Annotated in this window: 148 protein-coding genes and 1 tRNA gene (1 of these 149 running past the window's edge); 84 read left to right on the top strand and 65 right to left on the bottom strand. The window is 32.6% G+C overall.

Going from position 1 to position 186,470, the window contains the following annotated elements:
- The first annotated feature begins 253 nt into the window (after positions 1 to 253).
- The 7 genes from ACJ6WR_RS23490 to ACJ6WR_RS23460 all read left to right on the top strand — a co-directional run bounded on the left by ACJ6WR_RS23490 (position 254) and on the right by ACJ6WR_RS23460 (position 6,455).
- A complete protein-coding gene (locus ACJ6WR_RS23490; RefSeq protein WP_409416682.1) occupies positions 254 to 811 on the top strand; it encodes a TetR/AcrR family transcriptional regulator in 558 nt (185 codons plus the stop codon).
- 25 nt (positions 812 to 836) lie between these two features.
- On the top strand, positions 837 to 2,018 hold the full coding sequence (locus tag ACJ6WR_RS23485) for an MFS transporter (RefSeq protein WP_409416681.1): 1,182 nt from the start codon (positions 837 to 839) through the stop codon (positions 2,016 to 2,018).
- 543 nt (positions 2,019 to 2,561) lie between these two features.
- Positions 2,562 to 3,350 carry an SDR family NAD(P)-dependent oxidoreductase gene (locus ACJ6WR_RS23480; RefSeq protein ID WP_409416680.1) on the top strand — a complete coding sequence of 263 codons (789 nt, stop codon included), beginning with the start codon at positions 2,562 to 2,564 and terminating at the stop codon, positions 3,348 to 3,350.
- A 229-nt stretch (positions 3,351 to 3,579) separates the two neighbouring features.
- Positions 3,580 to 4,386, top strand: coding sequence for a phytanoyl-CoA dioxygenase family protein (locus ACJ6WR_RS23475; RefSeq protein WP_409416679.1), 807 nt, complete (start codon positions 3,580 to 3,582; stop codon positions 4,384 to 4,386).
- Positions 4,387 to 4,540: 154 nt separating this feature from the next.
- Positions 4,541 to 5,227 (top strand): CDP-alcohol phosphatidyltransferase family protein, encoded by a 687-nt coding sequence (locus ACJ6WR_RS23470; protein ID WP_409416678.1) that lies wholly within the window; start codon positions 4,541 to 4,543, stop codon positions 5,225 to 5,227.
- 1 nt (position 5,228) lies between these two features.
- Positions 5,229 to 5,660 (top strand): GtrA family protein, encoded by a 432-nt coding sequence (locus ACJ6WR_RS23465; protein ID WP_409416677.1) that lies wholly within the window; start codon positions 5,229 to 5,231, stop codon positions 5,658 to 5,660.
- Between the two features lie 219 nt (positions 5,661 to 5,879).
- On the top strand, positions 5,880 to 6,455 hold the full coding sequence (locus ACJ6WR_RS23460) for a DUF4833 domain-containing protein (RefSeq protein ID WP_409416676.1): 576 nt from the start codon (positions 5,880 to 5,882) through the stop codon (positions 6,453 to 6,455).
- A 46-nt stretch (positions 6,456 to 6,501) separates the two neighbouring features.
- On the opposite strand, the gene ACJ6WR_RS23455 is transcribed toward ACJ6WR_RS23460, so the two are convergent.
- The gene (locus ACJ6WR_RS23455) at positions 6,502 to 10,680 is read right to left on the bottom strand and encodes an NACHT domain-containing protein (protein WP_409416675.1); all 4,179 of its coding nucleotides are present in this window, start codon (positions 10,678 to 10,680) and stop codon (positions 6,502 to 6,504) included.
- A gap of 208 nt (positions 10,681 to 10,888) precedes the next feature.
- Positions 10,889 to 11,293: a helix-turn-helix transcriptional regulator gene (locus ACJ6WR_RS23450; protein WP_086896000.1), complete on the bottom strand. Its 405-nt coding sequence runs from the start codon at positions 11,291 to 11,293 to the stop codon at positions 10,889 to 10,891.
- A gap of 287 nt (positions 11,294 to 11,580) precedes the next feature.
- Here ACJ6WR_RS23450 and ACJ6WR_RS23445 point away from each other — a divergent pair, with 287 nt between their 5' ends.
- Positions 11,581 to 12,132, top strand: coding sequence for a hypothetical protein (locus tag ACJ6WR_RS23445; RefSeq protein WP_086896003.1), 552 nt, complete (start codon positions 11,581 to 11,583; stop codon positions 12,130 to 12,132).
- A 326-nt stretch (positions 12,133 to 12,458) separates the two neighbouring features.
- On the opposite strand, the gene ACJ6WR_RS23440 is transcribed toward ACJ6WR_RS23445, so the two are convergent.
- The 3 genes from ACJ6WR_RS23440 to ACJ6WR_RS23430 all read right to left on the bottom strand — a co-directional run bounded on the left by ACJ6WR_RS23440 (position 12,459) and on the right by ACJ6WR_RS23430 (position 13,163).
- Positions 12,459 to 12,737 carry a type II toxin-antitoxin system RelE/ParE family toxin gene (locus ACJ6WR_RS23440; protein ID WP_039118580.1) on the bottom strand — a complete coding sequence of 93 codons (279 nt, stop codon included), beginning with the start codon at positions 12,735 to 12,737 and terminating at the stop codon, positions 12,459 to 12,461.
- Entirely contained in the window at positions 12,730 to 12,975 is a 246-nt protein-coding gene (locus ACJ6WR_RS23435) for a CopG family transcriptional regulator (RefSeq protein WP_039118581.1), read from the bottom strand. Before ACJ6WR_RS23435 ends, ACJ6WR_RS23440 begins: the two co-directional genes overlap by 8 nt.
- A gap of 114 nt (positions 12,976 to 13,089) precedes the next feature.
- Positions 13,090 to 13,163, bottom strand: a tRNA-Arg gene (locus tag ACJ6WR_RS23430).
- Between the two features lie 116 nt (positions 13,164 to 13,279).
- Between ACJ6WR_RS23430 and ACJ6WR_RS23425 the strand changes: the two genes are divergently transcribed.
- A complete protein-coding gene (locus tag ACJ6WR_RS23425; RefSeq protein ID WP_086895999.1) occupies positions 13,280 to 13,792 on the top strand; it encodes an adenine phosphoribosyltransferase in 513 nt (170 codons plus the stop codon).
- A 39-nt stretch (positions 13,793 to 13,831) separates the two neighbouring features.
- Entirely contained in the window at positions 13,832 to 14,611 is a 780-nt protein-coding gene (locus ACJ6WR_RS23420; protein WP_086895998.1) for a hypothetical protein, read from the top strand.
- 64 nt (positions 14,612 to 14,675) lie between these two features.
- Here the strand turns inward: ACJ6WR_RS23420 and pheT are convergent, their stop codons facing one another.
- Positions 14,676 to 17,096, bottom strand: a complete 2,421-nt coding sequence (gene pheT, locus ACJ6WR_RS23415; protein ID WP_086895997.1) for a phenylalanine--tRNA ligase subunit beta — start codon at positions 17,094 to 17,096, stop codon at positions 14,676 to 14,678.
- A 276-nt stretch (positions 17,097 to 17,372) separates the two neighbouring features.
- Here pheT and ACJ6WR_RS23410 point away from each other — a divergent pair, with 276 nt between their 5' ends.
- The 3 genes from ACJ6WR_RS23410 (at position 17,373) to ACJ6WR_RS23400 (ending at position 20,414) form a co-directional block, all read left to right on the top strand.
- Positions 17,373 to 18,878 (top strand): aldehyde dehydrogenase family protein, encoded by a 1,506-nt coding sequence (locus tag ACJ6WR_RS23410; RefSeq protein WP_409416674.1) that lies wholly within the window; start codon positions 17,373 to 17,375, stop codon positions 18,876 to 18,878.
- A 77-nt stretch (positions 18,879 to 18,955) separates the two neighbouring features.
- Positions 18,956 to 19,975 carry an alcohol dehydrogenase AdhP gene (gene adhP / locus ACJ6WR_RS23405; RefSeq protein WP_409416673.1) on the top strand — a complete coding sequence of 340 codons (1,020 nt, stop codon included), beginning with the start codon at positions 18,956 to 18,958 and terminating at the stop codon, positions 19,973 to 19,975.
- 64 nt (positions 19,976 to 20,039) lie between these two features.
- Positions 20,040 to 20,414 carry a DUF779 domain-containing protein gene (locus tag ACJ6WR_RS23400; RefSeq protein WP_039112151.1) on the top strand — a complete coding sequence of 125 codons (375 nt, stop codon included), beginning with the start codon at positions 20,040 to 20,042 and terminating at the stop codon, positions 20,412 to 20,414.
- Between the two features lie 460 nt (positions 20,415 to 20,874).
- On the opposite strand, the gene ACJ6WR_RS23395 is transcribed toward ACJ6WR_RS23400, so the two are convergent.
- The 6 genes from ACJ6WR_RS23395 to recG form a co-directional block, all read right to left on the bottom strand.
- The gene (locus ACJ6WR_RS23395) at positions 20,875 to 21,798 is read right to left on the bottom strand and encodes an AraC family transcriptional regulator N-terminal domain-containing protein (protein WP_409416672.1); all 924 of its coding nucleotides are present in this window, start codon (positions 21,796 to 21,798) and stop codon (positions 20,875 to 20,877) included.
- A 73-nt stretch (positions 21,799 to 21,871) separates the two neighbouring features.
- Complete coding sequence (locus ACJ6WR_RS23390) at positions 21,872 to 22,735, bottom strand: bestrophin family ion channel (protein ID WP_323491416.1); 864 nt, start codon at positions 22,733 to 22,735, stop codon at positions 21,872 to 21,874.
- A 27-nt stretch (positions 22,736 to 22,762) separates the two neighbouring features.
- Complete coding sequence (locus ACJ6WR_RS23385) at positions 22,763 to 24,073, bottom strand: TolC family protein (protein WP_039111940.1); 1,311 nt, start codon at positions 24,071 to 24,073, stop codon at positions 22,763 to 22,765.
- Between the two features lie 92 nt (positions 24,074 to 24,165).
- Positions 24,166 to 27,264: an efflux RND transporter permease subunit gene (locus ACJ6WR_RS23380; RefSeq protein ID WP_039111941.1), complete on the bottom strand. Its 3,099-nt coding sequence runs from the start codon at positions 27,262 to 27,264 to the stop codon at positions 24,166 to 24,168.
- 90 nt (positions 27,265 to 27,354) lie between these two features.
- A complete protein-coding gene (locus tag ACJ6WR_RS23375; RefSeq protein WP_409416671.1) occupies positions 27,355 to 28,416 on the bottom strand; it encodes an efflux RND transporter periplasmic adaptor subunit in 1,062 nt (353 codons plus the stop codon).
- Positions 28,417 to 29,366: 950 nt separating this feature from the next.
- Positions 29,367 to 31,475, bottom strand: coding sequence for an ATP-dependent DNA helicase RecG (recG, locus tag ACJ6WR_RS23370; protein ID WP_039111943.1), 2,109 nt, complete (start codon positions 31,473 to 31,475; stop codon positions 29,367 to 29,369).
- 419 nt (positions 31,476 to 31,894) lie between these two features.
- Here recG and ACJ6WR_RS23365 point away from each other — a divergent pair, with 419 nt between their 5' ends.
- From ACJ6WR_RS23365 to ACJ6WR_RS23355, 3 genes are all read left to right on the top strand, one after another.
- Complete coding sequence (locus tag ACJ6WR_RS23365) at positions 31,895 to 32,446, top strand: STM3941 family protein (RefSeq protein ID WP_131474452.1); 552 nt, start codon at positions 31,895 to 31,897, stop codon at positions 32,444 to 32,446.
- Positions 32,447 to 32,494: 48 nt separating this feature from the next.
- A complete protein-coding gene (locus ACJ6WR_RS23360) occupies positions 32,495 to 33,274 on the top strand; it encodes a hypothetical protein (RefSeq protein WP_039111945.1) in 780 nt (259 codons plus the stop codon).
- 130 nt (positions 33,275 to 33,404) lie between these two features.
- Positions 33,405 to 33,956, top strand: coding sequence for a DUF1697 domain-containing protein (locus ACJ6WR_RS23355; RefSeq protein ID WP_039111946.1), 552 nt, complete (start codon positions 33,405 to 33,407; stop codon positions 33,954 to 33,956).
- Between the two features lie 13 nt (positions 33,957 to 33,969).
- Here the strand turns inward: ACJ6WR_RS23355 and ACJ6WR_RS23350 are convergent, their stop codons facing one another.
- The 4 genes from ACJ6WR_RS23350 to ACJ6WR_RS23335 form a co-directional block, all read right to left on the bottom strand.
- Positions 33,970 to 34,263 (bottom strand): hypothetical protein, encoded by a 294-nt coding sequence (locus ACJ6WR_RS23350; protein WP_240474667.1) that lies wholly within the window; start codon positions 34,261 to 34,263, stop codon positions 33,970 to 33,972.
- A 134-nt stretch (positions 34,264 to 34,397) separates the two neighbouring features.
- On the bottom strand, positions 34,398 to 35,087 hold the full coding sequence (locus tag ACJ6WR_RS23345) for an aspartyl/asparaginyl beta-hydroxylase domain-containing protein (RefSeq protein ID WP_039111948.1): 690 nt from the start codon (positions 35,085 to 35,087) through the stop codon (positions 34,398 to 34,400).
- Positions 35,088 to 35,090: 3 nt separating this feature from the next.
- A complete protein-coding gene (locus ACJ6WR_RS23340; protein ID WP_039111949.1) occupies positions 35,091 to 35,597 on the bottom strand; it encodes a hypothetical protein in 507 nt (168 codons plus the stop codon).
- Between the two features lie 180 nt (positions 35,598 to 35,777).
- Complete coding sequence (locus ACJ6WR_RS23335) at positions 35,778 to 36,506, bottom strand: diphthine--ammonia ligase (RefSeq protein WP_039111950.1); 729 nt, start codon at positions 36,504 to 36,506, stop codon at positions 35,778 to 35,780.
- A gap of 104 nt (positions 36,507 to 36,610) precedes the next feature.
- On the opposite strand from ACJ6WR_RS23335, the gene ACJ6WR_RS23330 reads away from it, so the two are divergent.
- On the top strand, positions 36,611 to 38,698 hold the full coding sequence (locus ACJ6WR_RS23330; RefSeq protein ID WP_039111951.1) for a M1 family metallopeptidase: 2,088 nt from the start codon (positions 36,611 to 36,613) through the stop codon (positions 38,696 to 38,698).
- A 131-nt stretch (positions 38,699 to 38,829) separates the two neighbouring features.
- Positions 38,830 to 39,729 carry a patatin family protein gene (locus tag ACJ6WR_RS23325; protein WP_039111952.1) on the top strand — a complete coding sequence of 300 codons (900 nt, stop codon included), beginning with the start codon at positions 38,830 to 38,832 and terminating at the stop codon, positions 39,727 to 39,729.
- A 235-nt stretch (positions 39,730 to 39,964) separates the two neighbouring features.
- Here ACJ6WR_RS23325 and ACJ6WR_RS23320 read toward each other — a convergent pair whose 3' ends face one another.
- Positions 39,965 to 40,486 (bottom strand): hypothetical protein, encoded by a 522-nt coding sequence (locus ACJ6WR_RS23320; RefSeq protein ID WP_039111953.1) that lies wholly within the window; start codon positions 40,484 to 40,486, stop codon positions 39,965 to 39,967.
- 124 nt (positions 40,487 to 40,610) lie between these two features.
- Here ACJ6WR_RS23320 and ACJ6WR_RS23315 point away from each other — a divergent pair, with 124 nt between their 5' ends.
- From ACJ6WR_RS23315 to ACJ6WR_RS23305, 3 genes are all read left to right on the top strand, one after another.
- Positions 40,611 to 41,378: a sulfite exporter TauE/SafE family protein gene (locus ACJ6WR_RS23315; RefSeq protein ID WP_409416670.1), complete on the top strand. Its 768-nt coding sequence runs from the start codon at positions 40,611 to 40,613 to the stop codon at positions 41,376 to 41,378.
- Between the two features lie 301 nt (positions 41,379 to 41,679).
- Entirely contained in the window at positions 41,680 to 44,016 is a 2,337-nt protein-coding gene (locus ACJ6WR_RS23310; protein ID WP_039111955.1) for an ATP-dependent helicase, read from the top strand.
- 121 nt (positions 44,017 to 44,137) lie between these two features.
- On the top strand, positions 44,138 to 44,758 hold the full coding sequence (locus tag ACJ6WR_RS23305) for an L-threonylcarbamoyladenylate synthase (RefSeq protein ID WP_039111956.1): 621 nt from the start codon (positions 44,138 to 44,140) through the stop codon (positions 44,756 to 44,758).
- Between the two features lie 437 nt (positions 44,759 to 45,195).
- On the opposite strand, the gene ACJ6WR_RS23300 is transcribed toward ACJ6WR_RS23305, so the two are convergent.
- Genes ACJ6WR_RS23300 through ACJ6WR_RS23290 form a run of 3 tightly spaced genes read right to left on the bottom strand, consistent with a single transcriptional unit; the run spans position 45,196 to position 47,557 of the window.
- Positions 45,196 to 46,032: an OmpA family protein gene (locus tag ACJ6WR_RS23300; RefSeq protein ID WP_039111957.1), complete on the bottom strand. Its 837-nt coding sequence runs from the start codon at positions 46,030 to 46,032 to the stop codon at positions 45,196 to 45,198.
- Between the two features lie 36 nt (positions 46,033 to 46,068).
- Positions 46,069 to 47,088, bottom strand: a complete 1,020-nt coding sequence (locus ACJ6WR_RS23295) for a glycosyltransferase family 2 protein (protein WP_409416669.1) — start codon at positions 47,086 to 47,088, stop codon at positions 46,069 to 46,071.
- A 16-nt stretch (positions 47,089 to 47,104) separates the two neighbouring features.
- Positions 47,105 to 47,557, bottom strand: coding sequence for a type I restriction enzyme HsdR N-terminal domain-containing protein (locus tag ACJ6WR_RS23290; protein ID WP_039111959.1), 453 nt, complete (start codon positions 47,555 to 47,557; stop codon positions 47,105 to 47,107).
- Between the two features lie 105 nt (positions 47,558 to 47,662).
- Here ACJ6WR_RS23290 and holA point away from each other — a divergent pair, with 105 nt between their 5' ends.
- Genes holA through ettA form a run of 3 tightly spaced genes read left to right on the top strand, consistent with a single transcriptional unit; the run spans position 47,663 to position 50,635 of the window.
- A complete protein-coding gene (gene holA, locus ACJ6WR_RS23285; RefSeq protein WP_039111960.1) occupies positions 47,663 to 48,667 on the top strand; it encodes a DNA polymerase III subunit delta in 1,005 nt (334 codons plus the stop codon).
- 55 nt (positions 48,668 to 48,722) lie between these two features.
- Positions 48,723 to 48,905: a CAL67264 family membrane protein gene (locus ACJ6WR_RS23280; RefSeq protein WP_035624132.1), complete on the top strand. Its 183-nt coding sequence runs from the start codon at positions 48,723 to 48,725 to the stop codon at positions 48,903 to 48,905.
- A 35-nt stretch (positions 48,906 to 48,940) separates the two neighbouring features.
- The gene (gene ettA / locus ACJ6WR_RS23275) at positions 48,941 to 50,635 is read left to right on the top strand and encodes an energy-dependent translational throttle protein EttA (protein ID WP_039111986.1); all 1,695 of its coding nucleotides are present in this window, start codon (positions 48,941 to 48,943) and stop codon (positions 50,633 to 50,635) included.
- A 435-nt stretch (positions 50,636 to 51,070) separates the two neighbouring features.
- On the opposite strand, the gene ACJ6WR_RS23270 is transcribed toward ettA, so the two are convergent.
- The 3 genes from ACJ6WR_RS23270 to ACJ6WR_RS23260 form a co-directional block, all read right to left on the bottom strand.
- Positions 51,071 to 51,514 (bottom strand): thiol-disulfide oxidoreductase DCC family protein, encoded by a 444-nt coding sequence (locus tag ACJ6WR_RS23270; protein ID WP_409416668.1) that lies wholly within the window; start codon positions 51,512 to 51,514, stop codon positions 51,071 to 51,073.
- Between the two features lie 113 nt (positions 51,515 to 51,627).
- Positions 51,628 to 52,602, bottom strand: a complete 975-nt coding sequence (locus ACJ6WR_RS23265; RefSeq protein ID WP_409416667.1) for an integrase core domain-containing protein — start codon at positions 52,600 to 52,602, stop codon at positions 51,628 to 51,630.
- A 469-nt stretch (positions 52,603 to 53,071) separates the two neighbouring features.
- Positions 53,072 to 55,237, bottom strand: coding sequence for an endonuclease MutS2 (locus ACJ6WR_RS23260; RefSeq protein WP_039111988.1), 2,166 nt, complete (start codon positions 55,235 to 55,237; stop codon positions 53,072 to 53,074).
- A 111-nt stretch (positions 55,238 to 55,348) separates the two neighbouring features.
- Between ACJ6WR_RS23260 and ACJ6WR_RS23255 the strand changes: the two genes are divergently transcribed.
- Entirely contained in the window at positions 55,349 to 56,020 is a 672-nt protein-coding gene (locus ACJ6WR_RS23255) for a uracil-DNA glycosylase (protein WP_409416666.1), read from the top strand.
- Between the two features lie 155 nt (positions 56,021 to 56,175).
- Here the strand turns inward: ACJ6WR_RS23255 and ACJ6WR_RS23250 are convergent, their stop codons facing one another.
- The 8 genes from ACJ6WR_RS23250 to ACJ6WR_RS23215 all read right to left on the bottom strand — a co-directional run bounded on the left by ACJ6WR_RS23250 (position 56,176) and on the right by ACJ6WR_RS23215 (position 66,322).
- Positions 56,176 to 56,559 (bottom strand): DUF4258 domain-containing protein, encoded by a 384-nt coding sequence (locus tag ACJ6WR_RS23250; protein ID WP_039119188.1) that lies wholly within the window; start codon positions 56,557 to 56,559, stop codon positions 56,176 to 56,178.
- 36 nt (positions 56,560 to 56,595) lie between these two features.
- Positions 56,596 to 57,795 (bottom strand): alanine dehydrogenase, encoded by a 1,200-nt coding sequence (locus tag ACJ6WR_RS23245; RefSeq protein WP_039111991.1) that lies wholly within the window; start codon positions 57,793 to 57,795, stop codon positions 56,596 to 56,598.
- 113 nt (positions 57,796 to 57,908) lie between these two features.
- Entirely contained in the window at positions 57,909 to 58,316 is a 408-nt protein-coding gene (gene tsaE / locus ACJ6WR_RS23240; RefSeq protein ID WP_323491428.1) for a tRNA (adenosine(37)-N6)-threonylcarbamoyltransferase complex ATPase subunit type 1 TsaE, read from the bottom strand.
- 71 nt (positions 58,317 to 58,387) lie between these two features.
- Positions 58,388 to 59,941 (bottom strand): bifunctional response regulator/alkaline phosphatase family protein, encoded by a 1,554-nt coding sequence (locus tag ACJ6WR_RS23235; RefSeq protein ID WP_039111993.1) that lies wholly within the window; start codon positions 59,939 to 59,941, stop codon positions 58,388 to 58,390.
- Between the two features lie 173 nt (positions 59,942 to 60,114).
- Entirely contained in the window at positions 60,115 to 61,518 is a 1,404-nt protein-coding gene (locus ACJ6WR_RS23230; protein ID WP_039111994.1) for an efflux transporter outer membrane subunit, read from the bottom strand.
- Positions 61,508 to 64,678 (bottom strand): efflux RND transporter permease subunit, encoded by a 3,171-nt coding sequence (locus tag ACJ6WR_RS23225; RefSeq protein ID WP_039111995.1) that lies wholly within the window; start codon positions 64,676 to 64,678, stop codon positions 61,508 to 61,510. Before ACJ6WR_RS23225 ends, ACJ6WR_RS23230 begins: the two co-directional genes overlap by 11 nt.
- An 8-nt stretch (positions 64,679 to 64,686) precedes the next feature.
- The gene (locus ACJ6WR_RS23220; RefSeq protein WP_409416665.1) at positions 64,687 to 65,808 is read right to left on the bottom strand and encodes an efflux RND transporter periplasmic adaptor subunit; all 1,122 of its coding nucleotides are present in this window, start codon (positions 65,806 to 65,808) and stop codon (positions 64,687 to 64,689) included.
- A 16-nt stretch (positions 65,809 to 65,824) separates the two neighbouring features.
- On the bottom strand, positions 65,825 to 66,322 hold the full coding sequence (locus ACJ6WR_RS23215; RefSeq protein WP_039111997.1) for a GbsR/MarR family transcriptional regulator: 498 nt from the start codon (positions 66,320 to 66,322) through the stop codon (positions 65,825 to 65,827).
- Positions 66,323 to 66,559: 237 nt separating this feature from the next.
- On the opposite strand from ACJ6WR_RS23215, the gene ACJ6WR_RS23210 reads away from it, so the two are divergent.
- From ACJ6WR_RS23210 to ACJ6WR_RS23130, 17 genes are all read left to right on the top strand, one after another.
- A complete protein-coding gene (locus tag ACJ6WR_RS23210) occupies positions 66,560 to 67,789 on the top strand; it encodes an HD domain-containing protein (RefSeq protein ID WP_039111998.1) in 1,230 nt (409 codons plus the stop codon).
- Positions 67,790 to 67,829: 40 nt separating this feature from the next.
- Positions 67,830 to 68,873 (top strand): UDP-3-O-(3-hydroxymyristoyl)glucosamine N-acyltransferase, encoded by a 1,044-nt coding sequence (gene lpxD, locus ACJ6WR_RS23205; RefSeq protein WP_039111999.1) that lies wholly within the window; start codon positions 67,830 to 67,832, stop codon positions 68,871 to 68,873.
- Complete coding sequence (locus ACJ6WR_RS23200; protein ID WP_039112154.1) at positions 68,866 to 70,254, top strand: bifunctional UDP-3-O-[3-hydroxymyristoyl] N-acetylglucosamine deacetylase/3-hydroxyacyl-ACP dehydratase; 1,389 nt, start codon at positions 68,866 to 68,868, stop codon at positions 70,252 to 70,254. Before lpxD ends, ACJ6WR_RS23200 begins: the two co-directional genes overlap by 8 nt.
- Positions 70,255 to 70,326: 72 nt before the next feature.
- A complete protein-coding gene (gene lpxA, locus ACJ6WR_RS23195; protein ID WP_035624097.1) occupies positions 70,327 to 71,112 on the top strand; it encodes an acyl-ACP--UDP-N-acetylglucosamine O-acyltransferase in 786 nt (261 codons plus the stop codon).
- Between the two features lie 94 nt (positions 71,113 to 71,206).
- Complete coding sequence (gene efp / locus ACJ6WR_RS23190) at positions 71,207 to 71,773, top strand: elongation factor P (protein WP_039112000.1); 567 nt, start codon at positions 71,207 to 71,209, stop codon at positions 71,771 to 71,773.
- Positions 71,774 to 71,915: 142 nt separating this feature from the next.
- On the top strand, positions 71,916 to 72,845 hold the full coding sequence (locus tag ACJ6WR_RS23185) for a UDP-3-O-(3-hydroxymyristoyl)glucosamine N-acyltransferase (RefSeq protein ID WP_039119187.1): 930 nt from the start codon (positions 71,916 to 71,918) through the stop codon (positions 72,843 to 72,845).
- Positions 72,846 to 72,847: 2 nt separating this feature from the next.
- Positions 72,848 to 73,210, top strand: a complete 363-nt coding sequence (locus tag ACJ6WR_RS23180) for a nuclear transport factor 2 family protein (protein WP_039112002.1) — start codon at positions 72,848 to 72,850, stop codon at positions 73,208 to 73,210.
- An 86-nt stretch (positions 73,211 to 73,296) separates the two neighbouring features.
- Entirely contained in the window at positions 73,297 to 74,169 is an 873-nt protein-coding gene (gene sucD / locus ACJ6WR_RS23175) for a succinate--CoA ligase subunit alpha (RefSeq protein WP_035624087.1), read from the top strand.
- A 142-nt stretch (positions 74,170 to 74,311) separates the two neighbouring features.
- Entirely contained in the window at positions 74,312 to 74,740 is a 429-nt protein-coding gene (locus tag ACJ6WR_RS23170) for a hypothetical protein (RefSeq protein ID WP_039112003.1), read from the top strand.
- A 123-nt stretch (positions 74,741 to 74,863) separates the two neighbouring features.
- A complete protein-coding gene (gene fabG, locus ACJ6WR_RS23165) occupies positions 74,864 to 75,610 on the top strand; it encodes a 3-oxoacyl-[acyl-carrier-protein] reductase (RefSeq protein ID WP_039119185.1) in 747 nt (248 codons plus the stop codon).
- Positions 75,611 to 75,676: 66 nt separating this feature from the next.
- The gene (locus ACJ6WR_RS23160; RefSeq protein WP_409416664.1) at positions 75,677 to 77,704 is read left to right on the top strand and encodes a hypothetical protein; all 2,028 of its coding nucleotides are present in this window, start codon (positions 75,677 to 75,679) and stop codon (positions 77,702 to 77,704) included.
- A gap of 65 nt (positions 77,705 to 77,769) precedes the next feature.
- Entirely contained in the window at positions 77,770 to 78,603 is an 834-nt protein-coding gene (locus ACJ6WR_RS23155) for a DUF4846 domain-containing protein (RefSeq protein WP_409416663.1), read from the top strand.
- The gene (locus ACJ6WR_RS23150) at positions 78,604 to 79,350 is read left to right on the top strand and encodes a M15 family metallopeptidase (RefSeq protein ID WP_409416662.1); all 747 of its coding nucleotides are present in this window, start codon (positions 78,604 to 78,606) and stop codon (positions 79,348 to 79,350) included.
- A gap of 71 nt (positions 79,351 to 79,421) precedes the next feature.
- A complete protein-coding gene (locus tag ACJ6WR_RS23145) occupies positions 79,422 to 80,162 on the top strand; it encodes an SH3 domain-containing protein (protein WP_323491433.1) in 741 nt (246 codons plus the stop codon).
- Positions 80,163 to 80,170: 8 nt separating this feature from the next.
- Positions 80,171 to 81,067: a LysR family transcriptional regulator gene (locus tag ACJ6WR_RS23140; protein ID WP_409416661.1), complete on the top strand. Its 897-nt coding sequence runs from the start codon at positions 80,171 to 80,173 to the stop codon at positions 81,065 to 81,067.
- A gap of 75 nt (positions 81,068 to 81,142) precedes the next feature.
- Positions 81,143 to 82,108, top strand: a complete 966-nt coding sequence (locus tag ACJ6WR_RS23135) for a YeiH family protein (RefSeq protein ID WP_409416660.1) — start codon at positions 81,143 to 81,145, stop codon at positions 82,106 to 82,108.
- Between the two features lie 202 nt (positions 82,109 to 82,310).
- A complete protein-coding gene (locus ACJ6WR_RS23130) occupies positions 82,311 to 83,309 on the top strand; it encodes a zinc dependent phospholipase C family protein (RefSeq protein ID WP_323491436.1) in 999 nt (332 codons plus the stop codon).
- 242 nt (positions 83,310 to 83,551) lie between these two features.
- Here the strand turns inward: ACJ6WR_RS23130 and ACJ6WR_RS23125 are convergent, their stop codons facing one another.
- Complete coding sequence (locus ACJ6WR_RS23125) at positions 83,552 to 85,645, bottom strand: LTA synthase family protein (protein WP_409416659.1); 2,094 nt, start codon at positions 85,643 to 85,645, stop codon at positions 83,552 to 83,554.
- 303 nt (positions 85,646 to 85,948) lie between these two features.
- On the opposite strand from ACJ6WR_RS23125, the gene ACJ6WR_RS23120 reads away from it, so the two are divergent.
- The 11 genes from ACJ6WR_RS23120 to hisIE all read left to right on the top strand — a co-directional run bounded on the left by ACJ6WR_RS23120 (position 85,949) and on the right by hisIE (position 96,812).
- Entirely contained in the window at positions 85,949 to 86,611 is a 663-nt protein-coding gene (locus tag ACJ6WR_RS23120) for a response regulator transcription factor (RefSeq protein ID WP_039112013.1), read from the top strand.
- A gap of 3 nt (positions 86,612 to 86,614) precedes the next feature.
- On the top strand, positions 86,615 to 88,009 hold the full coding sequence (locus ACJ6WR_RS23115; protein ID WP_409416658.1) for a sensor histidine kinase: 1,395 nt from the start codon (positions 86,615 to 86,617) through the stop codon (positions 88,007 to 88,009).
- A gap of 337 nt (positions 88,010 to 88,346) precedes the next feature.
- A complete protein-coding gene (hisG, locus tag ACJ6WR_RS23110) occupies positions 88,347 to 89,204 on the top strand; it encodes an ATP phosphoribosyltransferase (protein WP_409416657.1) in 858 nt (285 codons plus the stop codon).
- A gap of 109 nt (positions 89,205 to 89,313) precedes the next feature.
- Positions 89,314 to 90,606, top strand: a complete 1,293-nt coding sequence (gene hisD, locus ACJ6WR_RS23105) for a histidinol dehydrogenase (protein WP_409416656.1) — start codon at positions 89,314 to 89,316, stop codon at positions 90,604 to 90,606.
- A 216-nt stretch (positions 90,607 to 90,822) separates the two neighbouring features.
- On the top strand, positions 90,823 to 91,872 hold the full coding sequence (hisC, locus tag ACJ6WR_RS23100) for a histidinol-phosphate transaminase (protein ID WP_409416655.1): 1,050 nt from the start codon (positions 90,823 to 90,825) through the stop codon (positions 91,870 to 91,872).
- Positions 91,873 to 92,180: 308 nt separating this feature from the next.
- Positions 92,181 to 93,317, top strand: coding sequence for a bifunctional histidinol-phosphatase/imidazoleglycerol-phosphate dehydratase HisB (gene hisB / locus ACJ6WR_RS23095; protein WP_409416654.1), 1,137 nt, complete (start codon positions 92,181 to 92,183; stop codon positions 93,315 to 93,317).
- A gap of 55 nt (positions 93,318 to 93,372) precedes the next feature.
- Positions 93,373 to 93,969: an imidazole glycerol phosphate synthase subunit HisH gene (gene hisH / locus ACJ6WR_RS23090; RefSeq protein ID WP_409416653.1), complete on the top strand. Its 597-nt coding sequence runs from the start codon at positions 93,373 to 93,375 to the stop codon at positions 93,967 to 93,969.
- Between the two features lie 61 nt (positions 93,970 to 94,030).
- Positions 94,031 to 94,756, top strand: coding sequence for a 1-(5-phosphoribosyl)-5-[(5-phosphoribosylamino)methylideneamino]imidazole-4-carboxamide isomerase (hisA, locus tag ACJ6WR_RS23085; protein ID WP_409416652.1), 726 nt, complete (start codon positions 94,031 to 94,033; stop codon positions 94,754 to 94,756).
- Positions 94,757 to 94,837: 81 nt separating this feature from the next.
- Entirely contained in the window at positions 94,838 to 95,593 is a 756-nt protein-coding gene (gene hisF / locus ACJ6WR_RS23080; RefSeq protein WP_039112021.1) for an imidazole glycerol phosphate synthase subunit HisF, read from the top strand.
- Between the two features lie 28 nt (positions 95,594 to 95,621).
- Positions 95,622 to 96,188: an STM3941 family protein gene (locus tag ACJ6WR_RS23075; RefSeq protein ID WP_039112022.1), complete on the top strand. Its 567-nt coding sequence runs from the start codon at positions 95,622 to 95,624 to the stop codon at positions 96,186 to 96,188.
- Between the two features lie 24 nt (positions 96,189 to 96,212).
- A complete protein-coding gene (hisIE, locus tag ACJ6WR_RS23070) occupies positions 96,213 to 96,812 on the top strand; it encodes a bifunctional phosphoribosyl-AMP cyclohydrolase/phosphoribosyl-ATP diphosphatase HisIE (protein ID WP_409416651.1) in 600 nt (199 codons plus the stop codon).
- 125 nt (positions 96,813 to 96,937) lie between these two features.
- Here hisIE and ACJ6WR_RS23065 read toward each other — a convergent pair whose 3' ends face one another.
- Entirely contained in the window at positions 96,938 to 97,636 is a 699-nt protein-coding gene (locus ACJ6WR_RS23065; protein WP_409416650.1) for a carbohydrate-binding family 9-like protein, read from the bottom strand.
- Positions 97,637 to 97,813: 177 nt separating this feature from the next.
- Between ACJ6WR_RS23065 and ACJ6WR_RS23060 the strand changes: the two genes are divergently transcribed.
- Positions 97,814 to 99,469, top strand: a complete 1,656-nt coding sequence (locus tag ACJ6WR_RS23060; protein WP_409416649.1) for a M1 family metallopeptidase — start codon at positions 97,814 to 97,816, stop codon at positions 99,467 to 99,469.
- Positions 99,470 to 99,697: 228 nt separating this feature from the next.
- Positions 99,698 to 99,907, top strand: coding sequence for a hypothetical protein (locus tag ACJ6WR_RS23055; RefSeq protein WP_035624024.1), 210 nt, complete (start codon positions 99,698 to 99,700; stop codon positions 99,905 to 99,907).
- Positions 99,908 to 99,990: 83 nt separating this feature from the next.
- Here ACJ6WR_RS23055 and ACJ6WR_RS23050 read toward each other — a convergent pair whose 3' ends face one another.
- Positions 99,991 to 101,535: a hypothetical protein gene (locus tag ACJ6WR_RS23050; RefSeq protein ID WP_039119161.1), complete on the bottom strand. Its 1,545-nt coding sequence runs from the start codon at positions 101,533 to 101,535 to the stop codon at positions 99,991 to 99,993.
- Positions 101,536 to 101,690: 155 nt separating this feature from the next.
- Here ACJ6WR_RS23050 and ACJ6WR_RS23045 point away from each other — a divergent pair, with 155 nt between their 5' ends.
- The 14 genes from ACJ6WR_RS23045 (at position 101,691) to ACJ6WR_RS22980 (ending at position 118,331) form a co-directional block, all read left to right on the top strand.
- The gene (locus tag ACJ6WR_RS23045) at positions 101,691 to 102,866 is read left to right on the top strand and encodes a 2-isopropylmalate synthase (RefSeq protein ID WP_039119225.1); all 1,176 of its coding nucleotides are present in this window, start codon (positions 101,691 to 101,693) and stop codon (positions 102,864 to 102,866) included.
- A 45-nt stretch (positions 102,867 to 102,911) separates the two neighbouring features.
- Entirely contained in the window at positions 102,912 to 104,030 is a 1,119-nt protein-coding gene (gene leuB, locus ACJ6WR_RS23040; protein WP_409416648.1) for a 3-isopropylmalate dehydrogenase, read from the top strand.
- 270 nt (positions 104,031 to 104,300) lie between these two features.
- Positions 104,301 to 105,974 carry a dihydroxy-acid dehydratase gene (ilvD, locus tag ACJ6WR_RS23035; protein ID WP_039119159.1) on the top strand — a complete coding sequence of 558 codons (1,674 nt, stop codon included), beginning with the start codon at positions 104,301 to 104,303 and terminating at the stop codon, positions 105,972 to 105,974.
- 124 nt (positions 105,975 to 106,098) lie between these two features.
- On the top strand, positions 106,099 to 107,796 hold the full coding sequence (ilvB, locus tag ACJ6WR_RS23030; RefSeq protein ID WP_409417945.1) for a biosynthetic-type acetolactate synthase large subunit: 1,698 nt from the start codon (positions 106,099 to 106,101) through the stop codon (positions 107,794 to 107,796).
- A 76-nt stretch (positions 107,797 to 107,872) separates the two neighbouring features.
- Complete coding sequence (gene ilvN, locus ACJ6WR_RS23025; protein WP_039112029.1) at positions 107,873 to 108,397, top strand: acetolactate synthase small subunit; 525 nt, start codon at positions 107,873 to 107,875, stop codon at positions 108,395 to 108,397.
- 75 nt (positions 108,398 to 108,472) lie between these two features.
- Entirely contained in the window at positions 108,473 to 109,942 is a 1,470-nt protein-coding gene (gene ilvC / locus ACJ6WR_RS23020; RefSeq protein WP_409416647.1) for a ketol-acid reductoisomerase, read from the top strand.
- Between the two features lie 558 nt (positions 109,943 to 110,500).
- Positions 110,501 to 112,408 (top strand): acetate--CoA ligase, encoded by a 1,908-nt coding sequence (gene acs, locus ACJ6WR_RS23015; RefSeq protein ID WP_039112031.1) that lies wholly within the window; start codon positions 110,501 to 110,503, stop codon positions 112,406 to 112,408.
- Between the two features lie 183 nt (positions 112,409 to 112,591).
- A complete protein-coding gene (locus ACJ6WR_RS23010; RefSeq protein ID WP_409416646.1) occupies positions 112,592 to 113,725 on the top strand; it encodes an NAD(P)/FAD-dependent oxidoreductase in 1,134 nt (377 codons plus the stop codon).
- Positions 113,725 to 114,438 carry a methyltransferase domain-containing protein gene (locus ACJ6WR_RS23005; protein WP_409416645.1) on the top strand — a complete coding sequence of 238 codons (714 nt, stop codon included), beginning with the start codon at positions 113,725 to 113,727 and terminating at the stop codon, positions 114,436 to 114,438. Before ACJ6WR_RS23010 ends, ACJ6WR_RS23005 begins: the two co-directional genes overlap by 1 nt.
- Complete coding sequence (locus ACJ6WR_RS23000; protein WP_039119223.1) at positions 114,435 to 115,487, top strand: type III polyketide synthase; 1,053 nt, start codon at positions 114,435 to 114,437, stop codon at positions 115,485 to 115,487. Before ACJ6WR_RS23005 ends, ACJ6WR_RS23000 begins: the two co-directional genes overlap by 4 nt.
- 12 nt (positions 115,488 to 115,499) lie before the next feature.
- Positions 115,500 to 115,928, top strand: a complete 429-nt coding sequence (locus tag ACJ6WR_RS22995; protein ID WP_409416644.1) for a 3-hydroxyacyl-ACP dehydratase FabZ family protein — start codon at positions 115,500 to 115,502, stop codon at positions 115,926 to 115,928.
- Between the two features lie 364 nt (positions 115,929 to 116,292).
- Positions 116,293 to 117,576: a beta-ketoacyl-[acyl-carrier-protein] synthase family protein gene (locus ACJ6WR_RS22990; protein ID WP_409416643.1), complete on the top strand. Its 1,284-nt coding sequence runs from the start codon at positions 116,293 to 116,295 to the stop codon at positions 117,574 to 117,576.
- A gap of 15 nt (positions 117,577 to 117,591) precedes the next feature.
- Positions 117,592 to 117,846: an acyl carrier protein gene (locus ACJ6WR_RS22985; RefSeq protein WP_409416642.1), complete on the top strand. Its 255-nt coding sequence runs from the start codon at positions 117,592 to 117,594 to the stop codon at positions 117,844 to 117,846.
- Positions 117,843 to 118,331 carry a 4'-phosphopantetheinyl transferase superfamily protein gene (locus ACJ6WR_RS22980; protein WP_409416641.1) on the top strand — a complete coding sequence of 163 codons (489 nt, stop codon included), beginning with the start codon at positions 117,843 to 117,845 and terminating at the stop codon, positions 118,329 to 118,331. The genes ACJ6WR_RS22985 and ACJ6WR_RS22980 overlap by 4 nt, the downstream gene beginning before the upstream one ends.
- A 180-nt stretch (positions 118,332 to 118,511) precedes the next feature.
- Here the strand turns inward: ACJ6WR_RS22980 and ACJ6WR_RS22975 are convergent, their stop codons facing one another.
- The 3 genes from ACJ6WR_RS22975 to ACJ6WR_RS22965 form a co-directional block, all read right to left on the bottom strand.
- Entirely contained in the window at positions 118,512 to 119,108 is a 597-nt protein-coding gene (locus tag ACJ6WR_RS22975; protein ID WP_039112037.1) for a PolC-type DNA polymerase III, read from the bottom strand.
- Between the two features lies 1 nt (position 119,109).
- The gene (locus ACJ6WR_RS22970; protein ID WP_039112038.1) at positions 119,110 to 121,026 is read right to left on the bottom strand and encodes a DUF294 nucleotidyltransferase-like domain-containing protein; all 1,917 of its coding nucleotides are present in this window, start codon (positions 121,024 to 121,026) and stop codon (positions 119,110 to 119,112) included.
- 291 nt (positions 121,027 to 121,317) lie between these two features.
- Positions 121,318 to 121,731 carry a hypothetical protein gene (locus tag ACJ6WR_RS22965; protein ID WP_409416640.1) on the bottom strand — a complete coding sequence of 138 codons (414 nt, stop codon included), beginning with the start codon at positions 121,729 to 121,731 and terminating at the stop codon, positions 121,318 to 121,320.
- A gap of 150 nt (positions 121,732 to 121,881) precedes the next feature.
- Here ACJ6WR_RS22965 and ACJ6WR_RS22960 point away from each other — a divergent pair, with 150 nt between their 5' ends.
- Positions 121,882 to 123,111, top strand: coding sequence for a multidrug effflux MFS transporter (locus tag ACJ6WR_RS22960; RefSeq protein WP_409416639.1), 1,230 nt, complete (start codon positions 121,882 to 121,884; stop codon positions 123,109 to 123,111).
- A gap of 344 nt (positions 123,112 to 123,455) precedes the next feature.
- Here the strand turns inward: ACJ6WR_RS22960 and ACJ6WR_RS22955 are convergent, their stop codons facing one another.
- The 4 genes from ACJ6WR_RS22955 to ACJ6WR_RS22940 form a co-directional block, all read right to left on the bottom strand.
- The gene (locus ACJ6WR_RS22955; RefSeq protein WP_039112041.1) at positions 123,456 to 124,721 is read right to left on the bottom strand and encodes an NAD(P)/FAD-dependent oxidoreductase; all 1,266 of its coding nucleotides are present in this window, start codon (positions 124,719 to 124,721) and stop codon (positions 123,456 to 123,458) included.
- Positions 124,722 to 124,809: 88 nt separating this feature from the next.
- Positions 124,810 to 126,144 carry a DEAD/DEAH box helicase gene (locus tag ACJ6WR_RS22950; protein ID WP_409416638.1) on the bottom strand — a complete coding sequence of 445 codons (1,335 nt, stop codon included), beginning with the start codon at positions 126,142 to 126,144 and terminating at the stop codon, positions 124,810 to 124,812.
- A 381-nt stretch (positions 126,145 to 126,525) separates the two neighbouring features.
- Positions 126,526 to 128,064, bottom strand: coding sequence for a DEAD/DEAH box helicase (locus ACJ6WR_RS22945; RefSeq protein WP_039112043.1), 1,539 nt, complete (start codon positions 128,062 to 128,064; stop codon positions 126,526 to 126,528).
- Positions 128,065 to 128,172: 108 nt separating this feature from the next.
- The gene (locus tag ACJ6WR_RS22940; protein ID WP_409416637.1) at positions 128,173 to 128,706 is read right to left on the bottom strand and encodes a DUF6155 family protein; all 534 of its coding nucleotides are present in this window, start codon (positions 128,704 to 128,706) and stop codon (positions 128,173 to 128,175) included.
- Positions 128,707 to 128,810: 104 nt separating this feature from the next.
- On the opposite strand from ACJ6WR_RS22940, the gene ACJ6WR_RS22935 reads away from it, so the two are divergent.
- Together ACJ6WR_RS22935 and ACJ6WR_RS22930 are read left to right on the top strand one after the other, a co-directional pair.
- Complete coding sequence (locus ACJ6WR_RS22935) at positions 128,811 to 129,095, top strand: DUF3817 domain-containing protein (protein WP_409416636.1); 285 nt, start codon at positions 128,811 to 128,813, stop codon at positions 129,093 to 129,095.
- A complete protein-coding gene (locus tag ACJ6WR_RS22930; RefSeq protein WP_409416635.1) occupies positions 129,088 to 130,344 on the top strand; it encodes a mechanosensitive ion channel family protein in 1,257 nt (418 codons plus the stop codon). The genes ACJ6WR_RS22935 and ACJ6WR_RS22930 overlap by 8 nt, the downstream gene beginning before the upstream one ends.
- Before the next feature lie 97 nt (positions 130,345 to 130,441).
- Here ACJ6WR_RS22930 and ACJ6WR_RS22925 read toward each other — a convergent pair whose 3' ends face one another.
- Positions 130,442 to 130,825, bottom strand: a complete 384-nt coding sequence (locus ACJ6WR_RS22925; RefSeq protein ID WP_039112047.1) for an acyl-CoA thioesterase — start codon at positions 130,823 to 130,825, stop codon at positions 130,442 to 130,444.
- A 70-nt stretch (positions 130,826 to 130,895) separates the two neighbouring features.
- On the opposite strand from ACJ6WR_RS22925, the gene ACJ6WR_RS22920 reads away from it, so the two are divergent.
- On the top strand, positions 130,896 to 131,297 hold the full coding sequence (locus ACJ6WR_RS22920; RefSeq protein ID WP_323490496.1) for a glyoxalase: 402 nt from the start codon (positions 130,896 to 130,898) through the stop codon (positions 131,295 to 131,297).
- A gap of 341 nt (positions 131,298 to 131,638) precedes the next feature.
- Here the strand turns inward: ACJ6WR_RS22920 and ACJ6WR_RS22915 are convergent, their stop codons facing one another.
- From ACJ6WR_RS22915 to ACJ6WR_RS22905, 3 genes are all read right to left on the bottom strand, one after another.
- Entirely contained in the window at positions 131,639 to 132,235 is a 597-nt protein-coding gene (locus ACJ6WR_RS22915; protein ID WP_323489596.1) for a murein L,D-transpeptidase catalytic domain-containing protein, read from the bottom strand.
- Between the two features lie 291 nt (positions 132,236 to 132,526).
- Complete coding sequence (locus ACJ6WR_RS22910; protein WP_039112049.1) at positions 132,527 to 133,951, bottom strand: SusD/RagB family nutrient-binding outer membrane lipoprotein; 1,425 nt, start codon at positions 133,949 to 133,951, stop codon at positions 132,527 to 132,529.
- Positions 133,952 to 133,963: 12 nt separating this feature from the next.
- A complete protein-coding gene (locus ACJ6WR_RS22905; protein WP_039112050.1) occupies positions 133,964 to 137,137 on the bottom strand; it encodes a SusC/RagA family TonB-linked outer membrane protein in 3,174 nt (1,057 codons plus the stop codon).
- A gap of 686 nt (positions 137,138 to 137,823) precedes the next feature.
- Here ACJ6WR_RS22905 and ACJ6WR_RS22900 point away from each other — a divergent pair.
- From ACJ6WR_RS22900 to pgl, 4 genes are all read left to right on the top strand, one after another.
- The gene (locus tag ACJ6WR_RS22900; RefSeq protein ID WP_409416634.1) at positions 137,824 to 139,431 is read left to right on the top strand and encodes a class I SAM-dependent methyltransferase; all 1,608 of its coding nucleotides are present in this window, start codon (positions 137,824 to 137,826) and stop codon (positions 139,429 to 139,431) included.
- A gap of 356 nt (positions 139,432 to 139,787) precedes the next feature.
- On the top strand, positions 139,788 to 141,197 hold the full coding sequence (gene gndA, locus ACJ6WR_RS22895) for an NADP-dependent phosphogluconate dehydrogenase (protein WP_039112052.1): 1,410 nt from the start codon (positions 139,788 to 139,790) through the stop codon (positions 141,195 to 141,197).
- A 28-nt stretch (positions 141,198 to 141,225) separates the two neighbouring features.
- Positions 141,226 to 142,761: a glucose-6-phosphate dehydrogenase gene (gene zwf, locus ACJ6WR_RS22890; RefSeq protein WP_409416633.1), complete on the top strand. Its 1,536-nt coding sequence runs from the start codon at positions 141,226 to 141,228 to the stop codon at positions 142,759 to 142,761.
- Positions 142,745 to 143,461, top strand: coding sequence for a 6-phosphogluconolactonase (pgl, locus tag ACJ6WR_RS22885; protein ID WP_409416632.1), 717 nt, complete (start codon positions 142,745 to 142,747; stop codon positions 143,459 to 143,461). The genes zwf and pgl overlap by 17 nt, the downstream gene beginning before the upstream one ends.
- Positions 143,462 to 143,588: 127 nt before the next feature.
- Here pgl and ACJ6WR_RS22880 read toward each other — a convergent pair whose 3' ends face one another.
- The 8 genes from ACJ6WR_RS22880 to ACJ6WR_RS22845 all read right to left on the bottom strand — a co-directional run bounded on the left by ACJ6WR_RS22880 (position 143,589) and on the right by ACJ6WR_RS22845 (position 151,910).
- A complete protein-coding gene (locus ACJ6WR_RS22880) occupies positions 143,589 to 144,389 on the bottom strand; it encodes a siderophore-interacting protein (RefSeq protein WP_409416631.1) in 801 nt (266 codons plus the stop codon).
- Positions 144,390 to 144,397: 8 nt separating this feature from the next.
- Positions 144,398 to 145,576, bottom strand: coding sequence for an MFS transporter (locus ACJ6WR_RS22875; protein ID WP_086895849.1), 1,179 nt, complete (start codon positions 145,574 to 145,576; stop codon positions 144,398 to 144,400).
- A gap of 94 nt (positions 145,577 to 145,670) precedes the next feature.
- Positions 145,671 to 146,504: a helix-turn-helix domain-containing protein gene (locus ACJ6WR_RS22870; RefSeq protein WP_409416630.1), complete on the bottom strand. Its 834-nt coding sequence runs from the start codon at positions 146,502 to 146,504 to the stop codon at positions 145,671 to 145,673.
- 221 nt (positions 146,505 to 146,725) lie between these two features.
- A complete protein-coding gene (locus ACJ6WR_RS22865; RefSeq protein ID WP_409416629.1) occupies positions 146,726 to 147,565 on the bottom strand; it encodes a DUF4249 domain-containing protein in 840 nt (279 codons plus the stop codon).
- Between the two features lie 4 nt (positions 147,566 to 147,569).
- Positions 147,570 to 150,179, bottom strand: coding sequence for a TonB-dependent receptor (locus ACJ6WR_RS22860; RefSeq protein ID WP_409416628.1), 2,610 nt, complete (start codon positions 150,177 to 150,179; stop codon positions 147,570 to 147,572).
- Between the two features lie 98 nt (positions 150,180 to 150,277).
- Positions 150,278 to 151,120 (bottom strand): FecR family protein, encoded by an 843-nt coding sequence (locus ACJ6WR_RS22855; protein ID WP_409416627.1) that lies wholly within the window; start codon positions 151,118 to 151,120, stop codon positions 150,278 to 150,280.
- Positions 151,121 to 151,132: 12 nt separating this feature from the next.
- The gene (locus ACJ6WR_RS22850) at positions 151,133 to 151,342 is read right to left on the bottom strand and encodes a hypothetical protein (RefSeq protein WP_039117365.1); all 210 of its coding nucleotides are present in this window, start codon (positions 151,340 to 151,342) and stop codon (positions 151,133 to 151,135) included.
- A gap of 46 nt (positions 151,343 to 151,388) precedes the next feature.
- Complete coding sequence (locus ACJ6WR_RS22845) at positions 151,389 to 151,910, bottom strand: RNA polymerase sigma factor (RefSeq protein WP_039112058.1); 522 nt, start codon at positions 151,908 to 151,910, stop codon at positions 151,389 to 151,391.
- Between the two features lie 512 nt (positions 151,911 to 152,422).
- Here ACJ6WR_RS22845 and ACJ6WR_RS22840 point away from each other — a divergent pair.
- The 4 genes from ACJ6WR_RS22840 to ACJ6WR_RS22825 all read left to right on the top strand — a co-directional run bounded on the left by ACJ6WR_RS22840 (position 152,423) and on the right by ACJ6WR_RS22825 (position 167,716).
- Positions 152,423 to 153,958 carry a peroxidase, FMP-type gene (locus ACJ6WR_RS22840; RefSeq protein ID WP_409416626.1) on the top strand — a complete coding sequence of 512 codons (1,536 nt, stop codon included), beginning with the start codon at positions 152,423 to 152,425 and terminating at the stop codon, positions 153,956 to 153,958.
- Positions 153,959 to 154,379: 421 nt separating this feature from the next.
- Positions 154,380 to 164,831, top strand: a complete 10,452-nt coding sequence (locus tag ACJ6WR_RS22835) for a PKD domain-containing protein (protein WP_409416625.1) — start codon at positions 154,380 to 154,382, stop codon at positions 164,829 to 164,831.
- A 21-nt stretch (positions 164,832 to 164,852) separates the two neighbouring features.
- Positions 164,853 to 165,776: a type IX secretion system membrane protein PorP/SprF gene (locus ACJ6WR_RS22830; RefSeq protein ID WP_409416624.1), complete on the top strand. Its 924-nt coding sequence runs from the start codon at positions 164,853 to 164,855 to the stop codon at positions 165,774 to 165,776.
- Between the two features lie 11 nt (positions 165,777 to 165,787).
- Positions 165,788 to 167,716 carry an OmpA family protein gene (locus tag ACJ6WR_RS22825; RefSeq protein WP_409416623.1) on the top strand — a complete coding sequence of 643 codons (1,929 nt, stop codon included), beginning with the start codon at positions 165,788 to 165,790 and terminating at the stop codon, positions 167,714 to 167,716.
- Between the two features lie 90 nt (positions 167,717 to 167,806).
- Here the strand turns inward: ACJ6WR_RS22825 and ACJ6WR_RS22820 are convergent, their stop codons facing one another.
- Genes ACJ6WR_RS22820 through ACJ6WR_RS22810 form a run of 3 tightly spaced genes read right to left on the bottom strand, consistent with a single transcriptional unit; the run spans position 167,807 to position 168,898 of the window.
- On the bottom strand, positions 167,807 to 168,025 hold the full coding sequence (locus ACJ6WR_RS22820; RefSeq protein WP_039112061.1) for a DUF4287 domain-containing protein: 219 nt from the start codon (positions 168,023 to 168,025) through the stop codon (positions 167,807 to 167,809).
- Positions 168,026 to 168,066: 41 nt separating this feature from the next.
- Positions 168,067 to 168,480 carry a VOC family protein gene (locus tag ACJ6WR_RS22815; RefSeq protein ID WP_409416622.1) on the bottom strand — a complete coding sequence of 138 codons (414 nt, stop codon included), beginning with the start codon at positions 168,478 to 168,480 and terminating at the stop codon, positions 168,067 to 168,069.
- Positions 168,481 to 168,490: 10 nt separating this feature from the next.
- Positions 168,491 to 168,898 carry a VOC family protein gene (locus ACJ6WR_RS22810; RefSeq protein WP_039112063.1) on the bottom strand — a complete coding sequence of 136 codons (408 nt, stop codon included), beginning with the start codon at positions 168,896 to 168,898 and terminating at the stop codon, positions 168,491 to 168,493.
- Between the two features lie 138 nt (positions 168,899 to 169,036).
- On the opposite strand from ACJ6WR_RS22810, the gene ACJ6WR_RS22805 reads away from it, so the two are divergent.
- The gene (locus tag ACJ6WR_RS22805; protein WP_082001769.1) at positions 169,037 to 170,017 is read left to right on the top strand and encodes a GlxA family transcriptional regulator; all 981 of its coding nucleotides are present in this window, start codon (positions 169,037 to 169,039) and stop codon (positions 170,015 to 170,017) included.
- A 410-nt stretch (positions 170,018 to 170,427) separates the two neighbouring features.
- On the top strand, positions 170,428 to 171,465 hold the full coding sequence (locus ACJ6WR_RS22800) for a serine hydrolase domain-containing protein (protein ID WP_409416621.1): 1,038 nt from the start codon (positions 170,428 to 170,430) through the stop codon (positions 171,463 to 171,465).
- 206 nt (positions 171,466 to 171,671) lie between these two features.
- Here the strand turns inward: ACJ6WR_RS22800 and ACJ6WR_RS22795 are convergent, their stop codons facing one another.
- The 3 genes from ACJ6WR_RS22795 to ACJ6WR_RS22785 all read right to left on the bottom strand — a co-directional run bounded on the left by ACJ6WR_RS22795 (position 171,672) and on the right by ACJ6WR_RS22785 (position 175,271).
- A complete protein-coding gene (locus ACJ6WR_RS22795; RefSeq protein WP_409416620.1) occupies positions 171,672 to 173,693 on the bottom strand; it encodes a site-specific recombinase in 2,022 nt (673 codons plus the stop codon).
- Positions 173,694 to 173,907: 214 nt separating this feature from the next.
- Positions 173,908 to 174,783: an EamA family transporter gene (locus ACJ6WR_RS22790; RefSeq protein WP_409416619.1), complete on the bottom strand. Its 876-nt coding sequence runs from the start codon at positions 174,781 to 174,783 to the stop codon at positions 173,908 to 173,910.
- Positions 174,783 to 175,271, bottom strand: coding sequence for a MarR family winged helix-turn-helix transcriptional regulator (locus tag ACJ6WR_RS22785; protein ID WP_052259378.1), 489 nt, complete (start codon positions 175,269 to 175,271; stop codon positions 174,783 to 174,785). The genes ACJ6WR_RS22790 and ACJ6WR_RS22785 overlap by 1 nt, the downstream gene beginning before the upstream one ends.
- Before the next feature lie 478 nt (positions 175,272 to 175,749).
- Between ACJ6WR_RS22785 and ACJ6WR_RS22780 the strand changes: the two genes are divergently transcribed.
- The gene (locus ACJ6WR_RS22780) at positions 175,750 to 176,820 is read left to right on the top strand and encodes a hypothetical protein (RefSeq protein WP_409416618.1); all 1,071 of its coding nucleotides are present in this window, start codon (positions 175,750 to 175,752) and stop codon (positions 176,818 to 176,820) included.
- Positions 176,821 to 176,928: 108 nt separating this feature from the next.
- Here the strand turns inward: ACJ6WR_RS22780 and ACJ6WR_RS22775 are convergent, their stop codons facing one another.
- The 6 genes from ACJ6WR_RS22775 to ACJ6WR_RS22750 all read right to left on the bottom strand — a co-directional run.
- A complete protein-coding gene (locus ACJ6WR_RS22775) occupies positions 176,929 to 178,422 on the bottom strand; it encodes an NAD(P)/FAD-dependent oxidoreductase (RefSeq protein ID WP_409416617.1) in 1,494 nt (497 codons plus the stop codon).
- 6 nt (positions 178,423 to 178,428) lie between these two features.
- Positions 178,429 to 179,814, bottom strand: coding sequence for a radical SAM protein (locus ACJ6WR_RS22770; protein WP_409416616.1), 1,386 nt, complete (start codon positions 179,812 to 179,814; stop codon positions 178,429 to 178,431).
- The gene (locus tag ACJ6WR_RS22765; protein WP_409416615.1) at positions 179,811 to 182,117 is read right to left on the bottom strand and encodes a hypothetical protein; all 2,307 of its coding nucleotides are present in this window, start codon (positions 182,115 to 182,117) and stop codon (positions 179,811 to 179,813) included. The genes ACJ6WR_RS22770 and ACJ6WR_RS22765 overlap by 4 nt, the downstream gene beginning before the upstream one ends.
- Before the next feature lie 45 nt (positions 182,118 to 182,162).
- Complete coding sequence (locus ACJ6WR_RS22760; RefSeq protein ID WP_409416614.1) at positions 182,163 to 183,659, bottom strand: ferritin-like domain-containing protein; 1,497 nt, start codon at positions 183,657 to 183,659, stop codon at positions 182,163 to 182,165.
- Between the two features lie 360 nt (positions 183,660 to 184,019).
- Entirely contained in the window at positions 184,020 to 185,678 is a 1,659-nt protein-coding gene (locus ACJ6WR_RS22755; protein ID WP_409416613.1) for a hypothetical protein, read from the bottom strand.
- Between the two features lie 75 nt (positions 185,679 to 185,753).
- Positions 185,754 to 186,470, bottom strand: partial view of a hypothetical protein gene (locus tag ACJ6WR_RS22750; protein WP_409416612.1) — the 3' portion only. The gene runs 279 nt beyond the window's last position; only the last 717 of its 996 coding nucleotides appear in the window; its start codon lies off the right edge, out of view; it ends in the stop codon at positions 185,754 to 185,756.

The following is a 186,470-nucleotide window of genomic DNA, read 5'->3' as shown; positions in this document are numbered from 1 at the left end:
ATTTCCTTCCTTTGCGGTTAAAACCGGAAGTATTATTTATGCTAAAAAGAGCTTTACGAGATAATGTAATCTAAATTGATTTATATGCTAAGTTTTCTTTTGAACTCTCCGGTTTTATAATCTTACTATTAGCAACAATATTATTCTCCATGAGTAAAACGACAAATCGTAGACTCAACAGCATATACATGTAAAGATATATAATTGGAATATTCATTCCAATTATATATCTTTGTCACATTATTATATTGTTATGACAAAAAAAGAAAAAATACTAGCTGCCACTTTAAAACTCATCGTATCGAAAGGAATAGACAATACCCCAATGTCTGAAATTGCTAAAGAAGCAGATACAGGAATGGGAACGATTTATAATTATTTTTCTACTAAAGAGGTATTGATAAACGAACTTTACTTCCATCTTAAAGTAAAAGAATCTGAGATCATCATTGATGGTTACGATATCACACTTTCTGTTAAACAACGTTTTATCCATCTATGGAGGAAAATGGTTGATTATTTTATTCAGGAACCCATGGATTTTTTGTTTTTAGAGCAATTTTATTATTCGCCAACTATAGATCCAGCTGCAAAACATAAAGGTGGACTATATGTGAGAGAATTAGATCAAGTCTATCTGGATGGGCAAAAACAGCAATTAATAAAGGAAGGAGATATCAAAGAATGGATTGGGTTTACGAGTGGATCTTTGGTGTCACTTGTCAAATTACACCATAGTAAATACATATATCTACAGGAAACAACCATAGACAATTATATTCAGGCAGCATGGGATGCCGTAAAATCGTGATTTATAAAAATGGAATAACCATTCCATGAAATACTACAACTTTATGTTTAAGAAAAAAATAGCTTACATAGGTTCCTTGAGCCTTATTGGGATGATTACGACTGAATTTGGAGTAATTGGCATTCTACCCCAAATAGCCTCATACTATCATATTAATATTAGTACAGCCGGCTTGTTACTAAGTGCTTATGCCATAACAGTGGCTATTGCAGGTCCATTTATGACGATGTTCACGTCTGGAATTAATCGGAAAACATTAATGGCTGTGACAATGCTGATCTTTTTACTTACCGGTATTGTATCTTCCTTTGCTCCACCTTTTTGGTTATTATTGGTTGTGAGGATCTTACCAGCCTTTTTGCATCCAGTGTTAGTATCAAATGCTGTTGCGGCAGCCACTAGTTCTGCAGACAAAAAAGTGGCGCACCAAATGATGGCCATTGTTATGGCAGGTATAGGTATCGCAACAATTACAACGGTTCCCTTTGCAACCTATATTGCAGGGCTATTTGACAATTGGCAATTATCATTTATGGTTCAGGCATCCATTAGTTTAGTTGTGCTCGTAGCGATTATTATACTTTTGCCTTCGATGCCCATAAAAGAGAAAAAATCCTATGGGAGCCAGTTAAAAATATTGACAAAACCCACATTTTTGGTCAGCGCTTTCTTTTCATTTCTTATGATTGGGGGACTCTTTTCAAGCTATAGTTATTTTGCAGATTACCTTAGCAAGGTTAATCATATGAATCCCAAGACAATTGGTTTAATGTTGTTGCTTTTCGGATCTACTGGTGTTCTTGGAAACTTTCTTGCAGGAAAACTATTAACCAAAGATATTACAAAAACTACAGCGGCTTTTCTAATCGGATTGTTGATGATCTGCATTCCGATTTATTACTCCGGAACAATGTCTTTTTCTACAGTGCTTCTAATTGCAGTATGGGGATTCTTGCAAACTCCCTGCTTTCTGACTGCACAGGCTTATATGATAGAGACTGCACCAGAAGCACCTGAATTTGCTAATAGTCTTGCCATCTCTTTTGGGAATCTGGGTATTTCTTTTGGTACGGCAATTGGCGGACTTTTTATTAATAACTATGGTGTTCAGAGCACGCCATGGGTGATGTTTGCATTCTGTACTCTAGCTTTAGTGATGATGTTGTTAAAAAAATTAATTGAAAAACACGTCTGCAGAAAAAGTTAATAGTTTTCTACCACTAACTTTTTTTAATTTATAATTACGCCACTTCTTTTAAAACTTTTTCTGCAAGCATCAATAATTGATTTTTATTTGTAGATACTTTAAAGATTTGTCAATTGAATACAAGTTTGTTTACAATGATAATTATTCGCATGATCCAAGTGGCATTCTGTAAATACTAAATAATTTTCTCCTTCTACTTCAAATCCGTGATCAATAAAATAAAAAAAGGCTTGCATTGTAGTTTTTTTATCTGCTTTCAAATTCAGAAAGTAAATCCATAATATTCTGTGAATTTCTATTTATGTTGAAAATTACATGATAGCCTAAAATTCATTTTACACCCTCCTTTAAAAAGACAAAAGAGGGTAGTATAAAATAAGTAATTAGTATTGGATAATTAGTTTAGGGGTACAACTTGCCTGCTTAAAGCATTCGGAGTGCAATAAGTCAGTACCAGAAGATAGGGCAGAGGATAACCATTATGCACGTTGCAAGCCCAACGGTTTACAATTAATCTTTATATTTGATCATTAAATTAATAAAATGAGCGAAAAAACTAAACCGTATGCCTTAATAACTGGTGCCAGCAAAGGAATTGGAAAATCTATTGCTTATGAATTAGCGAAACAGGGTTATCCACTATTGCTTGTTGCAAGAAGTGACGAGGAATTAAAAGCACTATCTGATGATCTTCAAATTAAATACGGTATTGATGCTCCTGTTTTATCTATTGATCTTTCAACAAATGGTGCATCGCTAAAAGTAACTGATTGGATTAAAATGAATAACTATCCAGTAGGCTTTTTAGTTAATAATGCTGGTTATGGTGTGTGGGGCGATTTTAGTCAGTCTTCTTTAATCGATCAGCTTGGCATGATGCAACTTAACATGAATGTAGTTGTAGAACTTTCACATTTATTAGTCCCAATACTTTCACAAGAAAAACAAGCCTACATTTTAAATATATCCAGTACTGCTGCATACCAAGCTGTACCTACGTTAGCTGTTTATTCGGCTACAAAGGCTTTTATTTTATCGTTTACGCGTGCCTTGCGTTTCGAACTAGCCCAAACTTCAATTTCAGTAACTTGTTTTAGTCCAGGTCCAGTTGATACTGGTTTTGCTGCAAGAGCTGGTTTAGACGCTTTTAGCAAAATGGCCGAAAAGTTTAATATGCAGGCAGATGAAGTGGCAAAAATTGCAGTAAAAGCCATGTTCAACAAAAAATCAGAAGTTATTCCAGGTTTTACAAATATCATTTCGGTTTATGCCAACCGTATATTACCGAAGGGATTTATCGAAAAAATGGCTGCTGGAATTTATAAAATTTAATTTTACAAAAAATAAATAAAAAAATATTCTTTGAAAAAAGAAAAATTATATTAAGTTTGTATTAAATTCTACTAATTCTATAGAGTATGTCAAATAAAAGAAAAAATATGTTTAATTTATCTGAAAACCGAATGCACGTAAACATGCTAATGTTTTGTTGCTGTTGTTGTTATTCTGTTTTAGATAAAATTACAAACTATATTATTTCATTTATTAAATCTATATTATCATGGTATCTTCTTATAAAACCTTTACCCTTACTGAGCAATTAACTAATGAGCAAATTGCGGTTTTTAATGAATATGGCTTCATCCATTTCAAAAAATTTATAAATCCGGAAACTGTTTCATCGATCATTGATGCCTCGAAACAAGTAGAGCAAAATTGGATTGAAAACGATCTTCAAAAAGTAAACGGTGTTCCTATTAAATACGGAAAAGATTTAGATGGTTCCCCTATTGTACAACGTTTTGCTTTTATCAATCAACATCATCAAACCTTAAGCGGTCTTTTACTTGATCCAAGATTTAATGGTTTATTACCATTGGCAGGCGATGGCGCAAGATTAGGAACTGAAGAAAAAGACGGAATGGTTTTCAATCATTATATCAACGGGCCAGAAAGTAAGTTTACTAAAATGGGCTGGCATACAGATGGATTGAGAGATATTTTTTATGGTGCAAAATTAAATCCGATGTTAAATGTGGGTATTCACTTAAGCACTTTAAAACCTGAAAATGGCGGTCTTAAAATCATTCCGGGTACTCATAAGCAAAGTATTTATCAAATGCTTTTTCGTAAAAAATACTTTTTAGATAATAAACCTGATCCTCAGGAAGTTTCTATCAATCCCGAAGCTGGAGATTTAACCATTCACGATGGCCGTTTGTGGCACAGAGTGGCAGAATCATCTATTCGTGGCGAAGAGAGTAGAAGAAGGGTTATCTATATTCCGATTATTGCCGGAAAATACGCTCCTAAAAATGAGAATAGCCCAACGGTTTTTTATCAACGTTTTGCTGGTATTGTTAAATAATTATGCTGATCATTGTCGCATTTAGTTATCTGGTTAGATCAGGTAAGCTAAAGAGTACCACAAATTTTTTTAAAAATAGTCAAAGAAAAGTAAAGCTAAAAATTGTAAAACTAGAATTGGCTATACTATCTGGCTTACAAATATTACGCTATTAATGGGAAAAGAAATACAGATTGAAGATTATAGTGCAATCGCACAAAGAACATTTTCAGACCGTAAGCGAACTAATATTTTAAAAAGAGTAGAACAGTCAACGATTATATTTTTGCTTCCAAAGGTGCCTAAATTCATTTCGCCAAACGTACTCACTTTAATGGGTACACTTGGTTCAGGATTAGTTTTCTTGGCTTTTGTTTTAGGAGCTTATTTAACAAAATGGTATTTGCTTTTCGGTATTATTGGTTTGGTTATAAATTGGTTAGGCGATTCATTAGACGGAAGATTGGCTTATTATAGAAATATTCCCCGACGCTGGTATGGTTTTGCACTCGATATTATTGCCGATTGGATTGGTATTGTACTTATAGGCTTTGGCTACTATATTTATGCTAAAAATGGCACACAAATAGTAGCCTTTGCTTTTGTTGCATTGTATGGCTGGTCTATCATCATCAGCCAGTTGCGCTACAAAATCACAAATGAATACAGTATAGATTCTGGCTTTGTTGGCCCAACAGAACTTAGATTTATTATTGCTTTAATTTTAATTATAGAAGTTTTATTTCAGGGATCAATTACGTATTTGGCTGGCTTAATCAGTATTGTGTTGTTTGTAATCAATACTATTGATAGCTTAAAACTTTTAAAGTTAGGCGATTTAAGAGATAAAAATCAAGACTGATATGTTCAGTAAAAAATCCATTTTTACTTTTCTACGAGCACAAGTTGCGGCATTTTTAGGAGGCATTACCGATTATGGTTTAATGATTTTACTAACAGAAGTATTTAAATTGCATTTTACTTTTTCAATTCTAATCTCCGGAACCATTGGTGCCATTATCAATTTCAGCATCAATAGATTTTGGGTATTTAAAAATCAATCTGGTTATAGTAGCCGCATCAATAGTCAGCTTTTTAAATTTGCGTTAGTTGTATTGGGAAGCATTTCCTTAAAATCATTTGGTACGCTTATTTTGCAGAGAGTATTTCAAATCGATTATAGAATCGGAAGATTAATTACGGACAGCTTTGTTTCTTATGGATTTAATTATCCACTGATTAAATATTGGGTTTTTAAAATAAACAAAAATCAAAATGTAATTAAATCAGATTAGCGTATAAATAACCAATTAAGTGTTTTCTATTCAACACATAGTCCCGAAGCTTAGGGATAGATTTTAGATACCTAAAAAAGAATAGAAAAAGAAACTAGTTTCTCACACATAGTCAACCATGATTGTTTAAACAAGTGTAACGCCTTTTTTAAGCGTTGTGAATCTATGTTTCTATGTGTTAAAATAATTGCAACCAGAAGGTTGTATAAAAACTTCGTTATGAACAAATTATCATTTATATATTTCACAAAATCACTAATCGTTATAACGATCTTAGTAATTATAATTTCCGAAAATGTATTGGCACAATCCAAAAATCCATCGCCACTAAATTTTCCAACACCCAAGAATATAGATAATATGCTATTTTATATTCAGCGAGACCCAAATGTAAACACTGCAATTTATACAATAAACTATGACGAAAATGGAAAAATAAACAAAAGCAATCCTATAAAAGCCTATTGGATTCGATATGCTGAGAAAGGGGAGAAGAAAGACTTTAATTATATGCAACGAAAATATGCATACGGAATAGAAAGCAAAACTGTAAATAATGAGGAGTTTGAGCTTCAATTTGTATCGTATAAAAAGTTACCCTTAACCTTAAAAAAGATAGATTCAGATCAAAAATATCATGTTTTTGTAAATGTAAATCAGAAAAGAATACAGGTAGAAAAAATATTTGTACGCATTGAGGGAGGTTCTTTTTGGTTACCAAATGTAAAGTATGCTGAAGTTACCGGAATTGAGACTTCCTCAAATAAAATAATTACTGAGAGGATGTTGTTATAATAAGATTTCGATATAATCTTTAACGCATATAAATTTTAAAAAAAAATTAATTTATAATTCCCTCTACTTTTGATAATGCTTCCTTAAAGTTAAAAGTTTTTGATTGTGAATTTAAGTAACCTTTTCGTGAATCATCTATTAAACGATTAATATAAAATAGCTCGCTATCAATTGACAAATTCTTAAGATTAGATTTTATCAATGATAATTCTTCTTGAATTAAAAAAAAATTGACTTTGTTCGCTGACAAATTTGAAATATAAGTAGACATAAAATTCTTCATATTAGAAAGTCCAAATTTATCTTCATTTTTCATATAGATTTTTTCGTATAATTTATGTAAGGATTTATAATTATCTATTGCACTATAACTTGTATATGAGTTCTCTCTTAGTGACGGGACATTTTCTAAATCAAGAAACAAAAAAAGATAATTTATGGCATTTATTGAATTTAACTCAAAGAGAATCGATAAAGCAGATGAAAAATAATAATTTTTATCATCTTTTGCATTACTTAGATATTGAAGTGCTTTTTGAAGACAAAAATCGGACTCAACTTTTAAATCCATCATCAGCTTTAATGATGTCCAGCACTTGTGTGAATTAAAATCATCGCAAAGATTTTTGAGTAGAGGTAAATCATTTGTTAATTGTATGTATTGTATAAGAACTTTTTCAATATTATAATTGTAGTTTTTGTTCACTAGATATTCTCCAATCTTTATGTAAGATTCTGTAAGATTATTATTTAATGCATACTGAATGTGAGAGTTTAACGATAAGGAGTAGAGATCTCCATTGTGAAGATTTTCAATAATTCTTTTATTAATTGCTTCTTCACTTTTGATCCTACTGAGAAGCTGATTTAGGTCACCATCTTGTGCAACAGTTTTATTTATATCAATAAATTCGATGCTGTTTAAAAGAAACTGTTCTGAAAAATTAAAATTAAATTTAATTACAAAATACAATATTGCCTTGAGTTTGTAATAATCATCAAGCAAATTTAAAGAGTTGAAATTTACTATTCTAATAATATTTGTAAAATCGATTTCATCTTTTGCCTTGAGGCACCATTGGTAGATAAAACGTTTATGACTTATGTTAATTTCAAAAAAAGTATTGGAATTATTTAACTGTTGGATTTGGGCTTTGATTTCTTTTATTATGAATATGTCTTCCTCAATAAAAATTCGTTCAATATCAGTATATTTCAAATTCATTTGCATATTGTGGACAATTCTACTCAGTAAAGAATAGGAAATTTCAATTCTGCTAGCATGACCATTTTCTTTATACCAATCAGTGGTAATCTGACGAATAATTGTAGGACTAATACTACCACTATATCGATTGAATATGAATTGAATTTTGGAAAGCAATAATTCTTTATCGAATAGTACGTCGAAATCTTCTTGAGGTCTCTTTCTAAACTTCTCTTTTAAATTGTCAAATTCATTTTGACTTAAATAGACTTCTACAAATTCAAAACCTCTTTCAATCATTTCATTATTAAAATATTCAGCTAGATTACGGTCTTTAGTATTACCAAGAACATTTCGATAAAAATCGAGGTTGCTACTTTCTATAATGCCATTCGCAAATTTATTTATTACTATCTCAATGGTTTCTTCATCTGTAACGGAAGCCATAAAATATCCAAAAATTTTAAAGTCCACATTTTCTGTCAGATATTCAAATAGGTTTTGTTTACTATTTCGGTTGCTTTTTAAAATTAGATCTTTAATAGTTGTTTCCCTGAAGTAGTAATTTTCTATTTCTTGAAATGACACAAATAAATTTACCAAATAATTGGAATCTAAATTTTCAAAATAACAGCATCTCTCAATAATTTCCTCAATATATTTACTGTCAATATAATTTTCTCTTGATTCATCAAAGTAATACTTCGCCAGATCAATAAAATGTGCAGATACTGTGAACCTCAATATAATTCGTTCAAGAACCCAACTTGTTCCTCTGATTACTTCATCTTTTATTTCTCTTTCTGTAATTCCTTGATCTCGCAAAAATTCCGATTTTATATACCAAAAAAAACGATCAATATTTTGATATTCCTCAATTAATGACAAAAGTGCCCTATTAATTTGCTTGCTGGTTTCGTTTTTAAATAAATAAAATATGTCATCTAAAAGATTTTCGTCATTCATGCATAGCTTTAGATCATGGATACAGTCTAAAATATGAGATTTTATCATTTCGCTATTTTCAGAATTTTGCAGTAAGTTATAAAGTGTCTTTTTTAGATCTTCTTTTCTATCTGGCGAAACAGAAAAATGGCTTAATAATTCTAATGCTGAAACTTTAACTCGAAAATGAGCATCTACACTATTAATAAATGTTAGGAGGTAATCAAAATTAATTTCACAGTTCCCAAATTCTGCAATTTCTTTTGTGTTAAAAGTTTTGCTGCTATTTATCCAATAGGTCTTATCTACGCATTCCGATTGAAAGTAATGCTGAAAAACTTTTACTTTATAGCGATCAGTTCTATTTGAGTCTGCTTTAAAAAGCAATTCTGGTTCATGTTCAATTAACCAGCTTACGAGTTCAGTGTATTTGTCATTATCGACAATATTAATTAAAAACGTTATGGTATTAAATAATGAAGGATGTGTTTTGTTTATACCATTTTCGATAAGTAAAAAACCTTTTATTTTTTCGGATGATAATTTGCTTAATGCTGTAGCGGCAAAATACTCTTGAATGTTTCTGTGTTCAAAAAAATACTTCTCTTGATTAATAAGTTTATTTAATAACGGATTTTTCTTAAAATCCTCATATTCTGTAGTGTTTTCGCCTAGAGCTATGTACAAATCTTCTTCTTCAATGATGTTGTTTTTCATTAACTCGCTTATTAATGAAATTTTCATTGACCATTTTTTGAGCCCAGGTATGTTTAAAGTAATCTTTTTTAGTTTCTCATTTTTATCGTGAGTAAATCTGTTTTGAATATATTGTTCCCAAAGAACTGTTGTGTTCTGAGGAATATGTCCTTTACTTGTTATATAATTTGCTAATATCTCTACTTGGAAAGGAGTTTTTAGAAAATTTGTAAATGAATTATGAAAATATAAAGTATCAACAATATTCCCGCATTTTTTTCTTAAGAGTTCAGTACTTTCATGAAAGTATAAATCCCGCAAATAATAGACATTAAAATTTGGTATGCCTTTTACAATACTTTCATAAACGTTCGACCTACAGCTGATTATATATTTGAATTTTTTGGAACCATTTTCATTTTGAGTAATAAAGTTTTCTAATTTGGATTTAAAATACTCTATATCAGAAATTTCGTCAATACCATCTAATATAAAAATAACTTTATTTAAATTTTCCCATCCAATTGGAAAATAGTCGGCAATCAAATCAGTTGTTGTAAAGTTTTTTAAACTTTTAAATATTGGAATAAATTTTTCATTATCTCCAGTTTTCCAATTTTGTAATGCAAATTTTTTGAGTTCCGTAGATTTGCCTATTCCAGGATTGCCAATGATAAAAATTTTGTCTTCCTTATCTAGAATTGTTGAAAGGGTTAAATTCTCTTTTTTATCTCTTTTAAAGAGAATGTTATTGTTCTGAGCATCTTCTGTAAAATATCTTTCAATATTATTTTTATCCACATTTATATAGCCAATGAATCTGTCTTTATCGGCATCTTTTATTATTATTTTCTGAAAAGGCTTTCTTGAAAAAATAATTGTCTTAAACCTTTCTATTTCTTTTTCTTCATTCACAATAAAATTAACGTCTTCTCCATATACAGATCGATAAAAATTATTGTTTAATGCAAACAATTCTTTGATGCCATTTGAAATATCAAGGGCATAGTAAGTGAATTTAAACTTTTGACTGAGAACTGGTGATAATTTTTCAGAATTATCTTCATTGCTAAAATTAGATCTTGGATTTATTGCAATGAAAAGATCATTTTCATCAAGTTCATAATTTGATTCTAAATTTAAGCCTTTCTTAATGATATTCCCAATTGATAAATCTGTCTCGTAATTTTTACATTCTATAAATATTTTTTTTTCAGAGAAATCTTTAGAGACTATAATTAAAATATCAAAACCATTTTGATTTCCAGATTTTTGAGGTCTTGCTTTAGTTACAGTAAATCCAATTTTCTCAAATAGCCATACGAAAAAATCTTTCGTTATAATTTCAAAACTGCTTCCTAATTCTTGGCTTGTCATAATAGTAGTACTTTCTTCAAATATAAATTATTTTTTTGATGGAACTACATTTCAATTCTGGTAATATTACTTCTAAAATGCCCCCGCTCTCCAAAGAATTCTTATCAAAAGCTGTACGAATATCTCCTTACTTCGCACCCATAAATAATGTTCCAAAATAAAAAAGAGACTTCAAAAGTCTCTTTTTAGAATTAATATATCTTTATAATTATTTATTAATCAATTTTTCAAGCCTCACCATCATTTCATCTTTCTCTTTCAACATACGTTCGTACAATGCAATTTTTTCTTCGTGAAGTTTTTTTAACTCTTCGATAGGATTAAAGTTGAATGTAGAGTTGGGATTTCCAACACAAGCATTATCTCCAAAAGTATTAGAAATAATATTTATTGCCTGTTCCTCATCAAAATTCTGAAAAGCTTCAACAGGAATTTTTAATGCATGTGAGATTTGATTAAGTATATCATCTTCAATTATGTCTTTTTGCTCCAGTATAGAAATTTTCTTCTGATTCCAGTCATTTCCCAGATTATAAGCCAATGCTTCTTGTTTGATGCCAAGCATTTCTCTGAAGCGTTTTACGTTTCTTCCCTGATGTATTTTCTGTTCCATAATGAATGTCAATTTTTCTGAAGGCTCAAAGATAAAGCCATTTGGATAAAAATCCTGAATTTCAAAGATAAAAAAATATCTCGTAAAACATCTCTTTTGTCAGATATTATACCAATTTCATTTATGTTTTACTCCAATGTTTTCTGATATAATACCGATGTAATAGGAAAATAGTTACCATGCAATGGGACTATATTGAGTATACAATCGGTATTATATCCGTATTAGGAATAGATTATCCTTTGGGAAGAATAGAGCTTTGCCGGAGAATTTTTAATCTCCTTAGTATGAAAAAAAATAAAAGATTCTTCGAAACTAGATTTTGGGCAGGGGTTGAGGCGGGAAATCCATTTAAGGCTATTGATGCCTTTTTTGACTTTGAAGATCTTGATTATTATAAACAGACTTTAACCGAAGCGGTAATTTATAGCTATAAAAGAAAAGTCTACAAACAGGACAATCCATCCGATGTTTTTGTCTTTTATACTATTATTAATTCTTTTCTCAAAATCTGTTACTGCCTAAAACAGAAAAGTAAAAAATGGAAAGTTACAGCGTCTTTGCACTCTGAAACTGTATTTCATCTTACTTCCCTAACGAAGGAAGAATACGATAATCCTTTTATTGTATTTCAAAATGCATTTGATGAAAAAAGGCTGGAAGAATTTGAATTGTTTTTATGTCTAATCCTGGAACTCTCCTTGTCTCCCAATGCCGGAGATGCTGAATCTGACCTAACGACGCCCTATATTCATTTAATCAAAATGCTGGATGCGGTGGAATTAATAAGAGAAAGGGGTGTTGAGAAAATCAAAAAAAGAATCAGATTGATGTTGTAACGGAATAAAATATTCCTTATTCAAGCTTTAGAATACTAATCTGTTTAACCGCAAAGGTTTATCATTATGCATCTTATTTTTTAACGCAGAGAACGCAAAGATTTTCACAGAGTTCACTAAGATTTAAGTTGTGTTTAGACAATTTAAGTACGCAAAGCTTTGTGTTTGGAGGTTTGGGGTAATGTCATTAAGTTATGAAAAATGGTTTTTAATACTGTATCGGATAAATCTCTCGCAAAGCCGCGAAGTGGCAAAGAAAGCATGTGTAAATAGCTTTTTAAACCATTTTCTCCAGGATTTGAAGAAAATTGTTGGCTTTAAAAGATCTAAAAGTCTTGCCTTCCAATAATGGTAATAATCTCTACCCGTTTATTTCCATTGATTTGGTAGTAAATAGTATCAACACCACAAACACAATAACGATATCCTTTTTTAATATGGTCGGCAGATGGAAATAAAAAAGGATTTCCCTCTATTTTATCAAAACAATCGTAAAACATATTAAAATAGTTATCAGCTAGATCAATGCCAAACTTACTAACACCGTAATAATAAATTCTTTTTAAATCTTCTTTGGCTTCGCTACTCAAATAATAGCTATACATTAGGCAAATCTTTTTTAAATTCGGCTAACATTTCTTCTCTAGTTTGTTTTTTTGCAAAACCACTTTTTTCTCCCTTATCTATTTTAGATCTCACAAACTCATAGTATTCTTCTTGTGAACGAGCTTGTTTAATCAAATAGTTAATAGCTTCACTTTTACTACTAAACTCTTCTGTGTTAACCTGATTTTTCAACCATTCTTCATTAGGAGCAGTTAATGTTATACTTTGTCGTGTCATAATAATAAAAAGCTTTAGTTTGGTGTAAATTTACACCAAAACTTTGAAATGGAAATTATTAAATAATAAAAAGGCATAAAAAAAATCCCATTTCGTAAGAAATGGGATTTTTTGTGACCTCGACTGGATTCAAACCAGTAACCTCTTGAGCCGTAATCAAGTGCGCTATTCAGTTGCGCCACGAGGCCTTTTTTAGTTTTCAATTGGCTAATTTTTCGTAGCTTTGTTGAGCACTTATTGCGGGTGCAAAGATAGAAACAAATGTGAGATATACAAGCAATAAACAATAGAAAATTAAAAAAAAATGCAGATAAAAAATTACATCCGTGATATTCAAGACTTTCCAAAAGAGGGGATTTTATTTAAAGATATCACTCCGCTCTTAAATGATCCAATTGCCAGAGAAGAATGTCTTCAGATTTTATTAGATTCTTTAAAAGGACAAAAAATCGACAAGGTAATAGGAGCAGAAAGTCGTGGTTTTTTCTTCGGAATGCTATTGGCGCAAAAATTAAATGCAGGTTTTGTACCTGTAAGGAAACCCAAAAAGCTACCTTATAAAGTAATTTCGGCAGAATACGATTTAGAATACGGTACAGATTCGTTAGAAATGCATATTGATGCAATAAAAAAAGGAGACAAAGTATTAATTCACGACGATGTGTTGGCTACAGGAGGAACTGCTAAGGCACTTTGTGATTTAGTTATTGAACTAGGTGGAGAAATTGTACAATGTAATTTTTTAATGGAGCTATCTTTTTTAAACGGAAGAGAAAAGATAAAGGAAAATCCTATTTTTGCTGCTATAACATATTAGAGTAATTCTACACAAGCATTAAAAACATAAATTAACCAAATGAAAGTATTTTATTCGTTAGCCTTATTTACATTATTAATTTCTTGCAAAGATAATAACGACGTAGCCACCAAAGCAGATTCGATTTCTCAAAAGGAAGTTCCAAACACAAAGGATACTATTAATAAAATACCCAGCGAGTTTAAAAGTGAAATACGTCCAAGCGAAAAATTAAAACTACAACAAGTATATACTGATGTAGCCGAATATGCAGGGTTTAATGAAGGTGGAGATTATTCATATGTTAAAATTAAAAAGAATAACAAGATAACATTTTTAACGTCTAACTTAACTTCTGAGGAAGAACTTAAATATACTCTGGGTGATATTTATGAATTTAAATGGAAGATTGATAGTGTCTTTATTTCAGGAGATGGAGAAACACGAGATTTTACAGAATGGTTCGTAAGCGCTAAAAAAGTTAAAGACGGAAGTGTAACTCTATTCAGAAAAAAATATCCTAAACCAATAAAATATTATTGGGCAGAGGAGGAGGATAAGTACTCAACCGAGTTTAAAGATTACTTATACACTTTAGTCGAATACTATTTAGCAAATTCTAAAAGTGAGCTCGTAAAAGCAAATTTAAAAGATCCTAATTTAAATCTGACTTACTCAATAGAAGATAGAGAAGAGGAGGGGCATTCTTATACGGTTTTAGGCATCGCTAATGAATTTGAAAATCGTACGAGTATAATGCAATGGTTATATGTAGATAATGCAACCAGAGTCTTATATGAATATGATCTACCAAATGAAAAATTAATAGAGTTTAAGTAATAAAAAATCCGCTAGAGAATTAAATATTCTTTCTAGCGGATTTCTTTTATAATTCAACTTTTAACTATCGTAAGGTTGCCCCAAGTTCAGTTTCAAAGTTTTGTTGCAATTTACTCATGATTTTATCAATTTGAGCATCTGTAAGCGTTTTTGTGTTATCCTGAATGGTAAAGCTTAACGCGTATGATTTCTTGCCTTCAGGAAGGTTTTTACCTTCGTACACATCAAATAGATTTACATCTTTTAATAAAGATTTTTCTGTTTGCTTAGCAAGATTGTAAATACTATCGTAAGTAACATTTTTATCAATTAATAAAGCTAAATCTCTGCGTACTTCTGGATATTTCGGAATTTCGGTATATTTTATTTTACCTGTAATTATTTTCAAAATTAAATCCCAGTTAAAATCAGCATAAAAAACTTCTTGTTTTATTCCGAAGTGCTTTAAGATTGATTTTTTTACCACTCCCATTTCAACCAAAGTATCATGACCATATCCAATGGCAGCACCTTCAGAAAACACATCTGATTGTGTTGGAATATTAAGGATTTTATCAATTCCTAATCTAGAGATTACACCTTTTACATATCCTTTTAATAAAAAGAAATCTGTAGATTGTAATCCATTAGTCCAAGTCTCTTTATTTCTGTTTCCAGTAATAAACAAAGTAAGGTGTTTATGTTCTTCATAACCATTAAGAAATTTATGGTATGATTTTCCAAATTCAAATAATTTTAAATCTGAGTTTTTTCTGTTGACATTATATGAGATTGCTTCTAATCCTGAAAACAATAATGATTGACGCATTACTGATAAATCATTACTTAATGGATTCAATATAGTCACATTATGCTCTTCTTTTAATAGTGTCGAAAGATTAGCATAAGCAGCTGTTGTTAATGAATTGGCCATCATTTCATGAAAACCTTGTGAATTCAGTTGAGCTGCAATACTATTTTGTACTTTATAATCTTCTGTTCTTGGCGAATTTGCAACAGTCGCATTGAATTTTTTAGAGAAATTAATATTGTTATATCCGTAAACTCTTAAGATTTCTTCGATAACATCAATTTCGCGTTGCACATCTACACGGTAAGCAGGAATTGTTAATCCTAAACCAGCTTCAGAAACACTATTAACTTTAATATCCAGAGATACTAATATCTTTTTAATGGTATCTTTTGGAATTTCTTGTCCAATAATTTTTGAAACATGGCTGAAATTTAAAAACACAGAGAAATCTTCAATCTTCTTTTGGTAAATCTCAACAATATCAGAAGTTATTTCTCCTCCAGCAATTTCTTTTATCAATAAAGCAGCACGTTTTAATGCATACGCAGTAATAGATGGATCAATACCTCTTTCAAATCTAAAAGACGCATCTGTATTTAATTGATGTCTTTTAGCCGATTTACGAACGCTTACAGGATTAAAGTAAGCACTTTCTAAAAATATAGAAGTCGTTGTATCTGTTACACCAGATTTTTTCCCTCCAAAAACCCCTGCAATACACAACGGACCTTTTTCGTCACAAATCATTAAATCTTCCTGGTGCAAAGTTCTTTCAACATCATCTAGTGTTACAAATTTAGTACCTGCTGGAAGCGTTTTTACAATTATTTTTCCGTTGATTTTACTAGCATCAAATGCATGCAAAGGTTGCCCTAATTCATGTAGCACATAGTTTGTAACATCAACAATATTATTTTTTGGAGTAATCCCAATAGCTTTTAATCTGTTTTGCAACCAGCTCGGAGATTCATTTATTGTAATTCCAGAAATAGTAACACCACAATATCTAGGTGCCAAAGATGGTTCTTCGACATTAACATCAATTTTTAAAGTTCGCATGTCAACTCTAAAATTACTAACCGATGGAGTAATTAATTCTACGTTTACACCACTTTGTAATAATCCCGCACGTAAATCACGTGCAGTACCAAGATGGCTCATTGCATCGGCACGGTTAGGAGTTAATCCTATTTCGAAAACTTCGTCATTTTCTATATTAAAAACTTCTGCTGCAGGAGTTCCTGGTTTCAAAGCTTCGTCTAAGACCATAATTCCATCATGACCAGTTCCTAAACCTAATTCGTCTTCGGCGCAAATCATACCGTGGCTTTCCTGTCCGCGTATTTTTCCTTTTTTGATAGTAAAAGATTCTCCGTTTTTATCGTATAAAACAGTACCAATAGTAGCAACTGGCACTTTCTGTCCAGCAGCAACATTAGCTGCCCCACATACAATTTGTACAGGATGTTCTAAACCTAAATCTACAGTTGTAACTTTTAATCGGTCAGCATCAGGGTGCTGTACACAGGTTAATACATGTCCAACAACAATACCTTCTAATCCTCCTTTTATCGATTGGTATTTTTCAACCACTTCTACTTCAAGACCAAGGTCAGTAAGCAAAGCAGATGTTTCTTCGGATTTCCAATCTATTTTAATGAATTGTTTTAACCAGTTGTAAGATATTTTCATTTGAGTAATATTATTCTTGAATAAGTTTACAAATATAAGGATTGCACATTGTAGTAGGAAACAATTTATTTGGTTTTTTACAGCTGTTTTTACTTTATTATAAATCAATATTTTTTGAATATACTTTATTTTTTATGGTAATATTTTACTAATAGAGTATTAAATTTTAGTTATAAAAGAGAATCTGCATTTTTTGTGCTATCAGATGAATGAATTGTGCTATTCTTTACAAGAGAATGAAAGTAAATTTGAAATGAATCCAAAAAAAATATTTTTATGAGTACTCTAGCAAAAAGACCTGACTTTAAGGCAAAATACGATAATTACATTGGTGGAAAATTTGTAGCACCTATAAAAGGAGAATATTTTGATGTGCTTTCTCCAATAGATGGTAAAGTCTTTACAAAAGCAGCCCATTCTGGCAAAGAAGATATTGATCTGGCTGTAGATACAGCGTATGAAGCATTTAAAACCTGGGGGAAAACCTCAGTAACAGAGCGTAGTATTTTACTAAATAAGATTGCTCAAAAAATAGAAGACAATCTAGAATATATTGCAACTGTAGAAACAATTGATAACGGAAAACCAATCCGTGAAACCTTAGCAGCCGATATTCCATTGGCAATAGATCATTTCAGATATTTTGCAGGAGTAATCCGTGCCGAAGAAAGTTCGATTGCCGAACTAGATTCACAAACAGTTTCTATCGCATTAAGCGAACCATTAGGGGTAGTTGCTCAAATTATTCCTTGGAATTTCCCGATATTAATGGCAATTTGGAAAATAGCTCCGGCACTTGCAGCGGGAAATACAATTGTTTTAAAACCTGCCGAGAGCACACCGATTTCTATATTAGTATTAATGGAACTTATAGGAGACATTCTTCCTCCAGGAGTTTTAAATATTGTAAATGGTTTTGGTGCCGAACTAGGGCGTCCGTTAGTTACCAATAAAAAAGTTTCTAAAGCAGCGTTTACAGGTTCTACAACAACAGGACGATTAGTAATGCAATATGCTACCGAAAATATTATTCCGGTTACATTAGAATTAGGCGGAAAATCACCAAATATTTTCTTCCCATCTATTGCCGATCATGACGATGATTTCTTTGATAAAGCCATAGAAGGAGCTGTTTTATTTGCATTGAACCAAGGAGAAATCTGTACATGCCCTTCACGATTATTAGTTCATGAAGATATCTATGATAAATTTATTAAAAGAGTAATCGAAAGAACTGAGGCGATTATTGCTGGAAATCCACTGGATAAAACAACCATGATTGGTGCACAGACTTCGATAGTGCAAAAAGAAAAAATCCTTTCTTATATAAAATTAGGAAAAGAAGAAGGCGCAGAATTACTTACTGGTGGTGTAGAAAATAACCTGGGAGGAGACTTAGAAGGTGGTTATTACATTAAGCCAACTTTGTTTAAAGGAAATAATAAAATGAGAATTTTTCAGGAAGAAATTTTCGGACCAGTTCTAGCTGTTACTACTTTTAAAACTACCGAAGAAGCTATTGCTATTGCAAATGATACAATGTACGGTTTAGGCGCGGGAGTCTGGACACGTGATGCACACGAAATTTATCAGGTTCCGAGAGCAATTCAAGCCGGTCGTGTTTGGATAAATCAGTACCATTCTTATCCTGCAGGCGCACCATTTGGAGGTTACAAACAATCCGGAATAGGTCGCGAAAATCACAAAATGATGTTGGGGCAATACCGCCAAACCAAAAACATGTTGATTTCTTATGATAAAAAGAAATTAGGTTTCTTTTAAAGAATTGTATAAACCAAAGAGCAATAAACTATTAATTATTGCTCTTGCAAATAAATAAAATTATGTTGCCAAAAACAATGAAAGCCGCAGTTGTAAGAGAATTTGGTTCTCTTTTGAAGATTGAAGAAGTCGAAGTTAAGCGACCAGGTAAAAACGAAATCCTTGTAAAAGTCATTGCAAGCGGAGTTTGTCATACCGATTTACACGCCATAGAAGGGGATTGGCCCGTAAAACCCAAAATGCCATTAATTCCAGGACATGAAGCCGTGGGCTATGTTGTTGCGCTAGGTCAGGATGTAAAAAATGTAAAAGAAGGCGATGCTGTTGGCGTACCATGGCTTTATAGTGCCTGTGGAGGATGTGATCAATGTATTACAGGTTGGGAAACCTTATGCGATACGCAACAAAATGGTGGTTATAGTGTAGATGGTGGGTTTGCCGAATATGTAATTGCCGATGCAAGATATGTTGGACTTTTACCATCAAATGTCAATTTTATGGAAATGGCTCCCATACTTTGTGCTGGAGTAACGGTGTACAAAGGACTTAAAGAAACTGAGGTTAAACCAGGAGAATGGGTAGCAATTTCAGGAATTGGAGGATTAGGTCACGTTGCTGTACAATACGCCAAAGCAATGGGAATGCATGTTGCAGCAATAGATGTTGCTGATGATAAACTTGATTTGGCTAAAAGACTTGGAGCCGATTTAGTAGTAAACGCAAAAAATCAAAATCCTGGAGAATTCTTAAAAAAGGAAGTTGGTGGAATGCATGGGGCATTAATAACCGCCGTTTCTCCAATAGCATTCAAGCAAGGACTTGAAACTTTAAGACGAAAAGGTACAATGGCTCTTAACGGTCTTCCTCCAGGAAACTTTGATTTATCAATCTTTGATACTGTTTTAAACAGAATTACAATTCGCGGTTCGATTGTAGGTACACGTAAAGACATGAAAGAAGCAATAGAATTTGCTGTAGAAGGAAAAGTAAAAGCAACAATTACTCCCGCAAGATTAGAAGATGTCAATGATGTTTTTGACAAAATGAAAAAAGGACAAATTGAGGGTAGGGTAGTACTTGAGATTGCAAAACCATAATTAAATCATGAAAGCAACAAACTTTATAATTATAAAGTTTGTTGCTTTTTTTAAATACAAAATCATGATAAAAAGAATCGATGCCACAGATAAAGCCATAGAATTGATAAATATATTAAAAGAAAAACACGGTGATTTAATGTTTTATCAAGCCGGAGGATGTTGTGAAGGTACACAACCGCAATGCTTTGAAAAAGGAGGTTTTTACCAACGAATGGGAGATGTATGTATTGGTACAATCGAAGATACAGAATTTTGGGTAGACAAAGATTTATTCGAATATTGGAAACATGCCCATTTTACTCTCAATGTAATTGATGCTTTTGGCGTGGGCGGATTTTCATTGGAAACACCATTAAAGAAAACATTCCAGATAGAATACCGAATTTTCACTGAAGATGAGGAGAAAGATTTGGAACCGATTAGAATTATTTCATGAGGTACTAAGGTTCTGAGGGACAAAGGTTCAAAGGTTTTCCGTAGGAGGCGCACAGCAGTGCGTCTTTTTTTTGCATAACAATTGTCGAGCTACTTGCGGAGACCCTTCCTAGGTCAGGGTGACAAGATTGTGGTTGTATTGTGGGAAAGTTTTTCTATAACAAGATAGATGGTTCACGTTTCGATAAGAAACCTTAGCGCCTCAGAACCTTTGTCTCTTAGCACCTTTTTTTTAACCTTAGAACCTTTGTAACTTTGTACCTTCCTTAAATTCTCGAGCTACTTGTGGAGACCCTTCCTACGTCAGGGTGACAAGTTTGTGGTTATGTATCACTAAAATTTCTTTATAACAAGATAGATTGGTTCCCGTTTCTATAAGAAACCTTAGCGCCTCAGAACCTTTGCCTCTTTGCACCTTTTCTCAGAACCTTAGTACCTCAGAGCCTTTGTACCTTAAAAGACTAATTAATAAACAACAACTGATATTGCTTTGGTGTAATACCTTCATATTTTTTAAATAATCGGATGAAATAATTAGCGTCTCCAAATCCTGATAAATAGCAAACTTCATTAATTTGTATGGAAGGATTCTTCAATAAATTTTTGGCACATTTTATTTTCTCATTCAATATATATTCTATCGGACTCATTCCTAGTTCTCTCTTAAAAAAACGATAGAACGAAGCTGTACTCATACACGCTTTATCACTCAGGCTTTTTAAATTCATGTTTTCCTTTAAATTCTGCTTGATGAATTCTGTAACCTCTTTTATTGGATTATTTGCTTGAATTACAGTTCCTTCATCAATAGATTTTACCGTTTGAGTTTGTATTATTCGAATCAATAATTCTTTCAAGGTCAAATCTGCCAAAACATCTTTGGTTATCGAGGTGCTCATACATTCTTTTATAAGCTTATTGATTGTAGTAGCCATATCGACATTATTATAAAAGAAATAATTCTGATAATTTAATTGCCAATACATATCCTTTCCTTCTTTTGGATATCGCTCGTTTAAGAAATTTAAAGTGTCTATAATTTTAGATTGCTCAATTGCCAGAGCCAAACATTGTGTAGGGTTGTTTCTTGTAGCATCTGGAAAATCGATTTTCATTTCTACATTTGCAGGAACTACAACAGTTTCTCCTGGTAAATAATCAAATTCGGGATCATCAAAGAGATGCATTATTTTTTTTCCTCTCAACATACTTGTAACAACCAAATCATCAAACTTTAAAGGAACTAAAGTAGATGATTCGTATGTTTCGAAAATATTTAACTCACAATGATTCAAGTTATAAATTGTCCTGTTTTCTACAAGAGTTTTTAACGATTTCTCTTTTGATAGTTGAAGTGGATTGATTAAATAACGTTGATTATTCATTGCTTTTTAAATTTTAAGACGGAACTTTAAATTTAAGCAAAATAATTATAAGAAGAGTAGATTTAACGTTTAATTAAATCAACTCTTCGACATGTTTCTTAATGTTTTCGGCTATTTTTTTGGTCGGTAAATCATTTTCATCATCACCAAACGGATCTTCAATTTCCTCTGCAATAAGCTCCAAACTTGCCAATACATAAAAAACAAAAACAACTACAGGAGCAACATAATACCCTAAGCTAATAGAATAACCAAAAGGCAAAGTCATAATGTAAAAGAAAATGAATTTTTTGATAAACGCACTGTAAGAGTAGGGAATAGGCGTGTTTTTAATTCTTTCGCAAGCTCCACAAACATCTGTAAACGCTTGCAATTCATCATTTAAAATAATGAGTTGTTCACCAGATATTTTTTTAGCATCGTATAAATCATTTATTTTATGAAATATGATTCTCTTTACCTGATTTGGCTTGTGTTTGTGGTGATCTATTTCTAAATCTACGTCTTCAAAAAGTTGTTTACTTGTTTCTGAATCATGCAAATGCTTATGCAAAATATCAGCATATAGCGGAATGAATTTTCTGAAAAATTTTCTATCATTTTCATCTTTTAGCATAGCCGAAAGTTTAATAGCAAGATTTCGGCTATTATTTACAAGACTTCCCCATAACTTTCTTCCTTCCCACCAGCGATCATATGCCGTATTTGTCCTAAAAACTAATAGTAACGAAATTACAAAACCTAACATTCCGTGCATAATTGGAATATTCTGAACATAATCGTTTTTAGTTATTTTAAAATAATAAATTTCAAGATAACCAACAGTTGACGCGTATATTGCAATAGCAATCATGATAGGAAACAACTTCCTAACAGTATCTGATTTATGAAAATGAAAAATAAAAGTAAACCAGTCTTTCGTATTGTATGATATCATTTGCTATATGTTTGAAACAAATTTAGTTTAAAAACTAATATTTCCGGCTAATTCTTTTAATGCAATTTCAGATAATTTTGCTTCAAATTGTGCATTGCTGTAGCGCACTTTTGCATTTACATAATTAAGCTGAGCTGTTCTAAACTCAAGTGTTGTAATAGTTCCTATACGGAATTTATCTAGTGTAATATCTAAGTTTTGTTTAGCTATTACTTCGTTATTTTCTTCAAGATTTATCAACTCCAAATTTGTTAAATATGTTTGATAAGCCGTTGCTAATTGCGTACTCAATACTTGATTTTGTTGTTCTAAAGCAAATTTAGTATTCTCAATTTCAAGCTTAGACGTTTTTTCATTTCTATGTTGATTAAAACCATCAAATACGTTTAAAGATGCGCTAAAACCATAATTTAATCCTCGGGAAGTTGATTCACTTGTAAATCCTAAACTAGAATGACTTTCAGAAAAATTATATCCTGTATTTAATTTTACAGTAGGATAGCGATTTGCTTTTACTTGCTTTAATTGTAATTCGGCAATTCTTAAATTAATAATTTGCGATTCTAATTGTGGATTTTGTTTCTTGGCTAATTCTAATAAATTATCCAAAATCAATGTATTATCTACCGTAACATCATCCATAACCCTGAAATCAATTTTAGAATCTCGAGCTAAAATTTGATTTAATAATATCTTGGCATTTGCATATGATTCTTTCTGTCTCAATAATGTAACCTGATCTGTGTTTAAATCTACCTGAGCATTTAATACCTCTAATTTTGAAGCTTTTCCAATAGTAAATCGGTTTTGTGCCAAAGTCAACCTTTGCTTAGAAATTACAATCGTAGTATCTAATGCTGCTAATTGTTGTTGTTGCTGAACCAAATCGTAGTAAGTAGAATTAACCTGTCCTACTTTTACTAAAATGGTACGTCGCAATTCGGCATCACCTAATTTCTGAAGTTCTTTAAGTTGATCTAATTGAGCAAACATTCTCATACCATCAAATATCGTCCAGTCTAATCCCACACCGTAATTTAAACTGTTGTTTTTTGCGTTGTTCAATGAAGTTGATGTTCCGTCCTGGCGTGTTTGCGAGCTATTTTGTATGCTGTTATTATCTACAACAGTAGCTGTTACTGTTGGTAACATCCCTGCATTTCCTATTGTAGCATTGGTCTCGCTAATTTTTAAATTATTTGACGCAATTTTTATTTCAAAATTATTGTCTAATGCTATTTTTACTGCGTTTTCTATGGTAAGAACTTCTTGTGCATTGCTTTTTGCAATACAAAAAAGAAACAAAACCAAGCATTTAAATAGAGTTTTAGTGTACATCATTTTTTATTTTTATTACCACAAATCAGCCATTAAATTTTTGTTTAAAAGCGATTTGTGGTTCCTATTTTTATTTAAAGTGAGTTTTGAGATTATTTATTACTATCTCTTTCATATTCTTCGATATGATCAAACTCAGGGTAATGTTTACGTGCTTTAGACCACATTAAATACATGGCAGGAATTACAAATAAAGTAAGTACTAAGGAGAAAATTGTTCCTCCCACAATTACAACTCCCATACCTATACGGCTTGTAGAAGCTGCTCCAAGAGACATTGCAATTGGTAATGCTCCTAATGCAATAGCCAAACTCGTCATTAAGATTGGTCTAAGTCGCGCTTCTGAAGCTTCTAGTATTGCTTCTAATTTTGGCTTGCCTTGTTCTCGTAATTGGTTGGCAAACTCCACAATTAAGATACCATTCTTGGTAACAAGACCAATAAGCATTACGGTACCAATCTGGCTAAAGATATTCCAAGTTTGGTTAAATAACCATAAAGAGAATAATGCTCCAGCAACTGCCATTGGCACAGTTAATATGATAATAAACGGATCTATAAAACTTTCAAATTGAGCCGATAATATCAAGAAGATTAATAATAAAGCCAATCCAAATGCAAATGAAGTATTCGAACTACTCTCCACAAAATCTCGCGATTCTCCACCTAAATCAGTTGTAAAAGTATCATCCAGAACTTTAGCTTTTATCTCGTTCATAGCATCGATACCGTCGCTAATACTTTTGCCTGGAGCTAAACCAGCCGAAACTGTAGCCGACATATATCTGTTATTATGATACAATTGTGGCGGATTGCTTTGTTCTTCAATCGTAACTACGTTATCCATTTGGATTAATTGCCCCTTTTTGTTTTTTACAAACATCGAAGTTAAATCCAATGGTTTCGAACGGTCTTTTTGGTCAAATTGTCCAATTACCTGATATTGTTTTCCGTTTTTAATAAAATATCCAAAACGTTGTCCACTTAAAGAAAGCTGTAATGTTTGTGCAATATCGATAATAGAAATACCTAAACTTTCGGCTTTTTCACGATCGATACTTACATTAATTTCGGGTTTATTAAATTTTAAGTTCACATCTGTAACCGAAAAAGTATCATTTTTATTGGCTTCGTCCATAAACAACGGAATTTTTTCTCGTAGTTTTTCGAAGGTTGGTGCCTGAATAATATACTGTATTGGCAATCCTCCACGTCTATTTACAGCAATTGTAGGCTGCTCTGTTACCGAGGTTTTTGCTTCAGAATATTTTTTTGTCCATTTTGTTAATTTCTCTGCAATTTCTTTTTGAGAACGGGTTCTTTCGTTTGGTTCTTTAAGTGCAATCCTAACTCTACCGCTGTTTACAGATGATGATCCAAAACCTGGTGAAGTGATTACCAAACTTACTTTTTTCTCCGGAATGGAGTCATCAATAAGTTGTCCTAACTCTTGCATAAAACGATCTGTATATTCGTATGAAGAGCCTTCGGGAGTTGTTACACTTAAAACTAATGCGCTTCTATCATCATAAGGAGCAGTTTCTTTTGGTAAAATACTGAAGAACAGATAAATTAATCCAAAACAAATGGCAATAATAGGAAAGCTCAACCATTTTCTTTTCATAAAACGGGTTAAAGCATCAGCATATCCTTTATTTAAACTTTCGAAATAAGGTTCTGTTTTAAGATAAAAATTCGATTTCTTTTGTTCGCCACCCTTCATTAAATAAGCATTTAACATAGGTGTTAAAGTCAAGGACACAAAAGCCGAAATTAATACTGCCGCTCCAATGACGACACCAAACTCTCGAAACAATCGACCAACGAATCCCTCTAAAAAGATTACTGGTAAGAATACTGCAGCAAGCGTTATCGAAATAGAAATTACAGCAAAGAAAATCTCATTAGATCCTTTAATTGCTGCTTCAATAGGCGACATTCCTTCTTCGACTTTCTTAAAGATATTCTCTGTTACCACAATTCCGTCATCGACCACAAGTCCCGTTGCCAAAACAATTGCAAGTAATGTTAATACGTTTATTGAGAATCCAAAAAGCCACATGATAAAAAATGTTGCTATCAAGGAAACTGGAATATCTATTAAAGGTCTAAATGCGATTGCCCAATCTCTAAAAAACAAAAAGATAATCAAGATAACTAGAACAATCGATATCAATAATGTTTCGGCAACTTCCAAGACAGATTTTTTTACAAAAAGTGTACTGTCTATCGCAATATCAAGCTTAATATCTTTAGGTAAATCTTTCTTTAAGGCATCGTATTTTTTATAAAATTCTTTGGAGATATCAAGGTAATTAGCTCCTGGCATAGGCACAATCGCAAGACCAATCATAGGAAGTCCCGATTGGCTCAATTTTGTTTCGGTATTTTCAGGACCCAATTCGGCATTACCAACATCGCTAAAGCGAACTATTTTTTCGCCTTCTGAACGAATAATAATATTATTAAACTCTTCAGGTTTAGATAAATTTCCAACCGTTTTTACTGTAAGTTCTGTATTGTTTCCTGTTAGTTTTCCAGAAGGTAACTCAACATTTTGTGCATTTAAGGCATTACGAACTTCTGATACTGTACAACCATACGCAGCTAGTTTTATAGGATCAATCCATAAACGCATGGCGTAACGTTTTTGTCCCCAAATTTGAACTGCACTTACTCCTGGAATTGTTTCTAATCGCTGCGAAATAACATTCTCTGCATAATCACTCAGTTCAAGCGCACTTCGTGTATCACTTTGAACTGTCATCGAAATTATAGATTCTCCATTGGCATCAGCCTTAGAAACAACAGGCGGAGCATCTATATCCTGAGGTAAACTTCTAACGGCTTGTGATACTTTATCACGAACATCGTTTGCCGCTTCTTCTAGATTTTTATCTAGATTAAACTCGATTGTAATATTACTACTTCCTTGTACACTCGACGAAGTAATGTTTCTAATTCCGTCAATCGCATTAATTGCTTTTTCAAGAGGTTCAGTAATTTGAGATTCTATAATGTCTGAATTTGCTCCTGTATAATTAGTACGTACAGAAACTTGTGCCGGATCAATAGACGGAAACTCTCTTACGCCTAAAAAGCTATATCCAATAAGACCAAACAATACAATTGCAAGATTTAATACAATTGTTAATACTGGTCTTCTTATACTTGTGGTTGATAAACTCATATGAGATTTATGATTTTAGTCCCGATAACTATCAGGATTAGATTTTAAAATAATGAAAATTGATTAAGATTATTAAATAATTCAAAATCTCTATTTTTTCACTTTTACTTTAATGAGATCGTCATTTTTTAATGCCATTACACCGCTAGTTATAACAGTATCTCCCTTTTTTAAACCTGATAAAATCAAGATAGACGCATCTGTTCTTGTAGCCGTTTCTACCATTACTTCTTTGGCTTTGCCAAAATTAGAAATAAAGACTTTTTTTCCGTTTTGTACAGGTACAATAGCTTCCGTAGGAACCACAATTGCATCTTTTATAATATCTAATGGTAATTTTACATCAGCAAATGTTCCAGGGAATAATTTGCCATCTTTATTTTCGGCGATAGCTCTAATCTGAAGCGTTCTTGTTTCTACAGCAACTTCAGGCTCTATTGCGTAAACTTTAGCCGTATATTGAGTCTCAGACCCAGAAACCGTAAAAGTAATAATAGAATTGTTTCTTACCTGACTTGCGTATTTCTCTGGAATCGAGAATGTAATTTTTAATTTGCTTGTATTAACCAGTTTAGCAACCAAAATTGTTGGTGTAATATAAGTTCCCGGAGAAATTGATCGTAATCCTATCTTTCCAGAAAATGGTGCTTTTACAGATGTTTTTGCAATTTGAGCACGTATTAATTGGGTTTGTGCTTGCGCAGAAGCGTGGTCGGCTCTTGCAACTTCATATTCTTCTTGGCTAATAGCTTCTTTTTGAAGTAATAACTTTGCTCTTCTTTCGTTTTCGGCAGCCAAACCTTCCTTAGTAGTCGCTTGTCTTAATTGCGCTCTTAATTCTATATCATTTACCTTAAAAAGAACTTGACCTTTGGTTACGTTGCTTCCTTCACTAAAATAAATTCCTTCGACAATACCCGAAACTTCACTACGAATTTCTACTTGCTCATTGGCTTCAATAGATCCGGATAAAGATAAATTATTATCAAAAGTTTGAGTGTCTACAACAACTCCCGAAACTGTTGTGGTTTTGTTTTTACCGTTCTGACCTTTAGATTCGTCGTTTTTATTTTTATTAGAAACAATTCGATAAGCGATAAATCCGCCAATTCCGATTATTAGCAAGGCATATACAAGGTTTTTTACTTTCATGAGATTTAGGTAAAGCTAGAATTAATAGATTATGGTTTTAAGTGAATTCACAAATTTAGTTTTTTGTATTGAAAACCTATGACCTTATTTTTTATTTAACAATTGTATGTACAAATATTAATATTTTCGTTAAAATAAGATGCAAAAGGGCAATGCTAGAAACAGAGGTTCTGAGTTACAAAGCCTCTAATTTTCTAAGATTTACAATAAACATAAGTTCAAAAATTTGTATTAAGACTCCATTCCTGAAGAAAGGTTTAAAGGGATAATAAAAAAAGGTTTTTTTTAAGGTTTAAAAAAGGTACAAAGGTTTAAGAAAGGTGCAAAGTTGTAAAGGTTCTGAGGTACTAAGATTAGAAAAACGAGAAGAACTAGGTTAATCAAAAAGTAGCCGCAATATAACCCCAATCTTGTCTCCCTGACGAAGGAAGGGTCTCCGCAAGTAACTCGAGAATTTTAAGGAAGGTACAAAGGTTTTGAGAAAGGTACAAAGTTGCAAAGGTTCTGAGGTTCTAAGAAGGTTCATAAGAATAAAATTTAACAAGCTTTGCGAACATTGCATATCCCGATGCTTCGGGATTGCGTCCCTTGCGGTTAATTTTACCAAATACATCCACAAACTTGTCTCCCTGACGCAGGAAGGGTCTCCGCAAGTAGCTCGGCAATCTAAGAAAGAAGCTAAGAAAAAAAGTGAGCATTTACTCTATTTTATATGTAGCGTATTTACTATGTGTTACATACATACTTAATATTGTGGTTCTGTTGTAGTTACGTTGCAGTAAAATTTACCGCAAAGAACGCAAGGTTTTACGCAAAGTTCGCAAAGCTTTATCCTGATGAATCTTCTTCAAATCTTAGTATCTCAGAACCTCAGAGCCTTTGTTCCTTTGCAACTCTGAACCTTTGAACTTTTCTCAGAACCTTAGTATCTTAGCGTCTCAGCAACTTAATCAACTAATATAATTCCAGATATTCTTTTTCTTTGTTAATTCGATGAAAATGGCTTTAAGGATTGCATTTTCAGGTTTTTGCAATGGAGCGTCTTCTTTTAGGACTTTTAAAGCATAATTTCTGGCTAGAGCCAAAATATCACGATCACGAACAATATCGGCGATTTGAAGATTAAGTACACCGCTTTGTTGCGTTCCCATTAAATCACCAGGACCACGAAGTTTTAAGTCAACTTCGGCGATTTCGAAACCGTCATTGGTTTGAACCATAGTTTCCATTCGGGTTTTACTATCCGAACTTAGTTTATGCGAAGTCATTAAGATACAATAACTCTGCTCGGCACCACGACCTACACGACCACGTAATTGATGTAATTGTGAAAGTCCGAAACGTTCGGCACTTTCTATAATCATCACACTGGCATTCGGTACGTTTACACCAACCTCAATAACGGTTGTAGCAACCATTATATTCGTTTTTCCTTCCGAGAAACGTTTCATTTCCGAATCTTTATCAGCTGGTTTCATTTTTCCGTGAAGGATAGAAATCGAATAATTAGGTAGGGGAAAATCACGAGAAATACTCTCATAACCATCCATCAAGTCCTTGAAATCCATTTTTTCTGATTCTTGAATCAATGGATATACAATATAAATTTGTCTTCCTAGAGCAATTTCATCACGCAAAAATTTCCAGACTTTCAGTCGGTTACTGTCATAACGATGAACCGTTTGGATTGGTTTTCGTCCTGGAGGTAATTCGTCGATTACCGAAATATCTAAATCACCGTATAAACTCATAGCCAGTGTACGCGGAATAGGCGTAGCAGTCATAACTAATACGTGTGGCGGAATTTCGTTCTTTTTCCATAATTTAGAACGTTGCTCTACACCAAAACGGTGTTGCTCATCGATAACAGCTAAACCTAAGTTTTTAAATTTTACTTTGTCTTCTAGCAAAGCGTGTGTTCCGATTAAAATATGTAAACTACCGTTTTCTAATTCTTCATGAATTATTCTTCTGGCAGCAATTTTGGTTGAACCTGTTAGTATTTTTACATTGATGTCTAATGTCGCTGCTAATTCTGACAATCCCACAAAATGCTGATTTGCTAAGATTTCTGTAGGTGCCATCAAGCAAGCCTGAAAACCATTATCGAGCGCCAATAACATACTCATAAACGCAACGATAGTTTTCCCTGAACCTACATCTCCTTGTAACAATCGATTCATTTGGGCATTACTACCCATATCGGTACGTATTTCTTTGATTACTCTTTTTTGTGCATTTGTAAGTGCAAAAGGCAAGTGATTTTGATAAAATACATTAAAATATTCGCCTACTTTTACAAATGGATGTCCTTTTATTTTATGCTTTCTAATTAGGTTTTTAGTTATCAGTTGCAACTGAATAAAAAACAATTCTTCAAATTTTAATCGGTATTGGGCTTTCGCCAAAGCATCGGCACTTTTAGGAAAATGTATATTGAATAAAGCTGCTTTTTTAGGAATCAGTTTTAACTCATTTACCAAATAATCGGGAAGTGTTTCAGTAAATAAAGTCTGTGTTTCCAGAAATAATTGCTGCATGAGTTTGTTAATCACACGATTTGAAATCCCTCTATTAGCCAAGGTTTCTGTCGATGGATAAACAGGTTGCATTGCAGAGCGAAGGCTTTGTTCGTGTTCGCTCATGAGTTCAATTTCGGGATGCGACATACTAAACTGACTTCCGTATAAACTACATTTCCCAAAAATCACACAAACTTCGTTGAGTTTTAAACTCTCACGAATCCATTTATGTCCCTGAAACCAGTTTAAGTCTATTTGTCCCGTATCATCTACAAAAGTAGCAACCAACCGCTTCTTGTTTTTGGCAAATTCAACAGTCTTTATATTGATGATTTTACCAACAATCTGAACTTCGGCAGCAGTATTCTGTAATTCGTTAATCTTATAATATCGCGTTCTGTCTATATATCTATTCGGAAAAAAATTAACCAAATCAATATATTTATGAATCCCCAATTCCTTACGCAGCAATTCGCCACGATTAGGGCCAACACCTTTTAAGTATTCGATAGGAGTTTGAAGAAGATAATTAGACATTCTTTATTTAGACGATTAGATTTTTAGACTTCTTAGATTTACGAACTTTTTTATCTTTAAATATTTCAATAATTAAATCTTTTAATTTCTATTTTATCTTTAAATATTTATAAAAAGCGAAGATAGATTTTAATTAGGAAAATAGAAAATACAATTGTTTTGAAAAAGTTAAATGCTTTTATTTATAGTAAGAAAGAATCATTTATCTATCTCATAAAATAAATAGTCAACTCTATAAAACAAATATTTTAAGAATATATTTCTTAAAAAAGTTTCTTTTAGTAAGTTTTTTATACAAAATAAAATACTTATTTTTGAAAAACTCTAGAGGAAGAGCTAATTAATTCTATAATAAATTCTTTTCTCAACACTTTTGAGATGAAGAATTATAATATAAAATTACTGCTGAAATAAAAATTATGCAAAGACTTCCTTACCACATTTACCTAAATAAAAAAACAATTATAATCCGTTTTGCTTTATGTCTATCTCTCTTCTTAATTGCAGTTTGGATGTTATGGCATAATACAAAACAGTTTTATGATGGTCAAAATTTTCATCCAGAGATACTGTTTTTATCTCCTTTTGTGATTATTGGAATGCTCTTTTATACAATAAAAGAAGGGCGTTTATTTGATAATAATGAAATACAAATAACACTTAATCATAAAGGAATTATTTTTTACGGAAAATATTTCATTGAAATTGGAGTAGTAAATTGGGAAGATATAACAAGATGTGTTGAAACAAAGGAACAATACGAAACTGTATTAAATATAATTGTTCATCAACCAGATACTTATATAAATAAAATTAAAAATGAAAAGTACCGTAAAAAAGTAGAAACTTACTGCAATGAAAATGGTAATGTCTTATTATGGATAAATGTAAGGCTTTTAAATTGTGATCTTACGGAATTAAAAAGAAACATTTTTCAAATGATAGATAAAACAAAGAATACAAATAACTAAGATTAAGCAATTATTTGCTATTTAATAACCCCCAAACTAATTAACAAAATGATTTACGTTTACGAAATTGTAACAAAGCCTTTAACTTCAAAAATTATTTCAGATGAAATCTGTCCCGTATGTAATAAAAATGGATGTATTGAATTAACATTGTATGTGCGTTATATCTCTATGGTTATCCCTTTCTTTGGAATGGGACGAAAAACAGGAGTAGTTTGTACCAATTGCGGTGAAGTTTTAAAAAACCCTGATGCATCTGTATTTGCAAAGAAAAAATACTCAGCCAATATAGAAGCTGAGATTAATCAGATTAGAAATAATCACAAAAGAACTTTATGGCAGTTATTATACCCGTGGTCATTTTGTATTGTATTGCCATTAATCGTTTTAATTGCATTAGGTTATAGTAAGATTAATAACAAATCAATTGAGAAAAAGTCTGAGGAGTATGCTGCATTAATTACTAATCCGCAATCTGGAGATATTTACAAATCAACATGGTCTCAAGAAAATAGCCAGTTACAAGGTGCATTAGTGAAACTGATACGAATTGATGCTGATACGATGTATGTTATTCGTAGTAAAGAAATGATTCCTATGAGTTTTTCTAAAGCAGAATGGGATAAGCTTTCTTCTAATGCCGATGCATTCGATTCTAAAGAGTATAAAGTAAAGAAATTTACAGATTTAAAAGGAGGCAATTTTGGGCAGTTTTTCATGTACAATAAAGATCATAATGGTAAAATGACTCCAAAATATTTGGGAGCAATACTTGATAATACTGCTGCAATGGATTTAAATTTTGAAACGATAGTACGAGCAAAATAAAAAAGATAATATCAGTAGTTTTTATGATTCTAAATAGATTTATAAAAACTACTGATATCTTGATAATTTAAATCACTCTAGGTTTTTATTATAATTGAATCTTTATCTTTGAAAAAATAAAATCAATACAATGACAACTCATCTCGCATTACTTCGTGGAATCAATGTTTCTGGACACAACATGATAAAAATGGAAGCTCTAAAAACAACACTTGAAGCTATTGGTTTTAAGAACGTACAAACATATATTCAGTCGGGAAATGTATTTGTAGATACCGATGAAGACAATGCATCCAAAGTTGGCTTTGTAATCAAACAAGAAATTTTTAAAGTCTTTGGACACGAAGTACCTATTGTTGTTATTAATAAACAAGATTTAGAAGCTTGTTTTAAGAACAATCCTTTCTTAAAAGAAAAAGACGCTGATATTAAAAAATTGTACGTAGCTTTTATTTCGATAGCATTGAAAAGTGATAGTATAAATGATTTAAAAATAAGTCAGTTTAAGCCAGACGAAGCTAGTATTGATGGCAACAGAATATTTATTAAATACGCTGTTGGAGCAGGAAAAACCAGATTTGACCAGAAATATATTGAGAAAAAACTAAACGTAACTGCAACGATTAGAAACTGGAATACAGTAACTCAATTATTAAAAATTTACGAAGAAAGAGAAGTTTAAAAACTAAACGTATTTACTTAGAAATTTGAATCGATACTTTTTTTAGATAAATAGTATCAGTATTATGTACGGCACCTTTTCTCATTCCGCCACCAAAAGGATTGTGCAGATCTATAGATTTCTTTTCGTAACCCTCTTTGTAAATAGCTTCATTAACATGTAATGGTGGTGCTTCATAACCAACAAAAGTAAATTGAGAATATCTTATTTCTTTTAAATTAAAATAGCCCATTGCATTGGTTAAGCTTTCTCCTACGTTACAATTTTCGATAGGAGTATGGGTTGTTTCGTCATAGATATAGCCCATAATTTGTGGTCTTTGGCATCTACTTACTAAACAACTCTGGAATGAAAATGCGACAATAATTAAGGTAATTATTATTCCGAATTTTCTAAAATTTGACTTATTCACTTGTGTTTATTCTTTTAATTAAATTAGGCTTACTCTAAATTTTTAATAAGCTCATCTGCCATTGGCGTATTCATTCGTTTTAACTCGGCAATCATGAGTTGTTTTTGCTCTTCGCTCATTACTGGTGCAGCTTTTACAAATTGGTCTTTGTCTGCCTCTTTATAAAACATCGCATCAGTCCATTCATTTCTTATCCCATCGATTACAAGATGAATGCGGTTTTCTGTGCCACGATTGGCAACCGAATGAATAAAATTAGCATCTATATACCAACATTCTCCTTCATTCATAATTAAGCGAGTACCATCTAAGATAAACTCGACTTGGCTATTTGTAATTATCGGAATATGTAATCGAAAAGAATCATCTTCATATCCTAAACAATTATCACTATGCGGTTTAATTTCAGCTCCAGCAGCTAATTGCAATAATCGAACAGCTGTTTTTTCGAATAAAAAACCATCTAATATTTCTTTAAAATAGGTGCAAGAATCTAATATTTCGGTAGCAACTAGTTTTTCATCATTGTTTGAAAAAGCATAGATAGCGTCCGATTTTCCGCTTTGTGACATTAAAGCAATCGAAGTCCATTTTCCTGAATAATCATTCGTATTATAATGATCAATCCAGTTTTTATCGATGATTTTCTGGAAATCATTTTTTAGTTTTTCCTTATCAAACAAAAGAGGAAACTTTATAGAGCGTACTAATTTATCCATGATTTATTCTCTTAGCCATTTTATCATTGTAGGAAATGCCTTTTTTCCTTCATTTGTTGCTCGTTCTTTTCCTAATGTAAGTCCTGCCCATTCAAGAAAAGGCAAACCTATATAGTTTTCATCGTTAAAATTTGAAATTAACCATTCTGAATCGTTCTTGTATCCATTAGGATGAAACACAAATTCTATTGGTAATTTTAAATATTTTGCTGCGGCAAAAGACCATAGGATTGTTGCAATTTCTTCTCCTTCAGTTGGCCAATTAGCGGCCATTTTATCTGTGCCAACTAATTCTCTTTCAGCTGTGGTAGTTACAGCCAGATGTCCTGCTTCATGTAGAATGTCTCCTGGATATAATAATTTTTCAAAATCAATATAAATACAATTTGAGCCTAAAGATAATCCTGGTAAAAAAGTGTTATTTAATTCCTTTTCGACAACTTTAATTCCGATTTGGTCCAAGAAAAATAAAATCTTCTCTATTTCTAAGCTCTTTTCTTTTACAGGCATTTGTATGACTTTTAAAATAATATTATTGAGTTATATAGTTAGAATACATAAAACCAAGACTGTAACAAAAAAAAAGCTAACCATATAAGTAATATAAGTTCATTTAAGTTTGCACAGATTCGATTATACTTACATTTACTTACGTTGCTTATATGGTTAAAATAATTAATGTCTTACTGTTTATATCAAATCGCAATACCAAAATCCATAATCAAAAGCATCGCTTGCATTTGTATCACAAGCTGTATCGCTAGATTCTGTTTTAGGTTTTTCATATTTTCGATGTACAATTTCTCCAATTTCAAATTGTATTGGTTCAGAAAAAATAGGTCCATCGAAAGTAAAGGTATGAAATTCGCCATTTTCTCCACATACATCTACATTATCTGGCAAATCATTTATAAAATTCTGATCGATTACACGACCTACAAAACTTTTATCCAGAAAGCGTTCGTTTACACAAACCACTATTGTTTTAAAACCTAAAGATATAAATTCCTGAATTAAATCTTTTGTTGGTATTTTCCATAACGGGAATACGGCTTCAAAGCCAATATCTACCAATTTATCTTCACGGTACTTTCGTAAATCTTCCAGAAATATATCTCCAAAAATAGAATATTTAACACCTTGATCTTTAAGTTTAGCCAATGTTTTAGTCATTACTTCTTCGTACACTTCCATAGTTGGCATTTCTGGAATTTGCATAATTTCTAGCGGTAATCCAATACTTTTTGCTTGTTGTTCTAATAACTCTACACGAACTCCATGCATCGAAATACGCTGAAACTGCTGGTTGACGCTTGTAAGTAAACAATTTATTTCGAATTCTTTTTCTTGTTGTATTTTGTATAATGCTAAAGCTGAGTCTTTGCCGCTGCTCCAATTAAATAAGGCGATTTTTTTCAAAGGAATTGTTTAAATATTTTCTGAAAGTAAACATACAAATTTCCTTCGATTTGTTCATCAATCCTTTGTAACTTTGGAGACCTTTGCATCAAATAAAACAAATAATGAAATACCTCTTTTTTTTCTTTTCCCTTTTCAGTTTTGCTCAACAAACCCAATATGTCGATTTTAAATCAGTTTTAGGGGAAATCACTATCAATACAGCAGACAGATCACTATCAGGAAATGTGATATATGATTTTGATGTTCTAAAACCTATCGATACTATAAAAATTGATGCTCAAAACATGTCGTTTTCGAATTTAAAAATTAACGGAAATGAAATTATATTTATTAATACAAACAAGCAATTACAATTGATTTTTCCGTTCCAAAAAGGAAAACACACACTTACATTTAATTATTCAGCCAAGCCAAAACAGGCATTATATTTTGTCGGTAACTTCGACTCCACTCAAGGTGATAAATCAGATGATGTAAATGGACAAGTATGGACACAAGGACAGGGAAGATATACCAGTAATTGGTTCCCAAGTTTTGATGATGTAAATGAAAAAGTAGTTTTTAACCTAAATATTACTTTTGATAAAAACTATAAAGTTATCTCAAACGGATTATTAAAAAACAAACTCGAAAATGGGAATTCTATTGTTTGGCAATATCGAATGCAAAATCCTATGAGCTCTTATTTACTAATGCTTGCCATTGGGAAATATGAAGAAAAAGAGCTCAAATCTAAATCTAGAATTCCTTTAGAATACTACATCGAAAATAATGATATCTCTCGTTTTGAGCCAACTTATCGCTATTCTAAACAAATTTTTGACTTTCTGGAGAAAGAAATAGGAGTGAAGTACCCTTGGGAAATATACAAGCAAGCTCCTGTTCGTGACTTTATATATGCGGGTATGGAGAACACGACTGCTACTTTGCTTTCTACCAGATATGTTGTTGATTCTATAGGTTTTGAAGATAGAAAATACACCAATGTTAACGCACACGAATTGGCGCACCATTGGTTTGGGAATTTAATTACTGCCGAAAGTAGTACGCATCATTGGCTGCAAGAAGGTTTTGCAACCTATTATGCTTTGCTTGCTGAGAAAGAAATTTATGGTGAGGATTATTTTTATTCTAAATTATACGATACTGCACAACAATTAAAATATGCATCAAGAACCGATACAATTCCGGTCTTGAATGCCAAAGCTAGTTCGCTTACTTTTTACGAAAAAGGAGCTTGGGCATTATTTGTTTTACATGATGCTTTGGGCGATAAAACATTCAAAAAAGTGATCAAAAATTATTTGAAAAAATATGCATTTCAAACTGTAAATACAAATGATTTTTTTGAAGAAATAAAAAAACTATCCAATTATGATTTAAAAGAATTCTCTAAAATATGGCTAGAAACAACTGCTTTTAATAACCAACAAGCAAATGAATTGTTGAGCAAAAATAAAGCAATTCAAATACGCTTAGAAGTTGATAAAGCTAGTAAAAAACCTTTAGCCGAAAAAGAAGCTTTTCTTATCAAAACATTACAATCCGATGTTTATTTTACAGTTAAAAAAGCAATTGTAAGCCAGCTCAAGAATGAAAAATACGAAGCTAAAAAACAATTACTCATTCTGGCTTTAAACACAAACAACCTGCAAGTTCGACAAGAAGTAGCTGTTTCTTTGCCAAAAATCCCTGAAGATTTCAGACCACTATATGAGACTTTACTCGACGATAGATCATACCAAACGCAGGAAATAGCATTGTTTTATTTATGGAATAATTTTCCTTCTCGTCGCAGCGAATATTTAAATAAATCGAAAAACTGGATAGGATTTAACGACTATAATTTAAGAACATTATGGTTGTCATTAGCTTTATCAACACCTAATTACGCAACAGAACCAGAGGTTTTAATTAATGAATTAATAGCATATTCTTCGCCTAAATATGAAGCAACAACGCGCCAAAATGCTTTAGAGAAATTAATAGATTTTCGATTAACAAATGATATTGTATTGACAAACTTAGTAAATGCGACAACGCATCATATGTGGCAATTTTCTAAATTTGGTAGAGATACCATTCGATTATTATTAAAAAATAGTGAAATGCGTACTTCATTTGAAAGAATTTTGCCTAATTTGTCCTCGAATGAACAGTTTCAATTAGAACGTTTGTTGAAAGAGTAAGAATAGAAGAAAGAGAATAGAAGAAAGAGAATAGAAGAAAAGGATAGAGGAAAGAAATAGATTAAAGGTTTAGTCTATTTTCTAGCTTCTTTTATCTATTTTCTTTCAGATAAAAAAACTACAATACATTTATGAGAGCATTGGTTATTTCAGGAGGAGGAAGCAAAGGAGCTTTTGCCGGAGGAGTTGCACAATATTTATTACAAATAAAAAAATGTGAATACGATTTATTTCTAGGGACATCTACTGGAAGTTTACTTATTCCGCATTTGGCACTTGGAAATATTGATAAAATCCATGGAATCTACACCAATGTGAGCATGAATAAAATATTTAATATCAGTCCTTTTGTTGTAAAAGAGAAAGGCGGTATTGATATTGTTACCATAAATCACTTTAATGTATTACGCCAGTTTTTTAAAGGGAAAAGAACTTTTGGCGAAAGCAAAAGATTGCAAAAATACATCAAAGATCATTTGTCTTTATCTGAATTTAATCAGCTAAAAAAACTAAAAACTGATGTTGTTGTTACGGTTACCAACTTGTCTCGAAATGAAGCTGAATATAAATCGATAAAAGATTGTTCTTACGATGAATTTTGCGATTGGATTTGGATATCAAGTAACTATATTCCGTTTATGAGTTTAGTGTCTAAAAACAACTCAGAATATGGAGACGGAGGATTCTCAAGTTTGGTACCAATACGTGAAGCCATAAATCGTGGTGCAACCGAGATAGATGTGGTTATTCTGGAAACTGAAGTAAACACTACAAAAAGTACAATTGGCAAAAATCCGTTCTCGTTAATGATAGATTTGTTCCGAATTGCTCTAGATCAGGTTGAGAAACATGATATTGCTATTGGAAAACTATTGGCGAAAAACAAAAATGTGAAACTGAACTTGTTTTATACACCAACAAAACTAACCAATAACGCATTAATTTTTAACAAAGAAGAAATGAAAAAGTGGTGGGAAGAAGGATATGAATATGCTCAGAATAAGTCTGAAATTATGAGTGATAATAGATGATTTTAGATTTTAGAATGTAGATTTTAGATTAATAAAGATTGAACTTAATTAAATAAGTTAGTATTCACTGAATCATTTTAACCATGTAAGTGATGTAAGTAAATATAAGCGCAACTAATCAGCATAAAACTTAAATGAACTTACATCACTTATATGGTTAACTTTTTTATTATAATCTTAAAATTCTATATAAGTCAGATGTTTTATTCTTCACTCTAAAATCTACAATTAAAGATTACCACATTTCGCTTACTTCTCTTTTAATATATCCTAAAGCAGCACTGCTTGGTGATTGCTTATCAAATAAATCATTTAAGATAACCTCACGTAATTTATCTGCACTGTCTACACGGTCGCTCATATTTGCTTTACGAATCATCTGGATTGTAGCATTTTTAGCTGTGGTTACAATAGTCCAACATTCATCAGACATATATATTTGTTGCGTTAAGTTATGCTCGAATTCTTGCTCGATTTGTGCAATAACTAAATTTTCATAATCATTTTTATCATTAGATATTGGCGCAACGCGTATCAATAAATTAGTTAAACTAATACGTTCTAAGTATAAAGTAATTCGTTCATAAGCTTGTAATCGTAAAGGCAAAGCTTGTTTTTGAGCATCTTTTTGCAATAACCATCTTCTTGTATTTTGTTTATCCTGAAGATACGATTTGAAAAAATAATAAGCTACGCTTCCTGTTATGATTGAAGGTATAGTATAAGCTAGAACTTCTATGATTTTGTTTGAATCCATTTTTATAATTTAAGGAAACAAAAATATACTTTTGGTTGTAATTCAGCATCATTTTAATTGTAATATTTGTTTAAGAAGGCTAATTTTGCTGACATTCAAATTTTAATCAAATACTACACTATAATTGGAAAACTATATTATAATTTTGCTTTGTTTAGCTGCTTTTGCAGCAGGATTTATTGATGCTATTGTAGGCGGTGGCGGGTTAATCCAAACTCCAATGGGATTAATTTTATTACCAAATTTACCTGTTTCGACTGTTATTGGAACTCTGAAATTACCTGCATTTAGCGGAACCGCTTTTGCTGCTTTTCAATACATGAAAAAAGTAACCATTCAATGGAAGTTATTATTGATTATGATGGTTTTAGCAGTCCCATCTGCATTTTTAGGATCTACTTTATTGACTTATGTTAGCAATGATTTTATGAAACCATTGTTACTGGTAGTTTTATCGCTATTGCTAATTTATACTTATGCTAAAAAGAATTTTGGTCAACATGTGGCCAAAGATCATTCAGCTAAAACCCAAATATTATATGCTGTTGTAATTAGTATAATAGTTGGTTTTTATGATGGTTTTATTGGCCCTGGAACTGGCAGCTTTTTTGTAGTTGCTTTTATAGCTTTAATGGGATTCGACTTTTTGCACGCTTCGGCAAATGCCAAAATGGTGAACTTAGCTACTAATTTTGGATCTATCTGTTTGTTTATTATAAAAGGAAAGATCATTTGGACAATCGCAATTCCTATGGCCATAAGTAATGGACTTGGCGGATGGCTTGGTGCTAAGCTGGCTATAAATAAAGGAAATGGTTTTATTAGAGTTTTCTTTTTGATTGTTGTAATCGGTACGTTGATACGTTTTGCTTACGATGTATTTTATAAATAGAGGTTCTGAGAGGCTAAGATTCTAAGATGCTAAGTTTTTTTCATCTTTGATATTTTGAACCTTAGTTCCTCAGAAGCTTAGAACCTTAGACGCTTTAAAAAAAAACAATTGTTTGAGTCTAGCCCCGATAGAGGTGATATCCTCGCAGTGAAACGGAGAGATAAAGCCGAAAGCGGGAACTTTGCTTCTTAAAAAAGCCTTTTGTTGTGCTTCAAAAAAAACTTAGCAACTCAGTGTCTTAACAGCTTAGGAACTTTCTTTTTAAATTCTTATTTTTGCAACAATTATGGAGAAAAATTTCATGCAAAAATACATTGACCAGCTCAATGACGCACAGAGACAGCCTGTTTTAAAGAAAGACGGGCCGATGATTATTATTGCTGGGGCAGGTTCAGGAAAAACACGTGTTTTAACAATTAGAATTGCTTATTTGATGGCGCAGGGTGTTGATGCGTTCAATATTTTGTCGCTTACTTTTACCAATAAAGCGGCTCGTGAGATGAAACACAGGATATCTGATATTGTGGGAGCGTCGGAGGCAAAAAACCTTTGGATGGGAACTTTTCACTCTATTTTTGCGCGTATTCTTCGTGCAGAATCTGATCATTTGGGATATCCATCTAATTTTACGATTTACGATTCTCAGGATTCAGCGAGACTAATTTCTTCTATTATAAAAGAAATGCAGCTGGATCGTGATGTTTATAAACCAAAACAGGTTTTAGGACGTATATCAAATTATAAAAATAGTTTGATTACGGTAAAAGCCTATTTTAATAATCCTGAATTGGTAGAAGCTGATGCCATGGCTAAAAGACCAAGATTAGGAGAAATTTATCAGCACTATGTTGACCGTTGTTTTAAAGCGGGTGCTATGGATTTTGATGATTTACTATTGAAAACCAATGAATTACTTAATCGTTTTCCAGAAGTTTTATCGAAATATCAAAACCGTTTTCGCTATATTTTGGTTGATGAGTACCAGGATACAAATCACTCTCAGTATTTAATTGTAAAAGCTTTATCTGATAAGTTTCAGAATATTTGTGTTGTAGGAGATGATGCGCAGAGTATTTATGCTTTCCGTGGAGCGAATATTAATAATATTTTGAATTTTCAGAAAGATTATGAAGGTGTGATAATGTTTCGTTTAGAGCAAAATTATCGTTCAACCCGTAACATAGTTGAAGCTGCAAATACTGTAATGGAACATAATAAGACCAAACTTGATAAAATAGTTTGGACTGCAAATGATTTTGGACAAAAAATTAAAGTCCACAGAAGTTTAACAGATTCTGAAGAAGGTCGTTTTGTAGCGAGTACCATTTTTGAACAAAAAATGCAAAATCAATTGCATAATGGCTCTTTTGCAATTTTGTATCGTACTAATGCACAATCCCGTGCGATGGAGGATGCATTAAGAAAACGTGATATTCCGTATCGAATCTATGGTGGATTATCGTTTTACCAACGTAAGGAAATTAAAGACGTTTTGTGTTATTTGCGTTTGGTAATTAATCCGAAAGACGAAGAAGCACTGGTGCGTGTAATTAATTATCCTGCTCGTGGAATTGGAGATACTACTGTTGAAAAATTGACTATTGCTGCCAATCATTACAAACGTTCTATTTGGGAAGTAATGGTTAATATTGATAAAATTGACTTGAAACTGAATGCTGGGACAAAGAATAAAATCAGGGATTTTGTAACGATGATTCAGAGTTTTCAGGTTATTGATCAAAATCAGGATGCTTTTTATATTACGGATCATGTTACAAAAAAAACTGGATTAGTTCAGGAACTAAAGAAAGATGCTACACCTGAGGGTATGGCAAAAATTCAGAATATTGAAGAATTACTAAACGGTTTAAAAGATTTTACCGAAGGCCAGAAAGAAATTGATGGAGCAAGAGGGGCATTGTCTGAATTTATGGAAGATGTGGCACTTGCTACTGATTTAGATAAAGATACTAGTGATGAAGACAGAGTTGCTTTAATGACAATTCACCTTGCAAAAGGATTAGAATTCCCGCATGTTTTTGTTGTTGGGATGGAAGAAGATTTGTTTCCTAGTGCCATGAGTATGAGTACAAGAAGTGAACTTGAGGAAGAACGTCGTTTATTTTACGTAGCTTTAACACGCGCAGAGCATCAGGCTTATTTAACGTATGCACAATCGCGTTATCGTTGGGGTAAATTAACAGATAGTGAGCCATCTCGTTTTATTGAAGAAATTGATGGTCAGTATTTAGAATATTTGACGCCAGCAGAAAGTGGATATCGTTATAAGCCAATGATTGACATTGACGTTTTTGGTGATGTTGATAAATCAAAATTGCGTTTGGCTAAACCAATTGGTACAACACCTCCTAAACAGGTTAATAACAATGAACCAAAATCGGATTTAAATATTCGTAAACTAAAACCTGTATCGAGTAATAATCCTAATGCAAGTGCTCCTAATTTATTTGATAATAAATTAACTATTGGAAATCTTGTAATGCATGAACGCTTTGGAAGAGGTGAAGTTGTTAATATAGAAGGAGTAGGAGCTGATAAAAAAGCAGAAATCAAATTTGAAGTTGGCGGACTTAAAAAGTTGTTACTTCGTTTTGCAAAATTAGATGTGATTGGGTAGAAGATAATAGAAGTAAGAGAATAGACTTAGATAACTAGATAATATAATCTAGAAAAAGTTTATGAACTCATACTAGAATCTTTTGAATTTTAATCAAATTAAAACTTTAAACTAAAACAAAATGGCAGAATTTATAAAAATATATCCCGATAAACCGAGTGAAGCTGCTATTGCAAAAGTAGTAAAGGTTTTAAAAAATGGTGGTTTGATTATTTATCCAACAGATACTGTTTACGGTTTAGGTTGTGATATTACCAATTCTCGTGCTTTAGAGAAAATTGCAAAAATAAAAGGAGTGAAGCTCGAAAAAGCAAATTTTTCTTTTATTTGCCACGATTTAAGTAACTTATCTGATTATGTACGACAAATAGATACATCGACCTTTAAAATATTAAAAAGAGCTCTACCAGGTCCTTATACTTTTATTTTACCTGGGAATAATAATTTACCCAAAGAGTTTAAGAAGAAAACAACTGTCGGAATTCGTGTACCAGACAATTCAATTGCTTTAGAAATTGTACGTCAGTTAGGAAATCCTATTGTTTCTACTTCTATTCGCGATGAGGATGATGTTATTGAATATACAACCGATCCTGAACTTATTTTTGAAAAATGGCAAAATGTAGTTGATATGGTTATCGATGGTGGTTACGGAGATAATGTTGGATCGACCATTATCGATTTATCCGAACATGAGCCAGTAATCGTTAGAGAAGGAAAAGGAAGTTTAGATATTTTGTAAAAATATATTGCTACGGCAAGGTATTTGAAGTTAATTGCTTATATTAGAGCTACATTAACAATGCATTATAAACATATATCACGATAATGTTATTCTTAATTGATATTTAATTGGTTATTAAAAAGATTAAGGATACATAAAAGCAGGTCAACCGACCTGCTTTTTCTGTTTTTATAAATAGTGTTTTTAAGGCATGGCTTATCAGTGAATTCACTTCATGTATTATCACTGTAAATTTTTTAGATATAAACCCTTCGACTCCGCTCAGGGAGACAAACTATGCCTTCGTCAGGCTGAGCATCCAAAACTACAAGAGAAGCTTAATTAAAGTAGAAAAATAGTAAGCATAAAAAAGCCAGTGAAAATTTTTTCACTGGCTTTAATTTATTCTAGAATCTTAATCCTAAAAAGGACAATTCTAATATGAAATCATCAGATTATTTACCTGATTGTTTTTTCATTTCTTTTTCAACCATATCATAGAATTGGTCAATTTTTGGCATAACAACGATACGAGTTCTTCTGTTACGAGCTTTATCTTCAGCTGTATCATTAGCAACTAATGGTACGTAAGAACTTCTACCAGCTGCAATTAATTTTGCTGGGTTAACACCAAGGTCGTTTGTTAATACACGAACGATAGATGTAGAACGTTTAACGCTTAAATCCCAGTTGTCTAACAAAATTCCGTTGCTTTTGTAAGGAACGTTATCAGTATGACCTTCAACCATACATTCAAAATCAGGTTTGTCATTAACTACTTTTGCAACTTTAGCTAAAACAGTTTTTGCTTTATCAGTTACATCATAGCTACCACTTTTAAATAATAATTTGTCAGCGATAGAAATAAATACAACTCCTTTTTCAACATTAATTTCGATATCTGGATCATTGATACCTACAGCTCCTTTTAAGCTAGTAACCAAGGCAAGAGTAACACTATCTTTCTTAGTTAAAGCATCTTGAAGTCTAGATATTTTTAAATCTTTTTCTTTTAAACTTTCTAAAGATTTTTCTAGATTTTCAGCTCCTTTAGAAGTAAGCATTGTTAAATCTTTTGAACTGTTTATCAAATTCTGATTGTGATCTTTCAAACTAGCAACTGTAGCAGTTAATCCAGCTTTTTCTTCTAAACAAGAATTTAATTTTACAGTACAAGAATTTAGTAAATCTTGTGTTTCTTTGTTTTTAGCTTCTAAATCAGCATATTTCTTTTTAGAAACACACGAAGATAGTACCATTAGTGCAGTTAGGGCAATGAATATTTTTCTCATAAAAAATAAAATTTAATTAGACTTTCAATTACAAAGTTAAGGGTTATTAATTTGATTACTGTTAAAGATATCTTTAAAAACACGGTTTTTCGTTACATAGTACAAGAAAACGACACTTTTAATCATATAGTATTTTCGTGTTTGAAAATTACTTCTTTTTTTATAATATTCCGAAAAAAGACTATAAAAAGAGAAATGAGCTTTTATAATTGCCCAAGTGTGTTTGAACTTTCCTTGCACAAAAAACTGTATTCCAGCGATACCATCGAGTACTAGTCTTGCAAAAATAATGCCGTAAAACCCTTGCTTAGGCAAGTTTTTGGTAAGCATTAGCAAGGAGTTTCTAAAATTAAGAAAGGTCTTTCTAGGGTTGCCTTGTTGTAATGTTGCTCCACCAACATGATATACAACAGATTGCGAATTATATTTAATTGTATGACCTAGATTAATTGCACGCCAACACAAATCTATTTCTTCTTGATGGGCAAAAAAACCTTCGTCAAAACCGTTTAATTCTTTATAAACAATGCTCCTTATAAAGAAACAAGCACCCGAAGCCCAAAATAATTCACAATTATCATCATACTGATTATTGTCTTTTTCGATAGTATCAAAAATACGACCACGACAAAACGGATATCCATATTTATCAATAAAACCTCCGGCAGCACCCGCATATTCAAAGAAAGCTTTATTTTTAAAATCTAATATTTTGGGTTGGATAATAGCTGTCTTTGGTTCTTTTACGAAAGTATCCAGAATTGATTGTAACCAGTTTTCGGTAACTTCAATATCCGAATTTATCAAAGCATAAATTTCGGCATCGATATGTTGCAATGCATCATTGTATCCTTGTGCAAACCCATGATTACCTGTGTTTACAACGATTTTTACAGTAGGAAAATGCTCTTTTACGTAAGTTATAGAAGTATCTGTCGAAGCATTATCGGCTACATATATAGTAGCTTCAGGCGAAAATTGCATTACCGATGGTAAAAACTGTTCTAATAATTTTACTCCATTCCAATTTAATATAACAACTGCTATTTTATCCAAGTGTATAGTATTTTATTTACGTTAGAGAATTATAATTCGGTAACTCCCTTAAAAATTCATATTTTTCATTCTCAAAATCCATTTGACAGAAATAATGACTCAATCCATTGGTAACTGTCAGAAATTGCGCATTCATGGTCATATTATATCTAGCAATCTGATCAAAGGTAGCTTGCGAAATTTTTACTTCCGGTGCTTTACATTCTACCAATATATATATAGTACCATCAGGATTATAAACTACAATGTCGTAACGTTTACGCAACCCATTGACCTTTAAAACTTTTTCTACATTTATCAATGATTTAGGGTATTTTTTCTCCACCATTAAAAACTGAACAACATGTTGGCGAACCCATTCCTCTGGAGTGAGAATGATAAATTTTTTCCTGATTTCATCAAAAATAGACACTTTATTTTCGCTATTTTTGAACCGAAATATATAAGAGGGAAAATTTAGTTTTTGCATGAAGCAAAAATATAAAATAGTTTTAGGTTTCTCCCGAAGTCTCGGGATAAAGTTTCAAGATATTGAAACAACAGCCTTAAACATTTAACTTGAAACAATAAAGAAATGGATGAAGTTATAAAAATTGTTAATGATATAAAAGCTGGGAATATCATGCCTATCTATTTCCTTATGGGAGAAGAGCCTTATTACATTGACAAATTAGCCGAATATATAGAAAAAAACGTTTTATCTGAAGAAGAAAAAGGCTTTAACCAAACGGTTTTATATGGTCGCGATGTAACTGTAGACGATGTTGTTTCGGCCGCCAAACGTTATCCTATGATGGCTGACCGCCAGGTTATTATTGTAAAAGAAGCTCAGGATTTATCCAGAACAATCGATAAACTCGAAGCTTATGCAGGAAACCCAATGACTACAACAGTTTTGGTTTTTTGTTACAAATACAAAACGTTGGATAAACGTAAAAAAGTAACCAAATTATTAGGGCAAAAAGGACTTGTTTACGAAAGTAAAAAATTATACGAAAACCAAGTAGGGGATTGGATTAAAAGAGTTTTATCAGGCAAAAATTATACGATAGAACCAAAAGCCAATGCGATGCTGGTTGAGTTTCTTGGAACCGATTTAAGCAAAATCAATAATGAGCTGGAGAAACTACAGATAATTTTACCAAAAGGTACGACCATTACACCAACACATATAGAGGAAAATATTGGTTTTAGTAAAGATTATAATGTATTCGAACTACGTAAAGCAATCGGAGAACGAAATCAAGTAAAAGCATACAAAATTGCAGAGAATTTTGCTCATAACCCCAAAGATTATCCGCTAGTTATGACAACAGGATTAATTTTTGGTTTCTTTATTCAGTTATTAAAATATCATGGATTAAAGGATAAAAATCCAAAAAATGTAGCGGCTGCAATTGGTGTAAATCCTTATTTCTTAAAAGAGTATGATTTAGCAATAAAAAATTTCCCAATGAAAAAAGTGAGTCAGGTAGTTTCGGCATTACGAGACATTGATTTAAAAAGTAAAGGAGTGGGAGCCAATGCATTACCGCAATCTGATTTATTAAAAGAAATGCTGTACAAAATATTTAATTAAGCCACTAAAATTACCGATATTTGTAAGCTGATATAAAAATAAAAAACCGCAAATTATGGGGATGAATAAAAACACAATCTTAGGATGGGCAACTTTTATAATGGTGATCATGGGATTTCTCTTAATAGGACTTGGCATTTTTAGATACAGAGATGTTTCAGGTTGGGGATTTGCTGCGACTGGAGTTGGTTTTTTAGCCAATGCATGGGTTTTCAACGCTTTAAAAGGAAGAGTTTAAACAAGAATAAATAATAAAATTTAAAATAAATAGGCATGTCAGACGATAAGAAAGTAATTTTCTCGATGTCAAAATTGAGTAAAACCTACTCAAGTAGCGACAAACAAGTATTAAAAAATATTTATTTGAGCTTTTTTTACGGAGCTAAAATTGGTATTCTAGGTTTAAATGGTTCTGGTAAATCTTCACTTTTGAAGATTATTGCTGGAGTTGACAAAAATTACCAAGGTGATGTAGTTTTTGCTCCAGGATATACAGTTGGTTATTTAGAACAAGAACCACAATTAGACGATGAAAAAACAGTTATCGAAATTGTACGTGAAGGAGTTGCCGAAACTATGGCAGTTTTGGAAGAGTACAATAAAATCAACGACTTATTTGGTCTTCCAGAAAACTACGAAGATCCAGATAAAATGGATAAGTTGATGGATCGTCAAGCTGCTTTACAAGATAAAATAGATGCATTAGGAGCTTGGGAAATCGATACCAAACTAGAAATTGCAATGGATGCATTACGTACTCCAGACGGAGATACGCCAATTAAAAATCTTTCAGGAGGAGAGCGTCGTCGTGTTGCATTATGTCGTTTGTTGTTACAACAGCCTGATGTATTGTTACTTGATGAGCCTACCAACCACTTAGATGCTGAGTCTGTTCTTTGGTTAGAGCAACATTTAGCACAATATGCAGGAACTGTAATTGCTGTAACGCACGATAGATATTTCCTTGATAATGTTGCAGGTTGGATTTTAGAGTTAGATAGAGGAGAAGGTATTCCTTGGAAAGGAAATTATTCTTCTTGGTTAGATCAAAAATCTAGTAGAATGGCACTTGAAGAAAAAGTAGCTTCAAAACGTCGTAAAAACTTAGAGCGTGAGCTTGACTGGGTTCGTCAAGGAGCCAAAGGTCGTCAGACAAAACAAAAAGCACGTTTACAGAATTACGATAAATTGTTAAACGAAGATCAAAAACAACTAGATGAAAATCTAGAAATCTATATCCCGAACGGTCCACGTTTAGGAACAAATGTTATCGAAGCTAAAAATGTAGCTAAAGCTTTTGGAGATAAATTATTGTATGATAATTTAAACTTTACTTTACCACAAGCTGGAATTGTTGGAATTATCGGGCCAAACGGTGCTGGTAAATCGACTATTTTCAGAATGATTATGGGAGAGCAAGAGCCAGATAGCGGTGAATTTTCTATCGGTGAAACTGTAAAAATTGCTTATGTAGATCAAGCGCACTCTAATATTGATCCTAATAAATCTATCTGGGAAAATTTCTGCGATGGTCAGGAATTAATCATGATGGGCGGACGTCAAGTAAACTCTCGTGCTTACTTAAGCCGTTTCAATTTTGGAGGAAGTGATCAAAACAAAAAAGTTTCAACATTATCCGGTGGTGAGCGTAACCGTTTGCACCTTGCAATGACATTAAAAGAAGAAGGAAACGTACTTTTATTAGATGAACCTACCAATGATTTAGATATAAATACACTTCGTGCACTTGAAGAAGGTTTGGAGAATTTTGCTGGTTGTGCCGTAGTTATCTCTCACGACAGATGGTTCTTAGACAGAATTTGTACACACATCTTAGCTTTTGAAGGAAACTCAGAAGTTTACTATTTCGAAGGAGGATTCTCAGAATACGAAGAAAACAAAAAGAAACGTTTAGGTGGAGATTTAACTCCAAAACGTCTGAAATACAGAAAATTAATAAGAAGCTAATATTATTATCAATCACAAAAAGGCCTCAAATTAAATTATTTGAGGCTTTTTTTATATAGTAAACTTTGATGTTTTTTAGGAGCTAATTCCTGCTGTCTGCTGTATCTTTTTATTTTTAAAGAAAAAATAAAAAGGATGCCGCGACCATCAGGGCTAGAGATTTAGTTTTCAGTTTCAAGTTTCAGTTTCAAGTTTCAGTTTCAAGTTTCAGTCACAATTCTCAGATTATAATTCTCAGATTATAATTTCTCCTTCATTCAAAATTATAAAACTGTGGCGAATCTAATTTTAGCGCAAAATAAAATCTCCCAAATCTGCTAAATCTGCGTGAGTAAAAAAATGAATTTTCAGAATTTCTCCTTGATTTGAAAAAGACAAGATTAGATTAAACTAAAATTTGCTCAAATCTGTAAAATCTGCGTAAAAAAATAGGTCTTACAAAAACTTAGCTTTTAATTCAGGAGTAGTAATCATGCAGCTTTCTTTTTTTCCATACCACTTGTATCTGTTCTTAGCAATATAATTATATAGAGGGTCTCTCAAAAAAACAGGAATTATTTTAAAAACAGAAAACCAACTCCATAAAACTCCAAGATTTTCGGCTATGGCAATCGCTGCTCCCGATTTGTAATAATAAGCAACTCCAGGTTCATAAAATATAATACTATCAACTTTGGTAATATCAACTCCTATATGTTTACAAATTTCTTTTCCTATTTCAGACTGCAAAGCGGCAAAACGAAAAACATCTTTTTTATCATGCTTAATAATAAACTGCACCGCCGAATCGCATAAATTACAAACTCCATCAAAGAGAATTATTTTTTTGTTCTCAGCATTCTTTGCGAGGAACGAAGTAATGTCATCTTGTGGATTCATTTTTTTGTTTGTTAAAATTTTAAAAAGCTTTGGTAAAGTAAAAAATCAATGATGAAAGGAACTTTAGTATTTACACAAAATAACCCCAAACTTGTCATTTCTGTAAAGGTTACTTATTTCGGTAACGGATTAATCATTTCGATTGGTTTTTTTCCGTCAATTCCTTGATGTGGTCTTTCATGATTATAATAATATAAATATTGTAATAATTCTTCTTTTAATTCTTCTTGTGTATCGAAATCTGTATCTCTTAATAAATCATCTTCTAGAGTCCTCCAGAAACGTTCTACTTTACCATTGGTTTGCGGTCTGTATGGTTTTGTATATCTGTGGATAATTCCTAATTCCATTAGCATTCTCTCAAAAGGATGATTACTTTTTACTTTACTTGTTTTAGGGCCAAATTCAGCTCCGTTATCAGATAATATCTCTTCAAATTTTATTTCATAATGATCACTTAGAATGTTTAAGCATTTTAATGCAGCAAACATAACAGTTAAACTGGTGATATCAGAAACTAATTCAGCCCAGGCAATTCGGCTGTAATCATCAATTACACAGACTAAATAAAGCTTTTTGCTTTCTCCTTTAATGACACTTTTACTTAAATAATGGCAATCAATATGACCAAGTTGTCCCATTCTTTCCTTGATTATTTTTTGATGATTCTTTTTAATCTTCGGAGTTAATCTATTTATTTTATTTCGTTTTAAGATGTTATAAACTCCTGAATAGGAAGGTGTATGCTTTCCTAATTTGGGTTTTAAGATACTAACAATTTCATATTTATTGTTTCCTTTTTCTCTTAATTCAATTACTTTTTGTTCAATAAAAGGTAAAGGACGTCTGGTTTTGTAACGTGGCCCTCGCTTTTGGGGTAGTAAATCTATAGATTTCCCACTTTGTTTATAGCGATTATAATACTTTAAAAAAATCTTTCGACAAGTGTCATTTGCCGTATAAAAATCCATTGCTTTTTTATGCAAAGGATGAGTTTTGTTTTTTACCTGTTCATATTCTTTTATTAAAAAACGATACTTTTCTAAATAGTTTCGCTCTAAAGTGGAATCTTGACTATTATTTCTCATCGTAACAAAATTTATTAAAGTTAAATTTTGTTACCGAAATATCTAACATTTACAATTTCGACGAAGGAGAAATCTTAGTGAGAAGCTCGACAAAGATTGAACTTTCGTTACGGAGTTACTTGTGAAGATTTCTCCTTCGAAATGACAAAAATGCACAGACCTACATTAAACTTTAGCTTTTATCAAAGTTCCTTACATCCTTAGTTCAAAACTTTGACAAAGCTATTTTATGTAGTTTATTTCGTTAAAAATATTCCTTTTTATTACTATTGGTTTATTCTATCGATGTTGATTATTGTATAAATTTATTAAATCAAAAACAGCTTTCATAAATAACTTTTAAGTGGTTTTTTAAAATCTTCCAACTCATTAAGTGTCTTCCTGAAGATGATTGTTTAAATCGCTTTATTTTGGTTTTTGATGAAATTTTAGCTTTTTAGTACTGAAAACTGCGACAGAAAACTAAAAACTATTTTTTAGCTGCTTCTACAAATTCCAATTCATCCAAATTTACTTTCGAAGTAAAAATGCCATAATTTACTGTAGCTTTATTTTTTTCGATAGAGTCAATACTTCCTACAGACCTTCCGTCAATCATACGCACTCGATCACCAACTTTTAAAGTTACTTTAGGTTTTTCGACAACTGCTTTTAATTTCTTTTCTTTTTTCTCTTTTCGAATTTCTTCAACCTGAACAGTTACTTCGGCAATAACTTCTTTTTTCTTTTCAACTATTGCTTTTGCTTCTTTCGGAGTCGCTTTTTTACGTTTGGAATTTTCAATTTCGATAATCTTCAAAAATTCTCCTATCAGTTCTTTTTTATTTTTATTATTGAAATACTTCTCAGAGATGTCTTCAATTTTTTGTCCAATATAAATCGTCTTCTGGTTACTATCATATAATTCCTGATAGCTTTCTAGTTTTTGTTTTATCTTGACATTTATATTTTCCATTTTGTTACTCTCGGCACGCGCTCTAGTTTCTTCTTCTTTTAAGTTCAAAGAAGTTTTTTCTAATTTCGAGCGTTCTTTCTGAAGTGTTGCAATGGTTTTGTCAAAACGAACTTTTCCAATTTCGATTTTCTTTTTCGCACGATTAATCAAACCATACGGAATTCCATTTTTCAAAGCAACCTCAAATGTAAACGAACTTCCAGCTTGACCAAGAACCAATTTGTACATTGGCTCTAATGATTGTTCATCAAAAAGCATATTGGCATTTGTTGCAAAAGGCAATTCGTTTGCCAAAATCTTAAGATTAGAATAATGCGTCGTGATAATTCCGAAAGCTTCCCGATGGTAAAATTCTTCTAAGAAAATTTCAGCCAAAGCTCCACCTAATTCAGGATCAGAACCAGTTCCAAATTCATCAATCAAAAACATGGTTTTCTTGTTGCATTTCTTCAAGAAATAATTCATGTTTTTTAATCTATAGCTATATGTGCTTAAATGATTTTCAATAGATTGATTATCACCAATATCAGTTAAGATTCTGTCAAACAAGAAAGTTTCACTACGCTCGTGCACAGGAATCAACATTCCTGATTGTAGCATTAATTGTAGTAATCCTACGGTTTTCAGCGAGATTGTTTTACCTCCGGCATTTGGTCCAGAGATTACAATAATTCTGTTATCTTGCTTTAATTCAATAGTTTGTGGATGTGTAATTTCATTCTTTTGTTTGTTATTCAAATACAAAATAGGATGAAAAGCATCTCTAAAATACAAACGACGTTCCTCTGTAATTGTTGGCAAAATACCATTTATCTTATTAGCATATTTTGCTTTGGCAGCAACAACATCTATATCACTTAAAAAAGCCTGATAATCAACAAGCAAAGATAAATACGGACGAATAGCATTTGATAATTGTTTTAAAATACGAGTAATTTCTTCTTTTTCCTCATATTCTAAATTGCTAAGTTCTCTAGAGTATTTAAGAGTAGTTTCTGGTTCTATATAAGCAATACTTCCGGTTTTAGAACTTCCTAAAATAGAACCTTTTACCTTACGACGATACATTGCCAAAACTGCAAGAACACGACGGTTTTGCACAAAACTTTCTTTAATATCGTCCAGATAACCTAAACTATTGTATTGTGTTAAAGCTACACCAAAACTTTGGTTTACTTTACCACGAACCAAATTCATATCACGTCGAATGTTAGCTAATTCTGGAGAAGCATTATCTTTAATTTCTCCATACTTATCTACAACAACATCTATTTGCGAAATAATTTCTTTTGTGAATTCTACTTGCGAAGCTCTCGCATTTAGATTTGGATAATAATCATCAAATTTTTTAAAGTAATTCAATAAGAAATTAACTGTAGATGATAGGGTTGCAATTTTTCTAAAACTTCCAACTTCCAGAAAACTATCTTCGATTGCCAGAAATTTAATTTCGTAAGTAATCGCATCAAAACCATGATTTGGAATTGCATTGTTATTTTGGAAAGACGAAATATACTCCGATGTTTGCATCAATGCTTGCATCAAAGTTTCTTTGTCTCTAAAAGGTCTTATTTCTAAAGCTTTTTGTTTGCCTATATCAGTATTACAAATGTCCGAAATAGTTTCGAGCACTGTAGGGAATTGTAAATCTTGTAATGTTTTATCAGTAATAGATATCATATTATATCGTAAGTTGTAAAGCTTCAAAGTTACAAAGTTTTGAAACTAAATAGTAGTATTAATTGGTTCTTTGCAAAAAACTTTGCGTAATTTGTAGTAAAATTTATTGAAATGAAAATTAACCTCAATCCAGATTGGCAAGCAGTATTATCAGATGAAATAGGAAAACCTTATTTTAATGATTTGCTATTATCTCTTGAAGATGAGTATAAAAACCAAGTTTGTTATCCTCCAACTGATTTAATTTTTTCGGCATTTAATCATTGTTCATTTCAAGATGTAAAAGTAGTTATCATTGGGCAAGATCCTTATCATGGAGTAGGAGAAGCTAATGGTTTAAGTTTTTCGGTAAATGATAATGTAAAAATCCCTCCTTCTCTCCGTAATATTTTCAGAGAATTAAATACAGATTTCGATTCGGTTTTTATGCCGACTTCGGGTAATTTAGAATCTTGGGCAAAACAAGGTGTTTTACTTTTAAATGCTTCATTAACTGTTCGAAAAGACACACCTAATAGCCATAAACATTTAAAATGGAATTTATTTACCGATGCAGTAATCAAGGCAATATCTGATCAAAAAGAAGATGTTGTATTTTTATTGTGGGGTGCTTTTGCTCAAAAGAAAGGTCTTAAAATAGACCGTACCAAACATTTGATTCTAGAATCTGGTCATCCATCGCCTATGAGTGCCAATCAGGGAAAATGGTTTGGAAACAAGCATTTTACTAAAACAAATGATTTTTTAAAATCGAAGAAAATCGAAGAAATTAAATGGCTCTAATTGATACCGCTTCAAGATAAAAAAAAGTAAACACGAATTTATCTAATTCCCACTAATTATAATAATTAACTTAGTTTGTGACTCGAGACTGAAAGTCGAACAGACGAAGTAAATTCGTGTTCAGTTTTTTTTAAATATCTGTATATACGATAGCTCTAATTTGCTGGTTTCTTTTCTATAGATTCTAAAACAGCTTTCCCTGGATAATTAATTACTTTAAGTATTACTTCTTGATTTTTCAAGGTTTTACCTTCTATAACGTATAATTTACCTTTTTTATATTCTACATTACTTTTATCAAAATCAACATCACCAAATTGTAATGTGTTTTTTATATCCAAAGTGTCAATCCATTTTTCTGTCAAAATTTTAGAAGCTTCTTCAGAATAATGAAATGGTTTGTTTCTTAAATCATTTAAAACTCTTGCATTAGGAAAATAATTACAACGTGTATCTTTTCCACTAAATACAAGGGCTACAAAGAAACATCCCATAACTAATCCAACTAAATAATATGCAAAACGATGTACAAACTTCATGAATTCTATTTTTGGCAAAGGTACGCTAAAGTTGCCTTAAAATACAAGTAAATTAATGTCATTATCAGGTAAATCAAACCATTCGCCTATAGCTTTATTGGTTAAGATTCCGTGATACATATAAATTCCGTTTTTTAATCCTTTATTGCATCTTATAGCGCTTTCAAGTCCGCCATCTTCTGCAATTTGTAATAAATAAGGCGTAATTATGTTACTTATTGAAAGTGAGGCAGTTTTAGAATATCGAGATGGGATATTTGGAACGCAATAATGCAAAACATTACTTTTAATAAAAGTTGGTTTTTCATGTGTAGTTACTTCCGAGGTTTCAAAACAACCTCCTGTGTCAATACTTACATCTACAATTACAGCACCTTTTTTCATGTGCTCTACCATAGTTTCAGTTACTATAATCGGACAACGTTCTTTACCACGCATAGCACCAATAGCCACATCACAACGTCTTAACGCTTTTAATAACGCTTTTGGTTGTATTGTTGAAGTAAATACACGCTGATTAAGATTGTTTTGTAAGCGACGTAATTTGGTAATCGAATTATCAAAAACTTTTACAGTTGCTCCTAGGCCAATTGCTGTTTTAGCAGCAAATTCACCAACAGTTCCTGCGCCTAAAATTACAACATCGGTAGGAGGGACTCCTGTAATATTACCAAATAGTAATCCTTTTCCAAACTCATTTGTAATCATTAATTCGGCAGCAATAAGTATTGATGCTGTTCCTGCAATTTCGCTTAATGATTTTACAGCTGGATAAGTTCCGTCTTCATCTTTTATATACTCAAATGCTAATGCGGTAATTCTTTTTTGAGCCAAAGCTTCAAAATAGGTCTTTTTCCTAGTTTTTAGTTGAATCGCAGATATTAAAATTGTTTCTGGATTCATTAATTTAATCTCTGCAACTGTTGGTGGTTCAACTTTTAACAACATAGGGCAACCAAAAACTCGTTTGGTATCCTTTGTAACTTCTGCACCAGCATCACTATATTCTTTGTCGGTATAACTAGAACTTTCTCCTGCGCCAGATTCTATCATAACCCTGTGACCCTGATAGGTAAGTGAGTTTACGGCATCTGGTGTTAAGCAAATACGACGTTCCTGATAACTTGTTTCTTTAGGAATTCCAATGAAAAGTTCTCTTTTGTATCTGCCAATTTCAAGTTTTTCTTCTTGAGGCAACAAATCTTGTTTCGTAAATGGAGTTATCGTTATTGACATTGTTTATGCAAAATTAAGAGTACAAATTACGTAAAATCTTTTTAATAAAACAGTATTCTCTAGGCTAATACACATTCTTCAATGAAGTATAATTTTTGTATTAGCCTAAGGAATTAAACTAGTTTTAATAAACGTTTTCCGTCTGGTAACAATTCTATTGTTACAATCGAATGTTGTTCTGGGATCAAATTTGGAATTTTTTCTGACCATTCAATAAAACACCAATTTCCAGAATATAAATAATCATCAACTCCCATGTCTAGAGCTTCGGTTTCATGATTTAATCTATAAAAATCAAAATGATAAACAGTTTGATTGTCATTAGTTTGATATTCATTAACCAAAGAAAAAGTTGGGCTACTTGTGGCATCTTCAATTCCTAAACTTTTACACAATTGCTTAATAAGTGTAGTTTTTCCCGCACCCATTTCGCCATTAAAAAGGAGAATTTTATTAGGGTTTTGTGCTAAGATTTGCTTTGCAACTTCCTGAATTTGGTCTAACGAAAAAGTAACTTCCATTTTTTATTTATATTTTTTTTAAGCTAATTTTTTTTACTTCCGATGTAAACTGAAACTAAATTTTTCTTCTTTTACTTTGGATTAAATATCAAGAACGGGATTATCATTTCTTCTAATGAAATTCCTCCGTGCTGATAGGTGTTTTTATAATAACTCACATAATGATTGTAATTATTTACGTAAGCCAAAAACAAATCATTTTTTGCAAAAATAAACGAACTGCTCATATTTATTGCAGGTAAACCTATTTTTTTAGGTTCTTTTACAACATACACATCCTTATGCTCATAGGTTAAACTTCGTCCTGTTTTGTATCGTAAATTTAAGCTTGTGTTTTTATCTCCTACAACTTTCGATGGATTTTTTACATTGATAGTTCCGTGATCTGTAGTTAGAATTAATTTAAATCCTAAGTTCTGAGCTTGCTGTATAATCTCTAACAAAGGAGAATTTTTGAACCAGCTTAATGTCAGTGATCGGTATGCTTTATCATCCGAAGCTAATTCTTTTACAACATCTAGCTCTGTTTTGGCATGCGATAACATATCTACAAAGTTGTAAACGACTGTTACAAGATCATTATTCTTAAGTGCTTTAAAATTTTCAGCTAGTTTTTTTCCGCTTGCAAGGTTGGTAATTTTAAAATAGTCTTCTTTTATATTTAATCCCAATCGTTTTAATTGCGCACTTAAAAACTCTGCTTCGTATAGATTTTTTCCTCCGTCTTCTACGTCATTTTTCCAATATTCAGGAAATTGTTTTTCCATTTCTATTGGTAATAAACCTGAGAATATTGCATTTCGGGCATATTGTGTTGCCGTAGGAAGTATCGAGAAATAAGGAACTTCTTTTTCTAATTTATAATAATTTCCTACTACAGTTTCAAATGATTTCCATTGATCGTAACGTAAATTATCAATTACAACAAACAAAATTGGTTTGTCTTTCTTTTTAATTTCCGGAACTACTAATTCTTTAAATAAAGTATGTGATTGAATTGGTTTATCTGCTTTTGGTGCAAACCAATCTTCGTAATTACGCTCTATGTATTTTCCAAATTGAGAATTTGCTTCAACTTTTTGAGATTCCAAAATTTGAATCATTCCCTGGTCATTGATATTCTCCAATTCTAGTTCCCAAAAAACTAATTTTTTGTACAATTCAATCCAATCTTCATAAGAATTAACCATTGCCATTTCCATAGCAATTTTCCTGAATTCTTTTTGATAATCTAGTGTTGTTTTTTCAGAAATTAATCTTGAGTGATCGAGATTTTTCTTTAAGCTCAACAAGATTTGATTAGGGTTTACAGGTTTTATCAAATAGTCGGCTATTTTAGATCCAATAGCTTCTTCCATGATATATTCCTCTTCACTTTTGGTAATCATAATCATCGGAATAGTAGATTTTTTCTCTTTCATTTCCGAAAGCGTTTCTAATCCGCTCATTCCAGGCATATTTTCGTCAAGAAAAACAATATCAAAATTTTCATCTTCAAAAATCGCAATTGCATCAAGTCCATTATTACATGTCGTTACTGCATAGTTTTTTTTCTCCAAAAATAATATGTGTGGCTTTAATAAGTCGATTTCATCATCAACCCAAAGTATTTTTATCTTATCCATAATTATATAGCTTGTTCAAAATTGTTAAATCTAAGTGGCAATTTACTTCTTTTTAAAACGGCTATTTATTAATATTATGATAATTTTACTATGAAAAAAATAAAAACCACTGAATATAAAAAATATCCAGTGGTTTAAATATGAAAATTAATAAGTAACCTAATTATGAAATCTTATTGCCATCCACCTCCAAGGGCTCTGTATAATTGAATAATGGCATTATATTGTGAAAATTTGTTTTCGATTAAAGTTAATTCTGCATTTAAGGCATCGTCTTTTGCAGTAAGAACTTCTAAATAATTCACTAAACCATATTTTAATAATTCATCTGAATATCCTGTAGCAACTTTTAATGCTTCTACTTGTTTCTCGCGAATTGCAATTTTTTTGGTTTCATTGTTATATTGCGCTAAGGCATCAGAAACTTCTTTTCCTGCAGTAAGCAATGATTGCTCAAATTGCAGGTATGCTTTTTCCTGATTTGCTTTAGCTATTTCAAAATTTGTTTTAATCTGGCGTTGATTAAAAATTGGCTGTGTTAATCCTGTTACAACATTTGCGAAAAATGAATTTGCACTAAACCATTCTTTTAAATCAATACTTTGAAGTCCGCCAGTTGCTGTAATTTTAAGTGTTGGGTAAAAATTACTTCTTGCAACATTCGTCCTTTCAAAATTTGAAATCAAATTATATTCTGCAGCAATTACATCTGGTCTGTTTCTTAATAAAGTTGCAGGTACACCAAGCGTAATTTCTGGTTGCATTTTCTGCACTTCAAAACTACTTCTCTCTACTTTAGTAGAAGATTCTCCTAAAAGAATGCTCATTTTGTTTTCATAAAGAATCGTGCTTACTTTTAAATCAGCAATGATAATTTCTGTAGCATATTTTTGAGCTTCTGTTTGCTTAACTCCAACTTCGGTAACGTTTCCTGCATCTTTTAAAGCAATAATCGTTTCTACACTTTCCGTTCTGTTAATCAAAGTCTCTTCAGTTAACTTAATTTGCTCATCTATTGCAATCAATTGATAGTATGTAGAAGCAATATCTGCAATTAATTGAGTTTTTACAGCTTGATTTGCAGCAGTAGTTTGTAAATAAACAGCATTTGTTGCACGTTTATTACTTCTTATTTTACCCCAAATATCAGCTTCCCAACCTAGAGTTCCAGCAAGCTGGTATTGATCGGTACTACGATTTTGAAGTAAAGCTCCAAATTGGCTGTTTTTTGATAACTGTTGGTGTGTCCAATCTGCACCTACAGAAAGAGTAGGGAAGTACCCTGATTTTCCTTGTTTCATTGATGCTTCGGCAGCAGCAATGTTTTGCATTGCAATTCGGATATCCAAGTTGTTTTCTAATCCTTTTTTGATATAACCTTGCAAAATTGGATCTGTGAAAACTTTGTCCCAAGAAAGATTTGCCATCGAAGTACTGTCTTTAGAAACCACTTCGGTTCTATATAAGTTTTCGGTTTTAATATCCTTTGGTCTTTCGTATTCTTTTGCAACGAAGCAGGATTGCATAACAGTTGCCGTGATGACAACTGTTACTATTTTATTTATATTATTTTTCATTTTCTTCGTCTAAAAGTATAACATCTGATTCTTTCTCTGTAAATGGTTTTCCAGAGATTCTTTCTTGTAAGCTTTGGAAAATAATAAACAAGATTGGAATTACAAATACTCCAAAAATTGTTCCTATCAACATTCCACCTACAGCTCCCATACCGATTGAACGGTTACCTACAGCACCAACTCCTGAAGCTAAAGCCAATGGCATTAAACCAAAGATAAAAGCAAGAGAGGTCATTAAAATAGGACGTAAACGTGCTTTTGCACCTTCTATCGCAGCTTGTGTCAAGTCCATTCCGTGTCGTCGCCTTTGTATGGCGAACTCGACTATCAGAATGGCATTCTTCGCTAGTAGTCCTATAAGCATTATCAGGGCTACCTGGAAATAAATGTTGTTTTCTAATCCTGCTAGTTTCACAAATCCAATTGCTCCGGCAATACCTACGGGTAATGAAAGCAATACTGATAACGGAACTAAATAACTTTCGTATTGTGCACTTAATAAGAAATATACAAATATTAAACTCAATAAGAATACACCTGCAGCCTGACTTCCGGCAAGGATTTCCTCACGTGTCATACCAGAGAATTCATAGCTATAAGTTTTTGGCAAATGCTGAGCTGCTACTTCCTGAATTGCTTTAATTGCATCTCCAGAACTATAACCAGGTTTTGCTTTACCATTAACGTTCACGGCTTTTAGCATGTTGAAACGTGCAACTGCTTCTGGTCCATAAATTCTTTTGAAATCAACAAACTGGCTTATGGCTACTTGCTGACCTGCAGCATTTTTAACATAAATCGTATTGATTGATTCAAGAGTTGCTCTGTCTGATGGTTTTGCCTGAATCATTACACGGTATTGTTTACCAAATTTATTAAAATCGGTAGTGTACAATCCTCCGTAGTATCCTTGCATTGTATTAAAAATATCAGAAACAGAAACTCCTGCATTTTTAGCTCTTTCTACGTTAATATCCATTTGATATTGTGGGAAAGTAGGGTTGAAGTTGGTAATTGCGTACTGAATTTCTGGTCTCTTCATTAATTCAGCCAAGAATTCATTACTTACTTTACTCACTGTTGTCCAATCATCATCTCCTTTATCCTGGATTTTTAATTCGAAACCATCGGCAGAACCAAAACCTTGTACACTTGGAGGTGTAAAGAATAATGCTTTGGCATCTTTAAAATGTGCTGTTCTACCAAATAATTCACCTACAACTGCATCTACAGATTGATTGGCTTCTTTACGGTATTTCCAGTCTTTTAATTTAATTACTGTAAATGCATAAGATCCTCCATTTACACTATTTAATAAACTAAAACCAACAACACTCATTCTTGATTCTACAATATCCATTGAGGCCAAAATAGAGTCTAATTCATTAACGGCTAATTGTGTTTTCTCCAAAGTTGTTCCTGGAGGAAGCGTTAAATCTGCCATGATGATTCCTCTATCCTCATTAGGAATAAATCCTGATGGTGTAGTTTGGAATAAGAATATAGTGATTGCCGTGAATACTAATAATCCTGAAATTGCAACCCATTTTTTTCTTGCTAAGAATCCAAGAGACTTAACATATTTATTGTTCATTCTATCAAAACTAGTATTGAAAGCAATGAAGAATCTATCTTTGAAATTCTTATCGTGATGATCTGAAGCTTCATGAGGTTTTAAGAACAAAGCACATAATGCCGGACTTAAAGTCAATGCATTAATTGCCGAAATTAAAATCGCAATTGCCAATGTAATTGCAAACTGTTGGTAGAATACTCCCGATGGTCCACTTAAGAATGACACAGGAATAAATACCGCAGACATTACTAATGTGATAGAAATAATCGCTCCTGTAATCTCGCTCATGGCAGAAATTGTAGCTTCTTTTCCTGATTTTGCTCCTTCATCCAGCTTGGCGTGGACTGCCTCGACGACGACAATTGCATCATCGACCACAATACCAATAGCCAGAATCATTGCAAACAATGTTAACATATTGATAGAGAATCCAAATACTTGCAGGAAGAAAAACGTACCAATAATTGCTACAGGAACTGCTATTGCAGGAATCAACGTAGAACGGAAATCTTGCAAGAACAAGAACACAACAATAAATACTAATATAAAAGCTTCAATTAACGTTGAAATTACTTTTTCTATCGAAGCATCCAGGAAGGTTTTAGTATTATAAGGAATTACATAATCTACTCCTTTTGGGAAATCAGGTTTTGCATCGTCTAAAATGTTTACTACTTCAGTAATAATATCTTGTGCATTTGAACCAGAAGTTTGAAACACCCCAACGGCAACACCTTGTTTACCCATTGCAATATTTTTGGTTCCATAATTAAAACCACCTAATTCTACTGTTGCAACATCTTTTAAGTGAACAAAGTTTCCGTTACCAGTAGCTTTGATAACAATATCTTCGTAATCTTTAATTTCTGAAAGACGACCTTTATATTTAATTACGTATTCGTAAATACCATCGGCATTTTCTCCAAATTTACCAGGAGCTGCCTCAACGTTTTGCTCTTGCAAAGCTGCCTGAATATCTTTTGGCGCTACATTATAAGCAGCCATTTTTTCTGGATTAATCCAGATTCTCATCGAGTAATCCTTAGCTCCAAAAACGTTTACTTGTCCTACACCTTTAACACGTTGCAATTTTGGTACAAGGTTAATTTTGGCATAATTCTGAATATATGTCTCGTCAAAATCGTCGTTGTTCGAATACAAAGCAAAGAACATCAAAGCACTCGTTTGACTTTTTAGGGTAGTAACCCCTGTTTGCACAACTGCTTGTGGCAATTTACTAGTTGCACGAGAAACTCTGTTCTGAACGTTTACTGCAGCAATATCTGGATCAACTCCAAGTTCAAAATAAACAGATATTTTTGCAGAACCATCATTTGCAGCAGAAGAAGTCATGTATGTCATTCCTTCCACACCATTAATTTCTTCTTCTAGAGGAATAACGACACTATTTAATACTGTTTCAGCATTTGCTCCAGTATATGTTGCACTTACCTGAACGGTTGGTGGTGCAATTTCGGGGTATTGTTCTACCGGTAATGACATCAATCCTAAAATACCAAGTATGGTAATTAAGATGGATATTACCGTCGAGAGAACAGGTCTTTCTATAAACGTTTTTAACATCTTGTATATTATTTTTTAGCTGTAGTATTTGTTGTTTCTGTAGCTTTATTAGCTGCATCTTTGGCTTGTTGTGGCGTGATTTCCATGTCGTCTTTTAATTTTGACGCTCCTTCTATAACAACAACATCGCCTGCTTTAAGACCTTCTGTTACAATGAAATCTAAATCTGAAGTACCATTTGTTACTACAATTGTAGATTTTACCTTGTTTCCTTTTTCAACAACATAAATCATTTGTTTCCCTTGCACTTCAAAAACTGCATTTTGAGGAACTAGGATCACATTTTTTTGCTCAATAGGTAAACGGATAATTCCAGTACTACCACTTCTTAAAATACCTTGTGGGTTATTAAAATCTGCTCTAAATTGTGTGTTTCCTGTTGCTGCATTAACTAAACCATTCATTGTAGCGATTTTCCCTTTTTGGTCGTACTCTGTATTATCAACCAATAATAATGAAACTGGCGGTGCAGATTTTAATTTTTCGGCAGTAGTTGCTCCTTTAAATGTTTTATTAAAGAATAATAACTGTTTTTCATTCATAGAGAAATAAGCACGAACAATTTTTGTATCAGATACTGTTGTTAAAGGCACTTCGCTGGTTGCACTAACCAAGCTTCCTTCTCTAAAAGGTAAACCACCAATTACTCCACTTACCGGAGAAATGATTGTTCCGTATCCAATATTGGCAGCAATACTTCCATAAGCACTTTTGGCTTGAGCCAACTTAGCTTTTGCAGTTTCTAATTGAACGATACTAATGATTTTTCTATCAACTAGGGGTTTTAATCTGTCAACTTCTACTTGTGCTGCCTGAACAGAAGCTTTGGCTGCAGATGCATCTTGATTTAATGTTTGTGTTTCAAGTTTAAAAAGCAATTGTCCTTTTTTTACAACCTGACCTTCATCAACATAAATCTTTTGGATATATCCATTTACTTTCGGACGAATTTCAACATTTTGCTGACCTTCAAGATTTGCGCTATACTCTTGATATACTACTGCATCTTGTATTGAAATTGTTTTAACTGGGAACGGAGCTGGACCTTGCGGCGGGGCTTGTTCTTCCTTTTTTTTACATGACGCAAAAACTAGCATGATAGCTATTAGGGAGAATGAAATATTCTTCATTTGTATTAAATTTGATTTATGATTTATTATTAACTTTTTCGATTTCTATAATCTCAGTAATTGTTTCTATAACTAATTCTTCGACTTTTAGGATGTGGCTTTTATATGCTTTTGCATGTTCCATATTCATTCTTTCTTCAGGGGTATTCATTGTTTTCTCTCTGTAAAAAATCATTTTGTCAATTATTTTATTCTCAAACTCAAGAATTTTTAAATAATTAGTAAATCGTTCACTAAACGGTGGCGGTCTGAAATATTTTTTTCGATCACCATGTAAAGTATAATAATCTATCTTTCCTATTTTTAAAAGAAAATTCAAATTTGTAGATACAGAACTTTTACTAGCACCCATTTTTTCTACTATTTGCTCAAAAGTCAGCCCATCTTTAAAAGCTTCAACGATTAATAGTCCAAGAATTCTTGAGCAAAGCGGGGGCAAGTTATATACTGATTCAAAATGAATACCGAATAACTCTATAAGCTCCTCTCTTTCCTTTTGTATGTTAGTATCCATGATTTTTTGGGCAAAGATAAAATTGGTTCGTAATTTACCGAACTAAACGAACTTAAATTTGTGTTAATTGTTTGTTACCAATAAAAAAGCGTAATATTGTCTTTTCGATGCACTAATTTAGATAATTATGATAACATTACATCATAAAAACTTAATTTGTTTGCTTTTTTGCCCAAAATGTAAAACAAAATAAGTAGTAATTTAGTTATATTTGTTGACCTAAAAAATAACCAAATAGTGAACGTTATAAATAAGCTGAAAATTTTCAATGATCCCATATATGGTTTCATTTCCATCCCAAATGCTTTTATATATGATTTAATAGAGCATCCTTATTTTCAGCGTTTACGCCGAATCTCTCAAATGGGACTGTCTTATTTGGTTTATCCTGGAGCTAATCATACTCGGTTTCATCATGCCTTAGGTTGTATGCATTTAATGCAAAAAGCAATCGAAACATTACGTTTTAAAGATGTTACAATTTCCGTCGAAGAAGAAAACGCATTATATATAGCGATTATACTACATGATATAGGTCATGGACCTTTTTCGCATGCAATGGAGAGAAGTATTGTTGAAGATGTAAATCATGAAGCAATCTCGTTATTGTTTATGAATCAATTAAATATTGAGTTTAACGGAAAGCTAAGTTTAGCAATTCAGATATTTAAAGGAGACTATCACAGAAAGTTTATGTTGCAATTGATTTCGAGCCAATTAGATATGGATCGTATGGATTATCTTAAACGTGATAGTTTTTATACTGGTGTAGCCGAAGGTAATGTCAATTCTGAGCGTTTAATCCAAATGATGAATGTTGTAGATGATGTTTTGGTTATTGAAGAAAAAGGTATTTACTCTGTCGAAAAGTTTTTACTCTCTCGCAGATTAATGTATTGGCAAGCTTATTTGCATAAAACGAGCTTGGTTGCAGAGCTTATTTTGACGAAAGTCTTAAAAAGAGCAAAAGAATTAACTCTAAAAGGAATTCATTTGCCTTGCAGCGAACCTTTGATGTTTTTTATGCAAAACAAAATTACCTTGGAAACTTTTACTCCAGAAACATTGGATTTATTCTCTCAACTGGACGATTTTGATATAATAGGCGCTTTAAAAGCATGGCAAAAACATGATGATTTTATATTATCTACGTTAAGTAAAATGATAATAAACAGGGATTTATTAAAAATTAAACTAAGTAGCGAAAAAATTTCATTAGAAGAATTGCAAAGCCTGAAAGAAAAATTTGCATCTCAGAATAATATCTCTGCAATTGATGCAAGTTACTTTATATATAGAGGGAAAATAAAAAATCAAGCATACAGTAAAGAAGCCGAACCTATACGAATATTAAAAAAAGATAAGACAATTGAGGATGTTGTAGAAGCCTCAGACCAGCTGAATTTGAAATCGTTATCTAAATTGGTAACAAAGTATTACCTCTGTTTTCCAAAACAACTGATCTAAAATTAACATTTAAAACCTATTTTTTTATATTTTTGTCGCAATGAAATTTACAGCAGAACAAATAGCAGAAATTTTAGGAGGAGAGGTAGTTGGGAATCCCAATGCAGAAGTTTCTCGCTTATCTAAAATAGAAGAAGGTACAGAAGGATCCCTTACTTTCTTGGCTAACCCTAAATATATCAATCATATATATTCGACAAAAGCATCAGTAACAATTGTTAATGATACTTTTGTACCCGAAACAGAAATTAGCACAACATTAATTAAAGTTGACGATGCTTATGCGTCATTTTCTAAATTATTAGAGTTTTATAATCAAGTAAAATTGAATAAAAACGGAATTGAACCACAATCTTTCTTGTCTGAAAGTGCAAAATATGGCGAAAACCTATACCTAGGTAGCTTTAGTTATGTGGGACAAAACGTAGTTTTAGGAAACGATGTCAAAATTTATCCAAATTCTTTTATTGGAGATAATGTTGTTATTGGCAATAATGTACATATTTTTGCAGGCGCTAAAATTTATTCCGAAACAATCATAGGAAATAATTGCACAATTCATTCAGGAACAATTATTGGAGCCGACGGTTTTGGTTTTGTACCAAATGAAGAAGGTATATATAGTAAAGTACCACAAATAGGGAATGTAATTATCGAAGATAATGTTGATATTGGTGCAAATACAACTATAGACAGAGCAACTTTAGGATCTACAATTATCCGAAAAGGAGTGAAGTTAGACAATCAGATCCAGATTGCCCATAATGTAGAGATTGGTGAAAACACTGTTATCGCAGCCCAATCTGGCGTTGCTGGCTCTACAAAAATCGGTAAAAATGCAATGATTGGCGGTCAGGTAGGTATTGCAGGACATTTAACTATTGGAAACAATGTTAGATTGCAAGCACAATCTGGAGTTGCCAGAAATATTAAAGATGACGAAATTTTGCAAGGAACACCTTCACTTGGATATACTGATTTTAATAAATCATATGTTCATTTTAAGAATTTGCCTAAAATCGTTGCTGAATTAGAAGAATTAAAAAAACAAATATTAAACCAAAAAAATGGAAATAATGGTTAAACAGAAGACCATCAAGAAGGAAATTTCACTAACAGGAGTTGGACTACACACTGGGAAAGAAGTAACAATGACTTTTAAACCTGCTCCAATAAATAATGGATTTACTTTTGTGAGAGTTGATTTACAAGGACATCCTATTATTGAGGCAGATGCTAATTATGTAGTAAATACACAAAGAGGTACTAACCTTGAGAAATTAGGTGTTAAAATTCAAACGCCAGAGCACGTTTTAGCTGCATTGGTTGGATGTGATCTTGACAATGTTATAATCGAGTTAAACGCATCAGAGCTTCCTATTATGGATGGTTCATCAAAATATTTTGTTGAAGCAATCGAAAATGCTGAAATAGAAGAGCAAGAAGCACAACGTAATATATATGTTGTAAAAGAAGTTATTTCTTTTACAGACGAAGCTACAGGAAGTGAAATTCTTGTTATGCCAAGTGATGATTACCAAGTAACTACTATGGTCGATTTTGGTACTAAAGTTTTAGGTACTCAAAATGCTACTATGAAAAGTATTGCCGATTTTAAAGCTGAAATTTCTAATTCAAGAACATTTAGTTTTTTACATGAACTAGAATCTCTTTTAGAGCACGGATTAATTAAAGGTGGTGATTTAAACAACGCTATTGTATATGTAGATAAAGAAATATCTGACGCTACAATGGAAAATTTAAAGAAAGCTTTTGGTAAAGACAAAATATCTGTTAAACCAAATGGTATTTTAGATAATCTAACTTTGCATTATCCTAATGAAGCTGCAAGGCACAAATTACTTGATGTTATTGGAGATTTAGCTTTAACAGGAATAAGAATTCAAGGAAAAATCATTGCTAATAAACCAGGGCATTTTGTAAATACTCAGTTTGCTAAAAAATTAGCTAAGATTATAAAAATAGAACAAAGAAATCATGTTCCGGTTTATGATTTAAATCAAGAACCATTGATGGATATTAATAAAATCATGGCAGTTTTACCTCATAGACCTCCATTTTTATTAATTGATAGAATTATAGAAATGTCTGATAGCCATGTTGTTGGAATGAAGAATGTTACTATGAACGAAAATTTCTTCGTAGGGCATTTTCCTGAAGCACCAGTTATGCCAGGTGTTTTAATCGTAGAAGCTATGGCACAAACAGGAGGAATCTTAGTATTAAGTACTGTTCCTGATCCAGAAAATTACTTGACTTATTTTATGAAAATAGACAATGTTAAGTTCAAACACAAGGTATTACCTGGAGATACGTTAATATTTAAATGTGAATTAATTTCTCCTATCAGAAGAGGGATTTGTCACATGCAAGCAAATGCCTACGCAAATGGTAAATTAGTTACCGAAGCAGAATTGATGGCGCAAATTGCAAGAAAACAATAAAGAAAATAGTTAATTATTTAGATTTATTGTTTCAAAAAAAGACAATTTTAATTTAAAATATAAAAAATACAGATGAATCAACCTTTAGCTTATGTTCATCCTGGCGCCAAAATCGCTAAAAATGTTGTAATTGAGCCTTTTACAACAATTCACAATAATGTAGTTATTGGTGATGGTACTTGGATTGGTTCAAATGTAACCATAATGGAAGGCGCGCGAATAGGGAAAAATTGTAATATTTTTCCAGGAGCGGTAATTTCTGCCGTACCGCAAGATTTAAAGTTTGGAGGAGAAGATTCTTTGGCTATAATAGGGGATAATTGTACAATTAGAGAGTGTGTTACGATTAATCGTGGTACTGTTGCATCAGGGCAAACAATCCTTGGTAACAATTGCTTAATTATGGCTTATGCGCATATTGCTCACGATTGCGAGATTGGGAACAATGCAATTATTGTAAATGGTGTTGCTTTGGCAGGACACGTAGTTGTAGGAAACCATGCCGTAATTGGTGGTTTAGCTGCAATTCACCAATTTATTCATATTGGGGATCACGCAATGATATCTGGAGGCTCTTTGGTAAGAAAAGATGTTCCTCCTTATACAAAAGCGGCAAAAGAGCCTTTATCATATGTAGGAATCAATTCTGTAGGTTTAAGAAGAAGAGGATTTAGCACAGATAAAATTAGAGAAATTCAAGAAATTTATAGAATTTTATACCAAAAAAATTACAATACAACCCAAGCACTTAGCATAATCGAAGGTGAAATGGAGGCAACTCCAGAAAGAGATGAAATTTTAGATTTTATCAGAAACTCATCACGTGGTATTATGAAAGGATACTCAGGAAATTATTAAATAAAAGTTTAATCGTTTATTTGTTTATTCGTTACATCGAAAACAGATAAACGATTTAACGATTAAACAAAATATTAAATAAAACAAGAACAAAATGGCATCAACATCAGATATTAGAAACGGATTATGTATCAAATTCAATCACGATATTTATAAAATCGTAGAATTTCTTCACGTAAAACCAGGAAAAGGTCCAGCTTTCGTAAGAACGAAATTAAGAAGTTTAACTACAGGAAGAGTATTAGATAATACATTTTCTGCAGGACACAAAATTGAAGATGTACGTGTAGAGACACATAATTACCAGTTTTTATATGCTGAAGGAGATGAATTTCATTTTATGAATACTGAATCTTTTGAGCAAATTTCTTTGAATAAAAACATCCTGGATGCTCCAGGATTATTAAAAGAAGGAACAAGTGTAATGGTTCAGGTAAATACTGAAACTGATTTACCTTTATCTGTAGATATGCCATCTTCTGTAATCTTAGAAGTTACTTATGCTGAGCCAGGAGTAAAAGGAAATACAGCAACAAATGCTACTAAATCTGCAACTGTTGAAACTGGAGCTACAGTAAATGTGCCTTTGTTTATTAATGAAGGTGATAAAATTAAAATTGATACTGCTTCTGGTTCTTACATGGAGCGTGTAAAAGAGTAGTTTTTCAATAAGATAATTTGTCAATGAGTCAATTAGAAAATTGATACATTAGCAGAAATTAACTAAAAGCTTTTGTTTTTTCTAATTGACACATTTTCTAATTGACACATTCTCTAATTGACAAATTTTCTAATTATAAATTATGAAATTTCAAAAAGTTCACTCTTTACAAGAAATTGCAAATTTGCTTAATTGCGAATTTGTTGGTGATAAAAACTTCCAAGTCCTAGGTATGAATGAAATTCATGTTGTCGAGCCTGGAGACATTGTTTTTGTAGACCATCCAAAATATTACGACAAAGCCTTAAATTCGGCAGCAACAATTGTGTTAATCAATAAAGTTGTTGATTGTCCCGAAGGTAAAGCACTACTAATTTCTGATGATCCTTTCAGAGATTTTAATACCCTAACTAAACATTTTAGACCTTTTCAGGCAACAAATGTATCTATAGCTCTTTCTGCAACTATTGGAGAAGGAACCGTTATTCAGCCTAATTGTTTTATTGGAAACAATGTTACAATTGGTAAAAACTGTCTGATACATCCTAATGTTACTATTTACGATCATACCGTAATTGGTGACAATGTTATGATTCATGCAGGAACAATATTAGGTGCAGATGCTTTTTATTATAAAAAACGCCCAGATGGTTTCGACCAGTTAATTTCTGGGGGAAGAGTAGTAATAAAAGACAATGTTGGCATTGGTGCATTATGTACTATTGATAAAGGAGTTACTGGCGATACAACTATCGGAGAGGGTACTAAACTAGATAATCAGGTTCATGTTGGGCACGATACCGTTATTGGTAAAAAATGCTTAATTGCTTCACAAACTGGTATTGCTGGTTGTGTAATTATCGAAGACGAAGTAACAATTTGGGGACAAGTTGGTACAACAAGTGGTATTACGATAGGAGAGAAAGCTGTAATAATGGGACAAACAGGAGTTACTAAATCTGTAGAAGGAGGGAAGTCTTATTTTGGTACACCAATCGAAGAATCTAGAGAAAAGTTAAAACAATTAGCTAATATCAAGAAAATTCCAGAAATTCTTAATAAATTAAAATAACTATGACTGCTAAAGAATTTGTTCAGAAATTTTATAAATCGGATGCATTGATTGATAGTGAAACTTTCAAATTATATCTGCATCCTGAGGTAATAGTTGATTGGCATAGTACAAAAGGACCTATCCAGTTGAACTACAATGGTGTATTAGATTTATCTAACGAATTAGGCAGAGCTTACGTACGTTCTAAAGTAAGAATTAGTCATATTATAGAAGAAGATGATTTAGTTTCTGTACGATATTCTCATTATGTAAAAACAATAGAAAATCCTAGAGAAGAAATGCTTTTAGCCCATTTTATGGCTATTTGGCAAATAAAAGACAATAAATTATACAGAGGTTATCAAATGAGTCAATTATTATAAGATATTTTGATAATAAAAAGGTTTAAAATAATTTACAAAACCTTACTTTTGCATCACAATTTTAAAAACTACATAAAATATATATCATGAGTGTTTTAGTTAATAAAGATTCCAAAATAATTGTTCAAGGATTTACAGGAAGCGAAGGAACTTTCCATGCTTCTCAAATGATTGAGTACGGTACTAATGTTGTTGGTGGTGTAACTCCAGGAAAAGGAGGAACTACACATTTAGATCGTCCGGTTTTTAATACAGTACAAGATGCTGTAGAGCAAGCTGGAGCAGATACAACTATCATTTTTGTACCACCTGCATTTGCTGCTGATGCTATCATGGAAGCAGCTGACGCTGGAATTAAAGTTATCATCGCTATTACAGAAGGAATTCCTGTAGCAGATATGATTAAAGCTAATAGCTATGTAAAAGAAAGAAACGCTAGATTAATTGGACCTAACTGTCCTGGTATCATTACTCCAGGTGAAGCTAAAGTTGGAATTATGCCAGGTTTCGTTTTCAAAAAAGGTACTGTAGGTATTGTTTCTAAATCAGGAACTTTAACTTATGAAGCTGCTGACCAAGTTGTAAAACAAGGATTAGGAATTACTACAGCAATTGGTATTGGTGGAGATCCAATTATCGGAACTACTACTAAAGAAGCTGTTGAGTTGTTAATGAACGATCCAGAAACTGAATGTATCGTAATGATTGGTGAAATTGGTGGACAATTAGAAGCTGATGCTGCTAAATGGATTAAAGCTGATGGTAACCGTAAACCAGTTGTAGGTTTCATCGCAGGAGTTACTGCTCCAGCAGGACGTACAATGGGTCACGCAGGTGCTATCGTTGGTGGTACTGATGATACAGCTGAAGCTAAAAAACAAATCATGAGAGACAACGGAATTCACGTAGTTGATTCTCCAGCTGAAATTGGTAAAAAAGTAAAAGAAGTATTAGGATAATCTCTAATATTCAAAATAATAAATTCCAAAAAAAAGTCTCAATATCTGTTGAGACTTTTTTACATTTTTAAAATGTATGGAATATAATTTAAAAACGTAGCAACTTAGATACTCCCTTTCTTAGAAGCTTAAAAAAAGAAATATGTATAAAGAATTAGAAAAGTTTACAGTAAAAGGAAATTTTACTTACACACAAGACGATAGCTTAGAAGAAGTTTGTAATGCTTCTGAATCAGGAAGTGGTGTTTTTGTTGTTTACGCTGTTAATGGTGATGACAAAGAATTAATCATGGTAGCTTCTACAGGAACTGTACAAAACGACGGAACTTTAAAAAGCAAAAATGGTGGATTACACGATAAAATCGTAAACGGTCATCAATTTGCAAAAACTGGAAGAAAATATTCTTGGCCAGCTCAAATGAAACTAGAAGGAATCGAAAGATTAGAAGTTTCTTGGTATGAGACTTTTAATGCAGATGTAAAATTAATCCCAACATACATTGAAGGGAAAATATTGCAAGATTTCTTAGATGAAAATGGTAGATTGCCAAGATGGAATGTAGCTTTCTAGTCATACTCCTAATAAAAATACAAAAAAGCTTCACTTAGGTGAGGCTTTTTTGTATTACAAATTTTATAAAACGCCTAAATAATCTATATTTGTATTTCAAAAATAAAAAACGAATACCTTAATATGAAATTACTAGAAGGAAAAGTAGCCATCATTACTGGCGCAAGCCGCGGAATAGGAAAAGGAATTGCTGAAGTTTTTGCAAAACACGGTGCAAACGTAGCTTTTACATACAGTGCATCTGTAGAATCGGCTTTGGCTTTAGAAAAAGAATTAAACGCTCTAGGTATTAAAGCAAAAGGATATCAATCGAATGCAGCAGATTTTACTGAAGCTCAAACTTTTGTAGATGCTGTTTTAGCTGATTTTGGAACTGTAGATATCTTAATAAATAATGCAGGTATTACTAAAGACAACCTTTTAATGCGTATGTCTGAGGCTGATTTTGACCAAGTTATTGATGTTAACTTGAAATCAGTTTTTAATATGACAAAAGCTATTCAAAAAACATTTTTGAAACAACGTTCTGGATCAATCATCAACATGAGTAGTGTTGTTGGTGTAAAAGGTAATGCTGGACAAACAAACTATGCTGCTTCTAAAGCTGGTGTTAACGGATTTACAAAATCAGTAGCATTAGAGTTAGGTTCTCGTAATATTCGTTGTAATGCAATTGCACCAGGATTTATCGAAACAGAAATGACTGCAAAATTAAGCGAAGATGTAGTGAAAGGTTGGAGAGAAGGAATTCCGTTGAAACGTGGAGGAACTACTGAAGATGTTGCAAACGCTTGTCTTTTCTTAGCTTCAGATATGAGCGCTTACGTTACAGGACAAGTTCTTAATGTTTGTGGAGGAATGCTTACTTAAAAAAGTCTCAGTTTAATGTTTTCAGTTTGCACTGATGACTGAAACTGTTACTGAAAACTAAAAATTATGACTACAAACACGATTCTATTATTAGTACTTTCATTAGTAATCGCAGGAGGTTTGTCGTTTTTTCAATATTATTATAAAGCCAAAAGCAAATCAAAACTGAATTTGTTTTTGGCTTTTTTACGTTTTCTATCCATTTTTGGAATATTGGTTTTATTGATAAATCCGATAATTACAAAGAACTCGTTAGAAATCATTAAAACTCCATTACCAATTGTAGTGGATAATTCAAGTTCGATAACAGCTTTAAACTCTAAAGAAAAAGTTCTTGAATTGTATAAAAAATTAACGTCGAATAAAGATTTACAAGATAAGTACGAAATTCAATCGTATCAATTTGATGCTGACTTTAAACAATCAGAAGAATTTGATTTTAAAGGAACTCAGACTAATCTAGACGAAATTGCTAAGAATTTAAAAAGCATCAATAAGAATGTGGTTTTTCCAACTGTAGTTATTACCGACGGAAACCAGACTACAGGAAATGATTATGTATATCGATTTGATCGAAACAATAAAGTATATCCTGTAATTGTAGGAGATACAACAACTTTTTTGGATTTAAAGATTAATCAGCTCAACGTAAACAAATACGCATTTTATAAAAATAAATTTCCTGTCGAGGTATTCTTGCAATATTCGGGAACAAAAAATATAAATTCCGATTTATCGATTTCTCAGGGAGGTACAGTTTTAGCCAAAGAGAGAGTTTCTTTTTCACCGTCTAAAAAAACTGCTACTTTAAATATATTATTGCCGGCAGATAAAGTAGGCGTACAAATTTTTAAAGCAACCATTTCGTCAAGCGAAAAAGAGAAAAATACCTATAACAATATTAAGAATTTTGCTGTAGAAATTATAGATCAAAAAACAACTGTAGCTATTGTTTCAGCAATAAACCATCCAGATATTGCAGCTTTAAAACGTTCGATAGAGTCTAATGCACAACGTAAAGTGGTTTTGGTTAAACCAAATGAAATCAAATCTTTACAAGATTATAATATTTTAATTTTGTATCAGCCAACAGCTGTATTTAAATCTGTTTTTGATACCAATAAAGCAGCAGGAATTAATACCTTTATTATAACAGGAAACAATACCGATTTTAATTTTCTGAATCAGCAACAAACAGCTTTCTCATTTAGAATGAGCAGTCAGAAAGAAGATTATTTGGCTGAATTTAATTCGCAATTTAATCTGTTTGCAGTCGAAGAAATTGGATTTGAGAATTTTCCGCCTTTGCAAAATTCATTCGGAACAATTACTACTAATGGAAATGTTTCGGTATTACTTTCGTCAAAAATCAGAAATGTAGCAACGAATGCTCCATTATTGGCTTTTACCGAAAATCAAGGAAAAAGAAATGCTTATTTATTAGGAGAAAATACCTGGAAATGGCGCATGCAAAGTCATATTGATAATCAGTCGTTTGCCAAATATGATATTTTTATTGATAAAATCATACAATATTTGGCATCTAATAATACTAAAAAATCATTAGTTGTAAATCACGAAAGCTTTTATAACTCGGGTGATGCGCTAGAAATCAATGCTCAGTATTTTAATAAAAATTATGAGTTTGATGAGAAAGCCAATCTTACCATTTCTGTAACCAATACAGAAACCAAGCAAACTAAAAATTACGATTTATTAAAAGGAAATAATTCTTATTCGGTAAATTTAGATGGACTTCCTGCTGGAAAATATTCTTTCTCTGTTAAAGAATTAAATTCAAAGACCACATATTCAAGTCGTTTCGAAATATTAGATTTTGATATCGAAAAACAATTTGTAAATCCAGATGTACTGAAATTGCAGCAATTGGCATTGCAAACCAATGGGAAAGCTTTTTTTCAAGATCAATCGGATGCATTAATAAAAACTCTTTTAGAAAATCCTGAATACAAAGCAATTCAAAAAAATGTGAGTACCAAAACTCCTTTAATTGACTGGGTTTGGTTGTTGGTTTTAATTGCTGCGGCCTTGGCTTCTGAGTGGTTTATCAGGAAATATAACGGATTGTTGTGATGAAATCTAATCGAATTCCTTCTAGCTTTTTGTAATCTTGTGGTTATGAATTAAAAGTGTAAATTATGAAAGTTAAATTCTTGTTTATTGTAGCAATTTTGATGGTAATTTTTTGTTTTTTTTCGTTTTCAAAGACAAATAATACTGTTAAAAGCAATCTTTTTGGAAACACAATTCAGCAGCGTTTTCAACTACCTCAGGGATTTGTGCGAGAAGAGGAATCTAAAACTTCGTTTGGATTTTTTTTGCAAAATCTTCCATTAAAACCTACAGGTTCAAACGTTTTGTATTTTGATGGAACTGTAAAATCAAATCGAAATGTTTATGAAGCGGTTGTGGATTTGCCGATTGGAAAACAGGATTTGCATCAATGTGCCGATGCCGTGATGCGTTTGCGAGCGGATTATTTTTATAGCCAAAAGCAGTACGATAAAATACATTTTAATTTCACAAATGGTTTTCGAGTTGATTTTAGTAAATGGGCCGCAGGTTACAGAATTGCAATTAAAGGCAATAAAACCAGTTGGGTTAAAACTGCAAAACCATCTGACAGTTATCAAACCTATTGGAAATACTTAGAGACGGTTTTTATGTATGCAGGAACTGCTTCGTTAGAAAAAGAACTGAAATCAATTAATGCTTCAGACATAAAAATTGGAGATGTTTTTATAAAAGGTGGCTTTCCAGGTCACGCTGTCATTGTAGTTGATGTGGCTGTGAATCCTAAAAACAATCAAAAAATTATGCTTTTAGCACAAAGCTATATGCCTGCACAGGAAATTCAAATATTGAAAAATCCAAATAATAGTTCATTGAGTCCTTGGTATGCTGTCGATTTTGGAACCTCTCTGAAAACACCTGAATGGACTTTTAGTTCCTCACAATTAAAACGTTTTTAAATGAAACGATTCCTTTTTTTAGTCCTTATATTCCAAAATGTTTTTTCTCAAGAAATCCCATTGAATGTTCAAAAATTAATTAAAGCATACCCAAATCAAGTAGTTGGTTATAAAGATAATAAAGTTATTTTTAGTGATAAATCATATTTGATTTATGATGATTTTAAAAATAAAACGAATCAAGAATTGTTGGAAAATCCAGATATTGAGGATCAATTTAAGTTTGTTTATAATAAAGCAAATAAGAATTTAATTCCAAAGGAAGATGCAGGAAGAATTCGAAATGAAGCATTTTTTAAGAAAATTTATGGAAATTCAAAATCAGAAGTTGAATCAAAAATGACTGAAGTTATTTGGTGTCCAAAATTAGTCAATCAAAAAATAAAAGTAACAACTGTAAATGGAATTGATAAAATAGTAAAAAAACTCTCGGCAGAATTAGATAATAATCCAGAATTTAAAAAATATATTAATGTTATTGGTGGTACATTTAATTGGAGAAAAATTTCAGGAACTAACCGATTGAGTATGCATAGTTATGGAATGACTATAGATATTAATGTCAAAAATTCCAATTATTGGCAATGGGATTGTAAATGTAAAAATGAAGAAGCTAGTCTTTCGTATAGAAATCAAATTCCTCTGAAGCTAGTTTCGATTTTTGAAAAATACGGCTTTATTTGGGGAGGTAATTGGAAACATTATGACACAATGCATTTTGAGTATCGACCTGAACTTTTTTTATAATTTTTTCAATTATTTTATTACAAATGAATGTAGTCAAATAAATTCCAAAAAGAAGATTTAGCAGACATAATATGAAAATTATAAAATTACTATTAATTTTAAACCTCTTTTTTATAAGTTCAATTACAAAAGCACAACTTGCAATTGTATATGATAAAGATGGTTATGTAAATGTTAGAGAGAAACCTGGTCTTAAATCAAAAATAACAGGAAAAATTATTGAAGGACAAGTTTTTTGTATTAACACATTTGATGATGAAAGGAATAATCCCGAATGGTTAAAAATTTGGTATCCGATAAATCCTGATTCAAAGATTAAAGATTTTACCAAATTCAGAGACATAAAAGAGGATGGATACATTCATAAAAGTAGAGTTTTTTATCTAGAAAATTTAAAAGAGATATCTTTTAAAAATGAGAGTTCTAAAAAAATTAGTGTAAAGAATGATACTTTACAAATTTACATTGAGTCAAAACCATTTGAAAAAGAAAAACATCAGATTATTAAAGATAATGATGGAGGACTTATTATCGATAAAGATGCATTTTATTGGGGATTTCTAGGTCAAATTCCAAGAAACGAATTAAAAGCAATAAAAGTTGTAACAAATAATAGTAGTTATAGTTTTCCTAAAGAGGCAATTTCTGGCTTGTATGAACTAAATTTAGAATTTACAAAATTATATATCGGAAATAAAAACGAAATCTATATTAATCTTTCAGGAGCAGACGGTTCAGATTCTTATGAAGTTGTTTGGTGTTTAAAGAATAATAAAATTTATTCGATGACTATAATGCAAATAATACCTTAAATAAAAATATGGATTTTAGGCTAAAAGTATTTTCTGCTGTTGCAAATAGGTTGAGTTTTACTAAAGCTGCTGCTGAATTGTATATTACGCAACCCGCTGTTTCTAAACATATTCAGGAATTGGAAGAAACTTACAAAACCAAGCTTTTTGAGCGAAATGGTTCCAAGATAACTTTGACTAAAGCTGGAGAAATTCTTTTAAAACATGCCAAAGACATCTTCGAAATTTATCGGGAAATCGATTTTGATATGAGTACGTTTATCAACGAACGTCAAGGATTATTGCGATTGGGAGCAAGTACAACCATTTCACAATACATTATTCCGCCTTTATTGGCGCGCTTTCATCAGAAATTGCAAGACATAAAAGTCAATTTATTAAACGGAAATACAGAGCAAATTGAGAGCGCTTTAATCAATAAAGAGATAGAAATCGGAATTGTGGAAGGGCAATCTAGGAACCAATCTATTAAATATACTGAGTTTCTAAAAGATGAATTGGTTTTGGTTTGTAGCAGTAAAAATCCCTTGGTTAATAAAAAAGAAATTCTATTAGCTGATTTACAAAATCTACGTTTTATAACGCGAGAAAGAGGTTCTGGAACACTTGAAGTTATTGAATATGCATTAAAACAATTCAATATCAAGTTATTAGAATTACAAGTCGAAATGCAATTAGGAAGTACTGAAAGTATTAAATCCTATCTTTTAAATTCTGAATGTGTTGCCTTTATGTCAATACATGCCGTAGATAAAGAATTAAAAAACAATGAATTAGTAGTTTTGGATATAGAAAAACTAACCATTGAAAGATTCTTTTACATTATAACACTTCACGGAAAATCAGATGCTCTTACAGAGTTATTTATAAAAAACATGTCTAGTTACTATAACTTGAAGTTATAGACGATTGCATTTTACGATTGGTAAATGTTGTAATAAGTGCAGACCTTTGTACTGTAATTATTAAATACATTTACCTTGAAAACAAAACAACATACAGCGAGTCATTTATTTGAAATTAGTACAATTTCAAAACAAATCATTTTTGTTTTTCTAATTTTACTTTGTCTAACTTCAATTATATCTCCACCAATCGCCTTATTATTAGGTTTATTGGTAGCCAATTTATCTGGGAACCCTTTTTTAGATTACAGTCATAAAGCAATTACTATTTTGCTACAATTCTCTGTTGTGGGATTAGGATTCGGGATGAATGCAACTAGTGCATTATCAGCCGGAAAAGAAGGATTGGTTCTCACTATTGCATCAATTTTTAGTACAATTATTCTAGGGACTTTTTTAGGAAAATGGTTTGGAATCGATAAGAAAACATCTCATTTAATCTCTTGTGGAACTGCTATTTGTGGTGGGAGTGCTATTGCAGCAATTGCTCCGGTAATAAAATCTGATGAGAAACAAACATCGGTAGCCTTAGGAGTTATTTTTATACTAAACTCTATTGCTTTGTTCTTATTTCCATATATAGGACATGAATTAAACCTATCACAGAGAGAATTTGGCTTATGGTGTGCTATTGCAATTCACGATACAAGCTCGGTAGTAGGAGCAGCCAATAGATTTGGTGCAGAAGCTTTACAAATTGCAACAACAGTAAAACTAGCGCGTGCTTTATGGATTATCCCGATTGCGCTTATTACAACGGTGCTTTTTAAAAATAAACAAACAAGAATTAAAATCCCATACTTTATCGGGTTGTTTATCCTGGCGATGTTACTAAATACTTATGTACCACAAACGGCTATTATAGCCCCTTCAATGGTTGTTCTTGCTAAAATAGGACTAACGGTTACTTTATTCTTAATTGGGGCAGGATTGAACCTAAGCGTACTAAAAACAGTAGGAGTAAAGCCTTTGTTGCAAGGAGTTTTACTTTGGGTATTTATTGCTTCAGTTGCACTAATAGCAATTATACATTTTTCTTAATAATGGCAATCAAGAGTTTTGATTCATAATACTAACCTAGTAGTTTTAAAAATCTGTTAGGGTAAATTATTAAACTTCAACATCATTTTGACCTTTTTGATACTATCAAAGAGGTTATTTTTTTAAATTAACATAATCTTTAGCAATATCCTTTTGAATTCTGCTTAAATAAAATACTTTTGCACCCCTAATAAATATAAAAATGAAAAACTTTAAAATGAAACCAAGACTAATTGCATTATTTGCATTAGCAATTGGTTTTTTGACATTATCCTGGGGTATTGTTGGTCACGAGCGTATTAATAAAGCCGCTGTTATGGCTTTGCCAAATCAACTTCAGGTTTTCTTTTACAATCACATCGATTTTATTACACAAGAAGCTTCTGTACCAGATATTCGTAAATATGCCTTGAATTATAAAGATGAAAATCCAAGACATTATTTTGATATGGAAAATTTTGGTTCTGCAGATAGCTTACCAAAAACTTTAGAAGAAGCAAAGAAAAAATATGATGATAAATTCCTGAACGTAAACGGGATTTTACCTTGGTATATCGAAGAAATGATGGTTAAATTAACCAAAGCTTTTAAAGATAAAAATCGTGCTGAAATCTTATTTCTTGCTGCCGATTTAGGTCATTATATTGGTGATGCACACATGCCATTACATACTTCTGCAAATCATGACGGACAATTAACTGACCAAAAAGGAATTCACTCACTTTGGGAAAGCAGATTACCTGAATTATTTGCTAAAAATTACAAGTTAAATGTTCCACAGGCAGTGTATTATGAAGATGTTCATAAAGCAACTTGGGATATGATTAATGATACACATAGTTTAGTTCAGCCGTTATTAGACGTTGATAAAAAACTAAGAACTGCAACTCCAGAAAATCAGGTTTTTAAAATTGATGCTGATGGAAAAGTAGTGAAAAGCAAATACAATTCGGCTGTTTTCTCTGATGATTATGCTAAGAAATTACATAAAGAGTTAAACGGAATGGTTGAAAGTCAGATGAGAAAAGCTATTACTGCAACTGCAAGTTTTTGGTACACTGCGTGGGTAAATGCAGGAAAACCTGATTTAAGTGGTTTAGATGCACCAGCAGTTACACAAAGAAATTATCAAGCTTTAAGAGATGATTTAAAATTGTTTCAACAAGGAGATTTATTCGGAATGAAAAATCAAAATGACTAGTTACTTTTAAGGTTCAAAGGTTCTGAGGTACTAAGATGCAAAGGTTTAAGGTTGCAACGAAATGGCTCCTGAAAATTTAACCGCAAAGTTCGCTAAGTTGAAAACAATAAAAAAGGCTCAAATTCTATAGAATTTGAGCCTTTTGTCTTTCTTATAATCTCAGTAGCTCAGAACCTTAGTTCCTTTTCAAACCTTTGTTCCTTTGCACCTTTCCTAAACCTTTGAACCTTTGCAACTTTTTTTTAAAACTCATATTTCTTATGCTTCAACATATCCGAAGCAGTTTGATAATACGAAATTGTCTCGTTGACCAAATCAGTTCTTTCTTTTGCTAAAGGAATTTCATCGTAGAATATCTGATATTCTGGTGCAACACCTTTCTTCGGAATTAAGTTTAGCTGAAATTGTTTTACTTTTTGTTTTGGCGAAAGTATCGTTAATACATTATCTTTTATCAATCCCATGTCCTGATATGTAGCAATAAAGGCTCTAGGCTTATAGTCTGATTTTAAAACATCTTCGCCATAAAACTTACTTTCGTAGCTAAAATTTAGTAATCCAAATACAGTTGGCATAATATCTATTTGCGACATCAGCTTATTATACTTTTGAGCAGGAACAAAACCAGGGCTATAAATAAAAGCCGGAATTCTATATTTATCTAGTGGAAGTTCTGTTTTTCCAGCGCTAGACGCGCAATGATCGGCTACAATTACAAAAACAGTATTCTTAAACCAAGGCTGTTTACTAGCCATCTCAAAGAATTTTTTTAGGGCATAATCAGTATATTTTACGCCTCCATCACGGGATTTAATATCCCCAGGAATATCAATTTTTCCATTAGGATATGTAAACGGACGGTGATTACTTACTGTCATGATATGATTAAAGAAAGGCTTATTTGTTTTTGCTTCAGCATTCATAACCTTTATCGCTTTATTGGACATATCTTCATCACAAACACCCCAAACATTTGAGAATGTAATTTCTTCGGGTGTAAAACTAGATTTATCTACAATATCATATCCATTTCCTGAATAAAAATCCTGCATATTATCAAAATAAGCATCTCCACCATAAAGATATTTAGTAGTATATCCTTTCTCTCTAAAAACAAATCCTGTCGAGAACTTATTCTTATTGTCTTCTCTTTTTACAACGCTTTCTCCGGCAGTAGGAGGAATACATAATGTAACTGCTTCCAGACCGCGAACGGTTCTATTACCAACTGCATATAAATTAGTAAACTCTAAGCTTTTATTAGCCAGACTATCTAAGAATGGAGTCATATTCTCTTCGTTACCATAACGTTTCATAAACTCGGCACTATAACTTTCGATAGTTATCAAGACTACATTTTTACGATTTTCTGCAGAATCACTTTGTATCTTTCGTAAAGTACTTTCGCCAGATATAGTAGGTAACTGTTGTTTCAGAATTTTATAAGCTTCGGCATTAGGAATGGTTTTATAAAATTTAAAATAATCTAAACTACTGTTTTTGTAGGCTAAATAGAATTTGTACAATCCGTTTGATTGAAGTTCATTGGAAAATACATTTTCAGAATTTTCACTAAGCGCTAGACGTGGAATTGCAAATAATGAAAAAACAAAAAGCGTAACGTATAAAGCTGATATTTTTATCTTTTCAAGAAATGAAGGTATAGCATCAATATAAATTCTTGTTTTCTTTACAATAAAATAAGTAACTGTTCCTGCAATTAAAAAAAGAGCAGAAAACAAAGGAATTACAGGATAGGATTGCATTATGTTACCAATAACCTCATTAGTGTAAACCAAATAATTTACTGCAATAAAGTTATACTTTACACCAAATTCATTCCAGAAAAAATATTCACTTATTCCGTTTTGCAAGATTAAAAGCACGTACAAAAAGATGACAAAGGCAAATAACCAAAATCTAATTTTATCACGATAGTTAGGAAGAAAAAGTAATAATCCAAATAAAAATGTTTTTATACCAACAAAAATAAGTACTATTTGTGGTAAGGCTCCACCATACTCGTTAAGGATACTTTTTCCGCTTGCTATATAAAGAAAAAGAGCTATAAGTATTCCAAAAATAATGTAACCTGATGGTTTTAAATACTTAGAGTTGGAGATAAAAATAAGATACAACCATAAAAAAACACTTGCTACAACAAACACAAAAACATCAGACAGTAATCCCAATCCAAATATTTTGATGGTATCAATAAAACTAAATGAAGTTTCGGTTATTGGATGAAAAAACAAAACTAATCTCAATACAAAACTTATCAATAAGTAAAAGAAAGACAGATAATAAAATGGGGCTAATTTCTTGTATAATGTCATCTAAAAAATTTTATTGCAAATTTAATTCTTTCTATTAGTCGGCTATTAGCCAAACCTTTTGTATAACTTAGCATTACCTTAAGATTGCCTTAAGACAAGTCTTTTTATCATTAATTTAAGGAAATATACAGCTTTTTATTTAGAATCTAATTCTTACAAAGAGATATGAAAATAATTAGGTAGTAATAACGCTTAGTTTTTTAAGTTCAAAAACATTTATCTTTGAAACTAGTAAATAGAATTATTTAGATAAATATTATTTAGAGAATCGTATCAATTTTAGAATATATAACAAATTAAAAAATGCATATTTTAATAGTCGAAGATGAAGCTGGTATTGTACAATTTCTCCAGCAGGGTTTAGAAGAAGAAGGATACCAAATTACTACAGCATCAGATGGATTGGCTGGTTTCGAATTAATTCAGAAACAAAAATTTGATTTAATTTTACTCGATTGGATGCTTCCTAAAATCACTGGAATAGATTTATGTAAAGCCATTAGAATAAAAGATACTACAACACCAATCATTTTTTTAACGGCAAAAGATACTATTCTTGAAACCGTTGAAGGATTAAAAGCTGGGGCAAATGATTATATAAAAAAGCCATTTAGTTTTGAAGAGTTGGTCGAACGAATTAAAATTCATTTCAGAAACCAGAAAACCCCCGAAATACTCACACTTGGAGCAATCCAAATTAATTTAGCGCAACACACCGTTATGACAAATAACACAGCAGTTTCGCTTACTCAACGTGAGTTTGAATTGCTAACGTATTTGGTTAAGAATAAAGGTAAAGTGTGTACACGAAATCAGATTTTGCAAGATGTATGGCAAATAAATTTTGAATACGACACTAGCGTTATTGATGTTTTTATGAATGCTATTAGAAAAAAGCTGAATTTAAAAATCGAGGAAGATTACATAAAAACAATTCGAGGTATTGGTTACATCGCAAACGACTAAAAAATGCTACAATTTTCGTTTAAAAACAGAATCGCTTTTAATTATATAATTATTACCGCATTATTAATTTTTGTGGTCTTTTTTACTATTTATTCTATTGTAAAACAAAGTGTTTACAGCCATATAGATAATGATATCATCGTTGAAATTAAAAATCATTTAGATGAAATTAAAGTCAAAAACGGCACGCTAACTTTAATAGATGTAGAAGAATGGAATGAACGCGAACATAATACTGTCGATGTAAATCCGGTTTTTGTTCAGTTCTTAGATGTAAATGGAAAAATTATAGAGAAATCTCCCAATTTAAAACTCGAAACACTAACGTTTCATAGCCAAAAAGAAAATTTCGAATTGTTTAATACCAAGTTACTTGATAATATTATCAGACAAATTCAGGTTCCCATTTATATAAATCAAAAGAAAATAGGATATTTAATGATTGCCATGTCTTTAACAGACTCTACATTGGTACTCGACAACTTATTTTATATACTGGTTGTAGCGTTTCCGCTTATTTTGATATTATTGTTTTTTATAGCAAGATTTTTTGCAGGAAGAAGTATAAAACCAATTAATACTATTATTGAAACCTCGAATATTATTACCAAAGACAATTTAAGAACCAGGATTCCGCTACCAGCAAATCGAGATGAATTGCATGTATTATCAAAAACAATAAATAGCTTACTAGACAGACTTGAAAATGCTGTAGAGAGAGAGAAACAGTTTACATCTTATGCGTCTCATGAATTAAGAACACCATTAACTATTATTAAAGGAACACTTGAGGTTTTAATACGTAAACCTCGTAATAACAATGAATATGAAGAGAAAATAAATTTTTGTATTACCGAAGTTGATCGGTTAAATATTCTAGTAGATCAATTGTTATTATTGGCACGATTCGAAAATCAAAAGCAAAGTTTACATATCGAAAAAGTATATTTAAATGCTTTAATTTTAGATACAATTTCGCAGTATTCAAGTAATATACAATCTAAAAATATTCATATTGTTACAGAATTTAAAAAAGATTATTGTCTGGATACCGATCGCTATTTGCTTTCGATAATTATGAATAATTTAATTTCAAATGCAATCAAATATTCTCATGAAAATGGTAAAGTCAGTATTATAGTTGCTGAAACTTCTGATGGTGTTGAATGCCAAATAATCGATTCCGGAATAGGAATTACATCGGATGATTTACAAAAAGTATTTGACCAATTTTTCCGTTCACATTCAGAGCTACATCCCGATATTAACGGAATGGGACTAGGTTTGTCTATTGTAAAAAAATTAAGTTTACTATTAGATATTACAATTTCTGTGTCCAGTAAATTAAACGAAGGAACGACATTAAAACTTGGTTTTTATAAAAATGAAATCGATTAAATCAAACTCAAATTTCATTAAATAAATAGCAATATTTCCCTGTATAAACGGGATAGAATTAGGTAATTTAACAATAAAGTCATTTTAAGTTAAATTAAAAATTGCTTTTTAATTAATTAATCTAGTATATTTGCAAACGAAACAAAGAAAAAAAACAATTCTAGTTATGTTATTAATTCAATTACATCATCATCATTTTCATTATTGCCCTCAAGCGATGTGTTAATGGTATGCGTGTAAATCATCATATTTTAAAAACCCGTTTGAGTACATCAAACGGGTTTTTTTATACCCAATTCTTTGTACTCAGACTATTAATTTAAACCAAAAAACTAAAATGAGTACTTTAAAAATTGCAATTCAAAAATCAGGTCGTTTAAACGAAGAAAGCATTCAAATCTTAAAAGATTGCGGAATTTCGATAGATAACGGAAACGACCAATTAAAAGCCGAAGCGACTAATTTCCCGTTAGAAGTTTTATTTCTAAGAAATTCAGATATTCCACAATATTTAATCGATGGAGTTGTAGACGCTGCTATTGTTGGAGATAATTTATTGGTAGAGAAAGGAAAAGGTATTCAGATTGCACAAAAATTAGGATTCTCAAAATGTAAAGTTTCTGTTGCAGTTCCTAAAGCCTTCGAATACAATTCTATAAAAGACCTTAACGGATTGCGTATTGCAACTTCATATCCTAACACTGTTAATGAATATTTTAATTCTTTTGGATTATCGGTAGACATTCACCAAATATCAGGATCAGTAGAGATTGCTCCAAACATAGGTCTTGCAGATGCAATTGTAGATATTGTTTCAAGCGGAAGTACCTTGTTTAAAAACAACCTGAAAGAAGTTGAAATAATATTAAAAAGCGAGGCCGTTCTAGCTGTTTCTCCTAAGATAAACCCTGAGAATCAAAAACTAATCGACACTTTAAAATTCAGAATAGAATCAGTTCTTAGAGCTAGAAAATCAAGATATATATTGATGAATATTCCGAATGATAAAATCGAAGAAGTGGGTAAAATACTTCCTGTTTTACGAAGCCTTACCGTATTGCCATTAGCGCAGGAAGGGTGGAGTAGTGTACACTCCGTAATCGATAAAGACACTTTTTGGGATGTAATAGATAAACTAAAAGATGTTGGTGCCGAAGGAATTTTGGTTTGTCCAATCGAAAAAATGGTTCTTTAGAGCTTCGCTCGCATTAGGCTTTAGGCAATATGCTTTTAGCCCAAAAAAATACAACACAAACTTAATAAAGCTTATGGCTTAGAGCCTAAAGCTTAAAGCATAAAAAAAAATGAACAAGATATATAACCCAACACCCGAGACTTGGTCGGAAATATTAAAAAGACCAACCAAAACCATCGATGATATCGAAACTACGGTTAAAGAAATTTTTAAAGAAGTACAAAAAAAAGGAGACGAAGCTGTTTCTAAATACACTTCGATATTTGATGGAATTGTCTTAGATAACAATGAAGTTTCGCAAGAAGAAATAAACGAAGCAATTGCTTTGATATCTGGTGAACTTAAAGAAGCTATTCAGCTAGCTAAAAGCAATATTTACAAGTTTCACTCGGCACAAAAAACCGAAAGAATCACAATCGAAACTACCGAAGGTGTAAATTGCTGGCAAGAAAAAAGACCAATTCAAAAAATTGGTTTGTACATTCCGGGAGGAACAGCGCCTTTGTTCTCGACTGTTTTAATGCTTGCAGTTCCAGCAGCAATTGCAGGCTGTAATGAAATAGTTTTGTGTTCACCTCCGGATAAAAACGGAAAAATAAATCCAGCTATATTATATGCTGCAAATTTATGCGGAGTAACTAAAATTATAAAAGTAGGAGGAATCCAAGCTATTGCCGGAATGACATTTGGTACAGAAACAATTCCTAAAGTGTATAAAATATTTGGTCCAGGAAATCAGTTTGTAACTGTTGCTAAACAACTGGCAACACAGTTTGGAGTAGCGATAGATATGCCAGCAGGTCCATCAGAATTATTGGTAGTTGCCGATGATAGCGCCGTCCCAGCCTTTGTAGCTTCTGATTTGTTATCGCAAGCTGAACACGGAACAGATAGTCAGGTAATATTAGTTTCGACTTCAAAAAATCTGATTGATGCAGTAGAAAGCGAAATTCAATCGCAAATTGCTGTTTTACCAAGAAAAGCAATAGCCGAAAAAGCAATTGCAAATTCAAAATTAATTTTTGTAGAAAATAGTACTATTGCGCTTCAGTTAATTAATGAATATGGTCCAGAACACTTTATTATTTGTACTAATGATGAGGATTTTTATGTAGATGGAATATATAATGCTGGATCAGTTTTTATAGGTAATTATACGCCTGAAAGTGCTGGAGATTATGCATCTGGAACCAATCATACTTTACCAACAAATGGATATGCCAAGAATTATAGCGGAGTGAATCTGGATAGTTTTATGAAATCGATGACTTTTCAGAAAATAACCGAAAAAGGAATCCAGAATATCGGAAAAGCGATTGAAGTTATGGCTGAAGCCGAAGGGTTACAAGCACATAAAAATGCAGTGACTTTGCGATTGGCGAAAATAGAGGCAAGAGAATAGAAGCAAGAGACAAGATGATAGAGTAAAGACTATATGATAAATAAAATAGAGTAAAAACTATATAATAGAGAGTAGATGATAGGTGAAAAAATATAGAGTAAAAACTATATAATAGAATAAAGAAAATCAATATTATGTTTTTAAAGCCAATGTCTATTATCTATTCTCTTGCTTCTATATATCTTGTCTCTTGTCTCTATAAATTAAAAAAATGACATGAAAAATTTTGATATAAATAACTTAGTACGTGATAACGTAAAAGAATTAAAACCTTATTCGTCTGCACGTGATGAATTTGAAGATTTTGATACTGCGGATATGGTTTTTCTGGATGCTAACGAAAATCCTTTTGAAAATGGTGTAAATCGTTATCCAGATCCACAGCAAAATAACGTTAAACAAGTTTTAGCAAAGCAAAAGGGAATTAATCTAAACCAGATTTTATTAGGAAACGGAAGTGATGAAGTACTGGATTTATTATTTCGTGCATTTTGTGAACCAAAAAAAGACAACATAATTTCGTTACCACCAACATACGGAATGTATAGTGTTCTGGCTAATATAAACGATGTAGAAAATAAAGAGGTTTTACTTTCGGAAGATTTCCAACCAAAAGTTGACCAAATATTAGAAGCTGTTAATGCCAATACCAAAATACTCTTTTTATGTTCGCCAAATAATCCAACAGGAAATTCATTTTCTGATGAAAGCGTAGTAGCTTTATTGCAGAATTTTAAAGGTTTAGTAGTAATTGACGAAGCATATATAGACTTCTCTAAAAAAGAAAGCTGGATTAACGAATTAGATGAATACCCAAATTTAGTAATCACTCAAACACTCTCTAAAGCTTATGGTTTAGCGGGGATACGTTTAGGAATTTGTTATGCATCGGCAGCAGTAATTTCGGTTTTAAACAAAATAAAACCACCTTATAATGTAAACGAACTAACGCAACAAAGAGCTGGTTTACGATTAAAAGAAACCGCTAAAATAAATACCGAAATAGCTGCTATTATAGTACAAAGAGAGCAATTACTTAAAGTATTACTTAATGTAAAATTTGTAAAAAAAATATATCCAACCGAAGCTAATTTTATATTGGTAAAAGTAGATGACGCTAACAAAAGATATGATGAACTTATTGCAAAAGGAATCGTTATAAGAAACAGAACGACTCAGCCATTATGCGAAAATTGTTTGCGATTAACTATTGGAACTGAAGCTGAAAATAAAAAATTAATTGAAGCATTGAAGCTATTAAACTAAAAAACAGGCCACAGATTTTTTAGGACTTTGAGAAAGAGTTGCTAACTTAGATTGTCTATAAAGGGACGCGGATGATACGGATTTACAAAAGTAAAGCCGCGGATTAAAACTGATTTAAAAACAATCAAAAATAAAATCCGTCCCGACGCTTCGGGATCGTGTTTTCGCGATAGCGAATCCGCATAATCAGCGTTCCTTTCGCAAAGAGTTAGATTGAATTTCACAGATTAAACGGATTATTAAAGTTTTTCCTCACTAAAAGAAATCTTCTTAATCCTTGAAATCAGTGGCAAAAAAAAATATAAACCATGAAAAAAGTACTTTTTATAGACCGTGACGGAACGATGGTTCTGGAACCAGCAGATTACCAACTGGATAGTTTTGATAAATTAGAGTTCTATCCAAAAGCATTTCAATATTTGGCTAAAATTGCCAATGAGTTGGATTATGAACTTGTTATGGTTACTAATCAAGACGGATTAGGTACAGATTCTCATCCTGAAGATTCATTCTGGCCGATACATAATTTTATTATGAAGGCATTTGAGAATGAAGGAGTTACTTTTGAAGCTGTTTTTATAGATAAAACCTTTCCGCATGAGAACGCAATGACTCGTAAACCAAGAACAGGAATGCTTACTCAATATCTTGATAATCCAGAATATGATCTGGAAAATTCATTTGTGTTAGGAGATCGCTTAACAGATGTAGAATTGGCTAAAAACCTAGGTTCTAAAGCTATTTTTATTAATACTGATGAAGGTTTGGGGAGTACAGAAGTAGCCTCAAAAAGAGAAGAATTAGATCCTGTAATTTCGTTACAAACTACCGATTGGAAAACAATTTATGAATTCTTGAAGCTAGAAGCACGCTCGGCTTCGATAACTCGTAAAACCAACGAAACTGATATTTATATCAACCTGAATCTTGACGGAACTGGAAAAAGCAAAATCGAAACCGGAATTGCATTTTTTGACCACATGCTGGATCAAATTGCACGTCACGGACAAATGGATCTTGAAATCCTTGTAAAAGGTGATCTAGAAGTCGATGAGCACCACACAATCGAAGATACTGCAATTGCTCTGGGTGAAGTGTTCGCCAAAGCATTAGGAAACAAATTAGGAATTGAACGTTACGGCTTTTGCTTACCAATGGATGACTGTTTATCGCAAGTTGCTATAGATTTTGGAGGAAGAAACTGGCTAGTTTGGGAAACTGAATTTAAACGTGAAATGGTAGGGAAAATGCCGACTGAAATGTTTTTTCATTTCTTTAAATCATTCTCGGATGGTGCCAAAGCAAATATTAATGTCAAAGCCGAAGGAACAAACGAGCATCACAAAATTGAAGCGATTTTTAAAGCTTTCGCGAAAGCAATAAAAGTAGCCGTAAAAAGAGATACCGAGAAAATGATTTTACCATCTACAAAAGGAATGTTGTAAAAACGCAATAGGCAGTAAGCATAAGGCTTAAAGCTTAAAGCATAAAGCTTTTTTAATGAAAATAGTAATTATAAATTACGGTGCAGGAAACATACAAAGTATCATGTTCGCAATCGAAAGATTAGGATTTAAGGCTACTTTGAGTAATAATCCTGACGAAATACAAGCGGCAGATAAAGTTATTTTCCCCGGAGTTGGCGAAGCAAGTTCGGCAATGGAAAAATTAATTGAGAGCGGCTTAAATAATTTGATTCCAAATTTAAAACAGCCCGTTTTAGGTATTTGTTTGGGAATGCAGTTAATGTGCAAATCATCTGAAGAAGGAAATACCAAAGGTTTGGGAATATTTGATGTCGATGTAATAAAATTTACACCTTCGGTAAAAGTGCCACAAATGGGTTGGAATAACATTTATAATTTGCAATCGCCTTTGTTTACAGGGGTTAATGAAAACGAGTATATGTATTTAGTGCATAGTTTTTACGCGCCACTTTGCAAAGAAGCAATCGCTACAACAAATTATGAAGTAGAATACGCATCGGCTTTACAGAAAAATAATTTTTACGGAACCCAATTTCACCCTGAAAAGAGCGGAGATATTGGAGAGAAGATTTTGTCGAATTTCTTAAAATTGAATGATTTAATAATTTAAATATTGAAAAAATCCAACAATCTTTAAATTATTAAATTTTTAAATCTTTTAATAAAAAACAATGAGAATAATACCAGCTATAGATATCATCGAAGGAAAATGTGTTCGCTTATCCAAAGGGGATTACAATACCAAGATTATTTACAACGAAAACCCGCTAGAAGTAGCCAAATCATTTGAAGCACACGGAATAGAATACCTGCATTTAGTAGATTTAGATGGTGCAAAATCGAGCCGAATCGTGAACTATAAGATTCTGGAAGAGATTGCTACAAAAACAAGTTTAAAAATTGATTTTGGAGGAGGATTAAAATCTGATGCTGATTTAAAAATTGCTTTCGAAAGTGGCGCAAACCAAATAACGGGCGGAAGTATTGCAGTAAAAAACAGAGAAATATTTGAAAAATGGATTGCCGAATACGGTTCTGATAAAATAATCCTTGGTGCTGATGCTAATAATGAAAAGGTAGCAGTTTCGGGTTGGTTAGAAGATTCTAATGAAGATTTGATTCCATTTATTCAAGAGTATCAAAGTAAAGGAATCCAGTACGTAATATGCACTGATATAGCCAAAGACGGAATGCTTGAAGGGCCAAGTTTTGATTTATATGAAAAAATATTAAGCGAAGCTAAAGGAATTAAATTAATCGCATCTGGTGGAATTTCAACTTTTGACGAATTACCTAAACTAGAAGAATTAGGCTGCGAAGGAACTATTATTGGGAAAGCGATTTATGAAGGACGGATTTCATTGAAGCAACTAGAGAACTACATAATTAGTAAATAATTGAGATAATGAGTCAATTAGAAAATTAGATAATAATTTTTTCACATTGCTTTTAAATTATCTAATTAACAAATTGAAAAAATGTTAACAAAAAGAATAATCCCTTGCCTGGATATAAAAAACGGAAGAACTGTAAAAGGTGTAAATTTTGTAGATTTACGTGACGCGGGAGATCCAGTGGAATTAGCCAAAATATATTCAGACGAAGGTGCTGATGAATTGGTTTTTTTAGATATTTCGGCAACCGAAGAAAGACGCAAAACCTTGATCGATTTAGTTCGAAAAGTGGCTTCGACAATAAATATTCCGTTTACCGTAGGTGGTGGAATCTCATCTGTCGAAGATGTTGAAATTTTGCTGAATAATGGTGCAGATAAAGTGTCTATTAATTCTTCTGCAGTCAAAAATCCGCAGTTAATTAATGACTTAGCACAAAAATTCGGAAGCCAATGCGTGGTTGTGGCTATAGATGCCAAACAGATTAACAATCAATGGATTGTGCATTTAGTAGGCGGAAAAGTCCCAACAGAATTAAACCTATTCGATTGGGCTGTAGAAGTTGCCCAACGTGGTGCAGGCGAAATCTTGTTTACCTCAATGGATAATGACGGAACTAAAAACGGATTTGCAAACGAAGCTTTGGCTAAACTTTCAGAACTGGTAAATATCCCGATAATAGCATCCGGAGGAGCAGGAAACATCCAGCATTTTGTAGATACTTTTAAAAACGGTAAAGCTGATGCAGCATTGGCGGCAAGCGTTTTCCACTTTAAAGAAATCGAAATAAAAGCCTTAAAACAAGAGCTTAAAAATAATAATATTGAAGTAAGGCTTTAAGTGAAATATTTATAATACAAACCAATATATGCAGAACAAAGACAAAATAGAAATCCCAATGAGTAAAGGTAAATTGATAAAATTATTATTTTTTTCAATCCTATTTTTAGTTGCAAGCCTTTGGATACTATTGGATCAACCCGAAGTAAGAAATCCGATTTTTAATAATCTAATTATAAAAAACACAGCCTCTATTTTGGGGACTTTAATGGGATTGTTTGGTATATATTTCTGTACAAAAAAATTATTAGACAAAAAACCGGGAGTTATTATTGATAATATGGGAATAGTCGATAACTCATCGGGAGTTTCAATAGGAAGAATACCATGGTCAGATGTTATGGCTGTTGCCGAACGAGCAGTTATAACTCAAAAATTTGTTACCATTTATCTTAAAAATCCAGAAGATTATATTAACAAAGAAACTAATTCGATTAAAAGAAAAATGCTTAAAATGAACTTTAAAGAATCCGGTTCGCCAGTAAGTATTTCTGCGAATGGACTTAAAATTCCTTTTATCGAACTGAAATATAATATAACACAGAAATTTGAAGAATTTCAAGCTAATGAAATTAAATCATCTTTAAATTCTTAAATTTTTTAATCTTTAAATAAAAAAATGAAAATAGATTTCTCAAAAAATAGCGACGGATTAATTCCGGCAATAATCCAGGATAGCGAAACCAAAAACGTGTTAATGCTTGGTTACATGAACGAAGAAGCGTATCAAAAAACACTCGAAACTCAAAAAGTTACATTCTTCAGCCGTACCAAAAAACGATTGTGGACAAAAGGCGAGGAGAGCGGTAACTTTTTGCACTTAAAAAGCATTAAAAACGACTGCGATAACGACACACTTTTAATACAGGTACAACCCGAGGGACCAACCTGTCATACAGGTGCAGACACTTGCTGGCAAGAAGATAACAAAACCAATTACGGATTTATTTCAGATCTTGAGGATACAATTAAATCAAGAAGAGAAAACGCCGATTCAGAGAAAAGCTATGTCGCTTCCTTATTTAAATTAGGCATTAATAAAATAGCCCAAAAAGTAGGCGAAGAAGCCATAGAAGTGGTTATCGAAGCCAAAGACGATAATGATGATTTATTCCTGAGCGAAAGTGCCGATTTACTTTTTCACTATCTAATATTACTACAAGCCAAAGGTTTCCAGATAGAAGATGTTGTAGAAGTATTAAAAAAACGTCAGAAGTAGATTATTAGGGAACAGCAACCTTTGTCAAAGTTCAAACTTTGACAAAGGTCTCTAAGACGCACTGCGGTGCGCCTCTACGGAAAACTTTTGTCCCTTTGCGCCTCAGAACCTTAGTGCCTTTAGCCTTACTCCATAAATTCAAAAACCTTAAACTGATTAGGCTGATGAAATCCAAATTGTGAGCCGTCATAAGGGGAAATTGCCTGATATTCGGTTTCATTACCATAATCGATTCTAAAAAGATTCCCTTTCCATTTTGTACCAACTATAGGAACAGTAAAACCTGCATCTTTAACAGCAGTTAAGCTAGAAAATGGAATCATGATTTCGGTATCATAACCGTCTTTGTTAATTTTACTGGCGGTTTTTAGCCCAGTAATATCTAATGAAATATCGGTATCCCAGCCACCGCAAGAAGGTGAAATACAATGAATAATCATATCATAATTGCTTGAAAAAGCATTAACACCAATCTCAATATAGTTTTCAGAATCTCCATCGGGATCCAGAAATAACTCAACCAAATCATCGGTGTTAAAAATTTGAGTATCATGATTTATAGCCGAGCCAATAATTTTGGAATCTTTACTCTTATACCCCAAATATAAGTTTTCATTATCCCATGAAAGGGAAACATACGTTTCTTGAGTGGCTTTTACTCCAGAATCATGTATAACAAATGGGCCAATAAAAGGAGTCTTCCAATCGGATAAATCACCATCGATAGTAATAGCATTCGTTATTCGATAAATAGGAATATTTTGAGAATAAGATAAAAATGAAAAAAGAAAAACTACAAAATAAAATAAACGAGAGAGCTTCATAACTAGGATTATAGCTTTATATCTTGCTAAAATAAGCAAGAAAATTTAGATAACAAGAGTTAAATATTTCAATAATTTTAAAAATGAAAACTATCACGAATTTAATTCGATTAGTTACATTTGTTGAAATAAAAATTTAATACCAAAAAATTATCTATTATCCAAAAACTGAAATTCATGAAAAAATGTTTTAGCGTTATCTTTTTCGCAGCATTTGTTTTTAATTACGCAAGTGCACAAGGACTTCTCAATAAGTCCGAAACTGCCTTTACAAGACAAGATACCTTACGCGGTAGTATTACCAAAGAGAGAGCTTGGTGGGATTTAAAATACTACCATTTAGATGTAAAAGTAAATCCAAAAGATAGTACGATTACGGGATCAAATACTATACGATATACCGTTTTGCAGGATTACAACAAAATGCAAATCGATTTGCAAAAACCAATGGATATCTACAAAGTTATCCAGGATGGTAAAGAATTAAAATTTGAAAGAGAAGGAAATGCTTTTTTTGTTCAATTAACGGCAAGCCAAAAAGTTGGTGAAGTAAAAGAAATAAAAGTATTTTTTGGAGGTAAACCAAAAGTTGCGGTAAGACCACCATGGGATGGAGGAATTACTTGGAAAAAAGATAGCAAAGGCAATGATTTTATCGCCTCATCATGCCAAGGATTAGGCGCTAGCGTTTGGTGGCCTTGCAAGGATCATATGTATGATGAAGTCGAAAATATGCTTATTAGTGTAAACGTTCCGGGACATTTAATGGATGTTTCTAATGGTCGTTTGCAAAGTGTAAAAAAATTAAAAGACGGTACAAAAACCTATAACTGGTACGTTGCAAACCCAATTAATAATTACGGAGTAAACATAAATGTTGGAGATTACGTTAATTTCTCAGAAAAATATAAAGGAGAAAAAGGCGATTTAGATTGTAACTATTATGTTTTAAGAGAAAATTTAGAAAAAGCTAAAATACAATTTAAAGACGCACCAAGAATGCTTAAAGCCTTTGAGCACTGGTTTGGTCCTTATCCTTTTTACGAAGACAGTTATAAACTGGTAGAAGCTCCTTATTTAGGAATGGAACACCAAAGTAGTGTAACTTATGGTAATGAATATAAAAATGGTTATTTGGGACGTGATTTAAGCGGAACAGGTTGGGGATTAAAATTTGATTTTATCATTATTCACGAATCAGGACATGAATGGTTTGCTAATAATATTACCTATAAAGACATTGCGGATATGTGGGTTCACGAAAGTTTTACCAACTATTCTGAAAGTCTGTTTGTAGAATATTATTATGGTAAAGATGCAGGTGCAGAATATGTAAGAGGTTGCCGAAAAGTTATTCGTAATGACAAACCAATCATTGGTAATTATGAGGTAAACAATGAAGGTTCTGGCGATATGTACCAAAAAGGAGCCAATATGCTGCATACAATACGTCAGTTAGTAAATAATGATGAAAAGTGGAGAGCTATTTTAAGAGGTTTAAATGCTACATTTTATCACCAAACAGTTACTACACAACAAATAGAAGATTATATGAGTAAAGAAGCCGGAATAAACTTAACTCCAGTATTTAATCAATATTTAAGAACAACGATGATCCCAACATTAGAGTATTACTTTAAAGGAGAGCATTTAACATATCGTTGGTCAAATGCAGTGGCAGGATTTAATATGCCAATAAAAGTTACTCTAAACGGTGTTGAGACTTGGTTAAAACCAGTAGCAGAGTGGAGTAATCTAAAAGTAGAATCTGGAAAAACAGATTTAAAATTAGATATCAATTTTTATGTTTCTGAATTCAATATTACAAAATAAGAACTTGCATAAAACCTATACAAAGGCTTCCAAATTGGGAGTCTTTTTTTATTGAGAATAATTTAAAATTTTTCATTATAAAACTATTATTTGTTATAAAACTTACAAAATAATTATGTTATGTTAATTATTTTTATAATTTAGATTAGCTAAACTTATAACTATTAGCAAATTAAAAAGCGTAATCCGAAAAGCTAAAGAGTAGGAAAAAATCAAATTATTACAATTATGAAAAATTTAAAAAACCTAAAAAATGTTGAAATTATTAGTAATAACGCTCAAAAATTAATATTCGGAGGTGTAAAACTTCCATACGTAAACCCTACAATCGGTTTATGCGACAGATTGTGTGGAGAAGCAGGAGGAGTACTATCTAACACACCAGGACAAGGAGATGTTTGTTTACAAGGAACATCAACATGCTGTTATTGCAGATAAAATAGGCTCAAAGGTTCTGAGGTTCTAAGTTGCAAAGGTTTAAAAACTTTTAAATTTTCTTAGTACCTCAGAACCTTTTCTCTTTATCTATTAATAAGCTTCGCTTTTTCTCTCATGATATCGGCTATTTTTCGATTCTCGATTTTGCTTTCAAGCCACGAAATAATATCCAAGTATAAAAATGCTCTTTTTTCATAAGTATTTTTTTCCAACTCGATAAAACGCTCACGCATCTTTATAAATTCCTTTTTAATATCGTTAGGGTAGAAGTTATTTAGGTTCTTTAAGAACTTAATAATCTCTTTTTGTACTTCGTGTAAGTCATTCATTTTTAATAAAAACTTATACGTGTTCTTCAATTGGTTTTCTAAGTAATAATCTTTCCCTAATTCGTAATGAACAATAAGACATAATATTCGAGAGAAACACATTAAATCTTCACGCATTGTAAGATTCTTATTGTTTATGATTTTCTCTAAATAAAATATAGATTCATTATACTTTTCGTTACCAAAATAAATACAAGCAATTTTATAGTAAAACAACATCTCGTGATGTTCATCAAGATGCTCACTATGAAGTTTTATTTTATCTAATATTTCTGGAATTAAATATTCGCTTTCAGCAAAAGACGCATCAAGAATATGATAGTTCAGTTTATTATTATACAAATACAAGAATGATAATGAAGCAACGTTGTCATTTACAGGAAAACGCGGGTCATTAATGGTTTCTTCTAATAAAGATAGGTATTTCTTAAAATTAGATTTGTATTTCAACATATACAGCGACTCCAGAAAATAATGGTTTCCTTTTAAAAAGAATACAGGATTCAGGTATATCATATTTGGATTATCATAAAACAACGTAACCCATTTATAGGCATATTTATAACTTGCCAAGAAATCCTGAACCAAGAAACTACGCCATAAATTGGCATTATAAAACCAATATTTTTCACGGAAACCAAACTTGCTTTCGTCTAATTTGGCAATATGTTTATTAAAATAATCATCGATGTATTTATATTCCTCATCACTCTTTACATAACCCGTTTTTAGCATTATACCATATAGCTGTAGCGAAAGATTAGAAAGTTTACTAGAAATAGTATTACGGTAATTTAATTCTTTGGCCTGAATAACCAATTCGTCGGCACGCCCTTGAATACTTCGTGTAATATATTGAGACTCGATTAATTTCTCGAACTCAACAATTTCATACGCCATATACTTTTCGTCATTCTCTAAAGCTTGCTGTTTGGTTTTATCCAAAATTTTCAAACTCTGTTTATACAACCCTTTATTATAAAGAATAGCAGCAAAATCAATTTGTTCACGTAACTGATAACGAATGTTTTGGCTAGGAATATTCAACCGAATACTAACCAAAATTTGCTTGTATAAATACGATTTAAGGTTTGATAATTGTACTTTTTTAATAATACCACTTTTCAAAATGAGCTTCTCATCGTAGACTTCAGATTTGTCTAAAATATTAAAAAGCTCGATAAATTTTGTATTTGAGCTAGTTTCTAATCGACTAGCAAAAATCTTGAATTGTCTTTTTTCGGATTTGGAAAGGGACTTTATTAATACAAATAAAAAATCTTTTTGATGGTTAGCCATTGTAAAATATAATAATGTAATTTATTGATATTTAGATAGTTGATAGGTTTTAATTTGTGTTATGAACAGTATATTTTCACTAAAATGAATTTCATACTAAAGTAATACAATATAAGTTTGTTATCAGGATGTGAAATTACATTAAATATATTAAAATGAATAGAGAGAAAGTTCAAATTTTTGATACCACCTTAAGAGATGGCGAACAAGTCCCAGGATGTAAGTTAGATACAAAACAAAAGTTAGTGATAGCAAAACGCCTGGACGAAATGGGAGTTGATATCATTGAGGCAGGTTTTCCTGTGTCTAGCCCAGGGGATTTTTTATCAGTCTCTGAGATTTGCAAAATTGTAGAGAACGCCACCGTCTGTGGTCTTACAAGAGCTGTAAAAAATGATATTGATGTTGCAGCAGCGGCATTAAAACATGCAAAAAAACCTAGAATCCATACAGGAATCGGAACCTCTGAATCTCACATCCTCCACAAACTCAATACAACCAGAGAAGACATTATAGCAAGAGCAAAATTTGCAGTATCGCACGCCAAATCATACGTAGAAGATGTAGAATTTTATGCAGAGGATGCTGGTAGAACTGATAATGCGTTCCTTGCAAAAGTCTGCGAAGAAGTAATAAAATCGGGCGCAACAGTGCTTAATATTCCAGATACAACAGGATATTGTTTACCTGACGAATATGGTGCAAAAATTAAATATTTAAGAGAAAATGTAAAAGGCATCGAGAATGTAATTCTTTCATGTCATTGTCATAATGATTTAGGAATGGCAACTGCAAACTCAATCGCAGGAGCTATAAACGGAGCAAGACAAATAGAATGTACTATTAACGGTATTGGCGAAAGAGCTGGAAATACAGCACTTGAAGAAGTAGTAATGATTTTTAAGCAACATCCTTACTTAAACCTAGATACCAATATTAATACAAGACAGTTAAACGAAATGAGTCGTTTGGTTTCTGAAAGTATGGGAATGATAGTTCAGCCAAACAAAGCAATTGTAGGAGCAAATGCTTTTGCACACAGTTCAGGAATACATCAGGATGGTGTGATTAAGAACAGAGCTACTTACGAAATCATGGATCCGCTAGATGTTGGAGTAAATGAGTCTTCGATTATTCTTACAGCAAGAAGCGGAAGAGCAGCATTGGCTTACCGAGCCAAGAAAGTAGGTTATGAACTTACCAAAGTACAATTAGACATTGTATATGTTGAGTTTTTAAGATTTGCAGATATTAAAAAAGAAGTTATAGATGAAGATATTCATCAAATTATTGAAGCTTGTAAAATAGAAAGTGAATTAATCAGAAGTTAATTTAAAAAATAAAATAAGATTTAAATACATAAAGAACGAGGCATTATGAATTTGAAAATAGCAGTTTTATCGGGGGACGGAATCGGACCAGAGGTAATTTTACAAGCCAAGAAAGTATTACATGCTATAGGCGAGGTGTACAATCATGAATTTGTTTTTGAAGATGCACTTATGGGAGCAATTGCAATCGATAAAACAGGAAATCCACTTCCTGAACAAACATTGAACCTTTGCTTAAATACCGATGCCGTATTATTTGGCGCAATCGGAGATCCTAAATATGATAATAATCCAAGTGCAAAAGTTCGTCCGGAGCAAGGATTATTAAAACTGCGTAAAGAACTTGGTTTATTTGCAAACATACGTCCGATAAAGCCATACAAAGCATTATTAGACGCATCACCTTTAAAAAGACAAATTATTGAAGGTGCAGATTTTACAATTTTCAGAGAACTTACAGGTGGAGCTTATTTTGGTGAGAAAACATTAAACGAAGCAGGAACACATGCTTCAGATTTATGTGAATATTCAGAAGAAGAAATCACAAGAATTGCACATTTAGCTTTTAAAGCAGCACAAAATCGTCGCAAAAAAGTAACAATGGTCGATAAGGCTAATGTACTTGAAACGTCTAGATTGTGGAGAAAAGTTGTAAAAACGGTAAGTGAGAATTATCCGGATGTAGCCTTAGATTTTCTATTTGTAGATAATGCAGCAATGCAAATTATCCTTAACCCAAGACAGTTTGATGTTATCCTAACAGAAAATTTATTTGGAGATATCCTATCAGATGAAGCAAGTGTAATCACAGGTTCTATCGGATTATTAGCTTCGGCTTCATTAGGAGAAAAAAATGCGCTTTTTGAACCAATTCATGGTTCTTATCCGCAAGCAAAAGGAAAAAACATTGCAAATCCTATTGCATCAATATTATCGGCCGCCATGTTATTAGAGCATTTTGGTCTTTTTACCGAAGCAAATAAAGTATACGAAGCTGTAGAAAAAGCAATAGAATATCAAGTAGTAACAACAGATTTAAAATCTGATTCAAAATTTGGAACTAACGAAGTAGGAGAGTTCGTTTCTAATTTTATTTTAAGCAAAGATGACTTGCTTTATTTCAATAATGATAACGTATATATCGGACAGTCTACGATTGTTTAAGGTAAATTGTTAAAATCGTGAAATTAATCACAAGAAGAAGTTGAAATGTTGAGATTTTATTTTTTTAGTAGTATTAGTTTTTATACTTTTGACACATCTAAAAAGAAAACATGAGAATTTCAATTATTATATCTTCTGTCATTATTGTCAATGTGGTAATCACATATACATAGGGGAATGGTATAAATATAATTGAAAAATAATATTATAAACCTTCCAAATACTGGAAGGTTTTTTTTTGAATAAAAATTAAAATACAAATAACACATAATGGAATTAAATAAGTACAGCAAAGTCATTACTCAAGACCAAACACAACCAGCAGCACAAGCAATGTTGTACGGAATTGGTCTAACTGAAGAAGATTTGAAAAAAGCACAAGTTGGAATTGTAAGCATGGGATATGAAGGTAACACTTGTAATATGCACCTGAACGATTTAGCAAAAGATGTCAAAAAAGGAGTTTCAAATGCAGATTTAGTTGGATTAATTTTCAACACAGTTGGGGTAAGTGATGGAATCTCAAACGGTACTGACGGAATGCGTTTTTCATTAGTTTCTCGTGATGTTATTGCTGACTCTATCGAGACAGTTATGGGAGCACAATGGTACGATAGTTTAATTGCTATTCCAGGTTGTGATAAAAATATGCCAGGAGCTCTAATTGCAATGGGAAGAGTAAATCGCCCTGCACTTATGGTTTATGGAGGATCAATTCATTCAGGAAAATGGAAAGGAGAATCTTTAAATATTGTTTCTGCTTTTGAAGCTTTAGGAAAAAAATTTCAAAACACTATTTCTGATGAAGATTTTAAAGGAGTAATTCAAAATGCATGTCCAGGAGCAGGTGCTTGTGGCGGAATGTACACAGCAAACACTATGTCATCGGCAATCGAAGCATTAGGTATGAGTTTGCCATTTAGCTCATCATATCCAGCTTTGAGCCCAGAAAAAAGACAAGAATGCATTGAAGCAGGAAAAGCAATCAGAGTATTATTAGAAAAAGATATTAAGCCAAGAGATATTATGACTCGTAAGGCTTTTGAAAATGCAATTACACTAGTTGCTGTTTTAGGAGGTTCTACAAATGCAGTTATGCACTTAATTGCAATGGCACATTCTGTAGATGTAGAAATTACATTAGCAGATTTCCAAAGAATCAGTGATAAAACACCAGTACTTGCTGATTTAAAACCAAGTGGTAAATACATGATGGAAGATTTACATGATGTAGGAGGAGTTCCAGCAGTAATGAAATATTTACTAAAAGAAGGATTTATTCACGGAGATTGTTTAACAGTAACAGGAAAAACAGTAGCCGAAAATTTAGCTTCAGTTCCAGATTTAAATGATGGACAAGAAGTGATTTTTGAAATTCAAAAAGCATTAAAACCAACTGGGAATATCCAGATTTTATACGGAAACCTGGCTACAGAAGGAGCGGTTGCCAAAATAAGCGGAAAAGAAGGAGAATATTTTGAAGGAACAGCAGTCGTTTTTGAAAGCGAATTTGATGTAATTCCAGGTATTCAGGCCGGAAAAGTAAAACCAGGAGATGTAGTCGTCATCAGGTATTGTGGACCAAAAGGTGGTCCGGGGATGCCAGAAATGCTAAAACCAACATCGGCTATTATAGGAGCTGGTTTAGGAAGTAGCGTTGCTCTTATTACAGACGGTAGATTCTCTGGAGGTTCACATGGATTTGTGGTAGGACACATAACACCAGAAGCTTATGATGGTGGTGGTATAGCCTTAGTACAAGATGGTGATTTAATAACTATCGATGCGATTAAAAATACCATTAACCTGAAAATATCTGACGCAGAATTTGATGAAAGAAAAGCCAATTGGATTCAACCAGCTTTAAAAGCCTCAAAAGGAGTTTTACTTAAATACGCAAGATCAGTTTCTAGCGCCTCTACAGGTTGCGTTACTGATAAATAGTATTCAATACAATTTCAAAAGTTTAATTTCAAAATTCAAAAAAATGAAGGAATTATTGAAAGAAGAAAATATAGATCTAATCTCTACTTTATTTGAAGGTAGTAGTGAAGAAAAAGATACCGATATGGAAAAGATAAAAATATCAGGCGCTGAAGCCGTGATAAGATGTTTGTTAGAAGAAGGAGTAGACTTGGTTTATGGATATCCGGGTGGAGCTATAATGCCTGTTTACGACGAGTTATACAAATTTAAAGACCAATTACACCACGTTCTTGTACGCCACGAGCAAGGTGCAACGCATGCAGCTCAGGGATATGCAAGAGCAACAGGAAAAGTAGGTGTCGCAATTGCTACATCTGGTCCCGGAGCAACAAACTTGGTTACAGGAATTGCCGATGCACAAATCGATTCGACTCCAATGGTTTGTATTACAGGACAGGTTGGGAAACATTTACTAGGTTCAGATGCTTTTCAGGAAACTGATATCATCGGAATTTCGACTCCTGTAACAAAATGGAATTACCAAGTTACCGAAGCTTCAGAAATTCCTGAGATTATCGCAAGAGCATTTTATATCGCAAGATCAGGTCGTCCAGGCCCAGTTTTGATAGATATAACTAAAAATGCACAATTTGATGAGTTCGATTTTAGCTATAAAAAATGTACAGGAATAAGAAGTTATACTCCAGTTCCTAAATTAAAATTGGATAAAGTTGCAGAAGCAGCCGAATTAATCAATAAAGCTAAAAAACCATTTATCGTTTTTGGGCAAGGAATTATTCTCGGTCAAGCCGAAGAGCAATTAAAAGCTTTGATTGAGAAATCTGGAATACCAGCTGGTTGGACCATATTAGGACTTTCGGCTTTACCAACAGACCATCCGTTAAACGTAGGAATGTTAGGGATGCACGGAAATTACGGACCAAACTTACTTACTAACGAATGTGATGTTCTAATTGCGTTAGGAATGCGTTTTGATGATCGTGTTACAGGAAATTTAGCAACTTATGCTAAACAAGCCAAAGTGATTCATTTTGATATCGATCCAGCCGAAATTGATAAAAACGTTAAGACAGAAGTTGCTGTTTTAGGAGATGTAAGAGAAGCATTAGATGCATTGCTTCCGTTAATCGAAAACAACAAACACGAAGCTTGGCATAATATATTTAGAGAAAAGTATCAAATAGAGTTTGATTCGGTTATAAAAGAAGAATTAAACCCTACAAATAATAAAGGTATTTCAATGGGTGAAGCCATGGAAATGATTAACAAACACTCCAAAGGTGATGCAATAATTGTTTCAGATGTTGGTCAGCACCAAATGTTTGCTTGTCGTTATGCTAAATTTAATACAACCAAAAGTAATGTTACTTCTGGAGGTTTAGGCACAATGGGATTTGCTTTACCAGCTGCGATTGGAGCTAAAATGGGAAGACCAGATCGCGAAGTTGTAGCAATTATTGGAGATGGAGGATTCCAGATGACTATTCAGGAATTAGGAACTATTTTCCAAACAAGAGTACCAGTAAAAATTGTAGTACTTAACAATGAATTCTTAGGAATGGTACGTCAATGGCAAGAGCTATTTTTTGACAACAGATACGCTTCTACAGAAATGATTAATCCAAATTTTGTTGCTATTGCCGAAGGATATTATATCAAAGCAAAAAAAGTAACAAAACGCGAAGATTTAGATGCAGCTGTTGCCGAAATGATGGCTTCAGAAGATGCTTATTTCTTAGAAGTTATGGTTGAAAAAGAAAATAATGTATTCCCAATGATTCCAACAGGAGCATGTGTTTCTGATATCAGATTAAGCTAAATAAAAAAGTTTAAGGTTTAAGGTTTAAAGTTGAGCAACTTGGAACTTTAAACAAGAAAACTTTAAACAAATAACTATGGAAAATAGAACATTTACCATTTCGGTATACTCAGAAAACAATGTGGGTTTATTAAATAGAATATCAGGAATATTCTTAAAGCGTCACATTAATATATTAAGTCTAAACGTTTCAGAATCAGAAATAGACAATGTTTCAAGATTCATTATCGTTGTAGAAACAACAGAAAAATGGGTTAAGAATATTGTTGGACAAATCGAAAAACAAATCGAGGTAATAAAAGCTTTTTATCATACAGACGAAGAGACAATTTATTTAGAAAATGCTTTATTCAAGATACATTCAAGTTTGTTATTTGATGAAAAACAAATTCAGAATATCATCAAAGAAAGCCAATCTACCATCGTAACTGTTTCTCGTGACTTTTTTGTGATTTCAAAATCAGGAAGACGTTCAGAGATTGAAGAAGTACATGCAAAACTGAAACCATACGGAATCATGCAGTTTGTACGTTCAGGAAGAATTTCGGTTTCTAAAGAAAAAATGGAAGTATCAACATTACTAGAAGAACTAAAACTGTAATCAGTTTTAGTCTGTAATACTAACTAACTTATACAATTATTAAATTACACATTCATTAAATATTTTTTAAAAAAAATGGCAAATTATTTCAACACATTACCACTAAGATTACAATTAGAACAATTAGGCGTTTGCGAATTTATGGAACAATCAGAATTCGCTGATGGGATTGCTGCTTTAAAAGGAAAAAAAGTAGTTATCGTAGGTTGTGGAGCTCAAGGATTAAACCAAGGTTTAAACATGAGAGATTCAGGACTTGATATTTCTTACGCTTTACGTCCAGATGCAATTGCAGAAAAAAGAGCTTCTTATAAAAATGCTGCCGAAAATGGTTTTAAAGTAGGTACTTATGAAGAATTAATCCCAACAGCAGATTTAGTATGTAACCTTACACCAGACAAACAACATACAGCTGTAGTTACAGCGATTATGCCATTAATGAAAAATGGTTCTACACTAGCATATTCTCACGGTTTTAATATTGTAGAAGAAGGAATGCAAATTCGTAAAGACATTACTGTAATTATGTGTGCTCCTAAATGTCCAGGTTCTGAGGTTCGTGAAGAATACAAAAGAGGATTTGGTGTACCAACATTAATTGCTGTTCACCCAGAAAATGACCCAAATAATTTAGGTTTAGATCAAGCCAAAGCTTATGCTGTAGCAACTGGTGGACACAAAGCAGGTGTTTTAAAATCTTCATTTGTAGCCGAAGTAAAATCGGATTTAATGGGAGAACAAACTATCCTTTGCGGAATGTTACAAACGGGATCTATCTTATGTTTTGACAAAATGGTCGAAAAAGGAATCGAGCCAGGTTATGCTTCAAAATTAATCCAATACGGATGGGAAACTATTACAGAAGCCTTGAAACATGGTGGAATCACTAATATGATGGATCGTCTTTCTAATCCTGCAAAAATCGAAGCTTACGAAATTGCAGATGAATTAAAAGATATTATGCGTCCTTTATTCCAAAAACACCAAGACGATATCATGTCTGGAGAATTCTCTAGAAACATGATGATTGACTGGGCTAATGACGATGTTAATTTATTGACTTGGAGAGCTGCAACAGGAGAAACTAACTTCGAAAAAACGGCTCCAACTGAAGCTGCAATTTCTGAGCAAGAATACTTTGATAACGGAGTATTAATGATTGCAATGGTAAAAGCTGGTGTAGAATTAGCTTTTGAAACTATGACAGAAGCTGGTATTATCGAAGAATCTGCTTATTACGAATCATTACACGAATTACCTCTAATTGCAAATACTGTTGCAAGAAAGAAATTACACGAAATGAATAGAATTATATCGGATACTGCCGAGTATGGTTGTTATTTATTTGATCACGCTTGCAAACCGTTATTAACTGATTTCATGAAAACAGTTGATACAAATGTAATCGGAAAACCATTCTCATCTTCAAATGGAGTTGACAATGCAGTACTTATCGCAGTTAATAAAACTATTCGTCTACACCCTATCGAAGAAGTAGGAGCGTGGTTGAGAGAATCGATGACTGCAATGAAAAAAATTGGATAATTAAATTAGGACTTCAACAAATGTTGGAGTTTGCGCTGTATCTCTGTTTTTATATAATATTTTGAATTAGTAAGCACTTATTAAGATAATATGGATATAGATGCATATTACTTTCACTTAACTACAAACGAGGCGATAGTTAAGTGGAGTAATACCTAATAAAAGACATTTTAAACCCTGTCTTTTAGTATCCTATTCATTAATAATGTTGCTGCTATTTTCAAAATCGAGAAGATATTGTAAGATGCAGAAAAATGAAATTAATGCCTTATTTACACATTAATAAATTAGTGAAAACAATTGATTCGAATTTATCTAAATCGCAATTTTCTGGCATTAAAATTAATTGTTGTTGATCTTGTTAAGACTAAAGGCATGATATTGTTTATCATGCCTTTTTTCATGCAAAGTAAATTTACCTATAATCGCAAATTTTTAAATGAATGCAAATAAATTGCTAAATTTTAAATACATAATGCAATTTTTTGTCATAATTAATAAATTAAATAGTTTTAAGAATAGAAAGAGATTTAATACTTTTATAAAAAAATTGGAAACATGAGTTATTACAAAATTGAAAATTTAGAACAATATTTTAAACACTACAATAAATCTGTTCGTGAACCAAGAAAATTTTGGGGAAAAATAGCAGAGGAAAATTTCACATGGTATCAACAATGGGAAAAAGTTGTTGATTTTAATATGGCAGATGCAGAAGTAAAATGGTTTTCTGAAGCAAAAGTAAATATTACTAAAAACTGTATTGACAGACATTTAAGTAAAAGAGGAGAAAAAACAGCAATAATATTCGAACCAAACGATCCATCAGAAAGTTCATTACATATTACTTATAATGAGTTATACGAGAGAGTTTCGAAAATGGCAAATGTTCTTCGTGAACAAGGAATAAAAAAAGGAGACAGAGTTTGTATTTATTTACCAATGATTCCGGAATTGGCAGTTTCAGTTTTGGCATGTGCCAGAATTGGAGCCATACATTCAGTTGTGTTTGCAGGATTTTCGGCATCGGCAGTAACTGCTAGAATAAATGATAGCGAATGTAAAATGGTTATTACTTCTGATGGAGGTTATAGAGGTAACAAAACGATTGATTTAAAAGCAATTGTTGATGAAGCGTTAGAAACTTGTCCATGCGTAACCAAAGTATTGGTTGCAAAAAGAACAAAAACTGAAGTAAAAATGAAAGAAGGGCGTGACCAATGGTTGCAACCGCTTCTAGATGCTGCATTAGACTATAATGTTGCAGAAATTATGGATGCAGAAGATCCGTTATTTATCTTATATACATCTGGTTCTACAGGAAAACCAAAAGGAATGGTTCATACCACAGCCGGATATATGGTTTACACAGCTTATACATTCAAAAATGTTTTTGCTCACGAAGAAAATGATATTTTCTGGTGTACAGCCGATATTGGTTGGATCACAGGTCACTCATACATATTATACGGTCCATTATTAAATGGAGGAACAACTGTAATTTTTGAAGGAGTTCCATCATACCCAGATTTCAGCCGTTTTTGGGAAATTATAGAGAAACATAAAGTAACTCAGTTTTACACTGCGCCAACAGCAATTCGTTCATTGGCAAAAGAAAGCTTAGATTATGTTCAGAAATACCCTTTAAAATCACTTAAAGTAATTGGATCAGTAGGAGAGCCTATCAACGAAGAAGCTTGGCACTGGTACAATGACCACGTAGGAGATAAAAGATGTCCAGTTGTAGATACTTGGTGGCAAACAGAAACTGGAGGAATCATGATTTCGCCAATTGCTTTTGTAACGCCTACAAAACCTACATATGCAACATTACCACTTCCTGGAATTCAACCGGTTTTAATGGATGAAAAACGTAATGAAATAGAAGGAAACCAAGTAGTAGGAAGTTTGTGTATTAAGTTTCCATGGCCAGGAATCGCCAGAACTATCTGGGGAGATCACCAACGTTATAAAGACACTTATTTCTCTGCCTTTCCAGGTAAATACTTTACAGGAGATGGTGCTTTAAGAGATGAAGTAGGATATTACAGAATTACAGGTAGAGTAGATGATGTTGTAATTGTTTCTGGACATAACTTAGGAACAGCACCGATAGAAGATGCTATTAATGAGCATCCTGCAGTAGCAGAATCTGCAATTGTTGGATTCCCACATGATATAAAAGGAAATGCTTTATACGGTTTCGTAATCTTAAAAGAAACAGGAGAATACAGAGACAGAGCCAATTTAAGTAAAGAGATTAATCAATACATTTCAGATCACATTGGGCCAATTGCTAAGTTAGATAAAATTCAGTTTGTATCTGGTTTACCAAAAACACGTTCAGGAAAAATCATGCGTAGAATTTTACGTAAGATTGCCGAAGGAGATTACTCAAATTTTGGAGATATCTCGACTTTATTGAATCCAGAAATTGTAGAAGAGATTATGAAAGAAAAAATCTAATATCTTTTTCAAAAAATAAATTTCTAAGCTGTCTCAAATCGAGGCAGCTTTTTTTATTTTAAAATGGGTTATTATCAATAAATTAGTTAAATTAGCAATAGCATTAATTCGTTAAAATCTAAAACACCTTGTAAAAATTAGATTAACGAACTCATAACTGTTAAAAACGAATAGTATCTACATATGAAAAAAAATGCTGATGTAGTGATTATTGGTGGCGGACTAGCAGGACTTACTTGCGGGATTCATTTATCTAAAATGAAACTACAAGTGATTTTAATTGAAAAAAATGAATTCCCAAAACATAAAGTTTGTGGCGAATACGTTTCTAATGAAATAAAGACCTATCTGGATTGGCTTGATTTGAAAATTCAAGATTTAAACCCTACAACAATTACAGAGCTAGAATTCTCTGCACCCAACGGCAAATTAATTCATTGCACCTTACCTTTAGGAGGATTCGGGATTAGTCGGTATGCATTAGATTATCATTTATACCAAAAAGCAATCGAAAATGGATGCGAAATAATTCATGATACTGTCGAAGATATTGATTTTAAAAATGATGTATTCACAGTTTCAACTTCAGATGCTAGAATATTTATTGCTAAAATTGCTATAGGCGCTTTTGGTAAACGTTCTAATTTTGATCAAAAACTACAACGCAATTTTATTCTAAAAAAAGCACCTTGGCTCGCTGTAAAAGGGCATTATAAAGGAGATTTTCCTAGTGATCTTGTAGGTTTGTACAATTTTGAAGGAGGTTATTGTGGTGTTTCAAAAGTTGAAAACGACATTATAAACATGTGTTATTTAGTGAATTTTGAAACTTTTAAAAAATTCAAAAATATCGATGACTTCCAAACTAATATTATCTATAAAAACGCACATTTAAAGCAGCTTTTTACAAATAGCACTCCATTGTTTGAAAAACCATTGACGATAAGTCAGATTTCATTTGAAGAGAAAACGGCAATAGAAAATCACATACTAATGGTTGGTGATAGCGCAGGACTAATTCAGCCATTATGCGGAAACGGGATGGCAATGGCAATACATAGCGGCAAAATAGCATCTGAATTAATTACAGATTTTTTTACTAATACAATTAAATCAAGAAAAGAACTTGAAGAAAAATATACCAAATCATGGAATTACAATTTCAAAAAGAGATTAAGAACTGGACGTTTTCTAGCTTCTCTTTTGCAAAATAAAACCAAATCTACATTTGTTATGTGGTTATTAATTCAATTTCCTTTTTTGTTACCTCAAATCATAAAAAGAACACATGGCAAACCTACAACTCTAAATTATTAATGGCTATTAAAACCAAATACAGAACCGATGATCCTGAAATTATGGATGATTTCAATTTAGAAGGTGAAATTTTGCAAAATGCTTTGGATAAAATCGCCAGAATAAACCAACTGCTAGGAGGAAACCAATTAACTTTACAAGGAGTCGAAAAATTATTAAAAGGCATTGATAAAAACCAAACTATAACTATTATAGATATAGGATGTGGAAATGGTGATATGTTAAGAAAATTAGCCGATTATGCATTAAAACACGATTGGGATTTTCAGCTAAGAGGTATTGATGCCAATGCATTTACAATAAGCTATGCTCGAAAATTATCCAAACATTACCCCAATATCAGCTACCGCTGTGAAGATGTATTTAGTGAAGCTTTTAATCAATTAAAATATGATATTGCCTTATGTACATTAACTTTACATCATTTTAAAACGGATGAAATTATTAATCTGGCAGCTATTTTTAATGTTAATGCAAAGTATGGCGTTGTTATTAATGATTTGCAAAGAAGTATAATTTCATATCGTTTATTTCAAGCATTATGCTTTATTACCCGATTAAACGGAATGCCTAAGAATGATGGTTTAACATCTATTTTAAGAGGATTTAAAAAAAGTGAATTAGTTGATTTTTCAAAACAATTAAACTTAAAAAAATATACCATTCAGTGGAAATGGGCTTTCCGATATCAATGGATAATTTCAAAAATATGAGTGTAAAAATAACCACAGTTGTTAAGCAATTACCAAAATATTCCAGGACAACAGAAGAAATTATTCCTTTTTTAGATTCATGGCTTATTGGTCAGGATGATCGTTTTATTCGAAAAGTCAAGAAAATTTTTGAAGGAGCAGCAGTAGATAAACGTTATTCTATTATGGATCCAATCGAAGTTTTTACCAATACTTCCTTTGAAGACCGAAACGATATCTATGTTCGTGAAGTTATTGATTTAGGTGAGAAAGTATTAAACAAAGCACTACATAAAGCAAATTGGAAACCAGAAAGTCTTGATTATATCATTACTGTAAGTTGCACCGGAATAATGATTCCGTCCTTGGATGCTTATCTAATAAACAAGCTCAAACTACGCCAAGATATCGTGCGTCTTCCAGTTACCGAAATGGGCTGTGCGGCAGGAATTTCTGGAATTATTTATGCTAAAAACTTTTTAAAAGCCAATCCAGGAAAACGAGCTGCGGTAATTGCGGTGGAAAGTCCTACGGCAACATTTCAGTTAGATGATTTTTCGATGGCAAATATTGTCTCAGCAGCAATTTTTGGAGATGGAGCGGCTTGTACTCTGTTATCATCCCATAAAGACGATAACGGACCAGAGATTCTGGATGAAGAAATGTATCATTTTTATGATAACATACACATGATGGGTTTTAAACTTGTAAACACAGGATTGCAAATGGTGCTAGATATTGAAGTTCCAGAAACTATAGCTTCCCATTTTCCAGATATTATTCATCCTTTTTTAGCCAAGAACAATTTAAAAATAGAAAATATCGACCATTTGATATTTCATCCGGGAGGGAAAAAAATCATACAAACCGTAGAGGAATTATTCTCGGATTTAGGTAAAAACATTGACGATACAAAAGAAGTGTTGCGATTGTACGGAAATATGTCTAGCGCAACCGTTTTGTACGTTTTGGAACAAGTTATAGATAATCAACCTAAAAAAGGAACTAAAGGTTTAATGTTAAGCTTTGGTCCTGGGTTCTCAGCACAACGCGTTTTATTACAATTTTAAATTAAAGCAGAAATGACGAATCAGGATATAATAGCTAAGTTGCCTTATACTAAACCCTTTCTGTTTGTAGATGAACTTATTTCTATATCCGAAAATGGAGTAGAGGGGAATTATTATTTTGATGAAAATTTAGATTTTTATAAAGGACATTTTATCTCAAATCCAGTTACGCCAGGTGTAATCTTAACGGAAGTTATGGCGCAAATTGGGCTTGTGTGTTTAGGAATATTTTTATTAAACAAAGAGTTTACAAAATCCACTTCAATTGCTTTAACATCAGTTGAAATTGATTTTTTAAAACCTGTTTATCCAAAAGAAAAAGTTACTGTTATTTCAGAAAAAATATATTTCAGATTTGGAAAATTAAAATGCAAAGTAAGCATGAAAAATGAACAAGGAACAGAAGTTTGTTCCGGGACGATTGCAGGAATGATTGTTTAGCCTGAAGAAAGCTTTGTCTTAAAATAGAACGCTGATAATATTGATTAAAGGATCTTAAAATCATCCTAATCTTTTTAATCTGTGGCAAAATAAAAAGAGCATCAGGATTAATTGATTAAGTGAAGACTCATGCAATTGACAGCAAAAAAATAAGCTTTGTGTTAAAATAGAACGCTGATGATACGGATTCGCTATAGCGAAAACACGGATTAAAACGGATTTCCTTTCGTCCCGAATGGGATCGTTATTATTTAAAAAATCTGTATTAATCCGTGTCTTTACTTTTGTAAACCTGTATCATCCGCGTTCCTTTACGGGCATCGGAGTTACTAACAATTAGATTATAAACTTAAAAGTAAGTAAAATGCAAAATAGAGTTGTTATTACAGGTCTTGGAGTTGTTGCCCCAAATGGGGTAGGACTTGATGCCTTTACAAATGCATTAAAAAAGGGTTTGTCAGGAATTAAACATGATTCAGAATTAGAACGATTACAATTTTCTTGTCAGATTTCAGGAAAACCTGAATTATCTCCTGAATTAATTGCAGAGTATTTTACCGAACTTGAATTACGAAATTTTAATGCCTCAGGGATTTTATATGGCGTAATTGCTGGATTAGACGCTTGGAAAGATGCAGGATTATCAATTGAAGAAAATGAAGAACCTGATTGGGATAGCGGAACAATATTTGGTTCGGGAACATCAGGAATAGAAAAATTTAGAGAAAGCATCTATAAAATTGATGATTTCCAAACCAGAAGATTAGGAAGTACTGTTGTAGCGCAAACAATGAATAGTGGTGTTAGTGCTTATTTAGGAGGGAAACTAGGACTTGGAAATCAAGTTACAACCAATTCATCGGCATGCACAACAGGTACAGAAAGTGTTTTAATGGCGTATGAACGTATAAAGCTAGGTCATGCAAAACGTATTCTGGCTGGAAGTACTAGCGATTCTGGACCTTATATTTGGGGAGGATTTGATGCTATGAAGGTATGTACGTTTAAACACAATGATTCTCCCGAAAGTGGCTCAAGGCCAATGAGTTCAAGTGCTTCGGGTTTTGTTCCCGGAAGTGGTGCAGGAGCTTTGGTACTAGAAGATCTGGAAACTGCTTTAAGTAGGGGAGCTCGAATTTATGCGGAAGTTCTAGGCGGAAATGTAAATTCTGGTGGACAACGTGGCAGCGGGAGTATGACTGCTCCAAACTCAGTTGCTGTACAAAAATGCATTAGCAGTGCATTAGAAAACGCTAAAATTTCGGCTTCGGAAATTGATTTAATCAACGGACATTTAACGGCAACTTCTAAAGATGCTTTAGAAATTGAGAATTGGAGTATTGCATTAAACCGAAGGGGAAAAGATTTTCCGTATGTAAATGCATTAAAATCAATTATCGGGCATTGTTTATCGGCGGCAGGAAGTATCGAACTTGTAGCAGCAGTTTTACAACTACATCAAGGTTTTGTTTCTCCAAATACCAATTGCGAGGATTTAAATTCTGAAATCACATCTATTATTGATAAGTCAAGAATCCCAACTCAATTAATTAACTCAGATCTTAATATTATTGCTAAGGCAAGTTTTGGTTTTGGAGATGTTAATGGTTGTGTGATTTTGAAAAAATATAACCAACTTTCAATTTAAAACTAATAATTAAATATGAACAACGACCAATTACTTACCGAATTAAAGAAGATTGTAAAGCCTTATACTAAGAATGATGAAGCTTTTGAAAACTTTACCGAAGAAACAAATTTCATAACCGATTTAAATATTAACTCTGCCAATTTGGTCGATATTGTATTAGATGTCGAAGAAGCGTTTGATGTTATAATCGATAATGAATCGATGGAGAAAATGGTTAATGCTAAAGCTGCTTTAAGTATTATTCAATCCAAACTCGATGAAAAATGATAGGCAATGACATTGTTGATTTAGAAACTGCTCGGCAAGAAAGTAATTGGAAACGAAAAGGATTTTTGGATAAAATCTTCACTCCACAAGAGCAATTTCTTATTCTGAATTCCGAAAAACCCGAAATAATGGTTTGGAATTTATGGAGCCGAAAAGAAGCTGCTTATAAAATATACAATCGCGAAACGAAAATAAGCGGCTATTTTCCAACCAAACTAGTTTGCTTTTACGAAAGTGCAAATTCTGGCACCGTAACCATAAATAATACATTGTATTATACAAAAACAACAATTACAGAAGATTATATTGATACTATAGCAGTTTCTAGAAAGAATAGTTTAAATAGAATCTCTGTTTTAGATACTGAAACTAAAATATTTAAAGATGTTGGGATTCCGTACATAATTGATGCTGCATTAAAATCTAGAATACCAGTTTCGGTAAGTCATCACGGACGTTTTATTAAGTCTGTGAGGATTAAGTAAAAAAATAAATACATTATAAAATAAAGTTTTGAACCATTAAGAGGTTAAGAAAAATTAAGTCAAATCTAAGTGAAGTTTAATCCCTTAATGGCAAAAAAAACAAAAAATTCCACAAATTCACACTAATGGGTTTCGTGAAAATTTGTGGAATTCGTTTTAGTATTTAAAGCTTTATAAATATTATTTTATCCCTAATCTTGATTTAAGTTTCAAGAACAATAAAGCAATTTTATAAGCATCTTCAGAAGATGAATTTCTTTCGCTTTTTGGAATTTTATAAATTTCGCATAATTCATCTAGAGAAAACTGTCTATCGTTGATATCATGCAGTTTGCGATACATCACATCAACATCTAATGCTTCGTTCTTAAGTCTTCCGCAATCTAATTTTTCTAAGGCAGCATTAATCATTTCAACATCAAAATTAATATGATGCCCAACTAAAATACCGTTTCCAATATATTCGATTAATCCTCTAAGCGCATCAGGTTCAGCTAATTTTTCCATTTTACTTTCTATAATAAACTCATTTGTGAGTCCGTTATCATGAAAGAATTTATACTGTAACAAAACGGCTTCAAAGCTATCCTGAATAACAATGCTATTATTTACTACTGCAAATGAACCAATAGATAAGATTACATCTTTTGATGGGTTTAAGCCAGATGTTTCGGTAGATAAAACAACAAAACGCTCTGATTTAGTTTCAAATTTAGCAAGGTATTCTTTCCAGAAATCAGGATATTCTTTGTTGATATTTTTCAGCCAGTCTAACATATTATGAAAATTGGGTCAGTTGAAATTTACTCTTAATAAGCTCTTCAAGTTCTTTCATTGGAGCTAATGCATTTTTTAATTTTTCTTTATCGCTTTTAGATAATTCTCTTAGATTTATATATTGACCAGAGTCATCATTTTTAAAACCTTCGATTGTTCTAAACTTTGATAACGTTAAAAAAGCTTCAGCACAGCTAAGATAAATATCTGCATTCTTAGAATCTGTAATTGCTAATTGCTTAAATCTTAAATAAGTATTTTTAATTCCTTTTATATTCGAACTTAATATCAATAAACGTGCTCCATCAATTAATGGCATTAATGCACGAGTTTTAATATCAAACATAAATTTATGCGGTCCATCTTCTTCAACTATAAATTTCTTAAAGAAACTTAAAGGAGAGTTTTTTCTCAAAGCATCATTTCCTAAGAAATCAAAGAATAATGTATTATTGATTGCGTTCTTGAATATCACATTTTCTATTGCTTCTTCAATTTTTGGTTCCCCAAAAACTATCTCATAATCAAAGAAAATACTACTTAAATCGTTACTATTTTCACCTGGAGTATTCATCCAGCTGTTGTATTGTTTTGTCCAGTCTGTCAATGATTTACACCAGAGCATATTACTTGCCATGTGTCCGTTAGGGCAATAGTCATATCCAATTTTTTCTAACGTTCCTGTAGTTCTTTTAGCCAGACGTAAAAAGTAATCTTTTACATCACGATATTTATCTGCAGTTACATCTTCAAAGATCAGAATACTATCCTGATCAGTTAACAAAAGCTGTTCTTTTCTTCCTTGACTTCCAATACTTAACCACGCAAATCGAGCAGGAGGTGAGCCCATTTCTAAAATAGAAAGCTCAACTGAGCGTTTAATCAATGCTAGATTGATTTCGTTTGCAATATTACTTATATGTGAAAGCGGAATATTCTTTTGTATGTAATTCTGAATTAAATCAGACAAACGATCTCTAATTTGTTTTAAATCCTTTGGCAATTGCGAACGTTTGATTTCTTTTATCAATACACCAGGATTACTCGCTTGGGCAACAATTAAATCATGCTCGGAGATAACTCCCTTTACAGCAGATTTACTTGTTCCGTCTTTTGTAACACACAAATGACTTACATTATGTTTTAGCATCAATAATTGAGCTTCTGCTAATGAAACATTTTCTATTACAGTTACAACAGGCGAGGACATTATTTTATCAACAGTTTCTTCAATTGAGAATCTACCTGTAGCAATTTTAGAAGATAAATCGGCATCGGTTACAATACCAATTGGTTTGTGATTCTCACAAACAACAATATTATCTACCATAGCATCTGTCATACGCAAAGCAGCATCTTTTACAATATCGCTTGCAACAGCTGTTAATGGCGAATTGTTATATGTTAATGACTGAATGTATTGTATTTCAGATTGTTGATCTGAATAAAATATATTATCAGAAATATGATTTCCTTTAGCGTCGGAATTGTCTTTTGTGTGACGTGTGTTTGTCGCAAAACTCTCTAACAAGAAATTTAAAACATCTGGATTGTTTGCAACAAATGGCCTAAAGACAGCGATTGGTATTGCATACACAATACTTTCTTCTCTGGCTTTTGCAGTCATCATATAGTTATTCTTGGCAAAAAATGGACGTAGCCCAAATATATCACCATCATGGCATTTATTTAGTAAAGTTTCTTCGGCATCTGCAATTACCGATAAATTAATAACGCCAGAAGCAACTACATAAAAACTATCGTGTAAGGCATCGTTAACTTGAAATAATACTGCGTGTTTTTCTAAATTAATAACACGAATATTAGTTGCAATCTCAGATAATTCTTGAAAAGTTAAATTATCGAATGGCGGATATTCTTTCAAGAAATCTGCAATATGCTCAGCAATTGTATTCATAAGATTGATAAATTTTTAGAAAGTATCGTTTGTAAAAATAATAAAATAAACCCTTACAATGAAAGCATAAATAATTTTGAATCTATTTATTTTGCTGTATATTGATTAGCTAAAATAAGCAATAAAAGTATTCAATACCAAACATAGGGATTGATATGATCGTTTTCGGGTTTAAAAACATTCTATTTTACATAATATAAATTATAGTTCATTTATATACTAGTAGAATAGGCGCAAATAAAAAACCATCTTATTGCTAAGATGGTTTGCTTATGCTTAATACAAATGAATTTAATATTTCTTTGAGAAAACAGATTTCCCGTTTAAGAAAACTTCAAATCGACCGTTATCATCATAATAAGCTGTTTTGTAAACGTCTCCTTTAAATATCGAAATGTCACCATGAACTCTTCCGTCAGCTTTTGTTGTGTAATCAAATATAATTTTTTTATTATAAGGACCTATGCCTAAGCTATAATCTGTAAATGGCGTTCCTTTTAAATCAAATTCTTGCTTAGAATCTATAATTTTATCATCTGAGTAAAAATTTGTAATTTGTTTTGTAAGCGGAATATCCGGATAAAATTTGTTGACTTTTTGAAGAAATTCATACTGTTCAACGCTTACAGGCTCAATTTTGGAAACCACTTTTTGAGAAAAAGAAACTGTAGTAACTAATAGTAATAATAAGGCACATCTTTTCATAATTGATAATTTTAAATTAATAATTATAGCCCTTTACAAAGCTAACTATGTTAAAAAAATAGTTTTTTCACTAAAAATTTCTTTAATGAATTAACAAGGTACGAAATATTTATCTTTGCAGTCAAATAAAAAATATATTTTTAAAATACAATGACTACAAAAAAATACATTCAACTTATACTTATTTTAGGTTCTTTAACTGCTCTGGGACCATTTTCTATTGATATGTATTTACCTGGTTTCTCTGATATTGCTAAAGACTTAAACACCACAGTTGCAAAAGTTTCCATGAGTTTATCTAGTTATTTTATAGGAATTTCGGCTGGACAATTACTTTATGGGCCTTTACTGGATAGATTTGGACGAAAAAAGCCTTTATTTATCGGATTGTTGGTTTATATTTTGGCTTCTTTGGGATGTATTTTCGTTACAGATATTGACACTTTTATAGGCTTACGTTTTTTACAAGCCGTTGGTAGTTGTGCTGCAACTGTTGCTTCTGTAGCAATGGTTCGAGATCTTTTTCCTGTAAAAGATATTCCTAAAATATTTTCTATGTTAATGCTTGTTGTGGGACTTTCTCCAATGCTTGCGCCAACTATTGGTGGTTATGTAACATCGTATTCTGGTTGGCATACAGTATTCTTTATATTAATGTGTATGGGAATTGTTATTTTATTGGCTTCACAAATTGGTTTGCCAAATACTCATAAACCAGATACATCTATTTCATTAAAACCAAAACCAATTATTGCAAACTTCCTTAAGGTTGTAAAAGAGCCTCAGTTCTTTACTTATGCTTTTACTGGTGCGGTATCTTTTTCTGGATTATTTACTTATGTAGCGTCCTCTCCTATCGTTTTTATGGATATTTTTAAGGTTGACGCTAAAATGTATGGTTGGATTTTTGCCTTTATGTCGTTGAGTTTCATTGGTGCCAGCCAACTTAATTCTTTATTGTTAAGAAAGTTTTCTAGCGAACAAATGATATTTGGAGCATTAATTACTCAATCTTTAATAAGCATTGTATTCTTGATTTTGGCAATGAACAATCTTCTTGGTTTGTACGAAACAATTGGTATGTTGTTTATTTATCTGGCTTGTCTAGGAATTTCTAATCCTAATACTGCTGGTCTTACAATGGCTCCTTTTGCCAGAAATGCAGGAAGTGCATCGGCATTAATGGGTGCAATTCAGCTTGGTTTGGGTGCAATTGCATCATTTGCAGTTGGTATATTTGTTGTAAACTCTATTATTCCGATGGTTGCGATTATGACTACAACTACAATTACCGCATTTATAATTTTAAATATTGGGAAACGTTTTATAAAAGAAAAAATTGCTGCTTCTAATGATGAAGAAACAGCAATGATTCATTAATGAAATAAATATAGTTTGTACAGAGGGACGCGGATTAAACAGATTCGCTATCGCGAAAACACAGATCAAAAACGGATTTTTAAAAACATTAAGATGTCACTCCGCTGGAGCTTTAGCTAGAAAGACGTACAAATTGACTATAAATATTACGCTCCGCTGGAGCTTTTAATGAAAAATTAAAATTTAGATTATTTACTCAGTCTAAACTCTTTGTTAAAGGAACGCGAAATACGGATTTACGAAAATAAAAACACGGATTAAAAGATAAAAAATCTGTTTAATCCGTGTTTTCGTTTAATCAGCGTTCCTCTAGATCAAGTAGATCTGTGCCCGAAAAATACCTTCTAGTTTATTGCTTTCTTGTCTGGTCTGATAATCATACGCAATGATTGATCTTTTGCAAAATAAGCAATCATCCAGTTATAGAATGTACTAAGACGATTACGATATGTTATAAGTGAAACTAAGTGTATAAATAACCAAATTGCCCAAGCTAAGAATCCATTAAAATGCCATTTTGGTTTTGGTAAATCTACAACCGCTTTATTTTTACCTATAATTGCCATCGAACCTTTATCTACATATATAAAAGGTTTTAATGGTTTGTTTTGAGCAATTGCTTTGAAGTTTTTGGCTAAGTTTATTCCTTGCTGAATCGCCACTTGTGCTACTTGCGGATGTCCGTTTGGAAATGCAGGGTCAGTATCCATTATAGATGTATCACCTATGGCATAAATATTTTCAACTCCTTTCACTTTATTATACGCATCGGTTGCCATACGTTTACCGCGTCCGTAACTTTCCACAGGAATACCATCGAAAGCTTTGGCTGAAACTCCGGCTGCCCAAATTAGGTTTTTGGTATGAATGGTTTCTCCGTTAGAAAAATATACAATATCATCTACATAATCGGTAACTCGATTATTTAGTTTTACCACAACGCCCAACTCTGTAAGTGCTTTAAGGGTGTCTTGTTGCGATGCTTTGCTCATTGGCGCCAACAGTGCGTCTCCTCCATCGACTAAGTAAACATTACTTGCTGTGGTATCTAGCTCTGGATATTCTTTTAATAAGATGTTTTTACGCATTTCGGCAAACATTCCCGAAACTTCTACTCCTGTTGGTCCGCCTCCGGCTACAACAATGGTTAATAGTTTACGGCGCTTACGAATATCTTTGGTAATAGCTGCTTTCTCAAGATTTTTAAGCAATGTATTACGCATTACGATGGCATCATTTAGTGTTTTCATCGGAATGGCGTTTTTCATTACGTTTTCCAATCCAAAATAACTGGTTTCGGCACCAGTTGCAAATACTAAATAATCGTATGCTAATTCTCCGTTATTAAGAATTACTTTATTTTCAGCAGGAACTACTTCTTGTAATTCTCCTAATCTAAAGTTAAGGTTCTTTTTGCCTGCAAAAAATTTTCTAAATGGGTAGCTAATACTTGATGGTTCTAAAAAAGCTGTAGCTACCTGATAAATAAGCGGCGGAAAAAAATTATAATTGTTTTTGTCTACAAGTGTGACTTGGATTTGATTGTGATTGACTAGCTCTTTTGCAAGATTGATTCCTGCAAAACCGCCACCTATAATAACTATTTTCATATATTGTTATTTTATAAGTAAGATTGTTTTTAAAAAAATTACCTTATAAAAGTACAACATTAATGTGCAATGACAATTGTCAGTTTTATTACTTTTTGAATTTTTTAACAGGTTTTTCGACTATCTCAGTTTTGTTTTGCAACAAATAATTGGCAAGTAACTTTTCTATCAATTCGTCTTTGGTTAAATGATGAAAAACTGTTTTTACTTTGGTTTTTAAATCTGTAGAAACGTCGTGATTTGGCTTTGTTTTAAAGATTTGTTTTGCCCACAATAAGGTATTGTTTTCTTCCAAACTTGCTACAGATGGTTTCTTGAACTCGGTAAATTTAATTCCTAGTTCTTTTTCAAAATCTGCTATTTCTTTTACTTCTTCTGGTTGTAAAACTGTAAGCGAAAGTCCCTTTGCCCCTGCCCTAGCAGTTCTACCGCTACGGTGTACATAAGCTTCGTAAGCATCTGGCAAATGATAATTTACAACATATGAAATTTCTTTAACATCTATTCCTCTAGCTGCCAAATCTGTAGCTACTAATATATTGATGTGTCCTTCGCGGAATTGCTCCATGATTCTATCACGGATTCCTTGCGATAAACTTCCGTGTAAAGCTCCTGAAGAAAAACGGTTAATGGCTAAGTTTTTGGCCAATTTATTTACGGCTGCTTTTGTTTTACAAAAGATGATTCCGCGTTCTCCATCTCTGGAGTTTAAGAAATGCATTAAAACTTCTAGTTTCTCTATCGGATCTACTACAATATATTCGTGGTCAATTCCTTGGTTTCCTACCGTTTCCATATCTGCACTTACCTGAACTACATTTTTAGATAAGTAATTCTGGATTAATTGCTTAATTGTTCCTGGTAATGTTGCCGAGAATAATAACGTTGTATGTTTTTTTGGTAATTCGGCTACGATTTCGTCAAGACTTTCTTTTAGGATAGAAACCATTTCGTCGGCTTCATCTAAAATAAGGTATTGTGTCTCTTTTAAGTTAACCGCTTTACGCTGAATTAAATCGATTAAACGTCCTGGTGTTGCAACTACAATGTGTGTAGGTTGTGTAAGACGCTCTATTTGTGGTTTTATTGGGATTCCTCCGCAAGTTGCTGCAATAGAAACTTGTGGCAGGTGTTTTGAAAAATCTTCTAAATTTTTAAATATCTGATGTCCTAATTCTCTTGTTGGAACTAAAATTACAGCTTGAACCGTAGGAAGTTCAGGATTGATTAACTGCAATAATGGTAATCCAAAAGCAGCAGTTTTTCCTGTTCCTGTTTTAGCTAAACCTACTACATCACTGTTATTTGCTAAAATAAGCGGAATTGTTTTCTGCTGTATTTCAGTTGGTGTAACTATGTTTAATTCGGTTAACGCTTTTAATATCGGTGCTGAAATTCCTAAATCTGAAAATTGTTTTGACATTGTTTTAATTTATTTAAAAATTGAAAAATTTAAAGATTTAAAGATTTCTGATTGTATTTTTTTTTTGAACCATTAAGGGATTAAGGAAAATTAAGCTTAATCTCTTAAATAGTTTATTTTTCTTAGCTACAAATTGTACTAATAAGACTAATTTTTATTATTTTACCATTAAGAGATTAAGAAAAGTTAAGTTTAATCTCTTAATGGTTCAATTTTTTTATTTTATTATAACTACGGAACTCCTAGCCCTGATGGCAACGGTATCCTTTTATTTTTTTTCTTTATAAAAATAAAAGATATAGTGTACAGCAGGAAATAGCTCCTTACTCTTCTCTCGAAGTTTCGGTACGCTCAGAGTGACAAACTTTAGGACTTAAAAAATCAATCTGGTTCGTTCATTATTTTTTCGCGGTATTTTTTACCGGTTAATAATACTAATCTTAATTTATAATCGTCTATAAGCCATTCGCGGTAATTCTTACTACACTGACTTAAACATTTTGAATAGCGTTTGATTCGGCAATCGATATCGTCTTCTAATTCTTTTCCTAATGCTTTTGCTTCTTGTAATGTTTCGGTATTATCTACACACATTGCTGCGTGTTGCTCTAATGATTTATCCAAAACTACTTTTGAACGTAAATTTTGTGCTATGGCGATTTTGTGTTCTTCATCGACATCAAAAGTTACATCGGCAGTTTTGCTGAATTTTGCACGCAATTCTGGTGGCATGCTATATTTAAAGTACAATTCGATTTCGGTATCGTCACGTAAATTCTCTAAATAGAATTCTGGTGATTTAAAGATATGTTGCCAGTTTACTGGTTCGCTCCATAAACCAAAACGTGCTGCATTGTTTCCTAAATCAATTACTGTAAATTCGTCTTTATTAGGTAATTTTCTTGAACCACGACCAATCATTTGGTAATATAATGTCAATGATTTTGTAGCTCTGTTTAATATAATAGTTTCTACTGTAGGCTCATCAAAACCTGTAGTTAAGATTCCTACTGATGTTAAAATAGCATCTGGAGTTTTCTTAAACCATTGCAAAATGTCTTTACGCTCTTCGTTACTACTTGTATTATCCAGATGACGAATATCGTATCCTGCTTCTCTAAATGTTTCATACACATATAATGATGTATGAATACCATTGTTGAAAATTAGGGTTTTCTTACCAAGTGATCTTTCTGTATATGCATGCAATAATTTTTCTTGCATGATTGTATTTGTATATAAATCATCTGAGGATTTTACGGTGTAATCTCCATTGATACCTACTTTTAATGATGTTAAACCTACATCATAACTATAAGTGGTTGCTTTTGCCAAAAAGCCTTTCTCGATTAATGAACCTATTGTGTCTCCTACAATTAGTTCATCGTAACTTTCGTGCATTGGCAATTTAATATTCGAACTTAACGGCGTTGCTGTTACTCCTAATATAAATGCATTTTTAAACGAGCTTAATAGTTTACGGAATGAGTTGTAATGCGCCTCATCGATAATTACTAAACCAATATTATCTAAATGTAGTTTTTCGTCATTAATACGGTTTTTTAATGTTTCGACCATCGCCACAAAACAAGAATATTCGTTTTGATCTAATAGTTCTTTTACTTTGCTATTGATTATCTTATTTTTAACACCAAAACCTTTCAACATTTTTGAAGTTTGCTTGCAAAGTTCAATTCTGTGTGTTAAAACTACTACTTTTTTATCGTGTTGTGACAAATAACGGCGTACGATTTCGGAAAAAACTACTGTTTTTCCTCCACCTGTAGGCAATTGATACAACAAATGATGTTGCGCTGAACCGTTGTCTAAACGATCAAAAATGGCGTCGATATCGCCTTTTTGGTATGCATATAGTTCTTTTTTTTCTTCTCTTTCTATTTCTAAAGTGTTTTGAGACATTGTATTTTATTGGTTTTTGCAAAAATACACCTAAAAAACAGTTATTCTGTCTTTTTTATCTTAAAATAAAAGGAAAAGTTTCGCTATTATTTAATTATGAATTTGGTTCTAAAAGAACATTTTATCCAAAATTACTTCAAAATCAGGCTCGTTTTTCCATTTTTGGGTAATAGTTTCCTGATGAATTTGATTGATTCTGGATTTAAATTCGGCTAAAATTCCGTTTGAAATTATAAAATTTACCGCTTGTTCGAATGAATTAAACATGCTTTTGTAAAAAAGTTCTTGCTTTATTGCGTTTTCTGAAGAGTATGTTTGAGCAATTTCGATGTTATAAAGCATAACATCGGCGATTACAAAGGGGTCTACTCCTAAAAGTATAAAGTGTTTGATGTATCTTTGAGCTACTGACCGACGCATTTTTGGTTTTACCCGACGGCGTGTTGCTTTTGCTCTTACGGGAAAATATTCGTGCGAAATTTTTAATTTGCATTCCTGCAAAAGTGTTTCTTCTTTAGGATTAAAAACAAAATTGTAATACACTTTTACTGGGCTAAATTTCTCGTATAATTCGATTATTTGCTCTTCGAGTTGTTCTTTGGTAAGATCGTTTAAATATTTTTTTAAATCGCGTTTACTCATTATCACTGTTTAAGATTGTAAAAGTAAATTACTTTAGCTTTCGATACCCTAAAAATCAAGCAGAATCATTAATTTTACCGATAATAATTTAAAAAAATAATTAAATGCTCAAGATTTTTAAGATTACAGCGATTTTAGAAGGAATTTCATATTTGGTTTTATTCTCTAACATGCTTTTTATTAAGCCTACAAATTTCCCATTATATAAAACATTATTGTTCCCTATCGGAATGAGTCATGGTTTGTTATTTGTAGCTTATGTTTTATTGGCTATTTTATTAAAAAGTGCTCAAAAATGGGATTTTAAAACATTTATGTTGATTTTGGTTGCTTCTGTAATACCGTTTGGAACTTTTTATGTTGAGTATAAATACTTAAAAAATGCCTAATTTTTTGGAGAAAATATTTAACTTCTTATACCCTCTTTTTAGAGACTGGGGCATGAGCCGCAATATTGCGTCTTATCTCAGCCTTACTATTAATATTGCTTTATTAATAATCATGGCTTATGCCGTGTATTATGTAGCAAAATTTGTTTTGGTTACGCTAACTGCAATTTTTGCTCAAAAGACAAAAACTAAATTTGATGATTTTTTAATCAATAATAAAACAACTAAATATACGGCTTACTTAATTCCGTTTTTCTTTATTTATAAAGCTGTTCCGATAATCTTGGATAAATATGAATATTGGGAATTGATTTTCGGAAAAATAGTAGGTGTTTATATTGTACTATTATTGTTGTGGATTATCCGTACTGTATTTAATTCGCTTAAAGATTATTTAAAACAAAAACCAGAATACAGCGATAAACCTATTGATAGTTTTATTCAGGTTGTCATGATGGTGCTTTGGATTTTTGGGGTAGCTATTATTATCTCTAAATTATTCGGAATCAAGCAAGGTGAATTGCTAACTATTTTAGGAACGCTTTCGGCAATTATTATCTTGATTTTTAGAGATACTATTCTGGGGTTTGTTTCTAGCGTACAGGTTGCGATAAACGACATGGTTCGTATTGGTGACTGGATTACGATGGAAAAGTTTGGTGCCGATGGTGATGTTATCGAGATTAATCTTACTACGGTAAAGGTTCGAAATTTTGACAATACTATCACTACCATTCCTACTTATGCTTTGAGTTCGGACTCGTTCCAGAACTGGCGCGGAATGCAAAAATCGAATGGACGTCGTATCAAAAGACATATTTTGATTAAAACCAGTACTATTCGTTTTTTAAATGATGAAGATTTGGCTTTGATGAAGAAAATCCAACTTATTACTCCTTATATTGAATCTCGACAGGCTGAAATAGAAAAGTTTAACACGATGCATGGCATAGATAAGTCGTTGGCTTTAAACGGTCGCAATATGACTAATCTTGGTTTGTTCAGAAAATATATTATCCAGTATATGCTGAATCATCCTGGATTAAATAAAGAGATGCATATGATGTGCCGTCAGTTGCAATCGACTGCGCATGGTGTTCCCTTAGAGATTTATACTTTCTCGAGTGATAAACGTTGGGCTAATTATGAATATATTATGGCTGATATCTTTGATCACGTTATGGCTTCGATAGTATATTTTGATCTTGAGATTTTTGAGTTGCCTTCTCAAATTGGGCATTTAGATTAAATACTCAAAATACAATTCTTAAACCATATAAGTTATATAAGGAAATATAAGCCTTGCTTAGATGAACTTACATAACTTATAGGGTTAATATTTAAGTCTACAAACGGTCTTTTACGTATTCTATCTTCGTTTTTCCGTGTGCTTTTGGTTTGCCATCTTCTCCAAGATTTACCATTGTAATATTATCGATTGTAATAATCGTTTCTCTGGTCATCATGTTTCGCACAATACATCTTAATACTAGCGAACTGTTTCCGAACTTAACTACATCAATCCCAATTTCGACAATATCTCCTTGTCTGGCTGAGCTTTTAAAATTAATCTCGGACATGTGTTTGGTCACCACTCTGTAGTTTTCTAACTGAATAATTGTATATAAAGCCAACTCTTCGTCTATCCATGCCAGTAATTGTCCTCCAAATAAAGTTCCGTTTGGATTTAGGTCTTCGGGTTTAACCCATTTTCGAGTATGAAATCTCATAATTGTTAATTTATTAGTAACAAAAATAACATTTTAGTATCATTATTTTTTTTAATTTTAAAAGAAAAACATGAGCCAGCGAGATACTTTTTTACAAGAATTCCGAGGACCAACTTTAGGCACTGTAAATGCTCAATCTTCTGCAGATGAATTATTTCAAAACGAAGTACTTCGGCCAATTTTACAACTTCAAAATGATTTATTGGTGGCTGTTTTTATAAATTATGTAAATAAAAACAAAACTGATTTTTATTCTTATACGGTAGAAAAGAAACTATCGGTAATCGAAAACTCTATTCAGAAAGACATTAAGTTTCGAAATTCACTAAAAGGAATGGTTATCGCTCTTTTTACATTAGATGAATATCAAACTTATATTCTAAACTCATCTAGTCTGAACAAAAGAATGATGAATCTGGTTATTGAAAGACTTAAAAACCAAGTTCAGTTATTTGAGTTGGAATCGAATTAGAAGCAAAAAAAGCCTTTAGAATTGGGCTTTTTTTTATTTGTTTTAATCAGCAGTACAATTCTGTAATCAGTGAGTTGGTGAAGATTAATAGAATAGTTGTGGGAAATATCAAAATCTAGATTTGTATTTTTTAATTAGATTTAAAATGTATATTTTTTATAGCATATAGTAATAAAAGTTATACTTGAACATATTTATAATGATAAAACCTCCAAAATCAATAGACTTTGGAGGTTTTTAGTTTGATAATTTTTATTTATCATCAAATATATAATGCGGGATTTTTAATCCAGTTGATTTTTAATAAGTCTCAACTTATTGTAACTGTATCAGTATTTTGTTTAATAATAAATATCTAAAACAATACTCGATTTAGAAGTATCTATTATTTTTTCTATTCTCTTAAAAAATACTTCATTTACCATAGGGCATCCTTGGCTGTGACTAATGTAATAATCTTGCTCTTCATAAGGAACAGCAGAATAAGAATGCAGTACTATAGCTCTTTTATAGGCATTATTATTGCTTTCCTCTAAACCAAATAATTTATAAGATTTTCCAAACATTCCTTTGTAGTCCTTACCTATTATATATTTTCCTAAAGAAGTAGATTTAGAATTTGGCATGTTACTAAATTTTAAATCTCCATTAATCCCTGTTTCTGACCCTGATCCATGAGCTACTAATCCTTTATCTATGATTTTATTATTCTCTAAATCATACACAAAAAAGCGGTTCATGCCTGATTTAATCTTCATATCGATAAAAAAGGCAACCTTAGGATTAAATTTAGGATTTCCATCTATCATGCATTTAAGATCACTTAACTGACTATTAAATCTTTCGACTTCAGTACCAGATGTAGTCGTTAAATTGTTATTATTGGAGGTAGAAAAAAATCCGATATTAAGAAATAAAATTAAATAAAGTATTTTCATAAAAGCAAATTTTAAATGCATTTAAAGATAGTCGTTTAACAAAATAGAATCACTGCTCTAATCTACTCTGCAAAAATAATAAATTATAGAATACACAATATGTTAAAATTTATTAAATAAACAGTTAGTTAGCAAAATATCAAGTAGTTACTGAGGCGTTTTTTAATTTAATCTTATATCATTGGGAAATAGAGCTTCAATGTGTCGCATTTATTAGACATAAAAAAAGCTAAATCCTTCGATTTAGCTTTTTTATATTCTTAAAGTTGAATATCTCTTTCGGAATTCTGTTTACTTCACATCAAACCATAGTTTTGTAGTAAGCAAGTCTTTTCCTTGAGCAGTTACTGCGGCTTTATAACTATTTCCGTTTAGCGATTGTTCTGTACCTGGATAAAAAAAGCGCGAAGGTATCTGTCCGTCCAAAACTGTAGCTGGACCAGCTGTTAAAACTGGATAATCCAGTCTCCTCCACTCTACAAAAGCATCAAGACCCTGCCCATAAAATGCAATCCATTTTTGAGTACCTATCGATTTTGCATAATTTGTTGCATCATATTTAACCGTTGTCTGATTAAGATAATTAGAAATAATTGTTGCATCGGTAATACCAAATTGATTGAACGATGCCGTGATTGCATTTTTATAAAATTGCTCTGCATCTCCAGGAATATAGCCACGTGCTACAGCTTCAGCAAGATTAAATAGTACTTCGGAATAAGAAACAATTACTGCTGGTGATGCCGAGGTTAAGAAATACGTACCTGGTTTTGACGTTTTAGCAAAACCCTGACTATTAGCATCACTGTTAGATAATCCATTGGCACCTCCAACATATTTGCCTACGCTTGCATCTGATGGTAGTTGAGCATAAACAGGCAAACGAGGATCTGATAATGCATTTAACTTATCAACTAATGTTTTTGAAATACGATAATCATCTCTAGTTTCGAACCAAGCCGAAGCTGGATTTTGCTGAGGCGAACTCGTGTAAGTAAACTTAAAGATTTCACTATTGTTACTAATTAACCCGGCTGCATCGGTTGTTGCCTCAATCGCAGTTTGTTTAGCTAAAGCAGGTTCTTTATCAGAAATTCTTAACGCAATACGCAAACGAAGCGAATTTACCAGTTTTTTCCATTTAGTAATATCACCTTTATAAGCCAAATCACCAATTACAGTTCCATTTGTTGGATTTAGCAAGGACTGAGCTTGTTTTAAATCTTCTAGTAATCCTGTATATACTTCCTTTTGAGTATTATATGCAGGTGTTACTTTTAGACCAGCTTCTTTATAAGGAATGCTTCCGTAAGCATCTGTCAACAATAAAAACGTCCATGAACGCAGCGTTAGTGCAATCCCTTTATAATTTGAATTTGCTTGTTGGTTTGGGAAATTCAGAATCGTATTTAAATCCGTAATTAAGGTTGCGTATCCCGTATCCCATAAAGAAGTGAAAGAAGTATTAGATACATCATATCTGTCAGGTTCTGTATACTGGATTTTAGCCCAATGCTGAACAAATAATAAAGACGAGTCAAAGTTATTTATTGACCCCCAATATAAATCAGCACCTTGTTTTAATGATCCTGTTAATAAGTAAGGCGCCAATGGAGTTTCTGTTGCATTTGGATTTTTATTAATTTCGTCCAAGCTGTCACTGCATGAAAACAGGGACAATGCAAATAGTGTTATATATGATAGTTTTTTTAGCATGATTTCGTGTTTTTAAAATTTAAGATTAACATTAAGGCTAAAACTTCTGGTAGTTGGCAAAGCTAAACTCTCCAATCCTTGTCCGTTTCCTGTATTAAAAGCCGATTCAGGATCGATATTGGGCACGTCTTTGTAGATAAAAAATAGATTGCGTCCTGTTGCAGTAATACTCGCTCCTTGTAATCCAAATTTCTTAATTAGATTTTTGTTGACATTGTAAGTAAGTCTTACTTCTCTTAATTTTACAAAAGTTGAACTGTAAACATAAGCTTCGCTGATATTATATGATGCTTTGTAATACTCTTGTGCGCTAATTACCTGAGTATTGGGAGTTCCATCTGCATATACACCGTTAAAGATAACACCGTCATCATATACAGTTGCTCCATTTGGTGCTGCACCTGTCAATAAGGTTTTGTTATTACCTGCATAGTAGTAATTTAATCCACCATTGGCAGCATCACGACCCGGGAGAGTTTGAGCTAGCACACCAGTATAATTACCAGTTCTGTTAGTTCCAGAAAAAAGCTCCCCACCTACACTAGCATCAACAAGGAATGAAAATTCAAGATTCTTGTAAGTTAATGTGTTTGTAATACCACCTAAATAATCAGGAGTATAATGTCCTAATACTTTCTTTTGCGGATCAGCTTTTGGCAATCCATTAGCCCCTACTACAATATTTCCGTTTGCGTCACGCTGATAAGCAGTACCGTAAAGTGCGCCATAGGCTTGCCCTACCGATGCTAATACATCAACACCTCCAGAAGAACCAATTGTGTAGTTTTGAATGTTTCCTTCATAATCAAGAACATCTACTTTGCTTATATTCTTTGAATAATTGACGCCTACATTCCACTTAAAATCTTTAGTTTGAATAGGATTTCCATCCAATTGAATTTCTATACCATGATTGTTTATTTTACCTGCATTAATTAATTGCGAATTATAACCGCTTGCAGTAGTTGTTTTTATCTCCAGAATCTGGTCAAAACTATTGGTGTTATAATAAGCAACATCAAGATGCAATCTGTTTTTCCAGAAAGAAGATTCTAGACCAATCTCTGTAGAGCGAGTTGTTTCTGGTTTTAAGTTCTCATTAAGTTTCTTTTGAGAAGAGGTTTGAATTGGATTTCCGTCGAATGCGGATTTGAAAGTGTAAACTGTAGCCAATTGATACGGATCTGCATCATTACCTACTTCAGACCAACCACCACGTAGTTTTAAAAAGTCGAGTGTATTGCTTTTTAGATTAAAAGCATCAGATACTACAAAACTACCATTAATAGAAGGATAGAAATAAGAACGGTTACTGCTTGGTAATGTCGATGACCAGTCATTACGCGCAGTTACGTTTAAGAAAGCATAATTTTTATAACCAAATTGTGCTGAAGCATATACACTATATACTTTTAATTCTGAGAATGTGTTTGATGAAGTTAACGGATCTCGAGAGTTTGTCAATGTGTATAAATCAGGTACAGCCAGACGAGGTGCTTTTTGATAATTGTTTGCATCGCTGTGGTTACGGATATTAAATCCGGCAAGAGCATCTAAACTAAAATCCTGGCTTAGTTTTTTGGTATATTGCAAGATACCCTCAGTGTTTCTTTCGTTTACCGTATAAGCATCTTCTGCATACGACCCAAAAGGAGTTCCATTAGTACCATATTTAATCTCGTATTTTCTGCGATCGTTATAATAGTCAACTCCAGTACGGAATTTAAAATTAAGCCCATCGGCAATTTTTGCATCTAAGTGAATATCTCCTATCAAGCGGTTACGCTGCTGGCTGGTAGTATTATAATAAGCATTCCAATACGGATTGCTATAATAGCTGTTGTTCCAGTTTACATCTCTATTATTTCTAAGCTCATTGATATCTACCTGACGTCCGAACCAAAGAAACTGTAGCATTACACCAGCAGCACGGTTACCAAATGGGCCACCTGGTAGTGCTGGAGCATCGGTAACAATATAGTTTGCCGTTACCCCTACTTTTATATTCTTAGATATTTGATAATTAGTATTAACCGTAAAGTTTGTTTTGTTTATTTCACTATTAGGCACAGTTCCTAATTGTTTTTGATTATTTACTCCTAATCGAAAATCAGATTTTTCATCAGATTTGGCTACCGAAATACTGTTATCGTAAGTAAGACCAGTATTAAAAAAGTCTTTCACATTATCCGGATTAGCCACAAAAGGCACTGCTTCTCCATTTGAATAAAACTGAGGAATAAGACGACCATCTAGTTTAGGTCCCCAACTTTCATCAACACCATCATTAATTCCACCACCTTTACCATCTACATAACTAAATTTCCCATTGGATCCTTGTCCAAATGAATTCTGAAATTTAGGTAAAGTAGCAACTTGAGAGATAGTTATACCTGAACTGAAGCTTACACCCAATCCTTTTTGTCCTTTTCCTGATTTTGTAGTTATAAGTACAACACCATGTGCAGCACGCGATCCGTAAAGAGCAGCAGCATTAGGTCCTTTTAGTACACTTAATGATTCAATATCTTGCGGATTTAAATCGGCAATAGCATTTTTAAAATCGCGAGTAGCTCCACCAGCGTTTAACTGTGAGTTATCTACCGGAATTCCATCTACTACAAATAGAGGCTGGTTATTTCCAGATATAGAGGTTTCACCACGAATAATGATACGTGATGATCCCATGTCTCCTTGCGAATTTGTAATACGTACTCCTGCCAATTTACCTGTAAGACTATTCAGGAAATTGGTTTCTTTTGTTTCTGCCAACTCCTTACCCTTAAGTGATTGAGTGGTATATCCTAAAGATTTCTTTTCCTTTGTAATACCCAGTGCGGTAACTACAACTTCTGATAATACATTCTGCTCTTCAGTTAGATTAATAGTTATTGAATTTCCATTAGCTACAATTTCCGTTTTTTTATATCCCATATAGCTTACTATTAGCGTATAAGGAAGTTTTTGTCCAGTCTGGAAATGAAATTGCCCTTCAGTATCTGTTATAACTCCGTGTGTAGTACCCTTAATATTTACCGAAGCACCAATAATAGGCTCCTTTGTAATAGCATCGATTACTTTTCCTTCTAGTTTGGATTGAATTAATGGCTTGGTTTCTTGTGCTCTAACCCCAATGGAAATCAACAAAATGCATAGCCATGCATATCTATTTAATTTTTTTTTCATTACTTTGTTTTAGTTTAATAAATAAGGCGAGCCGAAAATGGATTTAATCCATTCTCGCTTCCTTATAGAGATGTACAATTTCTTTAAGCTTCACCATTTCTGCTGCAACAGAAATGGTTTTTTTTTATCTGCATTGCATTCGTCTTTTCATTTTTATTTATTTTGGATTACTATTATTTGAATTGGTCTTTATAAGATTTCAACTCTAAAATTGAAAACCTATCTTTTTAAAAATTTGCGTGAATTAGAGATTGAAGAATTTTTATCAACGATATGTCATCTAGATCGATAAATGACTTACTCTTATTCAAAAAATGAAATACTTTATACTTATTTTAGTTTAAATTCTACTAACTTGATAGAACAAAAGTATATTGAAAAAAATTAGTCCCAAAATTTTAACTGTTTTTTTTGTAAAAAAATGTTAATTAAAATATCGGGGAGTTTTTAAATGTCTAAAAATAAAATAGTTAATATTAATAGATGCTTTTCTGTTGTGTAAGATTTTTTCTAAACGGATAGCAATAATAAGAGATCTTTGCTGTTTCCAAACCGTGTTATTATCAAAAACAAGTCGTGTTTTTACCGAATCAAACGCGATATACCATGCTAGTGTGATTTGCTAAAACAGATATGTTCTCTGTTAAAAAAAATGACTATTTTTATCAAACCATCAACCTTTTACTATGACCGATAAATCACTACTCCGAGGTTCCATTTTCAGACATCTAGACGGCTTAGCAGTTGCACCAGTGGCGATCGCATTAAGAAATAAAGATGTTTTAGAGTTTATCCTGAACAAAAAGCAAGTACAACTAACTGAACTTGCAATCGCTTTTAAAGCAAATGAAGGTTATCTAAATGTAGGCTTAAGGATTTTGGCTTCTCAAGGTTTCTTAGATTATGAAGTCGATAACCAAAAACAGGAAATTAAAATTTCGGTAAATGAAAAGACAGCAATAGCTTTTTCGATGTTTCATCTTTACGAAGATGTTGTTGATTTACTTCAGTTTTCTATCCAGTTCCACCCTCGCCTATTTGAAGATGTGCCGTTTGAAAAACTCAATGCTATTTTTGAAAAATATAAAAAAAACTACGGAATTGAACCTTCTAGTGATGCTCTGATAAATAGTATTCAGACCCAGATTTTAAAACATATAGAAGGCTATTTAATTGGACCTACGATAGTGCGTTTGGCAATGAAAGGAATGTTTCATAAATATTTTATGGAGACTTCTTTTAAGCCAGAAGAATTTCATAAATCTCCTGAAAATTTCAAAAAAATATTAGACTTTTTTGTACATCTAGGATGGTTTCTGGAAAAAAATGGCAATTATCAATTTACCGAAGACGGTTTGTTTTTTGCAAAAAGAGCCAGTGCCTACGGTGTTACAGTTTCTTACTTGCCAACATTTGCAAAAATTGAAGAGTTAATTTTTGGCGATCCTGCTGCGTTAAGAATGATTGCTGGCGGCGAAAATGAAATTCACGTTGATCGCGAAATGAATGTTTGGGGCAGCGGTGGTGCTCACGATACTTATTTTAAAGTAGTAGATGAAATTATCGTTAAACTTTTCAATTTGCCAATTAAAGAACAACCAAAAGGAATCCTGGATATGGGTTGTGGTAATGGCGCTTTTCTGCAACATATTTTTGAAGTAATCGACAGGCAAACCTTGCGAGGTAAAATGCTCGATGAATATCCTTTATTTCTCGTTGGAGCAGATTATAATCAGGCTGCACTGAAAGTAACCAGAGCCAATCTTATAAAAGCAGATATTTGGGCAAAGGTAATTTGGGGAGACATTGGTCGTCCGGATATGCTCTCGGATGATTTAAGAGAAAATTATAATATTGATCTGAAAGATTTACTTAACGTAAGGACTTTTCTGGATCACAATCGAATTTGGAAAGATCCGGAACACATTCGCAAAGACAGGATTAGTGAATCTACAGGTGCATTTGCCTATAGAGGAAAAAGAGTCAGTAATAACCTTGTAGAGGATAATCTTCTGGAGCATTTACAAAAATGGTCGCCGTATGTGCGTAAATTTGGATTGCTTCTTATCGAATTACATACCATAAATCCAAAACTTGCTGCCAGTAATTTAGGTAAAACTCCTGCAACAGCGTACGATGCCACTCATGGTTTTTCTGACCAATATATTGTTGAGATAGATGTTTTTAATAATGTTGCTGCCGAAGCAGGATTATTTCCAGATAAATCAATTTTTAAACGATTTCCAGATGCTGATATAGCAACGGTAAGTATCAATTTATTAAAAGGAAAGTAATCTATAATCTCAGTTACATAAATTTACAATCCATGTCTGAAAGAAAAAACACATGTATTAAATATTAAACATAAAAAGCTCCATTATTTCTAATGGAGCTTTTTTGTATTTGCTAAAGACTTTCGACAATAAAATTTATTTTATCACATAAAAAGTAACATAATAAAGGCTTAAAGAGGATAGTAAATAATATAGTGTTTCATCATTTTTCTCTAACTTAGCGCTGTAAATCTTAAAATATAAGATTAAAACAAACTTTGTTTTTCGCAAATAACTGAATGAAAAAGCGTTACTGTTTTTTTTCTTACATTTTTTTGGAAAAGCATTTTTATAATAATTTTAGTTAATTGAAAACTATGAATAAATTTGATTTTGGAATCGTAGGACTCGGTGTAATGGGACGTAATTTACTTTTGAATATTGCGAGCCATAACTTTGCGGCAGCAGGTTTAGATTTAGATACTGAAAAAGTTAATTCACTTCAACAAGAAGCAGATTCTGACCATACAATTGAAGCTACTACAGATGTTAAGCATTTTGTAGAGCTTATACAAAAACCTAGAGCTATTATGTTATTGGTTCCTGCAGGAAAACCTGTTGATAGCGCAATAGCAAGCTTATTACCTCATTTAGACCAAGGAGATATTATAATTGATGGTGGTAACACTTATTTTACTGATACAGACAGAAGATTTTTAGAATTATCTGCTAAGGGAATTCACTTCTTTGGAATGGGAATTTCTGGTGGAGAAAAAGGCGCTAGATTTGGTCCGGCTATGATGCCTGGAGGAGATCAGAAAGCATACGAGAGACTTCGCCCAATTTTTGAAGCTATTGCAGCAAAAGTAGACGGAGAACCTTGCGTAGAATATTTAGGAAACGGATCTGCGGGTAACTATGTAAAAATGGTTCATAACGGAATCGAATACGGAATTATGCAGTTGATTTCTGAAATTTATGACCTAATGAAAAGAGGTTATAATCTGGATGAAGATACGATTCAGAAAACTTTTGAGGAATGGAACCAAACAAACGATCTTAAATCGTACTTGATCGAAATTACTGGAAACATACTGAAAGAAAAAGATACTGACGGAAGCAGGCTGATTAATAAAATTTCTGATTGGGCAAAATCGAAAGGAACAGGAAAATGGACTTCGCAAAACGCAATGGATTTACAAGTGCCAGTTCCTACTATCGATGCAGCAGTTTTTATGCGCGATATGTCTAAAACTAAACCGGAACGAATTGAAGCCGCTACTAAACTAGCTTGGAACGCTGCCGAAACAGATGTAAATACAAGTGAAGCAATTGCGGCATTAAAATCAGCTTTATACTTTTCTATTGTAGTTACTTATGCGCAAGGATTAGCACAACTTCATACTGCTTCTAAAGAATACAATTACGGATTAAATCTCGAAACTGTTGCCAAGATATGGCGAGGTGGCTGTATTATTCGTGCTAATGCTCTGGAAGATTTTAGAAAAGCATTTGCAACTAAGAATGATTTACCAAACTTACTTTTAGATTCTGGAATCGCTTCAAAATTAACAGAAAACCAATCTGGGATGAGAGCAGTTGTACAATTTGCTGTTCAAAAAGGATTGCCTGTAGCTGGACTAATGAATTCATTAGCTTATTTTGATGCCTACAGATCAGAAAATCTTCCAACAAATTTAATTCAGGCACAACGTGATTATTTTGGAGCACATACCTACGAGCGTATTGATACGACAGGAGTTTTCCATACACAATGGTCTGAATAAAGAACTTTAAGCAACACAACACACTAAAATGAATAAGTTCAAAAATATAAATCCAACAATCATTGTTATTTTTGGAGGAACGGGTGATTTGGCAAAGAGAAAACTCTTTCCCGCATTTCAAAATCTCTACCTAGACGGTCGTATGTCTGATAAGTTTCAGATTATCGCTCTGGGAAGAGCAGAAAAAAGTAATGAAGACTTTCGTAGCTATGTCTTAGAAAATCTAAATACTTTTTCAAGAAAGAAAGGACTTTCTGATTTAGAAACTCAAGAATTTCTTTCGCACATAATCTACCAAAGTTTTGATATTGACAAAGAAGAATCGTATCAAAAATTAAATGAGAAAATAAATAGTATTGATCAGGCATTTGAAGAACGTGCTAACCGTCTTTTTTACCTTTCTATTACTCCTTCTTTTATCACTACAATATCTAGTAATATTAAAAAAATTGGCCTTGCGGCTAATGCCAAGCAGGATCGTATCATTATTGAAAAACCTTTTGGTTACGATAAAACTTCAGCGATTGAACTTAATGAAATGCTTTCGCACACTTTTAAAGAAGAACAGATTTACAGAATTGATCATTATTTAGGTAAAGAAACCGTTCAGAACATACTTGCTTTCCGTTTTGGAAATTCGATGTTTGAACCTTTATGGAGCCGTAATTTTATCGATTTTGTTCAAATTACAGTAGCTGAAGAAGTTGGCGTTGAAGAACGCGGCGGATTCTATGAAGGAGTCGGTGCTTTAAAAGATATGATTCAGAACCATCTGCTTCAGATTCTATGTATGACAGCTATGGAAGCTCCAGCATCATTAGAAGCAGACGATATCCGTAACCGCAAAGCAGATGTCTTAAAATCTATTCGACGCATTAAACCTGATGAGGTTGATCATTACATTGTAAGAGGTCAATATGATGCAGGTTTTATAAAAGGAAACCCTGTTCCGGGATACCGTCAGGATAAAGGAATTGCTCCAGATTCTAATACAGAAACCTATGTAGCGATGAAAATTTATCTGGACAACTGGAGATGGCAGGGAATTCCTTTCTATTTGCGCACAGGAAAAAGAATGGAAGAAAAACAGTCTTCTATTATCATACAGTTTAAACCAGTTCCGCATTCTTCATTTTCGTATGGAAAAGAGGGTATGACACCAAACAGGCTTATTATTAATATTCAGCCTGCAATGGATATCAAGTTGCAGTTTATGACCAAAAAACCAGGACTGTCACTTTCATTAGAACCAGCAGAAATGATATTTGATTATTTTTCCTGCTCTACAATGTCACCAGAAGCTTACGAAACCTTAATTGCCGATGCTCTGGCAGGAGATCCTACCCTATTTATGCGTTGGGATCAGGTAGAACAAGCTTGGGATGCTATTGATACTATACAGCAAGTATGGAAAACTATAGCGCCAACCAATTTCCCTAATTACAAAGCAGGAAGCTGGGGACCGGAAGAAGCTGACGAATTATTGGCTCGCCAAGGACACGCTTGGATTCAAAACTCACAAAATAAAATAAAAGAAGAAGTATTAGATGATACAGATATATAATAACACAGAAGAAATTAATACTGTAGCCGCAGATCTATTTGTAGCTGCTGCACAGAAAGCAATTGCAGAAAAAGACAAATTTACTGTCGTACTTACCGGAGGTTCATCTCCTGCAGGGATTTACAAATTATTAGCTTCTGATGATTATAAAACTAAAATAGACTGGAGTAAAGTTTTTATATTTTGGGGTGACGAACGTTGGGTTCCTCTTAATGATGATCTTAGTAATGCAAAAATGTCTTATGCAGCATTATTAAGCCACGTCCCTATTCCGAAAGCTAATATATTTGAAATGTATGCAGCTGGTGTTACACCAGAAGATTATGCTGTTACTTATGAAAAGTCTATTAGAGAGGTACTAGGAAATGAAGGAAAGTTTGATCTTATTTTATTAGGAATGGGAGACGACGGACATACAGCTTCACTTTTTCCTGGACAAGCAGTATTAGAGGAACAAAATAAATGGGTATCTGCCTACTACCTTGAACCTCAAAAAATGCATCGAATTACACTTACTGCACCATTAATAAACAAAGCAGAAAAAATTGTAGTAGTGGCTTTTGGAGAGAAAAAAGCGCCAGCATTAAAAGAAGTTACAACAGGAACATACAATCCTACGACTTACCCAATGCAGTTAATTAAACCTGTTTCAGGCGAATTATTATTTCTTGTAGATAAAAGTGCTGCTGGTACAAATTAAGAAATTGTTTTATACATTTCTTGCTAAAATTATACTACAGACTAATTAGCATAAGTATAAAAAGAGATAGAGAAGATTTCCTTCTTTATCTCTTTTTTTTGTATTAATTTACTTTTGATGAGGTCAATTAATTTTGTCGCTCCTCTTTGCGTTGTATGGATGACTGATCTTCGGATTCTCCTTTTTTCCAATAAGAAATAGCTGAATATTCAGAAGAAAGCCAATTTTGTTCCTGCTTAAAATAATTGCGTAAGTTTTTTATAATACTAAATTCAGCTGCAGCAAAAACAAATCTATTTCCCGTAGGCAGAATTCTTTTACGTACAATTTCTGCAAGATTACTACCTTTTTCTGGGTATGGATTATGCACCCATTTTATCGATAAATTTGCTTTGGAAGACAAAAACATTTCATCCTCAGCCCCAAAGACTTCAAGTATTACATCGGCTTCGACTCCTTCGGGCAGTTGTTCTAGCATGGCTCCTATAACGGGAATAGCTGTACTGTCTCCAATTAATAAATATTTATCAGCATCCCGCAATATTGTTCTACTAGATTCCTTCATTGCAATACCCAAGCTATCTCCAGCTTTCGCCTTAATTGCCCAGCCAGAAGCAGGACCATTATCTCCATGTGCTACAAAATCTACAAACAATTCTTTTTCTTTGTAATTTATATATTGGGTGGTATAGGTTCTTACAGGAGATAAAGATTCTTTATTAGTCGTATGTTCATCTGGAAATACAATATCGTTTGTTCCATTAACAGGTAAGAATATCTTATTATGATCACCAATCATGACATTTTTAAACAATTCTGTCTGTTGATCTGACATAGCGAATACAATTCGGATATAGTGTGGCGTAAGGAACATTTTTTCTTTGACAGTAAAAACAGATCTTACTCCCTTTTTTTTGATTGTTTCCATGAGTTAAATTATTTCTTATTATTAAAAAGTAATATCAAAACAGCTATTAAACAGCTAATTGCGCCAAAGAAATAAACCGATTGATAATCATACCAGCCCGCAATGATTCCTGCTATAGGCGCAGCTAATGCTAGTGATAAATCAAAGAAAGCGGCGTAAGCTCCTAAGGCAGTACCTCTCATTTGGGGGCTTATCTTTTTTATTGCTAATACACCTAGAGCGGGGAATATTAATGAAAAACCAATTCCAGTCAGACTACAGCCTATTATAGCCATTGTTTTTGATGTTGAAAATCCGATTAACAGCTGCCCAGAAATTTCTACAACTAAGGAAACGAGTGCTACCTTATATCCTCCAAACCTATCAGAATAGGATGAGAATAAAATTCGGGTAAGAACATAACACCCACCGAAAGCCATAAAAGCTAGTGAAGGATCTCCCCAGTTTTGTTCTTTAAACAGTAATGCTATAAATGAAGAAAGGCAAGCAAAACCAATGGATGAAAAAGCAAGTCCCAAGCCCTGACTAGCAATAAGCCCTACTACTTTATAAAATGGAGGTCTTATGTGTGATAAATCTACAGGCAATGACGGAAGCTTCATTGTAGAAATCCAACTGAAAATTGAAATAGCTATAATTAAAATAAATACATATTCGCTACCCAAAGAATTTTTAATCCATATTGCAGCTGGGGCTCCAATTGCGATACCTGCGTACATTGCAATACCGTTCCAGGTCATTACTCTGCCTGACTTGGCTCCGCCAACCAAGCCTATCCCCCATGTTAATGCGCCAGTAACACATAAACTTTCGGATATTCCGTGTACTATTCTGGCAAATAAAATTAATCCCAGACTAAGCGAGGCATTATAATTCAAGAATATAGCTGTTGTATAAATAATTCCTGAAAAAATAACTAGAATTATGCCTCTATGATTGCTTTTTCTTGCGCCCTGTGTATCGGTCATTTTTCCCGAATAGGCTCTTGTTAGTAGTGTAGCCAATGATTGTAGTCCTATAACAATACCTACGATTAGGCTACCGAATCCTAAATCATTTTGGATAAAACCAGGAAGCACTCCTAAAGTCATTCCTATGGTAAGGTAAACCCCAAAAACCGATATAATTATCGGAGTAATAATTTGTGCAAATTTTTTATCTGCATTGTTTTCAATGATGATGTCCATCTTTCTAATTTTTTATGTCTTAATATTATAAGTGCAAAATTAGAAAGAGTCCTAACCAGAAATATAGTTCATTCCAAAGCGATCATTGGACAAATCATGTTTTTTCTTTTCTAAAATCAGAGGCCGTTATTCCTATATTTTTTTTAAAAAAGCGGGAAAAATAAGTATGATCTTCATAGCCCAACTCAAAAGCAATCTCTTTTATATCCAAAGATGTAAAGTGTAACAGTCGTTTAGCCTCTAGTAACGTTTCCTGATTTATCCAGTGACTTGCAGGAAAACCAGTGACTTCTTTTGAAACTTGGTTTAAGTAAAGCGGACTAATGTTTAATAATGAAGCAAACGCTTTTACCTGCTTCAATTCTTTATGTTTAGTGTTTACTAATTGTTTATAGCGTGCAATAGTAGCATACTTCTGACTATTGGTTATTATTTTGCTGTTTTGTGATTCTATGATTTTGGATATTATTATTCCAGTTAATGTTTCCAATGCTGAATTTAACAATGTCTTACGAAGTGGCATTGATTTATCTTTATTTATAGTTTCGATTAAAGGAAGTAAAGCAAATGATGGTTCATTCATTTGTACCGATACTACTTGCTGCACATTAAGATAGGTATTGAATATTTCTCGATATTGTTTTAAAATGAAGTCATTGTCTATAAAAACTAGCCATCCCTTACAGTTCTTACAATCAATATATCTATGAACCTGACCAGGAACAACAAAACATAATGATGGTCCCTCCATAAGAACCTCATTAAAATCAAGCTCTAATAAGAACCTCCCGCTTTGCTGAATGATAAACATATAATGATCATCACGATGTGCAACTTGTACAGAAGTATCAATACGTTCGATAGATACAATATCTAAACTGATGTCCTTGAGTTCATCTTTATGTAGTGCAATTATTTTTTTATTCATGATAATCTGTTAGTCATCTATAAAAGTATCAATAAGACAAAGTTATTTAATTTACTTGTTTTATACCTTAGTAATAATACTGTTTTCGATACTATCCGAATTAATTAAGAGGTTTTCATAAATCTATAAAAATAAAAAAGTTTGAAGTCCCGTAGAGAGATAACTCTACGGAATCCAAACCTAAACAAGAAGTATTTACAAATCAACCTCCAATTAAATTCTTATTTTACAGTGTAAATAATATGATTTGTTTCACAAAGTCTGAAGTAGCCCAATGCAAAATTATTAGTGTCAGTTGTGTTTATAACATTACCCCTAATATTACCTGGTGCTGCACCAAAAGGGTTCGAATTTGTTACCTCTAAAATTAAATTCATATAATTATAAAAGTTTTTAGAAATCCCACGATGTGTTATATCAAGAACTTTTCCCGGTTTAAGATCTGCGTCAGAAAATTTTTCATCTATTACATTCCCATTAACAAATTCATCACTTGTTGATGTGTATTCTGGAAAAGCAAGGATATCACTTTTGTAATCTGTAAGATAATAATTGGTCTGATCTGCTGGGTCTTTGTAATAAAATGTTACCACAATAAGATCAGGTCCTGTTATATCGGGCATAAATTCCTGATCTATCTTGTCTATTGGCGGCACAGCAATTAATTTTTCAGTAGCTGTTAAACTTTGTCCATCAACCTCTACAAATAATTTATATTCCATATTAATCACGGGTACAAAATTAGTGCAGGTATATAAACCCGGTGCTGATTCGTTGAATGTAAAAATAGTCCCTTCACTATTCTCAACTCTTACATGTGCTCCTGAAACCTTTGGTACAACAGCACTGTAATAAGGAGCCATTCGGCTTATTTTTATTGTCTGTTCATTTCCACTAGTTCCTTTTTCCCAAACTATCTCAGCATCTATAACTATTCTGGGAGGACCAGTTTCTAAATCAAGTTCAACAACCCTGTCACAGGATAAAAAAAGTGAAACAAAAAGAAGACTAAATAAAGTAACTGTTTTGCTTTTAAGGTTGTATTTTTTTAATCTTAGCATATTATTAAAATTTAAAATTATAAGAAACACCAGGTACTAATCCGTAAATAGACAGTTGTCTGGACTCATTCGTTCCCGAGTTAGTATTTTGTGAAAACATCATCGATGCAGCATTTTGCCTATTATAAAGATTATAAATACTAAATACCCAATAGCTTTGCCATCCTTTCTTTTTATCTGGTTTTGGAGTATAGGTTGCACCAATATCCAAATGGTGATATGCAGGAAGTCTGTTGGCATTTCTCAACGTATAATTAGGCACATTTCTTCCTCCAAATTCATAATAACCGTTTGGGTATGTTACCGGCTGACCTGATTGCAAGGTGAAATTAGCATTAAAAGACCATTTTGGGCTTAAATCATAATTTGCCGTAATATTTAAATTATGCAATTTATCGTATCCTGATAAATACCATTCACCATTAGCAATACCAGGTTCTTGTGGTGTTCTTCCTGGCGTTTTTTGTTCAGCTTTAGACAAAGTATAAGAAACCCATCCCGTAAAACGACCTGTATTTTTTCTGAATAATAACTCCATACCGTATGATCTGGCTTCTCCATTCAGAATATCCTGTTCAATATTATTGTTTCCCAATAGATTTGCGCCATCAATGTAATCAATACGGTTTTTAATTTTTTTATAAAATAATTCTCCTTCAAAAGAATACTCCCGTTCTTTAAAATTTTTGAAATATCCTACTGCATATTGATCCAGCATTTGTGGTTTTGTAAAAGGTCCGCTTGGTGTCCAGATAGTCATAGGCAACGGAGCACGGGTATTAGACAACATATGAATATATTGCGCCATCCTGTTGTAGCTTGCTTTTACAGAAGTTTCATCATTAAAAGCGTATGATAGTGCCAATCGGGGTTCTAAATTATTAAAGCTGCTAATGGTTTGTCCTTTTCCGTAATACTTGCTTCCAGTTGGTGTTGCTTCTTCATAAATATGATATAACGGATTATATACTACTGCTTGATCATTTTCGTAAGTACTGATACTTTCGCCACCTAAACGATAAAATGAACTATAACGAAGTCCGTAACGAAGATTCAACTTTTCTGTAACCTGATGTTCTACATCAAGATAGGCAGATGTTTCTAAAGCGTATTTTTTATCTAATTGATTATAATTATACCCCGAATTAAGACCAAACGGCTTTACAGTTCCTGGATTAAAATCATAATATAAAGCATCAATACCGTAGTTAAGTTTAAAATTTTCTGATATGGTGTGATTCCAGTTATATTTTAGTCCGTAATTGGTTATTTTACTATCCCATTCAAATTTCTGAAATGGTATTTGCAGATTAAATTTATAATCACTGTAAAAAGCAGAAAGGTTGGTATTTAACTTTTCCGAAAATTTATGTTTCCAGCTAACCGTTCCCATGGTATTACCGTATGTACTGGCGAAAAAATTGTTAATATCAAACAAATCATTTCCCAGATAACCAGAAAAAGCAATTGTATTATTTGCCCCCAAGCGATAATTTAACTTAGCATTAATATCATAAAACATAACACTACTCTTAATATCAGTGAGTTTTAAAAATAAATGCGCATACGAAGCACGTCCGGCAATAATAAACGAACCAACATCTTTTTTTATAGGACCTTGTAGTAAAAGTCGGCTCGATATAAGACCAATACCTCCATTTACTTTATACTCATTAAGATCTCCTGTTTGCTGACTTACATCTAGAACTGAAGAAACGCGTCCTCCAAATTTAGACGGAATCCCTCCTTTGTATAAATCTAATCCGCTAACAACATCAGCATTAAAAATAGAGAAAAATCCAAACATATGAGAGTCACCATATACTGGAGCGCCATCTAAAAGAATCAAATTCTGATCGGCAGCACCTCCACGAACATTAAAACCCGATGAGGCTTCTCCGGCATTTGTAACTCCGGGTAACGTCAATAATGATTTTAAAGGATCTGGTTCACCCATAGCAGTCGGTAATCTTTTAATCTCAGCCATCGAAAGCTTATTTACACTCATTTGGGTGTTTCTAACATCAACAGCTTTGTTAGTTCTTATAATTACCTGCTCCAACTCTTGACTGTCTGACTCTATGCTGAAATCATTTTTTGCATCCTGAGAAACCGTAATTTGTTTTTTTTTATTCTTAAACCCCACGTAACTAACCAAAATAGTATAAATTCCGTTATCTAAGTCTAAAGAATATTTTCCGTTTTTATCGGTTGTAGCACCTATTTCTATTTCTTCAACAAATACGTTTGCCCCAATAACAGGTTCTCTATTTTGATCAAGAACCTGCCCTGTTAGTTTATTCTTTTTGGACCCTTTTGTAACTTTTTGTTTTACAAAAATATTATTACCTACGATCGAAAAGTGGATTGAACCACTTTTATTAAGCTCATTTATAAGTTGTTTTATTTCGATATTAGTATAAACCTTTTTTTGAGTAAAATATTTTTGGCTCATATTAATCTGATCTGTAAAGGCAAATTTGTAATCTGTCTGACTCTCAATTTGCTTAAAAAACTCTTTTAATGTTACAGTTTGATCTACAGTTACGGTTATGTTTTGAGAGAACATAGTCCAACTGAATAAAAAAAAGCATGTTGAAATTATATGCTTCATGAATTTTTGTATTTTTGAATATTATTAAATGGATAGTTTTATACTATCTTGACTAAGGAAGGATGTTTAGTTTCGCGGCTAGTGCATCCTTTTCTTTTCTATTGAAAAGTAATCTGTTTTAATTTTTCATTTACTTCATAGTTTAGGTTATACATTTCTGATATTAATAGAACAATTGTTTTTAAATCTTCCTTTTTATTTATTCGCACAGTAATTCGTTGGTCATAATATTCTTTCGGAATAATCACTTTATAACCATAATTAGACTCGATATAAGTGCTTATAACACTCAGTTTTTCATTATCAAAATCCGTAAACCTGTTAAATTCTGTTACTGAGGCAGTTTCGTTCCCGTAGATAAATTTATCTCCAGGTTTCAGTATCCATTTTTTGTCTTGGTTTTTCACACTCATCTCAACACTTCCTTCATAAAGTTCTACTGCCACTTCTTTTTGAGGATATCCTTTAACTGTAAAAGCGGTACCTAATACTGTAGTTGTAGTTTCGTTACAAAACACCTGAAATGGATGTTTTTTATCTTTTTTAACTTTAAAATAAGCTTCTCCATTTATTTCTACTTTTCTATTGATAGCAAAATTACTGGCATACATAATTTTAGAATTCGGACTCAATTCTACTTTTGTACTATCTGGTAAGTCAATAATTTTGATTATAGAAGTTGTGTTTTCAATTGTATTTTCTACAATTTCAATATTATTACTCATCGGATCATTAGTAAAGTATAATCCAGTCCCTATAAGAGCAAAAATTAAAACTGCCGCTGCTGCATAATAGCGCCATGGTTTATTTTTTTGTTTTTGAGATGGGAATGTTTTTAATTGGAACTCTTCCCAAGAATTCTCTTTTTCAGTATCGGAATGTGCAATGGGAGTTTCGTCCCATAATTTTTTTAATTCCTCTTCTAATTTCTTTTCGTCCATATCTTTTGTGCGTTAAAGTTTTTGACAATAAAATCCTTGTTTATTAAAAACACCATAAACCATTTCTTTAATATCTCTGTTAGTTTCGATTTTTAGAATATGGTCACTATTATCCAAATCAAAATTCATTATACAATCAGAAATGATAAACTGCAGGAGAACTACAATAAAGCTTGCATCTTCCTTGGTTTTAACATCTGTTTTATAAGATTCAGTACGCATTTTATGTTTCCGTTTATATCTATAACAAACGAGAACATAAAAGTTCCTAATGCTCTTCTATTTTTTTTCGAATAAATTTACTGGCAAGATAAATATGATTGGCAATGGTCTTTTCAGAAAGATCCGTCATTTCTGCAATCTCTTTATAACTAAGGTTTTCCAGTTTGTGTAAAGTGTATATTTTTTGTTGCTGTTCCGGAAGAAGATTTATGAAATTATAAAGTTTTTCTTTTCTTTCTTCAAAAATTATTGTTTCTGTATCCTCTTCTTCAACTTGTAATGGTAAAGTATCAAGTTGAATTATTTTATTTTCTCGGTTAACATGGTTAATAATGATGTTCTTGCATATTGTAAACAGTTGTTTATCAAATAGAACATCTTCATTAAGCAATTCTCTTTTATTATATAATCTTAAAAAAGTTTCCTGAACAAAGTCTTGTGGAGTAAGTACTGTAAAATTAAATCGTCTGGCTATGTTTATGAGTTTATCATAGTAATTAAGATAAGCCTCCTTGAAAGATGCTTCATTCCCTTTTTTTAAACTTAATATAAACTTTCTGTTGTCCATAACGTAAATATGATCATAGTCTTAACCTAATCGCCAAAATAATATGGCACATTACAGTTATAGCTAAGTCTGACAGGCTTATTTTTTTAATAAACCTTTAGGTACAAAGAACAGAAATTTTATTCTAAAATTTTTTAACAGAAAAAAAATAGTTTAAAAAAAATTATATCTCAGTTTCTGCTACTGCATTATCACTTCAAATATAAATAAATGGCGTGACTAAATTTTGCATTTTATAACTAAATAATAGACCACTTTCTCTATCGGCATATTTCATTTATAAGTAATTCTGTTTTTTTCTATATCTGTGTGAATGTTGAGTATTTATTGAAAAACGAGTAAAAATACCTAGTTGGTTTTTGAAATTTAATTCTATCATTGTAGAATATAATTTTCGAAAAAAGTTAAAGCATTATTGAGGCTTGTTTAATGAAGATGTCTTTAGATGCGTACTATCATGCATGGGTAACTTTTTAATAAATAGTCTATTAACTTTAAAAAATAATAATATTATGTTTAAACGTAAAGCCCCCGAAGAAGGTAATGATTTGTTCCAGGCATCTTCATATTTGACAGAAGAAGGAAACGATGCATTATTAAAATCTGCTGAAAAGAATAAGAAAGACATTTTGTATGATTTGATGTTTGGATATGAAAAAGTTCAAATTAACGATCCAATCAGAGCCTTTCATGAAAGTAATTTACAGAATATAGTAGATGATGTAAAATATGGTGTTTTAAAAGTATTAGAAGGTACTTGGGTAAGCTATAATAGCAATAATGACTCAAGTAAAAAAAAATTAATTGGAACTGGAATCCATACTACTATTATGCCTTCGCCAGGTACAAATTTAGGTAGTATTCCTGGGAAATATAGTTTTGAATGTGAGGAATATATAGAAAAACTAACATTTGATTTAATAGATGGTGGAGTTCGTAATCGCGGTGGCGTAAATGAACAATTTTGTGGCGCTGTTAAATACGAACAAAGTATTAAAAGCGTAAATAAAGTACCAAACGATACCAAGCTAAAATATACTCCAATTCATGAGGAGAACGGTATGTATTTATGGCTTAGTGATATATTTAACTATGCGGCTACCGAAAAATCTATTAAAGAGGATCGTGGTTTGCACCCTATAGATCCAGATGACAAGCATAAAGATTTATATAAAAGCGGATACAAAGATGAAACTCTTTATTTGCCTTTAGGTAGTAAAGAATATGTTACTCAGGAAAATTTAAACGGACGAGAATATTCTGAAATTATCCCAGCGAAAGAACTTAAACCGGGAGATGGTCAAAGAGGCCCTTATTTTATACCTGATTATTCTATTTCTCGTAGCGGAGTGATTCCGCATGGAAGTACGATAACTTTATTGGGAGATTTAGTTCAAACTGGACCTAGTGGTCTAAATACTGGTGCTCCAAAATTTCCAGAAGGTTTTGATGCTTGGGACTTTGATCATCTTTCTATCTCGAAAACTATGGGTGGAGCTGATGCTAAAAAAGAGCCTATAAATCTTGATGCAGCTCCTCCTGCTTGGGTATTTGAGGAACTTAACGCCGATAATGATCCCAGAGAGAATAAAATATACACACAACGAATACTTGCACATCATTTATATCCTTATTCAGTAAGACCTGATTTACGCCTTCGTGATTCCAACAAAGGAGAAGATATAATAAATCATGTACACATCCAGATGTCATCTAAAAATAAAACGGGTGCTCAGGGTGGGATATTAAATGTTCCGTTTGTGAATCGTTTTGCGCCTACTGTCGAAATGAATATGCAAATGTGGGTTGAAACGGTTGTAGAAGACGGAAAAGAAATTCTTCAGTTGCAATACGAACAAGTTATATTATTCGAATTTCATTTTGGAGATGACGGAGGTACTACCAGCTGGCCACATATACAAGTAAATACGCTTCGCAAAATAGAAGATGTTTCTGAGGATCAAAGACGTTTAATCGAGGAGCAATTTAACTCTAATAAAATTAAATCTTCTGGGGCAGCTTCGGAATGTCCTTATAAAAAAGAATAAAATTTAAAAAAAAATCGACTACACCTTTATACTAAAGTGTTTTGGTGTTAGTTTAAAAGCCCAAATCCCTCCAATTTGGGCTTTTTTTATGCTTTATTTCCGTTTTACAGCAATAATTTTCTCTAAATTGATTTTTTTGTTTTTCTCTTCAATAAAATAATCGAAATAGTACTTTGATTATAAATTTTCAAAAAAAGGCTAACCCAGTCTGGTATTCTTACTTATTTTTTTCTGTATTATATAAATAATAACATTTAAGCAATGGTATTATTCATGTTTCATGTTATAATATGAAACATATAAATAAATATCTCAAAGTTATATTTAATTAATTTTGAGAGACCACATATTCTTTTACCCCCTTTTTTTGAAATTTTAGCAGTATTAAAATTTTAAGTTACCGTGGTTTAATAAATTGTTCATGTCCACCTTTCAATCCAGAATGTCTATGGAACAATCTATACTATTTAAGTTTTTTTTCAGGAAACTAATTTTTATTTCACTTGTAATTGTTTCTTTTACTACGAGGTCTTATGGACAAAACTGTTCTGTAAACGCAGGTGTACTTAATGTCACTATATGTGCAACAGACGATTTAATCCTTGCTGGAAACACACCATCTCCTATTACAGGAAATGTGTTATGGACTCAAATATCGGGCCCCACTGTAGTTATAGATTCTCCTAATAGCCCCACAACAACTGTAGGTGGTTACACAGGTGGTAACACTTATATTTTTAGGTATAGCGCCACTTGCGCTGACGGAATTGCAACCTATCAGGATAAAGTTGTTAATGTGCAACCAATCACGATTGCCAACGCTGGCAATAATATATCAAGCTGCCCTAATAGTAACGGAACACTTACGATTATGGCAAATGCACCAAAAAATTCTGGAGAAACAGGATTTTGGGATATAGTTGGTGCTAATAGTGCTGGAGTTGTAATTAATTTTCCAAACCTACCTACATCAACCATTACGTTACCTCAAACTAGTTGTGGTACCAGTACGCTTGAGTGGGTTATAGAAGGACCGGAATATTCGCCAGGGCAACGATGCCGAACTACATCGCAAATTACAGTGACTAATTATGGTGGTGTTACTCCAGTTACTGCTGGTCCAGATCAAACCCTAAGCAATTGTTATACTACAACACAAACTACAGAACTTACAGGTTCTTATGGAGGATGTAATATAAATGGGCAAGCAGGTGTATGGACATTTGTAAGTGGTCCTAATACTCCTACTATTGATAGTCCAAACTCAAATAAAACTCAAATATCAAATCTTGTTCAGGGAATCTATACTTTTAGATGGTCTGTTACAGGATCCTGTGCGTCTGGAAATGATTTGGTTACGATTACTGTTCCTGCTGCAACGCAAAATGTAACTACTTTGCCGGGCGGAGATGAAAATATATACTTCTGTAATAATAGTATTACTCAGGTTACACTTATAGCACAAACACCTTTGTATACTGGCGAAACTGTACAATGGACACAGATTGCAGGAGATCCTGGTGCTGTCATTGTTTCGCCAACTAATTCTACAACATTGGTAACTAATATATCAAGTGCAGGAAATCCTTATACTTTTAGATATACGCTAACCAATAATAATACAGGTTGTGTTTTTACCAAAGATTATAATGTACAATATAATGGCGCAACAAGAACCATTTTGGCTAATAATGGTGAGGATATGGTGGGTAGTTGTAATGCAACCGTATTTACCATTCCTCTTGCAGTTACAGGAACAGGCGTAAATCAGTACAGGATTGTAAGTGGCCCGAGCGGTTCTCCATTAGGCCCATTCCCTACTGCGTTACAAGATATTGGGAATTCTTTAACCCTAACCCTAACCTCATCTGGAGATTATAGCGTTGAATTTATCAGGAGCCAAAATGGATCTCCTGTTAATTGTGATTTCGGATTTGACACGCTGACTATTCTGGTTTCTGGAGCTCCAACACCTTCTAACGCTGGTTCTGACGTAAGTTTGCCTTGTGGTGATACCACAGCAATGTTATCTGGAGTGGTAACAGATGATGGAATGCATTTTTGGAGTCAGTTAAGTGGTCCTAATACCGCAACTATTGCAGATGTTTTTGCTGTCGATACACAAATAAGCGGACTTATTCCCGGAACATATGTTTTTCAATATATAACAAAAGGTGGTGGTGCAACCTGTGGTTTTTCTGTAGCCTCAGTAACAATATATGTTTCTGCAAGTGCTCTTGGAACAATTGATGCGGGACCTGATCAAATTGTGTGTGCTAGCTCTCAAGTCACTATGGCTGGTTCACCCCCACAAAGTGGTGAAATTGGAGAATGGGTTCAGATAGGTGGGCCCAATATAGTTATATTTTCTAGTCTTAATGATCCAAATGCTGTTGCTACAGGTTTTGCTACAGTTTCATCTGCATATGTATTTCAATGGACGATATCTTATCTTCATCCTGGTCCATCCTGTAGTGCATCTATTTCTGATACAGTTACAATTACTACAAATAACTCTCAGGCTGCGTCAAACTCTGATGCAGGCCCAGATGCTTGTTATCCTTCTGGTACAAGTACTTTTAATCTAGGAGGTAATACGCCTACGCTATCAGAATCTGGAACCTGGACTGTAACTCCTACGATAGGAGTTGTAATTGCTAATCCAAATGATCCTAATACGATGGTAACTGTTCCTGGAAATGGGACTTATGTTTTTACATGGTCTATTGAAACGGTAAGCGGACTATGCGAACCCAATAAAAACAGCGTTTCTGTAACTATAGCAAATACTCCTCCAGCAGCAAATGCAGGACCTGATCAGGAAATATGCGGTAACACCATTACCATGGCTGCAACAGCCAGTAGTGGCGGAATTGGAACCTGGACAAGAATTTCGGGTGCTGGAAACTATAGCATAAGCGATGAACATGATCCAAATGCTGTATTTACTTTTACTTACAGCGGCTATTATATTTTTAGATGGACTATAAATGCAGATGTTTGTGGTGTCGCCTTTGATGATGTAACCGTATCAATCGGGATTCCTCCTCATACTGCCGTAGCAGGACCAGATCAATATATTTGTAGTAACACGAGTGTTACTATGGTTGGAAATAATTATGATGATTTTTTTGAAAGCGGACAATGGACTTTACTCTCTGGAGCTCCTAATCAACCAAATATTCTAAATCCATCTAATCCAAACACTGTAATTAATGGACTTGTTGCTGGTACTTATATTTTTAGATGGACTATTTTGGCAAAAAATATTTATCTATGTACTGGTAGTTTTGATGATATGACTGTTGTAGTTGCTCCTGCAGCCAATGCTGGACCTGATCAGTCCTTTTGTGATGTAAGCAGTATACAACTTATAGGAAATAATAACTCTACAGGAACATGGGTTCTTACTAGTACAACCGGAAATGTAAATGATGTAATTATTACGCAATCTCCGCCAGACAGTTACATTGCCAATGCTACTGTTGTACCCGGAAACAGTTATGTTTTTACTTATATGACCGATCCTGTTACTTATCCAGATAGTTCGGTTTGTCCCGGATCATCAGATTCTGTAAATATTGATATTTTTAGTGGAGCTAGTGTTGATCCTAATGCTGGAGCAGATCAAATTTTATGTATTCAGGATGTTGGAGGAATTACATCTTTAAATGGAAACATTTCACCTCCTGATGTTTCTTTAGCCCAGTGGCGTTTTGCTTTTCAGCCTTCAGGAAGTGTTGCCGTTATTGATACTCCTAATGCTCCCAATAGTACCGTTTCAGGTTTAACTGTTCCCGGACTTTATATCTTAGAGTGGGTATTCGAAAGCAATAGTTGCCGTACCTTATCAGATATTGTTCGAATAGAGATGAATGCTGTGCCAAGTATAGCAAACGCAGGTCCTGATGATGCAGCAGCTTGTCAAACAACGTATAAAACTGCCGCGGTGCCACCAACAGTAGGTATCGGAACTTGGTCTTTTGCAAGCCCTACCGACGATCCATCCGGCGGAGACGTAGTAATCGACAGTCCAAATAGCCCCGTAACAACATTATCTAATATAACTACATTAGGAACGTATATCTTAACATGGACAGTAACAAATGGCCCATTTAGTAATCCGTCTTTATGCCAGCCTACCTCAGATACTGTTCAGATAACGTTTAATGACATCCCTCCTTCTATAGCAAACGCAGGACCCGATCAAGAGTTATGCGATGTTAGTCTTGCCACTATGAATGCAGTGGCTGTAACTTCAGGTTTAGGAACTTGGACACAAGTACCTGGTGGTCCCAATACGGCCAATATTGCATCGCCAAATAATGAAAATTCCTTAATGTTAGGATTGATTCCCGGAACGTATGAATTCTTATGGACTGTAACAACTCTTAATTTAAATGGATGTATTTCTCAGGATTCTGTAAAAGTTACGATATATGAATTGCCTTCAACGGCTAATGCTGGACCAGACCAGACAATTCCGCAATTTTCGCCAGTAAATCTAAATGCAGTTCCACCAACAGTAGGAACAGGAGTTTGGAGTCAGGTTTCTGGCCCAACAGTTATTGGATTTGATGATAAAACATCTCCAACAACTGCTATTGCTGGAACTATATCAGGAACTTATGTTTTACAATGGACAGTAACTAATGGCAATTGTGCTGTTTCTATAGATACTGTTACCATAACTATTCTTGCTGTTGCTGATTTAGAATTAACCAAATCAGTTACGCCTGGTAAAGGAAGCGCAGGTGATATTGTAACCTTTAATATTCAGGTTTTTAATAACAATTCACTGGGTGGTACTGTCGATGCCACTGGTGTAGCAGTTCGGGATTTCCTTCCGACTGGTTATACTATAGTGCCAGGTTCTGCTAATCTGGCTGGGCAATATAATATTGGTGATAATACAATTTCATGGTATGGCTTAATGATTCCTAATGGAGGCAGATTAAACTTAACTTTTCAAGCTACTATTAATTCAACAGGATCTTATGTAAATGTTGCCGAAATTATAGCTTCAAATCAATTTGATCCAGATAGTACACCAAATAATCATATCCCATCAGAAGACGATCAGGATAAAGCAGCTATAATACTAGACATTGTCGATTTATCGCTTGCCAAATCAGTATCGCCTTCAGTAGTGAGTATCAATGATAATGTAATATTTACTATAAGTGTTACCAATAGTGGCCCTAATAATGGCAGCGGAATAACTGTTCTGGACAAATTACCTCCAGGATATACTTATGTGAGCGATAATGGTGCTGGTAAATATAATAATGCTACAGGTATCTGGAATGTTGGAAACCTTAATAATGGGAATTCTATCTCGCTTCAAATTACGGCAAAGGTTAATGTGGCAAGCTCAGCCAATTATATAAATATTGCCGAGATTCAAACTGCACGACAACTAGATCCTGACAGTACTCCTGGTAACGGACTCCCTGAGGACGATATGGATGATGCCGCAATAACTTTAAAACTGGCAGATTTAGAACTTAGCAAAACAGTATTGCCTACAAGTGCGGCAGCTGGTGATGTAGTAGATTTTACCCTCACTCTTGTAAATAAAGGTCCAGGAAATGCTACTGGAGTAAACGTACAAGATGTTATTCCGGTTGGTTATACTTTAGTTCCGGGATCAGTATCTAATGGCGGATTATATGAAGTAGCAAGTGCAAAACTAGAGTGGAAAAACTTAATATTGGCTAACGGTGCTTCTACAAATTTGACATTTAAAGCAACCGTAAACCCTACAGGTAATTATTTAAATACGGCTCAGGTAACTGCAAGTGATTTACTTGATCCTGATAGTACACCGAATAATGATGATGGAGATCAGAGTGAAGATGATGAAGCTAATGCGCAAATTATCTTTATTGGTCCATCTGCAGATTTGTCTTTGATTAAAAATGTAGTTGCTGGGAATTCAAGTCCATTTATAGGAACTCAGATTTCTTTTGAACTTATTATTACTAATAGTGGGCCAAACAATGCAACTGGCGTTCAGGTAATAGATTTGTTGCCTTCTGGTTATGAATTTACAAATTATAGTTCATCAGCTGGTCTTTATGATGATAGTACTGGTATATGGAATGTTGGTAGCATTGATACAGGAGTTTCAGAATCTCTTATTCTTGATGCAAAAGTATTGCCTACAGGTACTTACTTAAATATAACTCAGGTTACAGCTAGTGATTTGCCTGATCCTGATAGTACACCAAATAATGATGATGGTAATCAGACTGAAGATGATGAAGATAGCGTATTTATTACTCCTATTCAGCCTTATACAGATTTATCTTTAACTAAATCGGTTGATAATCCAACGCCTGTAATAGGTTCTCAGGTTACTTTTAAAGTTGTAGTGACTAATAATGGCCCGCAAAACGATACTGGGGTTCAGATAACCGATTTGCTTCCCGATGGATATACGTATAACTCATTTACAGTTTCTACAGGAACTTACAACCCTGTAACAGGATTATGGGTAATTGGTAATTTAATCGATGGAGAATCAGAAACGCTGCAGATAACAGGAACTGTAAATACAACAGGCGATTATCTAAATATTGCTGAAGTAACCGCGTCTGATCTTCCTGATCCTAATTCTACACCAAATAATGGGATACCAACAGAAAACGATTACGGAACAGCGACCACTACCCCTATTAACCAAGCTTCAGATTTATCTTTAACTAAATCAGTTAATAATCCAACGCCTTTAGTTGGCTCACAAGTAACATTTAGTGTTGTAGTGACCAATAATGGTCCGCAAGATAATACTGGTGTTCAGGTAACCGATTTGTTACCTTCAGGATATACCTATAACGGATTTACAGTTTCTACAGGAACTTACAATTCAACAACAGGTTTATGGACAGTTGGTAATTTAATTAACGGAAAATCAGAAACCTTACAGATAACAGGAACTGTAAACCTAATAGGCAATTATTTAAATATTGCTGAGGTAACTGCAGCAGGTCTTCCCGATCCTGATTCTACCCCAAATAACGGAGTTACTACAGAAGATGATTATGCAACAGCAACGATTACACCAACTAATCAAGCTTCAGATTTATCATTGACTAAATCAGTTAATAATCCAACGCCTTTAGTTGGCTCACAAGTAACATTTAGTGTTGTAGTGACCAATAATGGTCCGCAAGATAATACTGGTGTTCAGGTTACCGATTTATTACCTTCAGGATATACTTATTACAGTTTTGCAGTTTCTACAGGAACTTACAATCCTGTAACAGGTTTATGGACAGTTGGTAATTTAATTAATGGAAAATCTGAAACACTGCAAATAACAGGAACTGTAAATACAACAGGTGATTACTTAAATATTGCTGAGGTAACTGCAGCTGGTCTTCCCGACCCTGATTCTACTCCTAATAATGGAGATGCAACAGAAGATGATTATGCAACAGCAACGATTACACCAACGAATCAAGCTTCAGATTTATCATTGACTAAATCAGTTAATAATCCAACGCCTTTAGTTGGCTCACAAGTAACATTTAGTGTTGTAGTGACCAATAATGGTCCGCAGGATAATACTGGTGTTCAGGTAACCGATTTGCTTCCAGATGGATATGTATATAATGGATTTACAGTTTCTACAGGAACTTATAATTCAACAACAGGTTTATGGACAGTTGGTAATTTAATTAACGGAAAATCTGAAACACTGCAAATAACAGGAACTGTAAATACAACAGGTGATTACTTAAATATTGCTGAGGTAACTGCGGCAAATCTTCCCGACCCTAATTCTACCCCAAATAACGGAATACCTACAGAAGATGATTATGCAACGGCAACGATTACACCAACGAATCAAGCTTCGGATTTATCTTTGACTAAATCAGTTAATAATCCAACACCTTTAGTTGGCTCACAAGTAACATTTAGTGTTGTAGTGACCAATAATGGTCCGCAAGATAATACTGGGGTTCAGGTAACTGATTTGCTTCCAGATGGATATGTATATAATGGATTTACAGTTTCTACAGGAACTTATAATTCAACAACAGGATTATGGATTGTTGGGAATTTAATTAACGGAAAATCAGAAACCCTACAAATAACAGGAACTGTAAACCTAACAGGCAATTATATAAATAGTACTGAGGTAACTGCAGCAGGTCTTCCCGACCCAAATTCTACCCCGAATAACGGAGTTACTACAGAGAATGATTATGCAACAGCAACTACGATTCCAATAAATCAGGCTGCAAATTTATCTTTAACTAAAACTGTAGATAAGTTAAGTCAGTTAATTGGTAATCAAGTTACTTTTGAGGTTATCATAACTAATAGTGGACCTCAGAATGTTACTGGAGTTGAAGTAACCGATTTATTACCTTCTGGATATACTTACAGCAGTTTTACAGCTACTAAAGGAACTTATAATAAGACTAACGGAAAATGGAATATTGGATCTTTGATAAATGGAGATTCACAAACGCTACAAATTACTGCCATTGTAAATGCAACAGGCAATTACGTAAATGTTGCTGAAGTAACGGCAAGTAGTTTGCCAGATCCAAATTCAACTCCTAATAATGGTGTTGTAACCGAAGATGATTATGCAACAGCCGTAGTTACTCCTACTAGTCCCATGGCCGATTTATCCCTTGTAAAAACTGTTTTAGGAGGTAATTTGAATCCTGTATTCGACTCAACAGTTACTTTTGAAATTACGGTAAGTAATAGTGGTCCACAAACAGCAACTGGTGTAAAAGTAATAGACTTATTACCAAGCGGATATCAATATATCACCTACAGCTCAACAGTGGGACAATATCTTAATACAACAGGAATTTGGGATATAGGATCTGTTTCTAGTGGTACTTCGGCATCTTTATTTGTTACTGTAAAAGTAAATACTACTGGTAATTATGCTAACACGGCCGAGGTTTATGCTTCAAATGTATTAGATCCGGATAGTACTCCAAATAATAATGATCCTAACGAAGATGATATTTCTACACTCGTACTTACTCCAGTTTCCGCTGTTGCAGATCTTTCGATAGATAAAAAAGTCGTTAATAATACCCTTACGCCTAATGTAGGGTCTCTAATTACTTTTTCGGTAACAGTAACCAATTCAGGACCGAGTACTGCAACTGGTGTAACAATAAAAGATATTTTGCCTTCAGGATATGATTTTGTATTCTATAATGTAACCTCTGGAAGTTATAATCGCGTTAACGGAATATGGTCGCCAGGAACGATTCTGTCTGGTAATAGCCATACTTTGTTAATTAATGTTTATGTAAAAAATCCAACTGGAGCTACAGATGAATATCTTAATACTGCCGAGATAATGACTTCAGATCAATTAGATCCAGATAGTACACCAGGTAATGGAGTTACTACAGAAGATGATTATGATAGCATATCGGTAACACCAGTAATTGTTATGGCTGATTTATCTATTAGTAAAATAGCATTAAATCAAGATGCTACTCATGATGTGGGTTCGCAAGTTATTTTTACAGTTACTGTTACCAATGATGGACCGGCAGATGCAACTGGCGTATTAGTTAAAGATTTATTACCGCCTGGTTTTGAGTATACAACCAGCAGTCCTACAAGTGGTCTTTACGACTATATTACAGGTGTTTGGAATACAGGAATAGTTGCTAATGGTACTACACAATCTCTTGATATATATACTAAAGTAAACCCTCCGACAGGAGTTGCTGATGAATATACAAATACAACCGAAATTATTGCTAGTAACCTGCCTGATCCTGACTCTACACCAAATAACGGAGTTGTTACAGAAGATGATTATGATAGTTTACAAATTAAAGTAGCTGTTGCCGATTTAAGTTTAGAGAAAACAGTCAGCAATAAAAATGCAAATGTAAATGAAGTCGTAACTTATACCATACAACTCAACAACGATGGCCCAAGTACGGCTACAGGAGTTGCTGTAGAAGATATGATTCCTATAGGATTATCCCATATTACCAACATCAATAACGGAGGAGTATTTAGCAAAAGCATCATAAAATGGGTGAATTTAACCGTACCTGTTGGCGGAATAACGCTAACGTATCAGGTAACAGTCGAGAATCCGCATGGACTTGATAGCTTCGATTATCAAAATATTGCTCAGGTTACAGCTAGTAATCAGTTTGATCCAGATAGTAAACCAAATAACGACAATGGAGATCAAAGCGAAGACGACGAAGATTCAGAATTCATAAACATTCCATCAACTGATATTGCAATAAATAAAGAAGTTGATAAAACAGATGTTCCTATGGGCAGCGAGGTAATCTTCACGATCACAGCAGAAAACCTTGGTGGTTTAACAGCTACAAATGTTGAGGTACAAGACATTCTCCCAAAAGGATATTCATTAACTAGTTTTACTGTAACATCGGGAGCATATAATAGTTCAACAGGAATCTGGACAATACCAAGCGTAAACGCAGGAAGTTCTCAAACATTGACAATTAATGTAAAAGTATTAGACTTTAAAGATTATTTAAATACGGCAAGTCTAATAAAAATGGATCAGATAGATACCAATCCGTCAAACAATCAGGATACTGCAACGATTGCTCCTAATTGCCTGAAAATTTACAATGAGTTTTCTCCAAATGACGACGGACAAAATGATACTTTTTATATCGATTGTATATCACAATATCCAGATAATCGCCTTCAGATATTTAACCGTTGGGGGAATTTAATTTACAATAAAAAAGGATATAATAATACTTGGGATGGAAAAGCAGATGGATCTGCGAAAGTGCTTCCAGAAGGAACCTATTTCTACATCCTTGATCTCGGAGATGGTTCGGCTAAAACCTCAGGATGGCTTTATTTAAAATAAATAACCAAAATTAAATTGGCTATGATTCAAAATATAAAAAAGATTTTCACCATCATAACGATGCTATCTGTATTTAGCGGTTTGGCACAACAAGATCCGCAATACACACAGTATATGTATAATACGCTTAGTGTTAACTCTGCGTATGCCGGATCGTTAGGACATTTGGCTGTAACCGGAATATACAGAACCCAGTGGGTTGGTCTGGAAGGAGCACCAAAAACGGCATCATTTAGTTTAGATACGCCACTAGGAAAACGCGTAGGATTAGGCTTATCTGTAATTAGTGAAGAAATCGGACCTTCGGAAGAACAATACATAGATGCTAATTTCTCTTATACGATACAATCAGGACCAACTCATCAATTATCTTTTGGTATAAAAGGAGGCGGACGAGTATTAAATATCGATTGGACAAAAGGAAGTTATAGAGATCCTGATGCTCAGTTTCGCGAAAACATTACTAACAAATTCTTGCCCGTTATTGGCGCTGGTTTGTACTGGCACGGAGAAAGAGATTACATCGGACTTTCAATTCCGAATTTTATGACACGGGAACGATATGATTATGATGATATTGCGGATGATCTTGTAAACCAACGCATGCACTTATATCTTATTGGTGGAATTGTTTTTGATTTATCAGCTAACACAAAATTTAAACCAGCAACTTTGCTTAAGTACGTTGCAGGCGCACCATTAATTGCTGATTTTTCGGCCAATTTCATGTTTAACGATTGTCTGACTCTTGGCGCATCATATCGTACCTCAGATTCAGTAAGCGGATTGGTTTCTTTGCAAATATCACCGCAAATACTAGTAGGTTATGCGTATGATTATACCACAACCGAATTACAAAATTACAATAGTGGCACACATGAAATTATGCTAAGATTTGAATTGGTATCACGCAAAAAAGGATTAAAATCGCCTAGATTCTTTTAATACTATGCTATATGAAAAGAACGATTATTATACTTGTATTATTAGTTATGCAGTTAGTTTATTCGCAAACGAAAAACAAAACTGCCGATGCTCTATTTGATAAAATGTATTATATAGAAGCAGCAAAATCGTATGAAATGTCTATAAAAAATGGAGACGTTTCTAAAGAGATTTTGCAGCGTGTTGGTGATGCTTATTATTTTAATACGCAAATGGAAAATGCTAGTAAATGGTATGGTAAGCTCCTTGCCGATTATTCAAATGAAGTTTCATCTGAATATTATTTCCGTTATGCACAATCATTACAAGGAATCCAGAATTATGAATTGGCTAAAAAATGGATGAAAAGCTTTTCTGAAAAACAAAAAGCATCAGATTCCAGAGGCGAGAATTTCTCACTAAAAACAGTAACACTTGAAGATATTAAAGCTATAAAACCACAGTTTATACTCGAAAATCTGGATATAAATTCGGCTTATTCCGATTTTGGACCAATGTTTTATAAAGGCGATTTAGTTTACTCTACAACCGTAGATTCCTCTTATTTAAAAACAGATAAATACGGATGGAATGACCAGCCGTTTTTAAACCTACAACTAGGAAAAATTAGCCCGACACAAACTGATGTGACTTTTAAAGAACGTTTCGGGAAAGAAATTACAACACAATATCATGAAGCTTGCGTGGCTTTTTTGCCTGACGAAAAAACAATTTATTTTACAAGAAATAATTATAACGGAAAACTGAAAAGAGATTCTAAAGGAATCAATAATTTAAAAATGTATTCGGCAAAAGCAGTAGAAAGTGGAAACGGTACTGTAAAATGGGAAAACGTAAAAGAACTTCCTTTTAATAGCGATAACTATTCCGTTGGGCAGCCATCAGTAAGTAAAGACGGAAAGAAACTATACTTTATTTCGGATATGCCAGGAACAATCGGTTCTACAGATGTTTTTGTTGTCGATATTTTAGGTGAAGATCAATATTCGAATCCTAAAAATTTAGGCGAAAAAGTAAATACTAGCGGACGCGAAATGTTTCCTTTTATAACTGATAAAGCATTATATTTTTCATCTGATGGATTCTTGGGTCTGGGTGGACTTGATGTTTTTGAAAGCCGATTAAACAACGAAATTTTTAATACGCCAGTTAATCTTGGCGCTCCATTAAATAGCAATCTGGATGATTTTGGTTATATCGTAAACGAAGAAACCAATAAAGGTTTTGTTTGTTCCAACAGAAAAACAGGCAAAGGCGATGATGATATTTATTCCTTCGAAAGAAGCTGTACACAATCTATAAAAGGATATGTTTTTGATGCTATTTCTAATGCTAAAATAGCGGGAGCCATTGTTACGCTTAAAAACAAAGAAAATCAAAAAATTGATGAAACAGTTTCTAAAATTGATGGTAGTTACGAGTTTGACGGAAACATTGCTTGCAGTACTTCTTACACGATTGAAGCTGCAAAAGATAATTTTGCAACGAATACAAAAGCAATTACAACAGCCGAAAGTTCAGGAGTAATACAAGTTCCTATTGACCTTGACCCTGCTCTTATAGAACGAAAAGACGGTTTATTAAAAATAAAAATTGGTATTATTTTCTTTGATCTTGATAAATCGAATATCCGATACGATGCCGCAATAGAATTAAATAAAGTAGTTTTATTAATGAGTCAATACCCAACAATAATTATTAAGATAGAATCCCACACCGATTCCAGAGCTAATGATCAGTACAATCTTGAACTCTCTGACCGACGAGCAAAATCAACCAGAGATTATATAATCTCTCAAGGAATTGCCCCTGATAGAATCGAAAGTGCAATTGGTTACGGAGAAACACAGCTTATTAATAATTGCTCAAACGGAGTTTCTTGTACTGAAGCACAACATCAAATAAACAGACGTAGTGAATTTATTATCACTAAGATGTAATTTAAAATAATAAAAATATTATAATAAAAAGAAGCTGTATCAAATCTTTCATCGATACAGCTTCTTTTTATTTTGCTTTTATACAATATTTTATTCTGTTTTCCCTTTGAATGAAGCGTAGATTGCCATAGCATGTCCATGACCTAATTCAAATTCTTCTTTAAGCCAATTGGTAATTTGGGTGGCTTTTACAGTTTCAATAATGTTTCCGTCTTTCAGGAATCCTTTCTTTTCAGCCAGTTCTTTAAATTCTGCTGGTGTTTTGCCAGTCTTGGCTTTAATATTATCTATATACGCTTGAAATGACATAATCGTGTTGGTTTAGTTTGTGATACAATTTATAGTGATAGTTAATTTTTAGCAGATGAATAATAGAGCATCCATTGATAACCAAATTTATCCGTAAGATGACCAAATAAGGCTCCAAAAAAAGTCATTTCTAAAGAATGAGTTGCAACGCCATCTTTAGCCAGATAAGCATAGGCATTTCTTATTTCTTCTTCAGTGTTAAAAGTAAGCATCATAGCAACATTATTACCTTTAACTAAATTTTCTGGAGCCATATCTGATCCCATAATTACAATAGAGTCACTCTTAAGTGTGGCATGCAAAATACATTTTTTCATTTTCTGCGGCAAATCTTTTGCCATTGGTGAGTCGGCTATGGTTTGTAGTTTGAGTTCACCACCAAGACAAGCTTTGTAAAATGTCATAGCTTCCCGGCAATTGCCATTAAATGTTAAATAAGAATTAAGCTGTACCATTTTTATTGTGTTATTGTTGTGGAAATTTAGTTAGATCCATATATAGAACTTCCCAAAGATGCCCATCTAAATCTTCAAAGCTTCGTTGTTGCATAAAACCATAATCTTTAGCTTCAGATGATTCCTTACCTCCTGCTCCTACGGCTTTATCGATCATTGTATTCACTTCCTGAGTGCTATCTACAGATAAAGAGTTAATTACAGAAGCGGTTTTAAAAGTATTACCGATTTCTTTTTTGGTAAATTCATTAAATTTTGAATGCGTTAAAAGCATTACATAGATTTCTTCGGTCAAAACCATACAAGCAGCAGTTTCATCTGTAAACTGTGGGTTATTTGTAAATCCGATTGCTGAATAAAAGGACATTGCCTTTTGTAAATCTGCTACAGGCAGATTGATAAAAATTTTCGTAGCCATTTGTCTAATTTTTTAATTGTTAATTGATTAATACAAAGATCGAACAGAAATAATAGAATATGAATATACAAAAATGACAACAAAAGGGTGATTTGCGACAAACTATATTTATCTTTGAAATAGTAAGAAATTAAAGCTATGATAAAAAAAGTTAGTATTCTTGTTCCTGAAAGCTCTGTTTTGCAAGCCATTGCAGACCCTCAGTATTTATTTTCGGCAGTAAACCAATTTATGGTTTCATCTGGTAAAGAACCGCTGTTTGAAGTACAGTTAGTTGGCTTAAAAAATGAAGTAAAGCTAAATGACGGATTATATTCTGTAAATGCATCTCATCTTTTAAAAGATATTACAAAGACTGATCTAATTGTAATACCTGCATTGTTTGGGGATATGAAGAATGCGATAGCTCTAAATCAACAATTTTTACCTTGGATAAACGAACAATATGATAAAGGAGCCGAAGTAGCTTCCTTATGTGTTGGCGCATTCTTATTGGCATCTACAGGTTTATTAAATAATAAAAAATGTTCTACACATTGGGGTTTTCAAAACGAGTTTAGAGAAATGTTTCCCGAAGTAGAAGTTGTAGATGGAAGCATAATTACTGAAGAACTGCGTATTTATTCTAGTGGAGGAGCAAATTCTTATTGGAATTTGTTATTGCATCTGGTAGAAAAATATACTGATAGACAAACTGCTATATTGGCATCTAAATATTTTGCTATTGATATAGATAGAGATAGCCAGGCTGCATTTGCAATGTTTCAAGGACAAAAAAATCATAATGATGCTGCAATTAAACAAGCACAGGAATTTATAGAAGATAATATTCAGGAGAAAATTACAATTGATGAATTGGCAGAACTAGTGCTATTAGGCAGAAGAAGTTTTGAAAGACGATTTAAAGCCGCGACCAATAATTCTGTTTTAGAATATATAAACAGAGTGAAAATTGAATTTGCTAAAAAGAGTTTTGAAACCAGCCGTAAGAATATTAACGAAGTGATGTACGATGTAGGTTATACAGATACCAAAGCATTTCGTAGTATTTTCAAAAAAGTTACAGGATTAAACCCAATCGAATACCGAAATAAGTACAATAAGATGGTTCTTAATTAATACTCATATAGCTCACGGTTTCAACCGTGTGATATAGATTACGATAATGCATTATGGTCCAACGGTTAAAACCGTTGGCAATGTTTATAACACCCGATAGCACGGAAATTCTTTTCGTGTCCGCAAGATGTATTCTTAATCAAGATATAAGTTTATATCATTTTAAATTCCAGAGCTCCGATGGAGTAATTCCACTTCATATTTTCTAAAACTTCCTGAGAGCTAAAGTATTTTCTAAACTTGAAAATCACATCTAATAGCGAGAAATTCCTTGTATATGTTACATCACTTAAAGTAAAAAAAAGACTTTTTTGAAAATATTACTTTCCTATATTTGTTTACAACAAAACCAAAGTTTTTTCACAAACTGACGTTATGTGCAATCTAATCATATAATTAAACTATAAATTATGACAATAAAACATTTAACGATATTTTTGTTTTTTGCCTTACTTGGGTGTAAAAGTAATCAGCAAAATGTTGAAAATGCGATTACAAAAAATGCCCTACAGTTATTAGAGGACAAAAGATTTCATTCTGTTTCAATAGCTGTGTTTAAAGATGGAGAATCTACAATAAAACATTTTGGAGAATTATCTATTGGAAAAGGAAACAAACCAAACGATTCTACACTTTATGAATTAGCTTCTGTAACTAAAACTTTTACGGGCTATGTAGCTGCTAAAGCTGTACTTGATAAAAAAATAAATTTAGATGATGATATTAGAATTTATCTAAGCGAACCTTATCCTAATTTAGAATTTAATGGAGAATGTATAACAATCAAGCACCTCCTCACGCATACAAGTGGGTTTCCTAATTTTCCTATAAAAGGCGAAAATAAAGAAGCTTTTTTTGAAGGATTAAAACTAATCAAAATTGAAACGAAACCCGGAGAAATATATTCCTATTCAAACACAGCTCCAGAGTTAACAGCATATATACTTGAAAAAGTGTATCAAAAACCTTATGAGGAATTGGTAATTGAATTTGTTTTGAAACCAAATAAAATGAACCAAACCAAATTCACCTTAAATGATAATGAAAGAGCAATTTTAGTAAAGGGCTACAATGATAAAAACGAGTTAATGCCAAACTTCAATAAAACTTTATGGGGCGGAATTTCAGGATTGCACTCTACGCCTACGGATTTAGTAAAATATATGAAATTACAACTTGACAAGTCAAATCTTGTTGTAAATGAATCTCATAAAAAATTATACAAAGAAGGTTCTGATTTTTGGGAGGGTTATCATTGGTATATATTAGAAAATGATAATGAATTAATTTATAGACATCACGGAGGTATATACGGAATGCAAAATTGGTTTGTGATTTATCCTAAAAAAAATATGGGAATATCTATATTAACAAATACCAGTTTTAATGAAACAGGAGAAATTTTGGAAAAAGTAGTTGATAAATTATATGGAGACCTAAATAAATAGATGTAAACTAAAAAATAAACAACACATACCCCTTGTTTAATATGGCAGATTTAGGCCTTAATTTTATGATATGTGTGCTATAAATACAATGTTCTGATGGAGTAATTACGGATTATAATTTTCTAAAACTTCTAAAAAAAAGGTGCTGTCCAAAAATTAGACAGCACCTTTTTTATTACTTAAGAAATAATGAGTTTTGTAAATAGCTATTGTGAAATACTGCTATTTTTTGGTGGGAAAAAGAAATGCATAGGTTTACTTAAAAAGTACCTGAAGATTGCTCTTGCCACTTGTCTTAGTTCTGAAAGCGGAATGTTTCGAGAACGAAATGCAAGTCCAAGCGATAAGCTGAAACTAACCATGAAATTGACCAAACCGATGATTCCGATACCTAATACTGACCAGATAAACATCCATTGAGTAACATAAAAGTCGGTTCCGTATAAAGCCAACGCAAAGTTTCCACTTGCAAAAGTAATGTGCCTGATATCTATATTTAATCCGAAGAATATCCCAATAAAAGCCGTACTTCCCATAAAAACACCAAACCAGAAATTAGAAATAATACCTGCCCATTTTTTTTCATATAAAGAGGCTAATTTCTTAGTCCATTTTTTACCTAAACTCAATTTTAATAATGGATGTTCCTGAATACGATAGTATATATGATTGTGTTTGTCGCGATTGGCAATACTACCCGCAATAATTCCTGATAAGAATAGAAAAACTCCAGCTATGGCAGCATGAAAAATTGCTGCAGAATAAATCGGATTTAGATCTTGCATTAAAGTTGGCCATTTTTCCTTAGCTATATTATAATGAAAGGTTTGGTCAATAAGCCAGATTCCGAGTAATGAAACTGGAAAAGCTATAATAACATTCCCTACAAAAGCGATAAACTGTGAGCGGAATACACGAGCAAAAAATATTGCAAATTCTTTATATTTATAATCTTTTTTGTCCTGTGTTTTTTGCTTAAAGCCTTCTTGTAAAGCCCTTACCAGTGCAGAAGCGGTCATTGCAGGCTGTTTTGTTGCGAGCGTAAACCCAAGAATATAAATGATTATAAATCCGATAGAATAGTTCATGCTGTATAAAAAAACATGCCCAAATCCGCTAGCTTCTACTTTACCCAATAACAGTTTGATGATACACAGTATTCCTACGATGAAACCTCCACCAGCAGCAGAATAAAACATTTTATAATACTCCTTACGACTATTAGTAATATAATGTTCTCCAGTATTGGCAGTATGCTGGGTTATTTCATAAGATAAAAGCTGAGTACTCTCATTAACTAGTTTCTGGATATTATTTTTATCACAATTGTATTTAATCAGTTTATATGCTAGAGAAATTGTATTTCTTTTAGCATCTTCTTGATTGCCTTGTATCAAAAGTGGTAATAGCGATTTAAGTCGCTGAAGTTGCTGACGGATTCGTAACAGACTCTGATTTACGTGTAATGAAATACCAAATTTATTACTGTTTTTAAATGCGGTTTCTATATAATCTACACATTGTTTGTGCAGGATAATTAATTGTTTGTAACCTAAATCATCTTCATTGATAGCATTTTCAGGAGAATCAATTAGTTTCTCATTCATTAATAACAATTCTCGCTGAAAAGCAATAAATGGGCTTTCGAGATTTTCATATTCTGGCACCATTTGTATTACATCGGTCTCCATGGCAGACCCACAAATGCGATAAGTAATAACCTCCATTGCAAAAATTAACTCATTAAACGAAGAGTTTTCGTCAGTGAATCCATAAATAGAGTGAAATTTAAGCAAATAAAATAGCTCTAGAATTTGCTCTTGAGGTATTTTTTTAATCCATATTGGGTCAGTATTAACAAAGAATATTTGATTTAAAATAAATTGTAATGTGTCCTTTTCAGGTTGCTCGGGAATTAATTTAGCGAAAATCCTCTTGCGAACTTCAAAAAAGAAATTGGCATCTTGAAGAATACCTGCATCAGAAAGGATTTTATTAAACTTTTTCTTTTCTAAATGGGTATTAACGCAAACCATCAGTCCGTTACGATAATTTTCATTCTCCTTAAGTAGACTAATTAGCTCTGATAAATCTACAGCAGTAACAGTTTTTGGGTTTTTCGGACGAATTAAATTCACCAGTTCTACCAGTAATTCTACATTTTCGCTATTAAATTCCCATAACTGGGCATTATTAAAGTTTTTTTCAAAATAGTATTTTAATGTCATTTTTGGTTTTCTCCTCAATTTCATTCTAATCAAATTTATTATAGCAAATCTTTTTATATCGGGTACAAAAAGTGAGCTTGTTTGAGTTTGCAATATACTGTATAAGAATTATAGTCATTTTAATTTTCTCTTAAAGTATTCTCGCGATAGTTTATTTAGACAGAATTTTAATTCATTTCTTATTTCTGATTTTACTTTTGAAGGGGAAAAAATGTCAAACAGAAGTGCTTTTTGCCTTTTTTAGATTCATGGCTATAATTGCTGCTATCATAATTATAATTCCAATGATCTGGACAAAAGTTATATTTTCTCCTAACACCAAACTAGCAGTAAGAACAGCTACTGGCAACTCAACAGTCATTAAAAGACCACTTGTTGTAACTCCTACTTTAGGAATACCTACTGCAAACAAAGCCGGAGGTAATATGGTTCCGAAAACAGAAAGGAAAAGTCCCCATTTTAATAAATGAAAATCAAAATGATTAGAGAAAACTATAGGCTGAAAGTTTACTATTAAAATACAAAGAGCAGAACCAGTCATAATCCATGCACTTCTGTTTTGCCAGTTTCCTTCCTTTCCAGTCTTGCTATTAAGTATAATATAAATAGAGTAAATAAGGGAAGCCAACAGCACAAATCCAATACCTTTTAATGATAAAGAACTCCCTTCATTAAAATTTATTCCACTTGCCAAAATCGTCCCGAAAATAACAACTCCAGTTACTATTAATTCCATTTTAAGCGGTTTCTTGCCGTATAAAAGCCATTCTAGCAAGATACCAATCCATGTAAACTGCATAAGTAGTACAATTGCAATAGATGCCGGAATGAATTTTACTGATAAGTAATACAGAAAAGTTGTAATACCAATTGCCGCTCCTGTAATTAAAAGCCATCCTATTTCTTTAGGTTTTCGACGTTCCTTATTTGTAAAAAAAACAATAGACCATAACACAATTGCTCCTAAAAGAGCTTGGATAAAAGATATTTCAGGAGTTGTATAACCTTGCTGATAAGCAAGTTTTACAAATGAAGAAAGAATACCAAAACTTGCAGCGCCTACAAGTACCATTAAAACATATCTAAACATTATATTTTTTTTAAATTATTTAAAGTTCTCTCTTTATAGCTTTTCTTTCCGATTTTTTCCTCAATCAGTTCTAGATTTTTTAAGAAAAGTTCATTTCCATCTAGTAATTCGTTCATGGTAAGAATACAAGCTTCCCAACATTTTTCTAATTGAGGCAAGGCTAACTTTGCTTTTTCTGTAAGATATAGCAGTTGTTTCCGTGAATCGGTAGTATCAGTTTTGGTTTCTATATACCCTTTTGCTTTCATGTTCCTGATAATCTTAACAATTGCAGGATGTGACATTTGCAAACGCTCTGATATTTCGGTTACTGTGAGTTCTTCATGTTTTTTTAAAAGCAAGAATATAAGATGCCAATTTGGCTCAATATCTACTCCAACAGCTTTATAAAAGTCTTTTGTACTATAAAGAATATTATCCGTAAGTCGCTTTAATCGGCTGGTAAGTCCCACCAACTGTAATTCTATTAAAAAATCATTCTGTATCATAAATTACGTAACTAGTTACGCAAATATATAAAAAATACGTAACTAGTTACGTTGTTTGCGAAAAAAGAGGATAATTTAAATAAAGTATGATTACGAAATGTGTTTAATGAAGAGAATTTAGTTACATAAAAAACAGTTGGGATTTTCCCGATTATTGGTAATTTATTAAAAGGATGATGACACTCCAAATAATTAATTTTACTTATTGTTTAATTTTGTACTGTAAGAAAAACGTGTATCTTTAAAACAATATAAAATTTATATTATTTTAAATTATTTATTTAAAATTCAGATGATTGTAAATAAGTTATGCATAAAACTTAAAAAAACAAGAAAGAAAATTTCCAAAATCAATAGCGGTAAAACTAAGAATCTCAATAATGGCTCTTAGAGCGTATTATAATTTTAAGTGTATAACATTTAGTGAAATACAAATTGCTTACATGACAAAAACTGGATAACTTACAAGAAAAAACTAATGGAATCTATTGAGCTAAAAGAAAAAGAATTTAATGTTTTTGCCTGTTCTAATTGTGGAGGTGAACTTAAATACAAACCTGGCACTACAACTTTAGTCTGCGACCACTGCAATACTAAAAATGAAATTCCTCAAGAAAAAACAATAATTGAAGAACTCGATTTTAATGATTATCTAGAAAAATCAGAATCAGAAAGTCTTGGATTAGAGAAAATGATTCAATGTAAAAGTTGCGGAGCTACATCTTCTATCAATGAAAGCATAAAATCTTTTCACTGTCCTTATTGCAGTACTCCTTTGGTTGAGGAAGATATTCGAGAAGAACGAGTTATAAAACCTAGTTATTTACTGCCTTTTAATTTAGATACCCCAAAAGTTTACAACTTACTTTCGAGTTGGGTAGATGGTCTTTGGTGGGCTCCAAATAATTTAAAAAAGGCAGCTCTCTCTCCAATAGGATTACGAGGTATTTATGTTCCTTATTGGACTTTCGATGTTAATACTCACACTATGTATACGGGAGAAAGAGGCGAAAATTATAAAGTTACAACAGGTAGTGGTGATAATGAAAGAACTCAAATTAAAACCCGTTGGTATGATACTGCAGGCAATGTTTCCATATTTTTTGATGATATCATGGTTCCAGCATCAGGAAGTATTGATCCAAGTTCATTGGCACAATTGGGTCCTTGGGATGTAAATGCTTTGGTGAAAGTTAATGACCAGTATTTGAGTGGTTTTGTAACTGAAAAATATAAGATTAAATTAAAAGAAAGTTTTCAATCTATAAAAGGTCTCATTGATAACAACATTACAAAAAAGATATATAATGACATTGGTGGGGATGATCAGCGTATAAATTCTGTTAACACACAATATAGTAACATCCATTTTAAACATATTTTGCTACCAGTTTATGTTAGTTCTTATCATTATGATGGTAAAATTTACCATTTTTATGTAAATGGAAGAAATGGCAAAATGATAGGCAAAAGACCATATAGCACAACAAAAATTGCACTAGCTATTCTTATTGTATTCTTAATTTTAATTATTGTTATACTACTCTAGAAATTTAGGAGATGCATCAAAATAGTTTATTTAGAACTATACAAAAGACTAATCTTTACGAAATTTAAAATTCGTTTAAGATTGGTCTAAAAACATGAAATAACAATTTTAAACATTTGCATATTTTTTGTCAACAACAAGTAGCTGATTTGATAAAAGAAAAACTAATATTTTTTTAGATTTTTCTATTTCCATAAATTTATTTAAATCAGCTATAACATTTGAAACTACTTTTCCATTCATACTTTTGTAAAAGGGAAATAATTCGACTTGATCGAGATAAACTGTAGGCCGCTCTAAATTAGGATGTATTAGTGCTTGTTTTATTATTATACGATCATTATTAATTGCATAAACATCTTTAAATGTAACATCGGTAGAAATATTAATTTCCTTATTCCAAAGTGAAAATAAAAACAAATCAACAGGAATTGGTTCTACTTGTTTTTTTTCAAATATTGGCAGATCTTGATTATACTCCTTTTCTAATTTGAAGGCAAAATTGGTTTGGTTTTTAGAAATATCAAGTTGAAAGTTGGCTCTTTTCATCCAAAACTCTTTTTTTTCTGAGTAAGCCCATGCTTTACGATAATAATCGGCTGTCCAATGTGTATGATTAACAACCGATTCTATTAACTTTTCTTCATAAAAATTCTTTGGATGCTGAGAATCGGGATTTTTTAAATAGGTATTTATTGCAATCGCAACTTGCAATGAAAAGCGCATTGCTTTTTCTACCCCTGTTGAAGAAAGTGGATCTAATGTAAAAGCAGCTTCTCCAATTTTTACAAACTGCTTATTCCAGGGGTTTTGATTAACAAACGAGGTAACAGAACAAGTTTCTATATGACCGTTTCTTGCTTTGTTTGCTAATGGAGAAAATAATTCGGTCTTGTTCATTAAATCTAAAAGATGCAAATCACTATTATTTTTTAATGTAATTGGATCTGTAAAGCACATAATGCGATAGCGATTTCCCGCAACTGGAGATCCCCATAACCAACCATCATCAACAGCTTCGATTAATGCTTCTTTGGTAGTTGAGTTATTATCTATGTGTGTCCATACTGCAATAGCCGAAGGTGCAATGGGAACTCTCTCGCTTAAAAGTGTCCCTTTGCGACCTCGTGCATCTAGTACTATTTTCGAATTAACTTTAATTTCAACCGAATCGGCTATGATTTCTAATATGAATCCGTTTTCTGTACTTATGGATTGCTTTAATTTTGCGGGTTGTATGGAATGTAATCCTTTTGCAATAGCAAATTCTAGTAACTCCTGATCCAGTTTGCTTCTATCTACAATTATCCCTTCGTTATTTTGACCAGAACGATAGTATATATCGGCTGTATTTTCCCAAATTACCTTGGCGGGAATATTTCTTAAATACGTAGAATCTTCCAGTAAATGACCTGCATTTAAATATTCGAAAATATTGTGAATTCCAGGTGAAAGTGACTCCCCTATTTGTGGTCTCGGAAATTGTTCTTGCTCAAGCATTCCAACCGTATATCCCATATCTAATAAACGTATTGCAGCGCATAATCCGGCAGGACCAGCTCCTAGAATAAAGACATCGAAAGTATCAGGTACCGTTTTCATTTACAATTAATTATTCCAGTTTGGTTTTAATCGTGATAATCTTTCATTGGCTTGTATAGTATAAAATAACCATGATCGTATATAATCACAAGCCGGTCTTCCTTTTTCGATTACTTCATGATGGCATCCACCACCACAAAGGTATCGAGCCCAGCATTTAGAACATGGTTCTTGTGTATTTACATGTCTGGAAGCTAGCCAATTGTTTTGCAAGTCAGCTTGTACACCATTATTTAAGTCGCCCATTTTCCCTACGTCTTCGTTTACAAAACGATGGCACGCAAATAATTCTTCATCTGCAGATACGCCCATATAACCCGCGCCTGCACCACAAGGATAAGGTCTATGTGTTCCTTTGGAAATTTCCTTCAAAGCATTTACCATATTCAAAAAAGGATAACGTTTTCCTGCCAGTACATTTTTCTCAAAATTAAGTCCGCAAGCAATCATATTTTCTAACATGATGGCTAGCTGCTCATTGTTCATTTCATTTTGTCCGTTGCTAGATCTTAACAATGGCGAGAAACCTACACCATGAAAACCCATATTAATAAATTCATCCAGAACAGCAGGAAGGTTTGTATTTTCGGGAGTTACTGTTACTCTTGCTGATACCTGCATTTTTCTTTGCAAAGACAATAAAGGCTGAATATTTTTTATGATTCTATCATAACTTCCTTTACCTCCTTTCATGGGGCGATTAAGGTCATGATCTTTGCCTATTCCGTCTAAACTAATGGTTACTGAAAAACCATATTCTTCAAAAAAAATAGCATCACTTTCTGTAACTAAAGTTCCGTTTGTAGTAATGGAATAACTGACTTGTATTTGTTTCTTTTTTGCAATTGTATCAGCATAAACAGTAGCTTCTCTAATTGCTTGTCTGTTAATTAGTGGTTCTCCTCCTAAAAAAGTAAGTTGTGCTTTGCCTCCTTCCGGGCAATCTTTTAATAATAAATCGATGGCTTTATAAGCGGTTTCTAAAGACATGTTTTTTGTAGGTCCTCCAAAATCACCCTGATCGGCATAACAATACGTACAGCCCATATTACATTTTTGCGCTATTGCTAATGATAAAGCATGCAATGGCGGACTTTGTAAAGGTTCATCTGTAATATATTCGGGAGCATCCAGCCCCAAAAAGTTTAGCTCATCTTGCAGGCCTTTATCATCTTTTTTATCCATTAGGAAAGCTATTTTTTGCTCTACTTCTGGAGAAATAGTATAAAGTCGGCTTCCATTTGGGATAAAAATCTGAGTCGATTGTCCTCCTTTTACCAAATGCGCTTTGGCTGAACGTGGTTTTGATTGCGGGACAATTATTTGTGCCAATTTCGTTGCAATCGACGCATTTTTTTTCTGTTCGGCAAACGTATCAATAACTCCTATCATTTCGTTTTGTTTGATTTAGGTTTTATTTTGCTGCTTTCTATTGCATCATTTCCTTTTATGATAAAGTTGAGTTCGCCTTGCCAATTCTCAAATAAATCTTGATAGGAAATTAATCTTGAATTTTTCCAATCGTCTGGAATATAAGAGCCTGTTCGTTTTTTGGACATCCATAAATCACCTGTACTTAAGCCATTTTCATCTGGAACAATATTTACAAAATCAGGTCTGCTGGCTGCCCAATAATAGCAAGAACATTCACGGTAATCATTTTGCCACGGTGCGCAAAGTCCTTGAGTTAATTCTCCGGGTTTTAAAATTGTATCTGAAAATGCTGCACTATTACCATCAAATACTTTATTAACTACTAATATTACAGCAATATATTTTTCTACATCATGTAATTCCTTTAAATCAACTACAACTTCCTCCATTGAAGGTTTGGCTGTAAAATGACATATTACTTCCTGACCTTGTTTTTGCAAAACGTGAACCATAGAGTTCGACCATTCCATAAACGAAACACCGTTAGGGTTTGCATCCGTCTTTAAGGGAGTATTGTCCCCATCAGGAAAAACGGGACCAAATGTCTGTACCATTGTAGGTTTTCCTTCTATAGCTACCAATCGGTGTCCTACTAAACTTTGAAATTTTATATCGGTAGCTTCTAGTACATAATTATTATTTTCAATAAGAACAATACCATTAAATGTTCTTCTCCAAAGATTTCTAAAATCAAATTCGAGCCCGGGAAAGCAATTCGAAATCGCCGTTCTTGGCAAAACTGCAATAGGGTTTCCTGTTCCTCTATAATGTAATTGTGCGGTTAAATTTGTAGCTTTTAATGGCGAACCGTATGATACTGGCAGCGTATCTGGATTATTATCCTTAAAAATTGATGTTGTTGCAGCCTTTATTATCGTATTAATTTGGCGGTAGGTAAAAGTTAGTGATCTACCATCGGCACCACGCATTAATGCAGGCATTTTTCGAAGTGCTTTACTCGATAAATCACCTATTTCTGTAGGTTTTCGCAATAAATCACCAAACCAGGGCGATGCACCCGAACTTAACCCGTTAAAGACTCTTTCGTGTAATAATTGCAAAGCAAGATTATCTACAAGGGAGGTTGCCATAATGGGTTCAAAAAAACGTCCGAAATCATTTGTATTTTGGCGTACCATTGTACTGGCAACATTTTGTTTTCCTTCGTAACTATTCCCATTCATAATCGTTGTATTCATCAATCGAATAGTTTCAAAAGCTCTGCGAATAATTTCTTCGGCTTCTTCTATACTTACTTCTCCATCTATATCTGTACTTAATATTATTTGTTCTAGCTCATCAGACACTACACGAATTGGTAAAGTATCGGGAGCAAAAGATGGTGGCCCTGCACTAATATGTGCTTTGGCTGTTAATGTTTTTTCATCCGAAACCTTTAGTTTAACGGTTACAAAACCATCACATTCATCATCAATATATCCCCAGCTTACTTGCCAGCTTACTTGTTTATCATCTGTATAGGAATAACCAGCAAAAATTTGTGCCGGAGCGGTGTAAAATATATTAGGAGTGCCACTTTCCTGGTAACCACGCCATGTCCCTTTACCTTCGCTTGTATCGTATATTATTAGATCTTCTTTCTTTTCAAAAGTTGGGTCTTCTTGTATTTCTGTTTCACCAGGACCTGTCTTTCTTTTTAAATTTGAACCATAAACTTTACCGCCTGCAGGTGTATATCGCAATCTTAATTCTGGAAACTCTTTTGTTGGTTTTATGTACTGAACAGAACCTAATGGTAATTTTTTATTTGGCAAAAAGTTATTACAATCAGCTAGTAATGGTTTTGATTCATGCGAGGTAATGTTAGTAATTTTTGCTGTCATTTTATCATTGACATCAGTGGTTCTTCTAAATATTTTTATGTTAGCCACATCTACATCCCAACTAATGTCTTTCAGACTTAATCCTGCCTGAACAAGTAATTCTTCTGTAAGAGGCACTAACTCGCCAGGGTTTTGATCTGTTATGGCAAACACTTCCAGGAAAGGTGAAACTGGACGTATTTTTCCTTTTCTATCTGCCAGACTTGTAACCTCCTTAAATTTTATATTTATAGGGTCATGAGTTTTAATTTCTCCTGAAACGGGGTCTACTGTTAAGGTCGTTTTTGGTATTATTTCTCTAAAGTCAAGTGGTTTTTCTTTAGATAATTCAAGGTCATACGCTTCCATTGGTGTATTTGATTCTCCTAATCTGCCAATTGCAATGGGAGGAAGAATTCGTAATTCTATAATTTTCATATTGTAGTATTTTAAATGTTTTAATTGAGTTGAATTAATTTGAAACTATACCAGATTTTCCTGGGTTAAGTGTACAATTGCTTGTAATAGCTTTTTATCAGCTTCTTGTAATCCATTCAAATATTGAATATGTGGTTGGTCTTTAAAGTTCTTTAACTGTACGATAAGATTATTTGATGCTTCGAGAAGGTCTTTGTGTGATCTCCATCTATTGTGTTCTCCAAAAGGCAAATCAAATGTATATGGGAGTGTAAATGGTGGTCCAGCCATTTTGCTGCTATTTTTAGCAATAGGAGTCTGAACCAATATAGTAGCCAGACTTCGTAAATTATACATTTCTCCAAATGAAGAATTGATAATCATACCACGAGGAGAAGTATTCCCAGAATGATTATAACCATCATCTAGTAAAAAACTATGATTTAAGAAATTAAGCAATAATCGATAACGAATATCACACAAGTTTGCCCAAAGTATTGCCTGCGGATCTGTAATTTTTTCACTTTCTGCTTCTACTGCCGAGGCTTTAAACGTTGATTCTTCTATTACATCGATTTTTTTGCCTACATAAGGATTGGTAGCAACATCACGAGAAGGATTAAAAGTGCCTTTGGTATCTTCTAATAATTCTTTATACTCTCTATAGATATGTAAAAACCTTTCGAAATGAGATGGTGTACCTTCTTTTACATCTAAACCTTCTCCCTGCTCTGCTATTTCATTTAATGCATTATAAGCGTCATCACGAGATAATAATGCTGCAACTAATACGTCGGGACTTTTTGTATAAATGCTTTTTCCATCACTTCCTCTGTCACCTTCTTTATATCCACGACCCCATTCGCCAAATTTAGCATGATAGTTATAAGTAGCAGCCTGAAAAGTTTCATCGGATATTACATCAGGATCCTTAATTAATTGAAGTAATACTATAAACAATGCTCCAACGGTATGCGGATCATCTACAGTTGTTTGTACGGATTTCTTAATTTCGGCAGCCAAAGGATCATCACCATCCAGCCAATCCGAAGAAGCTTCGGCATAAACATATTTAGCAAGGGATTTAAGAGAGAATTTTTCTAAAGTAAAAGGAAAAGGATAAAAAGGACTATCCCAAGGATAACTTTCTCTTCCAAAATTTAAGGGAGCTCCAATCACTTTTAATACATTTTGTACCGAGATAAAATGTCCCATTTCTTCTTTGGCAATACCTAAAATTATGTTTTGCCAAGTATGTACTTTTTCTTGATATTTTTCTGGAATTTGAGGTCCACCTATACTGTAAGCAGAGTAAAGATACTGCAACATAAGCCCTTGCTCTATTTCGGCATCTATCTGTAGTAACATAGTAATGTAATCTTTTCCATTAAATTCTGATGGTACCTTAAAACGTTTTGCTTTTTCTAGATTTTCATAAGTGTCGGTAAGACTATCTGTTGCCATAAACATTTTGTTTGCGGCGTTCTCCGTCGGTTTATTATTGGCTTTTGCCCATTCTAATATTGGGGAAATAAAATGGTCTCTTTTCGGATTGTAATTCATAATATATTGTTTAGTTAAATTTCTATTTAATTATATATTGTACTTACTACCAACTCAATTATAAATGCTGATCGTTACTGGATTTTAGCCTTTTAATTCAAATAATAATTTAATAACCTAAACTCATTCTGTTATAACTGTCTAGTGTATTGGTTTTTAGTTGGTATTAGAAGAATCTAAGCTAAGTTTTTAATTAATAAATTTGCCCAGTATAAATACCTGTTTTTCATTGTTATGACATTTTTTTAATAAGATTATTATCTAAGTATTATGGTATGATACAGCATAAAAAAACCAGAATTGATTTAGGAAATCAATTCTGGTTTTTTATTGTAATTTTCGAGGAAATACTAATGAGAGCTATTTAACTTCGATATCATCAAATTCAAATCTATTATTATTTGCTGATTTTACTGTAACGTAGTACTTTCCAATAGGTAAATTGATTTCAATTTTATCGCCTTTTGGGATAATTAGGGTTGATTCTATTGGGATTAATAAATCTGCATTTTTAGTTTTGTTATATTCATCAAACAGAAAAATTTCAACTAGTAATTCTTTATTTTTAAAAGCATTGAGTTTTTCATTTTTTAAAACAACCTTCTTAAAAACGTCATTCGGGTAAACTGATTTTAGGTTTGCTTCAAGATTATTTATTAAAAAATAATCGGCACTTGATTTCATTAAAATATCATTTGCAAATATGGATTTAGGAAGCAAAACTAATTTTTCCTTCGTGTTACTTATAACCGTTTCCTGATTAATTGTAATCGGATCAATGTTTGAATATTCTTTTAAATAACTTCCCATGACACGACTTTCTCCCTCCTCTTCCAAGTGACCATGACCAACATAAATGAAAATTTTTTCTTTTGGATTTTTCTCTAATATTTTCATGATATTCTTGGCTTGCCCTATTTCTCTTGGAACGTTTCGATCTTGATTTTCATGTCCTAAAAGATTAAATCCTAAAGCATTTGCTTTTCTTACAAAATGACCAAAATAAGGATCTTTAATATAGAATCCATTTTTAGAATTTGGGACTACAGTTGTGTTATTATCTTCATTTGGCACAAATGTTTCCATTGAGATAGTTGTGAATCCTTTTTGTTTTAAAATATCTAATAATGACATAGCAAATAATCGATGTTTAGGATAAAAATGATCCTCGTTAAGCATGATTATCTGATTATTATTGGCTAAGTCGGCAATTGTAGTCAAAACATCTTCATTGGTTTTAACTTCCTCTTTTGATAAAGAATTTAGAACTGTAGCATTAAAATCATCTTTTTTATTTTCATGATCTTTAATGAGCAAATCATATTCTTTATTATTACTAATAAAAGAGTTAATAGTAAAATACAATGGCTCTTTGAGCATTATTTTTTTTGGATCTTTTATGGGAGCTTCTTTTATTTTCTCTCTTCCTTGCAGAAAATTTTTATGAGGCTCGACAGTATAATAATTATACAGTTTCATAAAAGACAGTTTTTCCAAATTAGTACCATCCAGATTAATAGCTTTTACGCTTTCTGATGTTCTTTTCAAATTATTAGTATTGTTCAAAATTTGTGTAATGCAAATAATTTTTTTTGCTCCTTTTTGTTTTTCAAGAATGACAACTCCATTTATACTGTCATTTTTTACAACTTCTTCATGAGTAATTGTATCAATTGGCTTTTCAACTTTTTCGAAAAAATATAGTGTTTCTAAATTTTGATCTGTTTTAAAACTAAGTATTAAATTATCAACAGAAACATCTTTAAATCCCTTGATTCTCTTTTTTAAATCGTTTTTCTTTACTTTCGAAAGATCTTCATACGCTACATTCCCTAAGATGTCAATCGAAACATCGAGTGAATCGTTGTAAAATAAATCTCCATAGTTTCTTTCTCCAACTATATAATTATGTTTAATAACATCTTGATTAATTGTTTTGCATCCAATTAGCAATAGGAAACAAGCTGCTGAAAAATAATATTTTATAAAATTAATTTGAATCGTTCTTTTTCTAAACATAATTATTAAAAGGTGAAATGTATTAAAGCGCATGTTTTTAACTATTTGTATAGGATAAAATGACTAAACTATTTTTTAGCCATTAAGCCATGTGTTTGCATACGGATTGTAATTACAACTTTGAGAATAGGCATAATATTTATTTTCGGCTGTTTTTACAGGAATGCTTCCATCTGGGCAGATATATCTGAATTCGCAATCTTGGCAAATCTTTATTTTATCCTTATTAATCTCCCAGAAATCTGTTATTTCAGGTTTAAGAACAATTTCGTTTAGATCATGAATAGCAACATTACCAAAAATTGATTTATCACTAATATATCTCTTTATATTTCCTAAAGAATCAATATATATTGTTCTATTGTAGGCTAGACTATATTTTAGGGATTCATTGAAATTAAAGAGGTCCAATAAGAAATTATCCTGATTGTTAATTTTCATAGATAAAGTTTCTTCCAATGTTTTTGTTTCATAAATAAATTTGCTTTTTATTGGCTCATTTTTAGTGACTTCATAAAAAATAACTTCAGTTATTCGGGCAAATTTATTTTGTAGTTTAATTAATTCACTTTCTAATCCTGCATTATGTTTTATATACAAAACAACAGATTTTACTCTTGCTTTATTAATGAATTTGAGTATTTCTGTCAATTTTTGCAAATCATAATCTTTACATATTATTCTAAGATTCGACACGCCCAAATTATCAATTTTACTTTCTAAAAATTCTTGTGAAATTGTTGTAGATAAACTGGAATCTAAAGTTATTGTGTCTAGATTATAAGGACGCTC

The sequence above is a fragment of the Flavobacterium sp. PS2 genome, from assembly GCF_046250155.1.
Lineage (GTDB): Bacteria > Bacteroidota > Bacteroidia > Flavobacteriales > Flavobacteriaceae > Flavobacterium.
The sequence above is the reverse complement of the archived record's forward strand: the minus strand, read 5'-3'. Positions and strand labels throughout refer to the sequence as shown.

Coding starts and splice junctions, on each gene's coding strand:
- ACJ6WR_RS23305 (WP_039111956.1), top strand. CDS start 44,138: ATGGCAGAATTTATAAAAATATATCCCGATAAACCGAGTGAAGCTGCT.
- hisIE (WP_409416651.1), top strand. CDS start 96,213: ATGAAAATAGATTTCTCAAAAAATAGCGACGGATTAATTCCGGCAATA.
- ACJ6WR_RS23375 (WP_409416671.1), bottom strand. CDS start 28,416: ATGAAAGTAAAAAACCTTGTATATGCCTTGCTAATAATCGGAATTGGC.
- ACJ6WR_RS23320 (WP_039111953.1), bottom strand. CDS start 40,486: ATGGATTCAAACAAAATCATAGAAGTTCTAGCTTATACTATACCTTCA.
- ACJ6WR_RS23230 (WP_039111994.1), bottom strand. CDS start 61,518: ATGAAAAATAATATAAATAAAATAGTAACAGTTGTCATCACGGCAACT.
- ACJ6WR_RS22805 (WP_082001769.1), top strand. CDS start 169,037: ATGATAAAAAAAGTTAGTATTCTTGTTCCTGAAAGCTCTGTTTTGCAA.
- ACJ6WR_RS23160 (WP_409416664.1), top strand. CDS start 75,677: ATGACTACAAACACGATTCTATTATTAGTACTTTCATTAGTAATCGCA.
- ACJ6WR_RS23460 (WP_409416676.1), top strand. CDS start 5,880: ATGAACAAATTATCATTTATATATTTCACAAAATCACTAATCGTTATA.
- ACJ6WR_RS23465 (WP_409416677.1), top strand. CDS start 5,229: ATGTTCAGTAAAAAATCCATTTTTACTTTTCTACGAGCACAAGTTGCG.
- lpxD (WP_039111999.1), top strand. CDS start 67,830: ATGAAATTTACAGCAGAACAAATAGCAGAAATTTTAGGAGGAGAGGTA.
- ACJ6WR_RS23310 (WP_039111955.1), top strand. CDS start 41,680: ATGCAAAAATACATTGACCAGCTCAATGACGCACAGAGACAGCCTGTT.
- ACJ6WR_RS23435 (WP_039118581.1), bottom strand. CDS start 12,975: ATGACACGACAAAGTATAACATTAACTGCTCCTAATGAAGAATGGTTG.
- gndA (WP_039112052.1), top strand. CDS start 139,788: ATGAATAAATTTGATTTTGGAATCGTAGGACTCGGTGTAATGGGACGT.
- ACJ6WR_RS23130 (WP_323491436.1), top strand. CDS start 82,311: ATGAAAAACTTTAAAATGAAACCAAGACTAATTGCATTATTTGCATTA.
- ACJ6WR_RS23385 (WP_039111940.1), bottom strand. CDS start 24,073: ATGTACACTAAAACTCTATTTAAATGCTTGGTTTTGTTTCTTTTTTGT.
- ACJ6WR_RS23200 (WP_039112154.1), top strand. CDS start 68,866: ATGGTTAAACAGAAGACCATCAAGAAGGAAATTTCACTAACAGGAGTT.
- ACJ6WR_RS23390 (WP_323491416.1), bottom strand. CDS start 22,735: ATGATATCATACAATACGAAAGACTGGTTTACTTTTATTTTTCATTTT.
- ACJ6WR_RS23115 (WP_409416658.1), top strand. CDS start 86,615: ATGCTACAATTTTCGTTTAAAAACAGAATCGCTTTTAATTATATAATT.
- ilvN (WP_039112029.1), top strand. CDS start 107,873: ATGGAAAATAGAACATTTACCATTTCGGTATACTCAGAAAACAATGTG.
- ACJ6WR_RS22950 (WP_409416638.1), bottom strand. CDS start 126,144: ATGTCAAAACAATTTTCAGATTTAGGAATTTCAGCACCGATATTAAAA.
- ACJ6WR_RS22970 (WP_039112038.1), bottom strand. CDS start 121,026: ATGAATACAATTGCTGAGCATATTGCAGATTTCTTGAAAGAATATCCG.
- ACJ6WR_RS22855 (WP_409416627.1), bottom strand. CDS start 151,120: ATGGACGAAAAGAAATTAGAAGAGGAATTAAAAAAATTATGGGACGAA.
- ACJ6WR_RS22790 (WP_409416619.1), bottom strand. CDS start 174,783: ATGTTTAGATATGTTTTAATGGTACTTGTAGGCGCTGCAAGTTTTGGT.
- ACJ6WR_RS22755 (WP_409416613.1), bottom strand. CDS start 185,678: ATGTTTAGAAAAAGAACGATTCAAATTAATTTTATAAAATATTATTTT.
- ilvC (WP_409416647.1), top strand. CDS start 108,473: ATGGCAAATTATTTCAACACATTACCACTAAGATTACAATTAGAACAA.
- holA (WP_039111960.1), top strand. CDS start 47,663: ATGGATGAAGTTATAAAAATTGTTAATGATATAAAAGCTGGGAATATC.
- ACJ6WR_RS23055 (WP_035624024.1), top strand. CDS start 99,698: ATGAAAAATTTAAAAAACCTAAAAAATGTTGAAATTATTAGTAATAAC.
- leuB (WP_409416648.1), top strand. CDS start 102,912: ATGAATTTGAAAATAGCAGTTTTATCGGGGGACGGAATCGGACCAGAG.
- ACJ6WR_RS22985 (WP_409416642.1), top strand. CDS start 117,592: ATGAACAACGACCAATTACTTACCGAATTAAAGAAGATTGTAAAGCCT.
- ACJ6WR_RS23045 (WP_039119225.1), top strand. CDS start 101,691: ATGAATAGAGAGAAAGTTCAAATTTTTGATACCACCTTAAGAGATGGC.
- hisG (WP_409416657.1), top strand. CDS start 88,347: ATGAGTACTTTAAAAATTGCAATTCAAAAATCAGGTCGTTTAAACGAA.
- ACJ6WR_RS22870 (WP_409416630.1), bottom strand. CDS start 146,504: ATGAATAAAAAAATAATTGCACTACATAAAGATGAACTCAAGGACATC.
- ACJ6WR_RS23250 (WP_039119188.1), bottom strand. CDS start 56,559: ATGAAGTTTGTACATCGTTTTGCATATTATTTAGTTGGATTAGTTATG.
- ACJ6WR_RS22845 (WP_039112058.1), bottom strand. CDS start 151,910: ATGGACAACAGAAAGTTTATATTAAGTTTAAAAAAAGGGAATGAAGCA.
- ACJ6WR_RS23330 (WP_039111951.1), top strand. CDS start 36,611: ATGAAATACCTCTTTTTTTTCTTTTCCCTTTTCAGTTTTGCTCAACAA.
- ACJ6WR_RS23265 (WP_409416667.1), bottom strand. CDS start 52,602: ATGAGAAATAATAGTCAAGATTCCACTTTAGAGCGAAACTATTTAGAA.
- ACJ6WR_RS22760 (WP_409416614.1), bottom strand. CDS start 183,659: ATGAATTACAATCCGAAAAGAGACCATTTTATTTCCCCAATATTAGAA.
- ACJ6WR_RS23270 (WP_409416668.1), bottom strand. CDS start 51,514: ATGAATCCACAAGATGACATTACTTCGTTCCTCGCAAAGAATGCTGAG.
- ACJ6WR_RS22875 (WP_086895849.1), bottom strand. CDS start 145,576: ATGGACATCATCATTGAAAACAATGCAGATAAAAAATTTGCACAAATT.
- ACJ6WR_RS22860 (WP_409416628.1), bottom strand. CDS start 150,179: ATGAAGCATATAATTTCAACATGCTTTTTTTTATTCAGTTGGACTATG.
- tsaE (WP_323491428.1), bottom strand. CDS start 58,316: ATGGAAGTTACTTTTTCGTTAGACCAAATTCAGGAAGTTGCAAAGCAA.
- ACJ6WR_RS23170 (WP_039112003.1), top strand. CDS start 74,312: ATGTATAAAGAATTAGAAAAGTTTACAGTAAAAGGAAATTTTACTTAC.
- ACJ6WR_RS22820 (WP_039112061.1), bottom strand. CDS start 168,025: ATGTCATTTCAAGCGTATATAGATAATATTAAAGCCAAGACTGGCAAA.
- zwf (WP_409416633.1), top strand. CDS start 141,226: ATGAATAAGTTCAAAAATATAAATCCAACAATCATTGTTATTTTTGGA.
- ACJ6WR_RS22830 (WP_409416624.1), top strand. CDS start 164,853: ATGATTCAAAATATAAAAAAGATTTTCACCATCATAACGATGCTATCT.
- ACJ6WR_RS23475 (WP_409416679.1), top strand. CDS start 3,580: ATGGTATCTTCTTATAAAACCTTTACCCTTACTGAGCAATTAACTAAT.
- ACJ6WR_RS22850 (WP_039117365.1), bottom strand. CDS start 151,342: ATGCGTACTGAATCTTATAAAACAGATGTTAAAACCAAGGAAGATGCA.
- ACJ6WR_RS23060 (WP_409416649.1), top strand. CDS start 97,814: ATGAAAAAATGTTTTAGCGTTATCTTTTTCGCAGCATTTGTTTTTAAT.
- ACJ6WR_RS23410 (WP_409416674.1), top strand. CDS start 17,373: ATGAGTACTCTAGCAAAAAGACCTGACTTTAAGGCAAAATACGATAAT.
- ACJ6WR_RS22915 (WP_323489596.1), bottom strand. CDS start 132,235: ATGAAAATACTTTATTTAATTTTATTTCTTAATATCGGATTTTTTTCT.
- ACJ6WR_RS22960 (WP_409416639.1), top strand. CDS start 121,882: ATGACTACAAAAAAATACATTCAACTTATACTTATTTTAGGTTCTTTA.
- acs (WP_039112031.1), top strand. CDS start 110,501: ATGAGTTATTACAAAATTGAAAATTTAGAACAATATTTTAAACACTAC.
- ACJ6WR_RS23340 (WP_039111949.1), bottom strand. CDS start 35,597: ATGCCTGTAAAAGAAAAGAGCTTAGAAATAGAGAAGATTTTATTTTTC.
- ilvD (WP_039119159.1), top strand. CDS start 104,301: ATGGAATTAAATAAGTACAGCAAAGTCATTACTCAAGACCAAACACAA.
- ACJ6WR_RS22945 (WP_039112043.1), bottom strand. CDS start 128,064: ATGTCTCAAAACACTTTAGAAATAGAAAGAGAAGAAAAAAAAGAACTA.
- ACJ6WR_RS22995 (WP_409416644.1), top strand. CDS start 115,500: ATGACGAATCAGGATATAATAGCTAAGTTGCCTTATACTAAACCCTTT.
- ACJ6WR_RS23365 (WP_131474452.1), top strand. CDS start 31,895: ATGCAAAGACTTCCTTACCACATTTACCTAAATAAAAAAACAATTATA.
- ACJ6WR_RS23300 (WP_039111957.1), bottom strand. CDS start 46,032: ATGAGAAAAATATTCATTGCCCTAACTGCACTAATGGTACTATCTTCG.
- ACJ6WR_RS22880 (WP_409416631.1), bottom strand. CDS start 144,389: ATGGAAACAATCAAAAAAAAGGGAGTAAGATCTGTTTTTACTGTCAAA.
- sucD (WP_035624087.1), top strand. CDS start 73,297: ATGAGTGTTTTAGTTAATAAAGATTCCAAAATAATTGTTCAAGGATTT.
- ACJ6WR_RS23260 (WP_039111988.1), bottom strand. CDS start 55,237: ATGATATCTATTACTGATAAAACATTACAAGATTTACAATTCCCTACA.
- ACJ6WR_RS23395 (WP_409416672.1), bottom strand. CDS start 21,798: ATGAATAATCAACGTTATTTAATCAATCCACTTCAACTATCAAAAGAG.
- ACJ6WR_RS23010 (WP_409416646.1), top strand. CDS start 112,592: ATGAAAAAAAATGCTGATGTAGTGATTATTGGTGGCGGACTAGCAGGA.
- ACJ6WR_RS22780 (WP_409416618.1), top strand. CDS start 175,750: ATGGAATCTATTGAGCTAAAAGAAAAAGAATTTAATGTTTTTGCCTGT.
- hisB (WP_409416654.1), top strand. CDS start 92,181: ATGAAAAAAGTACTTTTTATAGACCGTGACGGAACGATGGTTCTGGAA.
- ilvB (WP_409417945.1), top strand. CDS start 106,099: ATGGAAAAGATAAAAATATCAGGCGCTGAAGCCGTGATAAGATGTTTG.
- ACJ6WR_RS22785 (WP_052259378.1), bottom strand. CDS start 175,271: ATGATACAGAATGATTTTTTAATAGAATTACAGTTGGTGGGACTTACC.
- ACJ6WR_RS22935 (WP_409416636.1), top strand. CDS start 128,811: ATGCTCAAGATTTTTAAGATTACAGCGATTTTAGAAGGAATTTCATAT.
- hisA (WP_409416652.1), top strand. CDS start 94,031: ATGAGAATAATACCAGCTATAGATATCATCGAAGGAAAATGTGTTCGC.
- ACJ6WR_RS22925 (WP_039112047.1), bottom strand. CDS start 130,825: ATGAGATTTCATACTCGAAAATGGGTTAAACCCGAAGACCTAAATCCA.
- ACJ6WR_RS23360 (WP_039111945.1), top strand. CDS start 32,495: ATGATTTACGTTTACGAAATTGTAACAAAGCCTTTAACTTCAAAAATT.
- ACJ6WR_RS22810 (WP_039112063.1), bottom strand. CDS start 168,898: ATGGCTACGAAAATTTTTATCAATCTGCCTGTAGCAGATTTACAAAAG.
- ACJ6WR_RS23225 (WP_039111995.1), bottom strand. CDS start 64,678: ATGTTAAAAACGTTTATAGAAAGACCTGTTCTCTCGACGGTAATATCC.
- ACJ6WR_RS23345 (WP_039111948.1), bottom strand. CDS start 35,087: ATGGATAAATTAGTACGCTCTATAAAGTTTCCTCTTTTGTTTGATAAG.
- ACJ6WR_RS22900 (WP_409416634.1), top strand. CDS start 137,824: ATGACCGATAAATCACTACTCCGAGGTTCCATTTTCAGACATCTAGAC.
- ACJ6WR_RS23450 (WP_086896000.1), bottom strand. CDS start 11,293: ATGGAACAGAAAATACATCAGGGAAGAAACGTAAAACGCTTCAGAGAA.
- efp (WP_039112000.1), top strand. CDS start 71,207: ATGGCATCAACATCAGATATTAGAAACGGATTATGTATCAAATTCAAT.
- ACJ6WR_RS23380 (WP_039111941.1), bottom strand. CDS start 27,264: ATGAGTTTATCAACCACAAGTATAAGAAGACCAGTATTAACAATTGTA.
- ACJ6WR_RS22940 (WP_409416637.1), bottom strand. CDS start 128,706: ATGAGTAAACGCGATTTAAAAAAATATTTAAACGATCTTACCAAAGAA.
- pheT (WP_086895997.1), bottom strand. CDS start 17,096: ATGAAAATATCTTACAACTGGTTAAAACAATTCATTAAAATAGATTGG.
- ACJ6WR_RS22770 (WP_409416616.1), bottom strand. CDS start 179,814: ATGATAGGAGTTATTGATACGTTTGCCGAACAGAAAAAAAATGCGTCG.
- ettA (WP_039111986.1), top strand. CDS start 48,941: ATGTCAGACGATAAGAAAGTAATTTTCTCGATGTCAAAATTGAGTAAA.
- hisD (WP_409416656.1), top strand. CDS start 89,314: ATGAACAAGATATATAACCCAACACCCGAGACTTGGTCGGAAATATTA.
- ACJ6WR_RS22930 (WP_409416635.1), top strand. CDS start 129,088: ATGCCTAATTTTTTGGAGAAAATATTTAACTTCTTATACCCTCTTTTT.
- ACJ6WR_RS23290 (WP_039111959.1), bottom strand. CDS start 47,557: ATGCAAAAACTAAATTTTCCCTCTTATATATTTCGGTTCAAAAATAGC.
- ACJ6WR_RS23220 (WP_409416665.1), bottom strand. CDS start 65,808: ATGAAGAATATTTCATTCTCCCTAATAGCTATCATGCTAGTTTTTGCG.
- ACJ6WR_RS22955 (WP_039112041.1), bottom strand. CDS start 124,721: ATGAAAATAGTTATTATAGGTGGCGGTTTTGCAGGAATCAATCTTGCA.
- ACJ6WR_RS22765 (WP_409416615.1), bottom strand. CDS start 182,117: ATGAAAATTATAGAATTACGAATTCTTCCTCCCATTGCAATTGGCAGA.
- ACJ6WR_RS22990 (WP_409416643.1), top strand. CDS start 116,293: ATGCAAAATAGAGTTGTTATTACAGGTCTTGGAGTTGTTGCCCCAAAT.
- hisC (WP_409416655.1), top strand. CDS start 90,823: ATGAAAAATTTTGATATAAATAACTTAGTACGTGATAACGTAAAAGAA.
- hisH (WP_409416653.1), top strand. CDS start 93,373: ATGAAAATAGTAATTATAAATTACGGTGCAGGAAACATACAAAGTATC.
- ACJ6WR_RS23185 (WP_039119187.1), top strand. CDS start 71,916: ATGAAATTTCAAAAAGTTCACTCTTTACAAGAAATTGCAAATTTGCTT.
- ACJ6WR_RS23420 (WP_086895998.1), top strand. CDS start 13,832: ATGAAAGTATTTTATTCGTTAGCCTTATTTACATTATTAATTTCTTGC.
- ACJ6WR_RS23355 (WP_039111946.1), top strand. CDS start 33,405: ATGACAACTCATCTCGCATTACTTCGTGGAATCAATGTTTCTGGACAC.
- ACJ6WR_RS23470 (WP_409416678.1), top strand. CDS start 4,541: ATGGGAAAAGAAATACAGATTGAAGATTATAGTGCAATCGCACAAAGA.
- ACJ6WR_RS23075 (WP_039112022.1), top strand. CDS start 95,622: ATGCAGAACAAAGACAAAATAGAAATCCCAATGAGTAAAGGTAAATTG.
- ACJ6WR_RS23445 (WP_086896003.1), top strand. CDS start 11,581: ATGAAAAAAAATAAAAGATTCTTCGAAACTAGATTTTGGGCAGGGGTT.
- ACJ6WR_RS23455 (WP_409416675.1), bottom strand. CDS start 10,680: ATGACAAGCCAAGAATTAGGAAGCAGTTTTGAAATTATAACGAAAGAT.
- ACJ6WR_RS22825 (WP_409416623.1), top strand. CDS start 165,788: ATGAAAAGAACGATTATTATACTTGTATTATTAGTTATGCAGTTAGTT.
- ACJ6WR_RS22865 (WP_409416629.1), bottom strand. CDS start 147,565: ATGCTAAGATTAAAAAAATACAACCTTAAAAGCAAAACAGTTACTTTA.
- ACJ6WR_RS23245 (WP_039111991.1), bottom strand. CDS start 57,795: ATGTCAATAACGATAACTCCATTTACGAAACAAGATTTGTTGCCTCAA.
- ACJ6WR_RS23150 (WP_409416662.1), top strand. CDS start 78,604: ATGAAACGATTCCTTTTTTTAGTCCTTATATTCCAAAATGTTTTTTCT.
- ACJ6WR_RS23400 (WP_039112151.1), top strand. CDS start 20,040: ATGATAAAAAGAATCGATGCCACAGATAAAGCCATAGAATTGATAAAT.
- ACJ6WR_RS23125 (WP_409416659.1), bottom strand. CDS start 85,645: ATGACATTATACAAGAAATTAGCCCCATTTTATTATCTGTCTTTCTTT.
- ACJ6WR_RS22965 (WP_409416640.1), bottom strand. CDS start 121,731: ATGAAAAGATGTGCCTTATTATTACTATTAGTTACTACAGTTTCTTTT.
- ACJ6WR_RS23065 (WP_409416650.1), bottom strand. CDS start 97,636: ATGAAGCTCTCTCGTTTATTTTATTTTGTAGTTTTTCTTTTTTCATTT.
- ACJ6WR_RS23350 (WP_240474667.1), bottom strand. CDS start 34,263: ATGGGCTATATCTATGACGAAACAACCCATACTCCTATCGAAAATTGT.
- ACJ6WR_RS22775 (WP_409416617.1), bottom strand. CDS start 178,422: ATGAAAACGGTACCTGATACTTTCGATGTCTTTATTCTAGGAGCTGGT.
- ACJ6WR_RS22905 (WP_039112050.1), bottom strand. CDS start 137,137: ATGAAAAAAAAATTAAATAGATATGCATGGCTATGCATTTTGTTGATT.
- adhP (WP_409416673.1), top strand. CDS start 18,956: ATGAAAGCCGCAGTTGTAAGAGAATTTGGTTCTCTTTTGAAGATTGAA.
- ACJ6WR_RS22840 (WP_409416626.1), top strand. CDS start 152,423: ATGTTTAAACGTAAAGCCCCCGAAGAAGGTAATGATTTGTTCCAGGCA.
- ACJ6WR_RS23145 (WP_323491433.1), top strand. CDS start 79,422: ATGAAAATTATAAAATTACTATTAATTTTAAACCTCTTTTTTATAAGT.
- lpxA (WP_035624097.1), top strand. CDS start 70,327: ATGAATCAACCTTTAGCTTATGTTCATCCTGGCGCCAAAATCGCTAAA.
- ACJ6WR_RS23490 (WP_409416682.1), top strand. CDS start 254: ATGACAAAAAAAGAAAAAATACTAGCTGCCACTTTAAAACTCATCGTA.
- ACJ6WR_RS22795 (WP_409416620.1), bottom strand. CDS start 173,693: ATGACATTAAAATACTATTTTGAAAAAAACTTTAATAATGCCCAGTTA.
- ACJ6WR_RS22815 (WP_409416622.1), bottom strand. CDS start 168,480: ATGGTACAGCTTAATTCTTATTTAACATTTAATGGCAATTGCCGGGAA.
- ACJ6WR_RS22980 (WP_409416641.1), top strand. CDS start 117,843: ATGATAGGCAATGACATTGTTGATTTAGAAACTGCTCGGCAAGAAAGT.
- ACJ6WR_RS23235 (WP_039111993.1), bottom strand. CDS start 59,941: ATGGATAAGATAAAAATACTTTGGGTTGATGATGAAATCGACTTATTA.
- ACJ6WR_RS23485 (WP_409416681.1), top strand. CDS start 837: ATGAAATACTACAACTTTATGTTTAAGAAAAAAATAGCTTACATAGGT.
- ACJ6WR_RS23215 (WP_039111997.1), bottom strand. CDS start 66,322: ATGGATACTAACATACAAAAGGAAAGAGAGGAGCTTATAGAGTTATTC.
- ACJ6WR_RS23120 (WP_039112013.1), top strand. CDS start 85,949: ATGCATATTTTAATAGTCGAAGATGAAGCTGGTATTGTACAATTTCTC.
- ACJ6WR_RS23140 (WP_409416661.1), top strand. CDS start 80,171: ATGGATTTTAGGCTAAAAGTATTTTCTGCTGTTGCAAATAGGTTGAGT.
- ACJ6WR_RS23000 (WP_039119223.1), top strand. CDS start 114,435: ATGAGTGTAAAAATAACCACAGTTGTTAAGCAATTACCAAAATATTCC.
- ACJ6WR_RS23005 (WP_409416645.1), top strand. CDS start 113,725: ATGGCTATTAAAACCAAATACAGAACCGATGATCCTGAAATTATGGAT.
- ACJ6WR_RS22920 (WP_323490496.1), top strand. CDS start 130,896: ATGAGCCAGCGAGATACTTTTTTACAAGAATTCCGAGGACCAACTTTA.
- ACJ6WR_RS23155 (WP_409416663.1), top strand. CDS start 77,770: ATGAAAGTTAAATTCTTGTTTATTGTAGCAATTTTGATGGTAATTTTT.
- ACJ6WR_RS22835 (WP_409416625.1), top strand. CDS start 154,380: ATGTCCACCTTTCAATCCAGAATGTCTATGGAACAATCTATACTATTT.
- ACJ6WR_RS23255 (WP_409416666.1), top strand. CDS start 55,349: ATGAAAATTAACCTCAATCCAGATTGGCAAGCAGTATTATCAGATGAA.
- fabG (WP_039119185.1), top strand. CDS start 74,864: ATGAAATTACTAGAAGGAAAAGTAGCCATCATTACTGGCGCAAGCCGC.
- ACJ6WR_RS23440 (WP_039118580.1), bottom strand. CDS start 12,737: ATGTATAGCTATTATTTGAGTAGCGAAGCCAAAGAAGATTTAAAAAGA.
- ACJ6WR_RS23280 (WP_035624132.1), top strand. CDS start 48,723: ATGGGGATGAATAAAAACACAATCTTAGGATGGGCAACTTTTATAATG.
- ACJ6WR_RS23325 (WP_039111952.1), top strand. CDS start 38,830: ATGAGAGCATTGGTTATTTCAGGAGGAGGAAGCAAAGGAGCTTTTGCC.
- ACJ6WR_RS23180 (WP_039112002.1), top strand. CDS start 72,848: ATGACTGCTAAAGAATTTGTTCAGAAATTTTATAAATCGGATGCATTG.
- ACJ6WR_RS23425 (WP_086895999.1), top strand. CDS start 13,280: ATGCAGATAAAAAATTACATCCGTGATATTCAAGACTTTCCAAAAGAG.
- ACJ6WR_RS23480 (WP_409416680.1), top strand. CDS start 2,562: ATGAGCGAAAAAACTAAACCGTATGCCTTAATAACTGGTGCCAGCAAA.
- ACJ6WR_RS22975 (WP_039112037.1), bottom strand. CDS start 119,108: ATGTTAGACTGGCTGAAAAATATCAACAAAGAATATCCTGATTTCTGG.
- ACJ6WR_RS23050 (WP_039119161.1), bottom strand. CDS start 101,535: ATGGCTAACCATCAAAAAGATTTTTTATTTGTATTAATAAAGTCCCTT.
- ACJ6WR_RS22800 (WP_409416621.1), top strand. CDS start 170,428: ATGACAATAAAACATTTAACGATATTTTTGTTTTTTGCCTTACTTGGG.
- pgl (WP_409416632.1), top strand. CDS start 142,745: ATGATACAGATATATAATAACACAGAAGAAATTAATACTGTAGCCGCA.
- hisF (WP_039112021.1), top strand. CDS start 94,838: ATGTTAACAAAAAGAATAATCCCTTGCCTGGATATAAAAAACGGAAGA.
- ACJ6WR_RS22910 (WP_039112049.1), bottom strand. CDS start 133,951: ATGCTAAAAAAACTATCATATATAACACTATTTGCATTGTCCCTGTTT.
- recG (WP_039111943.1), bottom strand. CDS start 31,475: ATGTCTAATTATCTTCTTCAAACTCCTATCGAATACTTAAAAGGTGTT.